Source organism: Rothia uropygialis, assembly GCF_004137765.1.
Classification (GTDB): domain Bacteria; phylum Actinomycetota; class Actinomycetes; order Actinomycetales; family Micrococcaceae; genus Rothia.
This window is the reverse complement of sequence record NZ_NOIS01000005.1, coordinates 1-230,686: the sequence shown is the minus strand read 5'-3', so window position 1 is coordinate 230,686 and position 230,686 is coordinate 1. Positions and strand designations below refer to the sequence as shown.

At 61.2% G+C, this 230,686-nt stretch carries 196 protein-coding genes, 3 tRNA genes, 1 pseudogene and 1 riboswitch (1 of these 201 cut by a window edge); of the genes and pseudogenes, 144 read left to right on the top strand and 56 right to left on the bottom strand.

Annotation, left to right across the window (positions count from 1 at the left end; translation table 11 throughout):
- Together EWV35_RS12130 and EWV35_RS12125 are read left to right on the top strand one after the other, a co-directional pair.
- On the top strand, window positions 1-1,134 hold the 3' portion of the coding sequence (locus EWV35_RS12130; protein WP_129662253.1) for a L,D-transpeptidase. Its footprint begins 162 nt before the window's first position; 1,134 of the gene's 1,296 nt are visible here — the last part of the coding sequence; its start codon lies beyond the left edge, outside the window; it ends in the stop codon at window positions 1,132-1,134.
- A 90-nt stretch (window positions 1,135-1,224) separates the two neighbouring features.
- Window positions 1,225-2,262: a TIGR01906 family membrane protein gene (locus tag EWV35_RS12125; protein WP_238654485.1), complete on the top strand. Its 1,038-nt coding sequence runs from the start codon at window positions 1,225-1,227 to the stop codon at window positions 2,260-2,262.
- A gap of 338 nt (window positions 2,263-2,600) precedes the next feature.
- Here EWV35_RS12125 and EWV35_RS12120 read toward each other — a convergent pair whose 3' ends face one another.
- Window positions 2,601-4,262, bottom strand: a complete 1,662-nt coding sequence (locus tag EWV35_RS12120; RefSeq protein WP_238654484.1) for a dolichyl-phosphate-mannose--protein mannosyltransferase — start codon at window positions 4,260-4,262, stop codon at window positions 2,601-2,603.
- A 583-nt stretch (window positions 4,263-4,845) separates the two neighbouring features.
- Here EWV35_RS12120 and rsmI point away from each other — a divergent pair.
- From rsmI to rsmA, 3 genes are all read left to right on the top strand, one after another.
- On the top strand, window positions 4,846-5,736 hold the full coding sequence (rsmI, locus tag EWV35_RS12115; RefSeq protein WP_129662252.1) for a 16S rRNA (cytidine(1402)-2'-O)-methyltransferase: 891 nt from the start codon (window positions 4,846-4,848) through the stop codon (window positions 5,734-5,736).
- 97 nt (window positions 5,737-5,833) lie between these two features.
- Window positions 5,834-6,847 carry a TatD family hydrolase gene (locus EWV35_RS12110; protein WP_238654524.1) on the top strand — a complete coding sequence of 338 codons (1,014 nt, stop codon included), beginning with the start codon at window positions 5,834-5,836 and terminating at the stop codon, window positions 6,845-6,847.
- Between the two features lie 35 nt (window positions 6,848-6,882).
- Window positions 6,883-7,737, top strand: coding sequence for a 16S rRNA (adenine(1518)-N(6)/adenine(1519)-N(6))-dimethyltransferase RsmA (gene rsmA, locus EWV35_RS12105; protein WP_193554112.1), 855 nt, complete (start codon window positions 6,883-6,885; stop codon window positions 7,735-7,737).
- Window positions 7,738-7,870: 133 nt separating this feature from the next.
- On the opposite strand, the gene EWV35_RS12100 is transcribed toward rsmA, so the two are convergent.
- From EWV35_RS12100 to EWV35_RS12090, 3 genes are all read right to left on the bottom strand, one after another.
- Window positions 7,871-10,087, bottom strand: a complete 2,217-nt coding sequence (locus EWV35_RS12100) for a glycoside hydrolase family 3 C-terminal domain-containing protein (protein WP_129662247.1) — start codon at window positions 10,085-10,087, stop codon at window positions 7,871-7,873.
- Window positions 10,088-10,135: 48 nt separating this feature from the next.
- Window positions 10,136-10,888: an OBAP family protein gene (locus EWV35_RS12095; RefSeq protein WP_129662245.1), complete on the bottom strand. Its 753-nt coding sequence runs from the start codon at window positions 10,886-10,888 to the stop codon at window positions 10,136-10,138.
- 86 nt (window positions 10,889-10,974) lie between these two features.
- Window positions 10,975-12,201 carry an NAD(P)/FAD-dependent oxidoreductase gene (locus EWV35_RS12090; RefSeq protein ID WP_129662243.1) on the bottom strand — a complete coding sequence of 409 codons (1,227 nt, stop codon included), beginning with the start codon at window positions 12,199-12,201 and terminating at the stop codon, window positions 10,975-10,977.
- A 216-nt stretch (window positions 12,202-12,417) separates the two neighbouring features.
- Between EWV35_RS12090 and EWV35_RS12085 the strand changes: the two genes are divergently transcribed.
- The 12 genes from EWV35_RS12085 (at window position 12,418) to EWV35_RS12030 (ending at window position 21,293) form a co-directional block, all read left to right on the top strand.
- On the top strand, window positions 12,418-12,921 hold the full coding sequence (locus EWV35_RS12085; RefSeq protein ID WP_129662242.1) for an SRPBCC family protein: 504 nt from the start codon (window positions 12,418-12,420) through the stop codon (window positions 12,919-12,921).
- A 556-nt stretch (window positions 12,922-13,477) separates the two neighbouring features.
- Window positions 13,478-14,362, top strand: a complete 885-nt coding sequence (locus tag EWV35_RS12080; protein WP_129662240.1) for an NmrA/HSCARG family protein — start codon at window positions 13,478-13,480, stop codon at window positions 14,360-14,362.
- A 501-nt stretch (window positions 14,363-14,863) separates the two neighbouring features.
- Window positions 14,864-15,625, top strand: coding sequence for a hypothetical protein (locus tag EWV35_RS13225; RefSeq protein WP_165168564.1), 762 nt, complete (start codon window positions 14,864-14,866; stop codon window positions 15,623-15,625).
- Window positions 15,622-16,680, top strand: a complete 1,059-nt coding sequence (locus EWV35_RS12070) for an SRPBCC family protein (protein ID WP_129662237.1) — start codon at window positions 15,622-15,624, stop codon at window positions 16,678-16,680. The genes EWV35_RS13225 and EWV35_RS12070 overlap by 4 nt, the downstream gene beginning before the upstream one ends.
- A 36-nt stretch (window positions 16,681-16,716) precedes the next feature.
- Entirely contained in the window at window positions 16,717-17,139 is a 423-nt protein-coding gene (gene gvpJ / locus EWV35_RS12065) for a gas vesicle protein GvpJ (RefSeq protein WP_129662235.1), read from the top strand.
- A 5-nt stretch (window positions 17,140-17,144) separates the two neighbouring features.
- Window positions 17,145-17,894, top strand: coding sequence for a GvpL/GvpF family gas vesicle protein (locus EWV35_RS12060; protein WP_165168562.1), 750 nt, complete (start codon window positions 17,145-17,147; stop codon window positions 17,892-17,894).
- A gap of 9 nt (window positions 17,895-17,903) precedes the next feature.
- A complete protein-coding gene (gene ccmI / locus EWV35_RS12055; RefSeq protein WP_129662231.1) occupies window positions 17,904-18,158 on the top strand; it encodes a c-type cytochrome biogenesis protein CcmI in 255 nt (84 codons plus the stop codon).
- Entirely contained in the window at window positions 18,155-18,658 is a 504-nt protein-coding gene (locus EWV35_RS12050; protein ID WP_129662229.1) for a gas vesicle protein GvpO, read from the top strand. Before ccmI ends, EWV35_RS12050 begins: the two co-directional genes overlap by 4 nt.
- Before the next feature lie 62 nt (window positions 18,659-18,720).
- Window positions 18,721-19,176 (top strand): gas vesicle protein, encoded by a 456-nt coding sequence (locus EWV35_RS13545; protein WP_274542963.1) that lies wholly within the window; start codon window positions 18,721-18,723, stop codon window positions 19,174-19,176.
- 6 nt (window positions 19,177-19,182) lie between these two features.
- Window positions 19,183-20,148 (top strand): gas vesicle protein, encoded by a 966-nt coding sequence (locus tag EWV35_RS12040; protein WP_202976094.1) that lies wholly within the window; start codon window positions 19,183-19,185, stop codon window positions 20,146-20,148.
- Window positions 20,149-20,160: 12 nt separating this feature from the next.
- On the top strand, window positions 20,161-20,484 hold the full coding sequence (locus EWV35_RS12035) for a gas vesicle protein K (protein WP_129662227.1): 324 nt from the start codon (window positions 20,161-20,163) through the stop codon (window positions 20,482-20,484).
- Window positions 20,481-21,293, top strand: a complete 813-nt coding sequence (locus tag EWV35_RS12030; protein ID WP_129662225.1) for a GvpL/GvpF family gas vesicle protein — start codon at window positions 20,481-20,483, stop codon at window positions 21,291-21,293. Before EWV35_RS12035 ends, EWV35_RS12030 begins: the two co-directional genes overlap by 4 nt.
- A 193-nt stretch (window positions 21,294-21,486) precedes the next feature.
- Here the strand turns inward: EWV35_RS12030 and EWV35_RS13540 are convergent, their stop codons facing one another.
- The 3 genes from EWV35_RS13540 to tcuA all read right to left on the bottom strand — a co-directional run bounded on the left by EWV35_RS13540 (window position 21,487) and on the right by tcuA (window position 23,983).
- Window positions 21,487-21,618, bottom strand: coding sequence for a hypothetical protein (locus EWV35_RS13540; protein ID WP_274542962.1), 132 nt, complete (start codon window positions 21,616-21,618; stop codon window positions 21,487-21,489).
- A gap of 86 nt (window positions 21,619-21,704) precedes the next feature.
- A complete protein-coding gene (locus EWV35_RS12025; protein ID WP_129662223.1) occupies window positions 21,705-22,376 on the bottom strand; it encodes a GntR family transcriptional regulator in 672 nt (223 codons plus the stop codon).
- A 110-nt stretch (window positions 22,377-22,486) separates the two neighbouring features.
- On the bottom strand, window positions 22,487-23,983 hold the full coding sequence (gene tcuA, locus EWV35_RS12020; RefSeq protein ID WP_129662221.1) for an FAD-dependent tricarballylate dehydrogenase TcuA: 1,497 nt from the start codon (window positions 23,981-23,983) through the stop codon (window positions 22,487-22,489).
- Between the two features lie 132 nt (window positions 23,984-24,115).
- On the opposite strand from tcuA, the gene EWV35_RS12015 reads away from it, so the two are divergent.
- Window positions 24,116-25,582 (top strand): GntP family permease, encoded by a 1,467-nt coding sequence (locus EWV35_RS12015; protein ID WP_165168560.1) that lies wholly within the window; start codon window positions 24,116-24,118, stop codon window positions 25,580-25,582.
- 103 nt (window positions 25,583-25,685) lie between these two features.
- Here the strand turns inward: EWV35_RS12015 and EWV35_RS12010 are convergent, their stop codons facing one another.
- Window positions 25,686-27,203 (bottom strand): aromatic amino acid ammonia-lyase, encoded by a 1,518-nt coding sequence (locus tag EWV35_RS12010; protein ID WP_129662219.1) that lies wholly within the window; start codon window positions 27,201-27,203, stop codon window positions 25,686-25,688.
- 102 nt (window positions 27,204-27,305) lie between these two features.
- Here EWV35_RS12010 and EWV35_RS12005 point away from each other — a divergent pair, with 102 nt between their 5' ends.
- Window positions 27,306-27,962 carry an IclR family transcriptional regulator gene (locus EWV35_RS12005; protein WP_129662217.1) on the top strand — a complete coding sequence of 219 codons (657 nt, stop codon included), beginning with the start codon at window positions 27,306-27,308 and terminating at the stop codon, window positions 27,960-27,962.
- Window positions 27,963-28,029: 67 nt separating this feature from the next.
- Window positions 28,030-29,346 carry an MFS transporter gene (locus tag EWV35_RS12000; protein ID WP_129662215.1) on the top strand — a complete coding sequence of 439 codons (1,317 nt, stop codon included), beginning with the start codon at window positions 28,030-28,032 and terminating at the stop codon, window positions 29,344-29,346.
- On the opposite strand, the gene EWV35_RS11995 is transcribed toward EWV35_RS12000, so the two are convergent.
- The 6 genes from EWV35_RS11995 to EWV35_RS11970 all read right to left on the bottom strand — a co-directional run bounded on the left by EWV35_RS11995 (window position 29,306) and on the right by EWV35_RS11970 (window position 45,417).
- Window positions 29,306-30,154: a 4'-phosphopantetheinyl transferase family protein gene (locus EWV35_RS11995; protein WP_129662213.1), complete on the bottom strand. Its 849-nt coding sequence runs from the start codon at window positions 30,152-30,154 to the stop codon at window positions 29,306-29,308. The two genes, EWV35_RS12000 and EWV35_RS11995, sit on opposite strands and share 41 nt — an antisense overlap.
- Window positions 30,151-30,948, bottom strand: a complete 798-nt coding sequence (locus EWV35_RS11990) for an ABC transporter permease (protein ID WP_129662211.1) — start codon at window positions 30,946-30,948, stop codon at window positions 30,151-30,153. The genes EWV35_RS11995 and EWV35_RS11990 overlap by 4 nt, the downstream gene beginning before the upstream one ends.
- A complete protein-coding gene (locus EWV35_RS11985; RefSeq protein ID WP_129662209.1) occupies window positions 30,945-31,934 on the bottom strand; it encodes an ATP-binding cassette domain-containing protein in 990 nt (329 codons plus the stop codon). Before EWV35_RS11985 ends, EWV35_RS11990 begins: the two co-directional genes overlap by 4 nt.
- On the bottom strand, window positions 31,931-32,140 hold the full coding sequence (locus tag EWV35_RS11980; RefSeq protein WP_129662207.1) for an MbtH family protein: 210 nt from the start codon (window positions 32,138-32,140) through the stop codon (window positions 31,931-31,933). The genes EWV35_RS11985 and EWV35_RS11980 overlap by 4 nt, the downstream gene beginning before the upstream one ends.
- Window positions 32,141-32,252: 112 nt before the next feature.
- Complete coding sequence (locus tag EWV35_RS11975) at window positions 32,253-42,905, bottom strand: non-ribosomal peptide synthetase (protein WP_129662205.1); 10,653 nt, start codon at window positions 42,903-42,905, stop codon at window positions 32,253-32,255.
- Window positions 42,906-43,596: 691 nt separating this feature from the next.
- Complete coding sequence (locus EWV35_RS11970) at window positions 43,597-45,417, bottom strand: ABC-F family ATP-binding cassette domain-containing protein (protein WP_238654481.1); 1,821 nt, start codon at window positions 45,415-45,417, stop codon at window positions 43,597-43,599.
- Window positions 45,418-45,509: 92 nt separating this feature from the next.
- Here EWV35_RS11970 and EWV35_RS11965 point away from each other — a divergent pair.
- From EWV35_RS11965 to EWV35_RS11930, 8 genes are all read left to right on the top strand, one after another.
- Window positions 45,510-45,580, top strand: a tRNA-Gln gene (locus EWV35_RS11965).
- Between the two features lie 51 nt (window positions 45,581-45,631).
- On the top strand, window positions 45,632-47,110 hold the full coding sequence (glmU, locus tag EWV35_RS11960; RefSeq protein ID WP_129662201.1) for a bifunctional UDP-N-acetylglucosamine diphosphorylase/glucosamine-1-phosphate N-acetyltransferase GlmU: 1,479 nt from the start codon (window positions 45,632-45,634) through the stop codon (window positions 47,108-47,110).
- A 3-nt stretch (window positions 47,111-47,113) separates the two neighbouring features.
- A complete protein-coding gene (locus tag EWV35_RS11955) occupies window positions 47,114-48,097 on the top strand; it encodes a ribose-phosphate diphosphokinase (protein ID WP_129360691.1) in 984 nt (327 codons plus the stop codon).
- A 392-nt stretch (window positions 48,098-48,489) separates the two neighbouring features.
- The gene (locus EWV35_RS13220; protein ID WP_165168534.1) at window positions 48,490-48,669 is read left to right on the top strand and encodes a hypothetical protein; all 180 of its coding nucleotides are present in this window, start codon (window positions 48,490-48,492) and stop codon (window positions 48,667-48,669) included.
- Window positions 48,660-49,946 (top strand): glycosyltransferase family 4 protein, encoded by a 1,287-nt coding sequence (locus tag EWV35_RS11945; RefSeq protein ID WP_165168558.1) that lies wholly within the window; start codon window positions 48,660-48,662, stop codon window positions 49,944-49,946. Before EWV35_RS13220 ends, EWV35_RS11945 begins: the two co-directional genes overlap by 10 nt.
- Window positions 49,943-50,995, top strand: coding sequence for a glycosyltransferase family 4 protein (locus EWV35_RS11940; protein WP_129662195.1), 1,053 nt, complete (start codon window positions 49,943-49,945; stop codon window positions 50,993-50,995). The genes EWV35_RS11945 and EWV35_RS11940 overlap by 4 nt, the downstream gene beginning before the upstream one ends.
- A gap of 22 nt (window positions 50,996-51,017) precedes the next feature.
- Entirely contained in the window at window positions 51,018-51,536 is a 519-nt protein-coding gene (locus EWV35_RS11935) for a glycosyltransferase family A protein (RefSeq protein ID WP_129662193.1), read from the top strand.
- Window positions 51,537-51,543: 7 nt separating this feature from the next.
- Window positions 51,544-52,707: a glycosyltransferase gene (locus EWV35_RS11930; RefSeq protein ID WP_238654480.1), complete on the top strand. Its 1,164-nt coding sequence runs from the start codon at window positions 51,544-51,546 to the stop codon at window positions 52,705-52,707.
- On the opposite strand, the gene EWV35_RS11925 is transcribed toward EWV35_RS11930, so the two are convergent.
- Entirely contained in the window at window positions 52,704-52,991 is a 288-nt protein-coding gene (locus EWV35_RS11925) for a PqqD family protein (protein ID WP_129662191.1), read from the bottom strand. The two genes, EWV35_RS11930 and EWV35_RS11925, sit on opposite strands and share 4 nt — an antisense overlap.
- Window positions 52,972-53,862, bottom strand: coding sequence for a nucleotidyltransferase family protein (locus EWV35_RS11920; RefSeq protein ID WP_165168556.1), 891 nt, complete (start codon window positions 53,860-53,862; stop codon window positions 52,972-52,974). Before EWV35_RS11920 ends, EWV35_RS11925 begins: the two co-directional genes overlap by 20 nt.
- 318 nt (window positions 53,863-54,180) lie before the next feature.
- Between EWV35_RS11920 and EWV35_RS11915 the strand changes: the two genes are divergently transcribed.
- From EWV35_RS11915 to sufU, 5 genes are all read left to right on the top strand, one after another.
- Window positions 54,181-54,744, top strand: a complete 564-nt coding sequence (locus EWV35_RS11915; RefSeq protein WP_165168554.1) for a VanZ family protein — start codon at window positions 54,181-54,183, stop codon at window positions 54,742-54,744.
- A gap of 218 nt (window positions 54,745-54,962) precedes the next feature.
- Window positions 54,963-55,595, top strand: a complete 633-nt coding sequence (locus EWV35_RS11910; RefSeq protein WP_129360681.1) for a 50S ribosomal protein L25/general stress protein Ctc — start codon at window positions 54,963-54,965, stop codon at window positions 55,593-55,595.
- Window positions 55,596-55,739: 144 nt separating this feature from the next.
- Window positions 55,740-56,318, top strand: a complete 579-nt coding sequence (gene pth / locus EWV35_RS11905) for an aminoacyl-tRNA hydrolase (RefSeq protein ID WP_129662185.1) — start codon at window positions 55,740-55,742, stop codon at window positions 56,316-56,318.
- A gap of 53 nt (window positions 56,319-56,371) precedes the next feature.
- Entirely contained in the window at window positions 56,372-57,682 is a 1,311-nt protein-coding gene (locus tag EWV35_RS11900; RefSeq protein WP_129662183.1) for a SufS family cysteine desulfurase, read from the top strand.
- Between the two features lie 24 nt (window positions 57,683-57,706).
- Window positions 57,707-58,168, top strand: coding sequence for a Fe-S cluster assembly sulfur transfer protein SufU (gene sufU, locus EWV35_RS11895; protein WP_129662181.1), 462 nt, complete (start codon window positions 57,707-57,709; stop codon window positions 58,166-58,168).
- 6 nt (window positions 58,169-58,174) lie between these two features.
- Here sufU and nhaA read toward each other — a convergent pair whose 3' ends face one another.
- Together nhaA and EWV35_RS11885 are read right to left on the bottom strand one after the other, a co-directional pair.
- A complete protein-coding gene (nhaA, locus tag EWV35_RS11890; protein ID WP_129662179.1) occupies window positions 58,175-59,542 on the bottom strand; it encodes a Na+/H+ antiporter NhaA in 1,368 nt (455 codons plus the stop codon).
- Window positions 59,543-59,673: 131 nt separating this feature from the next.
- Window positions 59,674-60,174: a DUF2505 domain-containing protein gene (locus EWV35_RS11885; RefSeq protein ID WP_129662178.1), complete on the bottom strand. Its 501-nt coding sequence runs from the start codon at window positions 60,172-60,174 to the stop codon at window positions 59,674-59,676.
- A gap of 257 nt (window positions 60,175-60,431) precedes the next feature.
- Here EWV35_RS11885 and mfd point away from each other — a divergent pair, with 257 nt between their 5' ends.
- On the top strand, window positions 60,432-64,067 hold the full coding sequence (gene mfd / locus EWV35_RS11880; protein WP_129662176.1) for a transcription-repair coupling factor: 3,636 nt from the start codon (window positions 60,432-60,434) through the stop codon (window positions 64,065-64,067).
- A gap of 249 nt (window positions 64,068-64,316) precedes the next feature.
- Here the strand turns inward: mfd and EWV35_RS11875 are convergent, their stop codons facing one another.
- The 4 genes from EWV35_RS11875 to EWV35_RS11860 form a co-directional block, all read right to left on the bottom strand.
- A complete protein-coding gene (locus EWV35_RS11875; protein ID WP_129662174.1) occupies window positions 64,317-64,640 on the bottom strand; it encodes a DUF1772 domain-containing protein in 324 nt (107 codons plus the stop codon).
- Between the two features lie 96 nt (window positions 64,641-64,736).
- Window positions 64,737-65,411, bottom strand: coding sequence for a deoxyribose-phosphate aldolase (gene deoC, locus EWV35_RS11870; protein ID WP_129662172.1), 675 nt, complete (start codon window positions 65,409-65,411; stop codon window positions 64,737-64,739).
- Window positions 65,412-65,478: 67 nt separating this feature from the next.
- Entirely contained in the window at window positions 65,479-67,212 is a 1,734-nt protein-coding gene (locus tag EWV35_RS11865; RefSeq protein WP_129662170.1) for a phospho-sugar mutase, read from the bottom strand.
- A gap of 36 nt (window positions 67,213-67,248) precedes the next feature.
- The gene (locus tag EWV35_RS11860) at window positions 67,249-68,055 is read right to left on the bottom strand and encodes a purine-nucleoside phosphorylase (RefSeq protein ID WP_129662380.1); all 807 of its coding nucleotides are present in this window, start codon (window positions 68,053-68,055) and stop codon (window positions 67,249-67,251) included.
- A 191-nt stretch (window positions 68,056-68,246) separates the two neighbouring features.
- On the opposite strand from EWV35_RS11860, the gene EWV35_RS11855 reads away from it, so the two are divergent.
- The gene (locus EWV35_RS11855; protein ID WP_238654478.1) at window positions 68,247-69,662 is read left to right on the top strand and encodes an NAD(P)H-quinone dehydrogenase; all 1,416 of its coding nucleotides are present in this window, start codon (window positions 68,247-68,249) and stop codon (window positions 69,660-69,662) included.
- An 81-nt stretch (window positions 69,663-69,743) separates the two neighbouring features.
- Here the strand turns inward: EWV35_RS11855 and EWV35_RS11850 are convergent, their stop codons facing one another.
- From EWV35_RS11850 to EWV35_RS11810, 9 genes are all read right to left on the bottom strand, one after another.
- Entirely contained in the window at window positions 69,744-71,165 is a 1,422-nt protein-coding gene (locus EWV35_RS11850; RefSeq protein ID WP_129662166.1) for an MFS transporter, read from the bottom strand.
- 353 nt (window positions 71,166-71,518) lie between these two features.
- The gene (locus EWV35_RS11845; RefSeq protein WP_394342449.1) at window positions 71,519-73,336 is read right to left on the bottom strand and encodes an acetyl/propionyl/methylcrotonyl-CoA carboxylase subunit alpha; all 1,818 of its coding nucleotides are present in this window, start codon (window positions 73,334-73,336) and stop codon (window positions 71,519-71,521) included.
- 53 nt (window positions 73,337-73,389) lie between these two features.
- Window positions 73,390-74,109 carry a Maf family protein gene (locus tag EWV35_RS11840; RefSeq protein WP_238654476.1) on the bottom strand — a complete coding sequence of 240 codons (720 nt, stop codon included), beginning with the start codon at window positions 74,107-74,109 and terminating at the stop codon, window positions 73,390-73,392.
- A gap of 54 nt (window positions 74,110-74,163) precedes the next feature.
- Window positions 74,164-75,687, bottom strand: coding sequence for an acetaldehyde dehydrogenase ExaC (gene exaC, locus EWV35_RS11835; RefSeq protein ID WP_129662164.1), 1,524 nt, complete (start codon window positions 75,685-75,687; stop codon window positions 74,164-74,166).
- Window positions 75,688-75,802: 115 nt separating this feature from the next.
- Window positions 75,803-77,317: a dicarboxylate/amino acid:cation symporter gene (locus EWV35_RS11830; RefSeq protein WP_129662162.1), complete on the bottom strand. Its 1,515-nt coding sequence runs from the start codon at window positions 77,315-77,317 to the stop codon at window positions 75,803-75,805.
- 171 nt (window positions 77,318-77,488) lie between these two features.
- Complete coding sequence (locus EWV35_RS11825) at window positions 77,489-79,186, bottom strand: DUF885 domain-containing protein (RefSeq protein ID WP_129662160.1); 1,698 nt, start codon at window positions 79,184-79,186, stop codon at window positions 77,489-77,491.
- A gap of 101 nt (window positions 79,187-79,287) precedes the next feature.
- Complete coding sequence (locus EWV35_RS11820; protein ID WP_129662158.1) at window positions 79,288-79,539, bottom strand: acyl-CoA carboxylase subunit epsilon; 252 nt, start codon at window positions 79,537-79,539, stop codon at window positions 79,288-79,290.
- Window positions 79,540-79,551: 12 nt separating this feature from the next.
- On the bottom strand, window positions 79,552-81,183 hold the full coding sequence (locus tag EWV35_RS11815; protein WP_129662156.1) for an acyl-CoA carboxylase subunit beta: 1,632 nt from the start codon (window positions 81,181-81,183) through the stop codon (window positions 79,552-79,554).
- A gap of 155 nt (window positions 81,184-81,338) precedes the next feature.
- The gene (locus EWV35_RS11810) at window positions 81,339-81,620 is read right to left on the bottom strand and encodes a YciI family protein (RefSeq protein ID WP_129662154.1); all 282 of its coding nucleotides are present in this window, start codon (window positions 81,618-81,620) and stop codon (window positions 81,339-81,341) included.
- A gap of 103 nt (window positions 81,621-81,723) precedes the next feature.
- Here EWV35_RS11810 and EWV35_RS11805 point away from each other — a divergent pair, with 103 nt between their 5' ends.
- The 9 genes from EWV35_RS11805 (at window position 81,724) to gatB (ending at window position 92,512) form a co-directional block, all read left to right on the top strand.
- Window positions 81,724-82,626, top strand: coding sequence for a biotin--[acetyl-CoA-carboxylase] ligase (locus EWV35_RS11805; RefSeq protein WP_129662152.1), 903 nt, complete (start codon window positions 81,724-81,726; stop codon window positions 82,624-82,626).
- A complete protein-coding gene (locus EWV35_RS11800) occupies window positions 82,623-83,105 on the top strand; it encodes a PH domain-containing protein (RefSeq protein ID WP_129662150.1) in 483 nt (160 codons plus the stop codon). The genes EWV35_RS11805 and EWV35_RS11800 overlap by 4 nt, the downstream gene beginning before the upstream one ends.
- Before the next feature lie 138 nt (window positions 83,106-83,243).
- Window positions 83,244-84,380: an adenylate/guanylate cyclase domain-containing protein gene (locus tag EWV35_RS11795; RefSeq protein WP_129662148.1), complete on the top strand. Its 1,137-nt coding sequence runs from the start codon at window positions 83,244-83,246 to the stop codon at window positions 84,378-84,380.
- Window positions 84,377-85,453, top strand: a complete 1,077-nt coding sequence (locus tag EWV35_RS11790; RefSeq protein ID WP_129662145.1) for a protein phosphatase 2C domain-containing protein — start codon at window positions 84,377-84,379, stop codon at window positions 85,451-85,453. The genes EWV35_RS11795 and EWV35_RS11790 overlap by 4 nt, the downstream gene beginning before the upstream one ends.
- Window positions 85,454-85,538: 85 nt before the next feature.
- The gene (gene ligA / locus EWV35_RS11785; RefSeq protein ID WP_129662143.1) at window positions 85,539-87,782 is read left to right on the top strand and encodes an NAD-dependent DNA ligase LigA; all 2,244 of its coding nucleotides are present in this window, start codon (window positions 85,539-85,541) and stop codon (window positions 87,780-87,782) included.
- A 375-nt stretch (window positions 87,783-88,157) separates the two neighbouring features.
- A complete protein-coding gene (locus EWV35_RS11780; RefSeq protein WP_238654474.1) occupies window positions 88,158-88,916 on the top strand; it encodes a LysM peptidoglycan-binding domain-containing protein in 759 nt (252 codons plus the stop codon).
- 187 nt (window positions 88,917-89,103) lie between these two features.
- Entirely contained in the window at window positions 89,104-89,400 is a 297-nt protein-coding gene (gene gatC / locus EWV35_RS11775; RefSeq protein WP_129662142.1) for an Asp-tRNA(Asn)/Glu-tRNA(Gln) amidotransferase subunit GatC, read from the top strand.
- Between the two features lie 16 nt (window positions 89,401-89,416).
- The gene (gene gatA / locus EWV35_RS11770; RefSeq protein WP_129662376.1) at window positions 89,417-91,009 is read left to right on the top strand and encodes an Asp-tRNA(Asn)/Glu-tRNA(Gln) amidotransferase subunit GatA; all 1,593 of its coding nucleotides are present in this window, start codon (window positions 89,417-89,419) and stop codon (window positions 91,007-91,009) included.
- Window positions 91,010-92,512 (top strand): Asp-tRNA(Asn)/Glu-tRNA(Gln) amidotransferase subunit GatB, encoded by a 1,503-nt coding sequence (gene gatB / locus EWV35_RS11765; protein ID WP_129662140.1) that lies wholly within the window; start codon window positions 91,010-91,012, stop codon window positions 92,510-92,512.
- Between the two features lie 83 nt (window positions 92,513-92,595).
- On the opposite strand, the gene EWV35_RS11760 is transcribed toward gatB, so the two are convergent.
- Complete coding sequence (locus EWV35_RS11760; protein ID WP_129662138.1) at window positions 92,596-94,827, bottom strand: S9 family peptidase; 2,232 nt, start codon at window positions 94,825-94,827, stop codon at window positions 92,596-92,598.
- Window positions 94,828-94,890: 63 nt separating this feature from the next.
- Complete coding sequence (locus EWV35_RS11755; RefSeq protein ID WP_238654520.1) at window positions 94,891-96,270, bottom strand: amino acid permease; 1,380 nt, start codon at window positions 96,268-96,270, stop codon at window positions 94,891-94,893.
- Window positions 96,271-96,500: 230 nt separating this feature from the next.
- Window positions 96,501-96,615, top strand: a riboswitch (SAM riboswitch).
- Between the two features lie 131 nt (window positions 96,616-96,746).
- Between EWV35_RS11755 and EWV35_RS11750 the strand changes: the two genes are divergently transcribed.
- From EWV35_RS11750 to EWV35_RS11735, 4 genes are read left to right on the top strand one after another with little or no spacing between them, the layout of a single operon-like run.
- Window positions 96,747-98,147: a bifunctional o-acetylhomoserine/o-acetylserine sulfhydrylase gene (locus tag EWV35_RS11750; protein ID WP_129662136.1), complete on the top strand. Its 1,401-nt coding sequence runs from the start codon at window positions 96,747-96,749 to the stop codon at window positions 98,145-98,147.
- A gap of 22 nt (window positions 98,148-98,169) precedes the next feature.
- Window positions 98,170-99,360 carry a homoserine O-acetyltransferase MetX gene (gene metX / locus EWV35_RS11745; RefSeq protein WP_238654471.1) on the top strand — a complete coding sequence of 397 codons (1,191 nt, stop codon included), beginning with the start codon at window positions 98,170-98,172 and terminating at the stop codon, window positions 99,358-99,360.
- 58 nt (window positions 99,361-99,418) lie between these two features.
- Window positions 99,419-100,078: an alpha/beta hydrolase gene (locus EWV35_RS11740; RefSeq protein ID WP_129662134.1), complete on the top strand. Its 660-nt coding sequence runs from the start codon at window positions 99,419-99,421 to the stop codon at window positions 100,076-100,078.
- Window positions 100,079-100,138: 60 nt separating this feature from the next.
- Window positions 100,139-101,155, top strand: a complete 1,017-nt coding sequence (locus EWV35_RS11735; protein WP_165168552.1) for an alcohol dehydrogenase — start codon at window positions 100,139-100,141, stop codon at window positions 101,153-101,155.
- Here the strand turns inward: EWV35_RS11735 and EWV35_RS11730 are convergent.
- The gene (locus EWV35_RS11730; protein WP_129662132.1) at window positions 101,152-101,397 is read right to left on the bottom strand and encodes an RNA-binding S4 domain-containing protein; all 246 of its coding nucleotides are present in this window, start codon (window positions 101,395-101,397) and stop codon (window positions 101,152-101,154) included. The two genes, EWV35_RS11735 and EWV35_RS11730, sit on opposite strands and share 4 nt — an antisense overlap.
- Before the next feature lie 205 nt (window positions 101,398-101,602).
- Here EWV35_RS11730 and EWV35_RS11725 point away from each other — a divergent pair, with 205 nt between their 5' ends.
- The 3 genes from EWV35_RS11725 to EWV35_RS11715 are packed head-to-tail and all read left to right on the top strand — an operon-like array spanning window position 101,603 to window position 104,382.
- Entirely contained in the window at window positions 101,603-102,985 is a 1,383-nt protein-coding gene (locus tag EWV35_RS11725; protein ID WP_129662130.1) for a glycine--tRNA ligase, read from the top strand.
- A 16-nt stretch (window positions 102,986-103,001) separates the two neighbouring features.
- Window positions 103,002-103,964, top strand: a complete 963-nt coding sequence (locus EWV35_RS11720; RefSeq protein WP_129662128.1) for a GNAT family N-acetyltransferase — start codon at window positions 103,002-103,004, stop codon at window positions 103,962-103,964.
- Between the two features lie 22 nt (window positions 103,965-103,986).
- Entirely contained in the window at window positions 103,987-104,382 is a 396-nt protein-coding gene (locus EWV35_RS11715) for an MGMT family protein (RefSeq protein WP_129662126.1), read from the top strand.
- On the opposite strand, the gene EWV35_RS11710 is transcribed toward EWV35_RS11715, so the two are convergent.
- The gene (locus EWV35_RS11710) at window positions 104,379-105,176 is read right to left on the bottom strand and encodes an SDR family oxidoreductase (protein ID WP_129662124.1); all 798 of its coding nucleotides are present in this window, start codon (window positions 105,174-105,176) and stop codon (window positions 104,379-104,381) included. The two genes, EWV35_RS11715 and EWV35_RS11710, sit on opposite strands and share 4 nt — an antisense overlap.
- A gap of 175 nt (window positions 105,177-105,351) precedes the next feature.
- Here EWV35_RS11710 and EWV35_RS11705 point away from each other — a divergent pair, with 175 nt between their 5' ends.
- From EWV35_RS11705 to EWV35_RS11670, 8 genes are all read left to right on the top strand, one after another.
- Window positions 105,352-106,725, top strand: a complete 1,374-nt coding sequence (locus EWV35_RS11705) for an aspartate aminotransferase family protein (protein WP_129662122.1) — start codon at window positions 105,352-105,354, stop codon at window positions 106,723-106,725.
- 126 nt (window positions 106,726-106,851) lie between these two features.
- The gene (gene dusB / locus EWV35_RS11700; RefSeq protein ID WP_129662120.1) at window positions 106,852-108,021 is read left to right on the top strand and encodes a tRNA dihydrouridine synthase DusB; all 1,170 of its coding nucleotides are present in this window, start codon (window positions 106,852-106,854) and stop codon (window positions 108,019-108,021) included.
- Between the two features lie 107 nt (window positions 108,022-108,128).
- A complete protein-coding gene (locus EWV35_RS11695) occupies window positions 108,129-109,433 on the top strand; it encodes a deoxyguanosinetriphosphate triphosphohydrolase (protein WP_129662118.1) in 1,305 nt (434 codons plus the stop codon).
- Between the two features lie 61 nt (window positions 109,434-109,494).
- Window positions 109,495-111,372: a DNA primase gene (gene dnaG / locus EWV35_RS11690; RefSeq protein WP_129662116.1), complete on the top strand. Its 1,878-nt coding sequence runs from the start codon at window positions 109,495-109,497 to the stop codon at window positions 111,370-111,372.
- A gap of 90 nt (window positions 111,373-111,462) precedes the next feature.
- Window positions 111,463-111,535 (top strand) — tRNA-Asn (locus EWV35_RS11685).
- Window positions 111,536-112,253: 718 nt separating this feature from the next.
- Window positions 112,254-113,138 (top strand): phage holin family protein, encoded by an 885-nt coding sequence (locus EWV35_RS11680; RefSeq protein ID WP_129662114.1) that lies wholly within the window; start codon window positions 112,254-112,256, stop codon window positions 113,136-113,138.
- Window positions 113,139-113,348: 210 nt separating this feature from the next.
- Window positions 113,349-114,533: a glycosyltransferase gene (locus tag EWV35_RS11675; RefSeq protein WP_129662112.1), complete on the top strand. Its 1,185-nt coding sequence runs from the start codon at window positions 113,349-113,351 to the stop codon at window positions 114,531-114,533.
- Between the two features lie 143 nt (window positions 114,534-114,676).
- A tRNA-Ile gene (locus EWV35_RS11670) sits at window positions 114,677-114,750 on the top strand.
- 72 nt (window positions 114,751-114,822) lie between these two features.
- Here EWV35_RS11670 and EWV35_RS11665 read toward each other — a convergent pair.
- On the bottom strand, window positions 114,823-115,041 hold the full coding sequence (locus EWV35_RS11665) for a hypothetical protein (protein WP_129662110.1): 219 nt from the start codon (window positions 115,039-115,041) through the stop codon (window positions 114,823-114,825).
- 137 nt (window positions 115,042-115,178) lie between these two features.
- A complete protein-coding gene (locus EWV35_RS11660) occupies window positions 115,179-115,694 on the bottom strand; it encodes a M23 family metallopeptidase (protein WP_129662108.1) in 516 nt (171 codons plus the stop codon).
- 391 nt (window positions 115,695-116,085) lie between these two features.
- Here EWV35_RS11660 and rpsB point away from each other — a divergent pair, with 391 nt between their 5' ends.
- From rpsB to EWV35_RS11605, 11 genes are all read left to right on the top strand, one after another.
- A complete protein-coding gene (rpsB, locus tag EWV35_RS11655; protein ID WP_129662106.1) occupies window positions 116,086-116,958 on the top strand; it encodes a 30S ribosomal protein S2 in 873 nt (290 codons plus the stop codon).
- Between the two features lie 110 nt (window positions 116,959-117,068).
- A complete protein-coding gene (gene tsf, locus EWV35_RS11650) occupies window positions 117,069-117,899 on the top strand; it encodes a translation elongation factor Ts (protein WP_129360640.1) in 831 nt (276 codons plus the stop codon).
- Window positions 117,900-118,015: 116 nt separating this feature from the next.
- On the top strand, window positions 118,016-118,750 hold the full coding sequence (gene pyrH, locus EWV35_RS11645; protein WP_129662104.1) for a UMP kinase: 735 nt from the start codon (window positions 118,016-118,018) through the stop codon (window positions 118,748-118,750).
- Window positions 118,751-118,910: 160 nt separating this feature from the next.
- A complete protein-coding gene (frr, locus tag EWV35_RS11640) occupies window positions 118,911-119,468 on the top strand; it encodes a ribosome recycling factor (protein WP_129360835.1) in 558 nt (185 codons plus the stop codon).
- On the top strand, window positions 119,468-120,316 hold the full coding sequence (locus tag EWV35_RS11635) for a phosphatidate cytidylyltransferase (RefSeq protein WP_129662102.1): 849 nt from the start codon (window positions 119,468-119,470) through the stop codon (window positions 120,314-120,316). The genes frr and EWV35_RS11635 overlap by 1 nt, the downstream gene beginning before the upstream one ends.
- Window positions 120,317-120,343: 27 nt before the next feature.
- A complete protein-coding gene (locus EWV35_RS11630) occupies window positions 120,344-120,964 on the top strand; it encodes a DivIVA domain-containing protein (RefSeq protein ID WP_129662100.1) in 621 nt (206 codons plus the stop codon).
- A gap of 102 nt (window positions 120,965-121,066) precedes the next feature.
- On the top strand, window positions 121,067-122,923 hold the full coding sequence (locus EWV35_RS11625) for an ABC transporter ATP-binding protein (protein ID WP_129662098.1): 1,857 nt from the start codon (window positions 121,067-121,069) through the stop codon (window positions 122,921-122,923).
- A gap of 156 nt (window positions 122,924-123,079) precedes the next feature.
- Entirely contained in the window at window positions 123,080-124,405 is a 1,326-nt protein-coding gene (locus EWV35_RS11620) for a M50 family metallopeptidase (protein WP_129662372.1), read from the top strand.
- A 19-nt stretch (window positions 124,406-124,424) separates the two neighbouring features.
- Window positions 124,425-125,363, top strand: coding sequence for a GNAT family N-acetyltransferase (locus tag EWV35_RS11615; protein ID WP_129662097.1), 939 nt, complete (start codon window positions 124,425-124,427; stop codon window positions 125,361-125,363).
- A 95-nt stretch (window positions 125,364-125,458) separates the two neighbouring features.
- Window positions 125,459-127,273 (top strand): proline--tRNA ligase, encoded by a 1,815-nt coding sequence (locus EWV35_RS11610; protein ID WP_129662095.1) that lies wholly within the window; start codon window positions 125,459-125,461, stop codon window positions 127,271-127,273.
- Window positions 127,274-127,335: 62 nt separating this feature from the next.
- Window positions 127,336-128,130: a TSUP family transporter gene (locus tag EWV35_RS11605; protein WP_129662093.1), complete on the top strand. Its 795-nt coding sequence runs from the start codon at window positions 127,336-127,338 to the stop codon at window positions 128,128-128,130.
- Between the two features lie 52 nt (window positions 128,131-128,182).
- Here the strand turns inward: EWV35_RS11605 and EWV35_RS13215 are convergent, their stop codons facing one another.
- A complete protein-coding gene (locus EWV35_RS13215) occupies window positions 128,183-129,238 on the bottom strand; it encodes a hypothetical protein (RefSeq protein WP_165168550.1) in 1,056 nt (351 codons plus the stop codon).
- A 98-nt stretch (window positions 129,239-129,336) separates the two neighbouring features.
- On the opposite strand from EWV35_RS13215, the gene EWV35_RS13210 reads away from it, so the two are divergent.
- The 10 genes and pseudogenes from EWV35_RS13210 (at window position 129,337) to EWV35_RS11550 (ending at window position 139,290) form a co-directional block, all read left to right on the top strand.
- Window positions 129,337-129,984, top strand: coding sequence for a ribosome maturation factor RimP (locus tag EWV35_RS13210; RefSeq protein WP_165168548.1), 648 nt, complete (start codon window positions 129,337-129,339; stop codon window positions 129,982-129,984).
- 122 nt (window positions 129,985-130,106) lie between these two features.
- Window positions 130,107-131,096, top strand: coding sequence for a transcription termination factor NusA (gene nusA, locus EWV35_RS11590; RefSeq protein WP_129662087.1), 990 nt, complete (start codon window positions 130,107-130,109; stop codon window positions 131,094-131,096).
- 150 nt (window positions 131,097-131,246) lie between these two features.
- Complete coding sequence (locus tag EWV35_RS11585) at window positions 131,247-131,603, top strand: YlxR family protein (RefSeq protein ID WP_129662085.1); 357 nt, start codon at window positions 131,247-131,249, stop codon at window positions 131,601-131,603.
- Window positions 131,604-131,755: 152 nt separating this feature from the next.
- A complete protein-coding gene (gene infB / locus EWV35_RS11580; protein WP_129662083.1) occupies window positions 131,756-134,743 on the top strand; it encodes a translation initiation factor IF-2 in 2,988 nt (995 codons plus the stop codon).
- A 144-nt stretch (window positions 134,744-134,887) separates the two neighbouring features.
- Window positions 134,888-135,322 (top strand): annotated as a pseudogene (gene rbfA, locus EWV35_RS11575) (30S ribosome-binding factor RbfA); the annotation flags it as partial.
- Between the two features lie 168 nt (window positions 135,323-135,490).
- Window positions 135,491-136,552: a tRNA pseudouridine(55) synthase TruB gene (gene truB / locus EWV35_RS11570; RefSeq protein ID WP_129662079.1), complete on the top strand. Its 1,062-nt coding sequence runs from the start codon at window positions 135,491-135,493 to the stop codon at window positions 136,550-136,552.
- Window positions 136,549-136,920 carry a hypothetical protein gene (locus EWV35_RS11565; RefSeq protein WP_129662077.1) on the top strand — a complete coding sequence of 124 codons (372 nt, stop codon included), beginning with the start codon at window positions 136,549-136,551 and terminating at the stop codon, window positions 136,918-136,920. The genes truB and EWV35_RS11565 overlap by 4 nt, the downstream gene beginning before the upstream one ends.
- A 31-nt stretch (window positions 136,921-136,951) precedes the next feature.
- Window positions 136,952-137,413, top strand: coding sequence for a hypothetical protein (locus EWV35_RS11560; RefSeq protein WP_165168546.1), 462 nt, complete (start codon window positions 136,952-136,954; stop codon window positions 137,411-137,413).
- A gap of 69 nt (window positions 137,414-137,482) precedes the next feature.
- The gene (locus EWV35_RS11555) at window positions 137,483-138,208 is read left to right on the top strand and encodes a DUF4345 family protein (RefSeq protein WP_165168544.1); all 726 of its coding nucleotides are present in this window, start codon (window positions 137,483-137,485) and stop codon (window positions 138,206-138,208) included.
- Window positions 138,209-138,300: 92 nt separating this feature from the next.
- A complete protein-coding gene (locus tag EWV35_RS11550) occupies window positions 138,301-139,290 on the top strand; it encodes a bifunctional riboflavin kinase/FAD synthetase (protein WP_238654469.1) in 990 nt (329 codons plus the stop codon).
- Window positions 139,291-139,360: 70 nt separating this feature from the next.
- Here the strand turns inward: EWV35_RS11550 and EWV35_RS11545 are convergent, their stop codons facing one another.
- The 4 genes from EWV35_RS11545 to EWV35_RS11530 form a co-directional block, all read right to left on the bottom strand.
- Window positions 139,361-140,188, bottom strand: a complete 828-nt coding sequence (locus EWV35_RS11545; protein ID WP_129662070.1) for an aldo/keto reductase — start codon at window positions 140,186-140,188, stop codon at window positions 139,361-139,363.
- Between the two features lie 41 nt (window positions 140,189-140,229).
- Entirely contained in the window at window positions 140,230-140,985 is a 756-nt protein-coding gene (gene mtnN / locus EWV35_RS11540; protein WP_238654467.1) for a 5'-methylthioadenosine/S-adenosylhomocysteine nucleosidase, read from the bottom strand.
- Entirely contained in the window at window positions 140,982-141,440 is a 459-nt protein-coding gene (locus tag EWV35_RS11535; protein WP_129662068.1) for an S-ribosylhomocysteine lyase, read from the bottom strand. The genes mtnN and EWV35_RS11535 overlap by 4 nt, the downstream gene beginning before the upstream one ends.
- 62 nt (window positions 141,441-141,502) lie before the next feature.
- Window positions 141,503-141,790 carry a helix-turn-helix transcriptional regulator gene (locus EWV35_RS11530; RefSeq protein ID WP_165168542.1) on the bottom strand — a complete coding sequence of 96 codons (288 nt, stop codon included), beginning with the start codon at window positions 141,788-141,790 and terminating at the stop codon, window positions 141,503-141,505.
- Window positions 141,791-141,896: 106 nt separating this feature from the next.
- On the opposite strand from EWV35_RS11530, the gene EWV35_RS11525 reads away from it, so the two are divergent.
- The 4 genes from EWV35_RS11525 to EWV35_RS11510 all read left to right on the top strand — a co-directional run bounded on the left by EWV35_RS11525 (window position 141,897) and on the right by EWV35_RS11510 (window position 145,798).
- A complete protein-coding gene (locus EWV35_RS11525) occupies window positions 141,897-143,255 on the top strand; it encodes a site-specific DNA-methyltransferase (protein ID WP_129662064.1) in 1,359 nt (452 codons plus the stop codon).
- Window positions 143,256-143,337: 82 nt separating this feature from the next.
- A complete protein-coding gene (locus EWV35_RS11520; RefSeq protein WP_129662062.1) occupies window positions 143,338-143,658 on the top strand; it encodes a hypothetical protein in 321 nt (106 codons plus the stop codon).
- Window positions 143,658-144,503, top strand: a complete 846-nt coding sequence (locus EWV35_RS11515) for a methyltransferase domain-containing protein (protein ID WP_238654465.1) — start codon at window positions 143,658-143,660, stop codon at window positions 144,501-144,503. The genes EWV35_RS11520 and EWV35_RS11515 overlap by 1 nt, the downstream gene beginning before the upstream one ends.
- 77 nt (window positions 144,504-144,580) lie before the next feature.
- Window positions 144,581-145,798, top strand: coding sequence for an aminotransferase-like domain-containing protein (locus EWV35_RS11510; protein ID WP_129662060.1), 1,218 nt, complete (start codon window positions 144,581-144,583; stop codon window positions 145,796-145,798).
- Window positions 145,799-145,877: 79 nt separating this feature from the next.
- Here EWV35_RS11510 and EWV35_RS11505 read toward each other — a convergent pair whose 3' ends face one another.
- Window positions 145,878-146,483 (bottom strand): DNA-3-methyladenine glycosylase, encoded by a 606-nt coding sequence (locus tag EWV35_RS11505; protein ID WP_129662059.1) that lies wholly within the window; start codon window positions 146,481-146,483, stop codon window positions 145,878-145,880.
- A 253-nt stretch (window positions 146,484-146,736) separates the two neighbouring features.
- Between EWV35_RS11505 and rpsO the strand changes: the two genes are divergently transcribed.
- The 8 genes from rpsO (at window position 146,737) to EWV35_RS11465 (ending at window position 155,754) form a co-directional block, all read left to right on the top strand.
- Window positions 146,737-147,006, top strand: coding sequence for a 30S ribosomal protein S15 (gene rpsO / locus EWV35_RS11500; RefSeq protein WP_129360613.1), 270 nt, complete (start codon window positions 146,737-146,739; stop codon window positions 147,004-147,006).
- A gap of 266 nt (window positions 147,007-147,272) precedes the next feature.
- Window positions 147,273-149,516, top strand: coding sequence for a polyribonucleotide nucleotidyltransferase (locus EWV35_RS11495; RefSeq protein WP_129662057.1), 2,244 nt, complete (start codon window positions 147,273-147,275; stop codon window positions 149,514-149,516).
- Window positions 149,517-149,706: 190 nt separating this feature from the next.
- Window positions 149,707-151,077, top strand: a complete 1,371-nt coding sequence (locus EWV35_RS11490) for a M16 family metallopeptidase (protein ID WP_129662055.1) — start codon at window positions 149,707-149,709, stop codon at window positions 151,075-151,077.
- Between the two features lie 40 nt (window positions 151,078-151,117).
- Window positions 151,118-151,432: a DUF3870 domain-containing protein gene (locus EWV35_RS11485; RefSeq protein ID WP_129662053.1), complete on the top strand. Its 315-nt coding sequence runs from the start codon at window positions 151,118-151,120 to the stop codon at window positions 151,430-151,432.
- 119 nt (window positions 151,433-151,551) lie between these two features.
- Window positions 151,552-152,706, top strand: coding sequence for a DUF819 family protein (locus tag EWV35_RS11480; protein WP_129662051.1), 1,155 nt, complete (start codon window positions 151,552-151,554; stop codon window positions 152,704-152,706).
- Window positions 152,707-152,741: 35 nt separating this feature from the next.
- On the top strand, window positions 152,742-153,854 hold the full coding sequence (locus tag EWV35_RS11475; protein WP_129662049.1) for a dipeptide epimerase: 1,113 nt from the start codon (window positions 152,742-152,744) through the stop codon (window positions 153,852-153,854).
- Window positions 153,851-154,900 (top strand): C40 family peptidase, encoded by a 1,050-nt coding sequence (locus EWV35_RS11470; RefSeq protein ID WP_129662047.1) that lies wholly within the window; start codon window positions 153,851-153,853, stop codon window positions 154,898-154,900. Before EWV35_RS11475 ends, EWV35_RS11470 begins: the two co-directional genes overlap by 4 nt.
- A gap of 167 nt (window positions 154,901-155,067) precedes the next feature.
- Window positions 155,068-155,754, top strand: a complete 687-nt coding sequence (locus EWV35_RS11465) for a GDSL-type esterase/lipase family protein (protein WP_165168540.1) — start codon at window positions 155,068-155,070, stop codon at window positions 155,752-155,754.
- Between the two features lie 65 nt (window positions 155,755-155,819).
- On the opposite strand, the gene EWV35_RS11460 is transcribed toward EWV35_RS11465, so the two are convergent.
- Genes EWV35_RS11460 through EWV35_RS11445 form a run of 4 tightly spaced genes read right to left on the bottom strand, consistent with a single transcriptional unit; the run spans window position 155,820 to window position 159,725 of the window.
- Window positions 155,820-156,977, bottom strand: a complete 1,158-nt coding sequence (locus tag EWV35_RS11460; RefSeq protein WP_129662043.1) for an isochorismate synthase — start codon at window positions 156,975-156,977, stop codon at window positions 155,820-155,822.
- Window positions 156,974-157,774, bottom strand: a complete 801-nt coding sequence (locus EWV35_RS11455; RefSeq protein WP_165168538.1) for an SDR family oxidoreductase — start codon at window positions 157,772-157,774, stop codon at window positions 156,974-156,976. The genes EWV35_RS11460 and EWV35_RS11455 overlap by 4 nt, the downstream gene beginning before the upstream one ends.
- Window positions 157,771-158,436: an isochorismatase family protein gene (locus EWV35_RS11450; protein WP_238654463.1), complete on the bottom strand. Its 666-nt coding sequence runs from the start codon at window positions 158,434-158,436 to the stop codon at window positions 157,771-157,773. Before EWV35_RS11450 ends, EWV35_RS11455 begins: the two co-directional genes overlap by 4 nt.
- 44 nt (window positions 158,437-158,480) lie before the next feature.
- Window positions 158,481-159,725 (bottom strand): alpha/beta hydrolase-fold protein, encoded by a 1,245-nt coding sequence (locus EWV35_RS11445; protein ID WP_165168536.1) that lies wholly within the window; start codon window positions 159,723-159,725, stop codon window positions 158,481-158,483.
- 304 nt (window positions 159,726-160,029) lie between these two features.
- Here EWV35_RS11445 and EWV35_RS11440 point away from each other — a divergent pair, with 304 nt between their 5' ends.
- The 8 genes from EWV35_RS11440 to EWV35_RS11405 all read left to right on the top strand — a co-directional run bounded on the left by EWV35_RS11440 (window position 160,030) and on the right by EWV35_RS11405 (window position 174,245).
- Window positions 160,030-161,145, top strand: a complete 1,116-nt coding sequence (locus EWV35_RS11440) for a nucleotide disphospho-sugar-binding domain-containing protein (protein ID WP_129662038.1) — start codon at window positions 160,030-160,032, stop codon at window positions 161,143-161,145.
- Window positions 161,146-164,871: an ABC transporter ATP-binding protein gene (locus tag EWV35_RS11435; RefSeq protein WP_342210835.1), complete on the top strand. Its 3,726-nt coding sequence runs from the start codon at window positions 161,146-161,148 to the stop codon at window positions 164,869-164,871. It begins immediately after the preceding gene.
- Window positions 164,872-164,917: 46 nt separating this feature from the next.
- A complete protein-coding gene (locus tag EWV35_RS11430) occupies window positions 164,918-166,087 on the top strand; it encodes a heme/hemin ABC transporter substrate-binding protein (RefSeq protein WP_129662034.1) in 1,170 nt (389 codons plus the stop codon).
- A gap of 6 nt (window positions 166,088-166,093) precedes the next feature.
- Window positions 166,094-167,152: a FecCD family ABC transporter permease gene (locus EWV35_RS11425; protein WP_129662032.1), complete on the top strand. Its 1,059-nt coding sequence runs from the start codon at window positions 166,094-166,096 to the stop codon at window positions 167,150-167,152.
- Window positions 167,149-168,015 (top strand): heme ABC transporter ATP-binding protein, encoded by an 867-nt coding sequence (locus tag EWV35_RS11420; RefSeq protein ID WP_202976093.1) that lies wholly within the window; start codon window positions 167,149-167,151, stop codon window positions 168,013-168,015. The genes EWV35_RS11425 and EWV35_RS11420 overlap by 4 nt, the downstream gene beginning before the upstream one ends.
- A 66-nt stretch (window positions 168,016-168,081) precedes the next feature.
- Window positions 168,082-169,824 carry a (2,3-dihydroxybenzoyl)adenylate synthase gene (locus tag EWV35_RS11415; protein WP_129662030.1) on the top strand — a complete coding sequence of 581 codons (1,743 nt, stop codon included), beginning with the start codon at window positions 168,082-168,084 and terminating at the stop codon, window positions 169,822-169,824.
- A 27-nt stretch (window positions 169,825-169,851) separates the two neighbouring features.
- Window positions 169,852-170,085: a phosphopantetheine-binding protein gene (locus tag EWV35_RS11410; RefSeq protein WP_129662028.1), complete on the top strand. Its 234-nt coding sequence runs from the start codon at window positions 169,852-169,854 to the stop codon at window positions 170,083-170,085.
- Window positions 170,086-170,090: 5 nt separating this feature from the next.
- Complete coding sequence (locus tag EWV35_RS11405; protein WP_129662026.1) at window positions 170,091-174,245, top strand: non-ribosomal peptide synthetase; 4,155 nt, start codon at window positions 170,091-170,093, stop codon at window positions 174,243-174,245.
- Here EWV35_RS11405 and EWV35_RS11400 read toward each other — a convergent pair.
- On the bottom strand, window positions 174,181-175,299 hold the full coding sequence (locus tag EWV35_RS11400) for a fatty acid desaturase family protein (protein WP_129662024.1): 1,119 nt from the start codon (window positions 175,297-175,299) through the stop codon (window positions 174,181-174,183). The two genes, EWV35_RS11405 and EWV35_RS11400, sit on opposite strands and share 65 nt — an antisense overlap.
- Window positions 175,300-175,567: 268 nt before the next feature.
- Between EWV35_RS11400 and EWV35_RS11395 the strand changes: the two genes are divergently transcribed.
- Window positions 175,568-176,092 (top strand): hypothetical protein, encoded by a 525-nt coding sequence (locus tag EWV35_RS11395; RefSeq protein WP_129662022.1) that lies wholly within the window; start codon window positions 175,568-175,570, stop codon window positions 176,090-176,092.
- Between the two features lie 22 nt (window positions 176,093-176,114).
- Here EWV35_RS11395 and EWV35_RS11390 read toward each other — a convergent pair whose 3' ends face one another.
- Both EWV35_RS11390 and EWV35_RS11385 read right to left on the bottom strand, forming a co-directional pair.
- Window positions 176,115-176,957, bottom strand: a complete 843-nt coding sequence (locus EWV35_RS11390; protein WP_129662020.1) for a serine hydrolase — start codon at window positions 176,955-176,957, stop codon at window positions 176,115-176,117.
- 45 nt (window positions 176,958-177,002) lie between these two features.
- Window positions 177,003-178,961 (bottom strand): acyltransferase family protein, encoded by a 1,959-nt coding sequence (locus EWV35_RS11385; RefSeq protein ID WP_129662018.1) that lies wholly within the window; start codon window positions 178,959-178,961, stop codon window positions 177,003-177,005.
- A 176-nt stretch (window positions 178,962-179,137) separates the two neighbouring features.
- Between EWV35_RS11385 and dapB the strand changes: the two genes are divergently transcribed.
- From dapB to EWV35_RS11330, 11 genes are all read left to right on the top strand, one after another.
- Window positions 179,138-179,893 carry a 4-hydroxy-tetrahydrodipicolinate reductase gene (gene dapB, locus EWV35_RS11380; RefSeq protein ID WP_129662016.1) on the top strand — a complete coding sequence of 252 codons (756 nt, stop codon included), beginning with the start codon at window positions 179,138-179,140 and terminating at the stop codon, window positions 179,891-179,893.
- A gap of 3 nt (window positions 179,894-179,896) precedes the next feature.
- Entirely contained in the window at window positions 179,897-180,514 is a 618-nt protein-coding gene (locus EWV35_RS11375) for a tetratricopeptide repeat protein (RefSeq protein WP_129662014.1), read from the top strand.
- Window positions 180,515-180,535: 21 nt separating this feature from the next.
- Complete coding sequence (gene dapA, locus EWV35_RS11370) at window positions 180,536-181,465, top strand: 4-hydroxy-tetrahydrodipicolinate synthase (RefSeq protein WP_129662011.1); 930 nt, start codon at window positions 180,536-180,538, stop codon at window positions 181,463-181,465.
- Between the two features lie 55 nt (window positions 181,466-181,520).
- A complete protein-coding gene (locus EWV35_RS11365) occupies window positions 181,521-183,227 on the top strand; it encodes a ribonuclease J (protein ID WP_129662009.1) in 1,707 nt (568 codons plus the stop codon).
- Between the two features lie 113 nt (window positions 183,228-183,340).
- On the top strand, window positions 183,341-186,364 hold the full coding sequence (locus EWV35_RS11360; protein ID WP_129662008.1) for an FtsK/SpoIIIE family DNA translocase: 3,024 nt from the start codon (window positions 183,341-183,343) through the stop codon (window positions 186,362-186,364).
- Window positions 186,365-186,398: 34 nt separating this feature from the next.
- On the top strand, window positions 186,399-187,019 hold the full coding sequence (gene pgsA, locus EWV35_RS11355; RefSeq protein ID WP_129662006.1) for a CDP-diacylglycerol--glycerol-3-phosphate 3-phosphatidyltransferase: 621 nt from the start codon (window positions 186,399-186,401) through the stop codon (window positions 187,017-187,019).
- Window positions 187,016-187,525 (top strand): CinA family protein, encoded by a 510-nt coding sequence (locus EWV35_RS11350; protein WP_238654461.1) that lies wholly within the window; start codon window positions 187,016-187,018, stop codon window positions 187,523-187,525. Before pgsA ends, EWV35_RS11350 begins: the two co-directional genes overlap by 4 nt.
- Before the next feature lie 212 nt (window positions 187,526-187,737).
- Window positions 187,738-188,190 (top strand): helix-turn-helix domain-containing protein, encoded by a 453-nt coding sequence (locus tag EWV35_RS11345; RefSeq protein WP_129662004.1) that lies wholly within the window; start codon window positions 187,738-187,740, stop codon window positions 188,188-188,190.
- Window positions 188,191-188,415: 225 nt separating this feature from the next.
- Window positions 188,416-188,637, top strand: coding sequence for a DUF3046 domain-containing protein (locus tag EWV35_RS11340; protein WP_129662002.1), 222 nt, complete (start codon window positions 188,416-188,418; stop codon window positions 188,635-188,637).
- A 222-nt stretch (window positions 188,638-188,859) separates the two neighbouring features.
- Window positions 188,860-190,014: a recombinase RecA gene (recA, locus tag EWV35_RS11335; RefSeq protein ID WP_129662000.1), complete on the top strand. Its 1,155-nt coding sequence runs from the start codon at window positions 188,860-188,862 to the stop codon at window positions 190,012-190,014.
- Window positions 190,014-190,790, top strand: coding sequence for a regulatory protein RecX (locus EWV35_RS11330; RefSeq protein WP_238654459.1), 777 nt, complete (start codon window positions 190,014-190,016; stop codon window positions 190,788-190,790). Before recA ends, EWV35_RS11330 begins: the two co-directional genes overlap by 1 nt.
- 2 nt (window positions 190,791-190,792) lie before the next feature.
- On the opposite strand, the gene EWV35_RS11325 is transcribed toward EWV35_RS11330, so the two are convergent.
- Complete coding sequence (locus EWV35_RS11325; protein WP_129661998.1) at window positions 190,793-191,725, bottom strand: hypothetical protein; 933 nt, start codon at window positions 191,723-191,725, stop codon at window positions 190,793-190,795.
- 169 nt (window positions 191,726-191,894) lie between these two features.
- On the opposite strand from EWV35_RS11325, the gene miaB reads away from it, so the two are divergent.
- From miaB to dapF, 3 genes are read left to right on the top strand one after another with little or no spacing between them, the layout of a single operon-like run.
- Complete coding sequence (miaB, locus tag EWV35_RS11320; RefSeq protein WP_129661996.1) at window positions 191,895-193,418, top strand: tRNA (N6-isopentenyl adenosine(37)-C2)-methylthiotransferase MiaB; 1,524 nt, start codon at window positions 191,895-191,897, stop codon at window positions 193,416-193,418.
- Between the two features lie 53 nt (window positions 193,419-193,471).
- Window positions 193,472-194,407: a tRNA (adenosine(37)-N6)-dimethylallyltransferase MiaA gene (gene miaA, locus EWV35_RS11315; RefSeq protein WP_129662364.1), complete on the top strand. Its 936-nt coding sequence runs from the start codon at window positions 193,472-193,474 to the stop codon at window positions 194,405-194,407.
- A 9-nt stretch (window positions 194,408-194,416) separates the two neighbouring features.
- On the top strand, window positions 194,417-195,424 hold the full coding sequence (gene dapF / locus EWV35_RS11310) for a diaminopimelate epimerase (protein ID WP_129661994.1): 1,008 nt from the start codon (window positions 194,417-194,419) through the stop codon (window positions 195,422-195,424).
- Here dapF and EWV35_RS11305 read toward each other — a convergent pair.
- Window positions 195,417-196,037 (bottom strand): class I SAM-dependent methyltransferase, encoded by a 621-nt coding sequence (locus EWV35_RS11305; protein WP_129661992.1) that lies wholly within the window; start codon window positions 196,035-196,037, stop codon window positions 195,417-195,419. The two genes, dapF and EWV35_RS11305, sit on opposite strands and share 8 nt — an antisense overlap.
- Window positions 196,038-196,210: 173 nt before the next feature.
- On the opposite strand from EWV35_RS11305, the gene hflX reads away from it, so the two are divergent.
- Entirely contained in the window at window positions 196,211-197,758 is a 1,548-nt protein-coding gene (gene hflX / locus EWV35_RS11300; protein WP_129661990.1) for a GTPase HflX, read from the top strand.
- A gap of 27 nt (window positions 197,759-197,785) precedes the next feature.
- The gene (locus EWV35_RS11295) at window positions 197,786-199,825 is read left to right on the top strand and encodes an ATP-dependent DNA helicase (protein WP_129661988.1); all 2,040 of its coding nucleotides are present in this window, start codon (window positions 197,786-197,788) and stop codon (window positions 199,823-199,825) included.
- Between the two features lie 100 nt (window positions 199,826-199,925).
- Here the strand turns inward: EWV35_RS11295 and lexA are convergent, their stop codons facing one another.
- Window positions 199,926-200,654: a transcriptional repressor LexA gene (gene lexA, locus EWV35_RS11290; protein ID WP_129661986.1), complete on the bottom strand. Its 729-nt coding sequence runs from the start codon at window positions 200,652-200,654 to the stop codon at window positions 199,926-199,928.
- 288 nt (window positions 200,655-200,942) lie between these two features.
- Here lexA and EWV35_RS11285 point away from each other — a divergent pair, with 288 nt between their 5' ends.
- The 7 genes from EWV35_RS11285 to EWV35_RS11260 are packed head-to-tail and all read left to right on the top strand — an operon-like array spanning window position 200,943 to window position 205,697.
- Window positions 200,943-201,335, top strand: coding sequence for a LysM peptidoglycan-binding domain-containing protein (locus tag EWV35_RS11285; RefSeq protein ID WP_129661984.1), 393 nt, complete (start codon window positions 200,943-200,945; stop codon window positions 201,333-201,335).
- A gap of 23 nt (window positions 201,336-201,358) precedes the next feature.
- Window positions 201,359-202,486 (top strand): histidinol-phosphate transaminase, encoded by a 1,128-nt coding sequence (locus EWV35_RS11280; RefSeq protein ID WP_129661982.1) that lies wholly within the window; start codon window positions 201,359-201,361, stop codon window positions 202,484-202,486.
- A gap of 57 nt (window positions 202,487-202,543) precedes the next feature.
- Window positions 202,544-203,158 (top strand): imidazoleglycerol-phosphate dehydratase HisB, encoded by a 615-nt coding sequence (gene hisB, locus EWV35_RS11275; RefSeq protein WP_129661980.1) that lies wholly within the window; start codon window positions 202,544-202,546, stop codon window positions 203,156-203,158.
- On the top strand, window positions 203,159-203,920 hold the full coding sequence (gene hisH / locus EWV35_RS11270; RefSeq protein ID WP_129661978.1) for an imidazole glycerol phosphate synthase subunit HisH: 762 nt from the start codon (window positions 203,159-203,161) through the stop codon (window positions 203,918-203,920). It begins immediately after the preceding gene.
- Window positions 203,917-204,084, top strand: a complete 168-nt coding sequence (locus EWV35_RS13205) for a hypothetical protein (protein WP_165001014.1) — start codon at window positions 203,917-203,919, stop codon at window positions 204,082-204,084. Before hisH ends, EWV35_RS13205 begins: the two co-directional genes overlap by 4 nt.
- 9 nt (window positions 204,085-204,093) lie before the next feature.
- Window positions 204,094-204,834, top strand: coding sequence for a bifunctional 1-(5-phosphoribosyl)-5-((5-phosphoribosylamino)methylideneamino)imidazole-4-carboxamide isomerase/phosphoribosylanthranilate isomerase PriA (priA, locus tag EWV35_RS11265; protein WP_129661976.1), 741 nt, complete (start codon window positions 204,094-204,096; stop codon window positions 204,832-204,834).
- Between the two features lie 2 nt (window positions 204,835-204,836).
- The gene (locus tag EWV35_RS11260; protein ID WP_129661974.1) at window positions 204,837-205,697 is read left to right on the top strand and encodes an SseB family protein; all 861 of its coding nucleotides are present in this window, start codon (window positions 204,837-204,839) and stop codon (window positions 205,695-205,697) included.
- Window positions 205,698-205,730: 33 nt separating this feature from the next.
- On the opposite strand, the gene EWV35_RS11255 is transcribed toward EWV35_RS11260, so the two are convergent.
- Entirely contained in the window at window positions 205,731-206,048 is a 318-nt protein-coding gene (locus EWV35_RS11255; RefSeq protein ID WP_394342450.1) for a DUF1844 domain-containing protein, read from the bottom strand.
- A 452-nt stretch (window positions 206,049-206,500) separates the two neighbouring features.
- On the opposite strand from EWV35_RS11255, the gene infC reads away from it, so the two are divergent.
- From infC to EWV35_RS11210, 9 genes are all read left to right on the top strand, one after another.
- Window positions 206,501-207,214: a translation initiation factor IF-3 gene (gene infC, locus EWV35_RS11250; RefSeq protein WP_129360571.1), complete on the top strand. Its 714-nt coding sequence runs from the start codon at window positions 206,501-206,503 to the stop codon at window positions 207,212-207,214.
- Between the two features lie 155 nt (window positions 207,215-207,369).
- Window positions 207,370-207,564 (top strand): 50S ribosomal protein L35, encoded by a 195-nt coding sequence (gene rpmI, locus EWV35_RS11245; RefSeq protein WP_030016127.1) that lies wholly within the window; start codon window positions 207,370-207,372, stop codon window positions 207,562-207,564.
- A gap of 85 nt (window positions 207,565-207,649) precedes the next feature.
- The gene (gene rplT / locus EWV35_RS11240) at window positions 207,650-208,033 is read left to right on the top strand and encodes a 50S ribosomal protein L20 (RefSeq protein WP_129360570.1); all 384 of its coding nucleotides are present in this window, start codon (window positions 207,650-207,652) and stop codon (window positions 208,031-208,033) included.
- 139 nt (window positions 208,034-208,172) lie between these two features.
- Window positions 208,173-209,108 (top strand): TrmH family RNA methyltransferase, encoded by a 936-nt coding sequence (locus EWV35_RS11235; RefSeq protein ID WP_129661970.1) that lies wholly within the window; start codon window positions 208,173-208,175, stop codon window positions 209,106-209,108.
- A gap of 59 nt (window positions 209,109-209,167) precedes the next feature.
- A complete protein-coding gene (locus EWV35_RS11230) occupies window positions 209,168-210,133 on the top strand; it encodes a cation diffusion facilitator family transporter (RefSeq protein ID WP_129661968.1) in 966 nt (321 codons plus the stop codon).
- Between the two features lie 3 nt (window positions 210,134-210,136).
- Window positions 210,137-210,577, top strand: coding sequence for a (deoxy)nucleoside triphosphate pyrophosphohydrolase (locus EWV35_RS11225; protein ID WP_274542961.1), 441 nt, complete (start codon window positions 210,137-210,139; stop codon window positions 210,575-210,577).
- Window positions 210,578-210,695: 118 nt separating this feature from the next.
- A complete protein-coding gene (gene pheS, locus EWV35_RS11220; protein WP_129661966.1) occupies window positions 210,696-211,826 on the top strand; it encodes a phenylalanine--tRNA ligase subunit alpha in 1,131 nt (376 codons plus the stop codon).
- Window positions 211,827-211,829: 3 nt separating this feature from the next.
- Complete coding sequence (pheT, locus tag EWV35_RS11215; RefSeq protein ID WP_129661964.1) at window positions 211,830-214,382, top strand: phenylalanine--tRNA ligase subunit beta; 2,553 nt, start codon at window positions 211,830-211,832, stop codon at window positions 214,380-214,382.
- A 65-nt stretch (window positions 214,383-214,447) separates the two neighbouring features.
- Complete coding sequence (locus EWV35_RS11210; protein ID WP_129661962.1) at window positions 214,448-215,077, top strand: hypothetical protein; 630 nt, start codon at window positions 214,448-214,450, stop codon at window positions 215,075-215,077.
- Window positions 215,078-215,197: 120 nt separating this feature from the next.
- On the opposite strand, the gene EWV35_RS11205 is transcribed toward EWV35_RS11210, so the two are convergent.
- A complete protein-coding gene (locus tag EWV35_RS11205; RefSeq protein WP_129662362.1) occupies window positions 215,198-216,160 on the bottom strand; it encodes a quinone oxidoreductase family protein in 963 nt (320 codons plus the stop codon).
- Window positions 216,161-216,282: 122 nt separating this feature from the next.
- On the opposite strand from EWV35_RS11205, the gene argC reads away from it, so the two are divergent.
- The 6 genes from argC to EWV35_RS11175 all read left to right on the top strand — a co-directional run bounded on the left by argC (window position 216,283) and on the right by EWV35_RS11175 (window position 222,274).
- The gene (gene argC / locus EWV35_RS11200) at window positions 216,283-217,344 is read left to right on the top strand and encodes an N-acetyl-gamma-glutamyl-phosphate reductase (protein WP_129661960.1); all 1,062 of its coding nucleotides are present in this window, start codon (window positions 216,283-216,285) and stop codon (window positions 217,342-217,344) included.
- 44 nt (window positions 217,345-217,388) lie between these two features.
- Complete coding sequence (gene argJ, locus EWV35_RS11195) at window positions 217,389-218,555, top strand: bifunctional glutamate N-acetyltransferase/amino-acid acetyltransferase ArgJ (RefSeq protein ID WP_129662361.1); 1,167 nt, start codon at window positions 217,389-217,391, stop codon at window positions 218,553-218,555.
- A gap of 75 nt (window positions 218,556-218,630) precedes the next feature.
- Window positions 218,631-219,584, top strand: coding sequence for an acetylglutamate kinase (argB, locus tag EWV35_RS11190; protein WP_129662360.1), 954 nt, complete (start codon window positions 218,631-218,633; stop codon window positions 219,582-219,584).
- Window positions 219,581-220,804: an acetylornithine transaminase gene (locus tag EWV35_RS11185; RefSeq protein WP_129661958.1), complete on the top strand. Its 1,224-nt coding sequence runs from the start codon at window positions 219,581-219,583 to the stop codon at window positions 220,802-220,804. The genes argB and EWV35_RS11185 overlap by 4 nt, the downstream gene beginning before the upstream one ends.
- Window positions 220,805-220,853: 49 nt before the next feature.
- Window positions 220,854-221,798 (top strand): ornithine carbamoyltransferase, encoded by a 945-nt coding sequence (gene argF, locus EWV35_RS11180; protein WP_129661956.1) that lies wholly within the window; start codon window positions 220,854-220,856, stop codon window positions 221,796-221,798.
- A 2-nt stretch (window positions 221,799-221,800) separates the two neighbouring features.
- Entirely contained in the window at window positions 221,801-222,274 is a 474-nt protein-coding gene (locus EWV35_RS11175; RefSeq protein ID WP_129360560.1) for an arginine repressor, read from the top strand.
- 22 nt (window positions 222,275-222,296) lie between these two features.
- On the opposite strand, the gene EWV35_RS11170 is transcribed toward EWV35_RS11175, so the two are convergent.
- Entirely contained in the window at window positions 222,297-222,716 is a 420-nt protein-coding gene (locus tag EWV35_RS11170) for an ankyrin repeat domain-containing protein (RefSeq protein WP_129661954.1), read from the bottom strand.
- A gap of 225 nt (window positions 222,717-222,941) precedes the next feature.
- Between EWV35_RS11170 and EWV35_RS11165 the strand changes: the two genes are divergently transcribed.
- The 5 genes from EWV35_RS11165 (at window position 222,942) to tyrS (ending at window position 230,186) form a co-directional block, all read left to right on the top strand.
- A complete protein-coding gene (locus EWV35_RS11165) occupies window positions 222,942-224,144 on the top strand; it encodes an argininosuccinate synthase (RefSeq protein ID WP_129661952.1) in 1,203 nt (400 codons plus the stop codon).
- A 54-nt stretch (window positions 224,145-224,198) separates the two neighbouring features.
- On the top strand, window positions 224,199-225,692 hold the full coding sequence (argH, locus tag EWV35_RS11160; protein WP_129661950.1) for an argininosuccinate lyase: 1,494 nt from the start codon (window positions 224,199-224,201) through the stop codon (window positions 225,690-225,692).
- A gap of 169 nt (window positions 225,693-225,861) precedes the next feature.
- Entirely contained in the window at window positions 225,862-226,413 is a 552-nt protein-coding gene (locus tag EWV35_RS11155) for an adenine phosphoribosyltransferase (RefSeq protein ID WP_129661948.1), read from the top strand.
- Window positions 226,414-226,469: 56 nt separating this feature from the next.
- Window positions 226,470-228,797, top strand: coding sequence for a HelD family protein (locus EWV35_RS11150; protein ID WP_129661946.1), 2,328 nt, complete (start codon window positions 226,470-226,472; stop codon window positions 228,795-228,797).
- Between the two features lie 57 nt (window positions 228,798-228,854).
- Window positions 228,855-230,186 carry a tyrosine--tRNA ligase gene (gene tyrS / locus EWV35_RS11145; RefSeq protein WP_394342448.1) on the top strand — a complete coding sequence of 444 codons (1,332 nt, stop codon included), beginning with the start codon at window positions 228,855-228,857 and terminating at the stop codon, window positions 230,184-230,186.
- Window positions 230,187-230,686 lie beyond the last annotated feature (500 nt).

Here is a 230,686-nt window from a genome sequence, read left to right as displayed (position 1 = left end):
AATACCGACGATTCGAGTGCGTCTCCGTCATCGTCATCAGGCCCGGGTGCAGCATCGTCGTCGAATGACTTCACGCCTCAGGTTACTGTCAAACCTGCGGCCGATACCGAAGAGGTCAATCCTGTGGATCCCGTCACCGTGACCACGAATGAGGGCCGGCTCGAGCGAGTAACGATAGAAGGCGGTTCCCAAACCGTCGAGGGCCAGGTCTCGGAAGACGGTCTGACCTGGACTGCTCAGGGGCCCTTCGAATTCGATACTCAGTACACGGTCAACTACACCGTGACCAAGGGGCCTTCCAAACACGAGGGAAACAGCAAATTCTCGACCGTCGTCGCCGCCAACGAAGCCGACGCCAAGATCAATGTGGGAGACGGCAAGACATACGGTACGGGTCAGGTGATCCAGTTCGACTTCTCGGAGCCTGTAACCAATAAGGCTGATATCGAAGCAGCCATCACCGTGACCGGCGGAGGCGTCGGTCCGGGTCGTTTCCGGTGGTACTCGGACACCATGGTCCGGTATCGCCCGGAGGATCTCTGGGCACCTGGTTCGCAGGTCACCATCAACGCGAATATTCTCGGCAAGAATCTGGGCAACGGGCAGATCGGCAACCAGAATTACCAGGTGACCTTCAACACGGCGGAAAAGCATTATGCCTTCGTGGACAACAACACCAAGTCCATGAAGATGTACGTCAACGACCAGCTTGTGCGCGAGGCGCCGGTGACTTTGGGGGACAAGGACTGGCCGTCCGTGACTGGCAAGTTAGTCATCATGGAGCAGTCCAAGAAGTACAAATTCGACGCCAAGACTTTGGGTCTGAAGAAGGGCGACGAACACTGGTACGAGCCCTTCGAAGCCACGAACACCAACCGTTTGACGGCCAGCGGCGCATTCGTGCACCAGGCCGAGCCCTCGGCATACAGCTCGGTGGGCGTGGCCAATATTTCCCACGGTTGCATCGGTTTGTTGCCCGATGACGCACTGTTCTTTTTCGACACTTTCACCGTCGGCGACATCGTGGAAACCCAGAACACCGGATACGGCCAGGCCAATCCAGATAATGGATACGGTGACTGGAACATTCCCTGGGAGAAGTACACGGACACCAGCTGGCACGGTAATTGGTGATTCCGGCCGCATGACGTCACGGTAGCCCAGCTCAGCCTGGGCCCGTGGCGTACTTCGCGGCCCGGCGCCGCATTCTGAGTGAGGAGAAGCATGCCCGTCCCTTCCCGCCCCGATGATCACGAGACTCCCTGGGCGGAGTCTCCACAGCAAGATTGGGACAATCTCCTCCCAGCAGTGAAAGCCGACTTCGCTCCGAAAACCTCCGTGGAGAAGGCCTCTCCGGAGCCGGATACGACCGAAGCCGAACAGCCATCGCGCGGTGGGTCGACAGCCTCATCACATGGCGTATCGGGCGGGGCAGTGACGGGTTCCGACGCGATGAGTGCGCCTTCGAGATCGGGTGCTCGTGCACAAGACAGGGACGAGAAAACCGCTCGGGCTTCCGCGCGCGAGGCGGCGCTGGAGGATCGACCCAAGGCCTTGCGGTTGCGTCAATTCGTCATCGCGGTTGCGGTTCCTTTGGCGACGTTGATGGTCGGGGTCCGGTTGATTGCGACTCCTGTTTTCCTGTGGTTCGAATACCACCGCCCTGGGTTCCCTGGGGATTCCTTCGGGTTCTCCACGGACGACAGAATGACCTACGGGTCCTACGGATTGAACTACATCCTGAATTTCGCACCCGACCGGTACTTGGCCGATGTGGTCACTGCCGACGGCGACCAGGTCTTCACCCCGGCGGAAGTCTCACACATGACCGACGTCAAGCATGTGATGCTGTGGACCATCCTCGTCATCGCGGTATTCTCACTGATCGCGGTACTTTGCATGAAGGGTCTCCGTCTCCGAGCCCCGGGGGCGATCCGTAAAAGCATTTTCTGGGGCGCGTGGCTGACCTTGGGCGTACTGGCACTGCTCGGCATACTCGGGGCGCTGGGCTGGGAATCATTTTTCACGGGATTCCATGAGATCTTCTTCTCCGGAGGCAACTGGGCCTTCCGAGTCTCGGACAGCTTGATCCGGTTGTTCCCGGAACAGTTCTGGGTCGATTCGGCGATAGGTATCGGTCTCTTCAGCGTCCTCGTCAGCGTCGTGCTTCTCATCTGCGCATGGCCGACCGCCTTCCGGCGGCAACGGGCGCTCAAGGCGGCTCATGATCGCCAGGAAATTCGCGAGCGTTTGAGCCGCTAGCCTTCTTCCGGATCGCGAGTACTGAGCGCGTTCCGAAGCCTAGGCCCCCAGCGGGGGAACCGGAGTTCCGAGCATCCCTCGATGTCGGAAACGGCAAGGAAGTCTGCCTCCGGACCCTGTGAGGGTTGCCGTACCTGCACTCGCGAATATCGGTGTGGAGACTCAGGAGACATCTCGCGTTCGAATATCTCCGCCGTCGCCACCCGTGCGATGGTCCCGGTGCACACGAATAAAACCGCTTAGGGGATGGTCGCTGCCGCGTGGGCAGGGACATGAGGAACCTCGGCTGCGGGCTTGGTCACACATTCCACCTGTTCCGGCGGAAGGAAAGCCTCGGACTAGATCCAGGCATCGAACCACATACGCCACCGCCAGTGGTCATACGGGATCATGTGACCTGTCCAAATCGGCCAGAAAAAGTTGGTGATCAGCAATGCGGCGATCAGGAAGACGCCGACGACGATCAAGCCGAGTCGGCGGCGTCGCACGGAATCTCCCGGTCGACCGAGGCCCAGGCCCAGTACAGCCGTCAAGCCGAGAATGAGCCACGGCAAAAAGGACAGGGCGTAGAAGTAGAAAGTCGTGCGATGCGGGTACGCGAACCACGGGAGGTAACTGACCGCGAACACCAAGAAAATGGCCCCCATGCGCCAATCCCTCTTGATGATCCACCAGATCAACACGAACAGCATGGCTGCTGCCGCGGCCCACCAGATCAACGGGTTGCCTACGTTGAGGATCGCTTCCGAACACCGCGACGCCGCGCATCCGGCTTGTCCGGAATCGTACGACTCGTAGTAGTAGGAGGTCGGCCTTCCCAGGATCAGCCACTGCCACGCCGGTGACATGTAGGTGTGAGGTGAGTCGAGGTGTGTATGGAAGCTGTACGCCTGTTCGTGATAGGCCCACAGACTTCTCAAAGCGGGCGGTAGCCACGAGACGCCTTCCCCCGGGTGCTCCGCGGCCCAATGACGGTCGAACCCATCCGAAGAGACGAACCATCCGGTCCACGTGATCAAGTAGGTGACCAACCCGATTCCGACGATCGATATCGCGGCCGGCCAGGAATCCTTGAGGAGCGCGCCGGTGAACCAACTGCGTATTCCCACGACCCTGCGTGCCGACACATCCCAGAGGACAGTCAGGATTCCGAAGATCGCGACGAAGAAGAGCGCGTTCCATTTCACCCCGACCGCTGCACCGCAAGAGATTCCCGCCGCTATCCGCCACCACCGGACTCCTAGCCACGGACCGTACTTGAGAAATGCGGGCGATGGGGCCTGCGAAGGCCCCCGCCCCTGGGACTGACTCACCAAGAGCGCGAGTTTTCTCCGGGCGGATATCCGGTCGGCCACGAGGAACGCGAAGGCGAGCAACAACCAGAACATCAGGAAGATGTCCAGAAGCGCGAGGCGGGATTGGACGATGTGAAGGCCATCGATGGCCATCAGGAAGCCGGCGATGCTGGACAGCGTGATCGAGCGGAACATCATCCATCCGACCCACATGATCACGGCGATCGAGAGCGTTCCGAACAGTGCTGCCCCGAATCTCCACCCCAATGGATTGTCGTCACCGAACAACAGCATGCCGAGCGCAATCATCCATTTGCCGAGCGGGGGATGAACCGCGTATTCCGCTTGCTCGGAGGGCTGGACCGGATTCCCTGCGATGAACGACGCATTCGCGTCCTTGGACCATTGTCTTTCATGGCCGAAGTGGAACAGCGAATAGCCGTCCTTGGCATAGTAGGTTTCATCGAAAGCCATGGCATTCGGATGCGCCAGGCTCGTGAATCGCAGGAGCGCGGCCAGGGCCATCACCAGGGCTGGGACAACCCACCAATACCGAGGCAGAGCCACGGGCACCACGCGCAAGCGGTCCAGGAGTGCATCGAGCCGGAATGCGCCGGGCGAAAACCTCGGGCCGCTCTTGCCGTAACGGCGTGCCGAGGAGGTCTTGGAGCCAGAATCCGGGGTCGCTGTATCGGTGGTTCTCACTCTTCCTATGCTACGGGAGCCGCCGCAAAGCCAGGGAACAAGTTGCCTGGCAGAACCTGACAGCGGTGTGCTGGCCGCCGGATACACCTATCAGTCGCCGACACGTCTCGGCGCCGCACCGTGTACACGTCTATAGCGCTGGGTACTCCTATGGTTTTCGACAGGCCGTCACGGCGAGTTTCCTCGGGTGTTTTCCGGCTTCTGTTGGTGTCCTTCCGTGGCCGAAGGGCGAGGCCAGGACGCGAGAGGGCCCGGGGTATAGATGCAGCTATTGCCAGGGAACACGCCGGATTTGCTGACGCGCTGCGCGGGGAAGGAGCTCGCCGCGTGAATCGAGGCCGTCGACCATTCATTAGCGGTCCGGCCTTTTACGTCTACGACGAGGATTTTTCTGCGGCAGCCCCTCAGATCGTTTTGAAGACCACAGCCATGTCTACGACCGGTTCTCGACGCCGGTGCCGAAGATCAAGGGCAAGACCCATTACGAGCTTCCGGCGGACCAGGGCCGGGATGTCCAGGGACCCACCCGGCCGCACCGGCGTTCGACGACAACCTCTGGGCCGGCAACGGTTAGTCTGGATGAGTGAACTCGACTCCGGAAACCACCCCAGCCCCTAGGCCTGTCGACGACGGAAAGCTCGTCCTCGCGGCGACCCCGATTGGAAATCTTAAAGACGCCAGCGAACGACTTAAGGAGTATCTCGCCAGCGCGGACGTCGTCGCAGTCGAAGACACACGGCGATTGAGAACCCTCGCTTCCGGATTGGGGGTCACCGTCAGCGGACGCATCGTCACCAACCACGAGCACAACGAGATCCGTCGTGCAGAAGAGCTCGTCACCGCCGTCCACATGGGACAGACGGTCCTTCTGATATCCGATGCCGGGATGCCCACGGTTTCCGATCCTGGGTTCCGCGTCGTCGAGCGCGCCGTGGAGGAGGGCCTCACTGTCTCCTGCGCTCCCGGACCATCGGCGGTCCTTTCCGCGCTCGCGGTATCGGGCCTGCCATCGGATCGATTCGTCTTCGAAGGGTTCATCCCGCGAAAGGTCTCCGAACGCCGGGCCAGGTTGTCCGAACTCCTAGCCGAGCGCCGAACCATGGTCTTCTATGAAGCCCCGCACCGATTGGCGCCCATGCTCGGTGCGCTGGTCGAGAGCTTCGGTGACGAGCGACGGGCAGTGATCGCCCGTGAACTGACCAAACTTCACGAAGAAGTCGTCCGCGGAAGCCTCGGAGAACTGTTCATGTGGGCTGATGAGCATCAGGTGCGTGGTGAAATCGCGGTCGTCGTCGAAGGAGCTCCCGAGCCCGAGGCGGAAAGCCCTGAAAGCTTGACCGACGAGGTTGAGGCACTCGTCGCGGGCGGCATGAGGCTCAAGCAGGCCGTCAACGACCTGGCCGCCGCGCACCACGTCAGCAAACGAGACCTGTACGAAGCGGTGCTTTCGCAACGCTCCGAAGGCGAAGAATAGAATCACTCCACCTCCAGATATTTCAGGAGAAGATACACCCATGTGTACGGATCCCAACGCCTCGTGGCGAGAACTTGCCCCCGACGCCGTCGACCTGATGAATTCCTTGTGGCCCGACCCCGCGTGCCGTCCCGAGATCGTCCCCGGAGAGACGCCGCCGGCATACGAAGCAGAGAGGTACACGGGGATCGCCGAGGAACAGTCCGGCCGAGGGACTCGCCGAAGGGGAACCGCCGCAGACGACGGTCGCTCTCGCAACCTTGTTTTTCCGCCCGCGCCCGAACCGCTTCCTTCCCCTGTCATCGACGACCACACGCACATGGACCTCCTGGACGGAGAAGTCGAGATCTCGGCCAAGGATGCGCTCGATACGGGCGAAGCCGTTGGAATAGGCGCCATAGTGCAAGTCGGTTGCGACCTCATCTCCTCCGCCTACGCCGTCACCGCAGCCGAGGCCGACGCACGCGTTCTGGCCGCGGTCGCGATCCACCCCAACGAAGCACCGGGTCTGGCCGAAGCCGGAAAGCTCCATGATGCCCTCGCCGAACTGGAAGCCATGGCGGCCTCCGAGCGGGTGAGGGCCATCGGTGAGACGGGGCTGGACTACTTCCGAACCGATGAAGACGGTCGCGAGGCGCAACAAGACAGTTTCAGGCGGCACATCCGGTTGGCCAAGAAATTGGGGCTTGCCCTGCAAATTCATGACCGTGATGCGCATGAGGACGTCGTCGCGATCCTGGAGGACGAAGGCGCCCCCGAACGTACCGTATTTCATTGTTACTCCGGCGGGCCGGAACTGGCCGACGTGTGCAACCGGAACGGCTGGTACATGTCCTTTTCCGGAACCGTGACGTTCAAGAACTCTCACGGAGTCCAAGAATCCCTGGAACGCGCGCGGGCAGAACTGATCCTCGCGGAGACCGATGCGCCCTTCCTGACCCCGCACCCGTACAGGGGACGTCCGAACGCCTCATACATGACCAATTACACGGTGCGATACATGGCTCAACGCAGACAAGACGATCTGGCGGACCTCTGCACGCAAATCCGGGAGAACTCCATGGACGTCTACGGCTCGTGGGGCGCCCCCGGATTCTCTCGTGACCGCTAAAGCAATGCTCGTGCGCCTGTAGAATCCGTGAAGTGATGGAAACAGCTCTTCTGGGTGCCGCCGAGATCCGAGACCTCGCGGAGCGGGCCGGCATCAGGCCGACCAAGACTCTCGGTCAGAATTTTGTGATCGACCCGAATACGATTCGCAGGATCATCGCGACGGCCAAGATCCAGCCGAACGAGACGGTCCTTGAGGTCGGACCGGGCCTCGGTTCGCTGACCTTGGGCATTCTCGACTCCGCGAGGCACGTCGTCGCCGTGGAGATTGATCCGCCTTTGGCACGGCAGCTTCCGGAAACCGTTCAGCGTTTTCGGACCGAGGATGCAGCTCGACTCGATGTGGTGCTTTCGGACGCGATGAAAGTGCATGAGCTCCCCGAAACACCGGATGCACTCGTCGCCAATCTTCCGTACAACGTTGCGGTACCGGTGCTGTTGAATCTTTTGGACCGGTTCCCCTCCATCAAACACGGTTTGGTGATGGTTCAGGACGAGGTGGCTGACAGGCTCGCGGCCCAGCCCGGATCCAAAATCTATGGCGTGCCATCCGTCAAGGCAGCATGGTTCGCCGATGTCACGAAGGCCGGAGTGATCGGCACGAACGTGTTTTGGCCTGCGCCGAAGATCCGGTCCGGCCTGGTCGCATTCACGCGCCGAGACAAGCCGTTGGCCGACGTCGATCGTGGAGTCCTCTTCACGGCCATCGACGCCGCATTCGCCCAACGACGCAAGACATTGCGTGCAGCACTCGCCGGGTGGGCCGGATCCTCGGCCCTCTCGGGGGAAATTCTCGAGGCGGCGGGTGTCGACCCCTCGTTGCGCGGCGAGCGGCTCGACATCCACGAGTTCATCCGTATCGCTCAGGCGGCTCGGACCCGGATGGGCTGAGCGCGGTTCCGCAAGTGCAGGTGGAGATCGTAGCCATCTGACCTTCCTTGCACCTGGTAGAAGTCTCAGCGACCATGTCCGTTGCTGGGCCCGGCCGGCCTCAGATCTGCCGGGCTGCCCCCGCGAAAACGGATTATTGCTGGGCCAGGCTGATCAATTGCTTGACCTGCTCCTTCGGCACGCCAAAGCTGACCAGTCGGCCCACCGGGAGGGAACCTATCAGCGATTCCATGTCTTGTTCCCCCGACGCATCGCCGTCCGCGGTCGAACCCAAGAAGGAGATCAGGTGTTCTCGCATCTTGGGACCAGCGGTCGGGTGCGCGAGGATTTCCGCCAGCGAAGACTGTGCGGTGAGGGGGAGGCGCACTTCGTCGCCGTTGAGTTCCACGGTGGCTTCGCCTCGAATGTCCCGGCTGGAAGCTCCGACCTCAACCCGGTATGTGCCTCCCTCGACGACGAAACGGTCGACCCGAATGTCCCAGTAGGCGAGGTTCGCCCGGTCGATGGTCAGGGCGACATCGCGTGACTCGCCGGCAGCGATCTCGACCGAGACGAAAGCCTTCAGCTCCCGAGGAGCGCGATCAACGGCTGAATTCTCCGGCCCGACATAAACCTGCACTACCTCACGGCCGGACCGCTGGCCGGTGTTTGTGACACGCACGCGGATCTCGACGTCGTCGTGGTCGTTGACGGAAACCGTGGGGGAGCCGTACTCGAAGTTCGTATAGGCCAGCCCATGTCCGAAAGGAAAAGCTACCTCGAAATTCCTCTTGTCGTACCAGCGGTATCCGACGTGGATTCCCTCCCCGTAGCGGACGTGTCCGAACTCCCCGGGGAAGTTCCCGAACGCTGGGGTGTCCTCGAGGCGATAGGGAATGGTTTCTCCGAGGCGCCCTGAAGGAGCGGCCTCGCCGGTCAGGATGTCCACGAGAGCCGACCCGCCTGCTTGGCCGAGCAACCAGCCTTCCACAATGGCGGGAACCGAATCCGCGAAGGGTAGAGCCACGACGCCGCCGTTGGAGACCACGACGACGGTCCGGGGATTGGCCGCAACGACCTCGTTCAGGAGTTCCAACTGATCGGCGGGGATATCAAGGGTTGTTCGGTCGAATCCCTCGGATTCGGCGGCGTCGGGCAGTCCCAGGAACACGACCGCGACGTCCTTCGTGCGAGCGAGTTCCACGGCCTCGGTGCGGAGTGCCTCGGAGCCTTTCCCATCGAAGGTGAAACCCGGCGCGAAGTCGACCTGCTCACCGACCTTCTCGCAGAAGGTGTCGAGGGCCGTGTCCACACGGGTCGGGTTGATATGAGAAGAACCGCCGCCTTGGAAACGAGGGGTGCGTGCGAACTCGCCGATGAGGGCTATGCTCTGTCCATCCTTGAGGGGAAGGGTCTGGCCGTCATTCTTGAGCAGGACAGCCGATCTCGTGGCGGCCTCGCGGGCGATGCGGTGATGAGCCTCGACGTCGAGCGGACCCGATGGCTTCACCCGCCGGCCGGACCTTTCGATCAGGTTGAGAACGCGCTGGGCCGACCGGTCGACCAAGGTTGCCTCCAGCCGGCCTGCATGTACCGCGTCGAGAACCTGCGCATCCGTGATGCCATCCGACGACGGCATCTCGAGATCCATCCCCGCCTTGACGCCCGCAACACGGTCGTGGACGGCTCCCCAGTCGGAGACCACCATTCCATCGAAGCCCCAGGCCTCTCGCAGTACGTCGGTTAACAACCAGGAGTGTTCCGAAGCGTATGTGCCGTTGATTTTGTTGTAGGAGCACATCACGGTCCACGGCTCGGCTTCTTTGACGACTCTTTCGAAAGCGCGGAAGTAGATTTCTCGGAGCGGGCGGTCGTCGACGTCCGCAGAAACCCGCATGCGGTCTTCCTCCTGGTTATTTGCCGCGAAGTGTTTGAGGCAAGCACCGACGTTTTGCGACTGGATACCTTGTACGAGCCCCGCGGCAACCGTCCCCGCGTGGTACGGATCCTCGGAGAAATACTCGAAATTACGGCCGCACAAGGGTGAACGTTTGATGTTCACCCCAGGGCCCAGAAGTACCGAGACGTCCTCAATGGCCGCCTCGACGCCCAGTGCCTGGCCCACCCGTTCTGCCAGGTCCGGGTCGAACGCTGACCCGAGTGCGACGGCGGGCGGAAAACAAGTCGCCGGAACGGATTCATTGATACCGAGATTGTCGCTGGAGCCAGCCTGCTTGCGGAGGCCATGAGGGCCGTCCGTGAGCATGATCGACGGGACATCAACCCGGTCGATGTTCTTGGTGGTCCAGAAGTCCTTGCCGCTGAGCAGCTGGGCCTTTTCTTCGAGCGTGAGGTCCTGTGAACTGACCACGGTCTTCTCGCTTTCGTGGGGTTGAATGGGGTCTCGCTGGGACTTGCCTTACCGTCTGAAGTCCACCTGGTCCAGTGTCGTTTGCACGGTGCGCCCGCTTTCCCAGGGGTTCGCCTCACGAGCGACGTCTGGGATGGGAATGTCCTGGCGTTTCTCACGTTGGCGCCGTGTGGAAATGCCAAGTCGGCGGTCGCGTTCGTGGACGAGTTCCTCATCGGCCTGGCCGTCCTCGGTCAAAGCCATCATGAGCTGCGGAATCCCATACGGGAAGTCCTCGCGATCGTACTGCCACGTGTGAAACGTTTTCCCATACGTGGTGACCAAGTCCCGGAAATACGCGTGTTCGGCGATCTCCGGCACACCCGGAGCCGTGAGGATCCCGGATGCGATCTCGTAATGATGACTGTGCCACAGCCTCTGTTCATCCTCGGGAAGGGTGCGGAACCGCTCCTCGCTGATGATGTATTCGATGCCGATCAGACGCGCGTCGGCCGAATTTCGATCGAAGATCACGCATTGATGGAGATCGTGGTGCAGGTGGATGCAGAAATGGGCCGCCTGGACTTGGCGCCCCATGTCATCCGCATACATGTGTAGGCCGTCGAGATAGGTGCTCATCGCATCGAGAGGATATTTTTTCTGAAGCAGGCTCGAGCTCAAGTCGAGAATCCGGTGCTTCCAAGGATGGCCCTTGCTTGTCCTGACGGCGGTCATCACGGTCCTGCCCAACAGAGCGGCTGCCGTCGCTCCGATTCCTGCGGCGAACCCGGTTCCAAAGCTTCTCAAGTCATGAGGTCCCATATCCGCACACTACGCGTGGCCAGGCAGGTTATGAAGCCTGCCTCCGTCGAGACTCTGTTTGACCGCAGGCCCTCGAGTCCTTGACCTCAAGATGCGACCTCACGCACTGGACGCTTCTGCTTGATCCACTCGCTTCCGCGGTCGTAGTCCGCGTCTGCCTCATGCGTCAGCACTCCGACGAGCGTTCCGTCCTCGTCCGCATACCACACGGTGAAGCCGTCCCCGTGTTCGACCGGGTGATCGGTCGCGTATCCGTCACCCCAAGCCGCGTACTTGAGCGTGTGCTCGCCGATGACGGACCAGAATCCGGGAATCGCGTCCCATGCTCGTGGTTCTCCAATGCCAGTGCTTGCCACCGCGGCGTTGCGACCCGCAACTTCCCCCATGCTCAGCGCGTCTCCCCAGTGTTCGACGGCGAGTTGCCGCCCGGCCACCGCGTGCTGGGCTTGTGCCACATCACCGGCAGCCCACTCCGCCGGGCCGGCCCGCAATTGCTCGTCCACGACCAGGCGGCCCTGCTCCACCCGGAACCCGGCATCGGCGAACAGGTCACCGTTCTGCTCGACCCCGACGGAGGCGAGTATCAGGTCCGGAGTGAGCACCGTACCGTCGTCCAGATGCACCGTGCACGGCGCGCGCACCGTCTCGACCTGCACCTCCGTGCGGAGCTCGACCCCGGCCTCCCGCAACCAGCCGCTCACACGGTCTCCGGCAGTCCGCCCCAGCCGGGCAGCCTGCGGGGCGGATTCCGGAGTGACCATGGTCGTCCGAACGCCGCGGCCAGCCAGAGACGCTGCCGCCTCACAGCCGATGAATCCGGATCCGACCACCACGGCAGTGCGTGCTGCATCGACTGCGTCCACCAATTCTCGTCCCTGCTGCAACGAGCGCAGCAGATGGACCTGCGCGTCGTCGTCGGCGCCGGGCAGCGCCTTTGGCCGGGAGCCAACCGCTATCACCAACCGTGAGTACCGAACGCTGCACTGTCCCTCCACAGTTTCGCAGTGCACCGTACGTCTTTTACGGTCCACGCCGGTGACCTCGGACTTCAACCGCAGCATGACTTGATCAGGCAATGGATCCTCATTGATGGGCCGCGGGTGAACGGCCTGTTCGCCGGCCAACATCTCTTTGCTCAGAGGGGGCCGCTCGTAGGGTGGGTCCGCGTCGGCGGTGAGGACCAGCACCGTTCCGACCCCGCCGCCCTCGGCATAGCTCCGAGCCGCGGCCATCCCTGCCGGCCCACTGCCGATGACCAGCAGAGCCACCTCGTTAGGCAGGGAATTGGGCGCAAAGTCTGGATCAATAGCCATGCGGCCAGTATGGGTACCGCGCCCCGTAAAGTCCATGGCATCGAGCGTCCTTGATCCTGTAGACCGGGCTCGCTGAGACGCAGAGAGCCGCATGCGTGGCGCGGTAGGCCGTCGACCCACGGTGCCACTGGATCCTCCCGCGGGTTACGCGGGAGGCGAGGTATACACCGCCGAGGAAGGCGGCCTAGTGTGGAGTCAATTGAGGAGAGGACCCGAATGAACCGCACAATGCAGGTAAGCGACAGCGTGGTGATCAGAGCAGACGCTGAGACGATCTGGAACCAGGTCGCCGATCCAACGCAGATGCCCCGATGGAGTCCAGAAAATACCGGGGCAGTGGGGCCGGAGGGCGGCCGGCCATTGAACGATGGCGAGGTTTTCAACGGCACCAACCATCGCGGCAGGGCTCGCTGGATTACCCAGTGCGTCGTGATCGAATCCGTGCCGAAGAAGAGCTTTGCCTTCGAAGTGCGCAAGATCGGGCCTCGTTCGCCCATTCTGCGCGGCGGGATCGCCCGGTGGGCCTACGGCTTCGAAGAAGTCGACGGTGGCACTCGCGTCACCGAGACCTGGACCGATCAACGAACGAAGTGGCCCGACTGGTTGGCCGGTGTGTTCGACCGAGCCGTCACCGGCGGCAAGCCCTTCGCGGATTTCCAACGGAAAAACATCCAACGCACGCTGGCGACGATGAAGGCTGAGTTTGAACAAGCTGGCTAACTGAACAGCCGTTATACGATACGACGGTCACGCGCTCTTCGGCGGTATGGGGGCTTGACGAGTCGCCCCCAAAGCACGCGACCGGATAAGTCAAGGGTTATGACAGCACACGAACTATTGCTGGCCCATTTCCCGTCGGGCGGTGAGCGCGAACAGAAGGGCGCGACCATCTGACCGAGGTTACGGCTTTTTGGCGGATCAGGCCCCCAGAGTTTCGCGAATACCGCTTCCGGGCCTGAACCAACCGAAATCTTGATCAATGGGCTGGACACGTGGCAACAAGGATAGGGCAGTGGAGTGCTGACCTGTGAACAGAATTTCCATGTCTGGCGTTACCGCCGATCTCCATTGAGACAGGGAAGGATGAGTGCCTCTCGCCTTCCCCTTGGCATCGAGGTATCGGGTTGGGGAGCTGAACTTTGGTTCCCAGGTGATCTTGCTACGGACCGGGGGGTCTAGAGTGCCTTCTACTTGGCCATAGCCAACAGTGTGACTCACTCGCGTGGCCACCTAAACCGACGAGTAAACAGCAAGTTGACGAGAGGAAAAACCCGACATGAGTAAAAAACACAAAAACGAAGTGTTCGTTTATGGGGTGTTCGCTGCCACGGGGAAACAAGGCGGCGCGACGGCGACCGCTCTTTTGGACCTGGGGATGCCGGTTCGTGCGTTGGTCCGCCGACCCGAGTCTGAGGCCGCTAAGCGGCTGGCGGAGCGTGGTGCGCAGGTCGTGCGGGCAGATTTGGATGAGCCCGATACGCTTGCGCCAGCGATGCAAGGTCTCGGCGCATTGTGGTTCATGACCACACCTTTCGGCACAGATGGCGCGGCTGCCGAGATTGGCCAAGGAAAGGCCCTCGCGGATGCAGCTATTGAAGCGGGAGTCGCCAGGATCGTGTTCAGCTCTGTCGGCAGTGCGGAGAGGGATACGGGTATCCCACACTTCGACAGTAAGTACCAGGTTGAGAGAGAACTTCAGAACCTAGGTTCTGGCGTACACGTGACGGTAATTCGGCCAGTATTCTTCATGGACAATTTGCTCGGCATGGCACAGAAGGACAACGACGGTTCGATTGTGGTCCGTATGCCAATGCCGGGAGACGTGCCCTTGCAAATGATCGCTGTCGATGACATAGGACGTGTATCCGCCGCGGTATTACAAGATCCTGAGCTTGTGCCCGAAGGAGTAATAGAAATTGCCGCAGATGAGCTTACTGGCGAGGCCGTCGCTGAGGTGATTGCGGAGGCGGCTTCCGTCCCGACCAGATACGAGGCCTTGCCGTTGGAGAGCATCCAGGATCAGGAAGAAATGTTCACCATGTTCCGGTGGCTTGCGCAGACCGACGCCTACGCGGCGAATATCGAACAGACCCGTGAGATTGACCCGAATTTGAAGGATCTCAGCGTCTGGATCTCGGACGGCCAGTTGTTCAGAGACTGAGGACTGACCTGGGCGGATCTCTCCCGTTCGTGAGGTGGCTCCGCGATGGGAGCTTCCGTGCCAGAACCGGATGGGCCGTCGAACATCACATGAGTATTCACCCCTGGTGCCTGTTGATCGGTTGACCCTCATCCATTTGGGGCCTTTGCTCTCGACGTCCCGGACTGCATGGGCAGGCGGGGCAAGAGAACCCTTGATCTGGCTCGTGATCGGCTATATCGAAGAAAAATTGGTGAGATTGATCGAAAAAGCCCGGCTAGGTCAACTCCGGACGCGTCGGTCACTCGACCGATACATCCTCCCCCATCTCGGAATTTGAACTTTGGGCCTTCAGATTATGGCCCATAATGTGTGCCGTGCCAGCGTTTCCGCTAGTCAAACGCCAAAAATTGCAATATTTCTATAGCCAGGAATGCCTGGAGCTGGAAGACTGAGCAAACCAAGGATAGGTAAATCCTCACTAGCTAGCAGTGCTACGAAGCACGGGTTCGGAGATGCAGCATGGACAAAAAAACGAAGACTGCAGGCCTGCTTTTAGGCGGTTATTTGCTCGGACGAGCCAAGAAGCTGAAGCTTGCCCTGGTGGTCGCAAGTACGGTTTCTGGAACCACGGCTTTCAGCAAGCGCAAACAATTGACAGGAGCTCTCACTCAGTTTGCCCAGTCCACTCCTGAGCTCAAAGAGTTGGGGGAAAAAATCACTGGGCGTCTCGCTGATTCTGGCAAGGACGCGGCAAAGGGTCTGGCAACGCGGGGAGCCGACCAGCTGGGCGCCAAGCTGCAAGAGCGAACGGACAGGCTGAAAGCGTCCCTCGACGAATCCGCGAAGAGCTTGCAACCCGAAGGCGCGGAGGACGAGGCCGAGTCCGACGCGCCAGTTGAAGACCAGCCACAGGGCGCCCCCGAAGACGACGTCCAGGAAGAAGAAGCACCTCCCGGCGAGGAACCTGTGGATGAATTAGGTGAGGAGGAGCCTGCTGCTGAGGAGGAGCCTGCTGAGGAGGAGGCTTCCGAGGAGGAGCCTGCTGCTGAGGAGGAGCCTTCTGAGGAGGAGCCTGCTGCTGAGGAAAAACCGAAGCGCCCAGCACGAAAACGGTCCTCTTCCTCCCAGGGCGCCGCTAAGCGCGGTTCGGGGTCCGCGCGAGGCGCCTCAAAGCGGGGTACCACTGCGAAATCATCGGCGAGCAAATCGCAGAACACGACTAAGCGCTCCACCACTACAAGGAAGAGCGCTTCATCCAACCGCAAGGGAGATTCAGCATGAGCGACAACACGGTCCTTGGAGGCCTCAAAGGGCAAGTAGCCGATTATGCTCAGACCCTTGGACGTAAAGCGATCAGTTCGGCCAGCGGTAAGGTTGATCAGCTCGCAGACCGGTTCGATGGAAATGGTGGATCCGGCGGTGAGGCTGCCAAAGCTGGCGCCCAAAAGATCGCGGAGGGCGAGTCTCCCGCCAAAGCGGCTGTATCGGCTGCGACCGCGGGAGCGAAAGACAAGGTCAAGGGTGTTTTCGGGGGTGGTAGCTCCGGAGGCAGTGGCTCCAGCGACAACAAATTCATGAATATCGTCGAATGGGCCGAGGTTGGAGTGCCGCTTTCGGTCGCGTATAACGCCTTCACCCAATTCGAGGACTGGCCGGACTTTATGAAAAAAGTCGAGAGCGTCGAGCGTACTGAGGATACGAAACTCAAATTCAAAGGTCAGGTCTTCTGGTCGCACCGTACTTGGGAGGCGACCATTGTCGAGCAGGTTCCCGACTCCCATATCGTCTGGGAATCCACCGGTGATAAAGGATATATCAGCGGAAGCGTTTCCTTCCACGAAGTCGCGCCGCGACTGACTCGGATGGTCGTCATCGGTGAATACCACCCTCAGGGGTTCATGGAGCGCACCGGCAATATTTGGCGGGCCGTGGGCCGTCGGTTCCGATTGGAGATGAAGTTCTTCGTCCACCACGTCATGACGGATACGATCCTTGATCCTGACGGGGTGGAAGGCTGGCGCGGAGAAATACGCGACAGTGAACTCGTAACGTCCCATGAGGACGCGCTGGAAGAAGAGCAGGAAGCCGACCAGGAGAACGAGTCCGAAGAGCCTCAGGACGAAGAGAATTCAGAAGACTTCCAAGACCAGGATTCCGGTGAAGACGAGGACGAGCTTGAAGAGCCCGCCGAGGAGGAAGCTGATTACGTCGAGGAAGAGGATTCTCCAGAGGCAGAAGAAGAACCCGTCGAAGATGAGCCCGCCGGCGAAGGCGAGGACGTCGATGCAGACGATGACTACGAATCACCAGCTGATGAAGAGAACGAACGCGATTAGTAGTTCGCTCATCCCGAAAGATTGCAGGTACCGAAAATGACCAACAGCACTGCTGAACGTTCTCGCGGAAGCTATGTCGATCGACCGTCATCGAGCTCCCTTGCCGACGTTGTAGAGATCATCCTGGACAAAGGTCTCGTGATCGACATCTACGTAAGAGTCTCTTTGGTGGGGATTGAAATCCTCACGATTGACGCTCGCATCGTCATCGCCAGCGTTGATACCTACCTACGCTTCGCCGAAGCAACGAACCGTCTGGACCTGACCCAGCAGGGCGGGCGGGATCTCCCCGAACTATTTGAAGGCATGACGCAGGGCGGGGCCAAGGGCAAAACCCAAGGCGCGGTCGAAGGAGTCAAGAATGCCTTCACGTCCAATAAAGACGCGGACGCACAAGACGAGCAACCGCAAAGGCAAGCCAAGCGCCCGGTGCGGAAGAAAAGCGAAAATGCAGAATGAATGACATGGCCGCCCCATCGAGGGAGACGTACTTTTACGGGATCATCCTTAACGATTCGGGGGAGCAGTTCGACCTTGAAGGCGTTCAAAACCAGTCCGTCCGCAAGATTAGCTCCGGTCGACTCGGCGCAGTAGTTAGCGACGTTGACACCGTCGAAGACTTGGGCACGCCGAACAACCTGGTGGCCCACACCACCGTCCTGGACCGGATCGGTGCCAATGAGCCGATTCTGCCACTGGCATTCGGGACTGTGGTTCCCGATCCCGATGACATAACCAGAGATGTCCTCGACCCCAACGAGCAGAAGTATTATGACAGTCTCGTTCGGCTCAAGGGACACGCGCAGTACACGCTGCTCGTGCGATTCGACCGCGAGCGGGTATTGCGGGAGATCGTTGAGGAGAATGGGGAAGCCGCAGAGCTTCGCGCGGCTATCGCTGGCACCAGCGAGGATGAAACGCGTCCCCAGCGCATTCGTTTAGGAGAGATTATCGTCGCAGCTTTCGACGTCAAACGTTCTACTGAGGCTGAACCTCTGCTTGAAAGGATCGAGAAAGTCACCGCCGAACACGTCGTTCGCGAGGCTGGACAGGCCGAAGACGTCGTTGAGGTGGCCGTACTCATCGAAAACGATGCGACCGAGGATTTCGAGTCGGCTGTGGAAGAACTGGCAGAACAGAATCAACAAAGGCTGGTCTTTCGACTGCTTGGTCCCCAGGCGCCCTATGATTTCCTCCCCGAAACCTCCGAGTGAGGCATTTCGATGGGTATTTTCTCTGCGATTTTCTCAGCCCCATTCGCTCCTCTTCGTGGGACCGTATGGGTCGCCGAACAGGTGCGTGACGAAGCCGAGAAGCAGTTCTACGACCGAGGCAGGATCCGCCGCCAACTGGAAGAAGTAGCCGAGGCCCGTCGCGACGGACGCCTTGATAATTCAGAAGCCGATCAGTTGGAGCGGGAACTAGTCGGGCGGCTCCTCGAGGCCACTAGGCGTAATAAATCTAAGGAGCAAAGATGAACGACCAACGCCCCACATCCACGGCGAAAAACGATTCCGCAGAGCAACAGTCGGAGGATCGGAACCGACGGCCCGCAAACCACAGCGATGAGCCTCGTCGGCGCAAACCCTCGGCTACGAACTCTAACCACACGCCGGACAAACGACCTTCATCTGAGCATGAGAGTTCATCCGGCCATGAGCATCACGAAGAAACGCCGGGAGAACAGCCCAAGGGGAGCAGGTCGCCGAGTAACGCAAGGCCGGAGATCTCTGCGGGCAAAGCCGTCAAATCCGCGCTTGAACAATTTGTCGACTTAACTCGGCGCCAACCCGAGTCGGTCGTCGGGGTCAAGAAGAGCGGTGAAGGGTGGGTGGTTCGACTGGAGGTGGTGGAGTCCCGCCGCATCCCCGATACTGCTGATCTGCTGGCCATCTACGAAGTGGATTTAGATGCTGAGGGAGACATCGTTGCTTATGACCGAAAGGACCGCTATGTACGTGGTCACCCCTCCGACTGAACCAACATGCCTATCCCGAGTGAATACGCCGGGGTGGGCTGTCATGACCAAAGGAGCTACTGATGAGCGTAGCGAATACCTCGAATAATGCTATGGAGCCACAGCGGGATCGGGAAGGTACTCTTCTGCAGGTCGTTGAGACCCTTCTCGACAAGGGTCTGGTGCTTAACGCTGACATCATGGTTTCAGTAGCAGGAGTGGAGCTGCTGGGGATCCGGATCCGGGCGGCCTTGGCCTCGTTTGAGACCGCCGCGCGGTACGGCCTGGACTTCCCGGCGGGGACCGACAGAGAAACTGTGGCTTGGAAAGAAGCAATTGAGCAGAAGGACACGTGTCCCCAATGCGGAAAGCGCGCCGAACTTAGGCAACTGATGAATGAGTACTGCCCCTGGTGCGGTTGGCAGAGCGCGCGTTCCAAAGAGCTGAGTCGGCAGGGTTCGGACCAGTCTCTAAGTTCGAAAACGCCTGAGCAACGGCCCGAAGATTTCTCGAGTTCCGGCCTCCAGGCAGGAGAATAACCTTTAATGACCGACACCGCGGCGATGCAGCCCAGTCGAGATCCACGGGCAACACTTCCTGATTTGATTGAGGTGCTCCTGAACAAAGGAGTGTACCTCGACCTTGATCTCATTATTTCGGTGGCTGACGTTCCCCTGATAGGGGTGAACTTGAGAACTACCATCGCTGGCATCGAGACGATGCTGGAATACGGGATGATGCGTCAGTGGGACGAACAGACTCGAGCCTGGGTCCGAAAGTCGATGACGGCTCATCTACCTATGGGCGAAGGCGAAGAAGTCATCGCCAAGATGGCCGGCGGGCATTACCAGGACAATTTTTATAGGACGTGGAGGCCAGGGAGCGCCTACCTGACCAACCATCGGTTGATTATCCATCGGCGAGATCCGCAGGAGACCTTGTGGGAGGCAAACCTGTCCGACATAACCTCGATTCGGCCGCTCAATGAACGCTCAATCGGCGGAGAACATCGAACTCGCATTCACGTCGAGCTCCGCGACGCTAGTACTGCCAAGCTCTCAGCCGTGGACCCGGAACGACTGATCGGCCTGGTTAAGGAGCAGCTAAGACATACGAGTATGTCGCAATCTCTGGAGGCTGAAGCTCCGCAGCCCGGTCCGCTGCATGAAGGTCGGGTTTGGTTCCTCGAATCTCGCGCCGGTGACATCGTATGGCGCGCCGGGCAGGCCACGCTGAGCGAGGGCGAAGGGCTGGTTTGGAAATCGCCGATGGACAGCCGAGCCCTAGTCCGCTTGCACCCCAGGGACGTGTGGGATCTGGAAACCGAGTCCCGCGACAACCCGACTGACCAACCCGTGGTATTGAGTCTCACGACCAAACACGGCACCACTGTTTTGGCCACCGAAGACCTTGAGACTTGGCAACAGAGTCTCGCCGCATGGTGGGGGAACCGGGAACCGCTTTCGGCTGATCCGGCACCGGAAACGACATCACCCAAGAACAAGTTGTAGCAGAGGTATGGCATGGCACTTCAAATTGACGAGGAAAGCCTCAAGCACGGTGTTCTCACGCTCGTAGTGACCTTGGTCGAGGTGATTCAAGAGGCCCTCGAAACCCAAGCCGTCCGACGGATGGAGGGTGGAGATCTTACCGAGGAGGAACAAAATCGACTCGGCGAAGCCTTAATGGAACTTGACGAGGCGATGGATCAGTTGAAGGCAGAACACGGAATCAGTGCATCGGTCGATGACCTGCACCGCGGTCTCGACGACGTCGTCGACGAGGTCGTCGACAAGCTCATCAACCCGGCCCGGTGGGCTGAGGAAGACCGAAAGAACGTCACATGACAGACAACAAGCTTTACGTATATTCGATCGTGCCTGACGGGGACTACCAACCTCAAACCACGGGTATCGACGACGCCCCACTGCATATTGTAGGCAATGAAACCGGCCCTCGTGCCGTGGTTCACTCCCACGAAGGCGGTCCCTACGATGGCCCAGACGAGGACGTCAAGCGGTGGGTCTTGCAGCATAGCGACGTGGTCGAAGAAGGGTGGGAGGCGGCCGGAGCGGTCCTTCCTATGTCCTTCAATGTCATAGTCCAGTCAGATGATGACCACGGAGCATCGGCCGAAGAGCAACTGAAATCATGGCTCGCAACGTCCGAAAAAACGCTGACGGGCAGGCTCAGCTCCTTGGCAGGAAAGTCTGAGTTGCGTGTCGAAATATCGTTGAACCGGTCCCAGGTGGCTGCTGAGGATCCGAACATAGGTCAGCTCCAGACGGAGTTGCAGTCACGCCCTGCGGGAGTGCAACGATTGCTCCAAAAACGCCTGGAAAAAATCTCGAAAGAAACTGCGGACATGGCTGCCGACCAAGCATACCCGGGTTATCGTGCCAGAGTGGCGGCGCATTGTGTTCAGATCCAGGAATACCGGCACCCTTCCAGGCAACAGGATCTAGTCCCTGTGCTGAGCGCTTCATGTCTGGTTGAAGAAGAACGGAAACATGATCTGGGAGTAGAGCTTTCTGCGATCAAGAACGAGAATTCCGCTGTCACCATCAGGTTTTTGGGACCCTGGCCTCCTTACTCATTTGTCGAGTCAATCGAAAGTGATGAGGGTCTTGTAAAGAGGTCCTCTTCGAGAGAATAAATTTTTGAACCGCGGAGGACCGCTCGAGTAGGGGATATGCCCCCCATGCGTAAGGCTCGGCTATACGCGTCAGGATGGGTAGGGCCGCTCGTGATCCTTTATGGCTATGCGGAGGAGCCAGCTCGCTCCGGGCGATGTATAGACCGAATTTTATCCCTGTGAGTTTTTCAGACACGCCCCCACAGTCTTTCCATCAGGGCAGGGCCGCCGGGCTGGGCGGGCATTCGGCGAGCGTGGAATCACTGTGCAATTCGCGTCGGTCACAATACAGTTTGCTTGCGTCCATCCGTGGGGCATCCAGGGCCGCCCCACCTGTGTTCGTCATGACCTGAGACTAGTCCTGGCCGTCGATGCTCGCCACGATTGTTTTGGACATGAGGCCTTTGCCCGAAACCATACCGCCGAATCCTGTTAACCGTCGATGCGTTGACGTACGGATTCTCGGAGCAGGCTCATCCGAATGTGGAGGGCTTGTTCGAAGTGCTGGCGGGCTATACGGCGTGCCGAGGCAATCTCTCGATCTTCGATGGCCTTCACCAGCGCTTCGTGTTCTTCCAGCGCCTCGGCCCAGCGATTTCCGACCGAAAGCGTAGATTTCGGAGCGTGTACTACCTGACCTGTGACTTCGTTGAGCAACGAGGTTAGTAGCTTGTTTTGCGTCGCTTGCCAGACGGCTTCGTGAAAATCCAGATTGGCCCGGACCAGGGCCTGCTCGTCGTCCTGATCCACTTCTTTGTCTCGAGACATGAGGGCCTGCAAGCTGATGACGTCATTGAACGTTCGGTTCTCTGCTGCCTGCCCGGCGGCCTCTTCTTCGAGCAGAATACGAAGCCGATAGACCTGTACGACCGACTGCGGATCGATGCTTTTCACCGCAAGGCCACGATTCCCCCGTACCGCCAAACCGGTCTGTTCCAGCCGCACCAATGCGTCTCGGACCGGGGTTCGGGAGACATTGAACCGGGTTGCGAGCGGAGATTCCTTCAACGGCGAGCCCTGCTCCAAGGTTCCTTCGATGATCTCTTGACGCAGTTTCTCGAAAATAGCGTTGCGATCGAATCCGTTCGCCGCCCCTCGTGCCATTTCTTTCCTCGTCTGTTCGATGTCTCCGGAAACCCAAATCCATAACGATGCGACCGGCCGCAGCCCGGTCTTCGTCTGGATTGAGGATACAGGGGAGTCGTTTGATCTCGCTACGCGACCTGTCCGGCCCTGCGGCCGAAGACGCAACCGGCCGCCAAGCCGGAACCTCCTGGATAATTGTTGGCGAAGAGCCCGCCGAGCATCTCACCTGCCGCGTAGAGTCCCTTGATGTGCTGTCCGCGCTGGTCGAGAACCCTGCCATGGGTGTCGGTCTTCAGACCTCCAAAGGTGAAGGTGATACCACAAGTGACCGGATAGGCAAAGAACGGTGCAGTGTCGATCGCCTCCGCCCAGTTGCTCTTGGGCGGCTCTACGTCAGCCCTGCGGCCGTCCTTAACGTTGGGGTCGAATTCGGCCTCGACGTTAATGCGGGAGTTGAAATCCGAGACGGTTTTTTGGAGTTGGGTGGGATCGACACCGAGTTTTTCAGCCAACTCGCCCACCGTCCCGGCGGTGACCTCCGAAATATCCGGCATCTCGTATTCTTCTTCACGCAACATCGGACGGGTCTTGGCATCGAAAATCTGAAAAGCCAAGGCATCCGGCTGCTCGAGGATGCGCTTGCCGTACTTGGCGTAGGTGTAATTGCGGAAGTCCGCGCCCTCATCGAGAAAGCGGTTGCCGTTTTTGTTGACCAGAATGCCCAAAGGATAGGACTGGCGGGTAAGCCTGTTGGTCAGCTCCCGATTGCTCTCATTGTGGGGAGTAAAGGCGTCCCACTGGACCGAGTGGCAACTGGACCAGTCGCCGCCACGCTCGGCCCCAACTGCCAAGGCCGCGTTGAGCATGTCTCCAGTGTTATAGGGCGTTCCCCGTACTTTGGCGTGGCTCCACCGTTGCCCCAGGTAGTGGGAGCGCATTTCCGGATCAGCCTCGAAACCGCCGGCCGTCAGTACGACGGATTCGGCCGAGTAGTTGATCTCCCTCCCCCCGACCTCTGCCTTCACGCCTATTACCTTGCCATCTTCGGTGAGCAGTTCTTTCCCGCGCACTCCGTACCGGATCTCGACACCCAGTTCGCCCGCAACACGAGTGTGGTCGGCCATCAGGCCCTGACCGCCGTCGACGTTTCCGACGTGCAACCCGCCCCAGAAGAGATACGTTCCGTCCGGGTTCTGATACGACTGACGCTCGTACATCAGCCGGTACTTCAGCCCCAGCGAATGCAACCATCGTAGGGTTTCGGTGGCTTCCTCGAGGAGCACCTTGGTCAGCTCTTTGTCGTTGCGACCTTCGGTGACCCGATCAAGATCGGCGGCGTAGTCCTCGGAAGTGTATGGCGGAACCGTGGTCATTGCGTGACGTGCGTCGGGTTCAATGAAGTCCTTGAGGTCTTCGAGCCCATGATGCGTAATCCGGGTTGCGCCGGCCGTGTAGAAGCTATTGCCACCAGCATCGTCGCTGGTGCCCTTCTCCAAGAGAAGTACTCGTCGGCCGTTCTTGGCCGCCGCATGGGCTGCCGTGAATCCCGCATTGCCTCCACCGACGACGATCACGTCTGCCTCGTATTTTTGCTCCGTGCCGGACACTGTGTAACCACCCTTCATGGCAAGTCTGTATCTATAGGAATACAAGCGTATACGAAATGGGCTAACAAAATACACAGCTGTCGGTAAAGATATTTATAAATCCGGGTGTATCCACTAGCCAACAAGTGAACTCGTCTGTACGGTGTGTTCATGATCACTGACACACCCGCATACCTTGTCGCGGTCCTGCTCTGTGCCATCGTTGTGTTGATCTTTCTGATCAACTGGCGCACCAAGCTTCATCCATTCCTGGCCCTAGTCGTCGTCGCCTTCCTGACGGCACTGGCCGCCGGTGAACCGCTGAGCGAGATCCCGGAAACATTGACAGACGGTGCCGGAAGCATCTTGGGCGAAACCGGCATCGTGATCTTCCTCGGCGCGATGTTGGGTCGGCTGTTGGCCGACTCCGGGGCTGTAGCCCAGATCGCGGACACCATTCTTTCCCACAGCTCCCCGAGGGCTGCGCCATGGATCACTACTCTGGCCGCTTTTGTGGTCGGAATTCCGATGTTTTTCGAAGTCGGGCTGGTCGTCCTGATGCCGGTGATCTACTCAGTGGCCTTGCGCCTTGAGGTCCAGTCAGGTCGCCCAAAGATGTGGTACCTCAGAATCTTGATGCCGGCCATCGCCGCGCTGTGCTGTTTGCACGGAATGGTCCCGCCCCACCCAGGTCCGGTCATCGCCGTCGACGGACTCGGAGCCAACATCGGCACGACCATCCTGCTCGGGCTGGTATGTGCGGTACCGACCGTCATACTCTCGGGGCCGGTCTACGCCAAACTCGTCGCACCCCATATAAAGCTCGAGCCGCCGGAGCACCTCGTCAAGCAATTCACCGGCACGGACCTCGAAGAAGCTTTTGCCGCTGAATCGTCTACGAAGCCGACAGGGTCAGTGGCAAAACAGCCCTCGGAAGACGTGGCCACGGCGGTCGTTGAGGTATCGCCGGCTAAAACTATGCCTAGTGGACTCGCGGTCGTGTGTATCTTGGTTCCGGTCATCTTGATGCTGGTCAACTCTGTGGTCTTGCTCTTCGCCCCCGACTCTCACCTGGACACCATCACGGAAGCTTTTGGTAACCCTGCGGTCTCCATGCTGGTCGGTGTCCTCTTCGCGTCCGTGATTGTTGCTTATCAAGCGAAGATTTCCGGCAAACAGATCCGTAAATCTTTGACCAGCAGTATGGGCTCTGTGGCCAGCGTCGTCATGATCGTCGCAGGTGGGGGCGCGTTCAACCAAGCCTTGCAAGACTCAGGCATTGGGGACGCCATCGTCGATATCACCTCGTCCCTCGAGCTGAACCTTATTTTCCTGGGTTGGTTTATCGGCCTACTTCTGTCCTTCTGCACCGGTTCGGCCACTGCGGGTATCGTCGCCGCCACCGGAGTGCTGGCACCGCTCGTCGACGGATATTCGGATCCGTACACAGCACTCATAGTCATAGCCATCGGTTCCGGAACCATCGGCCTCAACTGGGTCAACCACTCGGGATTCTGGTTCGTGAAAGAAAGTTTTGGCATGACGCTTGGGCAGGCCACCAAGACCCACATGATGGTCCAAACCCTGGTTTCCGTCTTCGGATTGATTTTCGCCTATTTGTTGTCTCTGTTCTTCTGACGACCTACATCCCTTCGCGCGCTGTCGGCCGGATTATCCACAACGCACGCGGATTATGACGAAAACTGGCTTGGGACAGGGCGACTGACGGAATGTGAGATCTTCAGGCCTCGTGAAGAATTCGGCGAGCCAGACCCGTGAGTGCTCGGCTGGCCGAGTCGATGTCCGGGCGCAGATCGTGGTCGGCGGCGACGACGGGTACGGCCTCCCGCATGTGCAGTATCGCGCGGTTGAGCGGGGTAGACGTCGTCCTGCCAAGAAGATCGATGGCTCTGTGGGCGGACAGCAGCTCTATGGAGAGCATCATCTGGTAGTTGTCGGCTGCCCGCTCGAGCTGATCGACCGCTTGAGTTGCGAAACTGGCGTCTTCCTCGGCGCCCTGCGAGAGCACAACGGTGTTCATCGATGCCGGTTGGGCGGCATTTCTCAACTGAGCCATTGCGCTTGCGGCTATGTACTCGAGCATCATGTGGCCGGATGAGCCATCCGTTCCGTCGGCCAAGAATGAAGGCGTACCCGTGTACGCCGGATCATGGAGCATGGTGATGCGGGACATGACCAGGGGTGCACTTTGGGCCAGAGCGAGATCCAGCCCATCGATGGCGAGGCCCAATGAAACCTGGTGGAATCCACCGTGGTGCACTGCGCTCTGCGACTCGAAATCGAAGAGCGGATTCTCCTGGGCCACCGAGGTCAAGGGCTCGACGAGGTTCAATAGCCGGTCCATGGCTTCCACCACGGCGCCCTGGGACTGTATGTAGGCGCGCAGACCGAACGGATCCTGGATTCGGGCCGGCTCCGATTCGTCCTCGAGGAGTTCACGCATTTCTTCCGCGACCCGCGTCGCCGCGGGAATCACGGCGGCGCGGCCTGCTTGGGGTGAAAATGCCTGCCGGTTGGCCCGGACGGCCGTGGCCGAAAGAGCCGCGACAACGCGCGAAGAACGCTCGAGCTCCCGCAGCCGCGCCAAGGACCGGGCCGCCCGAGCCAATGTCAGCGCGCTGCTGCTCATGAACGGCAAAGCGCTGTCTCGACCGAAGGGCACTGTCGCGGCCAATGGCCTCGTGGTCGGGCGTTCCCCGTGCAAGGCCAGTGCAGTCGATGCCAACGCTGCCAAGTCGGCTGTCCCGATGCCTCCTACGGTCCTGATGGTGGGCAAAGCGTCGTCCCGGAGCATTCTTTCCAGGCCTTGGACAATGTCCGGACTGATCCCGCTTCCGGATGCCGCGAGCTGGGACAAGCGAATCGCCAGCATGACTCGGACCGTTTCCGCGGGAACGCCGGAACCTGCGTCGGCGGCGTGACTCCGGAGCAGTCGCAGGCCGTGATCGCCGTCCTGTTCATCTATCTGGACGAATCGATTTGCACCCACACCCGTGGACTGGCCGTACACCGGCTGCCGCTCACTGATCTCACGAGCTTGTCGGTGCTGCCGACGGATCCGGTCGAGAGCCTCCGGCGCGAGACGAACCCCGGCGCCATTGGCAATCCGGTCGATATCGGCAATCGTCAGCCCGGTTCCGTCCACCTGGACCGGCGGGTCCGTATGACCGAAATGACCGAGTTTGTGAGGGTCTTCACCGTGAAATTGCTGGAGATCGGACTGCTCATTTTCGCGCATGCAGCACAGTCTGCCTCAAATTTAAGGTTTTCACTAGACGGTTTTAATGTTTCACTGGGTAAAACTGTTACCTGCATCACCCTTAAGGGTCGAGAGGATCCCATGGCCGAGACTTCGACCCGAACCGTTGAGAGAGCACTCGATCTGCTGGGGATAGTCTGCGACAAGGGCGCTATGACGCTGGCGGAAGCCGCCCGCGAAGCTGAGCTGCCAGTGAGCACCACCTTGCGTCTGCTTCGGACCGTTGAGGCGAGCAATTGGCTCACGCGGGATGACGCCGGGACTTATCGACCGGGCGTTCGTCTCATCCAAGTCGGTGCCCAGGCCTTCAGCGACAATTCCTTGGCCGAGCTCTCCAGACAGCCTATGCAGGATCTGGCGGCCGAAACCGGCGAATCCGTCTACCTGAGCGTCGAGGGGCACGGTGACACGGTCCTGTACATCAGCATTGTCGAAGGCAGCCATTCGGTGCGACACGTCAGTTGGGTCGGGCACACGATCCCCGTAGAAGGATCCGCCGCCGGAAGCGTTCTCCAGGGAAAAACCCCGGAGGAGGGTTACCTGGTTTCGGAGAACATCGTCGAGGAAGACGTCACCGCCATCTCGTCACCCGTCTACGGGGGAGACAGACCCATCGCGGCCATGAGCATCCTGGTCCCCACCTACAGATCGACCAAACAGAAAACCAGAAGCTGCGGGGCACTTCTGCAGCACGCTGCCTCCGAAGTTTCCAGGAGACTGCGCACCTCGTCGCAATAGAGCAGGCCAACACCACACAGCTTCCCGCCAAATTGTCGCGGGCCCGTACGAGCGATCAGGAATTCGAATGGTAAAGATATCGGACGTACCCACGACGCAGGCCATAGATGAGATCCCTTTCAACAGATTTCACCTGCGAGTAACCGTCATGACCTTCGGTGCCAATTTCACCGATGGGTACATACTGGGCATGATTGGGGCACTCTTGCCCGCTCTGACAGCGGGCTGGTCCCTCACCGGTCTCGAATCCGGATTGCTTGCCAGCTCTGCGCTCATCGGTTTGTTCTTCGGCAGCCTGGTCCTTGGACGCGTCGGCGATCTCATCGGGCGTCAGCGGGTCTTCGTCCTCAATTTCGTGATCATAACGGTCGCCTCGATCCTGCAGTTCTGGGCCGACGGGTTCCTCAGCCTTTTCATCCTGCGCCTCGTCATCGGCTTCGGGCTCGGCGCGGACTACGCCGTCGGACCAACGTTGCTCTCCGAATTCTCTCCGAGGAAGTCTCGGGGCATGATGTTGTCTTCGCTGACCGTCATGTGGACCGTCGGATACGTCGCCGCCAACGTCCTGGGAAGTCTCTTCCTCACGGGAGAAGAATCATGGCGGGCACTGCTTGCCAGCGGTGCCATCCCCGCACTCCTCGTGCTGGTGGTCCGAATCGGCGCCCCCGAATCTCCGGGGTGGTTGATCAGCAAGGGCCGCATCGAGGAGGCGCAGAAGATCGTCGGCAAATATCTCAAGGCAGAAATCTCGGCGACGGACTTGGCCGCAAACGCCAGCCCCGAAGAGAGCCATGGTTTTCGCGAACTCTTTGCCTCGGGTCAAGCGAAGTACACCTGGTTCGGCATCGTGTTCTACAGTGCGCTCGTCCTTCCCTACTTCGCCATTTACACGTTCATGCCCACGATCTTCGACAACCTCGAGGTATCCGACGGGCACGTGCAGGAAGTGGTCTTGAACGTTTTCCTCCTCTTGGGCGGGATCGCCGGACTATGGTTCGTCCAAAAGTTCTCGCGGCGAGGTGCGACGATCATCTCGTTCCTGGTCCTCACGGTTTCGCTCGTCCTACTGGGGCTGCTGGCCCACGGATCCGTCGTCGTGCTCATGATCCCGTTCGTCGTCTACACCTTCGTGATGTCTGCGGCGTCGAACCTGACGCAGGTGTACCCGGCCGAGTTGTTCCCCACCAGGTTGCGCGCGACCGGTGTAGGACTGCTCAATGCTCTGAGCCGGATCGCTTCCGCTGCCGGAACTTTCATTCTGCCCATCATGTTGACGGCGTGGGGTATCTCGTGGTCGATGTTTGCCCTGGCCCTCGTGCTTTTGATCGGTCTGCTCTTCACCATCAAGTACGCCCCGGAGACCTCGACGAAGCATTTGGTGTAGACCGTATCCCCGGGGCCCGCGAGGTCCGCCGGCCTTGGAGCAAGTCCTGGGTGATGTCATGGATATCCGCGGGCTGGCTGGTCGCCACGGCACTGACCGGACCAGCTACCGCCGGTAGAAGGCACACAAAAAGCCCTCGAACGTTCGGGCTCTGAGCCTCCGCGACGAGCTGCCACGTCAATTCGGTTGCGCACTGGTTGCCCCTCCAGGTAGTGGTCCTGTCCGAGGGTTCAAGGAGAACTCTGTTCATGGGATGCTCCAGACCGACGCCGGCGGCTTTCAGTACCGCCTCCTTGGCAACCCACACGGCCAAACGGCTATGCAGGCGTGCCGACTGCGAACCTGCAACCGAACTACCTGCTTGCACGCAGGCCATGCTCTCGGCAGGGTGCAGCACGTGATCGTCGAAGCCGGCAAACAAGTGATGGGGGGCCGCTTCGACGTCGACGCCCAAAGGGGCCTCCGAGGCATCGGCCCCAACCAGCACCGAGGATGCCGAGCTGGATGTGCTCAAGCTGAGACCCGCAATGGACGGTTGCCCGTGGGGCCCTCCGCAACGGTGGCATGAACGATCGATGGACAGGGCCGGTGCCTCCCGCGCGGACTGGCCGCGCAGGTGAGCGGCCAGCAGGCGCAGCGACGCCCGTGAACTGAGCGTTCGGAAACGGTCCAATGGATCACGACGCCGGTCCGCATGCTCCCGATCCTCCGCAGAGGCAGCTGCCTCCAGCTCGTCGGGGGACAGGCCACCCCCTGGAGAAGAACCTCGAGCCAATTTCTCGCAGTCGAACCGCAGGATTGTGATCATCGACGGCTGATGTTGCGATACTGTGCCGCGGCAATAGGCGCGAAGACCGCGATGATCACGGCACAACACACAAACGCATACAACATGGAATTCTGGGCGGGCCAGCCGGTGGCAACCTGGAAGTTCTCCGGAGGCATATTTCCGAACCCATGACGGGCCGCCGTGGCGACCGCGGTTACGGGGTTCCACTGTGCGAAGCCTTGCAAAGAGGCGGGTAGCATGTCGGCCGACACGAACGCTCCGGATATGAAACAGACAGGGAAGAGCCACAGCAGACCCAGGCTCTGCGCGACTTCGACACTCCGGGCCGTCATCGCGATAACGGCTCCCACCCATGAAATAGCGAATGTGTACAGAACCAGCAAAACCAAGGTCAGGACAACCTGCAGCGGGTCGCCGTTGATGCGCCAGCCGATAGCCGTTCCGCAGATCAGAATGATCACGATCGACACCATGCTGGTCATCAAATCTGCCCAGACTCGCCCCAGGATGACGCCGATTCGCGACATCGGCAGGACTCTGAACCGATCGACCATGCCCTGGTGCAAATCCTTGGCAAGATACACGGCCGTGAAAGAGGAATTGAACGTCAAGGTTTGAGCGAGTATCCCGCCGATCAGGAACTCCCTATAGTCCTTCCCGCCGAGGGCTCCGCCGAAGACGAAAGCCAGGATCAGTACGAAAATGATCGGCTGCGCGAAGCCGGTAACCAGGGCGCCAGGAGTTCTCCTCAGGGTCGTGAGGTTCCTGCGAGCGATCGTTTTGCCGTCGCGGATCGTCGAGAGAGCACTCATGAAAGGGCCTCATTTCGGATAGGATCTTCGTCGAGGTTGTCAGGGGGAGACGGCGCGTCGGTGGGTTTACCCGTTATTTGCAGAAACACTTCGTCGAGTGTGGGTTGACGCAGTCCTGCTTCGGTGATGTCCACTCCGCGATGGCCCAGCACACGGAGTACGGAACGGAGGCTCTCGGTGCCCATAGGCGCTGGTGCCGTGGCGCTGAGTGCCTTCTCATCAAAAGAACCCTCCAAGTCGCACTCCGCAAAGGCTTGCCGGATCGGATCAAAAGCTTGATGAGGGGACAACCGGATGTCGATCCTCGGGCCTCCGGCCTTGGCTTTCAGCGCTTCAGAGGAACCCTGGTCCACAATCCGACCGCTGTCGATGACCGCTATGGAATCGGCCAACACGTCGGCCTCTTCAAGGTATTGGGTCGTCAACAGCACAGTTGCTCCGCTCAACGCCAGAGCGGAGATAGCCTGCCATGTATCGCGACGTCCACGAGGGTCCAGCCCCGTAGTGGGTTCGTCCAGGATGACCACCCTCGGTCGAGCAACGATGGCCCCGGCCAGGTCCAACCTGCGCTTCATCCCGCCGGAGTAGGACCCCGCCAGTTGGCCGGCGGGAACGTCATCGAGCCGGAATTGCTCCAGAAGTTCTTTGGCCCTCGAACGTGCCTGACGTCGCGCCATTCCGTAAAGCTCTCCCACCAACTGCAGATTCTCGAAGCCAGTGAGCTTTTCGTCAATAGCTGCGTACTGCCCTGAAACACCCAATCGAGCTCGTACCGCTTGCGCCTGTCGATTCACGTCCTTGCCATCAATGAATGCATCTCCGGAACTCGGAACCAACAAGGTGGTCAGTATTCGCACGATCGTCGTTTTGCCGGCACCGTTCGGTCCAAGCAGACCCTGAATCGTGCCGGCAGGGACTTCCAGACTGACCCGGTCCAGAGCGCGAAATGTGCCGAACGTCTTCGTGACCTGGCGTAAGGAAATCACGATTCGCCCAACGGGGCAGTCTGCCGCGGAGTGATGTCTGTCCAGTTTTTCTCTATATAACTCAGGCAGTCAGCACGCGGCGCGGGTCCGAAGACGACTACCCATCCGTGCGGTACTTCTGCATGCTCCGGCCACAGCGAGTGCTGCTGGAGATCATTGACCAGAACACGAAAATTCGCGTCCTCGCGATCGAAAGGATTGGTCATGTTGTTGCTCCTCTGTCCAATAGTTGGGTTGGTTTTCGCGTCAGGGCGCCGAACCGACGATGTGCGCAATCGGCACGTTCTCGACGGGGCCGGGCGGTAGAGGCATGTCGGCTCATGAGAAGGACGGCTCCGTGAGGCACAGCTCGAGATCTAGATCCGGTCTCATGATCTGCAGCGCGTGCTCACCGAGCATCTGACCGTGTGCGACCGGAACAGGACGGATACTTAATTCACCGGTCACGAAGGGGCGCCAAGCATCCGGGGACGGCCTGTCCTCGGGGACGTCCTTCGTGGCTTCGAAGACCAACATGTCTCCCGAGAAGGTAGCGATCTCTGCGTCGTCCAGGAGGCTCGCGGCGCGATGGAAGCGTTGGAGCAAAAGCTCCATGGTTTCCTCGGGCAACGAACCGAATGGGTGGTCGTGCTGCCGGAAGCATTCTCGGACCGTACCTGCTGACAGCTCCCGAGGGAGATGGTCCGTGATGCCATTGGCCGACAAAAAGCCGCGCCACACGTCGTCTCGGTCGGTCAGCCCGGCCGTGGAATCCGACGAAGGATAGGCATCCAGTACCGCCAGTGTTCTCACCTCGTCACCGTCCCTTTGAAGTTTGGTCGCAATAGCCTGCGCGAGACGGCCACCAAAGGACCATCCGATGAGGTGGTAAGGACCGGTGGACTGCTCTTGGCGGATTCGTCGAACGTAACTGTCAACCAACTCGCCGGCGGAAGAGGGTTCGAACTCCTCCGAGCGCTCTGATGCGATCCCCGGCATCTGCAGACCCAGAATCGGTCTCTTCATTCTCAAATGCGTGACCAAGGACGAGTAGGACCAACTCAAACCGCTGGCGGGATGCACCGCGAAGAGCGGTTCGCCTACACCGTGATCCCGGAGTGGCAGAACCGGACCGAGACTCTGCTGCAATGAGGTTTGGCCCGACTCCGCCAGGCCCGCCAGGGATTCTGTGGTCGGTGCTTGGAAGAGAGCCTGCACCGGGAGCTCAGTCGACAGGGCTTGGTTCACGGCATCGACTGCCGCCTGAGCGACGAAAGAATGCCCTCCGAGCTCGAAGAACGAGTCGTCTGCAGCAATGTGCTCTATGCCAAGGACCTGACCGAAGGCTGCCGCAACGGCCTGTTCAGCATGCCCCCTGGGATCACGCCCTACGCTGGCGCGGGTACGAGGCTCCGGTAATGCCTGGTCATGAATTTTCCCGTTGGGGGTCAACGGAATTTCCTCGATCACATTCACGGCGCTGGGAACCATGTAGTCGGGTACCTGGCGACGGAGCTCAGCGATCAGCTCGACTTCGAGCTGGGAATCGGTGCGCTCCGGGCGCTTGCCGGAATCCGGAACAACCCAAGCGAGAAGAACCGTTCCCCGGGCCGAGGGTCGAGCCCGGACGACCGCCTGTGCGACCAACGGACTGGATCGCAGCACGTATTCAATCTCCGTCGGTTCCACGCGATAGCCTCTGATCTTGACCTGGCTGTCCGAACGACCGCGGACCCTGATGCGCGGTTGATCATCCTCGGCCGACTCACGCACGGTCACCAGGTCTCCCGTCCGGTACATGCGACTGCCATCGGATGCGAACGGGTTGGCGACGAAAGCCGCGGAGGTTGCTCGGGGATCCCCAAGATATCCTTGGGCCAGCTGCGCACCGGCGATCCACAGCTCGCCTACGGAACCATCCGGAACGGGCCGCAGGCGCTCGTCAAGGACATACGCCGTAGTGGCCGCGGTCGGCGGGCCCACATATGGAGAGGGCGCCTCCGTGATGGCCCCGACCAGGCAATCGACAGTAGCTTCCGTAGGACCATAGAGATTCCAAGCACGGGTGGAAGGACGCTCTCTCAGCCACGTCCACAGTCCCGGGTCTATAGGTTCGCCACCGATCAACAAGACGAACGGGTCGTCGAGTCCGTGCCCGTCGAGGTATTTTTCCAGGCCTTGGCCCCCGGTGAGAGCGGTGATGTAGCTGGGAGTGCTTTCCCAAGCCGTAATGTGGTGTTGGGCGAAGTACTCGAGCAAAGACTGTGGGTTGCGGCGCGTGGAATCGTCAATCATGTGCAACTCATGGCCTGAAACCATCCAGAGCACAGGATCCATGGCGGCATCGAACCCCACTCCGGTCGTGTGCGCGATCCGTTTTCTCTCGGAATCCTGCCGTGGCAAGACGGTCGAGCGATGTGAAGCTAGCAGGTGAGAGAGGGCCGAATGCGGAACTTGAACTCCTTTGGGTTTGCCCGTGGTTCCGGAGGTAAAGACCGTATATGCAGTCCGGTCCTGATTTGAAAGGCCGCGTGGCTCAGAGACCCGGACTCGATGCCGAGGGTCAAGAAGCTCCGCCAGGTCAACGAAGCGGGGCGAGGTACGCTCTGCACCGTCTGTCGAGGGCGACGTCGAGCCGGCGTCGAAGAAACCGCCGATGTCTCTTCCGGATGATGCGGCATCCTCGTGGGACGAGTAGGTGGAGAGGAGCACCAAGCTGCTTCCGGAGCGGGTGAGCATTTCCGCTATGCGCGCGTCCGGCATGGTGATGTCCACGGGCAATGCGCTCGCGCCGACATGCCAGATTGCCAGCAGGACGGCCACGGTCTCGATCGACCGGGGAAGGCATATCGCGACGACGTCCCCGGAAGTCACACCGTAGGCTTGCAAACCTTTCCGGAGGTTGCGGACGTGTTCGTCCAAGTCCGCATAAGTCATCGACCTCGATCCGGCTACGATCGCCGTGTCTCGCGGTATTCTTCGGACCGTTTCCGCGAACGTGTCCACCACGGAAACTGGGGATTCATCGGTTGGCCAGGGGGCCAAGGCCGTCGCGGTTCCATCCAAGGACACGGCGTTGATTTTCCTGTCCGGATCCGTGGTGACTTCCTCCAGGTAGGTCCTCCACTGATCTACCAATCGTCGAGCCGCATTGCGCGTGAACATCGCGCTGTTGTATTCCAACACTCCGTCTACCGTGGCGCTGTCCGTCCGGGGCCGGAGAGTAAACGACAAATCGACCTTGGCGCTGCCCGTGGTCTCCGATTCCAGGACGGTTGCGGTAACGCCGGGAAGATCCAGCGTCAGCTCAACTGGTTGCTCGACCGAAAGCATGGTTTGGAACAAGGGATGACGTCCGAGCTGGCGCTCCGGATTGTGCGCCTCAACGATTTGTTCAAACGGCACGTCTTCTGTTTCGAGAGCTTCCAGCGTCACTTCTCTCGCCGAGGCGACGGCGTCCGCGAACGTGGCCTCCTCAGGGTCTGTCCTGATCCGCAAGGGGAGCGTATTGACGAAAAACCCCATGAGGTCCGCGACGTCATGGTCTGCGCGGCCGGCGGATGGCGCTCCGATCACCACGTCCTCGCCGGCACCTATTCGTTGCAGGTAGGTGGCCAAAGCGGCAAGCCACGTGTGGAAATCGCTGGCTGACTGGGAAGAGGAGACCTGAGCGAGGCTGGTGGCCAGCGTGGCCGGTATCTCGAAATAAAGTTGGTCCGCTGGCTGCTCGGCACTGTTTCGACGAGCGCCCGAGGACGGGAGGGACAGCTCGGCGGGTGCTCCGGCCAAGCGCTCGACCCAACGCCTCAGGTCCGGATGCTGCAGCCTGCCGTTGCGGGTAAGCTCGGCCTGATCGGAGGCCTCACGGCGTGCAACATCGGAGAACTGGAGGTCCTTCCGAGACTGTACGCCGGCCGTTCCACTTTGTCGGGCTCTGTAACTTCGAGACAGGTCATCGGTCAGCGGCCGCAGGGAAGCTCCATCGGTGGCGATGTGGTGGATGATCAGTTCCAAGCGCCATGTGTTCGTTCCGGTGGGCACAACAGCCGCGCGGATCGGAAGCTCGTTTGTCAGGTCGAAGCCGGATCCGTAGTCCAGCGGCCGGTCGCTGACCAGGTCCTCGGGCACTGGGTTCACGCGTTGAACGGGACTGCCCGCGACCTTCGGAAATGTGGTTCGAAGAATCTCATGGCGTTGAACTACATCGCTGATCGCTCCGGTGAGATCCGCGGTATCCAGATCGCCCTCGAGGCTGACACGCAGGAGAACGTTGTATTCCGGAGACTCAGGGTGCAGTTGGTTGAGGAACCACAATCGCGATTGACCCAGACTCAAGGGTACTTCCGCCGCATGATCCTGCGGGTGTGCATCGACCCACGCGCCCAATCCAGCCGACCGGTGGGTGTTCGCCGACCCGTTCTCGGCGGTTACGTTGCTTTCCCGGATGGGTGGGTGGGATGAGGTTTGTCCGCTAGAAGTCAGCCATTGCGAGGGCGTCGGTGCTTCGAAGACCGCCCTCAGGGGGATCTGCAGCCCGAGTTCGTTTTTGAGTCGGCCGACCAGGGTCACTGCCAACAGTGAATGACCGCCCATGGCGAAGAAATCGTCGTCGAGGCTGACGGCATCCACGCCGAGGACCTGTGCCGTGAGGGCACATACGGCTTGTTCCCTTGTCGTTTGTGGAAGGGAAGCCCCGTGATGGGTCTGGGGCTGGGGGAGACGAACGACGTCTACTTTCCCGTGAGAGGTCAGCGGAATCGACGCGATATTTTGGATCCGTGCGGGAACCATGTAGCTGGGCAGTTGAGCCTGAACCTGCCGGCGAATATCCTCAGGATCGCCTTCGCCCACTATCCACGCCGCCAATTGTGCGGTTTCGGAATCACCCGGAGTGACAAGGCGTACGACCGCGGCTTGGACGCCCTCCGTGTGCCGGAGCACGGATTCCACCTCGGTTACTTCGACCCGGTAACCACGGAGCTTCACTTGATCATCCTCACGGCGAAGGAATTCCAAGGCCCCGCTGGGGTCTCGCCGCACCACGTCGCCGGTGCGGTACATCCGGGTGCCGTTGCCTCGTGGATCCGCAACGTAGCGTGAGGCGGTCTCGGACGGCCGATCCACGTATCCGTGGGCTTCTGAATCTCCGTGGAGATACAGTTCTCCCTCGACCCCAGGAGGAACGGGCGCCAACGTATGGTCGAGCACGGAGTAGTACACGTTGTTGATCGGCTTGCCCAGATGCGGACGGGTACCGGCGATTTCCCCCAGGAGCGCGTCAACCGTGAATTCGCTGGGACCGTAGAGATTCCAGCCGTGGATGAACGGGGCTTCGGCGATGCGTGCCCACAAGGAATCGGATACGGCCTCGCCCCCGAGAGCGAGAGTCACCTGCTTCCCGTGGGTCTCCACGGAAGCTGCCAGGCCGAGCGCAAGCAATTGTTGCGCATAGGAAGGCGTGGTTTCCAGAACATCCGCGCCACCGACCTGGTCGAAGACCTCGCTCGTACCCTCAGGTTGATGTTCCGCATCAGCCTCTGCACGGTGACGGACAGCCGGTGCTGCCGAATCTCGAGTGAGCGCATCCAGGATCATTTCTGCATCCACTCGCTGGGACTCGGTCGGAATCAGGAGGGTAGCCCCGCAGATGAGCCAAACAACAGGGTCCCAGGCGGCGTCGAATCCCATACCCGTGACGTGCAAGACGCGAGGCAACCGTGGAGCCACCGCGCGCTGGTGAGCGCTGACCAGGCCCTTGTGATGTTGGGTCAGTAGGTTGTTCAGAGCCCGATGTGGGACTTGGATCCCTTTCGGAGCCCCGGTGGTCCCAGAAGTAAACACCTGGTATGCCACGTCCTCGGGCGAAGGCAAGGGAGGCAAAGTGGTCTCGTTACTGGCGCGCAGGTCACCTATGGTTACCTGCCGCGATAAAGTTGTGAGACCGGAACCGCCCGTGTCCGGCACGAGCGGAGCAGCGTCATTGCTTTCGGTGATGATGAGCCGAGGCTTTGAGGCCTCTGCGATTCGAGCAATGCGTGCCGCGGGGTAGGTCACGTCGATAGGGACCGCCACGCCACCGGAGCGCAAGACACCGAGCAGAGCAATGATGGAGTCGACGCCGCGTGGCAGAGCGATCAGCACTGCGTCGCCGCGTTCAATACCGTGGGCCATCAGTGCAGCCGCTACACGGCGGATTTCTGCGGCCAGCCGGACATAGGTGATGTGTTCGGAACGATCGGCCACCGCAAGATGCCCTGAGTATTGCTGTGCGGTGTTTTCGAACAACTCGAAGACAGATTCATGAGCGGGCGTTCTCAGACCGTGTGAGAGATTCTCCATCCAACCCGTGGTTTCGGCGTCAAGAGCCGTGAGCTCGGAGAGCCGGTAATGCGAGTGCTCGACGAGGGCGGCCAAAACCCGATCCACAGCATCCATGATGCGTTGAGCCGTGGGCTCGTCGAACAGCGATTCGTCAAACCCCAGGACAGCATGCACGTCTCCGGACTCTCCGTCCGGGGTGCTGAAATCAAAGAGCAAATCCGCTTTGACTCCGGCGCTGACGCGTTGGGGAGGTACGGTCACTTCGATGTCTTGAAGCTCCACTGCGGCAGCCGGAGTGTTCTGCATCGTGAGCAGCACCTGAAAAATCGGGTGCCGTTGCGGGTCTCTCCGCGGGTTGACCGCATCGACCACGGTGTCGAACGGGAGGTCTTGATGGGCGTAAGCGGCAATATCCGTCTGGCGGACACGTTGGAGTGCCTCGGAAAGACTCGGATCCTGATCAAATCTGGTGCGCAAAGCTATCGTATTGACAAAGAACCCCACGAGGTCCTCGACCTGAGGATCGGTGCGTCCGGCGACCGGGGTGCCCAAGACGATGTCGTCGCCGGCTCCGTATTGTCTCAGCGCGACCGCGACGGCCGTTTGCAGGACCATGAACAGGCTGCTCTGATTCTCGGCGGCGATTTTTCGCAGGTTGTGATGCCGCTGGGCATCAATTCGCAGCAGCAACTCTCCGACGCCGTTCGAGGTGCTCTGATCTTCGACCTCGTGGTCGGCCGCACCGGTCGTAGAACCGGTCAGGCCTGAGGTCCGGGGCCGATCCCGAGGAAGAGCCATTTCCTCAGGCATGTTGCTCAACTCGGATACCCAGAACTGCACCAGCTCGTGAGCCGTGCTATCAGGGTCGGTGGGGTCACCCAACTGTTTCCGCTGCCACAGGCTGAAATCCGAGTAGCTGACTTTGGGCGAAGCCAGCGGGTCGTTCTTCCCGGAATTCCGCGTGAAATATGCGGTGGACAAATCTCGGGCGAACGGCGCGAGGGACCACCCGTCTGTGACGATGTGGTGCATGACCACCATCAGTGTATGGCGATTTTCTCCGGTTTTTGCCAACACGGCCCGCAACGGAACTTCGTTGGCGATGTCGAAGGGCCTCGTTGATTCTTCGTGTATGACGTGGTCAAGCTGTTGAGGTGGGATCTCTACGCTCGTGAGTCGGGGCCGTCCTGATTCTTCGTCGAGCACCTGCTGGATCGGCTCGCCCTCGGGCGAGGGAAACACCGTGCGCAACGGCTCGTGCTTGACGACTACGTCCGACAAAGCATCCTTGAGAGCCCTGACGTTGACGGGCCCTGTCAGATGCAGAATAACGGGGACGTTGTATGCCGCTGAGGAGGGTTCGAGCTGGCTGAGGAACCACAGGCGTCGCTGGGCCGGCGCAACCGGGATGGTCTCTGGGCGCGCCTCTCGTTGCAAAGCCGGCGTGCCGGTGCGAGGCCCGGTGCCCTCGATCTGTGCTGCCAATCGCCGAACAGTCGGGTTCTCGAAAATGTCTCGTACCGCGACCGGAACCTGGGTCCGGTCCGAAACCAGTGCCGCCAGCTGAGTCGCCAACAAGGAATGTCCGCCGGCGGCAAAGAAATCCTCGTCCACGCCGACAGACTCGGCCGGGAGACCCAGAACCTGTCCGAATGCTTCTGCCAGTTCAATTTCTGAAGCGGTCCGAGCCTTCCGGGTCGCGGTTGGTTCCGTTGCTTCCGGGGAGGGAAGGCCCTGACGGTCGAGCTTGCCGTTGGAGGTCAGGGGGAGGGCGTCCACGATGACGATCTGGGCGGGGACCATGTACCCGGGCAGGGTCGAATGAAGGTGATTTTTGACGGTTTGGACGTCCAGCGGTTTCCGGGCATCGCTTCTGGGCCCGGTTGCCAGATAGCCGACGAGCCGAACGTTTTCCCCGTGGTTGCTCACCAGTACGACTGACTGGACGATTCCAGGGATATTCTGAAGGGCTTCTTCTATCTCACCGATCTCGACCCGGTACCCCCGGATCTTGATCTGATCGTCGGCTCGCCCCAAGAACTGTATTGTGCCGTTGGGGCGGCGTCGGACGAGGTCGCCCGTCCGATACATCCTCGACCCGTCCGCCCAGAAGGGGTCCGCTACAAAACGGGAGGCGCTCAGCCCGGGTTGCCCCACGTACCCGCGGGCCAGGTTGAGGCCGGCCAGGTACAGCTCGCCTGTTGCGTGAGGTCGAGAGAGGTTCATGTTGGCATCCAGGATGTAATGCCTGGAGTTGCCTACCGACGTACCAAGATGGGGTTCTTCCCCTGGGCTGATGACGGTCAGCATACTGTCAACGGTCGCTTCGGTGGGGCCGTACAGATTCAAAACCGTGGTGTCGTTCAGTGCGGCCAATCGGTGCCACAATGAGGCACTGATCTCTTCGCCACCGACGGCCACTGTTGAAGGATGCCCGTCGCTTTCGAAGAGCCCCGTATCCAGCAGGGCCTGAACGAAGGTGGGCGTGGTTTCCACGAAGTCGATGCGCAGATCGTGAAGGTGCTGTGCCAATCGCTGCGGGTCCCTGCGGGTTTCGTTATCGACCATGACCAGCTCGTGCCCCGCGAACAACCACAGTATCGGGTCCCACGCGGCGTCGAAGGACAAGCCGGCAGTATGGGCTATCCGCGCATGCCGGTGAAGTTTGTGCGCAGTCGGGTCGAACAACTCGGTACGGTGCTGTAGGAGCAGGTTTGCCAGGGACCGGTGCTCGACTCCGACTCCCTTGGGGCGACCGGAACTGCCGGAAGTGAAGATGACATAGGCCAAATCGTCGGCAGATACCCGCGGTAGATCGCGAACATCGGCGCTTTGGTCTTTCCACGAAGTGTCGGAGTCCACGACCACGGTCGGCAGTGTCCAGGTCGCGCCGGACTCACGATCCGCAGTGACCTGTTCGCGGGTGGTCAGAAGGAGGGCTGGGTTCGCGTCCTCAAGCATTCCGTTGACACGCTCAGTGGGGTACTCCGGGTCCATCGGCACATAGGCACCGCCGGCTTTAAGAACCGCGAGGATGAGCAAAGGCAGCAGAACACCGCGTTCAATACGCACCGCCACGGGCTGACCCGTTTGAAGACCCGAACTGCGCAGATAGTGTGCCAATTGGGTGGACTTCGATTCCAGCTCACCGAACGTCAGCGAGCCTTCCGGGCCGGTGACGGCGGTTCGGCGTGGTCGGGCACTGGCTGCTTCCGCAAATGCGCCCATGACGGGCTGTGGTTCCACCGACTGGGCCGGTCCTTGACCCTGTGACAACAGCTCGCCGGTCTCGTGGGGATCGGTGCTTCGCAGCCGACCGACGACCTCGTCCGGAGCAGTTCGCAGGGCGAGGGCGATGAAATCACGCAAGGCTGAGCCGTGCTCGGCCAAGAGCTCGGGCGAGTACAACTGCGCATCGCCTTCGAGAACGAGCGCTGGTTCCGCTGCTGCGCTGTCCAATCCTGCAAGGACTATCGAAAGGTCCTTGACGGGCCCGGTCGAGAGGATATGAACCAAACCTGTGATCTGACCGAAACGCAGATCACCGATCATCGGAAGAAGGTTCACGGACGGGCCGGTACGAGGGGGAGCGGAATCCAACGATTCCAACCTGAAACGCTGATGCTTGAGCACTTTGCGCAGGGCCGTTCCCGTGGTTGCAAAGAGTTGTTCGAGAGTCAACGAGGCTGAAGTGTCCACAAAGAGCGGCAGAACGTTGGAGAGCATCGCCGGGGTGGATTTGGCCACCCGTCCCGAACGCGCCGTTACGGGCAATCCTAGGCTGACGCGGCCCTGTCCGGTGTGCTGCGAAATATACAACGCAATAATACTGACGATGGTTTTGGGCAGATTCCTGCCAAGGTCCCGGAGCTGCTGACTCTGTTCGGGGGAAAGCGGAATCGTCGCTCGGGTGACTTCATGCGCGACACCTTTGACCGTGCCTTCCAGCCCCTCCGCAGTAACGTCTCTGCTTGATTCTTCGCGCCAGAAATACCTGTCTTCTTCGTATTGGTCGGAATTCTGGTATTCCTCCAGGGAATCCAATAAATCGTCATGGCTCGGGAATACGCGCTGATTTTTCCCCACCTCACGGGAATCGTCCCTCAGGGTTTTCTCATCGATTTGCCCGGACGAGAATTCCTCGGAAATCTGGGAATAGACCTCGGCGAGGTGCTTCACGATCATCACGGCCGAATAACCGTCGGCCATGATGTGGTGTACGCGGAGGAAAAACATGGATCTGCCCTCGGGCAATTCGAACACGGTGGTTCCGAAGAGATCGGGGCCGGTCATATCCCTGGGGGTATTGAGCTGTTGATCCATGAGTTCTTTGGCTTGCTCTATCGCGTTCGACTGACCCATGTGGCGCAAGTCGACGACGTCGAGTCTCTGGGCGAGCGGTTCTGGCGGCTCTATGGTCGCGAAAGGACCCCGTTCGTCCTCGTGAAAACGCATGGACAGCGCGTCGATGTCACGCATGGATCGCGCTATGGCGATGTTCAGAACGCTGGGATCTGGGATCCCGTCCAGATCGAGGTACTGCCCGATCTGGTAATGAGGGTTTTGGGTGTCCAATTGCTGCGCGTACCAAATACCGTACTGAGCAGGCGTCAATTTCATCCGTTCATTGTTGGTGAGCGGAAGATTGGCTTGAGCCGTCTCAGGTGACATACGGATATACTCCAAAATCGGTTATTCGGTTGCAGGTCGAGGTGCTATTACTGGAACTGCCCTATCTGGAGGCCGTTCAGAAGGCCCCCAAAATCCACTAACGGGCCGTTGACGAGCGTCAATTGTGTGAGCGCTAAATGGTCCAAGGTGGTTTGCAGGACGTCACCGGTAGCTGTGACCAGGGCGGTTAACGGCATGTTGTGCTCCATAGCTTGTGTGAGTGCCATTGGCCTGATCGATTCGTCGAAAAGGCTTCACGGCCGGATTACACAAGGTATTCGGAGGCCGAGGTGACATTGGATTGCCGATTGACGAAAAGATTGGTTCAGCACGGGCGAGCCGTGAGATCCCGCCGCTGAGCCGACCGGGCTTATTCGTCCACGGTTCGAGCGGGCGTGTGGCGCGCCCATGGACGGAGAAGACCGATGAGGAGGGCGCGCCGGGGCGGAACCGACCCAGCGCGGAGCGCTATCTCGGCCGAATGGAGAATCCGGGCGGTATAAGTCTCAGAACCCGCCTACCGACCGCGCTGGTTCGCCGGGCTGGTGCGTCCGGGTTATGCGCACCCAACGCACCGATTGCCGCAAGAGGCATGGACTATGGGGACAAAACGGCTCTTCGTGACCGGAATCCGGAATCCTTGGCCTACGGCCAACGCCGGCTTGCCGCTTTTTCTCCGGTTCTGCACCGTCTACCCTGCGATCTCGGACAGTTCCAGCCAGCGCATTTCGAGCTCGTCGACTTCGTTCTGGATTTCTTGGACCTTGCGGCCGAATGCGGCCAGGCCCTCGTAATCGGACTGGTCGTGCGCGGCCATTTCTTCGTGGAGCTTCTGTTTGTTCTCGCTCAGCCTGGAGAGCTTGCGGTCGATCGCTTTGATCTCCTTCTGGGCCTCGCGGATTTCGGCTCCGGAATGAGTGACGTCCGCGCGCGCGGCGGCGGTGGCCTCGGATGCGGCAGTCGCCCGCTTCTCCCGACTCACGGTTTCGGCTCGGCCTTGCAGCTCGAGGTATTGGTCGACGCCACCGGGCATATGTTGGAAAGAGCCATTCATGACGGCATACTGCTGGTCCGTCACGCGCTCCATGAGGTAACGGTCGTGGGAGACCACCAGAAGGGTGCCGGGCCATGTATCCAGCAGATCCTCCATGGCCGCCAGCATGTCCGTGTCCAAGTCGTTGGAAGGCTCGTCAAGAATCAGCACGTTCGGCTCGTCCAGCAGGATCAGTAGGAGCTGCAAACGGCGCTTTTGACCACCCGAAAGGTCGCGAACGGGGGTCGAGAGATGGGCGTTCGTGAAGCCCAGACGTTCGAGGAGCTGCCCGGGCGTCATCTCCTTGCCGTCGGCGATATAGCTGGTCCGCTTGCGGCCGATGACTTCCGAAACCCGCTCGTGCAGAACATCCTTCAGTTCGTCCAGCTGCTGCGTCAACGTCGCGACCCGCACCGTCTTGCCGCGTTTGACCCGGCCATCCGAAGGGGCCACGTCGCCGGTGACGAGTCCCAGCAAAGTCGATTTGCCGGCACCGTTGACTCCCAGGATCCCCGTGCGCTCGCCGGGCGCGATTCGCCACGTCACGTGGTTCAGCACAGGCTTCTCTCCGCCGGAGGGCAGGGGGTAGGAGACGGAGACGTCCTCGATGTCGACGACGTCCTTGCCCAGCCGTGAAACGGCCATTTGCGAGAGCTCGACCTTGTCACGAACCGGTGGCACGTCGTCGATGAGCTCATTGGCGGCATCGATACGGAACTTCGGCTTGGACGTCCGGGCCGGCGCGCCTCGTCGGAGCCACGCGAGCTCCTTGCGCATGAGGTTTTGTCTTTTGGCTTCGGCGGCGGCTGCCTGGCGGTCGCGTTCGACTCGTTGCAGGACGTAGGCGGCGTAGCCTCCCTCGAAGGGATCCACCACGCCGTCATGTACTTCCCAGGTGTCGGTGCAGATTTCGTCCAGGAACCAGCGATCGTGCGTCACGGTGAGGAGTCCGCCCTGAGATTTCGGCCACCTGTTCTTGAGGTGTTGTGCAAGCCAGGTGATCGCCCCGACATCGAGGTGGTTGGTCGGTTCATCCAGCATGAGGACATCCCAATCGCCCACGAGGAGTTCTGCGAGGGCGACCCGCCGTCGTTGTCCGCCGGAGAGCGAATTGACCGGGGCCGACCAGTCGAGGTCCTGAACCAGACCTGAAATGATGTCTCGGATCTTTGAATCGGATGCCCATTCGTATTCCGGGGTGTCTCCGACCAACGCGTACCCGACGGAATGCTCGTCGTTGAGGACATCGGATTGGTCCAAGTACCCGACGCGGACGCCGGAACGAACAGTGACGCGTCCTGCATCGGGTTTGATCCGCTGGGCAAGCAACGACAAGAGCGTCGACTTGCCATCACCGTTCCTGCCGACGATTCCGATGCGATTTCCCTCGGAAACGCCGACCGTGACTCCCTCGAATACGGTGCGGGTAGGAAACTGAATATAAAGCGATTCGCCGCCGAGTAGATGTGCCACGAGCATTAGCCTACGTGTTACCGACTCGCGGACAGAACCGGTCGCATGCTTTGATACGATAGGTAACCGTTCGTGGGGCATATGACCCTGACGGGCGATCCGCCTTGGTGTAATGGCAGCACAGCGGCCTTTGGAGCCGCTTGTCTAGGTTCGAATCCTAGAGGCGGAACGAGTTGGCGCACCCGCGCTGGCAGCATCCACAGCAAGGAGTCTTACTCTCTTGACCTCTGGTACTCAGGAAGCGCCCTCAGCGGTCATCGTCTTGGCCGCGGGCGCCGGAACCCGCATGAAGTCCTCGTTGCCCAAGGTGATGCACGCGATCGGTGGCCGATCGATGGTTGAGCACGCGATCTCGACCGCTCGCGAACTTTCGCCCGAACATTTGGCCGTTGTGGTCCGCCATCAGAGGGAACGCGTGGTCGAGCATGTCAGCGCTTTTGACGACCAAGCGCTGATCGTCGACCAGGACGACGTCCCCGGTACTGGCCGGGCCGTGGAAGTCGCAGTGCAAGCACTGGACGGCCTCGGCAACGGGGACATCCAGGGAACCGTGATCGTCACATACGGTGACGTTCCTCTCCTCACGTCTTCCACGATCAGTGATCTGACCAAGTATCACCGGGAGCAGGGCAATGCTGCCACTGTCCTCACGACCCACCTTGACGAACCGGGTGGGTACGGCCGCATCATTCGCAATGAAGGCGGAGAAGTCACCGCCATCGTCGAGGCCAAGGACGCCACCCCCGAACAACTTGCTCTTACCGAGGTCAACTCGGGAATCTATGCCTTCGATGCCGCAGCTCTCCGTGAGTCCCTGCGCGCCGTGACCACGGAAAACGCTCAGGGTGAGAAGTACCTCACGGACGTTTTGTCCATTGCCCGGGAAAACGGTCGCCGAATTTCCGCATTGACGATCGAGGACCGATGGGAAGTCGAAGGTGCGAATGACCGAATCCAGCTCTCTGAGCTCGGACAGGTTCTCAACCAGCGCATCGCCGAAGATCATATGCGTAACGGCGTGACCATCGTGGACCCCGCAACGACGTGGATCGATACTACGGTGCGCATCGCCAACGACGTCACGATCCTTCCCGGCACGCAGTTGCACGGCGAGACCGTGATCGAGACCGGCGTGACCGTAGGGCCGGATACCACGCTCACCGACGTCGAAATCGGTGAAGACGCGACCGTCATTCGCACGCACGGCTCGGGCGCTCGCATTGGGCCCCGATCAATCGTGGGACCGTTCGCTTACCTCCGGCCGGGGACCGTTCTCGGGGAGGACGGCAAGATCGGCACTTTCTGCGAGACCAAGAACGCTGATATTGGCGCCGGCTCTAAAATTCCACACCTCACCTATGCCGGTGATGTGGAAATCGGCGAGAATTCCAATATCGGGGCGGCTTCGGTGTTCGTCAATTACGACGGCGTCAACAAGCACCGCAGCGTGATCGGCTCAAACGTCCGCATGGGCTCCGACAACATGTACGTCGCCCCTGTCCAGGTGGGCGACGGAGCCTATTCGGGCGCCGGAACGGTGATTCGCAAGGACGTTCCGGCGGGTGCGTTGGCTATTAACGAAGCTCCCCAGCGCAATCTTGAGGGCTGGGTCGAGAGGAAACGTGCGGGCACGGCAGCGGCAGAAGCCGCCCGGAAGTCTCGCGGTGTAGATGCTGAAAACAGCGGCGAGGAAGGCTAGTCCATGACCCAGACCATGACCAACCCAGGGGAGAAGAAGCTGGTCCTGGTGACAGGACGGGCCCACCCCGAGCTCGCGGAGTCCGTGGCCGAGGAGCTGGAGTGCGATTTGCTCCCCGCGTCCGCCTACGACTTTGCCAACGGCGAGACATACGTGCGGTTCGAGGATTCCGTGCGTGGTGCTGACTGCTTCGTGATGCAGTCCCACCCAGCGCCGATCAACCAGTGGCTCATGGAGCAGATCATCATGATCGATGCTCTCAAACGCGCCTCGGCTCGCCGGATTACCGTTATTGCACCGTTTTATCCTTATGCGCGGCAGGACAAGAAGCATAAGGGCCGTGAGCCCATTTCGGCTCGTTTGATCGCGGATCTGTACAAAACCGCTGGTGCAGATCGCATCATGAGCGTTGATCTCCACACGGCGCAGATCCAGGGCTTTTTCGACGGCCCGGTCGATCACCTCATGGCTATCCCGCTGCTTGTAGGCTACGTGAAGACGCGCGTGGATCTGAATAACGTGACCGTTGTTTCCCCGGATACCGGCCGTGTCCGTGTGGCGGAACAGTGGTCGGAATTGCTTGGGGGCGCACCCTTGGCATTCGTGCACAAGACGCGCGACATTTCGGTCCCCAATCAAGCTATTTCCAAGACGGTCGTGGGAGATATCGAAGGCCGCTCCTGCGTGCTGATCGACGATATGATCGACACCGGTGGCACGATCTCCGGAGCCGTCAAGGTTCTGCAGGAGGCAGGGGCGAAAGACGTCATCATCGCCGCTACGCACCCGGTATTCTCCGGACCTGCCTGCGAGAGATTGGAAAAATCCGGTGCTAACGAAGTCATCGTGACCAACACGCTTCCGGTCCCGGAGGAGCACCAGTTCGAGAATCTCACGGTGCTTTCGATTGCGCCGTTGATTGCCCGTGCCATCAAGGAGGTCTTCGAAGACGGTTCGGTCACGAGCCTCTTCGGCGGCGTGGGCTAAACTTCGTCCGGTGGTCCGGTTTATGGGTCTGGGCCGCCGAAGAAGAGCTGGATCATTTGGGGGAAATACAAAGCGATGACAACTCTGCCCGTGTGGGGGACACGGACGGCTCACGAGCTCGTTACCGGTAGCTCGGTGGCCCGGGGAATTCGTGAATTCAACCTCGGAACGAGGTTTCCGTGAATTCATTGTCGACAGTTATTCCTCATTACGGAAATCCACAACTGACATTGGCGCGGTCTCTTTCGTCTGATGAGGCCCTCGGATAAGCAGCACCCGAGATCATTGTGGTCGTTGATCATTCACTTGAAGCAATTCCGCGCACGGCACCCGGGCGCCCCGTGATTCGGCGTGACTCCGACGGTGGGTTCGGCTCCGCAACGAATACAGGAATGAGGGCCGCCCCTGGGCTCACGGTTCTGGCGATCAACAGCGTTGTAGAGGTTGCCCCCAAGTCCATAGAGGCGATTGCCGACGACGCCGGCCTGCTCATTCCGGAAATATGGCAGGACCATGTGAACACCGGGGAAGGTTCCTTCACTGCATGGGAGCGCTTGGAAAAGTGGCTTTAGCGGATTCTCGGCCGCGAGCGTTATGGCTCGTCCCCGTCCCGGATATCGGCGGCGTGGCCCGCCACGTCCTTGACGTGGCACGGGCGGGTCTGCCGGGTTGGGAGCTTCACGTTCTCTGCCCCGCAGGCGAGCTCGCTAGGCGACTTCGTGCCCAAGGCGCGCACGTGGAGACCGGTGAGTTCGGGACCGAATTCGGCCTTCTCAGATCGGCCCGGACGCTCGAACGTGCTATCAGGCGGCTTCGCCCGGACGTCGTACATTCTCATTTGGCTTTCGCAGACGTCGTGTCCGCAGTGGTTGTCGGGCTCCGCCAGGCGATGGGTCGGTTGCCGGGCGCCTCCGGAGCACCATTGTTGGTCACGACGGAACACGGAATCGCACCAGAGGATTCCCTGTACCAGTCCTCGCCGGTGCGGGCGAAAGCCATGAACATCGTTCACTCGAGTCGGCTCAGAATCACTGACCGAACAATCGCCGTGTGCGAATCGACCAAGTGCGTCATGGAGACGAAATGGCATGCCCGTGATGTCCGCGTTGTCCACAACGGGGTTGACGTCGACGCGGTTGAGAAGGCCGTCCGGCGCCACCGGGAGAAGCACGAATCAAGCGAGGGAACGCGATTTCTTTCGTTGTCTCGGTTGGCACCTGAGAAGCACATCGATACCGTGATCCGTGCCTTCGCCGCGGTTCATGAGGTTGACCCGGAAGTCACGCTCGTTGTCGGTGGCGAAGGGCCTCTGAAAGCCGACCTCGAGGCCCTGGCCAGCGAATTGGAACTGGGGGAGGCTGTCACGTTTCCCGGTTTCGTGGAACCGTACCAAGCCCTGGCTCAGGCGGATGTTCTGGTGCAGATCTCCGAGTGGGAGAACTACTCGTACACTCTCTTGGACGCAGTCGCCGCCGGAGTTCCCGTGGTGACCAATGACGTCGGTGGGAACCAGGAGATCGTGGGCGGCGACACTCTTGCTTCACCCGTATCGACTGATGATCTTGCGGAGAGAATGAGAGGCTACTACCCGGTCAGCGGCTCTACGCCAGGTTCAGTCGCACGGTCATTGCCTAACCTCAACGCTATGACCGATTCCATCACGAAGCTCTATTCGCGGAGTGACTCCATGAGGGGGACGATAGCTTTGTTCGCGGCGGTTGGCATGAACGCCGCGCTGCTGCCCTACACGGCAACAACGCGGGGAAGCCGTCGGGCGAAGGAACTGCTTTTGTGCCCTCGATCCAGAATAGACCGCCGCTTCGGCGTAGGAGAGGTAGGCCCTCAGTGACGGTTTCTCGTCTCTTGATCGCGACCAACAATGGCGATATTTCCGGCGGGGAGAATATGATGTTTTCCTTGGCTCGCGCCGTCCGCAGCATGGGGCGCGAAGTCGTCATCGTGGCGCCCACAGAACCAGGGGACGTTCTGGAACGGGCGTTCGAGGAAGGCTTCACGCGTCAGGAGATCCACGCCCGTTCCCGGTGGCAGTACATTTTTGGGCTGGCCTGTTTCGGGATGAAGCATCGCTCCGAATGGATCTGGTGCAATGGGCTGGTACCTTCATTCGCTCTCGGTGCCCATCGGCGCAAGGTTGTGCATCTCCACCAAATACCCGTGGGAGTCAACGCGCTTCTTGTCCGTATTGCCCTGCGAAGGGCGGCCTCCCGATTGGTTCCCTCCCATTTCGCCGCGGATCGCATACCGGGTACGCGTGCTTTCCACAATTGGGTACCGGAGATTCAAACCGGTGAAAGAACACTTCACCCGTCTGGACCAGTTCGGGTCGGATTCATCGGCCGGATGTCTCGCCTCAAAGGTGTTGTGACTCTCGGAAACGCTTGCCGACGTCTCTTGGCAGACGGAAACGACCTCGAACTTCATCTGGGCGGGGGCCGTGACCATGTGGGTCGGAACAATAATGACGAGGTCGAGCTCGCCCTGACCAAGTTTCCCGAATCCCGTCTGTTCCGCCATGGTGTCCAGCCGGTCGAGACCTTCTTGAGCATGATCGATGTGCTGGTGGTTCCTTCTCAGTGGGGAGAAGTCTTCGGACTCGTCGCCGCCGAAGCGATGAGCGCGCGCGTACCGCTTGTGATCAGCGACGACGGCGGCCTGCCGGAGGTCGTGGGGCCGGACTACCCATGGACTTTCCCCTCCGGTGACGTCGAGGCATTGGAAGCGATGCTTCGACGAGCAATCACGGCGCTCGCCGAATCCCCTGAGTGCGTCGATTCCTTGACCGCGGCGGCCCGCAACCGTTGGCAGACGCTCTATTCGCCGGCGGCAGGTTTAGCAAGAACCCGCGAGGTCCTCCGGACGATTGACTCCATCGATTGAAATGCTCTTAAAAGGAGAACCCATGACCTCTTCTCTTGCCGCTTCGGTCGATATTCCTACCCGGGGCGGAAAAAACCGCCTGCATTGCCTTTTGGACGCCTTGAAGAATCAGACCTGTTCGGAATTCGAAGCCATCGTGATCCTCGTGGATGATATCGACGCCACGAAAATAATCTTCAGAACTACATCCAGTACGGAGTCGACAACCTCCGGTATCACATCTTCAAAAGCAACCAGAAACGGTCGAAAGCCGCCGACAAGGGGTTTGAACCGGCACGAGGAAGAATCGTCATCCGTTGTGTCGACGTCCCCCGAGCCCCGAATGGAACTCATGGAACGGCATGGGGCGGCGCATGAGGATCCGAGAATTTCCTCCGTAACCGGCCTGACTGCCGATCATTGTCCGGACGGTTTGTACGCGATCGACAGTTTCCTTCCGTTCGTGCCTCACACCGTGGGTAGAAGACCGGTGGCATTGTGCGTCGAGGCCGCGGGCCTCTCCGGGATTCGGTATCCTGAACGCGCAAGAGAGATCTTCTAGGGGACCGGTGTACAAGATCATTGCCCAAGTGGCCCATCGTCTGACAACCAGGAGCTCGGCCGGGGACTTTCCGATCGCGATAGCCCACGACTACCTGACGCAGCGCGGGGGAGCAGAGCGAGTAGTCCTGGCGTTGCACAAAATCTTTCCGGAAGCACCCATATACACAACGCTGTACGATCCCGAAGCCACGTTTCCGGAATTCAAAGAAGCCGACGTCCGCACATCCCCACTGAACAGAATCAGCTTCCTCCGAAGAAGGCACAGGCTCGCACTTCCGCTTCTTCCCCTCGCCGCCACGCTGTTCCGGGTGCCCGCCAAGCTGACCATCGTGTCATCGACCGGCTGGGCACACGGTTTCAACGTGTCCGGTGGGAAGGTGGTTTACTGCCATAGCCCGGCACGTTGGCTCTATCGGCGTGACCAGTACATGGGAGACAGAGCCGCAGGTACTCTGACGGCTCGGGTTCTGGACCTCCTGAAGCCTGCCCTCACACGGTGGGACCAGTGGGCCGCTACAGCGGACGGTCATCCGTATATTGCCAATTCCACGGTCGTCCAGGAAAGGATCCGGTCCGTCTACGGCTTGGAAGCTCCCATCATCTACCCGCCCCACAACGTGGACGCGAACGCCATCCGAAAAAGCATTCCCGGCATCGACTGGGGGAGCAATGAATTCTTCCTCGTGGTCTCGAGGTTGCTTCCATACAAGAACGTCCAGCACGCCATCGAGGCAGTTCGTGGAACACGGCACCGGCTCGTCGTGATCGGCGCAGGTCCGATGGAAAGCCAACTGCGTGCAACGGCTCCCGAAAACGTTCGCCTGACAAGCAATCTCGATGACGCCCAGATGCGGTGGGCGTACTCGCACTGCTCAGCCGTTCTCGCGGTCTCCTATGAGGATTTCGGCATTACTCCGTTGGAGGGTGCGGCTTACGGAAAACCGACTCTTGCGTTGCGGGCCGGTGGATTCCTGGACACGATCAAACCCGGCGTCACAGGCCAATTCATCGACACCCCAGAGCCCGAAGCGATCCGGCGGGCAATGGACGAATTCTCACCCTCCGATTTCGAGCCGACTCGTATCCAGCAACACGCCAGATCCTTCGGCCAGTCCAGGTTCGAGAGGCAACTCAGGGGACATCTCCGCAAGTTCGGCGAAGATTTCTAGTCCTCGGCCACGGGGTGGTCGGTCTCCAGATAACCTTCATCCACCAGCTTCCGAAACAGTTTCTCGGCCTCGGGGCGTATCCGTGAGGCGGGTAAGGAATAAATGGAAGACAGGAAGTCGACCGTCTGGTCCAGGCTCTGTCCATCAGCCCAACATAGCCACAGGTCCACGGCAGAACCGGACAGCTGGATCGGTTTCTGTTCCGGGACGCGAGCCAACAGGCAGTACTCGTCGGCCGGGCCGGTAGAACGTACCCAAGCGACATCAGCAGCGATTCTGACCATTGTCCTCATCTCTCGAACGCTGTCCCCACATCTTCACAAGGCGTTGCACAGCCTCGCTCCCCGCTTGACGGTTCCTGGCCATCCACTCCGAAGCGATATCCAGTCTGGAAGGTTTGTGGCCGAGTCGTATCGCCAAATGGTCTTGGTTCACCATGAGTGCCGACGTCGCGACCGCAATCTTGTCGCGTGTAGTCCTCGCCGCGCTCCAGCGTGCAACCCATTCATCGAGCCGGGACCCGCCTTGGGACATGAACCTCCACAGCAGATAATCGGGGTGGTTCCGGTACTCCTCGAGCTCCCCCAGAGACGCCGCCAGAGCGACTTCCCCGCGGAGCTGTCCAGCACGCCGCCGAATATCTTCCATGTCAGCGTCTGAGAGAATGCTGCGGATATAAGCGGCGTCCTGCGTACCTCGGTAACCGTCCCTGCCCGCATGCAGAAGGATGATCAGCAATTGGTCGAGGTAGGCAGGCACGGTGCACGGAAAATGGGCAATGGGCGCCGTCTGCCGGCCGGACCACAAAAGGTCGAATCCGTCTTCCGGGGCGCATTGAATTCCCGGGAAATTCCGGTGAATATCCACCGCTCCCCACCAGGAATGACGATAGGTAGCGGCATGCTGGAAAGCGGACCCCGAGGTGAATCCCGTTACCCGCTCCCAATTCAGCCTGACCAAGTGGCCGATCAAGTCCTCGACTTGGCTCGGACGAACCAGAATATCCGCATCGGTGCTGAACCGCGACGTCGGGTAAAAACCGTCCAGGGCCGCATAGCCTTTGACGTGCAGTATGTCGATACCGGATGAGTCCGCAACGGCTTGCAGGTTGGCGTGGGCGAGCTTGATACGGTCGCCCAGTTCGTAAGCGTCCACGAGTCCCCCTTCGTGATTTCGCTCAATATGTAGAGTCCCGAGCAAGTGTTCGTACCGTCGGATCTTGCTTCGGAACGGTGGCCACACAAAATCCGATGAAACCTCCGAGAATCACCCCGATGGAGGGCAAAAGAATGTTTTCCCTAGTCAACCTAATAAAGTCCAATAACGTCATACAATCCCTCGAGGGCGGCCCCACCTGCCCTGAAAGTCATTTCGTGCGGAAATACTACGAAGACGGGTCGAGTAGCATTCGGGATGGATCCCCGGACCCGCGGATCGACAGTCAATAATCTAACACCGAAGAAGGAAGCGTACGTGCCTGGACCAGTCTTCTTGCCCGGAATTCGTCAGGGTCTTCGCCACACCGAATTGATGCGCCCGCTCAGAAGGTTGGCGGTCACCGTATTCGCCGTGTTGGCGATGATCGCGGCGGTGTGCTTCTTCTGGCCGAATGGTGCACAGATTGGTCAGACCCTCATCAACATCTGGCGGATCCTCACCCCAACACCGTGGCTCCGTCATCACATTTCACCGGAGAGTGTGGAGCGGGGCATGAATGCCATGGTGTTTGTCCCTTTGACGGCGTGCTTGGTATTAGCATTTCCCCGAATCAGAATATGGGTCTGGTGGATTCTCGCAATTCTCGGATCAAGTTTCATCGAATTCTTTCAGTATGCATTTCTGCCCGGTCGTATATTCGACCCCGTCGACGCAGTGTTCAACTCGCTGGGCGGAATTCTTGGAACCGTGGTGGGGCTGGCGCTCCTCTGGACAATCCACAGGGTCTGGGCGAGGAAACACCAATCGAGTCAGGAGCAGGTCTTCGGTGCGGACGGCCGGGCTGCCGACGGGTACGGGCCGAGAAGTTCGAGGCGGTAGTTGCCGTATCCGCTGGTGCTGAAGGAACGATGAGGTTGCGCCGGGCATTCGGGCACCACATAATAGATAGGTATGCCAAGGCGAGGGAGGCGCAATCCTCCGTAATCGACGATGGCTGGTCAGCGAAACACCGTGGGCAATCGCCCGTATGGAACCGCGCCAGTTCGAATCAACTTGGCGCACTGAAGAACTAGTTCCGATACGAAAGGTGGTTCAGCATGGCTGACCGCACAAAGATCTCCGCGGAATCCCGCGACGAATTCGGTAAGGGCGCGGCTCGCCGCATCCGCCGCGCGGACAAGATTCCCGCCGTGATCTACGGACACGGCGAAGACCCCATCCACATCGTTCTCCCGGGTCACGCCACCATGATGGCCGCTCGTAACCCCAACGCTGTTTTGTCCCTGGACATCGAGGGCAAGAGCCACTTGGCCATGATCAAGGACATCCAGCGTCACTCGATCCGTCCCGAGATCTACCACGTTGACCTCTTGACGGTTCGCCGCGGCGAGCGCGTCGAGGTTGAAATTCCGGTTACGGTCGAGGGCGAGGTTGCCCCCGGTAACCTGTGGACCCAGCCCGAGCAGGTCGTCGTCGTCGACGCCGACGCTTTGGACGTTCCCGAGGAAGTCCTCGTTGACCTCGCCGGCCGTGGCGATGGCGAGCACGTCACCGCAGCGGACCTTGAGCTGCCGGAAGGCGTCAACCTCGTGTCCGAGGAAGACCTCATCATTGTGAACATCTCCGAAGAGGTCGAGCAGGACCTTGGCGAAGAGCCCGAGGAAGGGGCCGAAGCCGAAGAAGGCGAAGGTTCCTCCGAAGAGGAGTCCTCCGAGGAGGACAGCGAGTAATACTCGCTCTGTCGAAAGGAAAGGCCCGTCGATCGACATCGACGGGCCTTTCCCTTGCCTGGCGGTACGAAGAGGTACTTGAGGCGGGCAAGAATGGAACGAGAATCGTCGACGCCGGGTGGTTCGGACTGAAGGAGGAATAGCGTGGCTGAAACTTGGTTGGTCGTGGGACTCGGAAATCCTGGTCCTCAATACGCCAACACGCGTCACAATGTCGGCCAAATGGTCGTGGATACCATCGCCCGGAGCATGGGAGCGACTTTTAAGAGACACAAAGCATCCGCCGTGGTGGTCGAAGGGCGTTTGGGAATCGGTGGCCCGCGCGTGGTGCTGGCCAAATCCACGGGGTACATGAATACCTCAGGTGGCCCGACCTCTGCGCTCGCGAAGTTCTACGACGTCGACCCGGATCACGTGATCGCCGTGCACGATGAGATCGATATTCCGTTCGAGACCATCAAATTGAAAAAGGGCGGGGGAGAAGGCGGCCACAACGGGCTGCGCGACATCACCAAGGCGCTGGGTACTAAGGATTATGTGAGGGTGAGGGTCGGCGTCGGCCGGCCTCCCGGACGCATGGACACCGCCGACTACGTCTTGAAGAATTTCGCGTCCTCCGAGACCAAACACCTCCCACTGCTTCTGGAAGACTCGGCGGACGCCGTTGAAATGATCATGACGCAGGGGCTTGCCGAAGCGCAACACAAATTCCATGCACGTTAAGCCGAAAGGCAGTCCCGCTGATGTGCGGGTCGGCGGGTCCTAGGATGGGGATCATGAGTAATTCGATCCATCGGAATTCTCCTGCGGCCACAGGCCCGCTCGATGATGCCAAAGTCGAGCGATTGATCCGAGACTTCCCCATCCTCTCCCACGAAGTGGACGGGAACCGCCTGGTTTACCTCGACACGGGGGCGACGAGCCAGAATCCGGTTCAGGTGCTCGATGCGGAGCGGGACTACTACGAGCAGCGGAACTCGGCCGTGCACCGTGGGGCCCACAGCCTTGCCGTTAGTGCGACCGATGCTTTCGAGGAATCGCGGCGCGTCGTCGCCCAATTCGTCGGTGCGGACGAGAACGAATTGGTATGGACCTCCAACGCGACCGAGGCGATCAACCTCGTCGCCTACTCTTTCTCCAACGCCTCGGCAGGCTTGGGAAAACCTGAGTCGGAGCGCTTTGCGCTGGGACCTGGGGACGAGATCGTGACGACCGAGATCGAACATCACGCGAACCTCATTCCCTGGCAGCAACTGGCCGCCCGGACCGGCGCAACGCTGCGCTATATCCCGCTCGACGACCAAGGGCTGCTCGACGAAGAAGCCGCGGAAAGCATCGTCGGGCCCAGAACGCGGGTCCTGGTTTTCACCCACGTATCCAATGTGTTGGGCTCCATCACGGATGTTCCACGGTTAGTGGCCCTGGCAAAGAAGTACGATGCGGTGACCGTTCTGGACGCCTGCCAGTCGGTTCCTCATATGCCCGTTGATTTTGCGGAATTGGGAGTCGATTTCGCGGCATTCTCAGGTCACAAGATGCTGGGACCAACCGGGATCGGGGCGCTCTACGGGCGCTACGAGCTCCTCAGGGCCATGCCACCGTTCCTCACCGGTGGTTCCATGATCACCAAGGTCACCATGGACGAGGCACGGTTCATGGATCCGCCCATGCGTTTCGAAGCCGGAACGCAACGTGTGTCCCAAACGGTCGCTCTCGCCGAGGCGGTGCGCTATCTCGATGGAATCGGGATGGAGAACGTTCACGCGTGGGAAGCCCAGCTCGGCCGTCGTCTCGCCCAAGGAGTCTCCGAGATCGACGGTGTTCGCTTGCTCGGTCCTGCACCTGGACGCGAAAGAGCGGGGCTGGTGTCGGTCCACGTCGAGGGAGTTCACCCGCACGACGTAGGGCAGCTGCTGGATACCCGGTCAATAGCGGTACGGGTGGGTCACCATTGCGCCCAACCGCTGCATCGTCGCCTCGGCATCAACGCCTCTACCCGGGCCAGCGCGTACATCTACAACACAACCGATGACGTGGACCGTTTCCTCGAGGGATTGAGCGGCGTCCGCGGATTCTTCGGTCTCTAAAGAAAGCACAGGAAGTAATCACTCATGAGCGACCTTGATCAGCTGTATCAGCAGATCATCCTGGATCATTCCCGCAAGCGCTCAGGGGAAGGGCTGCCGGCTTCGCAGACGGGATACTCCGCCGAGAACCACCAGTACAACCCGACGTGCGGCGACGAAATCAACGTGCGTATTTCGCTCGACGAACGTGGTCGGCGAATCGAGGCCCTGTCCTGGGAGGGAGATGGGTGCTCCATTTCGATGGCTGCCGCTTCCGTCTTGTCCGAGATGGCCCCCGGCATGACCACCGATGAGTTCTACCGAATGGTCGACGAATTTCGCGAGATGCTTCGTTCGCGCGGCCGCGTCGAGCCGGACGAAGAAACCTTGGGCGACGCCGCTGCATTCGCGGGGGTTTCGAAATTCGTGGCCCGCGTCAAGTGCGCAATGCTTTCATGGGTAGCGGCCGAAGAAGCCGCAAAAGAAGCGGGCGTCTCCGGGGCCTGAGCGGCTTTACGAACGAGGACGCGAATCCGCAGCGTCGGGATCGTCCTGGGCAAAGGCCTCCGTTGCCTCGAGCTCATCCGGCTCGTCGCCGTCATACGTGTCCACAGGGATTCCTTGTGCTCGGAGGCGCTTGTAGTGGGCATTGCGAATTCCCAGCAGAGTGCCGCCGAGAATTGCGGAGAGAAGAGAACCGGTCAGCACACCGACCTTGGCGTGATCGTCGTGGATGGTTCCCAGGCCGAAGCTCAGCTCGGCGACGAGCAACGCGACGGTAAAACCGATTCCGCCCATCATTGCGAGACCGAAGACATCGATCCATTTCATGTCCTCGTCGATCTCGGCCCCTGAAATATGTGTCAGAATCCACGTCGACCCGAAGATTCCTATGGTCTTGCCCAGCACGAGACCGACGACGACGCCGATTGCCACCGGATCCGAGAAGGCGTCGACGATTCCGGACCAGCCGCCCACGGCAACGCCGGAAGCGAAGAAAGCGAAAACGGGTATCGCAATGCCATTCGACAGCGGCGCGAAACGGTGCGAAAGACGCGGTGCCAGGCCGATCGGGGCTTCGCCCGCACGCGGTTTGGAGCGATGCAGAACGGGAACCATGAAGCCCAGCACGACGCCCGCGATCGTAGCGTGAATACCCGCCGAGTAAATGAGGATCCAGGTTAGGAGGCCGATGGGCAATAGGATGACCCAGGCGCCCCAGGCGCTGTGGGCAAAGAACCGGGGCCACTTGTGGGTCAGAACCCAGAAAAGTACGGCGGGAAGGACAGCCAGGCCCAAGTAGAGGAAATTGACGCCTTCAGAGTAGACGAATGCGATGATCACAATCGCGATCAGGTCGTCGACGACGGCAAGTGTCAGCAGGAAGGTTCGCATCGCCGTCGGAAGTGCGGAGCCGACCACGGCGAGCACCGATACGGCGAAAGCGATGTCCGTGGCCGTGGGGGTGGCCCATCCTCGCAAGGTCGCAGAGTCTCCCCAGACCAGATTGATCACGGCATAAATGATCGCCGGCATGGCGACGCCGCCGAACGCGGCGACCACGGGCACGACGGCCTTCTTGATGCGTCGGAGCTCACCATCGACGAATTCGGACTTGAGCTCGAGTCCGGTCATGAAGAAGAACACGGCCAGGAGGCCTTCGGAAGCCCACTCGCCGACCGTATGAAAAGCGCTGTCGACACCGGCAATACCGAGGTGCGCGTCGCGGAGGCCGAAATATCCGTCGGACAGCGCCGTATTGGCGAAGAGCAAGCCGAGAACCATCGCGGCGATCATCAGAAGACCACCAGTGTTGCCCTCACGCAGTTTCATACCGAATTTGCTCTGGTGATAGCCCTCTTGCGCGAGTGTCGTCGTCATTTCTTCCTCATGGTGCGATCTTGGCGGTTCTTACTTACGCTAGCGGCGCCTTCCGGGCACTGCCGAATTCAGCCGAAGATGAAGACGTGCACGCTGGACGGAAGACGCCGCTGTATCACCCAGAGACGGGGCTAGCTGTGGTTCTTGATCCAGGCTTCGGCGGTCGTGCTCTGCAATGAAAGTGCCTTGCCGATGTACGGTTCGGCGGCGGCGGAAATTTTCTTGCCGACCAACGGGATATTTGCTTTGACATCGCCCTCGACGTCGACGACGGTCTGCTCGCCCTGGGACTTCAGATCCTGGTGAGCCGTCGCAGAGACCGGGAGGCCTGCGACATCGATCTTGGTCTCGATCGTGCGCGAGCCGTCCTCTCGAGGGGCGCTGTATTCATCCACCTGGGTCAACTTGACGCCGTTGCTCACGAACTTCTGAGCGACGCTGGGAACTTTGTCCGCACCGACGCCGCGGACGGTGGTCACGGTGAACGGGCCCGAGGTCTCTCCGTCGACGGAAAGGCTCTGGAACTCGACTCCGGCCTTCTGCGCTACATGCCGCGCAAAGTCTTCCGAGCTGAAGGCTTCGATGACACGGTCGATCGGAGCGTTGATGGTGTGTGATTCCTTCATAGCCATGAATAACTCAATTCAGTTCGGTGAACAGATTCAGGCTCAGTCTAGCGGGAAGAACGCGGCCGAACCCGGGCCGAGCCTTGCAGGGTGGTTAAGCCTGGAGCATGGGCCCGTGGAGCGGGATCGACGACGGGCGTAATGTAGGGTTCGTTCGGTTCCATGCCGAGCATCGCCCGTGTGTCTCGAAAGAATTCGGGCGCTTTCTGCGTGCCCAAAACCGGGTGCAATCCCAGACCCCGACCATTCAAGGACTGCGTTTTATGAGCCTCATCGGGTTGCGAAAAGCCCTCGACAAGGAACCGACTTTCGCCAATGTTCTGGCTCAGGCATCTCGTGCGTCAGCCGAGCGCTCCGCGGAGACCGTGATCGGTGCCGCGGAAGGACTCCGCGCGCCACTTGTGGCACAAGTCACCGATGGTCTGGGCGCGGCGACCGAACAGGGCCTGATCGGGGAAACGGATCAGCACGCACCTGTGGTCCTGGCGATCACCGCCACCGACCGTGAAGCCGAGGACCTCGAAGGGATCCTGGGATCCTACCTGGATCCGGGCAGCGTGACACGTTTCCCGGCGTGGGAGACGTTGCCTCACGAAAGACTGTCGCCGCGCTCGGACACGGTGGGACAGCGCTTGGCCGTGCTACGCAGGATCTCGGAAGCCCAGGACGTCGTGCGCGTGGTCATCGCACCCATCCGTTCCGTTCTCCAGCCTATTTCTGCAAGTTTGGAGTCCATGAAGCCCGTGCGCCTGGGGGTGGGTGAAGAACATGACTTCGAAGAGACGGTCGAGGCACTGGCCTCAGCGGCGTATTCGCGTGTGGACTTGGTGACCAAGCGCGGTGAATTCGCGGTACGCGGAGGGATTCTGGATGTTTTCTCTCCCATCGAGGACCATCCCGTCCGCATCGACTTTTTTGGCGACGAGATCGACCAGATGAAATGGTTCGCGATCGCCGACCAGCGCACATTCACCCCCAAAGAAGGGGAGGACCCGACGGAGCTGATCGCTCCGCCGTGCCGGGAAATCCTGATCACCCCAAACGTCATGTCTCGGGCCGCGACATTGAAGAATACGCTGCCGGGCGCCGAATCCATGTTGGAGAGAATCGCGGGCGGAATCTATGTGGAGGGTATGGAATCCCTGGCTCCTCTCCTCGTGGACGAGATGACGACTCTGATCGCTTCCTTGCCGAAGGACTCGATGACAGTTCTTCTGGAGCCGGAAAAGGTTCGTACGCGTGCCGCGGACCTGGTCGCCACGAACGAGGAATTCCTTCTCGCCGCATGGGAGCAGGCCTCCAACGGGCAGCAGGCTCCCATCGACATCAACGAGACGGGCCTGGCCCAGGCCAGTTTCATGTCAGTCTCGGATGCGCGAAGCGAAGCCCTGGAGTTGGGGCACGGCTGGTGGTCCATCACGTCCTTGGGAGTAGACGAGGCGATCGAGGACGAGGCCGACAGCCTGACGATTTCGGTTCGGGCCCCATTGACCTTCGCGGGGAACGTGGATGCAATGCTCGATGTCGTGGGCGATCACGTGCGCAACGGGTGGCAGGTCGTGGCGGTTACGGACGGCCCGGGCCCGTTGAATCGATTGACCGAATTGTTCCAGGGGGCCGACCTGCCTGCCGCCCGACGTGAGGACCTCGATGAGGAGCCGCAGCCGGGCATCATCGAGCTCACGACCTCGCCTCACGGAACCGGATTCGTCCTCGAAGAAGCGAAGATTGCTCTTCTGACGGAATCCGACGTCCTGGGCAAGGCCAGCCCCTATACGACGCGTGACATGAGGAAACTCCCCGCTCGGCGCCGTCGCAACGCGGTGGACCCGCTCGCGCTCAAGCCCGGGGATTACGTTGTTCACGAGCAGCACGGTATCGGGCAGTTCGTCGAGCTGATTCAGCGGCCCATTGCCGGGGCCATGGTCAAGCCTGGCCAGCCGAAGCCGATGAAGGAGTACTTGGTTCTGGAGTACGCTTCGTCGAAGCGTGGGGCGCCGCGGGACCGGCTTTTCGTTCCGACGGATCAATTGGACCAGGTCACCAACTATGTTGGCGGTGATGCACCCACGCTGTCCAAGATGGGCGGCTCCGACTGGGCGAAGACAAAGTCACGGGCCCGAAAAGCCGTCAAAGAGATCGCTGCCGACCTCATCCGCTTGTATTCGGCACGCATGGCTTCACGCGGCCATGCCTTTGCTCCGGATACGCCCTGGCAACGGGAACTGGAAGAGGCGTTCCCGTACGTGGAGACCCCCGACCAGCTGACGACGATCAACGAGGTCAAGGCCGACATGGAGCGGGAAATCCCGATGGACCGGTTGATTTCGGGCGATGTCGGGTACGGCAAAACCGAGGTTGCCGTGCGGGCCGCATTCAAGGCCGTTCAGGACGGAAAACAGGTAGCAATCCTCGTGCCGACGACGCTGCTGGCTCAACAACATTCCGAGACGTTCACCGAACGCTTCAGTGGGTTCCCCGTCCGGGTCGCGACTCTTTCGCGTTTCCAGACACCCAAAGAATCCAAAGCGGTCGAATCCGGAATTACCGACGGAACCATCGACGTCGTCATCGGCACGCACCGGTTGCTTTCATCGGACATCACTTTCAAAGACCTCGGGTTGGTGATCATCGATGAAGAGCAGCGATTCGGCGTCGAGCACAAGGAAAAACTGAAGACGTTGCGGACCAACGTTGACGTGTTGGCCATGTCCGCGACGCCGATTCCCCGAACGCTGGAGATGTCGCTGACCGGTATTCGAGAGACTTCAACGTTGGCGACGCCTCCCGAGGAAAGGCATCCGGTCCTTACTTTCGTGGGACCGCACACCGAAAAGCAGGTCGCTGCGGCAGTGCGTCGTGAGCTGATGCGCGAGGGCCAGGTCTTCTACGTCCACAACAGGGTCTCCTCGATCGACCGGGTCGCTTCCGACCTGCAAAAACTTGTTCCGGAAGCCCGCATCGCCGTGGCTCACGGACAGATGAGCGAAGCCCGGCTCGAACAGATCATCGTCGATTTCTGGGAGAAACGATTCGACGTTCTGGTATGCACCACGATCGTGGAGACGGGCCTGGATATTTCCAATGCCAACACGCTGATTGTGGACCGGGCGAATAATTACGGGCTTTCGCAACTTCACCAGCTCCGTGGCCGAGTTGGCCGAGGGCGCGAACGTGCCTATGCCTATTTCTTGTATCCTCTCGAGAAGCCGCTGGGCGAGGTCGCCCTGGAACGGCTCAAGGCCGTGGCGGCTCATAACGAGCTCGGCGCAGGTATGCAGCTGGCTATGAAGGATCTGGAAATCCGTGGTGCCGGTAACCTTCTCGGCGGTGAGCAGTCCGGGCACATCGCGGGAGTGGGTTTTGACCTGTATTTGCGTTTGGTCGGCGAGGCCGTCGCCGACTACCGAGGCGAGGAGCAGGAAGAGGCTCCTGCCGAGATGAAGATCGAGCTCCCCGTGGATGCTCATCTGCCACACGATTACGTTCCGGGGGAGCGGCTCCGGTTGGAGGCATACCGCAACCTAGCGGCTGCGGCGAGTGACGAAGCCGTTGACGAGGTCGGAGCTGAACTGCGTGACCGTTACGGTGAATTGCCGCAACCTGCCGAGAACCTCCTCAAGATTGCGCGACTGCGCATCAAGGCGAGGTCGGCGGGGCTTACCGAGATCATGGTCATGGGACCGAAGATTCGGTTCTACCCGGTGAACTTGGCCGAATCCCGTGAGATGCGCCTGAACCGCATGTACCCGAACTCGCTCATCAAGGTCGTGCAAGGTACCGAGCAGAAGCAAATACTGGTCCCCAAGCCGAAGTCCGCGCCCGTGGGTGGCAAAGACCTGGTCGATGACCAGATTCTCGAGTGGGTCGAAGGGTTCATCGACGCGGTTCTGAGCTAGAGGCTTGGGGCGCCGGGCCTGTCCCGATGGTCCTGACGGGCGGCTTCGTACGCGAGACCGCCGCGTCCTCTGGCGGCGAGCCGTTCCTGAGCCGGCGGAGAGCCACTTGAGGTGAAGGCTTCGACATCGCTTTCGGCCTTAATCAATGAAAAGCCACGATGGATGCTGACCCGTCCAGGTCGGTATCCATCGTGGCTTGATTCATTCCTCACCGACGTCACGGTTTGGAAGGGGCGCTTTTCGGAGAGCCTAGAGCTGAGTCAGTTCTTTGCCCCCGGGGGAATCCTTGGCGGTTTTGCCCCGAAGGATGTTGAGGGGCACCATGAAGGTCAATCCATACAGGACGATCGCGATCGCGAAAGGCAACCATGCCTTGGAATCGGAGATCCACAGGCCGAAGCAATAGAAGGACGCGACCAGCAGAATCATGCAGAAGATGAAGGTCAACAGGTTGCTGACCGTGTGGCCTTCTCCGGAATGACTCCGGACCTTCTGGTTCGACGGGTACGCCTCCGAATTCTGTGCGTAGTCGGCTGCCCCTTCCCTGAACGCCGATTCTTCTCCGTGGGTCATGCGATCCTCATTCCTCAAGGTTGGTCACTCAAGCATCACTTGGGGTGACGCAGAGTCGATATCGAGTCTTCTCTAGTATAAGAGCTGTCCGGCCGTTTAGCTTGCCCCGATGATTTCGATGCCCTTCGATGCTCCGATCCGGTTTGCGCCGGCCCCGATCATGGTCAGCGCGTCCTCCCGGGTTCGGATACCTCCGGACGCCTTGACTCCGATGTCCGGGCCGACGGTCTTCCTCATGAGCTCGACGTCCTCGACAGTGGCTCCACCGGTCGAAAAACCCGTGGACGTCTTGACGAAGTCCGCCCCTGCGGCCACGGCTGCCTTGCAAGCGAGGACTTTCTGGGTCTCGTCGAGAAGGCAGGTCTCGATAATGACTTTGAGCAACCCCTCGCGTTCGTGCACGGCGTCCGCCACGGCCTTGATATCGGCCGTCAGTGCATCCTCGTCCGACTCCAGGGCAGCCGCTATATTAATCACCATGTCGATCTCGCGTGCCCCGTCCGCCAAAGCGGTGGCGGCCTCGAAAACCTTGGTGTCAGTGCTGGCAGCACCGAGAGGGAAGCCGACGACAGCGCAGGCAACAGCCGCGCTGCCTTCGAGCTCCTGCGCGACCAACTTGGCCCATACCGGGTTCACGCATACGGACGCGAAACCATGATCGCGAGCTTCCTGACACAGACGCAACACGTCCGTCGAGCGAGCATTCGGCGCCAGAATGGTGTGGTCGATCATGCCCGCAAGATTCTCGGGAATGTTGTTGGTTTCGGTCATGAGTGCTCCATCTTCAAAGAGTCAGTGCCCCGGAAAGGGGGCCGAAAAATAATGCCCAGGTAGAATCCTACGACTCCGTATCCACACCAAGGGCCCCCGCGGTATCTTTGCGGAGCTCCGCCAAACGCTGCTCGGCCACCGCACGAGCTTCGGGCAGACTGTCCCGCCCCTCAACCGGGACCACAGCCTCGAGGTAGCACTTGAGTTTGGGCTCCGTGCCTGAAGGGCGAACGATGACACGCCCACCGTCTTCGGTGAGGTACAGAATGCCTTCAGTCGGAGGGAGACTTTTGGAACCTTGCGCAAGGTCTCGTACCTTGACCACGGACGAGCCTCCGAGCTTCTTCGGCTGCCCCTGGCGCAGTCGCTCCATCATCGCCCGGATGCGAGTCAGGTCCTCCACCCGAACCGAGAGCTGATCGGTCGAATAAACGCCGTGTTGGACGGCAATCTCATCGAGCACGTCCAAGAGCGACTTCCCGGCGTCCTTGAGCTTCGCCGCGTAATCCGCAACGACGAGGGCGGCCGATATACCGTCTTTGTCCTTGACCAAGTCAGGTGCCACACAATAGCCCAACGCCTCTTCGTAGCCGTAGACCAGGCCCTGCACCCTTGCGATCCATTTGAAACCCGTCAGGGTCTGCCGATGCTCAATCCCGTGTGCCTTGGCCATTTCCCCGAGCAATCGGGAGGAGACAATCGAATTGGCGAAATAACGACGTGTCCCACTCGAGGCCGGTAGGCGCTCGAGCATGATTCGTCCGATGATCGCACCCACTTCGTCGCCGCGGAGGATGCGCCAGCCGCCCTCCGTTTCCGTATCCGGCACCGCGAAAGCAACCCGGTCCGCATCCGGATCATTGGCGATAACGAGGTCCGCACCCCGATCCCTGGCCAGTTGCAGGGCCAGATCCATTGCGCCAGGCTCTTCGGGGTTCGGGAACGTGACCGTCGGGAACTTGGGGTCGGGCAGAGCCTGTTCCGGAACCACGTGCAAGCGATTGAATCCGGCACGGGACAACACGAAGGACATGACCTCGCCTCCCACGCCGTGCATCGGCGTCAGGACCACGCTCAAGGAGCGGCTCGCGGGGGCCATCCCAGGAATCAGTGAAGTGACTTCATGCTCGTAGTCGCGCGCAATGCGTTCCGGGAGCACGGTCCACCCGGAATCAGCTCGCTCGATGCGATCGACAGTGGGGGCCTGCGCGATTTTCGCCGCGATTTCGGAATCCGTTGGTGGAACGATCTGAGCCCCACGAGCGTCTTCGCCAACCGCTTGACCGCCCAAATAGACTTTGTACCCGTTGTCCGAGGCAGGATTGTGCGATGCCGTGACCATGACCCCGACGTCGGCCTTCAACAGACGCGTTGCCCACGCCAACACTGGGGTGGGCAGAGGAAGCGGCATGAGGAATGCATCGAGGCCAGCCGCCGTGAAAATTCCGGCCGTATCGCGTGCAAAGGCATCCGACTTGGTGCGAGCATCGAAGCCGATGATCGCTCTCGGAGTCGAGCTCCAATTCTCCTTGGCCGCTCGTTCCTTCAAATAGGTCGCGACTCCGTACGCCGCCTGGGCCACCACGGCACGGTTCATGCGCATGGGTCCCGCACCTAGTGCGGCGCGCAGCCCAGCGGTACCGAATTGGAGCGTCCCGGAGAAACGCTCGCGCAGTTCCGCTTCCCCTTCAGCTGTCTCGGCACGGCTGACCAAGTCCAGGAGTTCGCGCTGAGTCTGAGGATCGGGATCAGCCTCGACCCACCGGATGGCTTCGTCGATCAGTTCGGTCGTCGTTGTCATGGATAAACCTCGTTGTTCTCCTGCAGGGCCTGGGTTCTAGGTGTCCAAGCGTTCGATGATCTGCGCCAGCAGCTTGGAGATCCGAGGGCCGGCGTTGCGCCCTTCCTCCAGTACCTCATGGTGGTTCAGCGGACTGTCCGAGATGCCCGCGGCGAGATTGGTGACCAGGGATATCCCGAAGACTTCCAGACCAGCGGAGCGGGCGGCGATCGCTTCCAAAGCCGTCGACATTCCGACGAGGTCGGCGCCCAAGGCTTTCGCCATACGAATTTCCGCCGGGGTCTCGTAATGCGGGCCCGGAAGCTGAAGGTACACACCTTCCTCAAGGCTCGGATCGATTGAGCGGGCAATATCCCGAATGCGAGGCGAATAAAGATCCGTCAGATCCACGAAATGCGCTCCGACCAGCGGAGACCTGGAGGTGAAATTGATGTGATCCCTGATGAGCACGGGAGTTCCCGGGCTGTACGTGGGCTGAAGCCCCCCGCAGCCGTTGGTCAGGATCATGGTTGAGCACCCGGCTGCGGCCGCAGTCCGTACGCCGTGGACTACCGGGTCGACGCCGCGGCCCTCGTACAGATGCGTGCGCGCACCAATGACCAGCGCATGGCGGCCCGCCGGCGTCGTGATGGACGACAAGGTGCCCGAATGACCCGCGACATCGGAGGCGTGGAAACCCGGAACATCCGCGGCATTGAGGACGTGCGTGGTCTCACCGATCAATTCGGCGGCACCGCCCCAGCCCGACCCCAACGTCAGGGCATAGTCGTGCTGCTCGATGCCGGTGTGCGCGGCGATGTACTCGGCGGCCTCCTGGGCCAGCCGGTTGGGCTCGAACGCCATGTCCGAGGAGTTGCCCGGAAGCTTCACGGGAAGGGTGTTTTTGCTTGTGGTCACGTGTCCAAACCTAGCAGGATACGGCTGGATATGAAGGGCCGAAGCGAATCCCACAGGGCAAAACACCGGGGGAGTTCAAGGGAACTTATCTCATCAAGAGTTGGAGGGTCTCGGGGCTGTGGTGAAGAATGAACCACGTGAGCGAAGCTATTGCATTTACACCACAGAAGATCATCATCATCGGCGGCGGCCCCGGAGGATACGAGGCAGCGCTGGTGGCGGCAAACCTGGGTGCCGACGTTACCCTCGTCGAGAAGAAGGGGATGGGCGGCTCCGCGGTGATCACGGACGTCGTGCCGTCCAAAACCCTGATTGCGTCGGCCGACACCATGAACCGGTTCAGTGAAGCACCGGCCCTGGGCATCCGGACGCGCGCAGGCGACGAACTCGTGGAGCTCGAAGTTCATATCGACAAGGTCAACCGCCGCTTGCTGAACCTTGCGAAAGAACAGTCCAAAGACATCCGGCGAACGCTCGAAAAAGCCGGCGTCAAGATCATCGACGGGACCGGCCGACTGGTCAATGAACACACCGTTGAAATCCATGACAGCAAAGGCTTGACCTACCAGCTTCAGACGCACGCGATCCTGCTGAGTGTGGGCGCACACCCTCGTGAACTGGACACCGCCAAGCCAGACGGCGAGCGCATCTTCAACTGGACGCAGCTGTACCAAATTCGAGAAGTCCCGGAGCACCTGATCGTGGTGGGCTCCGGAGTGACCGGTGCAGAATTCGCTTCGGCCTATCGCGGGTTGGGCTCGGAAGTCACACTGATCTCCTCGCGCGACCGGGTCCTGCCGAGCGAGGATGAAGACGCCGCCAAAGTTCTGGAAGACGTTTTTGACCGCCGCGGTCTGAACGTCATGCCGCGTTCGCGCGCCGCTTCTGTCGAGCGGGACGGCGACGGTGTCATCGTCACGCTCGCCGACGGCCGCAAGGTATCCGGGTCGCATTGCCTCATGGCCGTCGGCTCGATTCCGAACACGCACGATCTTGGGCTCGAAAATGCGGGGGTCACCATGACAGAGTCGGGTCACATCGCCGTGGACGGCGTCTCCCGGACGACTGCCCCCAACGTCTATGCTGCCGGCGACTGCACTGGTGTCCTGCCGCTCGCATCCGTTGCGGCGATGCAGGGGCGGATAGCTATCGCCCACCTTCTGGGGGACTCGGTCTCGCCGCTGAAGAAGCATCGCGTGGCTTCGAACGTTTTCACCTCGCCGGAGATCGCCACGGTGGGTGTCTCCCAGGCGGACATCGAAAGCGGTCGTTACCAGGCCGATACAGTGATGTTGTCACTGTCGACCAACCCGAGGGCCAAGATGATGGCCGTGGAAGACGGCTTCGTCAAGATCTTCGCTCGTAAGGGGTCCGGCACGATTATCGGCGGAGTAGTCGTCGGGCCGCGCGCCTCCGAACTGATCTTCTCGATCTCCTTGGCAGTCAACAACAAAATGTCCGCCGACGAGTTCGCGGACACGTTCTCGGTCTATCCCTCTTTGACGGGGTCGATGTCCGAAGCGGCGCGTCGTCTGCACAGGATGCCTTCCTAGAACCACGCGGCTTCGAAAAACACCGCCGTGCTCACCCCTGTGGGGAAGCACGGCGGTGTTGTGCGTTCTAGGAGGAACGACTTACTCGGCGTCGGAGCTGACTGCGGCCAGATCGACGTCGCGTGTTTCGTGCGAAATCAGCAATGCGATCATCGTGATCACCGCGGCACCCGCGAGGTACCAGCCAACGGCACTCACGCCGCCCTGCGCGTTCAACCAGACCGCAACGTAAGGGGTGATCGCGGCACCCAAAATCGACGCGACGTTGTAGGAAATTCCTGACCCCGTGTAGCGCACATTGGTCGGGAACAACTCGGGCAGGTAAGCGGACATCGAGCCGAAGGAAAGCCCCATGATGGCCATTCCGATCGAGATGAACAGGATCAGGCCGGGGATATTCGCGTCGGTTCCCGTACCGATGACGGAAGGAGCCATGAAGAGGCCGAAACTGAGCCCGAACAGCAATATCAGCACATTTGTGATGAGCTGTTGGCGACGGCGCCCGATCTTGTCCGCGAGCCACCCGGACACCGGCACGAAAGCCGCGAAGAACAAGACGGCCAAAAGCTGAACCTGCAAGAAGGTGTGGTACGGGACTCCCAGACCGGCGCCCTTGGAGGGCTTGCCGATGCCGTAGGAGAGGATCCACGCGGTCATGAGATAGAACAGCACATAGCAGGACAACATGATGAAGGTTCCGAGGATCATCGGCTTCCACGCGGTCTTGAAAGCGTCCACCAAGGGCGTTTTGACCTTTTCACCACGCTGGACGGACTGCTTGAAGACCGGGGTCTCTTCTAAGCGGACGCGAACGTAGAGACCCACGGCGACCATGACGACCGAGAAAATGAACGGTATACGCCAGCCCCAGATCAAGAACGGGGAATCCATGGCCGCGGCGTCTTTGGTCGAATCGAAATTCATCCACGTGGTCAGCAAGAGAACGAATGCATTGGCGAGGATGAACCCGATGGGGGCGCCCAACTGAGGCCACATCGCGGCGCGGGCCCGTTTGCCCGGTTTCGCATACTCAGTCGCTAGCAGGGCTGCCCCTGACCATTCGCCTCCCAGCCCCATACCCTGGGCGAATCGCAGGATCGTCAAGAGCGCCGGCGCCCAAAACGAGATCTGGTGGTATGTGGGCAACAGGCCGATCAGGAAGGTCGCCAAACCCATGGTCAGGAGCGCGCCGACGAGCGTGGCCTTGCGGCCGATGCGGTCACCGAAATGCCCAAACACCACCGAACCGATGGGGCGTCCGAAGAATGCCGCAGCAAACGTGGCCATCGAGGCCAGGAGTTTCGTGGTGTCATCCTGCCCCGTGAAGAAGAGCGCGGGGAAAACGGCAACGGCCGCCGTAGCATACACGTAGAAGTCGTAGAACTCAATAGTGGTGCCAATCAGCGAAGCCGTAATGATGCGGTGCTGGGGGACCTTGTGTTCAGCAGGCGGCGCTTCGGCCGGCTTCGAACCGGTCGGAACGGACGTGTCAGAAAGCGACATCGAGGCTCCTTAAAACTCAAAAGACGCCGCAATCGGGCGCCATGGTGCGTGATCGTCTTCTTACCCTAGGGTCAGTATCTACATGCTGGACAAAGCGTTCCACATACTGAGAGTCTCGGTCCTGTGGGCGCCACGCTCCGCGAGCCCACAGCGCAAGCCGTCTCATCCGATGTCCTCGGGGTGCGGGTTTTGGTCCGGTGAGTCGGCACAAAGGCCCCGAATCGGTTGGGGAAGCGATGGTTCCCGCGGGCTCGGCGAGGGAAGACGGCGGGGACGAGGGGAGGGGCGAGATACAGAGAGGGCGGCGTCGTGGATGACGACGCCGCCCGCGCGAGACGAGGTGCCCTCGATGGTCACTTGATGGTGGCGATTACCGATCCGGCCGTGACCGTGTCACCCGGCTTGGCCTTGAGACCGGTCACCTTGCCCGACTTGTGCGCTGTCAGAGGCTGTTCCATCTTCATGGCCTCAAGGACCACCACGAGGTCGCCCTCACTGACCTTCGCGCCGTCCTTGACCGCCGTTTTCACAATGGTGCCCTGCATGGGCGATGTGAGATCGTCTCCGCTGGTCGCCGCCGTCGCGGTTCCGGAGCGGTTTTTGCGTTGGCGCGACTTCGATGCCTTGGATGAGGAACTGGAGGCACCCTGGAGAGAGGGGATGAGGACCTCAAGTCGTTTGCCGTTGACCTCGACCACGACCTTCTGCCGCTCGTCGTCCTCGCTGTCGACGGACCCAGGCATGCCACCATACGGTTCGATGGTGTTGTTGAACTCCGTCTCGATCCATCGCGTATGAACCGAGAACGGCTCCTCACCTTCCGGAGCGAATGCCGGATCCGAGACGACGACGCGGTGAAAACTTACGGCAGTGGGCATCCCGGTGATCTGAAGTTCGGCCAGAGCGCGGCGAGAGCGTTCGAGGGCTTGCTTGCGAGAGTTGCCGGTCACAATCAATTTGGCCAGCATCGAGTCGAAATTGCCGCCGATGACGTCGCCGCCGACAACGCCCGAATCCCAGCGAACGCCGGGCCCCGAGGGAACCGAAAGGGTTTCGACGGTTCCCGGCGCGGGCATGAAATTGCGTCCCGGGTCCTCACCATTGATGCGGAATTCGAACGAGTGCCCACGCAGCTCGGGATCCTCGTAACCGAGAACTTCGCCGCGGGCGATGCGGAACTGCTCGCGGACCAGGTCAATGCCTGAAACCTCTTCCGAGACGGGATGCTCAACCTGCAAACGAGTGTTGACCTCGAGGAAGCTGATCACGCCGTCCTGGCCGACGAGGAATTCACACGTTCCCGCGCCCTGGTACTCGGCCTCGCGAAGAATTGCCTTGGACGACTCGTAGAGACGATCCAGCTGCTCATCCGAAAGAAAAGGAGCAGGGGCCTCCTCGACCAATTTCTGGTTGCGGCGCTGCAATGAGCAATCCCGGCTGGAAACCACGACGACATTGCCGTGCGCGTCGGCGATGCACTGTGTCTCAACGTGGCGCGGAGCATCGAGGAACCGTTCGATGAAACATTCGCCTCGACCGAAAGCTGCCGTCGCCTCGCGGACGGCTGAGTCGAACAGCTCCGGGATGTCATCCCTTTCACGCGCTACTTTGATGCCGCGTCCGCCACCGCCAAAGGCGGCCTTGATCGCAACGGGCAGACCGTATTGATCCGCGAAGTCCAAAACCTCTTGTGCATTCGCCACCGGATCCTTGGTCCCAGGGACCAAGGGAGCGCCGACCTTCTCGGCAATGTGGCGAGCGGCAACCTTGTCTCCGAGCTCGGTGATGGCCTCGGGTGAAGGCCCTATCCACGTGATTCCGGCTTCCTGGACGGCTCGGGCGAATTCCGCATTCTCGGACAGGAACCCGTAACCGGGGTGAATGGCGTCCGCTCCGGAACGCTGGGCGGCATCGAGAATCTTGTCGATGACGAGATACGAGTCGGCGGCGGTGGAACCCCCTAAGGAGAATGCCTCGTCCGCGAGCTTCACATGAAGCGCTTCGCGATCGGGTTCCGCGTACACGGCGACGGTTTGCATGCCTTCATCGGCGGCAGCGCGAATCACGCGAACCGCGATTTCACCACGGTTTGCGATCAATACCTTATTGACCGGTCCGCTCGTGTAGCGGGAGCTCGCGCTTCCCTTGTGCTCTGACTCAGTGATGGTCACTCATCCACTCCTTTTAATCCTCCCGTGAGCTTAGTAGCAAATGTGTCATTTGACTAAGTATTCCGGTTCCACAATTGAGCTATTTCCAAACCGCGCTCTCGGAGCAGGTGTTTGAGGGCATTGACGCTGAGGCCGAGCACCGTGTGAGACTCTCCCCGGATTCCCGTAATGAAGGCTGCCCCAAATCCTTCGATGGTGAATGAACCCGCGACTTCCAAGGGCTCTCCCGTGGCGACGTAGTCTCGGATTTCTTTGTCGCTCATGTCGTCGAATGTCACGTCGGCGGAGCGAACCTCGCCCAAACCGGTCGGTTCATTCGAGGTGTTGACGCCATCCCGGACATCGACCAGCCAGTGTCCCGTATGCAGCGTTCCTGTGGTCCCGCTCATATCGCGGATTCGCGAGAAGGCAACCTCCGGCTCGTACGGTTTCCCGAAAGCCTCGCCATTCAACTCGAAAACGGAATCGCAACCGAGTACCAGACATCCTTGGCTCTCGGGGAGCGCCGCAACCGATTCGGCCTTCGCGCGTGCGAGGGTCGATGCCATCTGTGCCGGAGACAGGGGTGCACCCTGCTCCTTCTCTGCTTGCTCGACCGCAGAGGATTCATCGACCCCGGAAACGATGGTGCGGAAGCGGAGCCCCGAGGCCGACAAGACGGACGCCCGTGCGGGCGACTGCGAGGCCAAGATCAGCTCAGGCGCGCTGGCCTCAGGAACGGAACCGGGTTCGGAGACTTGGTGATTCTGCGGAGACGACATCGGGGTGCACACGGAGACCAGTCTAGGCCAGTCGTGTGCACCCCGAGGGCCACCTGGGGGTCAAATCTAGAAGAGCCCGGTCGGCTCCTCCGAGTAGGAGATCAACAAGTTCTTGGTCTGCTGGTAATGATCCAGCATCATCAGGTGATTTTCCCTGCCGTATCCGGACTTCTTGTACCCGCCGAATGCGGCATGGGCCGGATATGAATGGTAGTTGTTGACCCACACACGGCCCGCCTGGATGGCCCGACCTGCACGGTATGCGGTGTTCTGGCCGCGGGTCCAGACTCCGGCGCCGAGTCCGTAACTGGTGTCGTTGGCGATTTGAATGGCCTGGTCATAGTCCTTGAACGTGGTCACACCCAATACCGGGCCAAAGATTTCCTCCTGGAAGATACACATCGAATTGTCTCCCCGGAAAACCGTCGGTTGGATGTAGTAGCCACCCTTGAGGTTGCCGTCAAGCTCCAAGGACTGGCCACCGAGAAGGACCTCAGCTCCTTCTTGCGGCCCCTTCTCCAGGTAGGCGGAGATCTTCTTGAACTGCTGCTCGGAAGCCTGGGCTCCGACCATGGTTTCGGTATCCAACGGATTCCCCTGTTTCATCTTCCGTGCACGCTCGAGGCCGTCGGCGACGAATTGGTCCGCGATGGACTCCTGGACCAATGCACGCGAAGGGCAAGTGCACACCTCGCCCTGGTTCAGGGCGAAGGACACAAAGCCTTCGAGGGCTTTCTGGTAGAAGGAGTCATCCTGGGCCGCGACGTCCTCGAAGAACAGGTTGGGGGACTTGCCACCCAGTTCAAGTGTCGAGGGGATGATGTTCTCGGCCGCAGCCTTGGCAATGACCGAGCCGGTGGTCGTCTCCCCGGTGAACGCGATCTTGCAGATACGCTCGCTCGTGGAGAGGGCCGCGCCGGCTTCCTCGCCGAAGCCGTTGACGATGTTGAGAACGCCTTCGGGGAGGATGTCCTGGAAAATTTCCGCGACCAAGAGGATCGATGCCGGCGTCTGCTCGGCCGGCTTGAGGACCACGGTATTGCCCGCGGCCAGAGCCGGAGCAATCTTCCATGTTGCCATCAGAATCGGAAAGTTCCACGGAATGATCTGACCGACCACACCGAGGGGTTCGTGGAAGTGATAGGCAGTCGTATCTTCGTCGAGCTGGGAGATACGACCTTCCTGAGTCCGGATGGCCGCAGCGAAATATCGGAAATGGTCGATGGCGAGGGGAATATCGGCGGCCAAGCACTCTCGGACGGGCTTGCCGTTGTCCCAGGTCTCCGCGACCGCGATGCGTTCGAGGTTGGATTCCATGGCATCGGCCAGTTTGAGAAGAATCCCGGCGCGATCGGCGGCCGAGGTCTTACCCCAGGTTTCGAATGCCTTCCACGCGGCATCGATGGCCAGTTCGACGTCTTCCGCCGTGCTCCGGGGAACTTCGGTGAAGACCTCGCCCGTAATAGGAGTCTTGTTCTCGAAATACTCGCCTTTGGTCGGCGGCAACCACTTGCCTCCGATGAAGTTCTCGTACCGAGCGCGGAATGCCGCGGGTGAATCGGATGAACCGGGCTGAGCGTAAACCGTCATGGTGTCTCCTTTGACGTCCAATTAACGTGACGAACATTACTATAGCGACCGAGGGGCAGGGAGGTCACTCCTTCCTGCCCCTCGTAAGTGTCGCAGGAGACTGGTGACGAGACGGTCAGCGCGGGGAAGACCCTGCGGGTTCCCGATTCGAATCCACGGCTTCTTCCGAAGAGGCTTCCGAGGTCGCCCCGAGGCCCGATGTGGATTCGTTGTCAGCCGGGGAGCCCTCGGCGAATTCTGCGGCAGACAGATCCGACTCGAACCAATCGCTCGAGCGGCGCGCGTTGTACAACCCCTCGTCCAGGATGCCTTCCCGCTTGGAAATGATGGCGGGTATCAGCGCTTGCCCCGAAACGTTGAGGGCGGTACGGCCCATATCGATGATGGGGTCGATCGCAAGAAGCAGCCCTACGCCGTCGAGCGGCAGTCCCAAAGTCGACAGGGTCAGCGTGAGCATCACGGTTGCACCTGTCGTACCGGCCGTGGCCGCGGACCCGAGTACCGAGACCACCACGATGAGAATGTACTGCGCGACGCTCAGATCAATTCCGTAGAACTGGGCAACGAACGTTGCGGCCAACGCCGGATACACGGCGGCGCAGCCATCCATCTTTGTCGTGGCGCCGAAGGGTACGGCGAAGGACGCGTAGGCCTGGGGGACGCCGAAGTTCCTTTCGGCAACACGCTGGGTCACCGGCATCGTGCCGATCGAAGACCGAGAGACGAAGCCGATCTGAGCGGCGGGCCACACACCGGAGAAGAACTGCTTGATCGAAAGGCCTTGAGTTCGCGCCAAGATCGGGTAGACGACGAATCCTATGATGACCAGCCCAACGTAGAGCAGGATGACGAACTTCGCGAGCGATCCCATGGTGGTCCAGCCGTAGGTGAAGACTGCCGAGCCGATCAGGCCCAGGGTCCCCAGCGGTGCCAACCTGATGATCCACCAGAGGACTTTCTGGATGATGGCCAAAGCGGAGCGGATGAAGGTGAGGAAAGGCTCGGCCGCTTTGCCGACCTTGAGGGCCGCGATGCCGATCGCACCGGAAATCACCAGGATCTGGAGGACATTGAAATTGGGTGTCGAGGTGAGGCCGTCTGCGCCGGCATCCTTGGTGCTCACGGTGAGTCCCAAGAAGTTGGCGGGGATGATGCTCGTGACGAAAGCCAGCCAGGAGCCGGTCGTGCCCGAGTAGGACTCAGGAGCGGACAAACCGGTGTTGGCACCCGGGCGGAAGATTGCGCCGAGCAGAATGCCGATGATGACGGCGATCAGTGCCGTGCCCGCGAACCACAAGATCGTCTTCCACGCGAGACGAGCCGCGTTGGTCACCTGGCTGAGGTTGGCGATCGATGAAATCACGGCGGTGACCACGAGGGGGACAACGGCGGCCTTGAGAAGGGAAACATAACTGGTGCCGATGGTATCCAGCGTGGTCATCAGCCAATTGGGGTTCTTTTCGGCATCGCCGCCCAGGGCGAGTGCCAGGAAACCCAGGGCGACGCCGAAGACGAGGCCCAAAAGGATTTGCACACCGAAATTGGTCATCCACGAGGGGAGTCGATGAGCACGTTGCGAGGATGCTGGCGCGGAAGAATCACGCGCATTGGGGGAGGGGCGAGTAGACATGTGCTCAACCCTAATCTTTGGACAAATAACACAGAAAAGGACTGAGAAGAAATGTTACGGGAATAAAGTGTGAAGGTGTTGTGCGTCATACTCTTGCGCCACGTCGGTGGCGTAAGTCCCGGCTCCTTCACGGGCGCTACACAACGCAGCACGGTGTTTGAAAAGCCCGCTTTACGCCGACAAGGCTCGTTTGAGGGTGTCGAGCCCGACGGAGCCGATCTTCAAGGCCCGCGAGTGGAAGTCCTTCAGGGACTCACCGCGCGCTACTGCCTCGTCGCGAAGCTGCTCCCACATTCGCTGGCCAACTTTGTAGGACGGAGCCTGCCCACACCATCCGAGATACCTGTTGAATTCGAAGTCCAGCTGGCCTAGGGGAATCGCAAAATTGTGGCGCAAGAATTCGTACCCCGATTCCGGCGACCATGTACCCGGAGCGAGGTCGAGTTCCTCGACCCACCGCTGGGGAATCTCAAGTTCACAGTGCACGCCGATGTCGAAGACCACACGGGCCGCACGCATACGTTGGCCATCGAGCATGCCCATCATGTCGCCGGGATCGTCCAGGTAGCCGAGGTCGGCCATGAGCCGCTCGGCGTACAGGGCCCAGCCCTCGCCATGACCCGAATACCATAGGCCGTTGGCGCGCCACTTATTCATGGTCTCAGCCATCGCCGCCGCGGTCGAGATCTGCAGATGGTGGCCCGGAACGCCCTCGTGGTAGACGGTCGAGGTTTCGCTCCACGTGGTGAATTCCGATTCGCCTTCGGTAATGGACCACCACATCCGCCCAGGCCTGGAGAAGTCTGCGGACGGGCCCGTGTAGTAGATGCCACCCTCTTGGGTCGGCGCGATCATGCATTCCAGGTCACGCATCGGGCCTTCGATCACGAAGTGCTCCTTCGCGAGATTCTCGACCGCTCGGTCGGAGAGGTCTTGCATCCAATCGCGCAGCTCTTCCTTCCCGTGGAGCTTCCGCGAGGGGTCTTCGTCGAGAACGGACTTGGCTTCACGGACGGAGGCCCCTGACTTGATCTGATCGGCGACTCTTTGCTGCTCCGCAATGATCCGGTCGAGTTCCGCAACGCCCCAGGCGTACGTTTCGTCGAGGTCCACCGCGGAGCCCAAGAAAGCTCGCGAATGCAATGCGTAACGCTCGCGGCCCACGGCGTCGCGCTCAGGCGCCTGCGGCAGGAGCCGAGTTCGGAGGAACGTGGCGAGGTCATCATAGGCCGATCGCGCGCCCTGGGCCGCGGCACGGGCGGTGTTGTCCAGGGCCGCATCCGACGCGGCGGCACGCTGGGCCAGCCGGTCGAAGAAGCCGCCGGGCTCCGTGTAGGCGCCGAATTGCTGGATCAGGAGGCGAATTTGCCGGGCCGCGGCAATTCTCCCCTGGTTCGCAGCTTCCTCCAAGGTTTCTGTAAAGCCCGCGAGCGCCTGGGGAACGTTTTCCATCCTGCCTACGATGTGCAGCCAATCTTGCCGTGTGGACTGGGGCATGAGATCGAAGACTTGCCGGACTTCATGTGCCGGCGTCGCCAGGTTGTTGAGCTCCCAGTCGCCGAGGCCGGCCTCGTGCATTTCGACGGTCAGTCCGAGGCTCTCATTCATCGCATCAAGGGTCACGCGGTCGACGTCGTCCTGGGGATCGATCTCGTTGACCTGCTCGAGAGCCTCCCGCGCGGCCTGGATGACCTCGAGTTTTCCGGCGGGGGAGAGATCGCCGTACTGCGTTTCGTGTCCGGGTATGCCTTCGATGGTCGCGGTGGCGGGGTCCAGCTCCATGAGCTTGTCGTAGTAGCGGTTCGCGACTCGGTCGATGTCGGTGGTCTCGCGATCGAGCTTCAGGGTTGCGGGCAAAGGCGAAGTCATGTCGGCCAGTTTATATGCACATGTTCCAGATCACAGCCGATTCATGCAGAAGCCCCTCCAAGAACCAGCAGGTTCTTGGAGGGGCTTCTGTGGAATGTGCTTTACCTCGGTTTGGCTCGTCGCCATGAGCCCGGACCCGGGGGCAGGCCCGCGCCGATGCGCTGACGGCGCGAGAGCAGACGCCCGACTTCGGTCAGCGGCTTCGCGGATTGCCTGGATTTCGTGGCAGTCTGCGGCCGTTGGGTTTGCAGCACGGCGATGGTCAGGGCCGCGATCTCTTCTTCGCTCGCCGAGCCTTTGACCAGCGAGAACAACGGCTGTTCCGACTCTTGGAGTTCTTCTTCGGGTACCATGTTTCCTTCCCCTTACAGCGGGATGTTGCCGTGCTTCTTGGCCGGCAAAGCGGCCCGCTTGTCGTGAAGAGCGCGCAACGACTTGATGATGTTCACTCGTGTTTCGGACGGAGCGATGACCGAGTCGATATAACCGCGTTCCGCAGCCTGGTAAGGATTCAGGAGCTCTTCTTCGTACTTTTGGATCAACTCGGAACGCAGAGCCTCGACGTCGTCGCCGTTCTCCTCCGCGGTCTTGAGGTCCCTGCGGTACAGGATATTGACGGCGCCCTGTGCGCCCATGACCCCGATCTGAGCCGTGGGCCACGCGAGGTTGATGTCAGCGCCGAGCTTCTTGGACCCCATGACGATGTATGCGCCCCCGTAGGCCTTGCGGGTAATCACCGTGACGATCGGCACCGTGGCTTCCGCGTAGGCGAAGATCAGCTTCGCCCCGCGCCGGATAATGCCGTTGAACTCCTGCTCGGTGCCCGGCAAGAAACCGGGTACGTCCACGAAAGTGAGGATAGGAATGTTGAACGCGTCGCAATGGCGTACAAAGCGCGCGGCCTTCTCGGAGGCTGCGATGTCCAAGGTCCCCGCAAACTGCATGGGCTGATTCGCGATGACGCCGACGGTGCGGCCTTCCACACGACCGTAACCGGTCATGATGTTAGGGGCGTACAGTGCTTGCATCTCGAGGAAATGGCCGTCGTCGACGACTGTCTCGATCACCGAACGCATGTCGTAGGGTTGATTCGCGGAATCAGGGATCAGGCCATCGAGGTCCAGGTCGTCCACCGTGATCTCGGGTTCTTGGTCGTGCTCGACGAGCAGACCGTCCTGAAGGTTGTTGGACGGGAGGAACTCCAGCAACTCCCGGAGGAAATCGAAAGCATCCTCCTCGTCTTCGGCGAGGTAGTGCGAGGTGCCCGTCACGGAGTTGTGCGATTTCGCGCCGCCCAGGGTCTCCATGTCGACATCTTCACCCGTGACGGTCTTGATGACGTCCGGTCCTGTAATGAACATGTGGGAGGTCTTGTCGACCATGATCACGTAATCCGTCAGGGCGGGAGAATAGGCTGCACCGCCCGCGCACGGACCCATGATCACGGAAATCTGGGGAACGACGCCCGAGGCGCGCACGTTCATGCGGAATATATCCGCGAACATGGCCAGCGAAGCGACTCCCTCTTGGATACGTGCGCCGCCGCCGTCGTTGATGCCGACTATCGGGCAGCCGTTGCGCAACGCAAACTTCTGGACCTTGACGATCTTCTCGCCATTGACCTGGGACAGGGAACCACCGTAGACAGTGAAGTCCTGGGAATAGATGGCCACGAGCCGACCGTCGACCGTACCGTAACCGGACACCAGCCCGTCGCCCAGGGGCTTCTTCTTATCCATCCCGAACGCGGTGGTGCGGTGGGTTGCCAAGGCATCGAATTCGACGAAGGAATCCTCGTCCAAAAACATTTCGATGCGCTCGCGGGCAGTGTTTTTGCCACGGGAATGCTGGCGCTCGACGGGAGCTGGACCGGTAGGCATCCACGAGGCCTCGCGGCGAGCGTAAAAATCGGCGATTTTGCCGGCCGTGGTGGTGAGGTCCGGGCCTGGCTCGTTCCGCGCGTCGTCGGAATCCTGGCGGGAGAGATCTTCGGTCATCTTGTCCTCTGTACGAGCTGCTCGGACCCGATACCTGATGCCATCGGGTATCCCAGCGGGAATTACTCTTATTACCTACTGAACCAAGGTAGCAAACGGTGAAAGGTCGTTGATGCCGGCTTGCCGCCTGAACGTCAGGCTGAGTAGGTCGTTGCCTACCCTACCGACCCAAGCACCGGATTCCATTCACGGATCTCGTGTGATGTCACGACCTTGTTGACGTACATCGGATCTTCGTTCAGAAGCGCTTCAACGGCTTCCGCGGAATCGGCCGAAAAGATCAGCAGCGCGCCGTCCTTGCCGCCATCGACATAAGGCCCTGACGCGAGCAATGACCCCTGCTCGAGAAGGCTCCGCAGGTAGGCACGGTGGTCCCCGCGGTATTTCGCCTGTTCTTCGACGGGACCATATGAATAATGCACGGCGAAGTGAGCCATGATGTTCCTTCCGAGCGGAGTTAGCTTTCCGCCTCTAAACTAGCTCACAAGGTCCCACTACACATGGCACGACCAGGCGCCGAGCGAGAGAGAGCACCTCCTTATGAACACGACGACCGTGCAACCCCTGGACGCCGGGCGTTTGTTGCCCGGACCGAACCAGGATTATCGCCTCATCGCCGCGCCGGTCGAACTATTGGACGAAGTCGGGTCCACGAATGACGAGCTCGCCAGCAGACTGACCGCCAGGCGCGAAATCGACCACCTGACCGCTCTGCTGACCGAACACCAGGTCTCCGGGAAAGGCCGCAGAGAACGGGTATGGACGGCCCCGAAATACAGTTCTGCAGTGGTCTCCTTCGTGGTGCGTTCCGAGCAGGGAGGCTCCCGGCTGCCTCCGGATTCATTGCACTGGGTGACGCAAATGCTGGCCCTGGCCGGTCGGGCCGCGATCCGGGAGACCACGGGGTTGCCGGCAACATTGAAATGGCCCAACGACCTGTTGGTCCACGGCCGCAAAGTAGCCGGCATCCTGGCTCGTGTGGTCCCCACCGGCACCCAGAGGCTCGACGTCGTCGTCGGAATCGGCATCAACGTCAACATCGATGCGGCGGATCTGCCCGTGGAAACGGCCACCTCACTCCGGACGGAGGCGGGACAGGACGTGGACCGCACGGAACTGCTGATTCGCCTCATCTGCGAGTTCCGCGCCTATGCGAACGGATTCTTCGCGGCCGGCGGCGATCCGTCGCGGTCCGTCGGCAAGAAACCTTCTCTCCTCGACGAGGTGCGCGCGGCTTTGGACACGCTGGGACGTCGCGTTCGCGTGGAACTCGTGGACCCTGGCTCGAACTTCACGGGCCTTGCGCGCACTATCGACGACGACGGTTCGCTCATGGTGCTCCGGGACGACGGAATGGTCGAAACAGTCTCGGTGGGCGACGTCGTCCACCTCCGCCCTGAGAACGGCACATGGGCGGACGCCGCTGAATCGGAGTCGCCGTGAAATTCCGGGATACTTTGGAGCCCGGCGAGCACGTCATCACGTGCAACCGGGCGCACCCGCTCAAGTTGCTTCGGCCGGCGATCATTGTGTTGGTCGCGATTTTCCTTGTGAATCTCCTGCAGGTCGTCACCGCGAGTCATCCGGCATGGTCCGCGGTGGGGCCGATTCTCATGATCGCCGCTCTGGTCTATGTCGCGGTCCGTCTCGTCACATGGCTCACCACGGGCTATTCGCTAACCAACCGGCGTATTGTGGTTTTTCGCGGGCTGGGAGGCGGCCGCCCGATTTCGATCCCGCTCGAGTATGTTGCCGGGGTCGTGGGTCCCAAGGGGACAGCTCGTCTGACCGGATGCGGAACCATCAGGATCTCCGCCCAAGGGCAGACTTTCGAGCTGACTTACCAGAAAGAGCCCAACAGGTTTTCGGCCCTTTGTTACGAAGCGCATCTGCGCCGAGTAAACGCCCTGCGTTGGCCCTGAAGATCCGGGTAAAACTACCCGGAAGGACCCTGTGATCTGTAGCATGACAGTGAGGCTTCGAGCCTCATTCTCAGCCGAGCGCGCTCTACGCCAGCGGGCCCGGAACCAGGAAAGCGTTGAGGAAGGTGGAGCACTCTAGTGCCGCAGGAGGAAGCCGAAGGCCGGCCGGTCTATACCGGACCACAGACGAGTCAGCTCAACCTGCAGAACCCTGCACAGTTCAATCTGTACAAGTCCGACGACGCCAAGGCAGCGGTCGGAGCCCTCGAGCGCGCCTTGCTCGGGGAGAACCGTTCGATGACGCGGCGCGAGGCCGCACATGCGGGGGACGTCTCCCTATTGTCCGCGCGGAAGATCTGGCGGGCCCTCGGAATGCCGAACCTCAAGGATGGCGACGTCTACTTCACGGGCTCCGATTCGGAAGCCCTGGGAACCGTCTCGGCCATGGTCCGGAGCGGGCACGTGACCGAAGACGGTGCACTGTCGATCGTTCGATCCGTCGGGCAGATGATGGACCGTATGGTTGCCTGGCAGGTTGAGGCTTTCGTGGAGGACATGGTCGCCCACCACGGAATGACCGATGCCGAAGCTCGCCGGGAACTCCTCAACGTTCTGCCCGAACTCCTCAACGAACTCGAAGATCTGATGCGCTACGGCTACCGCCGGCAATTGAACGCTGCGGTGGTCCGTCTCGCGCTCAAGGCGGAGAAGCCCGTCGTCGGCAACGACGACGCCGCCACGGATTATCGTGCCCTCCCGCTCGTGCGTGGCATCGGCTTTGCCGATCTGGTGTCGTTCACATCGTTGTCCCGCCAAATGAACGAAAAGACGCTGGCCAGCCTGGTACAGCATTTCGAACAGCGGTGTGCCGAGGTCGTCGCCGTGGGTGGCGGCCGCATCATCAAGACCGTGGGCGACGAAGTCTTGTTCATGACGGAGTCGCCCGAAGCGGGTGCGCGCATTTCGCTGACGCTCTCGCAGATCATCCGTGAGGACCCCAACCTGCCCGAGGCACGCGTTGCTTTTGTCTGGGGAAGAATTCTGCCTAGGCTGGGGGACGTGTACGGTCCGACCGTCAATCTCGCTTCGCGTCTCGTCGCGCTGGCTGAGCCTGGCGCCGTCCTGACTGACGCATCCACCGCCAACGTGCTCGAGGGCGACGAACGATTTGTGATGGCATCTCAAGGTGTGCGCAACGTTCGTGGTTTTGGAGACGTCCGACCCGTGTCACTCGCGCCGGGTGTGGGAACCGAATTGGAGATTGACTTCGAATGACCGAATCGCTCGACCTTGCGACTTGCGTGGGGGCCACGACCAACCAAGGCAGTCATCGTTCCAACAACGAGGACTCCTTGATTTCAAAAGGAAATCTGTGCGCCGTGGCCGATGGAATGGGCGGTCACGAGGCCGGTGAAGTAGCCAGTGCGATGTGCGTCAACACTTTGGCCGCCGCGGAGCTCTTCCGAACTCTTTCCTTCGACGTCGAACCCACCGAAGAGCACTCCGACGATTCCCGAGGGATCTTCAAAAGGCGCCGTAAAGCGACCTCGAATCTCAACGCAAAGATCATGGAGATCCTCAATGAGATCAAGGGCGTGATCGGGGAGGCCGACGAAAGCATCAAGTCGGCCGCGGCCATGCGAGCCGGCACGACCCTGACCGGCGCGTGGCTGGTCAAAATCGGCGGCCAGAACATGTGGATCATTTTCAACGTGGGTGATTCGCGTACCTATCGTTTGCGGCGGGACACCGACGAGCCGATCAGCGACAAACCGACGTCCGTCTCACAGACCCCTATTGAGGGAGTGAGCCTCGAGCAGGTCACGGTGGACCACTCTGAGGTTCAATACCTGGTGGACACGGGACAGATCACCGCGCTCGAGGCCTTGACCCACCCGCGACGCAACGTGATCACTCGCGCGCTGGGCACCGGAAACTACTGGGAACCCGACTTCTGGGTTATCCCGGCCAAGCGCGGCGACCGCTTGATGATGTGCTCGGACGGACTCTCGGGCGAATTGTCCAATGAATACATGGCCCGGGTACTGTCCACCGTGGTGCATCCGAAGGACGCTGCCGCGGTTCTCCAAGCCGCGGCAATCCGCTCGGGCGGTCGGGACAATATTTCGGTCATCGTGGCTGACGCTGTGGAAGCGGGAACCTGCCAGAACCACGGTTGCGACGGAGACACCGACGGAGTGCACGAGTCGGAGCCCGAAGAAGGCGTCATCGACCTGGACAATTGGCACAACAACGACCTCCACGATCCGCAGAAGACGGGGGAGAGCCCTGACGGTCCGCTCGCCGAGAACGAGCAAATACCTCGCTCCGCAGACGAAGAGCAGTAACCGAGCCGGCAGAATCGGCGCCGTTGCCCCAAACTTTTCCCCAGTGGGGCGCGATAACCTCGGATATGCGCAAGAATGGTCTCTTGTGAGTAGCGCTGAAGAACAACGAGCACAGCAGGCCACCGGCGAGAACGAGCGTGAAGTTCCGGCGGAGGATCTCAAGGAACGGTACGCCCAACTGACCCAGCAGGTCAGGGACGCGCGGGCCGCCTATTATGTTGAGGATTCCCCGAGGATCTCGGACGCCGAATACGACGCTCTGTACCGGGATCTGGAACGCATCGAGGCCGAGAACCCGCAGTTGAAGGCCAACGACTCTCCGACCCAGGAAGTCGGCGGGGAACCGTCCGAAGCATTTGCCCCGGTCCAGCACCTCGAGCGGATGTATTCGCTCGAGGATGTCTTCTCGATCGACGAGCTCAAGGCCTGGCTCGAACGTGCCGAAGTCTCGATCCAAGAGGTTCGGCCCGGACACGAGAACCGGTGGCTGACAGAGCTCAAAATCGACGGACTCGCGATCAACCTCTTGTACCAGAACGGTCAGTTGGTCCGAGCCGCAACTCGCGGCGACGGAACAACGGGGGAGGACGTCTCACATAACGTCGCCACCATAGATACCGTTCCGCACAATCTCGTGGGCGAAAACCTGCCGGAAGAAATCGAAGTCCGGGGCGAAATCTTCATCGCATCTGCGGACTTCAGAGAACTCAACGAGGCCCTCGTCGCGGACGGCAAGGCGCCCTTCGCCAATCCGAGGAATGCTGCCGCCGGATCCCTGCGTCAGAAGGACCCCAAGGTCACGGCGCGTCGCAAGCTGTCGATGTTCGTCCACGGAATCGGTGCTCGTGAAGGACTGACCGCCCGCTCCCAATCAGAAACCTACGATCTTCTCGCCTCGTGGGGTTTGCCCGTCAGCCCCTATACGAAGCTGTTGTCCGGGGTCGACGACATTCTCGAATTCATTGCAGATTACGGAGAACACCGTCACGACCTGGTTCATGAGATCGACGGCATCGTGGTCAAGGTCAACGATTTCCGGACTCAACAGCTTCTGGGCCATACTTCACGTGTTCCCAGGTGGGCGGTTGCGTACAAATACCCGCCCGAAGAGGTCAACACCAAGCTGAAAAACATTCAGGTCAGTGTGGGCCGTACGGGGCGCGTGACGCCGTACGGTCTCATGGATCCCGTCAAAGTCGCAGGATCGACCGTCGAAATGGCGACACTGCACAACCAGGATGTCGTCAAGGCCAAAGGCGTCTTGATCGGGGACACCGTGGTGCTGCGCAAGGCTGGTGACGTGATTCCCGAGATCGTGGGCCCCGTGGTTGCCCTGCGGGACGGGAATGAGTACGAATTCGAGATGCCGACTCACTGTCCGTCGTGTGGCACGCAGCTTGCTCCGGCGAAGGAAGGCGACGTCGACATCCGGTGCCCCAATGCGCAGTCCTGTCCAGCGCAACTGTGGCAGACGCTCTTCCACACCGCAGGCCGGGGCGCATTCGACATCGACGCCTTGGGGGAAGAGGCTGCCAGGGCCCTGACACAACCTGCAGAGCCCGCAAACCCGCCGTTGACCAGCATTGCGGGCCTTTTCGACCTCGCTCCGGAGGACCTGGCCGATGTGCGCATCGAGCGTGCCATCAAGAAGAAGGGCGTGGAAACCGGTGAAACGGAGTTGGTGCCCTATTTCTATACACGCGGTACTCCGAAGAAACCCTCGGCACCGTCTGCTAATACCCGCAGAATGTTCAACCAGATCGAGGAAGCCAAGTCCCAACCGTTGTGGCGTGTCCTGGTGGCTCTCTCGATTCGGCACGTGGGGCCCACCGCGTCTCGGGCGCTCGCGACCGAATTCGGTTCCATGCAGGCGATACGCGATGCCGACGAGTCCCGGCTTGCCGATACTGACGGCGTCGGACCGACCATCGCGCGTGCGGTCAAGGAGTGGTTCGCGGAAGAGTGGCACCGTGAGATCGTGGATCGCTGGGCCGCGGCGGGAGTGAGAATGGAAGACGAGAGGGACGAATCGGTACCCCGTGTCCTCGAAGGCCTTACCCTCGTGGTGACCGGCACGTTGGAAGACTTCACGCGCGACTCAGCCAAGGAGTCGATCATTCAGCGCGGGGGCAAGGCCTCAGGATCTGTGTCGAAGAACACAAGCTACCTTGTGGCCGGGGAAAATGCCGGAACCAAGCTCGACAAGGCGGAAAGTCTCGGCGTGTCGGTCTTGGGCGAGCAAGAATTTAAAACCCTTTTGGAGGGCGGCCCGGACGCCCTGGATCGCACTGATGCCGCGGCTTCCGGTCACGAAACGATCACGGAATAGTCACAACCTTGTGATTCGGAACATGTCGCGCCGGGTTGCATCGCCTCAAGAGGCCTCATAGGCTGACACGCGTGCCTACGGATCCTGGCTGGTAGCCGGATCGGGTACCAACCAAAAAAAGTTTCGCTTCCATCAAGAAATTGGTTGCAAACTCCAAAATCGTTACTGTATCGTTATAAACAGTTCGTCACCGAAAGGTGACTCCTGAGCTCACGCACATACGCGAGAGCTAGAAACAACAATGCTAGGTGCTGCCGTAACACCGGACGTCGTCTACAGGGCAGACACCTGAAACTTGACCTAAAACATCTATAGGTAGACGACGGCGCCAAGAAGTCCAGGGATGGATGGAGCGTAGGTGGCCTGAGGAGCATCGTGAACAATACTTCCACTTTCCGACGCAATGCCCGCCGCGGTGCAGCCGCTCTCGTGATCGGTGGCGCTGCCGCTGGTGCACTGGCTACCGCTCCCGCCCAGGCCGACAGCCTCGATTGGGATGCCGTCGCTCAGTGCGAGTCCGGCGGCGACTGGTCGACTTCGACCGGCAACGGATTCTCGGGTGGACTCCAGTTCACCCCGAGCACCTGGGCATCCTTCGGCGGCCAAGGTGACCCCCAGAACGCCTCCAAGGATCAGCAGATCCAGGTTGCCGAGAAGGTTTTGGCCGAGCAGGGCCCCGGCGCATGGCCGGTCTGCTCGCAGCAGGCTGGTTCGGCTCCCTCCAGCAGCTCGTCGGATGACTCTGCACAGCAGGCTCAGCCGCAGCAGGAGCAGGTTCAGACTCAGTCTGACTCCACTCAGGCTTACGAGGCTCCCGCCGAGCAGGCTCAGCCCGAGGCCCAGCAGGCTCCCGCCGAGCAGGCTCAGCCCGAGGCCCAGCAGGCACCGGTCGAGCAGGCTCAGCCCGAGGTTCCTGCACAGCAGACCTACGAGGCTCCTGCCCAGGCCCAGGTTGCCGCCCCGGCTCAGACCGCTTCGGCTGGTTCCTACACCGTCGTTGCCGGTGACACCTTGAACAAGATCGCCAACGATCACGGTGTTTCGGTTGATGCCCTGGTTCAGGCCAACGGCTCGATCGTGACCGATCCGAACATGATCCTCCCGGGTCAGGTTCTGGAGATCCCGGCTAACTAATTGAAGTCAGTGCTACTCGTCTAGACGAGCGAGTACTCTTCTTGAGATCGTGCCCCGCCCTTTCACAGGGCGGGGCACGATTGTTTTAACCACTTCCCGCCCATGACTAGACTGGTACGGGACCCGCGCGCTCCCGCCGGAGGAGGCGTGCAGGGAATTGACAAGCGCCAACGGAGCAGGAGAATTCATGACTGCCATTACCCGTGACCAGGTCGCGCATCTCGCGTCACTGGCTCACATCGAGATGGACAATACGGAACTGGAGTCCATGGCCGCGGAACTCGATGTGATCGTCAACGCGGTGCAATCGGTCTCGGAAGCACCCATCCAGGACGTTCCGCCGACCTCGCACCCGCTTCCTCTCTCCAACGCTTTCCGTGACGACGTCGTGGGAGAGACGCTGACGAACGACGAAGCGCTTCTGAACGCGCCCGATGCCGAGGACGGCCAGTTCAAGGTACCGGCCATCTTGGACGAGGACTAGGGGCGTGAGCAACACCATGAGCCAAAACGAACTCATCAAACTTTCCGCGGCGGAAGCCGCTGGCAAATTGAGCCGGGGCGAGATCACCTCGGAACAACTGACACAGGCCCACCTGGACCACATCGAGGCCACGGAAGGCTCGCCCGTTGACGTCGAGGACCGCTCACAGGGCAAAACGGGTCTCAACGCATTCCTCAACGTGAGCGCGGAGACGGCCCTTGAAGACGCCCGCCAAGTGGACTCGGACCGAGCAGCGGGCAAGGAACTCCCGCAGCTGGCCGGCGTGCCGATCGCCGTCAAAGACTTGATCGTCACCAAAGGTCAGCCCACCACCGCAGCCTCGCGCATGCTCGAAGGCTGGCTGAGCCCCTACGATGCAACCGTCGTGCGCAAGGTGCGTGAGGCCAGACTTCCTATTCTGGGCAAGACCAACCTCGACGAATTCGCCATGGGCTCCTCAACCGAGCACTCGGCCTTCGGGAACACTCGCAACCCGTGGGACCTGGACCGAATTCCCGGAGGCTCGGGCGGCGGCTCCGCGGCTGCCGTGAGCGCGTTCCAGGCCCCGTTGGCACTCGGAACGGACACGGGCGGGTCGATTCGCCAGCCCGCATCTGTCACGGGATCCGTCGGCGTCAAGCCGACGTACGGATCCGTTTCGCGTTACGGCGTAATCGCCATGGCCTCATCGTTGGATCAGGTCGGCCCCGTGACGCGCACTGTCCGTGACGCAGCGATGTTGCACGAGGTCATCGGCGGCTACGACGCCCGCGACTCGACTTCGATCAACGAGACTGTTGGTCCGTATCTCGCCGAGGCAGAGAAGGGCGCATCGGAAGGCGGGCTCAAGGGGCTCAAGGTCGGCGTCGTGAAAGAGCTCACCGGAGAGGGCTTCCAAACCGGTGTGTCCCAACGGTTCGAGGAATCCCTCGACCTCCTGCGTGCGGCCGGGGCGGAGATCGTAGAAATCTCCACCCCCAACTTCAAACACGCTCTGGGTGCCTACTACCTCATCATGGCCTCGGAGGTCTCTTCCAATTTGGCTAAGTACGACGGCGTTCGCTTCGGACTCCGCGAACTTCCCAAGGAAGGGCCGGTCACGATCGAACGCGTCATGTCCGCCACCCGTGCGGCCGGATTCGGCCCGGAAGCCAAGCGTCGCATCATCCTGGGTACGTATGCGCTTTCCGCGGGTTATTACGATGCCTACTACGGTTCGGCCCAAAAGGTCCGCACCTTGGTCCAGCGCGATTTCAAGGACGCATTCGACCAGGTGGACGTGCTGATTTCGCCCACCGCGCCGACAACTGCATTCAAACTCGGGGAAAAGACCGACGACCCGGTAGCGATGTACCTCAATGACATCGCGACCATCCCGACCAACCTTGCAGGTGTCCCCGCGATCTCGGTTCCTGCAGGACTGGCCCCGGAAGACGGACTGCCGGTCGGGGTGCAGTTCATGGCCCCGGTCAAGGAAGATGCCCGTCTCTACCGTGCCGGTGCGGGCCTGGAAGCCGCCCTCCAGCAGGAGTGGGGCGGAGCGTTGCTCGACAAGCTGCCCGACACAGAGTCCCTCATCGCCGCCCGGACGCAAGGAAGTGCCAAGTAAATGACAGACGAGATTTTGTCCTTCGACGAGGCCATGGCCAAGTACGATCCCGTGCTCGGCTTCGAGGTGCACGTTGAGTTGAATACCAAGACCAAGATGTTCGACGACGCCCCGAACGAGTTCGGAGACGAGCCGAACACGAACATCACCCCGGTTTCGCTGGGTCTCCCGGGGGTTTTGCCCAAGGTCAACGGTGCGGCCGTCGAATCAGCGATCAAACTGGGTCTGGCCTTAGGTTGCGACATCGCACCGGTGAGCCATTTTGCTCGAAAGAACTACTTCTACCCGGATACCCCCAAGAACTTCCAGACCTCGCAATTCGACGAGCCGATCGCAGAGAACGGATCGGTCGAGGTCGAACTGGAAGACGGGACCACGTACACGATCGACATCGAGCGCGCCCATATGGAAGAGGACGCGGGCAAACTGAGCCACAAGGGTGGAGCAGGCCGCATCCAGGGGGCGGAGTACTCGCTTGTCGATTACAACCGCTCAGGAGTACCCCTGATCGAGATCGTGACCAGGCCGATTCGCGGTGTGGGGGAGCGCGCCCCGGAACTGGCCAAGGCTTATGTCAAGACCATCCGGGAGATCGTCAAGAACTTGGGTATCTCCGACGCGCGCATGGAACGCGGAAACGTCCGTTGTGACGCGAACGTCTCCTTGATGCCCAAGGGCAGCGATGCGCTCGGTACTCGGACCGAGACCAAGAACGTCAACTCGATGCGCGCCGTTGAAAGAGCTGTTCGGTACGAGATCTGCCGGCACGCCGCGGTTCTGGACTCGGGACAGAAGATCGTCCAGGAAACCCGGCACTGGCATGAGGATACGAAACAGACCACATCGGGTCGCCCCAAGTCCGACGCGGACGACTACCGGTACTTCCCGGAGCCGGATCTGGTTCCCGTCGTGACCAACGAGGAGTGGATCGAACGGTTGCGGGCCGAACTTCCGGAGCCGCCGGCCGAGCGTCGCCGCCGTCTGCAGGCGGATTGGGGATACTCGGACGAGGAATTCCGCGACGTCGTCAACGCCGGTGTGCTGAGCGAAATCGAAGACACCATCGCCGCCGGGGCGAGCGCCCCTGTGGCCCGCAAATGGTGGATGGGTGAGATCTCCCGACTTGCCAAGGTTCGTGAGGTCGAACCCGGCGATTTGGGCGCCGCCCCGGAGACCGTGGTCGAGCTCGACCGCCTCATCCAAGAGGGCAAGATCAACGACAAGATCGCCCGTCAGGTCCTCGAGTATGTGCTGGACGGGGAAGGGTCGCCGACCGAGGTCGTAGAGAAGCGGGAACTTGCGGTCGTCTCCGACGACGGCGCATTGTCGTCCGCCGTCGACGAGGCCCTGGCCGCCATGCCGGACGTCGCGGAGAAGATTCGCGGCGGCAAGGTTCAGGCCGCCGGCGCCGTGGTCGGCCAAGTCATGAAAGCGACTCGGGGCCAGGCGGACGCCGCCCGCGTGCGCGAGCTGATTCTGGAGAAGCTCGGCGTGGAAGGCTAGGTACGAAAAATCCGCGATACAAAGGCCCGGCCGGTTCATCGCCTGATGTTCCGGCCGGGCCTTTTTGCGCATTTGCCCAAGATTCAGCTCTGGATCCCCAGGCAATTCAACAGGAACGAGTACTCCCACGCGGTGTCTTCCCAACGGCGGTATCGGCCCGAGCCGCCCCCGTGACCGCCGTCCATTTCGATGCGAAGCATCACGGGTGCCTGACTCGTGGTCGCCTCGCGCAACTTCGGCACCCACTTCGCGGGCTCCACGTACAGCACTCGTGTGTCATTCAGACTGGTCACGGCCGCTATCGGCGGGTACGGGGCTGCGTGGACGTTCTCATAGGGAGAGTAGGAGACCATGTACTCGTAGACTTCACGGTCTTCGATCGGATTGCCCCACTCTTCCCATTCCAGAGCGGACAGTGGAAGCTCCGGATCGCTGATACTCGTCACGGGGTCCACAAACGGAACCGCAGCCAGGATCCCCGAGTATTTTTCCGGCGCCATGTTCGCGATCGCCCCCATCAGCAGGCCCCCGGCAGAACCGCCGGACGCCGCAATCCGATGGCCGTCCGCCCATGGTTGGGCGGCCACGTGATCGGTCACGGAAATGAAATCCGTGAACGTATTGATCTTCTGAAGCTTTTTGCCGTGCACATACCATCCGCGCCCCAGCTCGCCGCCCCCGCGCACGTGAGCCACCACGAACACGACGCCGCGATCTAAGAGGCTCAGCCGGGACACCGAAAAGCCCGGGTCGGAGCTCGCCTCGTACGAGCCGTAACCGTATTGGATGACGGGATGGGCAGATTCCAGGTCGAGATCGGTCCGGTGAATCACCGAGATCGGAATCCAGGTGCCATCCGATGCCGCCACCCATTCGCGATGAGCAACGTAGTCCTCCGCACGGAAATCGCCCAGGACCGGAGTCTGCTTCCGGAGTTCGAGTTCACCCGTGACCGGGAAAAAGTCGTACTGGCGCCACGGCGTCACGAACGAAATATAACCCAAACCCACGACGGGTGAGTGCAGGGCCATCGAGGTGATTCTGGCCGTGTACAGCTCTTCACCCGAAAACGGCTCGACCAGAGAAGGCAAACTGTCCCCACGAACCGACGAGTCGATCTCGGCCAGGTCCATGAGCGCGACCTTCTCCAGCCCGTCCTCCCGGAGGCTCAGCGCCATGTGCGTTTCGTTGAAATGGAAGCCGTTGAGGCGGCGCGTTTCGGAAGCGGGGATGAGGACCTTCCACGCGGACCGCAACTGAGTCATTGTCGCCGCCTCGAGGGCGGTTTGATAGTCCACGATGGTCAGTTCGCCGTTCTGGGCCTCATGGTCGTGGCACAGCAGGATGTACCGTTGCCCACCCAATTCGATGGGTTCGGCTGAGTAGAGAACGCGCTCGTCGCGTGGGACGATGATGCGCGATTCGGGCCTCTGTCCAGGGCTCGCGGCTTCCAGTGCTGCAAGAGTCAGGAGCCTGGTCTCGTTGTACTCGGAGCACCCGACGTCGATGCACAGGTGCTCCTCGTCGGCCGTGATCTCGGCGCCGAGCCACAGGGCAACATCGTCCTCGTGGTGAAGCACCAGATCCTCGCTCACGGGCGTACCCAAGCGGTGAGAACGCAATTCATACGGACGCCACGACTCGTCGACCAACGTGTAGATCAGATGTGAACCGTTGGGCGTCAAGAAGCCACCAGCGAAGACGTTCTCCACGACGTCGGGGAGCAGACGGTCGTCGACCAAGTCCTTGACGTACTGGTCGAAGCGTTCATCTCCCGAGTCGTCGACGGAATAGGTCAGGTACCGTCCGTTCTCGGTGACCTGGAAAGCTCCGAGGGAGAAGAACGGCAGGCCTTCGGCCATGGTGTTGCAATCGAGGAGAACCTGTTCGCCGTCGAGGGGTTCGTTGACCGGGACCTCGGGAGGGGTCCAATCCGTCCGTTGATCGCCCGTGCGACGGGCCGGAACCCGGCAGAAGATCGCGTAGTTCTGACCCTCTCTGGTCCGTCGGAAGTACCACCACTCGCCCAGGCGAGTCGGAACGGAAAGATCGGTTTCCAGAGTCCGCGACTTGATCTCGCCGAAAATTGCGGATCGCAGTTTCCCGAGGCCCGAGGTCACCGACTCCGCGTAGTCGTTCTCCGCCTTGAGATGCTCAATCACCTCGGGGTTGTCCTTGTCGCGGAGCCACTCGTAGTCGTCCACGAACTCATGATCGTGCATCGTGCGAGTGGTCGGTCTCTTGGGGGTCTCCGGAGCCTCGACGTCGGTGTTCCAGGTGGGGCGCGGGGCCTCTCGGGATTCTGCTGAAGTCATGCCTTCCACCTTACTGACGAGGGGGCAATTCGCGGGCCGTCGCCTCGATGGCCGGGGTTGCCTCTAGCGAACGGCCGGCGGCTCGCCTTGGCGAGTCCGGCGCGTGAGCGGATAGGCTACGGCCAGGAACACGAGCCATACGGCGCCGATGACCAAGGACATTCTGGTGTCCTCGAAGAAACCGAGCAGCACGACGACGCCGATCATGAACGCGAGTGCGAGCCAAGAGGCGACCGGCCACAAGGGAGTGGGAAACTGCGACGGGCCGACGCCTTGGGCCTTGCGCCGGCGTCGCATCGCCAAGTGCGTCACGAGAATCATGACCCACACCAAGACGGTCGCGAACGTCACCAGAGTCGCGATGTAGAGAAATGCGTTCTCGAAAAAATGATTGACGAGGACCCCGACGACGAGCACCATCCCCATGGCCGCAACCGTCATGGTCGGGGTCCCGCGCGAGGAAACACGGTTGAATGACCGCGGTGCGAGCCCTCTCTGGGCCAGCCCGTACAACATACGGCCGGCACCATAGATATCCGAGTTGATCGCGGAGACGGCAGCGGTCAGGACCACTACGTTGAGAATGTGGGCCGCCGCCGGGATACCCAGGCCGGAGAATATCTGAACGAAGGGGGACCCTTCATCCCCGATGTTTCCCCACGGATACAAGGACATAATGACGCCCATGGTCAGAACGTAGAAGAGGAGGATGCGTACGGGGACGGTGTTGATGGCCCCCGGAATCGACTTCTCGGGGTCCTCGGCCTCGCCAGCGGTGATTCCGATGTTTTCGACGCCTCCGAAAGCGAACATGACCACGGTGAAGCACGCGAGGAAGCCCGAGAACCCATTCGGAAAGAACCCGCCCTGTTCCCAGAGATTGGTCACGGACGGTTCGACTTCTTGGTGGAGCTGGATGCCGAAGACAATCAGCGCGAGTCCACCCACGATCATCGCGACGATGGCGCCCACCTTGATCAGCGTCAGCCAGAACTCTACTTCCCCGTAGACTTTCACCTTGGTCAGATTGATGGCCATGATGATCGCGACGACCGAGACAATCCAGATCCAGCTGGGCGTGTCCGGGAACCAGAACCGCATGTACAAGGAGAACGCCGTGACATCCGCGACCGCAACCAGGGCCATCTCGAATGCGAAGCTCCACCCGGTGACGAATCCGGCCCACCGGCCAAGATATTCACTCGCGTATTCCGAGAAGGACCCAGGAACAGGGTGGACCATGGCCATCTCTCCCATGGCACGCATGACCATAAAAACCGCCGCGCCACCGACGATGTAAGCCAACAGGACCGACGGGCCCGCGAACTGTATCGCGTCCGCGGAGCCGAGAAACAGCCCGGTTCCTATAGCCGAACCCAACGCAATGAACCGGATATGTCGCAGAGTCAGCCCGCGTTTGAGCGCCGATTCCCCGTTGCGCACGACGTCGTCCGCGCGCGAAGTCTCGGTAACTTGATCTGAGGGGTCCTGTTCCTGATTCAAGGCAGTCCTTCGAGAGATCGACGATGCATGCGCCCCGTCCTGACGGAGTGGGCCATGAGCCAGATTACGCAATGGCCCACTCCGCGTCATAAATGTCACGGCGTTTCATTTAAGCGTAGTTTCCGTCGCGTACTTGACGCGTCGGTCGGCAGTAGGAAAACCTGGGTATGGGTCAAGAGAGCCAGTGACAAGCCCCAGCTTGCTGGCCGGCAACCCTCCAACCGCGGTGGGGTGCCCTGGGTGAGGACCTGGTGATCGCGAACGATGCGATCACAAGCGCGGGCGCGGTGTGCCCGGTCGTCACGAAGAGTGAGACTCGTATTCCCCGGTAAACCAGAGGGTTCCGGGTCGACCCGGGTGCTCGCTTTTGCGAGACGATCGGTCGCTCCATGCCCTTGATTCAACAGGAGCAGAATATGACCACGGCCTCTCACAGCCTTCCGACTCCTTCCACCCCGCAGGGATGGAAGTTCGAGACACAACAGATTCACGCGGGCCAAGAGCCCGATTCTGCGACCGGCGCGCGGGCTCTTCCGATCTATCAGACCACATCGTTTGTGTTCGACAACGCCGAACAGGCCGCGAACCGCTTCGGGCTCAAAGAACTCGGTCCCATCTATTCACGCCTGACCAACCCGACCCAGGAAGTCGTCGAGAATCGCATTGCGGCGCTCGAAGGAGGTGTCGGAGCGCTTCTCGTGGCTTCAGGGCAAGCGGCCATCACCATCGCAATCCTCAATATTGCGCAGGCCGGTGACCACATCGTCGCCAGTCCGAGTCTCTATGGCGGCACATACAATCTCCTCAAGCACACCTTGAGTGCATACGGTATCGAGACGACCTTTGTGGAAGATTTCGACAACCCCGAGGCCTGGCGGGCGGCGGTCAAACCGAATACCAAAGCCTTCTATGGGGAAACCGTTCCGAATCCTCGCAGTGACGTCTTCGACATCGAAACTCTCGCGGGCCTTGCCCACGAGGTCGGGGTGCCGCTGATCGTGGACAATACGGTCCCTACCCCATACTTGGTCCGCCCCTTCGAGTGGGGTGCCGACGTCGTCGTGCACTCCGCGACCAAGTACCTCGGCGGTCACGGCAACAGCATGGGCGGAGTGATCGTGGACTCCGGTCGGTTCGACTACTCGAAGTACCCGGAGCGTTACCCACAATTCAATACGCCGGACCCGAGTTATCACGGCTTGGTGTTCGCCGAGGACCTGGGGCCGAACGGAGTCTTCGGAGTCAACCTCTCCTACATCCTGCGTGCTCGTGTCACGCTTCTGCGCGACCTCGGTTCGTCGATCTCACCGACCAACGCCTTCAATATTTCCGTCGGCTTGGAGACCCTGTCCCTCCGCGTGGAACGCCATGTCGACAACGCGCTAAAGATTGCTCGGTGGCTTGAGGCGCGCCCCGAAGTCACCCGAGTCCACTATGCGGGGCTCGAATCGTCGCAATGGTACGAGCGGGGGAAGAAGTACGCACCGAACGGGGTGGGCGCGATCGTCGGATTCGAGCTCGAAGGCGGTTCCGAACCGGCACAGGCCTTCGTGGATTCCCTCGTGCTCCACTCGAACGTCGCGAACATCGGAGACGTGCACTCGTTGGTCATTCATCCGGCCTCGACCACGCACTCCCAGCTCGCCGAGGACGAGCTGCGGGCCGCGGGGGTCGCGCCGGGATTTGTGCGTCTGTCCGTGGGACTCGAGCACATCGACGACATCGTGGCCGACCTCGAACACGGCTTCGAATCGTTGTCATCCGCTCAGAGCCCGCAGTCCTCGAGCGCGACCGAGACGGTCTCGGCGAAGTACTGAGAAAACTGGACAAGGAGAAAATGTGACGATCGTTGGCGCCGGGGCTAGGAAGGCTCGGACCGGGGGAGACGGAGTAGTCAATTACTACGATGTCGGAGATCTCCTGGTCGATTCGGGGTCCGTGATTCCTGATGCGACTCTCGCATACGAAACGTGGGGGACCCTCAACGAGGACGCATCGAATGCGGTTCTGGTGCTGCATGCCCTCACCGGGGACACCCACGCGGCCCACGGGTACGCGGACGGCGACGCCAGCGAGCTCGAACGGCGTGCCGCCGAAGAAGAAGGCTGGTGGGAAGGGCTCATCGGCCCTGGTGCTGCGATCGACACGGACCAATTCTTTGTGGTCTGTCCCAATATCATCGGCGGTTGTTACGGTTCGACCGGGCCGTCGTCGCCCGCACCGACATCGATCGATCCGGAACGGAACCCGTGGGGATCGCGCTTTCCACTGATCACGATCCGCGATTCGGTTCGGGCAGAAGCCGTGCTCGCGGATGGTCTCGGCATCGAGCGGTGGTCGTTGGTCATCGGGGGGTCGATGGGCGGCGCACGGGCAATCGAATGGGCAGTGACTTTCCCGGACCGCGTTCGGCACTGTGCCGTGATCGCCTCCGGGGCCGAGTCCACGGCCGAGCAACTCTCGTGGGGTCAGGCCCAGGCGCTCGCGATTCGGCAGGACCCCAATTTCGCCGGGGGCGACTACTATTCAGGGACCTTCCCCATCGACGGCCTCGGACTGGCCCGGCGCATCGCACACATCACTTATCGATCGGCCACCGAGTTGCACTACCGCTTCGGCCGGCATCCTCAGGACGACGAGGACCCCACAGGACCCTGCGTGAACCGGCGCGGTCGGTACAGGGTCGAAAGCTATCTCGACCATCAAGCATCCAAATTGGCCGGTCGATTCGACGCGAACTCATATTTGTACGTCAATGACGCGCTGATGAGCCACGATGTTTCCCGTGGACGAGGATCCCTCAAAGAGGCGCTCGCGCGTTCTACCTGCGGATGGACGATCGTGGCGGTGGACTCCGACCGGTTGTTCTACCCCAAAGAATCCGAGATGCTCGCCCACGCCCTGCCGAAGCCCGTTGAGGTTGGGTACATCAGCTCTCCCAGCGGGCACGACGGATTTCTGATCGAAACCTCTCAGATCAGCAAATTCTTACGCGACGGTGATGCATTGAAAGATGCGGTCCTCGGATAGCTGATGCGGCGTGGGCGGTGTCGGCGAGAAACTCCCCACCACGCATAGGATGGAAATTATGACTCAAAATCCCGTCGTCGAATTCTCCCGTCCCGAAGCCGAACGTCCCGGAACACACCTCGTGCTCATGCTTCACGGGTACGGATCCCATGAGAAGGACCTCCTCGGACTTCTCCCCGCACTGCCCGAAGATGGCTTCACCTATGCGGCCATGAGGGCGCCGGGAGCCATGCCCGGCGGAATGCCGGGCTACAGCTGGTTCGAGCTTCAAGGCACGTTCGGGGAGGACATCACCGCCGACGCCGAGGAAGTCACGAGGACCGCTGCCGACGTGATCGCCTGGATCGATGAGGCGTCCTCCGACTACGCGGACGTCTCACTGTTCGGTTTCTCTCAAGGTATGGCGATCGCCAGTTCGGTGATTCGCCATCGACCGGACTTGGCCCGCGCCGTCGTCGGCCTGTCCGGGTTCGTGGTCGATTCGGCAGACGAATTCTTCGACGACCCCGCCCTCGCAGCATCGTCGCCGCGTATACCGTTCTTCTACGGGCGAGATCAAGAGGATCCCGTGATCCCCGCCGAAATGGTCGCGTTCAATCTCGACTGGCTTCGCGATCACACCGACGTGACCAAAGTGCTTTACGCCGGGATGGGCCACGGCGTGAGCAACCAGGAGATCAAACACGTCTCCGAGTTCCTGCGCCACGTGCTCCGGTAGCGTCCCTTTTCTCACGAACTCACACGTTGATCAGGGGAAACGGCGAGTAGTGTGTCGGACATGACAAATATGATGATGGTCCGAGTTCCCGAAGCCAATAAGAATTTCGAAATCGTCAACGTCCCTATCCCACAGCCGCGTGCCGGCCAGGTTCGCGTCAAAGTCCACGCGTGCGGGGTCTGCCATTCGGACGCATTCACCGTGTCCGGGGCGATGGGCAATGAGTTTCCGCGGTCGCCCGGTCATGAGATCGCGGGCGAAATCGATGCCGTCGGTGATGGCGTCACCGCGTGGTCTCCCGGCCAGAGGGTCGGGGTCGGCTGGTTCGGTGGCTGTGATTTTACGTGTGAAGCGTGCCGTCGCGGTGATTTCGTTTCGTGTGAGAACGGCGAAATCCCGGGGATCCACTACGATGGCGGCTACGCGGAATACGCCGTCGTGCCCGCGGAAGCGCTCGCTTCGATACCGGACGACCTCGCGGACGTCGACGCGGCTCCGTTGCTTTGTGCTGGAGTGACAACTTTCAATGCATTGCGGAAATCATCCGCCAGGCCGGGCGACGTCGTCGCGGTCCTGGGCGTTGGAGGCCTCGGGCACCTGGCGGTTCAGTACGCCGCAAAAATGGGGTTCGAAACCGTCGCGATTGCTCGAGGTACCGCGAAGAAGGATCTCGCGCTCGAGCTCGGCGCTCATCATTACATCGACTCCACCGCAACCGATCCGGCCGAAGAGCTCAACAAGCTCGGTGGAGCGAATGTGGTGTTGGCCACCGTGACGGCGCCGGATGCCATGACCGTGGTCCTGGGCGGCCTCAAACCCCGGGGCGAGCTCATGGTCGTCGGTGCTTCGGCCGATCCAATGCAGATTCCGCCCTTCGCATTGATCCCAGGGTCCCTCGCCGTACAGGGGCATGCGTCCGGAACTTCTCAGGACTCGGAGGACGCCATGCGTTTCAGCGTTCTGACAGGGGTTAATGCCGAGATCGAAACCGTTCCCCTCGCGAAGGCCCAGTCTGCCTTCGACAAAATGATGGCCGGGGACGCCAGGTTCCGCATGGTCCTGACCATGGACTCCTAACCGGCGGCGGGGGAATCTTCCCGCTCAATACGGATGGTGGCCTCTCCGAGGGCAACGGTGTCGCCCGGATGCAGCTGCTTCCCACGCTGGAATTCGGGCTCGCCGTTGACGAAGACATGGCCCTCGGCGATGATTTCCCGTGCTTCGGCGCCATCCTCCACGAGGCTCGCGAATTTGAGTAATTGGCCTAGTCGAATCATGTCTTCACGAATTTCGACTGGCTGAGCGTCTTGAGTCGTCATGGGCATGAGTCTATCCGCACGCAATAGGACGGCGACTATTACCGTCTTTGTCCGGGCAGCTGTCCTGTGACGAGAGGCCGTGCCGTTCGGCGCCGAAACCGAGACCCGTCCCCGCGTCGCGAACCGGTAGGCTGGTAGGCGAATCAAGCCCTTGCACGCGTCGCAAACCGGCGACGCGCGACGACTAATGGAGTGAACAATACCTATGGCACCAAAGTCCACGCTGGATAACGTCATCACGCTGGCCAAACGCCGCGGATTCGTTTTTCAGGCCGGTGAAATCTACGGCGGTTCCCGGTCGGCGTGGGACTACGGCCCACTCGGAGCCGAGCTGAAAGAAAACATCCGCCAACTCTGGTGGCAGAACTTCGTGCGATCGCGCGAGGACATGGTCGGGCTGGACTCCTCGATTATTCTGCCCACGCCCGTGTGGGAAGCCTCGGGCCACGTCGAGACGTTCACCGATCCGCTTGTCGAATCGCTCCACACCCATCGGCGTTACCGTGCCGACCACCTGATCGAGGCTTACGAGAAGAAGCACGGTCATCCGCCGGCCAATGGCCTCGCAGACATCAACGATCCGGAGACCGGCCAGCCCGGCAACTGGACAGAACCGCAACAGTTCTCGGGTCTGATGAAAACCTACCTGGGCGCCGTGGACAACGAGGAAGGCCTGCACTTCCTCCGTCCGGAGACCGCGCAAGGCATATTCGTCAACTTCAACAACGTGGTGACTGCTTCCCGCAAGCGCCCGCCGTTCGGAATCGGCCAGATCGGCAAGGCCTTCCGTAACGAGATCACACCGGGCAACTTCATCTTCCGGACCCGTGAGTTCGAACAGATGGAAATTGAATTCTTCACGCATCCCGCTGAGGCCTCCGAGTATTTCGAGACCTGGGTCGAGGACTGCTGGAACTGGTTCGTGGACCTCGGAATCAACCCGGACAACATGCGGAAGTTCGACGTCCCCGAAGACGACCGCGCGCACTACTCCGCCGGGACCATCGACATCGAATACAAGTTCGGCTTCCAAGGCAATGAGTGGGGCGAGCTCATGGGTGTGGCCAACCGCACCGACTACGACCTCGGCGTCCACAATGAACATTCCAATACCCGGCTGGAGTACTTCGACCAGGGTACGGGGGAGCGTTACGTTCCGTACGTGATCGAGCCTTCCTTCGGCCTGACCCGCTCGATGATGGCTTTCTTGGTCGATGCTTACACCGAGGACGAAGCGCCCAATACCAAGGGCGGTGTGGATACCCGCACGGTCCTCAAATTGGATCCGCGCCTTGCGCCGGTCAAGGCCGCCGTCTTGCCGTTGTCCAAGAAAGAGACGCTGACTCCGACCGCGGAGAAGCTCGCCTCGGAACTGCGGAAGAACTGGAACGTCGACTATGACACGTCCGGCGCGATCGGTCGTCGTTACCGCCGCCAGGACGAGATCGGGACGCCGTTCTGCATCACGGTGGACTTCGACACTCTCGAAGACAACGCCGTGACGATTCGTGAGCGGGACTCCATGGTTCAAGAGCGCGTCAGCTTGGACCAGGTCAAGTCCTACCTCGCGGGACAGCTGATCAAATAACTCAAGGGAGAGCGGTATGGCGGACTACACGATCCGTGGGTGGCAAGAGGGAGACGACCTGCAGCTGATGCAGATCTGGCCCGATGCCGACAACATTCAGGCATCCGTCTTCCGTGCGAAGCTGGGACCGGACGGCGAGCAACCGTGGCAACGGACTGTCGTGGCCGAACACGACGGCGTTCCCGTCGCAGCCGGGACGGTCTATGAGACCTCGTTGCACTCGTCCCGGCTGTGGGCCTACATCGAGGTCGCACCGGATCATCGGAGGTTCGGTCTGGGTAAGCGCCTTTTCGAGGTACTTCGGGAAGCGGCGCAGACCGCCCCGTCGGGCATCACGGCGTTGCGAACCAAGATTGTGCCGGAGACTTCTGGTGCCGGTTTCGCCCAGTGGGCCGGGCTCGGCTCGATCCAGCGGACCCGAATGATCCGAGTCGAGGCCGGGGCCCTTCCCCAAAGGCCTTTGCGGGTCGACGGCGACGGCAACCTTGATCAAGCCATCGAAGACTTGGCGACGGGGTCGCTTGAACTGACCCAGGCCGTCTGGGACTTCTACCGACGAGTCCATGATTGGGATCCGCCGGCCGAGCAGTCCTTGGGCCGGGTCAACAGGCTGTTCCTCTCGGACGAGGCGGAAGCATACGGCGCGATCGTGATGCGGGACGGCGTACTGGAGGCCCAGAAGAACGGGTCCAAGGCCCCAATTGCCGCATTCGCGGTCAGCTACCGTGCCTTGGACGCTGACGCCCCCGGGCGCGAGGTCTCCGATGAGGAAGCGACCGAGGTTCTTCTCGGTTACGACCTCGATCGAGTCCGTTCGGGCGAGGACGTCGAACAGTTGCTCGCTCTGCTCGTGGCCCAGTACCCGGTGGTCATTGAAGTAGACGATTCGATGAGCATTCTCACGGAACTGGTTGAGGCTCTCCTCCAGAGGGGAACGGCTAGCGTCGAGGAAGAGGCCCTGGTGGTCGCGGACCGTTAGGTCGCGGAACCCGGGAAACAGGATGGACGATCTGCGCGTCGAACGCATCTTGCGCGCCGTGGAATGTGTTCCCGCCGGCCGCGTAGCAACTTACGGGCTCCTCGGCCGGATCGTAGGGGAGTCTCCGCGCGTCGTCGGAAATGTTCTGGCTCGGTGGGGTTCTTCCGTGCCCTGGTGGCGCGTCGTCAACGCCCAAGGCATCATCCCCGGGCATGGTGAGGAGGCCTACGAGCATTGGGTTCGGGAGGATCTGCTCGACCTGGATGCCGCCCGCCCGGATCGTTCGGGGGCCGGCGGCGTCCGAGTCCGGGTCAGAACCCTGTTGGCCGAGGAAAGTTCTCTGCACCTGGACTGGGCCCGGGCGGTCGAGAACCTCGACGATCAAGGCCCCGCCGACCCTGGAATGACCGTTGGCTAGCTGGTCAGGACGTTCGCCGGCCACGTGTAGGCCATGACCCCGCCGTCCACGGTGATGGTTTCGCCGGTCACGAAGGAAGAGTCGTCGGAAGCGAGAAAAGCGACGACAGCGGCGACTTCTTCCGGCTTGCCCAAGCGTTCGAGCGGAGTGACGCGAGCCTGCTGCTCTCGGAAACTCTTGCCCTCGGCGTCGGCGCCGCCCACCAGTTCGTCCACGAGAGGGGTCTCGATGGTTCCCGGACAGACCGCATTGGCGCGAATGTTCCGAGAGCCATAATCCGTGGCGGTGGCCCGAGTGAAGTTCACGACGCCGCCCTTGGCGGCGTTGTACCCGGATCGGTCGGCATCCGCGGCGAGCCCCGAGAAGGAGGCCATGTTGACGATTGCTCCCTTGCCGTGCTCGAACATCAGGGGAACGAGGTATTTCGTCATGAGGAACGTCCCTCTGAGATCCACGGCGATGATTTTGTCGAAAAGCTCCGTGGGGTATTCGTGGACCTTCCCGCCTTTGCTGTCCACTCCGGCGTTGTTGATCAATACGTCCACTCCGCCCCACGCTCTGCCGAGTTCAGAAGCCAGGCCCTTGACGGCTTCTTCGTCCGAGATGTCCACGACGTGGGTCTGTACCTCGGCCCCGGTTTCCCGCACCGAGTCGGCGGTTTTGGCCAAATCATCGGAATTGACATCCACGAGGGCCAGGGTTGCTCCTTCTTCACCCAAACGGCGGGCCGATGCCTGTCCGATTCCGGTGGCTGCTCCCGTGATGACGACCCGGCGGTTCTGGAATCGTTGCATGGTATGTCCTTCTTCATAAGCCAGCTGGCTCCTCGCCAGACCGGGAACATCCCGGCACTGCAACCGTAGAAAGTCGACCGATCAAACGTCGAGACGTGTGGTCGAATTCATCGCAGGGACGAATAGAATGTGTAAACCAAGTATGTTCGGCGGAAGCCATGCGGAGGAGACCTGAGTGAATACCACCGGTACAGGAATTTCGGGGCCCAGCGAGGCCGAGATCGCCGAGGGGCTGCGGGCCTACGACCTCGACCGTGAGCACGTATTCCATTCCTGGTCCGCGCAGGCGTCTTTGAAGCCGATGACTGTGACCAAAACCGAAGGTCCTTTTGTCTGGGACGGGGAAGGACGCAGACTGCTCGATTTCTCGTCTCAAATGGTCAACACCAATATTGGGCACCAGCACCCGGCAGTGGTACAGGCCATCCGGGATCAGGCCGAGAAGATCTGCACGATCGCACCGTCCCACGTCAACGCGGCCCGCTCCGAGGCGGCGCGGCTCATCGCCGAGCTCGCGCCGGGCGATCTGAACCATATCTTCTTCACCAACGGGGGAGCGGATGCGAATGAGCACGCGATTCGGATGGCCCGGCTGCACACCGGCCGGCGCAAGGTGCTCTCCGCCTACCGCAGTTACCACGGTGGGACGGAGCTCGCGGTCAACGTGACCGGGGACCCCCGGCGGTTCGCCAACGATCACGGTGATGCGGGCGTCGCGCACTTCATGCCGGCCTATCCGTACCGCTCCTACTTCAATTCCACCAGTGAAACGGAAGAGACGCAGCGAGCACTGCGGCATCTGGAGGACGTGATTCTGCTCGAGGGCCCGCAGACGATCGCAGCCATCATCTTGGAGACAGTGCCCGGAACGGCCGGAATATACTTGCCCCCGCCCGGATATCTGCAGGGTGTGCGCGAATTGGCCGACCGATATGGAATTGTCTACATAGCCGACGAAGTGATGGCCGGATTCGGCCGCACCGGGGCCTGGTTCGCGGTCGAGCACTGGGACGTTCGTCCCGACCTCATGACCTTCGCCAAGGGCGTCAATTCCGGTTATGTTCCGTTGGGCGGCGTCGCGATTTCCGAGGCCATTTACCAGACATTCGCGGAACGGCCCTATCCGGGTGGGCTGACGTATTCGGGGCATCCGCTGGCCTGCGCCGCTGCGGTGGCCACGATTCAAACTATGACCTCCGAGAAGATGGTCGACAACGCTGCGCACCTCGGGACGGATATCTTTGGGCCGGGACTGCAGGAGATCGCCGAAAGACATCCGTCGGTCGGAGATGTACGGGGCCTCGGCTGTTTTTGGGCGATCGAATTGGTCAAGAACCGCGACACCAAGGAGCCGTTGGCCGAGTACGGAGGCTCCTCACCGGAAATGAACGAGCTGATCGGCGCTCTCAAGGCGGCCGGCATGCTGCCGTTCGCCAACTTCAATCGCATACACGTCGCGCCCCCGTTGAACTTGACGGACGAACAAGCGCGGGAAGGACTCGAGATCATCGACACGGCGCTGACCGTGGCGGACGCGCACACCGTCTGACGCCGTCACGGGGGGCAGCATGCGTGGGCGTTTCGGAGCCGTTCGAGCGCAAGGTAGTGCGATCTCACCCTGGTCAGTTCAGCAGAGACCGCGCACGGAGCCTTCCGACTGTGAGAAAATTGGCCGGTGACTACAGCACTTCCTACGCGTCTCGCATTGCCCCCGCTTCAGCTCGGCCACCTCACGGTGGACGTGCCGGTGGTACTTGCCCCCATGGCGGGTGTGACCAACAGGTCCTTCCGCAGACTGTGCCGGGAATACGGCGGGGGCCTCTACGTGACGGAGATGGTGACCGCCCGGGCGCTGGCCGAGCGCCGTCCGGAATCGTTGCGCATCATCGAGCATGATGAGGACGAAAAGATCCGCTCGATCCAGATCTACGGAGTGGACGCGGTCAATGTCGGAAAAGCCGTGCGGATGGTCGCAGAGGAGGGGCGTGCTGATCACATTGACCTCAATTTCGGGTGTCCCGTTCCGAAAGTCACCAAGAACGGTGGCGGCTCGGCCCTGCCATGGAAAACCGATCTCTTCGAAGCGATCGTGAAAACCGCGGTACGGGAGGCCTCACGTGCCGACATCCCGGTCACGGTCAAGATGCGCAAAGGCATAGACGACGAGCACATCACGTTCCTCGACGCCGCGAAGACCGCCCGTGATGCCGGAGTAGCCGCGATCGCCTTGCACGGCCGCACGGCGGCCCAACACTATTCGGGCCAGGCCGATTGGGATTCCATCGCCGAACTCCGAGAAGCGATCCCGGATGTCCCGGTCCTCGGCAACGGGGACATCTGGTCCGCCGAGGATGCTGCGCGCATGGTCGAGCAGACGGGAGTCGACGGCGTCGTCATCGGGCGCGGCTGCCAAGGCCGACCATGGCTTTTCGGAGATCTGCAAGCGGCCTTCGAGGGCCGGGAAGACCGATTCCGCCCCGGCGTCGCGGAGGTTGCCCAGATCATCTACCGTCACGCCGAATTGCTCGTGGAGACCTTCGGCGAAGAGCACCGCGGTATGCGCGAGATCCGCAAACATATCGCGTGGTACTTCAAGGGGTACCCCGTCGGTGGGGAACTGCGGGCGCAGATGGCCCAGGTCGAGCGTCTTGAACAGTTCCGTGAATTGCTGCGCCACCTGGATCTGTCCTTGCCTTATCCGGGTGCCGACGTCGAAGGACCTCGTGGGCGCGCGGGTTCGCCCAAGAAGCCGCATCTGCCCGACGGCTGGCTCGACTCTCGAATTCTCGGCGATGCCGAACGCTTGGGCCTCGCCGACGCGGAGCTGGACATCTCGGGAGGCTGATACCGGATGGCTTGCGGTGTTGTTGTTGTGGAAAAACACCATGCATCCGCGGCACCGCGCGGTACTGTGGGGTTTGTTCGATTTCTCCGACAAAGGTGCACGCGTCCATGTCTTCCCCGACTGAACCGAATCAGCCCGGCTACTCGCCGCGTGATGCAGACCGGTGGTTGCCGGAGCACCACAAGAACCTCTACCGGAGCCAGTTCGAGCGCGATCGGGCCAGGGTTCTCCACTCTTCGGCCCTGCGCCGTCTGGGTTTCAAAACCCAAGTAGTCTCGCCGAGTTCGGATGATTTCATCCGCACCCGCCTGACGCACTCGCTCGAGGTCGCCCAAGTGGGTCGAGAGGTGGGGCGCATGATCGGCTGCGACCCGGACGTCGTCGACGCCGCATGCCTGGCCCACGACCTGGGTCACCCGCCCTTCGGGCATAACGGAGAGGCGGCCCTGGACGTGATCGCGGCACAAGCAGGAGGGTTCGAAGGCAACGCCCAGACCCTTCGCCTCCTGAGTCGACTCGAGCCCAAGGTGATCATGCCCAATGGACAATCCGCGGGCCTGAATCTGACGCGCGCTTGTCTCGACGCCGCGTGCAAATACCCGTGGACCAAGGAAGACGCACCGGTCACCGACGGACGCAAGAGTCGGAAATTCGGTGTCTACGAGGATGACCTGCCTGTCTTCGAATGGTTCCGGGAGGGCGCACCTGCAGGCCAGAAATGCTTGGAAGCCCAGGTCATGGACCTCGCTGACGACATTTCCTATTCCGTGCACGACGTCGAGGACGCGGTCTTCGGGGGCCATGTGCAGTTGGGGTGGATGGATCGACCAACGGAACGCGATCGGGTCATGACGTGGACCCAGCGATGGTACATGCCGGATACCGACCCCGAGGAACTCGAAGCCGCGCTGGTGCGGCTTCAGCATCTGGACGAGTGGTTGCCCCTGATGACCGGAACGCGGGCATCGATGGCGGCTCTCAAGGCGCTGACGAGCCGACTCATTGGGCGGTTCGCAGGAGAGGCCATTGCGGCGACCCGTGCGGAGTATGGCCAGGGCAATCTGACTCGTTACGATGCCCAGTTGCGCATCCCGCGAGACACCCTCACGGAGATCGCGGTCATGAAGGGGATTGCTACCGCGTACGTCATGGCGGTCAGGGATCAGGGACCTTTGTACGAGAATCAGCGCGAAATGCTTGCCGTGCTGGTCGAGGCCCTCATGGATACCGACGGACTCTTCCTTGACCCTGTGTTCGCCGCGGATTGGCGGGAGACGGATCGGCAGGACGAGGCCGGCCGGTTGCGGCTGGTCGTCGACCAGGTTGCATCGCTCACCGATTCCTCGGCCGTACGCCTTCACGACCGCATCACCGGATTGAACTGGCGCATCGGAGACAAGCCTCTGTGGTGAATTGTCCACGGTCGGAGAATCCGTGCGACGACGATTTGTCAGGCCGGATAAACTTGCCCCTGTGGCTGGTTTGATTCGACGCGAGGACATAGACGAGGTGCGCTCTCGCACCGACATCCGAGAGGTTGTCGAAGGCTACGTCACGCTCAAATCCGCGGGCATCGGCTCTTACAAGGGACTGTGCCCTTTTCACGACGAGCGGACCCCTTCATTCCATGTCCGGCCCCAAATGGGTACGTACCACTGCTTCGGTTGCGGCGAGTCGGGCGACGTCATCGCCTTCCTCATGGAGATGGATCACACGTCGTTCTCCGAGACGGTCGAGCGACTGGCGGCTCGCATCGGTTTCGAACTGCACTATGAACAGGGCACCGGCCCGACTCGGGAAGAGAAGGGGCGTCGGCAGCGCCTCATCGACGCCCACAAAATTGCACAGGAATTCTTCGAGAAGGCCTTGTACACCCGCCAAGCCTCGGTCGCACAGAATTTCCTGGGCGGCCGCGGATTCGACGGAGAGGCCGCCCGGAAATTCGGTATCGGCTATGCACCGCAGGGTTGGTCGAATCTGCTCAAACACCTTCGGGATCGGGGATTCACCGACGAAGAGCTCAAGGCCACCGGCATGTTTTCGGAGGGGCAGCGGGGCCTGTACGACCGTTTTCGAGGCCGCCTGATCTGGCCTATCCGAAACATCACGGGCGAGACCATAGGCTTTGGGGCGCGAAGACTCTTCGAGGATGACAAAGGCCCCAAATACCTCAACACGCCGGAAACGCAGCTCTACAAGAAGTCCCAAGTTCTCTACGGGATCGACCTGGCCAAACGAAAAATCGCGCAGGGCAAGCAGATCGTCGTCGTCGAGGGGTACACGGATGTGATGGCCGCGCACTTGGCCGGTATTGAAACCGCCGTCGCGACGTGCGGTACCGCTTTCGGGACGGAGCACATCAAGATCGTGCGACGTCTGCTCGGGGACGACGGAACCGGCGGAGAAGTGGTGTTCACTTTCGACGGGGACGACGCCGGGCAGAAGGCCGCGCTCCACGCTTTCCAAGAGGATCAGCGGTTCACCGCCCAAACCTACGTGTGCGTCGCACCTGACGGGATGGACCCGTGCGACTTGCGGCTCAAGCGGGGGGACAGGGCAGTCCGGGACCTGCTCAAGGCCAAGCGTCCTCTCTTCGAATTCGCGATACGGGTCACGCTCCGGGATTATGACCTGGAGAGCATCGAAGGTCGCATACGTGCGATGCGTGCGATCGCGCCCATGGTGGCCTCGATTCGGGACTCGGGGCTTCGGCAGGCCTACCAACGAGAGGTTTCCCGCTGGATCGGCGTCGACCTGCAGGAGCTCGACGGGGCAGTTCGTGCGGCGGCCCGGCAGCCGGCGGAGCGACGTCAAGAAGAGATTCAGGCCGCTTCCGCCGAGCATGAAACGGTTTCCCGGCCCGAAGCGGAGATGCCGGATTACAGGAACGATGCCGCAGCCCGCCGGGAAAAGCAGGCTCTCGAAGTGCTGGTCCAGGTTCCTGACTTGGTCGAACAATCGCAATGGGAAGCCCTCGGCTCCATCAGGGTGCGGTACCGGATCCACCACGAGATCCTGCGGGGGGTGCTGGCGGCTCACGAAGACACCGAGGCCGCTCCCGGCACCCGTTGGGTCAATGGCATCCGCAACCACACTGACGATGCCGCGCACGCCTTGTTGGCGGAGCTGACCGTGGCTCCTTTGCCGGCGACGACGCAACGGCAGCTCGAGAACCATGCCGTGTCGATTCTGAACAGGCTGCTTGCTCAAGAGCTGAGCGTCCGACAGCGGGACAAGGTGCGCGAGCTCGAACGGGTCGATTCCGTGGTCGAGGCAAAGCGTTTTCGGAGCATCCAGCGGGAGATCCTCGACCTGGAGGCCAAACGTCGGCAGCTGTCCGAGGTGCGGTGACAAGCGTCACTCTCATGCGGTTTTGCGTCCCGGCGCCGGAAGCTGTAAAGTCTAATGCTGTTGCGAACGTTGATAAACGTTCGGTAGCGGTCCCCCGTAGCTCAATTGGCAGAGCATTCGACTGTTAATCGAAGGGTTACTGGTTCGAGTCCAGTCGGGGGAGCGGTAACCATCGCATGTGCGGTGTGAAGTAACCCGGTATCATGAAAGTGATACCGGGTTTTTCTTTTGTCCAGTTGAACGAATGCACGTACTCATTTCTGGACTATTCTCTTTCATGCCAAATAGAACGGCGCCCCGGTAGGCTATGGGCAAACCGGGGCGCCTAGGGGTTGGATGATGTGGCGGCGAATCGAAATGGGGGATAGACCCGCCGCGACATCCGTCGGACCCCTTCCGACATTCCCCAAGGATACTTCTATAGCTGCCGATAGCTCAATTGAACCTGCTCAAGGATTCGACGTTCTTTTCCCATTCGGTACATCATTAGGGCGGCATCTGACGGGTTATAGCATCACGGCCTCGGAAAATTGCGATGCCGGTGATTGCTTGTTGCACCCCGATGGTGCTCCAACGGGCAAACTGCAAGGTTTTCCGGAACATTGAGTATTCTGCTGCATGTTCTCCGCCATTGGGCCGCGTCGTGTTTATTGGTGCCGGCCGCTGAGGTCTTCCGCGCGCAAGGAACCCGGAGCTCCTGTATCTGTCTGGCATTCGAGGTTTGTTCTCGATTTGAAACATTGTCATGTGGTGTACCGAGACTCGGGCCTGAGGTCTTAAATATTGGTAATTCCTGGGGTTCAAGTGGCGCAACTCTCGATATGGGCCCAAAAATGATAGGTTTGGCTGTGACGTTCACCGGCATTCACTAGGGAGGCTTGATGTCTCACTCCATCGACAACGGAGAGACCGCTAACTACCAAAAGCCCCGTTCGTACCGGGGAGGCTTCAGCTCTCTCAAGGCTGGGGCCAGTCAGGTACTGGGTATCGGCAAGGTGGCCTCCCGACTGGGCCCCAAGCAGATCAAAGACGAAATCCAAATTGCGAAGCTCGAGCTGAAGGACAAGGGCATCAAGCTCGGCGTCGGTGCGGCATTCGTCGTCGTAGGGCTGGTATTCCTACTCTTCGCGACGATCGCATTGATCGGGGCCGCCATCGCCGGCCTCGCGACCGTTATGCCGCTGTGGCTTTCGGCCTTGCTCTTCGCCGCGCTGTTTATCGTCCTTCTGGCGATCTTCGCTCTCGTTGGTTTGATGAAGATCAAGAAGCAGATGCCGCTCAAGCCGGAGTCTGCGATCTTCGGATTCCTCTACGACCTTGGAGTGGCCAAGGAAGGCTCGTCTTACACCTCGAGCCGCGTGCGTCGTGAGATGCAAGAGAAGCAAGAAGCCAAGGCCGACGAGAAGCAGAAAGCCAAGGAAGAGAAGAAGCGCCAGGAGAAGTCCGGCCAGGCTCCGCAGAACGCTCAGCCGACGCAGGACCAGCTGGAGCAGCGCACCAAGGCGCGCCGCGATCACCTCAAGTCATTGCGGGACGACTTCGGCAACCAGTTCTCTTCGGTGCAGTCCTCTGCTACCGGACTCGTGGATAAGTCCAAGTCGGATGCCCAGTCGGCGCCGGATCGCGCGAAGTCTGCCGCATCGAACTTCACCGCGAACATTTCCGACCCGGAGAATCTCAAGGCACGCTGGAAGCCGCTCACTGCCTTCGCAGTGTCGGTCGGCGCGTTCTTCGTGTTCCTCGGACGCCTCTTCAAGAAGAAGTAAGGCAACGGTCCCCGGCACCAGCCGGACCTTGATTCACGAGGACGCCCGCTCACCTTCCGGTGGGCGGGCGTCGTTGCGTTGTGCGGGGCCTCGGAACCATGAGCCACGCCTCAGGGTGGCCTCGGCGACAGCAGGTGAGGGATCGGTAGACTGTTGGGGACCGCGTGGACGCCACGACCCTTCGAATAGACGACGGAACGCCACCGACTTATGACTACCAAGCCCCTCAAGATCCTCATTGGTGCGGATACTTACCCGCCCGACGTCAATGGTGCGGCCCAGTTCGGCCACCGATTGGCCCTGGGAATGAAGGACCGTGGCCACGAAGTCCACGTCATCGCGGCTCGTACTACGGGCGGCGCCTCGTACGACATCGAGATCGACGGGATTAGGGAGCATCGCCTGCGATCGCACCACCCGCCGACGCACCCCTATTTCCGGTTTTGCTTTCCTTGGGAGATGCAATTGCATGTGGGGCGGATCCTGGACCAGGTCAAGCCGGATGTGGTCCACATCCAATGCCACTACATCATTGGTCGGATGCTGTCCTGGGAGTGCAAGCGTCGAGGGATACGAATGGTTGCGACCAACCACTTCATGCCGGAGAACCTGAACCCGTTTCTGCCGTTTCCGCAGATAGCGCTGGACTTCATCTCGAAGTGTTCATGGAAGGACATGGAAAGGGTCCTTGGGCGGGCCGAATACGTCACCACGCCGACGCCGATCGGTGCGAAAGCGATGCACGATCACGGTTTCAAAACGCCGGTCATTCCGGTTTCCAACGGAATCGACTCGTCCGTCTACGAGTTGGAGCACGGGGAGCAGATCGACAAGAAGGACTATCCCGTGATCTTCTTCGCCGGTCGGCTCGCGGTCGAGAAGAACATCGACGTTCTGATCAAGGCGCTGTCTCTCTTGCCTGCCCACCTGAACGCCCACGTTGAATTGGCGGGAAGCGGAGAGATCGAGGATCAACTCAAAGAAGTTTCTCGCGAATTCGGGGTCGAGGACCGTGTCGATTTTCTGGGCTTCGTGTCGGACGCCGAATTGCGCGCCGGATACCTCCGGGCCGATATCTTCTGCCAGCCCGGGACCGCAGAATTGCAGTCTCTGGTCACGCTGGAGGCGATGTCGGCCTCCACGCCCGTAGTTCTGGCCGATGCTTTGGCGTTGCCCCACTTGGTGCGCGAAGGCGAGAACGGTTATCTGTTCGAGCCCGGGAATGAAAAGGACCTCAGCGACAAGCTCTTGAGTGTCTTGACGGCCTCGGACGAGACACGACGCCGAATGGGTGAAATCAGCCACACCATGGCCAAGCAGCATTCCGTGGAGAAGACGTGGGACGCTTTCGAGGCCATGTACGACGGCTCTTACAATGGGCCCGAGGGGCAGTGATCGCGGCCAACCGTATTTTTGCGGTACGCAAGGACGTGAAGAAACGGCCAATGATCCGGGGTGACCGTGGGCGGGGTCTACATGCGGTATTCTAGATAGCTGTTTGGTCCTGCTCTTTGTGTAGGACCAGGCAAATATCATTCGGGGGGTTAGCTCAGCTGGTCAGAGCAGAGGACTCATAATCCTTTGGTCGCGGGTTCAAGCCCCGCACCCCCTACCGAAATGAGCTCGCTTCCGGCCGCACGATGACGGCCGCAAGCGGGCTCATCGCGATTTGGTTGGCCTCAACCTATTTTCCGGACCGCGTCCAGTCGACTTTTCGCCCGATGCTGGGAGCCCATTTCTCGATGGTTTCCCTCTTCCACCCGAACCATTCCGATGCCTTGGACCCGTGCAGGATGGCGTCAGGCTTGGGCATCGTGCCTGCGTTGTGACGTTGTTGTATGGCCGCAGGCGTCATTCCCAGGGCCACTGCGATCTTGTGTCGGCTGACGTAGTGAATGGTCACGAGTGATCGGCGTCCTTTCCAGCGAGAGGCTCTGAGCGAAGCTTCGCACATTCACACTAAGGGATTGCAGAGTTCCTGGCATGTACAAATCCACATCATGGAATGGAAAGACAGGGGTCTTGGGCCATGGCTCAAGGTCAGAGGCCTGGACCGCGGGGGAGAGGCCACAAGATGGACGGGCGAAGGGCTCCCACCAACAAGAGCGGATTCACGTAGTCACCGCCGTGTCGAACGCCCCAGTGGAGGCAGGAAAAGCACCCGTCGTGCGGTTGCTCCGGGTCTCGTCTCGCTATGACATCGCCCGAAGAGACCCGGGTGCCCCGAGGCAGCTGTTCGGTCACGGGCTCGAAACTCGTGAGATAGCCATCGTCCGTGGTCACCGTGATGACGCCACGGTCAACGACCCGACCGGAAAAGGTCACGATTCCCGACGTCGGCGATCTGATCGTCTGCCCGGGGCTCGCGGCCAGGTCCACGCCTCGGTGGCCCGGGTCCCACTTTCGGGCGGGTTTCTCGAATTTTCTTTCGACCGCGGGGACGGGTGAGGTCGGCCATACCCACCGGGGCACCCCGGAAGGCGTGTAAGGCGGTATGCCAAGCGCGGGCGCCACTCCCAGGACGGCGGCGAGGGCAAAGGCAAGGACAGCGTTCATGTCACCATCAAAGGCCCTCGTCACGAGCCGTTTCGGAAGAATTCGGCGTGAATACCTACTTCGGTGGAAAAGTGTGATTCAGATCGGTGGATGCTCGGACGGTGGAGGGCTTTGGCGTGCTGTATAGTTGCCGTAGCAGCGGAACAACTATGTCCGCTGACTTCGCGTGGCCAGCGCGCCCTCCGCATACGGAGGGCGGTGCCTACCAACGGTCCGTCGCTTTTGAAGGAGACGGTAACGGTAGGTTCTGGATCCAGCCGGGCAACCGGCATGGGAATCGCAGGTCGCTAGGAATGGAGCGGGTTACATGCTCGCTTCATGGAAAACCGATAACTACTAGGCCGATGCGCTGCCCTAAAGTATTTGGGGCGCATCGCACAAAGGAGACGACATGCCCGTCGTAACTATGCGTCAGTTGCTCGATTCCGGTGTCCATTTCGGCCACCAGACCCGTCGTTGGAACCCGAAGATGAAGCGTTTCATCTTTACCGAGCGCAACGGCATCTACATCATCGATTTGCAGCAGTCGCTCGAATTCATTGATCGTGCCTTCGAAGCCGTCAAGGCGACCGTTGCACACGGTGGAACCATTCTTTTCGTGGGTACCAAGAAGCAGGCCCAGGAGGCCATTGCCGAGCAGGCCACCCGCGTCAACATGCCTTACGTCAACCATCGCTGGCTCGGCGGTATGCTGACCAACTTCGCAACCGTTTCCAAGCGTATTGACCGCATGAAGGAACTCGAGCAGGTCGACTTCGACGACGTCGCCGCATCGCAGTACACCAAGAAGGAACTGCTTCTGCTCCGTCGCGAGTTCGAGAAGCTCGAGAAGACCTTGGGCGGTATCCGCAATCTGTCCAAGACCCCGTCACTGTTGTGGGTAGTTGACACGAAGAAGGAGCACCTCGCGGTCGACGAGGCCCAGAAATTGGGCATCCCGGTCGTGGCCATCCTGGACACCAACTGCGATCCGGACGAAGTCGCTTTCCCGATCCCGGGCAACGATGACGCCATCCGCTCCGTGAACCTGCTGACTCGCGTCGTCGCCGACGCTGTGGCCGAGGGCCTTCTTGAGCGCAACAACAAGCAGTCCGGCAAGGCTGACGCCGCAGAGGAGCCCATGGCAGAGTGGGAGAAGGAACTTCTCGAGCAGCACGAGGCTCAGAAGGCATCCGAGACCGCTTCCGAGGCCGAGAAGGCTTCAGAGTCCGAGGGCTCGGAGAAGACCGAGGCTGAAGAGTCCACCGAGGCCTCTTCCAACTAATCCGTAGCTGACCGGTCCGCGCTTGATCGGACCGCACAGTATCCGCAAGGCCGGGCCGCACCGGCCCGGCCTTGCGTTCACGTGCTCATCAAAAAACCTAAGGAGTTCACATGGCGAACTACACTGCAGCCGATATCAAGGCGCTGCGCGAGCGCACCGGTGCCGGCATGCTCGATGTCAAGAAGGCTTTGGACGAGGCCGAGGGAGATCAGCAGAAAGCTCTCGAGATCATCCGCGTGAAGGGCCTCAAGGGCGTGACCAAGCGTGAAGGTCGTGCGACCGCCGAAGGTCTCGTCGCTGCACGCGTCGAGAACGGCGTCGGCTATCTCGTCGAGGTCAACTCGGAGACCGATTTCGTGGCGAAGTCGGCCCCGTTCATCGAATTCGGCAACTCGGTTCTCGACGCGGCCGTGAGCGCCGACGTCGACAACTTGGAGGACCTCCTCAAGGCCACCTCGAACGGCAAGACCGTCGAGGAGCAGGTCACCGAGGCGGGCGCTCTTCTCGGGGAGAAGGTCGTTGTGCGCCGTGTTGCTCGCCTCGAGGGCGAGAACGTTGCCGTCTACCTCCACAAGACCTCGAAGGACCTCCCGGCTCAGGTTGGCGTCCTGCTCGCCGTCGATGGCAAGGACGCGGACGAGGTCGCACATGACGTTGCCGTCCACATTGCAGCTATGGCTCCGAAGTTCTTGGACGAGTCGGGCATCCCGGCCGAGCAGGTCGAATCCGAGCGTCACATCGCCGAGGAGACCGCCCGTTCCGAGGGCAAGCCGGAGAAGATCATTCCGCAGATCGTTCAGGGTCGCCTGAAGGGCTTCTTCAAGGAGAACACCCTGGTCGATCAGGACTTCGCCAAGGACTCCAAGAAGTCCGTCGGACAGGTGCTGGAGGAAGCAGGAGCCAAGGCCACCGGCTTTGTCCGCTTCCGAGTTGGCAACTGATCAACGGAGTGTTTGAGGGAGCGTCCACCATGTGTGGACGCTCCCTCTTTGCGTAAGCTAGCTGGGGACGACCAGCCCAACCACGAGAACGCAGGGTCAAGAGCCCAGGAGGATCCATGTCCGTCAATACCACCCCTTCAGCCGAACCACAGCGCCGCAGGGTCTTGCTCAAGCTTTCCGGGGAGGTCTTCGGCGGCGGCCGCGTCGGTATCGACACGACCGTGGTCCGAAAGTTCGCCGAACAGATCGCTTCGACGGTTGGTCAGGCCGAAACGTCGATCGTCGTCGGTGGCGGCAATTTCTTTCGGGGTGCCGAACTGTCTTCCGCGGGTCTCGATCGGTCCCGCGCCGATTACATGGGCATGCTCGGAACGGTCATGAATTCCCTGGCGCTCCAGGACATCCTGGAGCAGAGCGGCGTGGACACTCGCGTGCAGTCGGCCATCGAAATGGCCCAGGTCGCGGAGAATTACATTCCGCGTCGGGCCATCCGGCACATGGAAAAGGATCGTGTGGTGATCTTCGGGGCCGGGGCAGGTCTTCCGTATTTCTCGACCGACACGGTCGCGGCGCAACGAGCCTTGGAAATCCGTGCGGACGAGGTGCTCGTTGCCAAGAACGGCGTCGACGGTGTCTACACTGCCGACCCCAAGGTCGACCCCACCGCGGAACGTCTGACTCACCTGACTTACGACGAGGCGCTGCAACGGAACATCCGCGTCATGGACCAGACGGCATTCAGCCTCTGCAAGGACAACAACGTGACGATGCGTGTATTCGGCATGCAGGGCGAGGGCAACGTTGCCCGCGCGATCCTCGGTGAAGAAATCGGAACCCTGGTCACTGCCTAGTGTGACGAGGGCGGATGGGTTCGCCCGTCCCCGAATCAGGTCGCTAAACTGAATCAAGGAGACTTTAGACGGTGCCGTACCCGGTCTTTCCGGGCCGGTCGGCGGCGGCCGTCTAGGCCACATCCGAATGGATGTGACTACACCGAATGAGGAGATCGAATTGATCGAAGATTCCCTGTCCGAAGCCCGTACCAAGATGGGCAAAGCGGTCGACACGGCGAAGGACGACTTCGCCGCGGTGCGCACTGGCCGTGCCAACCCCTCGCTGTTCTCGGGCGTCCTGGTGAGCTACTACGGAACCCCGACGCCCCTGCAGCAGTTGGCTTCTTTCCAGAACCCGGAAGCACGTACCCTTCTCATTACGCCTTTCGACAAGTCGGCCCTGGGCGACATCGAGAAAGCCTTGCGAGATTCCGACATGGGTGCGAATCCAGCCAACGACGGCAATGTGATTCGCATTGTGATGCCTGAACTGACCGAAGAACGACGCAAGGAATACGTGCGCATGGTCTCCGGCAAGGCCGAGGACGCCCGCGTGGCGGTTCGCAACATCCGACGCACGGCCAAGACCGCGATCGAGAAGATCGTCAAGGACGGGGACGCGGGCGAGGATGAAGGCAACCGCGCCGAAAAGGAGTTGGATTCCATCACCAAGAAGCACATCGACCAGATCGACGATCTGTTCAAGCGCAAGGAAGCCGAGCTTCTCGAGGTCTGATGTCGTCTCCTACAGAGTCTTCGTCGACCCCAGAGAAGAAGTCTCGGGCAGGCAGAGACCTCCCGGCGGCTATCGGGGTTGGCGTGACCCTGGTGGTCGTCGTCATCATCGGGCTGTTCTTTGTTCCGATGGTGATCGTGGCCTTCGCCGCCCTGGCGGCGGCCGTGGGAACTTGGGAGGTCGGCCAAGCTCTGAACCACAAGCGCGGGATGCGCGTGCCGCTCATTCCTGCCCTCGTCACGGGCGCCCTGCTGCCTTTCGCCGCGTATTTCGGCGGGGGAGAAGCACTGATACTGTCCGTGTTGGGCGCCGTCAGTCTCCTGACACTGTGGCGAGCGTTCGGGCAGAAATCCGGGATGTTGCTGTCCATCATGGGTGGGATCTTTGTGATGTGCTGGGTTCCGTTCATGCTCGCGTTAGCAGTCCTGATCTTCCGCGAAGACAACGGTGCTGCAAAGGTGTTCACAATCGTCCTCATGGCCGTAGGTAATGACACCTGGGGCTACATCGCCGGCGTTTTCTTCGGTAAACACCCCATGGCACCTAGGATTAGCCCCAAAAAAACCTGGGAAGGCTTTGCCGGGTCCATGATCGGGTCCATGATCGTGGCAGTATTGTGCGCGGTCTTCCTACTGGGGTCGCCGTGGTGGAACGGCATTGTGATCGCCGTCCTTCTGGTGATCGCTTCCACCGTAGGAGATTTGTCCGAGTCCATGGTCAAAAGAGAAATCGGGATCAAGGACATGAGCAACATCTTGCCTGGTCACGGTGGTGTGATGGACCGGCTTGACTCAATCGTCTTCGCAGCCGCCATTGGATACGTCATCTTCGCAGCACTTCTGGTCTGACCCCATCAACGCTCACTGGAGGAATACATGCCCGGCTCATCCATTCCGGAACAGAACGACGACTCTATTTCGGCTACCCAAGAACTAGGCCGAATCGGTCGGGTCGATCCCAAGAAGAGCGGGTATTCTGTTCGACAGGTTCGGGAAATTCTGGATCGGTGCGGCAGGGACATGGAATTGCTGCGACAAGGTCTAGCCGAGGGCGTTATCACCGCGGACGAGATCCGCGCCGTTGAGTTCGAACCCGAGAAGGGCGGATACGAGCCCGCGGACGTGGACTTCGCGCTGGAGTCCTACGAGGACAGATTCGCTACTGTGGAGAAACAGATATCGATTCAGCAGAACGGCCACGAGGCATGGCACGACTACGCCTCGCAACTGGCTGACCTCGTGATGGGTCGTTTGAAGAGAAATGACGGTGAGCGATTCAGACGACCGGCGCGACGTCGCATCGAAGGCTACTTCGTGGGCGATGTCGATAGCCTGTGTGCGGACTTGTTGGAATATTTCCGTCACAGCGACGATCTCAAGCCGACCTTGATTCGACGGGCCTCGTTCCGAGCGGCCACATCCAAACATGCCTATGACGAAGCGCAGGTGGATGCCTTCCTGGAGAAGGCCATTCAGCTGACCCAAGCATTGCGCTGACGCGTGGCACGGCGCTTCACAGTCTCACCCTTCGGGGCTCGAGGTTGAAACCGCCGTGATCCTTCCGGCACCACGGCGTCGTGCTCTGGAAGGAGAAGTACTATGCGGAGCATATTCCGCATCATGAAGGCCACCGGATCCCTCTGGCCGTTTTACGTCGGTATCCTCATCTGTTCGGTCTTGACGGCAATCGCGTCCCTGGCGACCCCATTCGTCTTGAAATTCGCGACAGATGCTGTGGTCGCGGCCCTCAACGGGCACGGCGACTCGACCGTCCGCATCATTTTCACGTTTGCGGGCCTGTATCTGATCATGCAGCTGTTCAGCACCTTCATCTCCAACTACGGCGGATACCTGGGCGACATCATGGGGCAACGGATGCGTTCCCTGCTCTCGACCCGGTATTTCCACAAGCTGTTGAGCCTTCCCCAAAGCTATTTCGATACTCAACTCACCGGGTCCGTCGTCTCCCGGCTGAACCGGTCGATCGCGGAAGTCACCTTCTTCATCAAGTCGATGTCGAACAACTTCTTCTCGACGATCATCACGACCATCGCCGTGCTGGTTATCATGTTCGTCTACTACTGGCCCCTGGCCGTTCTCCTGCTGATCATCTATCCGATGTATCTCTGGCTGACCGGGTTGACCAGCAAGAAATGGCAAGTCTGGGAGCGGGACAAGAACGAGCACATCGACCTGGCCGGAGGCAGATTCAACGAAGTCATCTCCCAGCTGAGGGTGGTCAAGTCCTTCGGAACCCAAGCCAGGGAATTGGCGGCCTTCACCCGTCACTTCACGGACACCGTATCCCTGACGAAAGACCAGTCTCGGCATTGGCACCGTATGGACAACTACCGGAGGTCCGTTCTCAACCTAGTGTTCTTCGCGATGTACCTGCTGATCTTCTGGAAGACACTCGAAGGCGATTTCTCCTTGGGAGACATGGTGCTCATGATCCAGCTCATGGCTATGGCGTCACAGCCCGTCGCGATGCTCTCGTGGATCATCGACTCGGCCCAGCGCGCGATTGCGGGCTCGCGGGAGTACTTCGAGGTCATGAACCTGCCGAACGATCCTCGTGCCGGTTCCGTTGTGGCCCCGACGGTGACCGGAACGATCCAACAGGTTTCGCCGGAAACGCCTGCTGTACCTGAGCCGTCGACCCCGCGCACTGACCGACTGCCGGACCCCGTGATCACCTTCGACCGCGTCTCGTTCGCCTATGACGGCGAACAGGCGGTTCTTGAAGACATCACGCTCTCGATCGCCCGTGGCGAGAAAGTAGCCTTCGTTGGAGAGTCGGGAGGCGGCAAATCGACCCTAATGTCCCTTCTGCAAGGCCTGTACATGCCCACGACGGGAAGAGTGACGGTCGCCGGCTTCGATACCTCTACGTCGACCCTCGGACAGTTGAGGGCCGCGATGGGCATGGTCTTCCAGGACGCATCTCTCTTCTCGGGAACCATCGCGGAAAACATCGCCTACGCTCGGCCCGATGCGAGCCGTCAAGAGATCGTGAAGGCCGCAGAACAGGCCAACGCTGACATCTTCGTCCGGAAATTCGCCGACGGTTACGACTCGCTGATCGGGGAGCGGGGTTTGAAGCTTTCGGGCGGACAGAAACAGAGGATCGCCGTGGCCCGGGCGATCCTCAAGGACGCTCCGATCCTGATCCTTGATGAAGCGACAAGCGCCTTGGATACTCGGTCCGAGCGAGTCGTTCAGGATGCTCTCGACCGGCTGATGGTCGGACGAACGAGTCTGATCATTGCCCACCGCCTGTCCACGATCTCGGCTGTCGACCGCATCGTGACGTTGGAGAACGGTAGGATCCGTGAAATCGGAACTCCCAGCGAGCTTGCGTCCTCGGGCGGTATTTACTCGGAATTATTGCGATTGCAGATGTCGGCCACCGCTGCGGACCGCCAGCGGCTCAAGAAATTCGGCATTGTGGGATGAGCCCATGCGTGGTCGTCGGTGGTACACCGCTCCATAGGGGTCATTAATGCGGTCGGGAAACCGTAGAATCGAGCGCGGGGGCGGAGAACCGTCCACGATGGGAACGGACGGGAGGCTTTAGTGGATCTTTCTCAAGTTCTGGGCGGGTCATGGCTCATGTTCGTGCTCGGCGTCCTCATCATGGCCGTGGGCATCGCTGTGTCGATCGCACTGCACGAAGTCGGACATTTGGTGCCCGCCAAATTATTCAATGTCCGGGTCACCCAGTACATGATCGGTTTTGGCAAAACCATCTTTTCCCGACGAAAGGCAGAGACCGAGTACGGGCTCAAGGCCATACCGCTCGGCGGGTATATCTCGATGATCGGGATGTATCCTCCGGACAAGAACGGCGAGAAGATCACGAGCGATTCGACTGGGCTCGTCCAACAGATGGTCTCGGAAACGCGCAGCATGGAGGCCGAGCGCCTGCAACCGGGGGACGAGAACCGTCAGTTCTACCAATTGCCGATCTACAAGCGAATCATCATCATGCTGGGCGGCCCCTGCATGAATCTCTTGATCGGAATCCTCTGCCTGAGTGTCGTGGTTCTGTCCTTCGGGACGGCCCAGCCGACCACCAAAGTTTCGGCGGTCAATCAATGCATTCAAAAGGTCCAGGCCGGTCAGGAAGAGCAGAAAACCGAATGCGGGGCAGAGGACCCAGCGGCACCCGCCTATGAGGCCGGGATCAAGCCGGGTGACAAGATTGTGCGCTTCGCGAACCAGGATATCGACTCCTGGGATCAGCTCAGCCGTCTCATTCGTGAACACGGCAACCAGGACGTACCCGTGGTCGTCGAACGGGACGGCCGCGAAGTCGGTCTCAGCATGAGCCCGATGATCACCCAACGTCCCGTCACCGATGCCGCCGGCGTGCCCCAGACGGACACCGAGGGCAAGACCCGAACGCAAGAAGTCGGATTCATCGGGATCAGCCCCGAGCAGGACCTCAAAGCCGGGAGCATTTCCGAGATTCCGCCGGTGATCGGGCAAACCTTCAACCAGATCGGCGGCGTCATCATCAAGCTTCCGGTGCGGGTATGGGACGTAGGGGTTGCGCTCTTCACCCAGAAAGAACGGCCTGCCGATTCTCCGATGTCGGTGGTCGGAGTCGGGCGTGTGGCGGGAGAAGTGGCCTCTACCCAAGACATCACCACCAAGACCAAAGCTGCCTACATCGTCTCTGTTCTGGGAACGTTGAACTTCAGCCTCTTCGTCTTCAATCTGATTCCGCTTCTGCCGTTGGATGGTGGTCACGTTGCGGGCGCCCTATGGGAAGGAATACGGCGGTCCTGGGCCCGGTTGAGAAAGAAAGCCGACCCCGGTCATTTCGACCCGATCAGGTTACTGCCCCTGACCTACGTGGTTGCGGCGGCCTTCATGGGGATGTCGGTTCTGCTGATCGCCGCGGACATTTTCGACCCGGTGAAAATCCTATGACCCCGGGAGCTATGACTTCGTGAAATTCCTGACGCAACGCGCAGATCGTATCTCGGGGCCGACCGTTCGTCCCTTGACCGTCGACGATACCGAGAGTCTTCTCGGACTGATCAACCAGTCTCCCGTGGCCAATCTGTTCCCTCTGGAGCATTACGAGCGAATCGGTCTGCCGCGCCCCTCGTTCCTGACGCGGATGCATTCCGCCTCGCCTTTTCTCGGCGTCTTCGAGCCGTCTGAGGAGATGGGAAGAACCGAACTCTCCGAACTGACGGGAGCGGTGTGGTTCGGCGCGAATCTGGTACCCATCCGTCTTGAGCGTCACCACTTCTCCCGGGTTGCAGATTACATCCTGCGGACCCACAAAAAGCCCGCATCGTTGTTCGGTCCAGCGGAATTCGTCATGCCCCTGTGGGAGCTGATTCGCGGTGGCCTGCCCCGGCCTTTCGACATTCGCCCACAACAGCCGCTCATGAGCCTGGTTGATCATGAGACCGCGCGTCGAGTGGCTCACCGGGAAACCACGACTGGTCTGTCGCCGGTACGGTGGGCCGTGCCGAGCGACCTGGAAGAGCTCCTGCCCGCGAGCGTGTCAATGTTCACCGAGGAAGTCGGCTACTCGCCGATGGAACACAACCCGGAGGGATACTCACAACGAGTCCTCGAAACCGTCCGATCCGGACGCACGGTCGTTGCGACGGACACGAGGGGAAAGGTGATCTTCAAGACGGATCTTGGCCTCGCAGCCCAGGACATGTGCCAGCTCCAGGGCGTGTGGCTTGCTCCCCGTCTCAGGGGCCAAGGGCTTTCGGAATCGTTCATGGCACAGGCTTGCGAGCTGATCGCCCCGCGGTTTCCGAGGATCAGCCTGTACGTCAACGACTACAACGGGCCGGCTCGAGCCCTGTACCGGGCCGTCGGTTTCCAACAGGTCGGGACCTTCTCGACGATCCTGATGTAACCGGCGCCTCCTGTCCTGCTGGTATGTACTCCACGGTGGGCTCCTTTAGACTTATCCGAGAGACAACCGGCACCTCAAAGAAACGGACTTCATAGTTGGCCATACGCCTATCCTCGCTTTTCCTCCGCACCCTTCGCGAAGACCCGGTCGACGCGGAAGTGGATAGCCATAAACTCCTGGTGCGCGCCGGTTACATCCGCCGGGCGGCTCCCGGTATCTATTCGTGGTTGCCGCTGGGCCTACGGGTCCTGACCAAGGTCGAGGCGATCGTTCGCGAGGAAATGGATGCGATCGGCGCCCAGGAAGTCCACTTTCCGGCATTGCTGCCCCGTGAGCCGTATGAAACGTCCAATCGTTGGGAGGAATACGGAGAGAATCTCTTCCGCCTGAAGGACCGCAAGGACGCGGACTACCTCTTGGCCCCTACGCATGAGGAAATGTTTACGCTCCTGGTCAAGGACATGTATTCCTCGTACAAGGACCTGCCGGTGACCTTGTACCAAATCCAGACCAAATACCGTGACGAAGCACGTCCCCGTGCGGGTCTTCTGCGGGGCCGCGAATTCATTATGAAGGATTCCTACTCCTTCAGCGTGGACGACGAAGGCCTCGAAGCGGCCTACCAAGCCCATCGAGGCGCTTATCAGCGAATCTTCAAACGCTTGGGTCTGGAGGTCGTCATCGTTCAGGCGCAGTCCGGTGCCATGGGCGGCTCACGCTCCGAGGAATTCCTGCACCCGACACCCATCGGCGAAGATACCTTCGTCCGGTCCGAGGGCGGATACGCAGCCAACGTCGAGGCCGTCACGACCGTGGCCCCCGAGGCCATCGACATCGAGGGCCAGGCGGCTGCGCACGTCGAGGAAACTCCGGACTCGCCGACCATCGACACCCTCGTTGCCCAAGCCAATGCGCTCCACGCGAAAGACGGTCACCAGTGGACGGCTGCCGACACCCTGAAGAACCTTCTGGTGGCCGTGACCCTTCCGAGCGGGGAGAAACAGATCGTCGCCGTCGGCGTGCCGGGGGACCGGGCCGTCGATCTCAAACGGCTCGAAGTCAGCCTCAGCGACGCCCTGGAAGTCGGCGGCGAAGTCGAGGTCAACCAGGCCGACGATTCAGACTTGCGCAGCTACCCGATGCTCGTCAAGGGCTACATCGGGCCCGGTCTGAGCACCGATGCCGCGACACTGGGCACCGAATCGACGACTGGCATTCCGTATTTCGTGGATCCTCGCGTGGTCGAGGGATCCGCCTGGATCACGGGCGCGAATCTGCAAGGTCGACATGTCTTCGATCTGGTTGCCGGGCGGGATTTCACCTGGGACGGTGTCGTCGAAGCGTGTGAAGTCCGTGAAGGCGACCAGGCTCCGGATGGTTCGGGGCCCTTGCATACCGCCCGCGGAATCGAGATGGGTCACATCTTCGCCCTCGGTCGCAAGTACGCGGATGCCCTAGGGCTTCGTGTGCTGGACTCCAACGGCAAACTCGTCACCGTGACCATGGGTTCGTACGGCGTCGGCGTCACCAGAGCGCTCGCTGCCATTGCCGAATCCAATCACGATGAGCGGGGTCTGATCTGGCCCCGCGACCTGGCACCGGCGGATGTTCACGTGGTCGCCGCCGGCAAGGGCGAGGAGATCATGAGCGGCGCCGAAGGCATCGTGGAGCAGCTGGAACGAGCTGGTTTGCAGGTGATCTTCGACGACCGTGCCAAGGCGTCTCCCGGCGTGAAGTTCGGCGACGCCGAGCTGCTCGGTGTTCCGACGATCTTGGTCATCGGACGCGGGTACAAGGACGGCAAAGTCGAGATCAAGGACCGGACCAGCGGCGAATCCCGTGAGGTCGACATCTCGATTGTGGTGGACGAAGTCGTAAAGGAAACCACGTCGGTCGCTTCCGACGACTGAACCGAGTTCTGTAACGTGAACCGCTGAACGATAGAGCCGAATGAAAGCGGGGTGCCCGGGAGGTGATCGCGGGAATCGAATCCCTGGATCCGGGCACCCTGGTTCTTGTACTCGTCGGCGGGTTCCTGGCCGGTTGGGTTGATGCCGTGGTGGGCGGCGGTGGCCTGATTCAATTGCCCGTTGTGCTCATGATCCCGGGCATGACCCCGGTGCAGGCCCTCGCAACCAACAAATTCGGTTCTCTGCTCGGAACCAGCACCAGCGCGGTCACGTACTTCCGTCGCACGACGACGCCGCTCCGGCCCTCGTTGCCGATGGCGGGCGTAGCATTCTTCGGCAGTTTCGCGGGAGCTGCGGTGGCCGCATCCTTGCCTCAAGCCGTTTTCAAACCCGTGATCCTCGCGGCCCTGATCGCGGTGGCCGTGTTCACCGTGCTCAAACCGAACGCGGGGACGCTGACCAAGCCCACGATGGATTCCCGCAGCGTGCTCGTTCGTTCGACCGTGCTGGGGCTCGTCATAGGTTTCTACGACGGTGTTCTCGGCCCAGGAACGGGCTCATTTCTGATCATCGGTCTCATCACACTGCTCGGCCAGAACTTCTTGCGGGCCAGCGCCCAGGCGAAAGTCGTCAACATGGCGACGAATCTCGGTGCCTTGGCGTTTTTCGGGTTCCACGGTTCGGTGGTCTGGGCTCTGGGCCTGCTTCTGGGCATCGCCAACATGGTCGGAGGCTATACCGGGGCCAGAAGTGCCGTGTCCCGAGGGAACAGGTTCATCCGAGTCGTGTTCCTGGCCGTGGTGGCCGTTTTGATCGTCAAAACCGGCTGGGATATCTACGCCGACGCTATCGCATAAGGACGAGACCTGTTCAGCTCCCGATTTCAGTACCCCGCTGTGGGACCATCCGTCAGGAAATTCCGGGCAGGGCCGGCACATCCCCGCTGATCTGGGTCGAGATCGCGGTGTTGAGGGCCAGCGAACGGGCGCCCCAAGCGGTCCAGGAATCAGATCCCCGAGCATCGGACTTGCCCGGCTTCTGGGATCGGATCACCCCGATCGATTCGCTGCCGATGTGATCCGCCTGTTCGGCCATGATTTTCCCCGCGTCCCGCGTAGCAGCATCGGGGAGCTTGTAGGCAGCCTTCGGCTGCGGAATCGCGGAGCAATTCTGATCCAATCCGGCACGCAGCTGTTGAAGCTGGGAAGAATGAACCGTGGCGGCGACCCCGATCCGTTCTGAGGTGTCTTCCGGTATATTGTCGACGTCCTCGCGGGCCTGGAAGTAGGACTCGGACCAGGTCGATGTGTAGAGGCCCGTCAGAACCTTCGTGAGGTCCTCGGAATCTTCCGCGTTCGATCCGTCGCCGGCTTGCTGGGAATCAGCGCCCCCGGAGGCCTTGTCCTTGGCATCGTCGGACATGGCAGGGCACAACCCGTCGGCATTCAACGCCTCGTTCTGCCCCAAACCGGTGAGGTCCTTGAGCTCCTTGCTCGCCGCCGACGACGGGTCAGCGACCTCGGCCAATGTTCCGTTCAAGAGCTGGACCGTGGCCCATTGACCGACCGAGATGGACGTCAGAGTGGCGGACTCGTCCGAGGACAGACCTGCGTTCGAAGCAAGGCCGTAAATGCGTTGTGAACTCTGAGTCATCCGCTGTGCCAGGGCCTGTACGTCCTGGGGCGCGTGATCCTCCTCGGGCTGGGCATCCTCGACCGCCGAGCGGTTCAGCGCATCGAGCTGATCGTGAATATCCGATTCGAGGCTGTCCTTTTGGGACCCGGCGACGCGCGAGCTCTGGACAGCCACTTGAAGACTCTTCAGCTCTGCCGCCGCCTGCTGCTGGGCCGCGACGCCGCCCTGATTGTGTGTGGTTCGCCACCAGACGAACCCTGAAACTGCGGCCAGGAGCAAGAGCACGATCAGCAAGAAAACAAAAACGGTCTTTGCGGCGGAACTTTTCATCCGAACGTGGTCCTCTGATGCGTTGCGGTCCAGGGTCAACTCACCATCATGGCATGTCGGGCAGGGCTGTGGGCGCTAACCTGGGGAGAGGACATGACATGACCATTACAGGAGGTCTCTTGGCCAACAACGGCTCGAACCCCAAGTCCACCACCAGCAAGAATACTTCTCGTCAACGCCGTCGGACCGCTCGGATGAAGGCCAACGCCGGATACTCGGACCAGGCACATCCGAGGAATTCCCTGTCCGACACGCTGGACCTGCCGTCCTTGCACGAGGCCATTTCGCCGGTCGTCGGGCAGTTCGACCTGGTTCTCGAAGAGGTCACCGCCCGCGGCGCAGGAAAGAATCAGACCGTGACCGTCGTCGTCGATCTTCAGGAAGACGAGGAAGGCAGCGTCAGCCTGGACACCATCGCCGAGGTCTCCGGAGCGATTTCCGAGACCCTGGACCGAACCGATGGAGACCCGGAAGAGACGTACCTGCTCGAGGTGACATCCCCCGGTGCAACCCGCACACTGACCGAACCTCGTCACTGGAAGCGCTCGCGCGGCCGGCTTCTCAACCTGCGCCTTTCGGACGGCGAAACCTTCGTCGCCCGCCTCGAGGAAACGGATGGGCGTACCGCGACGATTGCACGTCGGAAACAGACTCCCAAGGGTGTCCCGGCCAAGTATCTGGAACCGGAGGAGATCTCGGTTGAGGACGTCGAATCGGCCCAGGTCGAAATCGAGTTCAGCCACTAGGACATCCCGGCTAGAATAGGTCGGAACACAGGGGCCGCCCAGGACGGGATCCAGGCCCAGTCGGGTACCGGAGCGCTGAAGCGTTCCGGTGCTTTGGCACATAGAGCAAGGAAAGGCCAGCAATGGACATCGACATGAGCAACCTCCGACTCTTGGAGAAGGAGCGTGACATCCCAGTCGGTCAGCTGATCCAGATGATCGAGTCCGCTCTATTGCTGGCCTACGAGAAGAACCCCGGTGCGATCCGCAACGCGCGCGCCATCGTTGACCGCGATACAGGTCACGTGCGCATTATGGCTCCGGAGATCGACGAAGACGGCGAGGTCGTCGGCGAATTCGATGACACTCCGCGCAACTTCGGTCGCATCGCTGCGGCCACGGCTCGACAGGTGATTTTCCAGCGATTGCGCGAAGCCGAGGACAATCAGGTCCTTGGCGACTTCCGAGACCGTGAGGGACAGCTCGTCTCCGGGCAGATCCAGCAGGGCGGTCGGAACAACATGGTCCAGATCGACCTGGGAACCGTGGAAGGTGTTCTTCCCCCGCACGAACAGGTGCCCGGCGAAAGCTACTCTCATGGTTCTCGCATCCGCGCATTCGTCGTCGAAGCCCGTCGCGGGTTCAAAGGTCCTTCGATCACGCTGTCCCGTTCCCACCCGGACTTGGTTCGACGCCTCTTCGAACACGAGGTGCCCGAGATCGAGGACGGCTCGGTCGAAATCATGTCGATCGCTCGCGAAGCCGGTCACCGCACCAAAATCGCCGTGAGGGCGACGAGGGAAGGGATCAACGCCAAGGGTTCCTGCATCGGAGAAATGGGTTCGCGCGTCCGGGCCGTGACTTCCGAACTCAACAACGAGAAAATTGATATCGTCAGCTACTCCGAGGACCCTGCCGACTACATTGCCGGCGCTTTGAGCCCCGCTCGAGTAGCCTCGGTCGAGGTGGATCCCCATGGCAGGTTCCAGGCCCGGGCCATCGTCCCCGACGACCAGCTCTCCCTGGCGATCGGAAAGGAAGGCCAGAACGCACGTCTGGCCGCGAAACTGACGAATTGGCGCATCGACATCGTCTCCGAGTCCAAGGCTCGGGCGGCGGATCTCGCCGAATAACCGGTCATTCTGGTAACGGTCCTCACACGGGACGGTGTATTTTGCCGAATCTTTGGGGGAAACGCCCGGTGGGGGGATAGACTGGAATGCGGTCATCGACTGCGAGCGACGGCCCGAACAAGCAGGAACGGTCCGGAAAGGGGAAAGCCTATGTCTTCCCCTCCCGGTATTCGTACCTGCATCGGCTGTCGGCGGAGCGAAGATCAAACCGCACTAGTACGTGTGGTCCTGCAACGGTCGCAGGGAGCGCGAACCGGCGTCGTCGTCCTGGATCCCAAAAGGTCCTTGAAAGGACGTGGCGCCTGGTTACACCCTGACCAGGAGTGTTTGGACCGGGCGGTCAAGACCAAGGCATTCGCCAGATCTTTCCGTACCCGAGTCGATTCCGAACACCTCGAAGGTCTGTGGCGCGCGGAAGAAAACGCCGTCCTGCGGCGTTATGCGACCAGTGAGGAACACCCCCTAGCTCAATCAACGGGCGCACGAGCGTCTGAAGAAAGCGAGTAGAAAACCGATGGAAACCCGATGAGTGCCGCGCAATGAGTACTTCACTGTGCTCTGCAAACGGCGAGTCCCAAGGCAATTACGTGATTGCCGGGAGCCTTATACGGAATTAAGCGGTTTGTGCCTGTTTCGGCGCAGACCGAGACAGGAGTAATGTGGCCAAGCCCCGCGTTCACGAGCTCGCGAAAGAGCTCAACATCACCTCGAAAGAAGCGATCGCCAAGCTTCAAGACTTGGGCGAATTCGTTCGTGGTGCATCTTCCACGGTGGAGCCCCCCGTGGTGAAAAAACTGCGCGCCGCGTTTGCGGACCGCGCACAGTCGCCGTCTGAGTCGGGCAAGAAGTCCGGAGGCAAGAAGGCGTCGACTTCATCCGAGCCCTCTGATCAGAAGGCCGAGACCAACAAGGCCGAGGCGCCTACGCCCACGACATCGGCCGCACCCAAGCCAGGCGCGAAGCCCAAGCCTTCCGGCCCAACCCCTGCCACAGCAGGGAAGTCGGCTCCCAAGCCGGCAGCGGAAGAAAAGGCGGCCGTGGCGGAAGAGAAGCCCGCAGCACGGCCGGAACCGACTCCGTCGACGACCGAGGCTGCGTCCGCGAGGTCCGACGAAAAGGCTCAGGAAAAGTCTGACCAGGACTCGGCTCCCAAATCGGGCAATGCGCCCAAGCCCGGGGCTCGTCCCGGCAACAACCCGTTCAGTTCCCAGCAGGGCATGCGCACGGATTCTTCCGCGCCTAAGCCCGGCTCGGTGCCGACCCCGGGACCCCGTCCTGCGGCATCGCGTGGGGGCGCTCCCAAGCCTGGCGCCCCGCGTCCCGGCAACAACCCGTTCAGCTCCCAGCAGGGCATGCGCGGCAGCAACAACGGCAATCGCCGCGGTGGTCCGCGTCCCGCCCAGGGACAAGGCCAGGGCGGACCGCGCCCCGGCGCACCGCGTCCTGCCCAGGGCCAGGGTCAGGGCGGACCGCGCCCTGCCGGACCTCGGCCCGCCGCTGGCGCGGGTGCAGGCGGTCAGCGGGGGAACGCTCCTCGCCCGGCCGCATCCGGTGGAAACCGTCCTAGCCCGAACATGATGCCGGCCAAGATGCCCTCCAATGTCGGCGGACGTCCCGGTGGCGGCAGCCCCGGCGGGGGAAACGGTCCCCGTCGCGGCGGCCCGAGTGCCGGTGGTCCTCCGCGCGGCGGCGGTCGCGGACGCGGCAACGCCCAGGGCGCTTTCGGACGCGGAAATTCGCGTCGGAAGCAGCGTAAATCGAAGCAGGCAAAGCGCCATGAGTTGGAGCAGATGCAGGCACCCTCGGTGGGCGGCGTCGTCGTTCCCCGGGGCAATGGCGATACGGTCGTACGCATGCGTCGCGGTGCTTCGGTCATGGACTTCGCGGAGAAGATCAACGCCAACCCGGCCGCACTGGTCACCGTCCTCATCCACCTGGGTGAGATGGCGACACAAACCCAGTCCTTGGACCAGGAAACGTTCGAGCTGCTGGGCGAAGAGCTGGGCTACAGGGTCCAGATCGTCTCGCCCGAGGACGAGGAGCGCGAGCTCCTCGAATCCTTCGACATCAACCTCGACGCCGAGCGTGAGGCAGAGACCGAAGAGCAGCTCGAGGCGCGTCCCCCCGTAGTCACCGTGATGGGTCACGTCGACCACGGCAAGACCCGTCTGCTGGATGCCATCCGCCACACCAATGTGATCGAAGGCGAGGCCGGCGGCATTACCCAGCACATCGGCGCTTACCAGATCACAACCAATGTGGACGGCACCGACCGCTTGATCACTTTCATCGATACCCCAGGTCACGAGGCGTTCACCGCCATGCGTGCCCGCGGTGCGAAGGTCACGGACATCGCCGTGCTGGTTGTCGCCGCCGATGACGGCGTGATGCCCCAGACCGTTGAGGCCTTGAACCACGCCCAGGCGGCCAACGTGCCGATCGTGGTCGCGGTCAACAAGATCGACAAGGAAGGCGCGAACGCGGACAAGATCCGCGGCCAGCTGACCGAGTACGGTCTGGTGCCCGAGGAATACGGCGGTGAGACCATGTTCGTCGACGTTTCGGCTCGCCAGAACCAGAACATCGAGGAACTGCTCGAGGCTATCTGTCTGACCGCCGACGGCGCGCTCGAACTGCAGGCCAACCCTGACAAGGAAGCCCGCGGTGTCGCGATCGAAGCGAATCTGGACAAGGGACGCGGTGCGGTCTCGACCGTGCTGGTCCAGTCCGGTACGCTGCACGTCGGCGACAGCATCGTCGCGGGCGTCGCTCACGGCCGTGTCCGAGCGATGTTCGATGAGAACGGTCAGAACGTCGCCGAGGCCGGTCCTTCGCGACCCGTCCAGGTCTTGGGCCTGTCCACGGTTCCGCGTGCAGGCGACACGTTCCTGTCGACACAGGAAGAGCGCACTGCCCGTCAGATCGCTGAAAAGCGCGAGGCTGCGGACCGTAACGCTCAGCTGGCCAAGCGCCGCAAGCGCGTCACGCTCGAGTCCTTCGACGAGGCCGTGGCCGAAGGCAAGATGGACACGCTCAACCTCATCATCAAGGGCGACGTCTCGGGTGCCGTGGAGGCCCTCGAAGATTCGCTGCTCAAGATCGAGGTCGGAGACGGCAATGAGGTTCAGCTGCGTGTGATCCACCGTGGCGTCGGTGCTATCACTCAGAACGACGTCAACTTGGCCACCGTGGACAACGCGATCATCATCGGCTTCAACGTCCGTCCGGCCGAGCGAGTCACCGAACTCGCCGACCGCGAAGGCGTGGAGATGAAGTTCTACAGCGTCATCTACCAGGCCATCGACGAGGTCGAGCAGGCTCTCAAGGGCATGCTCAAGCCGGAGTACGAGGAAGTCGACCTTGGTTCCGCAGAAGTCCGCGAGGTCTTCCGCTCTTCCAAGTGGGGCAACATCGCCGGCTCGATCGTGCGGAGCGGTCTCATTCGCCGCAATGCCAAGGCTCGCCTGGTACGTGACGGCAACGTGATTGCGGATTCGCTCAACATCGAGTCGCTGCGTCGCTTCAAGGACGATGCAACCGAGGTCCGTGACGGTTACGAGTGCGGTATTGGGCTCGGATCCTTCAATGACATCAGAGAAGGCGACATGATCGAGACTTGGGAGATGCAGGAGAAGCCCCGCGACTGATCGCGTGGTTGAAGGACCTGCCGCCTGAGTAGCGGTTGAAGAAGCATCGGGCCGGTGTCCAGGAGTAACCTGGACACCGGCCCGTTTTCCACGGAATGCACAATTTTCCGCGCCCACCAGGGCGCAATGACATGAGGAGAGATCATGGCTGACGCAGCCCGCGCGGCTCGCATGGCGGACCGCATCAAGGTCATCGTGGCCCAAGCCCTCGAACGCCGAATCAAGGATCCCCGCCTCGGCTTCGTGACGGTCACGGATGCTCGGGTCACCAATGACCTTCAGCACGCCACCGTTTACTACACGGTCTACGGGACCGAAGAGGAACAGGCAGGCACCCGCGCCGCCCTCGAATCGGCGAAAGGCATCCTCCGTTCGGAGGTCGGGAAGAACATTACGGCTCGCCTGACGCCGACGCTGACTTTCGTTGCCGACGAAGTTCCCGTGAATGCGAGCCACCTCGAGGACATTCTGAGGCAGGCCCGCGCCCGCGACGCCGAATTGGCCGAGGCCGCCGAGGGCAAGACTTTCGCCGGTGATGCCGATCCGTACCGACGCGAGGACGAAGAGACGGAAGCGCAGGGCCCGGACGAGGCCGTCGCGACCCCCCACATGGACGCCGCCCGCGGGGACAGCGGCAACCTTCGGACCGCCTACGATCCGGTCGAGGAAGACTTCGGAGACGGCTCCAGCAGCGATCCCGATTCAGGGGCCAAAGAGGTCCGTGAGACATCGGGGGATACCGAGTAGGTGGCACGTCATCGCGACCGCCACGATGGCGGGCCTTCGGGCCTCGTCGTCGTCGACAAGCCGGCGGGTCTGACCAGTCATGACGTCGTCGCCAGAATGCGGAAGATAACCGGTACGCGGCGTGTCGGTCACGCTGGGACTTTGGACCCGATGGCCACCGGCGTACTCATTCTGGGCGTCAACAAGGCCACCAAGTTGCTCACCTGGGTCAGCGGCGAGTCCAAGACCTACAGTGCGACGATCCGACTGGGGCAGGGGACCGTGACCGACGATTCCGAGGGCGAGGTGAGCATCACGGCTGACCCCGTGAAGGTGGCGTCCCTCGAGGAATCCGCGATCAACGCCGCGGTCACCGAACTGACAGGCCGGATCCTGCAGGTTCCGTCGTCCGTATCCGCGATCAAGGTCGACGGGGTCAGGTCATATGCCAGGGTCCGGTCGGGGCAAGACGTCGAGCTCGAGGCCCGCCCCGTCACGATTGAGTCCTTCGACGTCCACGACATTCGGCGCGTCTCGACGGCATCCGAGGAATCGGGGGAGACATCCGTGATCGACGTCGACGTCACGGTTTCGTGTTCGGCCGGCACCTATATTCGGGCGTTAGCCCGCGACATGGGTGCACGGCTCGGTGTGGGAGGCCATCTGACGCGCCTGGAGCGGTTGAATATCGGCGAGGTATCCATAGACGACTCCTCGACTCTCGAAGAGCTGGCCCAGGCGAGGGACGAAGGCCGTACCATCCCCATGCTCTCGGTCGAGCATGCGGCGGAGAGAATCTTTGTGCGCCGGAATCTGAGCAATGACGAGGCGACCTCGCTGTCGAACGGTCGGTGGATCGCCCCGAGCGCTCAGATCGAGCCAGGTTCCCCCGGGGCCAGTGGGAAGCGGGCCAACGAGATCGTTCCGGCTTGCGAATTGGCCGCGGGTTTCGCCCCGGACGGGACCTTGGTCGCGCTGGCACAGAACCAGCGCCGCAGGGGGCTCGACGTCGCGGTTCCGCACCTCGTATTCCGATCGGGCACGACTTTTCCTGTCGAAGCGGAAAAGGAGGCTGAATCATGATCGCAGGTTATGACCTGTGGTTCTGGATCGCTCTGGTCCTGGGCCTCGTGTCGGCGCTGGTCTGCTTGGTGCAATTCCTCCGTGGCAAGGTTCCGGACGACTTCTCCCAGGGCTCGGTCCTGATCCTCGAGGCGTTCCTCGTGGTGTATCTGGTCGGCTCGGTTGTGATGCAAATAGTCACCGATGGGCCCTCCGGTGACGCCTGGGAGTATTACGGTTATCTGCTGACCGCAATGCTGATACCCGCAGGAACTTTCGTGTGGTCGTTGACCGAAAGAACCCGGTGGTCAACGTTGGTGTTGGCCGTTGCCGGACCGATCATCCTCGTGATGGTCCAACGCATGAACGTACTGTGGTACTACTACTGAGTCCTATCCCGAGAGAGCCATCAGAGAGGTCATGACTGACATGAACGACGTCGAGGCGAACGCCGCACATCAGACCCGGGGACCTGCCGCGAAATCCAAAGGCCCCGGAATGCTGCTGGTAGCCGTGTACGCGCTTTTCTCCCTGTCGGCAGGGGCCCGTGCGCTCTACCAAATCATCGCCAAATTCGATGAGGCGCCCGTATCCTTCGTCCTTTCCGGAGTCGCCGCCGCGATCTACATCTACGCGACCATTTCCTTGGCGCGCAAAGGTCTGGGAGCGTACTGGGCCGCCGTGTGGGCCATAGCAATCGAGCTGTGCGGCGTGATCGGCGTCGGGATCTTCTCTTACCTTCGACCGGATCTGTTCCCGCTGGCATCCGTGTGGTCGCATTTCGGCTCCGGGTACGGATATGTGCCTCTGGTCCTGCCTATCATCGGGCTCCTGTGGCTGTACCGAAACCGACCCGGTCGCGGCGTTGAACGCGCGAAGTAGACCATGACCGGCCCTATCGGCCATAAAGTGGTGCAAGACAGATCTGATACTCCGTGAAAGGAGCCAATCGTGACTCACCCGTCCAGCCCGGAGAACAACAACGAGCAAAACGGCCAGCCCAGGGGCCCCTGGGAGAACAGCCCGGAATCGGAGTCGACCGGTCCGGCCGGAACATCGCGAGATAGCGCCGAGCCGTCCTCGACTGCCGGGCCGGAACGGTCCGAGGCATCCGAGTCTCGAACGAGGCCGCAGCCTCGCCAGCCCCATGCTGAACAGGCCCGGAAGAAGACATCCGCCACCCCCGGGCCGGCCAAGACGTCGTCCAAGCCCGGCAAACAGCAGGACTGGGGAATCTTCCGGACCGTCGTTGCACTCTATGGTTTGGTGATCATTGCATACGGCGTATGGCAGATCTTCGCCGGAACGGCTTCCTTGCCCGGTGAGACGGAGGAACCCAGCGCCACCGCGGCCTCGTCCTACGGAGCCCTTGCGGCGGTTCTGTGCGGCGTGGGAGCCGCTTTCGTCGCGATTGCCGTCAAGTTCAAATGGGCCAACGTCCTGTGGTTCGTCTGCCTCATGATTTTCCTCGGCGGAATCGGCCGAATCTTCTCGTGGGCGATTTTCGGACTTCCCCATGCCGTGATGATTGTGGTCATGGTGCTCGACCTCGTGATCCCGCCCTGCCTGCTGGTCTGGCACGCCTGGATCAGTAAGGCCAATCGTATTCGTGTCGAAATGTCTCAGGGTGCTCCGCAGGCCGCACCCCGAAACAAACGCGGTAAAAAGCGTTCATAACTGCACCCTCGGGAACGGCAGTGCGAGCGCACAAGGACTAGACTGATGGCCGCGGCTCGAGAACCGAGCCGCGGTCTGGCATGAGGAGATTCGTGGACTGTTTCAGGAGCCTGGACGAGATCCCGGAGGAATTCGGCCCCACGGCGGTGACCATCGGAAATTTCGACGGAGTCCATCGCGGCCATGCTCGCGTCATCGAGACGGTCGTTTCGGAAGCCCATTCCGCCGGGCTGCAAGCCGTTGCGATTTCCTTCGATCCCCATCCTGCTTTGGTGCACCGACCGGACGTCCCGCACCTTCCCATCATGGGCCTGCAGGACAGCCTTGACCTCCTCGAGGAACTTGGGCTGGACGCCCTGGTTCTGCTGCCGTATTCCCTCGAGTTTGCGCGAGAGACGCCCGAGGATTTCATCCGGGAAACCTTCGTCGAAGGTCTCCGGGCCAAGAAAGTCGTGATCGGAGCGGACGTCCGGTTCGGCCGCGACAATTCGGGCGATCTCACCACAATGCAGGAACTGGGGGTGGAGTACGGCTTCGAGGTCGTCGTGGTCGAGGACCTCTCGACCGACAACGACCTGAACGAACTGCACGACGAAGACCCGCATCGGCGGTGTTCTTCGACTTGGATTCGTGAGCTCCTCGCGGCAGGGGACGTCGAGGCCGCAACGCACCTGTTGGGCCGCTATCACCGGATGCGCGGAGAAGTGATCCACGGCGCTGCTCGGGGACGGGAACTAGGCTTTCCCACGGCGAATATGTCTCCGGAATCCGATGGATTGATCCCCGCCGACGGCGTATATGCCGGCTGGCTCCATGACGAGGCGGGAATGCGGTGGCCGGTGGCTATTTCCGTGGGGTCAAATCCGACCTTCGAAGGAGTATCACGGCAGGTCGAAGCGCACGTGATGGGGCGGCCGCACGAAGAGGTCGAGGATTTTGACTTGTACGGCCAACATGTGCTGCTGGAATTCGTGGCGCATTTGAGGCCAATGGTCGCCTATGAAGGTATGGACGCCTTGATCCGTCAGATGTCGAAGGACGTCGACGACGCTTGGCGCGTGCTGGGCCCTGACGAGGCCTGAAGGACAATCATCCGCATAGACAGAAGCCCCAGCGAGGACATCCTCGCTGGGGCTTCTGTCTATGCGGTCTCTAGAACTCTTCGTGGGTGCGGGGATCGTACCCCTTGAATGCGATCCCCGTGTGGAGACGCTTGATGACGCCCATCTGCTCAGGGCTGAGATCCCATTCGAAGACGTTGAGGTTCTCTTCCATCCGCTCGGGTGTCGAGGTCTTCGGAATCGGGACGATCTTGTTCTGGACCATCCATCGTAGAACGACCTGGGCCGGGGTCACGCCGATGGTGTCGGCAATATCGCCCAGTTCGGGGGTATCCTCGAGACCTTGCATGCGGCCCAGTGGTGACCACGCTTGGGTCACGATCTTCTTCTTCTCGTGGTAGGCACGGAGCTTTTCCTGCTGCTGTCGCACCTGGAGCTCGATCTGGTTGACCACAGGAAGTTCGCTGGTCTCCTCGCCGAGACGGTCGATGTGCTCGGGCAAGAAATTGGAGGTGCCGATCGACCGCACGAGTCCTTCGTCCTTGAGCGCGATTAAGGCTTTCCACGATTCGACGTAGAGATTCACCTTGGGGTTGGGCCAATGAATCAAGTAAAGGTCCAGGTAGTCCAGACCCATCTTCCGGAGGGACTCCTTGGCCGCGGCGATGGTTGGCTCGTATCCGTGGTCCTTGCCCGCTAGCTTGGTCGTCACGAAGATCTCTTTCCGGTCTACGCCGGAATTGTGGATTCCTCGCCCTACGCCTTCTTCGTTTCCGTATTGTGCGGCCGTGTCGATTAAGCGGTGACCGCGCATAATGGCCTCGGCGACATTGACCTCCGCCTCGGCATCGGACATGGGGTAGGTTCCGAAACCGACGGCCGGGATCTCATGGCCATCGCGCAGGTTATGAGTAAGCATTAGGGTCTCCTGAAATTCGGTTGTGGTCTCCTGACGCGAGTTTACGCGTCCGGGAGATGGCTCGTACGGATCACGGCCAGGACGGCCTCCGCAGACCTCTGGGCAACAACTTCCACGGCCATGTGAAAGTCTTGGTCGGCCGCCGGCCCGCAAAGATCCGAGATGCCCCTGATGGACAAGAACCGGGTTCCGTGGCTCGAGCACACCTGAGCGATAGCGGTGGTTTCCATATCGGTCGAAATCGCGTGGGGAAAAGCTTCCCGCGCGTCCTTGACGTTCGATTCGGTGACGAAGGAACCTCCCGCGAGCATCTGTCCCACATGGTGCGTCCCTTCGCGAGCAGCGACCGAGCGAGCCGCGTCGAGCAAGGTCTCATCCGAGGCATAGTCGACCGGCATGCCAGGGACCTGGCCCCGCTCGTAGCCGAATGCGGTCGCATCGGCATCCGTGAACGTGTACGAGTCTCCCACCGCCAGGTCGCCTACCTCGACGTCCCGGCGCAAGCCTCCGGCACTACCGGCAGACAACAACGCCCGTGGTTCGCACGCGGCGATCGCCGTAGTCGCGGCGCTGGCCGCGTTGACGAGGCCGATGCCGGACCGGACCAACAGGATCGGGCGCCCCCGGTGAGTCAGGGGAGTATAGCGGGCTCTGCCGAAATCGACCGGTTTGCCCAATCGGTCGCAGGAATCGAGGAAAGGGGAAGCTTCCTCATCCATGGCGACTTGGACGACTACCCCGCCGGCCACCGCTTCGCACATGTCCTCCGACAACGGGTTGATGCGGGCTGGGCTCACGCGTAGACCTCGTCCCAGACCTCACGCTGGTCGAGGAAGCCTCCGACGGCGCCCTGTGCCCCGGCCAGGGTGTGGTTGGCACCCCACCCGCACTGGGTTTCGTTGGCCGCGGGAACTTCGGTCGCGCCGAGAATGTCGCGGAACGTCGCTTCCAGTATCGGGAGGAATGCATCTGGTTCCAGTCCGAGGGTCAGGGCGTAGAACCCGGTCTGGCAACCCATCGGGGAGAAATCGATGAGGGCATCCGTGTGATTGCGCATGTGCTCGGCCGTGAGGTGTTCGATCGAATGGACGACCGGCATCTCGAGGTGACCCTGATTGGGCTGGGAGAACCGGACATCGTACTTGATCAGGGTATCCCCGCCGGGTAGTTCTTTGCGGTCAGCAATGCGCACGTACGGCGCGGCGACCTTGGTGTGGTCCAAGTTGAAGGATTCAACGTTCATCTTCTGCATGCATCAATTGTCGCGCACATGTGCGGTTTAAGTCAGGGGCGGCAGAACGGACCGTAATGTAGCTAGGTGGTGAGACCCTCGTCGGCGTCGTCAGGCCAGAGCGCTTTGAGGACTTCTTCCCGGGGAATCTCGAGGATTGCGACGACTTTCATGAGAGATCGCAATTTCGGATTCGATGGGCTCCGAGTCGCTCGATCGCTGAACCCGTATTCCATTTGCTGATAGTGCTGGCGGGAGATTCCGGCTTCCAGAGCCACCTTCTCCTGAGTGATACCCAGATCGGCCCGATGGGACTGCAGAAGGCTCCCGAGTCGCAACGCGGTCTGGCGATCAAGGGAGTCGGAAGTCATTGCACCAGAATCGGGTCGCCCGGAGGTCAGGTCTACCAAGTGCACATGGCAAAACTTCGCTATCCTTGTGTGCAAAGTGTACATGGCATGAGGTAGGGGTACAACAGTGCAAACACAGGCCCGCCGGAACGCAGCTGGAGGCCCCATCGAAACATACGGTCTTACCTGGCCCGGCAAGTCAGAATCCCAGAGGCTGGGGGAGAGCGCGACCTCGGCCCGCCTGGTTCCCCATTCCCCGGGGAAAGCCGGAGCCCCCGTTGCGGAGGGGAACCTCGTGATCGAGGGCGACAGCCTCGAGGCCCTGAAAATCTTGAGGCGCACGCACGTCGGAGCCTTCGGGCTGATCTACATCGACCCTCCGTACAACGTGGGGACGAAGGCCGACTACCGGGACTCTTTTCATCGGTCTCAGGCTCTCGAGGATCGCGCCGCAGGAGTGTCCGAGGAGCCGGGGCGGTGTACCGCTCGCTCTAGCGCAGGCCGGTTGCATTCGCTCTGGCTGGATCTCATGTACCCCAGGCTTCGAGTCGCGCGCGAGCTGCTCGCGTCCAATGGGGTCATTGCCGTTTCGATCGATGACGCAGAAGCGCCCAGACTCAGGCTGCTCCTGGACGAGATCTACGGAGAGGAGAATTTCTGCGCGACGATCGTCTGGGAAAAGAAATACTCCCCGGCCAACGACTGCCGAAACTTCTCGGTCGTTCACGATTACCTGATTCTCTATGCGGCATCACCTGCCTTTCGCCGCAACCTCCTGCCTCGGACCGAGGCCATCAATCGGCCGTACCGCTACGACGACGCCGATGGTCGTGGCCTCTACCGGACGAGCGACCTCTCGGTACGCACATATTCGCAGGCCGCGGACTATGCCGTGGTGAACCCGCTGACCGGAGTCAAGCATTTTCCGCCTCCCGGGCGGAGCTGGGGATATTCGCCTCAGGCCATGCAGCGTTTGATCGACGCGGGGCGGATATATTGGGGCGCGGACGGAACACGCGCCCCTCAACTCAAGCGATACCTTGGGGAAGTCCAGGATGGAGTTGTTCCGACGACCCTCTGGACTCGCGACTTTGCCGGGCACAATCATCTGGCCAAAAACGACATCAAAAAGCTCTTCGGAACCACGGCCGTGTTCGAGACCCCGAAGCCCGTGCGCCTAATCCAGCGACTCCTTCAGGTCACCACCGGCAAAGATTCACTCGTGCTCGACTTCTTCGCCGGGTCGGGCACCACGGCTCATGCGGTGATGCGGCAGAACGCTCAAGACGGTGGCAGCCGGAAGTTCGTCCTCGTGCAACTCGACGAGCCGATCAATGCGGCGCGGAAGCCAACGGTGGCCGGTGAATTCTCGACGATCGCGGACGTCACTCGCGAGCGCGTGCGTCGGGCGGCCGCGGCATTACGCGAAGAATTCCCCGAGCTGGATCCCGCCCTGACCCGTTTCGCGGAGCTCAAGGTCGTCTGAATCATCACGTCTCATTGGCGAACATTCCTGTGGTGCGCTATACCGGACAAGTCAGATTGTCTTGAAGGAAAGGTGGCGGAAAATGTCCGCTCTCGCCCCCACGCTGTTCTCTACCGCAGGTTTGATCGGAGGCTATAAAGTAGCTCGCTCCACGGGAAACCGCCCGCTCGGCGGCGCTGTTCTGGCTGTTGCCGGTGCGGCCGCGTTCAAAGGCTGGCAGAAAAATGCGGGAACCGGAACGGCTGCGGTCCTGACCGGTTTTTATGTCCTCTCCTTCGGTCTGTCCCATCCGCTGGCCAAGAAGATCGGGGCCTGGCCGAGTGTTTATGCGGTGACTGCGGCGACCGGTGCCGCGTCGGCCGTTTTGGGGCGCGACGTCGCATCGCGCACCTCCACCAAGTAGTGAGCACATTGCCTTCCCCGGATTCGGCAGGCGCTGCGCAGGAACGCACGCGGTGGGATCCCGAGCAGTACCTCAAATTCGGTTCTGAACGAGCTCGGCCGCTCGTGGACCTCCTCCAGAGGATTCCGCTGACCACGGTCCGGAACGTCGTGGACTTGGGTTGTGGGCCGGGTTCCGATACCCCGGTCATTCACGGGCACTGGCCCGAGGCGGTGGTGCACGGTGTCGACAGCAGCCAGCAGATGATCGACGCCGCCCGAGTCCAAGGGGGGTCTTCCGCTCGGTACGAGCGTGCCGACGTCAAAGAGTGGTTGGCCGCCCGCCAAGTCCATGGCTGGGCAGGCGAGGTGCCCCAACTCATTGTCTCTAACGCCCTGTTCCAATGGGTCGACGGCCACGAGAGATGGCTTCCGCAAGTGGCAGACCTCCTGCCGAACGGCGGTGTCTTCGCTTTTCAGGTGCCGGGCAATTTCGACGCACCGTCCCACGTTCTGTTGCGCGAGATCGCTGGCCAACCGAAGTATGCCAGGCATATCCACGAAAAGCTCCGGGACAAAATCATCCGGGCCCGGGAGTATTTGGCTCTCCTGTCCCGTCCGGGATGGTCGGTGGACGCCTGGGAAACAACGTATCTCCACGTTCTGCAAGGGGAAGACCCCGTATTCGACTGGATCTCCTCAACCGGGGCCCGTCCGGTGCTCAATGCCCTCCCGGAGCCCGTCAAGAGCGAGTTCGTCGACGAATACAAAGCAGCGCTTCGGACGGCATACCCGGCCGAAGCCCACGGGACCGTGATGCCGTTCCGTCGGGTATTCGTCGTGGCCGCGCGGCTCGCCGAAACCTGATGTCCCGACTCGACCTCACGAGTTGTACCAAGATGTGAGATATCGAGGAAATCACACGACACGCGGAAAGAAGACTAATGACTACGGGAAATACCGAATTCACCCCACGGCTCGCGCGCAATTTTGCGGATACCGAAGATTCTCCGGTCCGTGCGCTCCTGGACCTGGTGAGCCGACCCGGGGTGATCTCCTTCGCGGGCGGTATTCCGGACTCGTCCTTTTTCGACCTGAGCGCCATCCGCGCGGCCTACGAGGCATCCCTGGCTCGGCCGGAGCGTTCGCTCCAGTACTCGTCGAGCGAGGGCGAGCTCGAGCTTCGCGAAGTGATCGCCGCGAACCTCACGTCCGAAGGTATTGCCTCCCAGTCCGACGACATTCTGATCACCACGGGCTCGCAGCAGGGCCTGACCCTCATGGGACAGGTGATGGTCGACAAGGGGGATGTCATCCTCGTCGAAGACCCCACGTATCTGGCCGCATTGCAGACCTTCGGGTTGGCTGGAGCACGTTTTGAGGCCGTCGAGTGCGACGACGAAGGCGTGATTCCCGAGGCCTTGGACCGGGCGATAGCAGCGCATCGGCCAAAGCTCGTCTACCTCATCCCGAGTTACCAGAATCCGAGCGGTCGCACGATGTCGGCGCGGCGTCGCAACGACGTTGCCCAGATCCTTCTCAGGACCCAAACCATGCTGATCGAGGATGACCCGTATTCGAGCCTCCGGTATTCCGGTGAAGCGCTCGAGCCGATCTGCGCGATCGAAGGCATGGCGGAGCAGACTGCGCTCCTGCAGACATTGTCCAAATCCGTTGCTCCCGGTATCCGCCTCGGTTGGGCGCGCGTGCCGTCCTCGATCCGCGACGCGATGATCGTCGGCAAGCAGGCCATTGACCTGCACAGCTCCACCGTGGATCAGTATGCGGCCGCTTACTATCTCGCTCATCCGGAGACGCATCAATCCGATGAGGAGAAGCTCCGGGTTTATGGCGAGCGTCTGCAAGCGATGGTTCGCGAGCTGCCTCATGCTCTTCCAGAAGGCTCTCGAGTGACCTCGCCCCAAGGGGGAATGTTCTTGTGGGCCGAATTGCCGGAGGCATATGACACGGATGCTCTGCTGCCGTATGCGATGCGGGAAGGTGTTGGGTTTGTACCCGGCAGCTCATTCCACGTGGACACGAGCATCCGGAACACGATGCGAATCTCCTTCGTCACCAACGCGGAAGAGGAAATCGTCGAAGGCGTGGCGCGACTTGGCCGAGCGGTTGCCGCCTACGAGGCGGAACAGCTGAAGGCGTGACCCCGTCCTTTCTGCGAGACGACAATGATGCGCTGTGTCGGGGCGTTGCGCAGGAGCCGTCTCGCCGGGACATCCGGGCTCAGCCGACTGCGACACGTCGCGAACGCGGGGAACTGACCGTCGGATCGTTGGGGATCCAATACCGCAAGGGAGCATCCGCATTCTTGCTGATGCCGATGCGCTTGCCTCTGACGTGCTCGACCGGTTCTCGAGGTTCTTCTATCCAGAATTCAATGGTGGAATCCGAGATGTGGCGTCCCCGAACCGCTTGATGGACCGGTGTTCCGTTGTCCATCAAGCTGAGCCCCAGGGCGGAACCCAGGTTCCCGGGTCCTCGGGCCAGGCCGGCGTCGAGGACGCTCTCGCCGCGTCGGATCCGCACCTCATCCCACCCGGAAACCACCTCTCCGGCCCGCATCAGACAACCGGAGGCGGTTCCGTCGGGGGAGCAGACCAGGTTCCCGGCACGGTGAATCCCGTACGACGCGTAAACATAGAGGTGGCTGGGCTCGCCGAACATCGTCGCGCATCGCGGCGTCGGACCCTTGTGGGCGTGCGACGCCGGATCCACTGTGCCGAGGTAGGCCTCGACTTCCGTCAACCTGATCGCGACCTGGCCACGATGAATTACTGCCCCCAGAAGCTGGGGGGCCACGATGTCGGCAGACTGGGTGAAATCGATCATTGCACCATCGTGGCACGCCGGGTCGCGAGTCTCACAGTTCGGAAACGGCCCGTCCGGGCGGGTGTTCTTCCGCAGATCGGTTCGATCAGCTAAGCTGGAGATTACGTCTGGCTGCAGTCCGTGGTTGCCAGGCGTCCCTCGTGCCGTGATCCTCGGTCGGCGATATCCGTCCGGGACTGTCCTCGGTGCGTTGGGTCCCCGGCGGCATTCGCCGTATCGGGCCGTTCACGGCACTAACTCTAGGAGTTAATCAGTGGCACTGGATCCCGCTGTCAAGCAGGAAATCATCAAGGAATACGCAACCCACGAGGGCGATACCGGTTCGCCCGAGGTTCAGGTTGCAGTTCTGACTCGTCGCATCAGTGACTTGACCGAACACCTTAAGTCCCACAAGCACGACCACCACTCGCGTCGTGGTCTCATGATTCTCGTCGGTCGCCGCCGCAACATGCTCGGCTACCTGCGTCGGATCGACATCGAGCGTTACCGCGCGCTGATTCAGCGTCTCGGAATTCGCCGATAAAGACGACAAGCGTGAGGGGCGGCGCCGCTGTGACGGAATCCGGCTTCCAAACATGGAAGACTGGATAACGGACGGCAGCGCCGCCCTCTCGCTACCCATAGCGAGTTCCCACGGAAGGATCCGTGGGACTTCAGTAAAAATACGCGTAGGGCCCATCCTCTCCTTGCGGTCCTCGGTAGTGGCCTCCGGATGAATTCATCCGTGGGCCTCGATCGAAGACCGAGTCGAGGCGGGTCCGCGCGAAGTACAAGAAATGGAGGTGACCCTTGGAGGGTCCCGAGATTCAATTCGCAGAAGCCATTATCGACAATGGCAAATTTGGTCAGCGTACCGTTCGCTTCGAAACAGGCCGCTTGGCCAAGCAGGCAGCGGGCTCCACGCTCGTGTCCATCGACGAAGAAACCAGCATGCTGTCGGCAACCGCCGTCGGCAAGCACCCCCGTGAAGGATTCGATTTCTTCCCGCTGACGGTCGACGTCGAAGAGCGCATGTACGCCGCGGGCCGCATCCCGGGCTCGTTCTTCCGCCGTGAGGGACGCCCCTCGACGGACGCCATCCTGGCCTGCCGTCTGATCGACCGCCCATTGCGCCCCGCGTTCGGCAAGGGAATCCGCAATGAGGTCCAGGTCGTCGTGACCGTTCTGACGATCGATCCCGACGAGATTTACAACACCGTTGCCATCAACGCGGCTTCGATGTCCACGACCCTCTCCGGAATGCCGTTCCAGGGGCCGGTTGGCGGCGTCCGCGTCGCGCTGATCGACGGTCAGTGGGTTGCATTCCCCAAGCATTCGCAGCTGGAAAACGCCGTGTTCGACATGGCGGTTGCGGGACGCGTTGTGACCAAGGCCGACGGAACCGAAGACGTCGCGATCATGATGGTGGAGGCCGAAGCCACCGACACCTCATGGGACCTCGTCCAGTCCGGCGCGACAGCGCCGACCGAGGACGTCGTGGCGGAAGGCCTCGAGGCAGCCAAGCCCTTCATCAAGGCGCTGTGCGATGCCCAGTCGGATCTGGCCAAGCGTGCCGGCAAGCCGGCCATGGAGATCGAGCGCTTCGGCGGATACGCCGAAGAGGTGGCCCAGGCGGTCGAGTCCAAGTTCTCCTCAAAGATCAAGGACGTCTACTCCATCGCAGGCAAGCAGGAGCGCGAGATCGCTTCCGAAAACCTGCAGAAGGAAGTTGCCGAGGAACTCGCCGGTGAAGGCAAAGAGTTCGAAGGCCGCCTCGAGGAAGTCAATGGTGCTTTCAACGCCTTGACCAAACAGACCGTGCGCCAGCGCATTCTGACGGATCAGGTCCGCATCGACGGCCGAGGACTGACCGATATCCGTCAGCTCACGGCAGAGGTAGAAGTTCTGCCGCGCGTGCACGGATCCGCGATCTTCGAGCGCGGCGAAACCCAGATCATGGGTGTCACCACGCTCAATATGCTCAAGCTCGAGCAGCAGATCGACTCCCTCTCTCCGGTCAAGACCAAGAGGTACATCCACCACTACAACTTCCCGCCGTATTCCACGGGTGAGACCGGCCGCGTCGGTTCCCCGAAGCGCCGCGAAATCGGTCACGGTGCGCTTGCGGAACGCGCGATCACCCCGGTCCTGCCGTCGCGTGAGGAATTCCCTTACGCGATTCGCCAGGTTTCCGAGGCGCTCGGCTCCAACGGTTCAACGTCAATGGGATCCGTGTGTGCCTCGACCCTCTCGCTGCTCAACGCCGGTGTGCCGCTGCGCGCTCCGGTGGCAGGTATCGCGATGGGCTTGGTCTCGGACGAGGTCGACGGCGAAACTCGTTACGCCGCTCTGACCGACATCCTCGGCGCAGAGGACGCATTGGGCGATATGGACTTCAAGGTCGCGGGTACATCCGAATTCGTGACCGCGATCCAGCTCGACACCAAGCTCGACGGAATCCCCGCCTCGGTGCTCGGTGCCGCGCTCAAACAGGCTCGCGAAGCCCGCCTGCACATCCTTGACGTGCTGACGGCCGCGATCGACGTTCCGGATGAAATGAGCGAGTTCGCCCCGCGCATCATCACCGTGCACGTTCCCGTCTCCAAGATCGGCGAGGTCATCGGCCCGAAGGGCAAGATGATCAACCAGATCCAGGAAGACACCGGCGCGGACATCACGATCGAGGACGACGGAACCGTTTACATCGGTGCCGTGGACGGTCCTTCCGCTGAGGCCGCCAGGTCGGCGATCAACGCGATCGCCAACCCCCAGGTTCCCGAGGTCGGAGAACGCTACTTGGGCACGGTCGTCAAGACCACGACCTTCGGTGCGTTCGTTTCCCTGACTCCGGGCAAGGACGGGCTGTTGCACATCTCTGAGCTGCGCAAGCTCAACGATGGCAATCGCGTGAGCGACGTCGAAGACGTCGTTGGCGTCGGGCAGAAGGTACAGGTCGAGATCACCAAGGTTGACGACCGCGGCAAGCTCTCGTTGGCCCCTGTGGTCTCGGAAGAAGAGGCCGCAACCGCCACCGAGAGTGACGACGAGGAGTAATTTCCTCCGAATCTCTCCCACGGAAACCCCGGTCGGATCCCAGCGGATCCCGGCCGGGGTTTTCGTCGAATTGGACGATATGTCCGGGGGCCTTAGACTCGTCGCCGGAGGCCGCCGCGATCGACGACGACTCATTGCGAACCGGCTCGTCCCCCTGCCACCTGATCAATCTGAGGAACTGACTGAATACATGCCATACGCATTGGGCTTGAACCCCGAGGACCTCGTGGAAGAGCTGAATTACGAGGAAGGGCGCCTCGTGTGCGCGGGGGAAGGCGGCAATGAAGTCCGCCGTTCCGTCCTGCCCGGAGGCGTACGCGTTCTGACCGAACGCATGCCTGGCCAGCGCAGCGTCGCGTTGGGATTCTGGCTCGGCGTGGGGTCGCGTGATGAGACACCGGGCATGTATGGTTCGACGCACTTCTTGGAACACTTGCTGTTCAAAGGAACCCCATCACGCAGCGCGCTTGACATCGCGGAAGAGTTCGACGCCGTCGGCGGCGAATCCAATGCGCTGACGGCCAAAGAACATACCTGCTACTACGCGCGAGTCCTGTCCGAAGACGTTCGCATGGCTGTGGAAGTCATCGCGGACATGGTGACCTCGGCGAAGATCGATCCCCGCGAACTCGAGCAGGAACGCGGGGTCATTCTCGAAGAGATCGCCATGGACCTCGACGACCCGACCGACGTGGCCTTCGAGAACTTCACCGCGAAGATCATGGGTCAGCACCCTTTGGGCAGGCCGATCGGCGGCACACCGTCCGAGATCACGAGCGTCGCGCGCGAAGCGGTGTGGGAGCATTACAAGAAGCATTACACTCCGGATCGTTTGGTCATCTCCGCGGCGGGCGGGCTCGAACACCGCGAAATCGTCCGGCTCGTTCTCGACGCCCTCGAGGTCGCCGGGTGGGATCTCACGGAAGGTGCGATTCCCGCGGCCAGACGGGTCCGCCACCCGACCGATATTTCGCCGGAATTCGGTGGCCACACGGTCGACCGGCCCTTCGAGCAGGCCAACGTGATTCTGGGAACCACGGGTCTAATCGCCGGGTCACAGCAAAGATTCGCGATGTCCGTGCTCAACGCGTGCCTGGGCGGTGGGATGTCCTCTCGTCTGTTCCAGGAGATCCGCGAAAAGCGCGGACTCGCCTACAACACATTCTCTTTCGGCGGTTCCTACTCCGACGCCGGTTATTTCGGAATGTACGCGGGGTGCACCGCTGACAAGGCGCCCGTAGTCGTGGACCTGATGAGAGCCGAATTGGACCGCCTCGCGGACAAGGGCCTGCAGGAGACGGAGTTGGATAAGGTCACGGGACAACTCAGCGGCGCAACGATTCTCGGCAGCGAGGACGCCGGATCCCGCATGTCCCGACTGGGCCGATCCGAATTGGACACCGGCCATTTCACGGACCTCGACGAACTCCACGACAACATTCGTGCGGTCACGGCACAGGAAGTCCAAGGCCTCGCCGGGGAACTGGCAGCACGCGATACCGTGACCACCTGGGTCGGAACCGGGGTCGCCGCGGCACGCCAAGCCGCCGTCGGCTCGTAATAGCTATGTTTTGAATGTGATCTGGGTTAAGGTTTTACGCATGTGTTCCTCGATCTTCGTGACAGGCGAAGCGAAGTCCCCGTCGAATAACCCGATCACCAACCAGTTCGGTCTCTTCTTCATCGGGCTCATCATCGATACGGACACTCACCGAATTCTCGATGCAGAATGCACGGCGACGTTGGCGCTGACGAATACCTTCGTCAGGAGCTTGATCGTCGGGGCCAGCATCGAAGAGGAGGAAAGCCTGGCGGAGCAGATCTCCGTCAGATACCACGGGTCGTCACAACGGGCCTTGATCACCGCGTTGCACAATGCGGCGACCAAGTATCGTTGCGCGACCACCAAGACTTGACAGGCATCCCCTGATTGCCTGGTCCCTCGGCGGGGACCGGATCCAGTCGGAAATACCAGACAACTTTGTCCCGGTGTTTCCGACTTTTTTGTTACAAGGGGTGCGGGAAGGAAACGAGCATGATCACCGATGGCTTCCTCTTCTTGGGGGTCTTGCTTGCACTGGCCGCCATCATCGTGTTTTGCGAGAAGCGCTCTCGCTACAAATTCTTTCGATACGTTCCGGGCTTCGTGCTCATGTACATCGTCACGGCGCTGCTCAACACGGTGGGGGCATTCGGCCAGAGTGACGACGTCGTGGACCTGGGCTCGGGAGTCCAAGATGCTCTCTTGCCGGCAATGATCCTGTTGCTTCTGTTCCAATGCGACGTCCGCAAGATCATCAAACTCGGTCCCAAACTTCTGCTGACCTACGTGGTCACGGCATTCAGTATTTTCGTCGGATTCGTGGTGGCGTACCTGATCCTCCACAGCGTCCTCGATCCCGAAGCCTGGAAAGCGCTCGGGGCGCTTTCCGCTTCCTGGACCGGCGGTTCGGCCAATATGGTCGCCGTGCAATCGATCCTGCAGGCGCCCCAGGACGTCTTCGGTTACGTTCTGATCGTCGACACGATTGTGTACTCGGTGTGGTTGCTGGTCATGTTCGGATCCGTCTCGATTTCGGACAAATTCAACGCCTGGACCAAAGCCGATACCCGTTATCTCGATGTCCATTCGAATGCCGAAGAAGGACCGGCGCAGAAGCCGATCGATCTGGTGTCACTGATCTGCGTGATCGGCTTCAGCATTTTCATCTCCTCCGCGGCAACCAAAGTCGGAGAATTGCTCCCGGAAATCGGCGTTGTGGTCACCTCCAGCACCTGGACGATTCTCATCGTCAGCGTCCTGGGGCTGGTTATCGGTTCGACGAAACTCGGCAACGTCGCGGGATCCAACGAAATTGCGATGGTCATGCTCTACCTGATCATCGGAATCATCGCCTCCCAGTCCGACTTCGCGTCGCTCGGACAGGCCCCGCTCTACCTGGTGGCCGGTGTGATTGTGATGATCGTCCACATCGGGATCGTGGTCATCTACGCCAAATTGACCCGGACGGAGCTATTCAGCCTGGCGGTTGCCAGTACAGCGAATATCGGCGGTATCGCTTCCGCACCCGTGGTAGCCAGCGCGTTCAACCGCCAACTCGTGCCCGTTGGTGTGCTCTTCGCCTTGATCGGGGCATTTGCGGGCACCTTCTTCGGACTCATGACCGCCCAAGTTCTGTCGGTTCTGTGATGCCACACTCCACGTCAGGGAAGGAAAAGAAAAATATGGTTTCGAACGGACAAATCCGGGTGCGGGACATCCGTGCCATGCCGTACAGCGGGCCTCTCAAGCGCCCCTTTGTCACCTCGCGCCGACGCGTCGATTCCGTCCAAGGGGTCCTCGTCGAAATGGATCTCGATGACGGCTCCCACGGATTCGGCACCGCCGCGGAAACGTGGGCAGTCACCGGAGAATCCGTCGCCTCTGTCCTCGCCGCGATCAACGGACCCGTCTTCGAGGCCCTCATCGGAGAGGAGATGTCCTTGCGGGAAGCGGAGGACGCGCTCGCGGGCAGTTGCGAAGGCAATATGAGCGCCAAAGCCGCGGTCGACGTCGCTCTCCACGATGCGTGGGCATCGAGCCTGGGGCTGCCCCTCGTCGCGGCGCTCGGCGGGCGCAGCGATGCGCACGCCGTGACCGACATGACGATCAGCTTGGGGACGCCGGATTCCATGGCCCGGGAAGCCGTCACGGCCAGCGAGGAAGGCTTCGAAATTCTCAAGATCAAGTTGGGCAGCGACCCGCGGACCGATCTGGACAGGCTCGAGGCGGTCCACGAAGCGGTCCCGTCCGCACGGTTTCGGCTGGATGCCAACCAGGGGTGGGAAGCCAAGGAAGCGATACGCATGATTCGGCGTCTTGAAGATACGGGGATACCGGTGGACCTCGTCGAACAACCCACGCCCAAGGAGAACTTGGAAGCCCTCGCGAAGGTAACGGCCGCCGTCGAGACCCCGATCATGGCCGACGAATCGGTGGCTACCGAGCACGACGCCCTGAACGTGCTCCGCCGGGAGGCAGCGGATCTGCTCAACATCAAACTCGCAAAATGCGGAGGCATTCGCTCGGCCATGTCGATCGCCGATCTGGCGGCTGCCTGCGGCGTCGGCTGCATGATGGGGGCCATGATGGAACCTCGCGTTTCCATTGCCGCGGCCGCGCACGCGGCGCTGGCTCATCCGAACATTCAGCTGATTGACTTGGACTCCGCCGAATGGATCCAAGACCCACGCATCGCGCGAGGGTACGAGCGCGAGGGGTCAAGAATTTCCCTCGCTGAGACTCCGGGGCTCGGCATGGACCTTGACCCCTCACTCACGGAAGGAACAGCATCATGAGATTTCACCGAATTATCGCGGCCGCCGGAGCACTGGGGCTGGCATGTTCTCTCGCCGGATCACCGGCCATGGCGGAGTCCGACGGAGCAAGCGCCCAGGATGCCTTGCCTGGTGAGGGGATCAGCGTCGGCGACACTGCATTCGTCGACACTACGGTCGCAACCCTGTGGGGCGAGCCCGGCAAGGATCGACCGATCGACAAACCGTCCACAACCAACCCGGTGGATCTCGACCAGTGGAACAAGAATATGGAGGATACCGAAACCCGAGGCTGGCTGACCGGCAACACGGAAACCCAGGCAGTCTACGGCTCCGAGGTTTCGGTCACCGAAATTCAGGGCGACTGGTCCAAGGTCGTGGTACATGACCAATCGACCCCGAAGAACGAACAGGGGTACCCGGGGTGGGTTCCGACTCGGCAATTGATCGAGAACAACACCTTCGACCACCAGAAGGATGCCCGTCAACGAGCGGTCGTCACATCGAAGAAGTCCACGCTGACCAATGACTCGGGGAACGCGGACGAGAACCTGGAGCTGAGCTTCAATACCGAGCTTCCTGTGGTCCAGCAGACCGGATCCGGGGTGCAAGTCAGCCTGCCCGACGGTGGTACGGGTTGGGTCCGGCCGGACGACGTCGCGATCTATTCCCCGGGTGACGGACCATCCCGTCCGACCGGCAGCGAGGTAGTCGAAACCGGCAAACAGTTCTTGGGCCTGCGTTACCTGTGGGCCGGCGTCTCAGCCTACGGATACGACTGCTCCGGCTTCACCTACAGCATGTACCGAGCCCACGGGATCGATATCCCGCGCGACGCGGACGCACAGGCCGAATTCGGTCAGGACGTCGCGGAAAGCGACTTGCAACCCGGCGACCTGCTGTTCTTCGCCCAGCCGGGAGGCACGGGTGCCGTTCACCACGTCGGCATGTACATGGGCGACGGGAAAATGATCCACGCCCCCAACGAGTCGACCACCGTTTCGATCACCGACTGGAAGCAGTGGGACTCGAAGAGCGAGTTCTCAGGTGCCAAGAGAATGCTCTGATCTTGTGTGCGCCACGGCCCGGGCGCAGAACGCGTCATCGGGCCGCGGCTGCCACACCATGGCGATGATGTGTACTACGTTTCTGGGTAAGAACCTGTGACCGGACGGGTCTTGGGACGAACGACAAAGGGACGGGACACAACATGTCGAGAGGGCTGAAGAATATTGTGAATTCCTCACAGGCAGCGGCGGACACAGCGGACAGGACCGGTGCGACGACCGCCTTGCGAAGACGCGTCAGAAGCAGACTGTCAGCGCGGCGATACAAACCTCAGCAAATCAGCCGGCGGTCCCAGCTGGACACGTTGCCATTGCCTGCGGGGCGCGTGGTTTTTCTCGGAGACAGCATCACCGAACAAGGGCAGTGGCAGGAATGGTTCCCGGACATCCCCGTCGTCAATCGCGGAGTCGGAGGAGAGACCAGCGGGGAAATACTCGAACGGGTGGATGGCGTCATCAACAGCCCGTCGGCCGTCATGCTCCTGATGGGTACCAACGACATCGGCCAGGGGCAACCGACCGAAGGAATCCTGAACAACCTCGCCGGGGTCTTGGACCACATCCATTATTGCGCCCCGGGGACGCCCGTGGTGGTCCAGTCGATCATGCCCCGGGCTCTTTCCTACCGCGGCGAGGTTCTCTGGGCCAATGAGAGAATCCGGGAGATCGTTGCCTCGTACCCGGAGGATATTCGGTACCTCGACCTGTGGCCGGCATTGGCTACCCCGGAGGGGACCTTGCGTCCGGAACTGAGCGAAGACGAACTCCACCTCAACGGACCCGGGTATCAGGCGTGGGTCCGTGTCCTTGAGCCTGTTCTTCGAGAAGTCACCGTCGGCTCGCCCACGGGGTAAACCGCAGAACGTCCCCGACGGCTTTGGAAGCCGCCGGGGACGTTCTGTCCGGTGAACCAATCCGCTCAGGCCAGCCCCTCCAGCGTGCGCAATATTGTCCCGAACTTGGAGGCCGTCTCGGCGTGTTCGCTCTCGGGCGTGGATCCCTGGACGATACCGGCTCCCGCGTAGAGCGTAATGTTCCGCTCCTGAATGCTCGCACACCGAAGAACGAGGGACCACCGACCGTTTCCGGTGGAATCGGTCCATCCCACCAAGCCGGAATAGTAACGCCTGGATTGGCCTTCGAGATCTCGAATCGCCGCGACGGCCTGCGCCGCCGGTGTTCCACCCACGGCAGGGGTCGGGTGGACGGCCAGGGCCGCCTCCAGCGCCGAAACGCCTGGCTTCAGAAGACCCGTGATCCGGGTCCCCAAATGCCACATGGAGTCCGTCCCGAAGAGCTCCGGTTCGGCGGGGACACGGAGTTCACGCGCGAGAGGGCAGAGAGCATCGCGGATATGTCGGGTCACGAAGCCGTGTTCGTGTATGTCCTTGGGCGAGGAGCCGAGAAGTCGGGCGGCCTCGTCGGCCTCGGGCCCGTCCGGTGAACGACCGAGGGAACCTGCCAAGGGATGGGTCACGAACCTGGACTCGTTGACATCCGCAATGATTTCCGGGCTGGCACCGAGCCATGTCACCCCGTCGCTCAGCCGCATCCGAAAGATATCGGCCCTGCCTCCTGCCGCGGAGAGCCGCTCCAGGATCCGTTGCTCGGCAGATTCCGGGTCCTCTCCCGGAAGGGGCAAGGTCATCGAACGGGACAGCACGATCTTCTTCATCTCGCCGAGCTCGATCCGGTCGAGGGCTTCCGAGACGATTCTCCGGTAATGCGGAGAATCCGGTGTGGTGTGCCGTGTTGTCGGAGCCGAAACTGTACGTCTCGACACCTTCTGCGGAATCCACGCTGCATCGCCAGTTATCCGCAACTCGGCCGGCTCTGAAGTGTCGAAGGGAATGATGCCGTAGAGCACCTGCGTCCGGCTCGTGGCCTGCTCTCGGTCGCGCAACCGATTCATGAGGTCGCCGGCCGCACCCGATTCGTGGGCGAACACCGGGTGCAGAATCTCACCGCCCGATGCCTCGAGTGCCCATTGGCCTGATGAGAACGTGAAATTCGGTTCGGGGTCCGTGGCTCGGTCCGGGTTTGTCGCCGGATGCGCCGTCAGCGTAGAGGAATTCATCGTTGGGTGGCTCCTCCGTCTACGGTCAGCTCCGCCGCCGTGATGTGAACTGCCCTCGCCGAAACCAAGAACTCGACGACCTCAGCGATATCCGCGGGCTCGGCGATGCGCCCCAACGGGATGCCGGTCCGATACAGACGGGAATCGCCCGCCACGGTCTGTTCCGTGCGGTCGGCACCTTGCCACAGGGACTCCACCATGGGAGTGCGCGTTGTACCCGGGTTTACGACGACGCAGCGGATTCCGGCCGAACCGATCTCCAATCCGAGGCTGCGGGTGTAGTGGGAGGCGAAGGCCTTGCTAGCACCATAAGCGGCGAAGTCAGCACGCGGTCCGGTGCCCGCGTTGGACGCGACCGTCACGATGGATCTTTCAGGGCGTTGACCCGGCTCGTGATCAGCCTGCCGGACCATGACGCGAGCGGCGGTGGAACTGACGTTGACGACACCGAGCGCATTGACCTCAATCATGTGACGGACTTCCGATTCGGGGGCTTCCAGCGCCGGTCCGGTCGCGATGATTCCGGCAGCGTTGATCACTGACCGAAGACGGTACCGTGAGGACAATTCGTCGAAAACCTCCGTGACCGCCTCAGCGTCCGTGACATCGAGGTCGATGTACTCGACCCCCGAATGTCTCTGCTCGTCGGTACCATGAGTGGCCGCGCCGGTACGGTCCGTCGAAATGACCACGGCATCACGGTGATCGGCAGAGCGGCGCCTCAACAGGCTGACAATCTGGCCTCCGATCCCTCCCGAGCCGCCTGTTACGACAATTGCGTGAGGAAGTTCTTTCACGAAGCCATCTCCTCGAGTGGACGCAAAGCAGCACCGAACTCTTCTACCAGGGCCGAGGTTGCGCACACCTGGCCGCAGCGGCCGGCGACGTAATCGAGGGCCATCTGATGGTGGTCACGGTCGAAATCCGCTTGGGCATCGGCAACGAAGAAGACCTGGATACCCCTCATATACGCTTCCAACGCGGTAGCCAGGCACCCGATGTGGGAATAGACCCCGGTGATCACCAGCTGGTCCTTCCCATGATTGCGCAACCGGTGTTCGAGGTCGCTGCGGTAGAACGCACTGTATCGCCACTTCGTCAGAACTGTGTCTACCGCATCGGGAGCGAGCTCGTCGATGATTCGGGCCGCCTCCTCATCCGTCAGTCCCGGGCCCCAGAAGTCCGTCAGCAACTGGCGGTCGGCAGGGTCCTGGGACGGAGGCTGGGCGGTGTAGACCACTGGAACCTCTGCGCGGTGAAAAGCCTGACGGAGGGCCGCAGTGTTGTTCACCGCGGCATTGATCTGCGAATCCGGCGAGCGATCGAATGCGTCGATGAAATGGTTCTGCATGTCGTGGATCAGGAGCAAGGCCCGTTGGGGGTCAAGCCGCCACTCCGTCCGGTTCGGCCAGGGCATGGGGGAATCGAGGCGATAGGGCAGGATGCTGGGCAGTGGCAAAGGGTCTCCTCACAGGTGGGGTCGAGATGATGGGAATTGCTTTCTCACCGAGAAAGCAAAGACATGAATGTGTGGTTGAGACCGTCGAGGACGGCCCCACGCCACCAGGCGAAATCGTGCCCTCCGGCGTACGTATCGAACGTTGTTGCCCAACCCGCGTCGAGCATGACCCGGTGGAGTATTCGGCCACGGGGAAGGGTCAGCCCCTCGCGCTCGCCGACGGCCACGCTGACTCTGACGTCGCCGGACGCGGATTGGTGAAACCTTTCGGTGATCCAGTCCATTCCTTCACGGGTTCCGAGATCTCGGGGTTTCGAGGCCCCGTCGGGGGTCCACCACAGTGAGGGCGAATGGGCCAGGGCATGACCGAAGACGTCGGGAAGTTCGAGGGCGGCGACGAGCGCGGAAAGACCTCCGAGACTTTGGCCGACGATCACGCGGCCTTCACGCCCGGATAATTCCACTCCGGCGGATCGCGCGCGCTCCTCGGCCCAAGCAATGGAATGTTCCGCCACGTCGCGCAGGAAGACCGAGTTCGCGCCGAGATGGGCAATCCGATCGGGAGTATCGGTATTGGAGATGCCCAATACGGCCAGCGGGGGTATTCGCCCGGCCTCGACCGCGGCTTCGATCGCCTGGTGGAGCGAGAGATTGCCGAACCAGATCTCCGCGTCGAAGATTGTGACCAAGGGTACAGTGCAACCGCCGACTCCCGGCGCTTCCAGAGACGGAACATAAAGCCAGTGGTCGCGGGCGGTTTCCTCGGCGACGTCGCCGGGCAGCGTCCTCGTGCTCCTGAAGATGCGGCCTTCCACGATCCGTGACTTGTGTCCGTCCCATTCTCGCTGGGCGGGGGAGAGCGGCCCCGAATACAGGGAAAGTCCGTGGGTGCCGCGATCCACGAGAGGATCCGAGGCGTTGAAGGCGTCCCGAAGCGTGTCGTATCGGTTGAATCGGGGCGGGCCCGGGCGCGGGGTCTCCTCGGGCTTCATGGGTTTGAAGCCGTAGCTGACCCGCAAATTCGGCTCGAGCTCCAAAGTCCTGACCCAGATATCGGTTCCGGGAACGTGCCGCATCAGACCGTGGTCGTAGTTGTCCTTGTCCGTGACTCGGTTCATGGCGAGGTGAACGGATTCGGCTCCCTGCGGGTCGTCCTGGACGTGGGCTCCCCGCCAGAGAAAAGTAACCCTGTTCGAATCGGGGTCGTTCATCGGAGTGCCCCACCGAGCCACCTGCTCCCACCATTGGTGAAGTTCACCGGTCTCGGCGTGCGCCCAGGATCGGATCACAGCGTCTTCGTCTAAGAAGCAAGTGATCCTCGAAGGGGGGTTCCGGCAGTTCATCGTTGGGGTGCATCCTCAAAGGTTGTCAGTCGTTTGCGGCATTCTTAGGGATCTTCCGCAAATAGGCTATAGAAATCTAACTTATTTCATATCCAATCTCGGCGCGCAAGCGAGTGACGAGAAGCGCGGCGAGAATCACGCCTCAGATTGAAATGTTGTTTGACTTGATGGACAACAACTCGCGGATATGGTTAGGCTCAACAAACATCGTATGCAGTAAAGCTTAGCTCCCGGAATTCTAAGGATATTGATGAGAGTCCTCGTGATCGGTCCGCCCCTTTATGGGCTGTTGTACCCCGTGATTTCCCTGGCTCAGGGGTTCAGGGCGGCAGGGCACGAGGTGGTCGTGGGAACCGCCGGTGAAATGGCACAGCGTGTTGTCCAAGCCGGTCTCGTGTCCTTCGACGCTGCCCCGTGCCTCGACCCGGACGCCGAATACCGACGTCGGGAAGCAGAGCGGAAACGCCAGAATCTGGGGACGAAGCCGGGAGACTTCTCATTCTTCAGTCACGAAATGACGGACCGATTGGTCGAGTTCACGGGTCAGTGGCGCCCCGACCTGATCGTCTATCCGCCGCTTGGAGTGGTCGGCCGGCTGCTGGGTGCCCGATTCGGAATACCGACTGTTCTGCAGACCGTAGGATTTGCACACCAGCAGAAGCATGTGGACACGGTCACCAGCTCATTGAGGGAGAAATTCAAGGAGCACGGCGTCGGCGAACCGCGTGAGGACGTGGCCTGGCTCGACGTCGCACCCCCCAGCATGAGCGTTCTCGCGCACCCGAAGGACAGAACCCTGCCTATGCGATACGTTCCGTACAACGGCGGAGCTGTCTTCCAGGATTGGTGGCTTCGTCCCAGCAAACCTCGCGTCCTGGTGAGCCTTGGAACTCTCAAGCCCATGGTGGATGGACTCGATCTGATTCAGTGGGTCATGCACCGGGCTGACGAGATCGATGCCCAAGTGGTCCTTCAACTCAAGGACAACGCGCGCGAAGAACTCGTCGACGAACTCCCCGACAACGTCGTCCTGACCGACTGGATCCCCATGGGCGGCTTGGTCAGCAACTCCGATGTCTTCATCCATCACGGCGGAGCCGGAAACACCTTTACCGCTTTGGCCGCGGGGGTTCCTCAGATCGTCTTCGGCGAGGGAGCCGACCGACCCATGAACGCCAAAATCGTTCAGGACCGCGGCTGCGGGATCGTGCCTGACGAGGAAGGCCTCACCGCGGACACGATTCGCGCCGTGGTCGACGGGCCTGCGTATAAGAAACAAGCCGATCAGGTCCGCTCGGAGATCCAGGCCATGCCGGGACCGGCCGAGATCGCCGACCGGTTGGCCGACGTCTTGGCGGGGGTGTAGATCATCTCTTCGACCGTTCACACCGGAGCCGAGGCTCTCCGAAAAGACGGTGGTCTCCGTCGACTGATTCGTGTCTGCTGCGAATTTCCTCGCCTTGTTGTCCTGATTCTTATCGTTTCCGTCGCAACGATCGCGGCCGTCGTTGCCGGTCCTCTGCTGACGAGAGAAGGCATTAACGGGGCCATGGACGGGGAGGTCTCCAAACTGTGGTGGCTCGGGGCCGGACTCGTGGCGATTGCCGCATTCGACTTCCTGGGTGACTACTTGCGTCGCTTCGCGGCAGGCAAGCTCTCCCTGCGCGTGCAGCACCGTCTCAGGAGCCGGGTCTTCGACTCGATTCAGGGGCTCGACGGTCCTGCTCAGGATTCGTTGCGGACCGGACAAGTCGTCTCGCGCACCAACAACGATCTGCAACAGGTCCAGTCCATGCTGCAGATGTGCCCGGTCCCCGTCTCTGTCATCTCGTACTACGTCTTCGGGATCGGGGTCATGCTCTGGCTGTCACCGAGTCTGACCCTCATCGCCGTGTCCGTCGTATTTTTGCTCGGTCTGACTGCATGGCGTACACGAAAGCGGGTATTCGAGACGTCGGCCAGGGCGCAGCACGACGTCGGGCAGATCACCGAGAACATTCGCTCGGCCCTGTCCGGGATCTCGGTCGTCAAGTCATTCGTCCAGGAGGCCCGCCATGTGACGTGGGTCGAGAAGGCAGGCCGTTGCCTTTTCTCCCGCCGAATGCAGACCATGCGGGCCCAGGCCGCACCCAGCGCGACGATGCTTGCCCTTCCGCCCGCAGGGCAGGCTGCACTGCTCCTTGTCGGCGGCTGGCAGGTCACCACGGGACGCCTTGACCTCGGGACCTTTGTTGCGTTCTCCACGTACTTGAGCATGCTGACCGGTCCGACCCGCGTCATGGCCTCGTTTCTGGTGATCGCGCAGCGGACCCGCACGTGTGCGGAAAGAATCTTTGAGCTGACGGATGCCAAGCCCGAGATGAGGGACGGCGAGGCAACCCCGCCCCGGAGCGCCGGATTGGAAATGCGCAACGTTTCCTTCGGATACACCTCGGACGAACCCGTTCTTCGCGACGTGAACCTGACCGTCGGGCCCGGGGAGACCGTCGCGGTCGTCGGGGCCTCCGGATCCGGAAAATCAACCCTCGCGCTTTTGGCGCCGCGCTTCTACGACGTCAGCGGTGGCTCCGTGCTCATCGGCGATCCGGCGGACGCCTCGGCCGGTCCCGAGGACGAGCGCCCCCGCGACGTCCGGGAATTGAAGCTCAAGGAACTTCGGCGGAACGTCGGGGTGGTTTTTGAAGATCCGTTCCTTTTCCGCGCCACGGTGCGAGACAACATCGCATACGGAACTCATGAGTGTTCGGACGAGGACATCCGGACCGCGGCCCGAGCGGCTGGAGCCGACGAATTCATCGCGGGTCTGGACCGCGGGTACGAGACCGAATTGGCCGAAGGCGGAAAGAACCTCTCGGGCGGACAGCGGCAACGAATTGCCCTGGCCCGAGCCCTGCTGACCCAGCCCAAGGTGCTCATCGTCGACGACGCCACAAGCTCTGTGGACGCGACCACGGAGAGCGGTATCAACGAAACCCTGCGGCACTACGCGAACGCCGACGGTCAGGCAGATCCCTCAGCCCGCCGCTGCACACTCTTGATCGCCCGACGCCGCAGTACCCTCGACCTCGCGGACAGGATCGTCGTCCTGGATCGTGGCCGGACCGTGGGCGTCGGTACGCGCGAACAGCTGCTTCAGGGCTGTCCGCAATTCGTCGAGCTCATGGCCGGTGGACACGAGGCCATCGACCGAGTTTCCGGTGATGCGAATCTTTGGCCCGAGGCCGAGGACGTGGACGGTACCCAGGATGATTTGGCAACCGATGAGCCGGAAGACAACTCGGCGAAACGCGGCTCGTGGCTCACGACCCTTCCCGAATCGGCGGTGAATATGGCCGCCGATCCGAAGGTCACGCGCGTCGAACAGATGTTGAAGCCCGTCAAAGGCCTCTTCGGCGCGGCCCTAATCCTGATTGCCCTGAGCGCGTTGGTCAACGTGCTGGTACCCCTCATGATCCAACGAGGCATCGATCTCGGGATCGCGCCAGGGGACCACTCGACGTTGCTCCTCTACGCGGTACTCGCGTGGGTCCTGATCGCCGGGGACTGGTTCTTCTACATCGGTCAATCGCTGTTCAGCTCGAAAGGCTCGGAAGCCGTTCAATACGGTGTCCGTGTGCGCAGCTTCCGTCACGTGCTCGGATTCTCACTTCCGTACTTCGAGAAGGAGCAGGGCGGACAGGTTATGACCCGGCTGACCGTCGACGTCGATTCGCTCTCACGTTTCCTGCAGACGGGCTTGGTCAACGGGACGATGTCCCTGATCTCGATGTTCGGGATCGGAGTCGCCATGCTGATCTTCAACCCGTTGCTCGCCGTCATTGCTTTGTCCCCGATGCCGCTGGTTCTCATAGCGACCCTGATTTTCCGCAAGCTGTCCACCAAGGCCTACGACCAGGCGAGAGAGGACATCGGGAAGGTCAACAGCTCTCTGCAGGAGAACATCTCCGGTCTGCGTGTGGTCCAATCGCACGGAAAACAGTCCGTGGCGGCCGGATTCTTCCAGAAGGTCTCCGACACGTACCGGAAATCCCGCGAGAAGGCACAACGCTACATTGCCCTCTACTTCCCGTTCGTGGTGTTCTGCGCCCAGGTATCCAACGCATTGGTCCTCGTCGCCGGCGCGCACTTCGTCTCCGATGGCAGCCTGACGCCCGGCATCATGGCCGCGTTCTTGTTGTTCCTGGGACAGTTCTATGCGCCGATCCAGCAGCTGGCCAATATTTTCGATTCGTACCAGCAGGCGCGAATCGGCCAGAAGCGGACCGACGAACTGTTGTCCACCCCGCAAGAGGAAAACGACCTCGTGGATCCCGGCGAGCCGCATTCGCAGGATTCAGGTCGACTCTCGGGTGACATCCGTTTGAGCGGGGTCGGCTACACCCACGATGGTGCCTCCCAGCCGGCCCTGAAGGACATCGACCTTGAACTCGAGAGAGGATCGAGCCTCGCCGTGGTGGGGAGCACCGGTGCCGGGAAAACGACTTTGGTCAAGGTCATGGCGTGGCTCTACCAAGCCGACCACGGTCGAGTGCGGGTCGGTGGCAGAGAACGCGGTGGCCTAAATCGGCAGACCTATCGGCGGCGAGTCGGTGTGGTCGACCAGGCGCCGCACCTTTTCGACACCACGATCGCCGAGAACATCCGGTATGCACGGCCCGGCGCGACGGATGCCGAGGTCGAAGAGGCCGCACGGCGCAGCGGGGCGATCCTCGCGATTGCTCGGCTGCCCGGAGGTTTTCGGTACCGCGTCGACGACGGCGGGGCGAATCTCGCCCAGGGTCATCGCCAGCTCATTGCGCTCGCCCGGGCCGAGCTCGCCGGAACGGATCTGCTGCTCCTGGACGAGGCCACGGCGCACCTCGACGCCGCATCTCAATCGGCCGTCATGGATGCGCTAGAAACCACGGACGCGACCTCCGTGATCGTCGCACACAGGCTCGCAACGGCCGCTCGGTGCGACCGCGTCGCCGTCATGGAGAACGGTCGGATCGTCGAATTCGGAACCCATGACGAGCTGATCCGACTGGGTGGCAGGTACTGCCAGCTCAACGCTTCCGCCGCCCCCGCAGCCGCAGCTTCCGAGCGAGGCTGAAGAAACCCCAAGGAAGGGCCTCGTCGGCCCGAAGAGAAGAGGAAACATGTCACCGCATCATGAGAACCGAATCGAATCGACGACCGTAGCTGTCGAGGAGAGCGAACGGGCGTACCGTCCCTCGGACGGAAGCAACGACACAAGACGCTCCCGCCACGCCAGGGCAGGCCTGCGCGCGGCGGGCGCGGTCGCCGCACTGAGCATCGGGGCACTGGTTCTGGCCGGTTGCGGCGACGCGGCCACTACCGCCTCCGAAGGGGACCAGGCCAGCTCTAGCTCGGAGTCCTCATCGTCCGGCAGTGGACAGGACCTCAAGCTGCCCTCCGGCTGGAAGTACGCGGTCGGCACAACCGACTTCGAGGACATCAAGGCCGATCCCCACCTGCCCACCACGGTCAAGGACGGAACCGGGACCGAGGTCACGGTCAAGGACGCGTCCAAGATCATCTCGGCAGGAGACGGCATTTCGTCGACTTTGGCGGCCCTCGGGCTCCAGGACAAAATCTACGCCGCCCCCAACAACAGCACCTCGCCCGCCGGAAAGGATGCCCCGGAGCACTTCGAGTTCAGCAAGCAGACCGGAACCGAAGGACTTCTGGCCCTGGACGGAACCTTGTTCATTGGGGACAACACCAAACGGCACGGTGACGTTGCACAGCAGTTCCGTGACGCCGGGACCGACGCCGTCGTGGTGGACGACCAAACCACCCAGGCGGACAAACTTCAGGCAGTGGCCGACTACGTGGGCGCTCACGATGCCGGCGTGAAGCTCGTGGACTCCTTGAACGCGGATATGGACAAGGCCAAGAAGAAGGTCAAGGACTCCAACCTCCAGGACCACAAAGTGATTCAGGTCACCTCCAACGGGGCCGGTGGCCAGAACTCGGTTGCGGGTACAGGAACACCCGGAACCGAGATGATCGAAAGCCTCGGCATGAAATCCGTGGGGGCCGAGAGCGGGCTGCGCGGCCTGTCCCGTGAATTCAGCAACGAGGGGATCCTGGCTTCCGATCCGGACGTGATCGTACTGGCCGAATCGGACTACGAGGCTTGGGGAGGAGAAGACGGATTGTGGGAAGCATTCCCGACCCTCAAGGAGACCAAAGCCGGTAAGGAAGGGCGAATCGTGGTCATGCCGGACGCCCAGGTTCGCTACTCGAGCCCTGAACTGGGCGCCGGGGCGGAAGCGCTCGCCAAGGCAATTTCGGAGTTCTGAGACTGAATGCCGACAACACGCAGAAATTCGCACGGCGAGGAGATCCGTCGCCTTCCTCTCTCCGCGACGTTGACCCTTGGGGTTGTGCTCCTGCTCGCCCTCATGGTCCTCTCAGTCTCGATCGGACCTGTGCGGGTCATGCTCGTCGATGTGTGGCACATCCTCTCGGCACCCCTTCTCGGTGGCGACGAGTCGCTGAACCAGCGTGATGTTTCTGTGGTGTGGCAGTTGCGGGTTCCCCGCATTCTCCTCGGGGTGATGGTTGGTGCCGCGCTGGCCATATCGGGTGCATGCCTTCAGAGCCTCTTCAACAATCCGCTGGCCGACCCCGGCATCGTCGGGGTCACCAGCGGGGCGTCCGTCGGCGCGGTCGGCGCGATCGTTCTGGCCGGTGGGTTCGCAACCCAGTGGGTCGTTCCCCTGGGCGCATTCGCCGCCGGCCTGGCCGTTACGGCGCTGATCTACCTCTTGGCCAGACCAGGCCGGACCACGGGTACGGCGAGGATGCTCCTCGTCGGAATCGCGGTTGGTTCAGCCTGTCAGGCCCTGGTCGGATTCTTCACCTATATTGCCGATGATTCGCAGCTTCAGACCCTGGTCTTCTGGCAAATGGGTTCGTTGGGACGGGCCAATTGGGCACAGCTGGCCGGTGTTGCGCCGATTTTTCTTGTCGGCATGCTCCTGGTCCTTCGCTTGTCCAAGACTCTCGATGTACTGACCCTTGGCGAGCGGCAAGCTCAGCACTTGGGCCTCAACGTCAAGGTCAGTCGATTCGTGGTGATCGTGACCACGGCACTGTTGACCGCGGCCGCCGTCGCGTTCGCCGGGTCCATCGGTTTCGTCGGGCTCGTCGTCCCTCACATCATGCGTTTCATTGTCGGCCCGGGACACAAAGCCCTGCTGCCGGCCTCGGCTATCGCCGGAGCCGTATTGGTCGTGGCCGCCGATGCCGCCTCGCGCACCCTGAACCCGCCGACCGAAATACCCATTGGTTTGTTCACGGCCGCGGTGGGTGCGCCCTTCTTCCTGTTCCTGATCCTGCGGGAGAAAAGGAGGATCTCATGATCCGCAAGGACCGCTCGTCACGGAGGCAAACCAACCGAGCGCCCGAAGCAGCTTCGAAGCACCCCGCGGACTCCTCGACCACGGGAGGCAATACCGAATTCGGGGTCATCGACGTGACCAGCGCCGGTTACACGATCGGCGGCAAAACCCTGATTGACGACGTCACCTTCAGTCTCCGTTCCGGGACGCTCACGGCGCTCGTGGGACCCAACGGTGCCGGCAAATCCACGATGTTGGGTCTGCTCGCAGGAGACTTCGAACCCAGCCGCGGAAAGATCCTTCTCGGCGGCCGCACCCCCAGGCAATGGCACGCATTGGAGCTTGCCCGCCGGCGTTCCGTGATGCTTCAGCAGCAGACCACGCACTTCGGGTTCAGCGTGGAAGAAGCGGTGACAATGGGGCGTCTGCCACACGACGTCGACGATCAGCGTGACCGCCAGATTGTCGAGGACGCGTTGGACGGCTCGGATCTGGTGCGTCTGCGCCGTCGCGACGTCACGACTCTTTCTGGGGGCGAATCCGCGCGAGTAGCGTATGCCCGAACCGTCACCCAAACCACCCCGATCATGCTCTTGGACGAACCGACCGCCGCGATGGACCTCCAAAATCAGGAGTCTCTTCTCCGGTCCGCCAGGAGCCTTGCGGACCAAGGCACCGCCCTGGTCGTGGTTCTGCACGACCTGAACCAAGCCGCTAGGTATGCGGACCGGGTTCTCATGTTCTCCCGCAGCCGACTTGTCGCAGACGGTTCGCCTCCCGATGTGCTGACTCCCGAACGCGTCGAAGAGGTCTACGGCCAGAAGGTTTACCTGATGGACCACCCGCAGACAGGCGCTCCGGTTCTCGTCCCGGCACACGATTGATTCCGCACGGCGAGCGGACGGGCGATTCGCCGAATCCAGTCCCTTCAACATGAAAGAAGCACGTAGATGACGTCCCTAATGGGCCACGGTCGAAGCCCACTGGCCGAATTCCCCGGCATTCCGGAAGAATTCGCCCAAAAGTACCGCGATGCGGGTTACTGGATCGATGAAAATCTCCAGGAATTCATCCTGGCCCGCTGCCGTGAATTCTCGGAACGGACCGCAGTGGTCGCCCACAGCGCCCGAACCTCCGACGCGAGCAGTCTCGCCACCGTGACCTGGACCTATGCCCAGCTGGAGGAGGAAGCCCGACGTGCCGCCCGGGTGCTGGCGGATGCCGGAGCGGTCCCGGGGGACCGCGTCCTGCTGCAACTACCGAACACGGCCGAGTACATGGCCTATATGTGCGGTTGTTTTCTCCTGGGAGTCGTACCCGTCTTCACTCTGCCCAAACATCGCGCGATGGATATGTACCAGTTCGCCCGGAAGACCGACGCCGCCGCGCACGTGGTGTGTCAAGGGGCCGAAGACTTCGACTACCTCGACTTGTACCGCCGGTACGCGGGAGACCTGCGCGCGGAAGGGCTCGTGCCACCCGTTCTCGTCGAGGTCGGTGGGTACTCGGGCGAGGTCGACGCCGGCGTCGTCGTGGTCAGGCAGAGTCCTGAACCGCTGGCCGATTTGCCTGCGCCGGTTCGGAACCGGGGCGCGGAACGTCTGAGCGAAAATGTCGCGTTCCTGCAGCTTTCGGGCGGCACGACCGGCATCTCCAAGCTCATCCCGAGAACCCATGCCGACTACCTGTACTCGGTCCGGGAATCGGACAGGATCTGCGGAGTCGACCAAGAAACCGTGATGCTCGTGGCACTTCCCGCTGCGCACAATTTCACCATGAGTTCCCCGGGCATCCTCGGTGTACTGCATGCGGGCGGAAGTCTCGTCTTCGCGGCGGATCCCAGCCCGCAAACCTCATTCGGCTTGATCGAACGCGAGCGCGTGACGATGGCTTCGCTCGTCCCTCCGCTCCTGCAGGCCTGGATTGCCTCGGCCCAACGCAGGATCCCCGATCTCGGCAGTCTCGAATTGATTCAGGTCGGCGGCGCCAAACTGGCTCCGAGCGTCGCCGAAAAGGTCTTCCCGGTTCTGGGCGCGAGGCTCCAACAGGTCTTCGGAATGGCGGAAGGTCTGGTCAATTACACTCGTGATTCCGACCCGGACCAGGTTGTTTTCACAACCCAGGGGCGTCCTATCAGCCGGGATGACGAGATCGTCATACTCGACGAGGACGACCAACCCGTCGCATCGGGAGAAGCGGGACATTTGCTGACCCGAGGCCCGTACACGATCCGCGGATATTACCTGGAAGAGAATGCGAATCTCTTCAGCTTCACGGAGGAAGGCTACTACCGCACCGGCGACATCGTTCGGCGCCATCCGGACGGGCATCTTGAAGTAACTGGAAGAGCCAAGGACCAGATCAACAGGGCCGGAGAGAAGATCGCTGTCGACGAGATCGAGGATATCGCCCTGACTGCCGCCGGAGTGGCCGACGCCGTCGTCGTCGGTATCGCGGACCAAGACGTGGGGGAGCGGGTCGGACTCGTGGTGCTGCCGCAACCGGACGCTAACTTCGGTTCGGACCCCAGATCCTATTTCCGAACGTATTTCCGCGACCGGGGCGTAGCGGAATTCAAGATTCCCGAACGCGTGGAAATCCGCTCGAGCCTTCCGATGACCAATGTCGGCAAGATCTCTCGTCGCCATCTGCGCACGGCCTTGGCCGAAGACATGGCCGCGACCAAACCGTAATTGTCCGTCAACATAAGGAGAAAAACCATGGTCGATGACTCGACCCTCAAGAGCGTCCTGGCCCCTCACCTGAGCGAGTCAGGTTCCTTGGACAAAGCATTTGATGAACCCGAATCGAATCTCTTCGACCTCGGAATGGATTCCATTTCGGCCTTCGCCCTGTTGGACGACCTCCAGGACCACGGTGTGACCTTGGAATTTACCGAATTGATCGCCGATCCGAGCGTGAAGTTTATTCGCGAAGCGTCAGAGAGGGGTTAGAGGAAGTGAACCCCGAATGGTTTCCCCTCACGGACGCGGCCCTCGGGATCGGTTTCGCGGCCACGCTCGACCCAGCCAATCCCTGCTACAACACGGCGGAGTGTATCGAATTTCCGACTTCGGTGGACAATGACGCGTTACGGGCCGCGATCCGGACGGTCTACGCAGAAAATGAAGGCCTGCGGATCAGGCTCGTTCAACGGGGAAACGAGCTCGGGGCGCAGCCGGTGGATCTCGAGGAATTTGCCCGAATCGTCAATATTGCTCGAGTCGTGAGGTTGGATGCCCCCGCTGATAGAGCCGAAGAAGCTGTCCTGGAATGGTGTTCCGGAACAGCAGGGGAACCGCTTGACCTCGCCGCCGGCCAGACGGTCGATTCCGCGATCATCGAGTGCGGTGGACGCACGTGGTTCTATCACTGCGTCCATCACCTGGTCGCGGACGGCTTTGCGGCCTTCGACGCACTCCGCCGCGCCGGGCAGGTTTACGGTCGGATCACCGCCGGAGACCATCCTGAGCCGGCATCACGGCCAGGGCTTGCGGAGCTCCGGGCCCAAGACGCCGGCGACGCCGACCGGCGTGCGGAGGACTACGAGGCGTGGACTGACAGGCTCGAACGCGAAGGCCTTGAGGAAGATTTTTCGCTTGCCCAACGGCAGGCTCCACCGAGACCACGGCCACATCGGGTAACACTTCCGATCGAACCCGAGATCCAGGACCGGTTGGTTTCGGCCGCGCGCGGCGCGGGAACTCAGTGGCCGGCAGGCGTCGTCGCCGCGGTGGGCTCGTATCTGGCCCGTGTTCTCGGCGTCGAAGAAGCCCGCTTCGGGGTGCCCCAGATGAACAGGGTTCTGCCCGGCGGGCCCCGTGTTGCGGCCAGAACATGCTGTACCGCGGTCAACATGCTTCCTGTGACCGTATCGGCGGTCTCCCGGCCTCGGGAGCAGCTCCTAGCGGTTCGCGAGCAAATGGCTTTCAACCAAGCCCATGGCCTGGCGCGTCAAGAGGATCTGGAACGCTATTGCGCCCGGAGGGGCGGAAAGCTATTCGGGGCGCAGATTAACGTCGTTCCTTTCGACGCCGTCCTACGGTTCGGCGCACTGCAAGGGCGGGTCCACAACATTACCGCCGGTCCGGTTCCGGATATGACCGTCTGCATGCGCGGAATGCCGGGACGAGGGCATGCGCTGAGTCTGGAGGTCACCGCGAATCCGGAGCTCTACGGACGCCATGAGGTTGATCGACATGCCCGAAGGATCAAGAACTGGCTCGGTTCCTGGACGGTGGCGGCCGTCGAGAACACGAGCACTGCAGAGCTGGAGCAGGCACTGCCGGAGGAAATCGACGCTGTCCTCGGGTTCCAGGGGGCGGACGAATCCGTCGAGCACCGCACTCTGCTCCAGAGATTCGAAATCCAAGCGGATCGGACACCGGAGGCCGTAGCCGTCCGTGAGGGGCCCGCCTACGATGCCGACGGGCGCTTCGGCGGGAGGGAACGCACCTACGCCGAGTTGAAGGAGGCCGCGCAGGCCGTGGCCCGGGGACTGCTGCGAGCCGGTGTACGGCCTCAGGACACGGTTGCCCTGAGGACCGAGCGCGGCGTCGAACAGTTCGAGCTGCTTTACGGGGTGCTGTACGCCGGCGCCGTTTACCTGCCCATTGATCCTTCCCTTCCGGCCCAGCGCGTCGAAACGATGCTCGCGGATGCGCAGTGCACCGTCCTCGTCAACGGCGCGGAAATCGCTGGCCTGGATTTCGGCACGGGCTCTCAGACGACGATCCGCCAAATCGGCCTGCGGGAGTTTGCCGGCTCTGTCGAGCGTGAGCCGGAAATCCACGGCGCAGACGGTGCATCGCCCTCGGTCTCCGGCGCTTACCCCGGCCATTGGACACGCCCCGGGGACCGGGCCTATATCCAGTTCACCTCCGGTTCCACCGGACGCCCCAAGGGTGTGCCGATAACCCACCGCGCAGTGGACAACAGGCTTCGTTGGCAGCAGCATCTTATTCCGATTGGGCCGGGGGACCGCGTCGCGCACAAGACCGCAATCTCATTCGACGTCCACGTGTGGGAGCTGTACTGGCCGCTCCAACACGGTGGACGGATCGTCATCGCGGCCCCGGAAGGTCACAAGGACCCTGAGTACTTGGCACGACTCATGACCGAAGAACAGGTTACGTGCCTTCATTTCGTGCCCACGATGCTCTCTGCTTTCCTCGCGACGCCGTCCGTGCGCCGCATACTCTCGGGGCCCTCGACGTCGCTGAGATACCTCGTGTGCAGCGGCGAAGCCTTGACGAGGGAACAGGTCCGCGGTGCGCACGAGGTTCTCGGGGTCTACCCGCTCAACCTGTACGGACCCACCGAAGCCGCAATCGACGTCACCGCGTGGGACACCTCCCAAGACCCGGATGCCGGCGTGGTGCCGATCGGAAGACCCGCCTGGAACACCGGGTGCCACGTGGTCGATCCGACCGGTCACCTCTGCCCTCCTGGCGTTCCGGGAGAATTGTGTCTTTCCGGTGTCCAGATCATGTCCGGATACCTGAATCGACCTGAAGCCGATGAGGCGGCCCTGGGGCAGCTGAAGGTTGTGCACCCGGAACCACCTTGCTCTCACGACGACGCGTCGACGCGTACCGAAGACCTTCGAATATATCGGACGGGCGATGTGGCCGTTTGGCGCGAGGACGGTGTCCTCGAATACCGCGGCCGACGCGATCACCAGATCAAGATCCGCGGGCAGCGCCTGGAACTCGGCGAGGTCGAGGCGGTCCTCGCCGACGTCGCAGGCGTTCATGCAGCGGCCGTACTCGTCAAGGAGGTCGGCGGACAAGACGTTCTCGCGGCATTCCTCGAGACGGATCCGGCCCGGGCCGAAGAAACGCTTGCGGCGGCGAGAACCCACTGCGAGGAGAACCTCCCCGACTACATGGTTCCGACGTTGTGGTCGGCGCTTGACCGGATGCCGGTCACCTCAAACGGAAAAGCCGATCGCAGGGACCTGGCCACGCGAGAACTGGTCGTTCCGGACCAAGGCGGGGTCCCTCAGAATCTTCGGGAGCAGGTCATGTGCACGTTGTTCGGTGACGTGCTGGATGTTCCCGCGGTCGGCCCGGAAACGGACTTCTTCACGGCGGGCGGGGCCTCGCTGAGTGCCCTCGAATTGGGCATCCGCGTCGAAGAGTATTTCGGGCAGCCTTGTTCCCTGGCCAAAATCTTTGCTCATCCGACCCCACGGTCGTTGGCCGAGGCACTCGAGGAACAAGGCTTCGGAGAACTCGCCCCCGTGCTGCAACTTCGCCGAGGCCAGGACCCGTCATCGGCGCCTCTGGTCTTCTTGCCTCCGGCCGGCGGGCTGGGCTGGTGCTATGCGTCCTTTCTGCAGCACCTCGACCCTGCTCGTTCAGTTTGGGCACTGCAGGCACCGCAATTTGCGACGCCCGAGATCCCGTGGCCGGAGGATCTTGAAGCGTTGTCGGCGGAATACGTGACATCGCTCAGAAAAGTGGCCCCGGACGGTTGTATTCTCGCGGGGTGGTCGGTCGGAGGCATTGCCGCGGTCGACGTAGCGGCTCGCGCTGCGGACTGCGGTCTTCCCATCCGGAAAGTGGTGCTCCTCGATGCGTATCCGCCGGCGTACTGGCTCACCCGACCGGAGCCCACGGAATCGGACCTGTGGATCGCCCTGATGCGAATGGGCGGGATCGAACCTGAGACTGTTCCCTCCGATCTGGAACAGACCATCGCAGCCTTGCGGGAGCACGGTTCTGCAATGGCGAACCTGGACGACTCAGCGCTGCGCACCTGCATCGCGTCCGTCTGGAAAGCCATGGGATACACGCGGGGAGCCTCACCGCGTAGATTCGACGGTCGCGTGGTTGCTTGCTCGGCACGTCAAACCCTCGAGGTCGGGGCCGACCCGACCGCGTGGGAGCCGCTGTGCGATTGTCTGGAAACACATGTGGTCGAGGGCGATCATGCGGCGGTTCTGCGAGGCAGAAATGCCCGCCGCATAGCCGGCTGGATCGAAGGTCAGACTTTCGGCGGCCGCGAGAGGGAAACCGCGACGGTCTCGGGGCGTGACATCTCGTCTACGAGTGTCCGACCGGAACGGGAACTCCTGGAGACTGGCGATCCTGGACGAGGGGGCATGTGAAGACGTCCTTCTTGCCGAGACCCACGCGGTTGATGTAGTCGGCGACTCGAACGTAGGCCTGGAGCAGGCTGGTCCGCGTGTACGTGATCCTGTGTTCCTCGCAGTACGCGGCGATCATCGGTGCGGCTTTCCGGAGGTGGGGCCGGGGCATCGAGGGGAAAAGATGGTGTTCGATCTGGTAGTTGAGTCCGCCCATCGCGGTGTCCAGGAATCGTGACCCCTTGATGTTTCTGCTCATCAGAACCTGTCTTCTCAGAAAATCGATACGCATGTTCTTGGGTACAATCGGCATTCCCATGTGGTTCGGGGCAAAAGCCATACCCATGTAGAACCCGAAAATTCCCAGCTGAACGCCCAGGAACGCACCGGCAACTCCAGGGGAGAGGACCCAGAAGACGAGGAGCACGTAACTGGTGAGGCGGACGGTGATCAGAGCGATCTCGGCCCACCGGCGCTTGAGCTTCCCTGGCGCGGCCAATCGTTGGACACTGGACACATGGAGGGAGATGCCTTCCAGGAACAGCAGGGGAAAGAACACGAGGCCCTGACGCCCGCGCACCCATGTCATGAGGCGCGAAGACTGACGACTCTCAGCCTGTTCTGCGGTGACCGCGAAAATGGGCAGCTCAATATCCGGGTCCGAGCCGGATTTGTTGGGATTGGCATGGTGCCTGGTGTGCTTGTGTTGCCACCACCCGTAGCTCATACCCACGAGGAAATCCACGAGGACGATGCTGACCCAGTCGTTCCACCGGCCGGAAGCAAAGATTTGGCGGTGCGCGGCATCATGCCCTAGAAACGCAATCTGTGTCAGCACGCAGGCCAAAACGCCGGCCGTGATCATTTGCCACCAGGTGTCTCCGATGAGAATGAGTGCCAGAACCGTTGCGGAAAACGCGAGGAAAAGACCAATTATTTTGGTCCAGTAGTATCCATATCTCCGCTTCAACAAACCGCTCTGCCGAATATTTTTGGCAAGTTCTGTAAATTCTTGTGGGGCAGCTGTTCTGCCTCGTCGGGTGGATTGGGTTCGAGAATTCGGCTCAGTAGCCATGATGTCCTCACATCTAGCGCCCTGTACCTTGCGCGTAAACGCGTAGGCCACAAAGGCGTCGATTGGTCCCACACCGTGCGGCATCCGATGAAATGGGAAGGGCGCGCGGCAGAGAGGCAGGCTCCGGACATTTTCCGAGCGATCATGGGATTGCAATTCCTCTGTAACTGAATCATACAATCGTTTTCCGAACGTCAGCTGAAAATCCCTATCTAATTTAATGTTTTGTGTGCTGTAGTCCGGGCAATATACGGCGTAGAGTTCATTTATGGAAGAGCAAATAGAAAATATACCGGACGAAGCTGGAATTCTGGGCCTGGGAGCGGTCAAGATCGGATCCCTGCCTCCGACGCTCATGACCGACGAGGCGCCCCAGCGGTACACCGTCGACATCATGTTCACCCGTCGCCCGGTCAGCGACGAAATCGCGGCGATCACAGATCCGTCAACTCGAGATTTCCTTGTCGCGGCCGGTTATCCGCACGTCGCGCTCGACGTCGTGGATAGGCGCCTCGAAGTCTCAGGGACCAACCTGGTCGAATTGCGAGACGGTCTGGCCACGATGCTCGGCGAGCGACTGACCACGATCGGCGGAGCGCTGCGTGGCGAGCGAAAGATGGCCCGGGAGCAGGCCCTCCGGGACTCCGACGCGCAGGCGCACCGGCTGCACCTTGTGAAGGATCTGGCCGAGCAGGTGTCCTTCAAACTCCTCACGGGTGTCCATCAGGCCGCGCTCGAGCAGGAAGAGCAGGAAGAGGAGAATTGGGAGAACGAGGGAGGGGCAACCCCGTAGTCGATCATTCGGTCCGCACTGTTCACTCCAGGGCCCGATCCTCTCGGATCTCGTCCCGTGTTCTGGGACCGCGGATTGAGTCCAGGCCCAGAGCCCGAACGATTGCGGCGATGGATTCGTCGGCTTCAGGCTCCTCGAACCCCCGAGTGCACACCGCCAAATACCGGCAATCGGGGGCGGCCGGGGTGCCGATGAACGCGACGTCGTGGCGATAGCCGGGGACCTCGCCGGACTTCGAACCCCACCGCACTCCGGGTGCAAGAACCCGCCCGATCGGAGGAACGGTCTGCGCTTCCAGGGCACGCACGATCTCGACCGTGACGGGACTCGGCAGCGGTGGTCGGTTTCCGGCGATGCCGGTCACGGTACCGCGCATAAGGTGCGCCAGATCCGCGGCAGAAGTTTCATTTGTCAGTCCGCGGTTCTCGGCAGCGGTGTCGCCGATCAACCGTTCGACTCGAGTGGCCTGAAGACCAAGGTCGTGGAACACCTCCGCGACGGCTTCCAGTCCCGTTTCGCGGAGCAGGATGTTGGTTGCTTCATTCGAGGATCGAGAAATCATGACACGGAGGAGCTGCGTGACGGTCAAGCCGGTGCCGTCTTTGGGAAAATGGTCGTCCAGGTGGTCGCCCGAGAGGGCGAAGGGTTCTCCGTCCACGCCCCTGAAGGTTCTCGTCGCCGCGAAATTCGTTTCGAGGCCCAGCGAGCCCTCATGGACGTGCCGTCCGACGGCCAGCGCGACCCCCAATTTGATGGTCGACGCGGCGTAGTAGACCTCCCGGGGCGATCGGCTCTCCAGTATTCTGCCGTCGGCATCGGTCAGTACGAAGCTCGTAGACGGCTCCAACGGAAGGTGATCTGCCATACATCGAACTTAGCAGTTGGCTGCGTCTCGAGCCGGCCGAGGTCGTCACGGACCGCTGGATTCGGGTCCCGGCTGGTCTCCAGGCGCGTTTTGGCCACCGGTCCGTTGCGCGAGTTTCTGCTTGGCCTCTTCGATCGCAGTGCTCACGGTCGATGCATACAGATCCTGGCCAGCCGCCTCAGGGTGGACGCCGTCCGAAACCAAAAGCTCCGGCTTACCGTCCGAGGCCTTGGCCCAGTCCGCGACGACGATTTTGTCGCTTCCGGACCCGGCGGCGCGGACCGCGTCGTTCGATGGTCCGACCCAATCGAGTTTCTCAGGAGCCTGGCCCGTGACCAGCACGAGCTGGCGTGCCTCCCCCGATTCCGAGATCGTGGTCAGCTTGTCGATGTCCTCGGATGAGACTTCGGCATTGGTCGACAGCGAAATCACCACGATCCGCCCCAGGGTCCCCTGATCGAGTCGTTTGCGGGCCAGGTCTATTCCAGCGGACATGTTTCTGCTGACCGCAGCATCGACGTCGATGCCTGGCGCATGGGACTGCAACGCGTCCGCGGAGGCGAGCGTCACGGAATCGCCGATCATCGTGACGTCCTCTCCTCCAGGCGACGGACGGTATGCTTCGGGTCCCGAGGGGCTGGGAGACGGCGAGGGCGATTCGGTCGACTTCAGGGCTTCCCGACCTTGTGCGATCACGGATTGTGCTTGCGTCTTCTGCGGGGCGTTGAGGCAGGCCGCGACCGTTCCCGTGAGCGCGCACACCACGAGCGCCATCGATGCGATCGCGGCCATCCGGGCGCGAACGGGCCTGCCGAAAGCCCGGAAAAATGCGTTTGCGGCTCCGAGGAAGCCTTTTCGGCGAACGGGCTGCTCGAGCCATCGGTAGGACAGAGCCGCAACGATGATTGTCAGGATCAGGACTGCGACGTTTTTCACCTGGTCGGGAACGGTGAGGGCTCCGTAGTGCAACAGCGTCATGACAGGCCAGTGCCATAGGTACAGACCGTAGGATCGTTTGCCGAGCCATTCCAGAAGGCTGAGGGACAAGAGTCGACGAAGCCATTCCGCACCGACGCCGCGGACGTCAGGAAGCAGAGTCTGAATGACCCCCAGGCCAAGAAGCGAAGCGCCCAGGAGACCCCACGGGGCCAGAATCGTGGGCTCGTCCTCGGTGAGGATGCGGGCGAGCACGGGAAGGAGTACGAGGCTGGCCCAACCCGCAAGGATGCGGAATACGTTGAGCGCGGGGATGTACCTCTGCTCGAGGGCCCGCACCCGAACGCCGGGGCGCGGCGGGTACATGCTCCACGGGATCATCAGCGCGAGGACCGCACCGGTCATCAGGCCGAATGCATGGGTGTCCAGACCGTAGTACCCGCGTGTCATATCGGGTTCAAAGTGATTCCACAACACCATGGCGGAGATCGAGGCGACGCAGAGCAAAGCGGGTACCAGCGTGCGTTTCTTCCACGACATCACCAGGATGCAGGTGGTGACGAGGACGACCGGCCAGGCCAAATAGAATTGTTCCTCGAGCGCCAGCGACCAGAAATTGGTGTACAGCTCGAGCGAAGTCCTCGAAAAATAATCGTTGCCCGCGACGACGCTCGCCCAATTCGACGTATACGTCAGGGCCGAGATCACTTGCCGAGGCATATGGACCAGCACGTCGCCGCCGATCAGGAACGCGACGCTCGTGCAGATGAGAACGCAGGAGACCATTGCCGGTATCAGCCGACGCAATCGCCGCATCCAGAACTGGGGCAGGTGCATTTTTCCGGTGTACGCGGCTTCCCGCAGCAGCAGTGCGGTGATCAGATAACCAGAAATCACAAAGAACAGGTCGACCCCGATCAGCCCGCCTGGCAATGCTCCCGGCCACAAGTGGTAAATCACCACCGAGGCCACCGCGATGGCCCGAAGCCCGTCAAGCCCCTTCAAGTGGAAGCGCTCTTGTCCTGCCTCGGGTGGTACGGGCGACGCAAAAAGGGACGACGAATTCATGAAGAGGGCGGAAATCCTTGGTGAGTGTGGTTTGCCGGAAGGTCGGGGAAACTTCCCTGAACATGGTAATCACGTGTAGGCCGATCCTGCTTCCTGGGTCGGTGGCGGCTTTCGTCATGAAAACGCTGGTCCGCCGCGACTCGGCGGTCGGCACGCGCGGCGATAGGGTGGGAGGCATGACTGACGTGATCAAAGTTGCAGTACTCGGTGCGGCGGGCCGCATGGGCTCGGAAGCCGTCAAAGCCGTCAAGGACGCGGAGGATATGGAACTGGTAGCGGCCCTGGGCTCTCAGGATCGCCTCGAGGACGTAGGGAAATCAGGGGCCGACGTCGTGGTTGATCTCACTGTCCCCGCAGCCAGCGAAGAAAACGTCCGATACGCGGTCGAGCACGGGATGCACGCCGTTGTCGGGACGACGGGCTGGGATGAGACCAAGCTCGACCGGTTGGGGAAGCTGCTCGCAGAACATTCGGGAACGGGTGTTCTGATTGCCCCCAACTTCGCCATCGGCGCGGTCCTCGCCGGGAAATTCGCCGCGACCGCGAGCAAATACTTCGAATCCGTCGAAGTCATCGAATTGCACCACCCTCAGAAATTGGACGCCCCCTCCGGAACCGCGGCACACACAGCGCACGAGATCGCGGAGGCCCGGAAAAGTGCCGGACGCGGGCCGAGCCCCGATGCGACACAGTCCGACCCTCAGGGCGCTCGGGGTGCCGTCGTGGAAGATGTGCATGTCCACGCCGTGCGCTTACGCGGTTTGGTTGCTCATGAGGAGATCCTTCTGGGGGATGAGGGGCAGCAACTGTCGATTCGCCACGACTCGTTCGACCGAGTCTCCTTCATGCCGGGGGTTCTTTTGGGAATACGGACCGTCGGTGACCGTCCGGGGCTGACACACGGTCTCGACGGCTACCTGGACCTGGACTGAAGCGTGCGCGGACTCAAGATTTTCACGGCCGCGGCGGTCGTTCTGGTCGCAATCACCGTCTGGTTGCTGCCCGTACCTCCCGGGACGCGGCTCTTCATCCTCGTCATCCTGGCTTTTAGTGCGGCTTTTGTCTTCATCGATTCGACCAACAAGGGCAAAACTTTCGCGGCCATCACGGTCGCGCTGCTCGCCCTGTACTTGGTCCTGACCTTGCAGCGAGGCATCCTTCTGGTCGCTTCGGGCGACATCGCGGGAATCCTGCTGGGTGCCGGTTTGATCGTGCTTCCGCTGATAGGCGCCTGGGCACTGATCCGGGAAGTCTTGTTCGGAGTGCGGGTCCAACAACTCGCCTCAATCCTGGGACGAGAAGGAGGCCTGCCCGAAGACAATCTTCCGCGAACTGCCTCCGGCGGTATCGACCGGGAATCAGCCGACGCGGAATTTCCGGTGTACCAGCGGGAAGTCGAGGCCGACCCCGAAAATTGGCGTACGTGGTTCCGATTGTCCTGTGCTTACGACGCCGCGGGAGACCGCAAGAGGGCAAGACGCTCCATGCGTGACGCCGTGGCTTTGTATCAGGGCAGGCCGGCCGGTGCTTTGTCGCAGGGCGAGGAGTCGTGAATTTGCTGTAGCCTGGGAGACATGTCTGAGTCTTCGATCGAGAACACAGCCCCCGTTGAGCCCCTGTTCGGTCGCCTCCTGACCGCGATGGTCACTCCTTTCGCGGCGGATGGATCCGTGGACGAGAAAGCCACCGCCGAGCTCGCCCAAGAGCTCGTCGCGCGTGGCAACGATGGTCTCGTCGTCTGCGGAACCACCGGCGAATACTCGACCATGACGGACGAGGAGAACGCCCGTGTCTTCCGCATCGTCAAGGACGCCGTGGGGGACAAGGCCTCGATTGTCGCCGGTGTCGGCTCCAACGACACCCAGCACACGATTCATGTAGCGTCGCTCGCCGAAGAAGTCGGCGTCGACGGCCTCCTGGTCGTCACCCCGTATTACAACAAGCCGACGCAGTCGGGACTTCTGGCGCACTTCCGCACCGTGGCCGACTCGGTCAAGACCCCGATCATGTTGTATGACATCCCCGGCCGCGCCGGGATCCAGATCGCGCCGGAAACCATGGTCGCGCTCGCAGAACACCCGAATATTGTTGCCGTCAAAGACGCCAAGGCGGATTTCGCGAGCGCAACCGAAGTGATGTCTCGGACGGACCTTCAGTTCTACTCGGGCGACGACGGATTGACCCTCCCCTGGATGGCCATCGGTGCGCAGGGACTCATCGGAGTGACCACGCACGTGATTCCGGAGCAGTTCCGCGAACTCATCGATTCCGTCGTTCGGGGCGATCTGGCCACTGCGCAGCGAATCCATCGGGATGTGCATCCGGTCGTCACTGCGACCATGACCCGGGTTCCCGGGGCCGTGGCCGCCAAAACAATTCTTCAATGGCAGGGAAGGCTCGCAACCAATATGGTGCGCCTGCCGCACGTTGAACCCACCGAGGCGGAGACCGCACTAATTCGGTCAGACCTCGAAGGGTCAGTCGCCGCCTCAAGCATCGAATAACCTCACGGGCCCCGCTGCAGAGCCGGCGGGGCCTTCATCATCAGAAAGGGGTCCCGTGACCCAGATACCCACCGATTTGCCCAAACCTCCGAAGCTGCAAAAGGACACCCTGCGTGTTCTGGCCCTCGGAGGACTGGGCGAGATAGGCCGTAACATGACGGTCTACGAACTCAATGGAAAGCTCCTGGTCGTGGACTGCGGTGTCCTCTTCCCGGAAGAGACTCAGCCTGGTGTCGACCTGATCCTGCCGGATCTGAACCATATTCTTGATCGTCTCGACGACATCGTTGCCATTGTCCTGACACACGGTCACGAGGACCACATCGGCGCGGTTCCGTACCTGCTCAAGCGTCGGCCTGATATCCCCTTGATCGGTTCGCAGCTGACCCTGGCGCTGGTCGAGGCGAAGCTTCAGGAACACCGTATTCGCTCGACGTCCATGGCCGTCGCGGAAGGCGATGTCGAGGATCTCAAGCCGTTCGAATGCGAGTTCGTGGCCGTGAACCATTCGATCCCGGATGCCTTGGCTGTCTTCATCAGGACTAAGGCCGGGACGGTATTGCACACCGGCGACTTCAAGATGGATCAGCTTCCTCTGGACGGTCGTATCACCGATTTGCGTCACTTCTCCCGCCTGGGCGAGGAGGGCGTCGATCTTTTCCTTCCGGACTCGACCAACGCGGAGGTCCCCGGGTTCACGCCTACGGAGAAGAACATCGGTCCGGTGCTCTCCGACGTCTTCCGGGACGCCCCCAAGCGCATCATTGTGGCTTCCTTCTCCTCTCACGTTCACCGTGTTCAGCAGGTGATCGATGCCGCGGTCGAGCGTGGGCGCAAGGTAGCGCTGTGCGGCCGTTCGATGGTCCGCAATATGTCGATCGCAGAAAAGCTCGGTTACTTGCACGTTCCGGAGAACGTCCTGATCGATCTCAAGCACGTGGACAATTACCGCGATGACGAGGTTGTCCTGATGTGTACCGGTTCTCAGGGAGAGCCCATGGCCGCGTTGTCGCGCATGGCCAGCGGAGACCACAGGATCCAGATCGACCAGGACGATACGATCGTGTTGGCCTCGTCCTTGATCCCTGGCAACGAGAACAGCGTCTTCCGCGTGATCAATGGCTTGCTCAAATTGGGTGCGAATGTGATCCACAAGGGCAATGCCAAGGTCCACGTATCGGGCCACGCGGCCGCGGGCGAATTGTTGTACTGCTACAACATTCTCGAGCCGAATTACGTCCTTCCCGTCCACGGCGAAGTCCGTCACCTCATTGCGAACGGCAAGCTCGCGATGGAAACCGGCGTTCCCGAGGAGAATGTTCTCCTGGGCGAAAGCGGCATCGTCGTCGACATGAAGAACGGGCAGGCCCGGATCGTAGGCGCGGTCGACTGCGGTTATGTCTACGTTGATGGCAAGTCCGTGGGCGAAATCACGGACCAGGACCTCAAGGACCGCCGCACGCTGGGCGAAGAAGGCTTCGTCTCGATCGTGATTGTGGTCGATCGTAAGACCAAACGCGTCGTTGCAGGACCGGATATCCACGCCCGAGGCGTTGCAGAAGAAGATGCCGTCTTCTCACCGATGATTCCGAAGATCACCGAGGCGCTCGAGGACGCTCTTCACGAGCAGTCCTCTAAGCGTGTGACCAATCACCAGATGCAGCAGATCGTGCGCCGTACGATTGGCCAATGGATTGGTCGGAAGCTTCGTCGCAAGCCGATGATCATCCCCGTGGTCGTGGAGGCCAACCAGGAAAAGTAGGGACGAATATCTCGCGGCGCGGAAGCCGCGAGCCGAGGGCGGTAATCCACAGATTCGCACGGTTTTGACCGGGGCGAGTGTGGGTTCCGCCCTGATCGTCTACCCTGGAAGATATGGCGACTCGTACTTCCCCCACCCCTCAAAAGGGCGCATCGCAGTCGCGGCGTTCGTCGAGCGGCACCAAAAAAGCCGCCACTCGTTCTTCGCGTGCGACCACTAGCGCACCCGATCAGCCCAACTGGTTCGTCCGGGCGATCCTCGGTGCGTGGGTCGGTTGTGCTCATCTCGTCGGCGGCGCGATCCGCCGAATGGGCACGTTGCGTACCGAACTGGCTCCGGAGGATCGGCGCGACGGCGGCGCTCTCCTGATGCTGATTTTGGCCCTGGTCACGGCGGCCGTCGAATGGTGGAACCTTTCTTCCGTCGGGGTGCAGGCCGTGTCCTGGCCGGCCACGGCGTGGCATGCTGTGGTGGCCGGAACTTTCGGGCATATGGCGCTCGTCGCACCCGTGATGCTCGGTGGCTTCGCGATCCGTGCCTTCAGGCGACCGACGGACATGGGCGCCAACAACCGCATTGCCGTGGGGCTGCTGCTCATGGTGATCAGTGGTTCCGCCCTCTTCGACGTGGCTGCCGGATCCCCGAGCATTGATTCGGGTCTGGATGCCATTCGCGGGGGAGGAGGCATCGTCGGTTTATTGGCTGGGGCAACGTTCTCCAAGCTGGTCACGGTTCCCGGCGCCGTCGCCATCCACATTCTCCTGGCTTTGGTCTCGGTCCTGATCATCACCGCGACGCCGATCCGTCAGATCGTGCCGAATATTCGAGCGGCTTTCGCCCGGCTGATCGGTGAGAAGCCCCAGCATCAGGGAACCGACGTCTCTGCGCCGGAGCACGATCGCAGCTACCTCGACGAAGGCTACGACGAAGCGGAGACAACCAAGCCCAAGCGTTCCTTGTTCGGCCGGCGCAAGAAGACCGAGGAAGATTCGGGGCCCCTGGATACCTACGTGGGGGACGAGGCCTTTACGAGGGCCGTGGTCGACAAGAATGCCCCCACGGCGGATCCGCACGGTGGGCGTTTGGCAACCGAGCCCACCGAGGTGTTCGATCACCATCGCGATTCCGCGGCCACGGGCACCAAACCGCAGAAGAAAAAGAAGTCCGAGCTCTTCGACCTGGGCAAATTCAACCGTGCGCGTGCCGCTCGGGACGGCGCAGAAGAGGCCGGTGAGACCGCCGAAGCCGTCCAGGAGGGTCTGGACCGGACCCGCGTGATTCAGTCCCCGGACGCAGACGCTACAGAGGTCCTTTCTCCCCAGCAGACGGCGTCCCAGCGAAAGGCTCCTCAGGAGCCCGAGGAATCGAAAACCCAGTTCGAGGACCCCCACGAGGGCGTCTCTCCTTTGGTTGAGAAACCGAATCCTAAGGAAGCCGAGACTTTCTCATCGAGTGCACCCGCACCGTCGGACGAAAGCATCCCGCATGCCCAGCCACAACGGGATGCGGCCCGTGAGGCAGCGCTCTCGACCACAGATTACGTTCTGCCGCAACAAAAGATGCTGATCCAGGGTCCTCCCGCCAAGGAGCGTTCGGAAGTCAACGACTCCGTGGTCGAATCATTGACCAACGTTCTGGAGCAGTTCAAGGTCGACGCGCAGGTTACCGGGTTCTCTCGCGGTCCGACCGTGACCCGGTACGAGATCGAGCTGGGGTCGGGTACCAAGGTCGAACGTGTGACTGCCCTGTCCAAGAACATCTCCTATGCGGTCGCCAGCGCCGATGTCCGGATTCTTTCGCCGATTCCCGGCAAATCCGCAATCGGCATCGAGATTCCGAATACCGACCGAGAAACCGTAGCTCTGGGCGACGTCCTTCGCTCCAACAAGGCTCACGCCTCCCCGCACCCCATGGTTATGGGTGTCGGCAAGGACGTCGAGGGCGGCTTCGTCGTTGCGAACCTCGCCAAAATGCCGCACATGCTCGTTGCTGGTGCCACCGGCGCCGGTAAGTCATCCTTCGTGAACTCGATGATCACCTCGATCCTGATGCGTTCGACCCCCGACGAAGTTCGTCTGGTCATGGTCGATCCCAAGCGCGTGGAGCTCACGGCCTATGAGGGTGTTCCCCACCTGATCACCCCGATCATCACCAACCCGAAGAAAGCGGCAGAAGCTCTGCAATGGGTCGTGCGGGAAATGGACGCCCGTTACGATGACCTGTCCCATTTCGGGTTCAAGCACATTGACGACTTCAACAAAGCCGTTCGCGAGGGGAAGGTCCAACCGGAACCTGGTTCAAAACGCAAAATAAGGCCCTATCCGTACCTCTTGGTGATCGTGGACGAGCTGGCCGACCTCATGATGGTCGCCCCGCGTGATGTGGAAGACGCCATCGTCCGCATCACCCAGCTGGCGCGAGCCGCGGGTATCCACCTGGTCCTCGCGACGCAGCGCCCGTCCGTGGACGTGGTGACGGGTCTGATCAAGGCGAACGTGCCATCCCGGATGGCGTTCGCGACTTCATCCGTCACGGACTCCCGCGTGGTCCTGGACCAGGCGGGCGCGGAGAAGCTGATTGGTCAGGGTGACGCTCTCTTCCTTCCGATGGGTGCGTCCAAGCCAATGCGTGTGCAGGGTGCATGGGTCACCGAATCCGAGATCCACGACGTCGTCGAGCACGTCAAGACTCAGATGCCCGTGAGCTACCGTTCGGACGTGATCCAGGACCAGCCCAAGAAGAAGATCGACGACGATATCGGCGACGATCTCGACGTCCTTCTTCAAGCCGCCGAACTCATCATCAATTCGCAGTTCGGGTCGACCTCAATGTTGCAGCGCAAGCTGCGCGTGGGCTTCGCCAAGGCAGGCCGGCTCATGGACCTTTTGGAGTCCCGCGAAATCGTGGGGCCGTCCGAGGGATCCAAGGCCCGTGACGTTCTCGTATCTCCGGACGACCTTCCGGCCGCTCTTGCCAAGCTCAGGGGCGAGGAGCCGCCCGAATCCTCCGGGGACGGCGGCGTGAACTCGGGAGGGGACCCCGTGGAAGAATCGTTGCAGAACGTCGCGCCCGACTACAACGATCACGCGGACGAGTCGAACGGGGACACCGACGCGTGGCAGCTGACCGGCCGATGAGACCGAAAATCAAAGGCCTGTGGAAGGGACACTCATGAGCACCGCAAAAGAACCCGAGGAGACGCCCAAACCGTCGAACCTCAACCTGCCGAATGCTCTGACCACGGTCCGGATTGTGATGGTTCCGTTCTTCGTGTGGTTCTTGATCGCAGGTGGGCATTTCGGTGAGACTTCGATGTGGATGCGATGGGCGGCTGTCGTCGTTTTCGGCGTGGCGATGTACACGGACAAGCTCGACGGGGACATTGCCCGTTCTCGAAATCTGATCACCGACTACGGTAAGATCGCCGATCCCATAGCGGACAAGCTCCTGACGGGAGCGGCATTCGTGGTCTTGTCGATCTTGGGCGAACTCTGGTGGTGGGTCACCATCGTGATTCTGATCCGCGAGTGGGGAATCACCATCATGCGATTCTTCGTGATTCGGTACGGAATCATGGCTGCTTCCAAGGGGGGCAAACTCAAGACGGTTCTCCAAACGATCGCGCTCATTCTGTTCATTCTTCCGCTGGGTGCACTCGGATGGTGGGCCATGGTTCCGGGGTGGATCGTGATGGCCGCGGTCGTCGTTGTCACAGTAGTGACTGGCATCGACTACGTGGCGAAAGCGGTCACCTTGCGGCGTGAGTACCTGGCCGAGAACGGACGCTCATGAGCCGAATGAGCGTTCCCGAGACGGAATCCGCAGCGTCTTTGGCGACCAGAGTCGTCGCGTCCGCGACTGTATCGGGCCAGACCATATCCACGGCGGAATCGCTGACGGCCGGTATGGTCGCATCAACTATCTGCTCGGTCTCCGGGGCCTCGACCGCCTTCTGGGGAGGCGTGGTGTCCTACGACAACTCCGTCAAGGCGGGGGTGCTCGGGGTTCGGGAGAGTCTGCTGGCCGACAAAGGGTCGGTGGACCCCGACGTCGCCCGAGCCATGGCGGCTGGCGCGCGGCATGTCTGCGGCACCGATTGGGGGATCTCGACGACAGGAGTCGCCGGCCCCGAGCCTCACGACGGCAAACCCGTGGGATTGGTCTACATCGGTTGTGCGAGCCCGTTCGGTTTCGCAACGAAGGAATTGCGTTTTCACGGTGACCGGGCGGAGATCCGTGAGCAAAGCGTTCAAGCAGCTCTGCGTCTTCTGTTGGAAACGATGATCCTGGACGCCTGAAATGCGGTTCCCACAGCATGCCCAGGATATTCCCAGGCACCTTTCGCCGTGAGCGGGAATGAATTCACAGGAAACTTGGTTTGAATGACTGTGACGGTGTGAAAAGGATCCGTCCACAGGCCTAACGAGAACGTCAGAACTGCATTAGGCTGAAGAAATCCAGTGGCACTCAACACTAAGAGGCCACATCGAAAAGGGAGATAGGCATAAAGATGACTAAGCAACCCGTGTCCGTGAACGGCGTCGTCCGTTGGAAGGACGTGGGACAGTCAGAAAATTTCACGCCCGAACCGCAGGAGCCCAAAGTGATTGTCCTACGCCACGAAATCGGTGAGGTCCTTCGAGACATCCGACAGCGTCAGGGGCGGACCCTGCGCGAGGTGTCCCACAGTGCCCGTGTCTCGCTCGGATATTTGAGTGAGGTCGAGCGCGGCCAGAAGGAAGCCTCGTCAGAACTGCTCGCTTCAATCTGCGTCGCACTTGAGATTCCCATGTCCCAGATGCTCCGCGAGGTCTCCGACCGACTTGCATCCGCTGAGGGACTCAACGTTCCCGATACCGTACCCAACGAGCTCTCTGAGGAGTTCCGCCGCGAATACGGCATGAACGCCGTGGGCTCCAGCGATCTTCCGGCCGTGCACCGGACCCGCCCGATCGCTCGATAGTTCCCTGAAAAAGCGTGAACGGCCGTCATCCGGTCGTGTCCGCGGAGGACTCGTGTCCATGAGTCCTTCTGAGTAGTTTGAAAATCCGTATTGTCTGCGATCAATTCGCAGGCGATGCGGATTTTCGCGTTTTTTGGGGTCGACATACTGGGCTTCTGCCCATGGCTCTATGGCCGCTATTGTCGAGTTTGAGGAATGCTGTGATGAGCCCGAAGAGGAGAATCGGTGAAGGTTTCGGAGTTCTGGCGGAGCATGGAGGACGAGTTCGGCTTCGGGTACGCGCGGGTTGTGGGAAGCCAAACGGTCCTCGATGCGGTGGACAATCGCACGGCGAACGAGGCCCTCGAGTCTGGAGTTGCACCGCTGAAGGTGTGGCAGGCCGTCTGCCGTCAGCACGATCTGCCGCAGGATCGTTGGTTGGGAACCGATCCCGGGGAACCCCGGTGAGCCGTGAGGCTCGGAGGGATTCGAAGACCAATGGGGCACGCCGATCGAAACTATATTCGAATTAGTGTTCGACATCGGCTAGACTATTCGCAGATGCGAGACGCGGGTTTTCCACAGATGCCCCAAAGCGCTTAACTTGTCAGTCCCGGCGACTAGCGTGAGGACTGAAACGCACGACAGCAGGCCCTGCCACCACCGGAGGGCCACGGAATTGAGGTAATCATGGCTGCTAAATCGCGAAACACGACTTCCGTCTCCCGCGCAACCGGTACGGACCGAGAGAAGGCTCTGGACACGGTCCTCGCCCAGATCGACAAGAACTACGGCAAGGGCTCGGTCATGCGCCTGGGCGATCGAGAGGCCGTCAAGACAGAGACCATTTCCACCGGCGCATTGTCCTTGGACGTCGCCCTCGGTGTCGGCGGGTTGCCTCGCGGCCGCGTCGTCGAGATCTACGGGCCCGAGTCCTCGGGCAAGACGACCCTCGCGCTCCACGCCGTGGCCAGTTGTCAGAAGAATGGCGGCATCGCTGCATTCATCGACGCGGAGCACGCTTTGGACCCGGTTTACGCCGAAAAGCTCGGGGTTGACACCGATTCGTTGCTGGTTTCTCAGCCGGATACCGGTGAGCAAGCGCTCGAGATCATGGACATGTTGGTTGGCTCCGGGTCGATCGACATCATCGTGGTCGATTCGGTCGCGGCGTTGACTCCGCGCGCGGAAATCGAAGGCGAGATGGGCGATTCCCACGTGGGCTTGCAAGCTCGCCTGATGTCTCAGGCCTTGCGCAAAATCACGGGCCGGCTGTCCCAGACCGACACCACGGCAGTTTTCATCAACCAGCTTCGCGAGAAGATCGGTGTGTTCTTCGGTAGTCCTGAGACCACGACCGGCGGTAAGGCCCTGAAGTTCTATTCTTCGGTGCGGATCGACATTCGCCGTATTGAAACCTTGAAGGACGGTGCCAATCCCATCGGATCGCGTACCAAGGCCAAGGTCGTCAAAAACAAGATGGCCCCGCCGTTCAAGGTCGCCGAGTTCGACGTTCTCTACGGGGAAGGAATTTCGATCGAAGGCGGCATTATCGACATGGCCGTCGAACACAACATCGTCAAGAAGTCCGGCGCCTGGTTCACCTATGGAGGCGATCAGCTGGGCCAGGGCAAGGAAAATGCCCGCCGGTTCCTCAAAGACAATCCCGAGTTGGCCGAAGAGATCCAGCATAAGACTCTCGTCAAAGCCGGCATCATTGACACGGAGGAAGAAGATGGCGTTGGTGCTGCCGCAGCAACTGAAACGGCGGCAGTACCGGGTGACGGTGTCGATACCGCCGAGCTGAGTGATGATCCCCTGGACGCCCTGCCTGAGAACTTCTAATGTCATTGAGTTCAGGACGCGGTGACGGCCGGAACCGCTACGGTTCCGGCCGTCGTCGTCAGGGTCGGAAACTCGGGGGAGGGAAGAACCCACCGGTCAAGGATTTGGGGTTGGAAGGCTCCGGCGCCGCAGAAAAGGCCGCTCCAGCGGCTCCTTCCAGTACTGGTCCTAATTCCGTAGCCGCTCGAGACGAGGCACGGTCGGACTCCGTCGAGAAATCCGAGTACGAGTGTGCGAAGGACATTGTCCTCCGCCAATTGACCATGGCGGCACGTAGCCGTGGCCAGCTGGAGGAGAAGCTCCGGTCCAAAGAAATCTCCGAGGAGACGGTCTCGGAAATCCTCGACCGATATGAGGACCTGGGGCTGGTCGATGACCAGCAATTCGCGGAGATGTTCGTCAGAAGCCGGTCCATGAGCCGAAAGCTCGCTCGGCCGGCACTCAGGAGGGAACTGGCTCAGAAGGGCGTCACCGGTGACATTGCGGAAGAGGCTCTCGCGCAGCGTTCGGACGATGACGAGCGCGAAGATGCGAGGGACCTCGTACGCAAGAAAATCAAGAGGAACGCGGACCTGTCCGACAGAGCCGTTCATGAAAAGGAACTCCGTCGCCTCGCCTCGATGCTTGCGCGACGCGGATATTCCCCTGGTGTGGCGTTCGAAGTCGTCAAACAGGAACTTCGAGGATCAGCTGACGACCTCTCGGACACGGGCTTCGACGGCGGCAACACGGTCGATGCGGATTTTGACAGTTCGGAATACGAAGAACTGCCCTAAGCTCACGGCTCGATACCGTGCAGAGGTGCGCGGGACGGGGCGAGGGCGCGCAGGATAGCCTCCAGTGCTTGGCGGGCACGTGTTTCACGCTCAGCGTTGACGTTCCAGTGCTCGGACAGTGAATCTGCCGCGTCGCCCCACTCGTCGGGGTCGAGCAACGCATGAAGTCGTTGGTGGTCGACGGCAGAGGGCAATCCCATCCTGACTTCGGTGACCAGCATCGCGGGGTCGCAGTATCCCGTGCCTTCGGTATCGATTTGCCGGTAGCCGCCGTCGGCCGAGGGCGCGAAGTTGCCCGGATTCATGTCCCCGCACCACAGGACCGAGACCTTCGGGTCCAACAACCGGCCGAGGTCTTCCGCTGAAAGGCGACTCCGGTCGAGCAATCCCAGCGAAGGCAGCGCCCCGGGGCGCCCTTTGGCCGCAGCCACCGGATCGGCCGCAGCCAGCGAGTCGCGGAACCACAGGGCCGCCGCGGAATCGGCCGGAAGGACCATGCCCGGCCAGGTGCTGATCCACCTGCGCAGATCTTCCCGATTCAGATCCGGCCCCGCAGTCGAATTGAAGTCTTCGTATACCAGTATCCGGGCAGCGTCGTCGTGGGCCACGAGGCGAGCGGATGACGGCAGAACGTCCGAACCGTAGCGCGCTCTTAAATATCCGAAGCCACTGGCGTTCCTCGCCGAATCACGTCTGCGAAAATGTTTGACCACCACGGAGGCTCGCCCCGCACGGAAACGCACGACAACGGACCGGTTGGTCGAGGACAAAAGCTCTGCCGAGTCGACCGGCCTGCCAAAAAACTCGGCCGAGAGGGCACAACCGCGACGGAGGGGTTCCCGCGATCGTGGCGACATGGCCTGCACCACGTCTTCAACCGTGGAGAACACCACGGGCGACTGTTCGGTCTGGTGGCTAGGGGAGGAATCGGGCACTTGCCAAGGATACTTCGCCCAGGCCCAGGCCGGGCTGGTTTGGGTTCCTGGCCGTGACGCTCGTCAACGAGGTGGGCATGGGATGCCCGGCTTCTTGTACGCTGGCAGGGTGACATCAAACCCAACCGACGCACTTAGTCATACATTTCCCACGGACGCTACGCAGCCGATGCCCGGCATCGATGAGCAGACGGGCGAGCACCGCACCTACGAGGTCAGGACCTTCGGGTGCCAGATGAACGTGCACGATTCCGAAAGAATTTCGGGTCTCCTCGAGTCCGCAGGCTACGTCCCACATACCGAAGGCACTCCCGACCTCGTGGTTTTCAACACGTGTGCGGTTCGCGAGAACGCCGACAACAAGCTGTACGGGAATCTCGGAAACCTGGCGCCGACCAAGCGCGAGAACCAGGGTATGCAGATTGCGGTCGGCGGTTGCCTGGCCCAGAAGGACCAGGACACGATCGTCAAAAAAGCCCCCTGGGTCGACGTCGTCTTCGGTACCCACAACATCGGGTCACTTCCCACGCTGTTGCAACGCTCCCGCCACAATGACGAGGCGGCCACCGAATTGCTGGAGTCCCTGGAGGTATTTCCCTCGACCCTTCCGACCAAACGCGATTCGGTCTACTCGGGGTGGGTATCCATCTCGGTGGGCTGCAATAACACGTGCACATTTTGCATCGTTCCGTCACTGCGAGGCAAAGAAAAGGATCGTCGGCCAGGGGACATCTTGGCCGAAGTCCAGGCCCTGGTGGACGACGGGGCCATTGAAGTCACCTTGCTGGGCCAGAACGTCAATTCCTATGGTGTGGAATTCGGCGACCGGCAGGCCTTCTCGAAGCTGTTGCGCGCATGCGGCGATATCGAAGGCCTCGAGAGAGTCCGTTTCACAAGTCCTCACCCGGCCGCTTTCACGGACGATGTGATCGACGCGATGGCTGAAACCCCCAACGTTATGCCGGTCCTGCATATGCCGTTGCAATCGGGCTCCGACAAGGTCCTGAAAGACATGAGGCGCTCGTACCGGTCCAAGAAGTTCTTGGGCATCCTGGATAAAGTCCGTCAGAAGATTCCCCACGCAGCGATCACGACCGACATCATTGTCGGATTCCCCGGGGAAACCGAAGAGGACTTCCAAGCGACCCTCGACGTCGTGGAGAAATCCCGGTTCTCGTCGGCCTTCACCTTCCAATACTCGATTCGTCCAGGAACTCCGGCGGGCGCCATGGACAACCAGGTTCCCAAGGAAGTGGTTCAAGAGCGATATGAGCGATTGACCAAGCTTCAGGACCGGATTAGCGAAGAAGAAAACGCCCGGCAGGTCGGCCAGCAGGTCGAGGTCATGGTGTCCGCGGATTCGGGACGCAAGGGAGGGCAGACGCACCGTCTTTCGGGACGCAGCAGGGATCAGAGACTCGTGCACTTTTCGGTTCCCGAGGGCGGCGAGACACCGCGACCGGGAGATCTGGTGACGCTCAAGATCACCGAGGCCGCACCGTTCCACCTGATTGCCGACCCTCGATCCGTCGGGTCAACAGAGTATTCCGTACGCCGCTCGCGCGCCGGGGACGCGTGGGATCGTACACAGGCAGAGTCTTGCGGTGCGGGGACTGGCAAACCGGGCACCACAAATCTCGGTATGCCCACGATCCCTCGTAAGCCGTCCCTGGGCCTGACCAGCGCCTCGTAGTGGTGGATCGTCCCCTAGGGCACGAGGCCGCTGAACCAGCCGTCGGCTCCGAATTGGACACCGCATGGTCGAGGCCCGCGAGCCCGATCGTGGCCGTGGTCGGGCCCACAGGCACTGGAAAGTCCGATCTCGCGGTCGCTCTGGCCCGTGCCGTCGACGGCGAAATCGTCAATGCGGATTCGATGCAGTTTTATCGAGGCATGGACATCGGTACCGCCAAATTGCCGATTGACGAGCGTGGGGGAATCCCGCATCACCTCCTGGACATTCTGGAGGTGCGCGACGAAGCCTCGGTTGCCGACTTTCAAACCGCGGCTCGAAACCAATTCGACGACATCCGGGGCCGGGGTCGTGTCCCGATCCTTGTCGGCGGTTCGGGGCTCTATGTTCGTGCCGCTCTCGACGTGCTCGAATTTCCGGGAACGGATCCTTCCGTGCGTCGACGGTTGGAAAACGATCTCGCGGATCGCGGTCGAGGAGCACTGCTCGATCGCTTGAAGGAAGTTGATCCTGAATCGGCTCCTCGGATCAAGGACGACCGACGACTGATCCGTGCGCTGGAGGTCCAGGAGGTCACCGGTCGGCGTTTTTCGTCGTACATGCCCCGCCGCGAGTACATTCAACCAGCCCTGCAGATCGGTCTCGATGGCGACCGGGCCGTACTCCACGACCGCTTGGCTGCTCGTGTGCACACGATGGTCGACCGGGGTTTTGTCGATGAAGTCGAACGCCTGGACGGAGAAGGACTGCGGGACGGCAGGACCGCCTCACGCGCCCTAGGCTACGCACAAATCATTCAGGTTCTCGACGGGGAGAAAAGCCTCGACGAGGCGATCGAGGAAACCATCGTAGCGACGAGGCAATTCGCGAGGCGACAGACCACCTGGTTCCGTGCCGACCCCCGGATTCATTGGCTGAATTTCACGGAACTTTTCACCGATAACGTGAACCGCTCCGTCGAGCTGTTCCGCCGAGCCGCCGAGGGTTAAACTGGTGTGGTGACTTCTCAACGAACCGATGCGCCCGAGCCCACCGAGACGACCCTCGATAACTCAACGCCTGCTGCCGAATCCTCAGAAGCGGCCAGCGAACCATCATGGGGTGAGTTTGCCGGGATCACCTTGACGAAAGGCCACGGAACGGGCAACGACTTCGTGTTGCTGACCGATACGGACGGACAGCTTGAACTGGATGACGCACTGGTCGCATCAGTCTGCGATAGGCACCTTGGTATCGGGGCCGACGGTCTGATCCGGGCGATCCGGTCGGAACGGCTCGTGGAGGGGAGGAATCTTCTTGATCTTGCTCCTCGGGCCGAATGGTTCATGGACTATCGCAACGCGGATGGTTCTGTGTCGGAAATGTGCGGCAACGGGGTGCGCGTCTTCGTCCACTACCTGATTCATGAGGGTCTCGTGACCCTCGAGGAAGGTCAGACCCTGACCATCGGTACGCGGGGCGGACCCAAAACCGTCGCCAAGATCGATTCCGGCTACGCGGTCGATATGGGTCCGTGGGGATTCATCAATGGTGATGAGGCCCGGGATTCCGGTTCTGATTGCCTCGTGACGGCGCGCGGCCTGAGGACCCCTCGTCCCGGAGTGTCCATCACCATGGGGAATCCGCACACTGTGGTGGCCCTCGCCGGGGAAGAAAAGCTGGAAAAATTGGGATTGGAATCGGCTCCGACGGTGAGGCCGACGCCGGCGGACGGAACCAATGTGGAATTTGTGGTTCCCATGGATTCGGAAGAACACGAGACCATCGGACGGATTGCCATGAGGGTTCATGAACGCGGAGTCGGGGAGACCCAGTCCTGTGGCACGGGAGCGTGCGCGGCCGCCGCAGCAACACGTTTCTGGGCAGGCGATGACGCTCCCGACGAGTGGGTGGTCGAGGTCCCGGGAGGGGCCGTGGGAACGACGTTCGTCTTGGGGCAGGATGATCTCGAGCACGTTGTGCTCTCGGGTCCTGCGGTCCTGGTAGGGAAAGTGGTTCTCAACTAGTCCGCGTCGGGATTTGACGTAGAACTTCGATCACGCGGAAGCCCTTCGACGTCGCGTATCGGCCGACGTTGAAGCCTTGGCCCAAGTGCTCGTCGATCCACGGAACCAACGAGTCTGCCCCGAGGTTCTTCTGAACCACCAAGTAGGCGGAACCGCCAGGTGCCAGCCTGGGGAGCCAGGTCAGCAGAATATTGTGGAGGACCTCCTTGCCGACCCGGATCGGAGGGTTCGACCAGATGGTATCGAAGGTCAATTCGGGATCGACCTCTTCCGGCAGAGCAGTGGAAATGGTTTCGATGCCCAATGCGGCGGCGTTACGCCGTGTCAGCTCCAGGCTCCGCTGATTGACGTCGATTGCCGTCACCTTCGCGAGAGGGTTCCTGAGAGCCATCGTCAAGGTGATGGGTCCCCAGCCACAACCGATGTCCAAGAGGGAATTTCCTGAGGGCTGAGGGACTTCTTTAAAGAGGACTGCAGTTCCTTTGTCGAGCCCTTTGGGACTGAAGACGCCCGAAGCTGTCACCAGCTCGCGCCTCACACCGTCGAGCTCGACGCTCAGGGGACGGGTCTGCAGATCGCCTTCGGCATGCGAAGAAAAGTAGTGCTCAGCCATGGTGAGCGATTTTACGGCATCGTGTGTGCCCCTGGGGGTCTCCGACGTCGAGGACGCGGCCGAGTTCTTCTCCACACATTGGCCGGATGAGGCGACCGCCGCATCGCGGCCCAGATAGAATCATCGAATACCGCGTCGTGGGGGTAGCCCCACGACATCAGAAGAAAGGCACTATGCCCCAGAACGAAACAACCGGGCCCGACGAGCAGGGCGGCTCACAGCCGAGCGATGCCCAGCTGCGGGCTACGGTGGACCGAGTGCTCGGACGATTCTCCCCTGAGGAGGAACACGAGCAGTCGATCCTCGACCGCAAGGCCCGTGAGCTGTCGGAAGACAATACACAGCACACCGACGCCGACGGGGACCAACAAGAACTCGAAGAACGCCGCGCGCTTCGACGCGTCCAGGGGCTTTCGACCGAGCTCGAGGACGTCACCGAAGTCGAATACCGCCAGTTGCGACTCGAACGCGTGGTTCTTGCAGGTATTTGGTCGGAAGGAACGCAAACCGAAGCCGAGGATTCTTTGCGCGAATTGGCGGCTCTCGCGGAGACGGCAGGTTCGGAAGTGCTGGATGGCTTGGTCCAACGGCGTCTCAAACCGGATCCCGGAACCTTCTTGGGATCCGGAAAAGCTCAGGAACTCCGTGAAATCGTGAACTCGACCGGCGCCGACACCGTGATCGTCGACTCCGAATTGGCGCCGTCGCAGCGACGCGCTTTGGAAGACATCGTCAAGATCAAGGTCATCGACCGCACGTCGTTGATCCTGGATATCTTTGCGCAGCACGCCAAATCGCGTGAAGGTAAGGCCCAGGTCGAATTGGCACAGCTGGAATACCTGTTGCCGCGTTTGCGCGGCTGGGGCGAGTCAATGTCCCGTCAGGCCGGTGGCCGGGCTGCCGGGGGTGAAGGCATTGGTTCCCGTGGGCCAGGCGAAACCAAGATCGAGTTGGACCGACGTCGTATCCGCACACGCATGGCAAAATTGCGTCGCGAAATCGCGGCAATGAAGCCGGCGCGCGAGACCAAACGACTCAACCGACGTCGCAACCACGTTCCGTCCGTTGCGATCGCCGGTTATACCAACGCCGGCAAATCGTCGTTGCTCAACCGGCTGACGGATGCGGGCGTTCTCGTCGAAAACGCGCTGTTCGCAACCTTGGATCCCACGGTTCGCAAAGCGGAAACACCGGACGGCATCGGGTATACGCTCTCGGATACCGTGGGGTTCGTTCGCTCTCTGCCGACCCAATTGGTCGAGGCCTTTCGCTCGACACTTGAAGAAGTCGCCGATGCTGACGTGGTCCTGCACGTCGTCGATGTATCGCACCCGGAACCGGAAGGGCAGATCCGCGCAGTGCGCGAAGTTCTGGCCGACGTAGACGCCCGCGACGTGCCGGAGATCATCGTCCTCAATAAGGCCGACGCCGCAGACCCGTACGTCATCGAGCGTTTGCGCCAACGCGAACCGCGGCACGCCGTGGTTTCGGCGCGGACAGGAGCCGGAATCGAAGAGCTCAAGCAGCTCATCTCGGAAACCATCCCGCGGCCGGACGTGCGGCTGGACATTCTGGTGCCCTATACGCATGGCGAAATCGTCTCTCGTCTGCACTCCTGGGATGCCGAGATACTCTCGACCGAATTCGAAGAAAACGGGACGAGGATGTCGGTCCTGGTGAGGCCGGATATGGCATCCGAACTGCACGAGTACACGGTCTAGGACGCCTGAGCGCGGAGGGAAACGCACATGGACGCTGCGCTGAGGGGCGATGAGCCAGAGACTCTGCCCGGAGCAAAGGACGCGCTGGAACTACTGGACACGGCCGTGGAGAGATCCGGTGGGCAAAGGCGGGATGGGCAGAGGCTCATGGCTGCCCACGTGGCCCAGGCCCTGGAGATGAACAAGCATCTCCTGGTTCAGGCCGGCACGGGTACGGGTAAGTCCTTGGCATATCTGGTGCCCGCGATCCGGCGTTCGATAGACGCCGAATCGCCCATCGTGGTGGCCACGGCGACCCTCGCTCTCCAGTCCCAGATTGTGAACCGGGATATGCCGCGGCTGCTCGAGGCTCTGAGTGATCAGCTCGAACGCCCGGTCGACGTCGCCCTGCTGAAGGGGCGGAACAATTACGTCTGCCTTCACAAGCTCGAGGGGGGATACCCGGACGAGGAAGACCCCAATTCGCTCTTCTCTCTGAACTCCGAAGGGGCATCTGCCTCGGGTCATCCTGATCAATCCAGTTCGGGCCTCGCGGAAGAGGTCGTGCGTCTGCGCTCCTGGGCGGAAACAAGCGATACCGGCGACCGAGATGAGCTGTTGCCCGGTGTGAGTGACAAGGCCTGGCGCCAGGTCTCGGTCACCGCATCGGAATGCTTGGGGCGGAAATGCCCGCTCGTCGAGGAGTGCTTTTCCGAGCTTGCCCGGCAAAAGGCGGGGGAAGCTGACGTCGTCATCACGAATCACGCTCTCCTGGCCATTAACGCATTCGAGGGAATAGGGGTTCTTCCCGAGCACGACACGGTGATCGTCGATGAGGCACATGAGCTCGTGGACCGAGTGACCGGCGCGGTGACGGGGGCCATTTCACCCGTCATGGTTCGGTCCGCCGCCCGGGCGATCAGGAAAAATACGAGTGCCGCACATGAACCACTCAATTCTGCCGCCGAGGCCCTGGAGGCAGCATGTACCGGTAAGCCTGCCGAGCTCATGCCTCACGGTTTGACACCGGACTTGCAACGAGCCATGGAACTCGTGCGAGACGCCAGCCGTGCCGCGTTGTCGGACACCAAACCGGACGGCAAGGACTCGGACGCCGGGCGACAAATGGCCCGAGCCCGGTTGACCGAAGTTCTCGAGCTGGCGGAAAGAACTCTGGGAGCAGACGGCAAATACGAGGTCGTCTGGATCAGCCGCGTCGGCGGTTGGGAGCCCGGACGGGGCTATGTCGCGGCGGCCGATACCGACCCTGCGACGATTAACGTTGCCCCGCTTTCCGTAGCTTCACGGCTCCGGGAAGGGTTGTTCCAAGATCGGACAGTCATATTGACCTCGGCGACACTGTCCATCGGTCATTCTTTCGACTCGGTGGCGGGATCGCTCGGGCTCAAGGGAGAGAAAGCGCCCACGTGGGAAGGGCTGGACGTGGGCTCGCCGTTCGAATATCCCAAGCAGGGGATGCTGTATCTCGCTTCGGACTTGCCCAAACCGGGTCGGGGTGTCTCCGAAGAGCAGTTGGAACGAATCCTCCAACTGGTCGAAGCCTCGGGAGGCGGAGCTTTGGGCCTGTTTTCCTCCAAAAGAGGCGCAGAACAGGCGGCAGAATACGTTCGGAACAATTCGAATTTGACTATTTTGGTGCAGGGGGAGTCCTCCCTCCGAGGTTTGGTCAAGGAGTTCACGGAAGACGCAGACACGTGCCTCTTCGGGACCATGAGTCTGTGGCAAGGGGTAGACGTTCCGGGCCAGTCCTGTCGCTTGGTCATGATCGACCGAATCCCGTTCCCGCGCCCGGACGATCCATTGTCCTCCGCACGCACACGCGCGGTGAGCCAGTCGGGAGGAAATGGTTTCATGGCGATTTCCGCTTATCACGCAGCAATCCGGCTCGCTCAGGGGACAGGGCGGTTGATCCGCGCTCACGACGATCGAGGCGTGGTCGCGGTGTTGGATTCCCGGTTGGCGACGGCCCGGTACGGTGGATTCTTGCGCAGCGCGCTTCCACCGCTTTGGACGACCGACAAACTGCCCACCGTCACTGCCGCCTTGAGAAGGCTTTCGGCGCACTAGCCTCCGGGCTCGCTTCGGCTCCGGAGTTGCAAGGCAAACGCGAAAAGCGCTTCAGTCCTCGGGTGCAACTGAAGCGCTTTTTCGATGCGACGGTGATCGCTCAGACGGAACGAAGTACCGAAACAACCTTGCCCATGATGGTTGCGTGGTCACCGAGAATTGGTTCGTACTGGCGATTCTGCGGCAACAGCCAGGTGTGGCCGTCCCGTTGGCGGAATGTCTTGACGGTTGCTTCTTCGTCGAGCAACGCGGCAACGATATCGCCGTTCTCAGCGTTGTTCTGCTGCCGAACGACAACCCAATCTCCATCGCAAATTGCCGCCTCGACCATGGAGTCGCCTCGGACTTCGAGCATGAACAACTGGCCCTGCCCAACCAATTGACGGGGGAGTGCGACGACGTCTTCGACATGCTGATCGGCGGTAATCGGAACACCGGCAGCGATCCTTCCGACCAGGGGAACCTGAGCCGTGGAACCTTCGGCGTCATTCTCTGGGAACAGCTGGACAACCTTCTGGTCATCGTTGCCGGGTGCCCGCTTGGCCTGCCCGTTCGGAGCGGGGGCGCTGGGGGCTTCCTCGCCCAGAGGCATGTCGCAGAGGACTTCTATGGCCCGCGGACGCTTGGGGTCTCGGCGTATCAGGCCCAGGCTCTCCAGACGGGAGAGCTGATGAGTCACGCTGGACAGACTCGACAGGCCGACGATGTCACCGATTTCCCGCATGGACGGAGGGTACCCGTGCGTCGCGATGGATGAGGCAATGGCCTCGAGGATCTTGCGCTGACGCGGGGTAAGCGGCTTGGCCTGTTGAGGAAGCTGGGTGGCCACCGGTTTGTCCTTCCCTGGGGAGCTTAAGTTGTCAGTCGCCCTGTGTGTACTAGGACTACGACCGGAAGAGAAAGCCGCTGAGCCCTGAATCTCAGGAAGAGAAAGAAGCGTGTCATCCAGCCGGTCGAGCCGACGTGTTACCTCCCAGGCTAGGCCAGTAAAGGTGGCAAATCAAACATGTGTTCTATTTTTCTCGACAGTGTTCGAATAGTTTGGTAGAACAGATGTACGAACTCGAACACGTGTTCGATTATCATTCACTCTCGCTCAACATGAAGGAAGCATCTGATGCGCACCGTTCTGTCCCTCAAGCACCGCGACGCGGAGTGGATCCGCCGACCAGAAGATACGTTGCCGCGGAGCTCGTCGATAACCCTGACCCGCCGTGGCCGTTTTGTGCTCTTCGGTTTGCCGCTTCTCTCGAGCGTGATCATTGCAGCAGCGCTTTTGATGATGTTTTTCGCTGCGGGTACGGCCAATGCCGGTACCGAGAGTGCGGGGGTCGTGACGAGGACCGTCACGGTCGGCAGTGGTGACACTTTGTGGGATATTGCTCGGGATGTGGATCCCAAAGGGGACACCAGGGAATCAATCGCGAAGATCAATGACTTGAACGATCTTTCGAGCGGCCGCGTTACTCCCGGACAGCGTCTTATTGTGCCGGTGATTTCCAAGGGATGATCTGCGGTCCTTAAGATGAGGGTGTGACTGATTCATTGGATGCGTTGAATAGCCTGCCCCTTCGGGACGACCTCAGGGGTCGATCACCCTATGGGGCCCCCATGCTCGAGGTTCCTTATGCCTTGAACGTCAATGAAAATACGCATCCCGTGCCTGTGGAAGTGGTCGACGCCATTACGGATGGTGTCAGGGAGGCCGCAAAGACCCTCAACCGATATCCTGACCGCGACTTCGTCGAGCTCCGCTCCGAACTCGCCGCGTTTCTGGGCCACGAATTGCGTATGGAGAATCTGTGGGCTGCCAACGGCTCGAATGAGATTCTTCAGCAAATCCTGCAGGTATTCGGTGGTCCCGGCAGGAGCGTGATGAGCTTCGTGCCGACCTACTCGATGTATCCGCTCTTGGCATCTGGTACGAATACCGCGTTCATTGAGGGTGAGCGCGCCGATGATTTCTCCCTCACCGCCGAGTCTGCCGCACGGCAAGTCGCAGAAGCTCGGCCAGAGGTCACCATTTTGTGCTCTCCCAACAATCCGACGGGTACCGGCCTCGATCTCGACGTCGTCGAGGCCGTCTACGAGGCTGCGTCGTCGTTCAACGGCATCGTCGTTGTTGACGAGGCCTATGCGGAGTTCGCCCGTGATCCGCGACGGACCGCTCTGACCCTTTTGCCGGGGCGACAGCGACTCATCGTGACGCGCACCATGAGCAAGGCGTTTGCCTTCGCCGGTGCCCGTCTCGGCTATTTCGCTGCGGATCCGAGCGTGGTCGATGCCATCATGCTCGTGAGGCTCCCTTATCATCTCTCGGCGATAACGCAGGCAACTGCACTCGCGGCTTTGCGCCATCGTGGGCAACTGCTGGCCAACGTCGAGAACATTAAGGCTCAGCGGGATCGGATCGTCGATCATCTGCGGCGTCTGGGTCTGACACCGGCCTCGTCGGACTCGAATTTCGTTTTCTTCGGGGGAGTCCGCGACAGTCACGGCCTGTGGAAGGATCTCCTGGAAGACGGCGTGCTGATCAGGGACGTTGGCATTGCCGGGCATCTGCGAGTCACCGCGGGTACGGAGGAAGAGACCACCGCTTTTCTCGATAGTCTGGACAAACACGTCGAAAAGCATCGCGCCCCTAGAAGCACAGCGAGCTAGCGCTTTACGAACCGACCACATCAGTGAGGGCCGCGCCCTCTTGACCGCAGGAGAGTCATGACGACCCCATCAACGGCACGCACCGCGAGTCTGGCGCGTGAGACGAGCGAATCCAACGTGTCCGTCACGATCGACCTCGACGGGACGGGCTCATCGCACATCGAGACTTCGGTTCCGTTCTACGACCACATGCTGACTGCCTTGTCCAAGCACTCATTGATCGACATGGACATCCAATGCTCGGGCGATACACATATTGACGTCCACCACACCGTCGAGGACACCGCGATCGTTTTGGGGGACGCGCTCAAGGAGGCCCTCGGTGACAAACGCGGAATTCGTCGTTTCGGTCAGGCGGCCGTTCCCTTGGACGAGGCTCTGGCACGCGCCGTGGTCGATATTTCCGGCAGGCCCTTCCTAGTGCACACTGGTGAGCCGGCAGGTTTCGAATTCCACTTGATAGGCGGACATTTTACGGGGTCTATGGTGCGCCATGTGCTGGAGGCCATCGCTTTTCACGCGGGGATCTGTCTGCACATGGAGGTTCTCTCAGGGAGGGACCCGCACCATATCGCCGAAGCCCAGTTCAAAGCATTGGCCCGGGCGCTGCGGGAGGCGGTTGAGTCGGATCCCCGCGTCGAAGGAATCCCGTCCACCAAGGGGGCTCTGTAGATGGCGCCTTCGGAGAAACCAAATGATCAAGATCCGGAGAATGCCGACCGGCCAACGGTAACGGTCCTGGATTACGGTGCAGGCAATGTCCGTTCAGTTGTTCGAGCGCTGGAAGCCGCCGGCGCCGACGTTGTGCTCTCACGCTCCGAGCGTGACGTCCTGGGTGCCGATGGGCTGGTCGTTCCCGGAGTGGGAGCCTTTTCCGCCGTGATGGGCGCCCTGCGCGCGGCCGATGCCCCTCGCATGATCGGTCGCCGTATCGCAGGGTCTCGACCCGTGCTCGGTATCTGCGTCGGCCTGCAGGTTTTCTTCGAGCACGGTGACGAGCACGGAGAGGAAACGGATGGACTCGGCGAGTGGCCGGGCCTTGTGGAGCGTTTGAAAGCCCCCGTCGTGCCGCACATGGGATGGAACCGCGTGCAACCGCCTGGCGAGACCGTCCTTTTCCAAGGAATCGAAGACGAACGATTTTATTTCGTGCACTCCTATGGTGTTCAGCAATGGGAATTCGACCAGACCATAGAGGTCATGAAGCCTCCGCAGGTCACGTGGTCGGATCATGGCGGGCCATTCATCGCGGCCGTCGAGAACGGGCCGTTGTCCGCGACCCAATTCCACCCCGAGAAATCTTCCGCCGCGGGTCTCCAATTGCTCAGAAACTGGTTGGGGTCGTTGCCGCGCACAGGTCGCCTGGATACCGAAGGTGCGCCCGTCGACTTGGCCCGTAAAGACATCACACCGAGAGGAGAAGAGCCGCGATGAGCCCTATTGTCTCAGGACTCTTGCTCATGACCTTCGGCGCATTCCTCGCCGGGGGCGCAATTTCATTCCGAAAGCAGAAAATCACCGTCATCGCCCAAATCGTTCTCTGGGTGCTTGCGGTGGTTCTTTTCGCTTACGGCTTTTACGTTACGACTCTCGATTAAGGGGACCGAATGAATCCGAATGACCGCCTGGAGCTCTTGCCTGCGGTCGACGTCGCCAACGGCCAGGCCGTGCGACTCGTCCAAGGGGAAGCCGGATCCGAAACGGGATACGGCGACCCCGTGGAAGCGGCGCTGGCGTGGCAGGAGGCAGGTGCCGAATGGTTGCATCTGGTTGACCTGGACGCGGCTTTCGGCCGCGGCAACAACTTCGATGTGCTCCAACGGGTCTCGCAGGCCCTGGACCTCAAAATCGAGATGTCCGGGGGCATCCGAGACGACGAATCACTGAATCGGGCACTGAGGCTCGAACCGACCCGCATTAACCTGGGCACGGCGGCTTTGGAAAACCCGGAGTGGACCAGACGCGTGATCGCCGAACACGGTGACGTTATCGCGGTCGGACTCGACGTCCGTGGGACCACTCTGGCGGCCCGTGGTTGGACACAGGAAGGCGGGGATCTCTGGGAGGTCCTGGACCGGCTCAATGCCGATGGTTGTTCGCGTTTTGTGGTCACCGACGTGACCAAGGACGGAACCCTGCAGGGACCCAACACCGAGTTGCTGGCGGAAGTGGCGCGGCGGACGGACAAACCCGTCGTCGCTTCGGGCGGGATCTCGTCGCTCGCCGATCTCGAGGCCCTCCGCGCTATGGTTCCCCACGGTGTCGAAGGGACCATCGTCGGAAAGGCGCTGTACGCCGGGAAATTCACTCTCGCCGATGCTCTCGACGTCGCGGGTCGTCCCGAATAGCCATGGCCGACAAAAAAGATCTGCCCGCGCACATTCAAGCCCAATTGGCCAGCGCCGGTCGGGAAACGGACACGGGTGGTCAACCCTGGAAGGGGCGGGACTTGGGGGAGGGAGCCTCGCACACCCACCAGTACCCCACGGACGATGGCACGACGCCGGCAGAACTCGCGAACGCCTTGGAGCGGTTTTCACGCGGAGAAGCGCCAGAGGAATTCGTGGTAGACGCCATGGCGGGTATTCGCCTTTTTGCGCCGATCCTGGCCGAGTTGTCCCAATCCCACATCACCGAATCCGGTCTGGTCTCCGACAAGGAATCAGATATGGCGCTCGTGAGCATCCAGGCCCCCGATGGCCGCAAGGCCTTGCCGGTGTTCTCCAACGTGGATGCTTTGACCTCCTGGCATGAGGAGGCGCGGCCTGTGGCTGCTGATTCCCGAAAAATTGCATTGTCAGCGGTCGAGGACGAGAACCAGATGCTCGTGCTCAACCCCAGAACGGACCTGACATTCGTGGTTCGCAGGCCGGCCATGTGGGCTATAGCCAAGGGGAAGCGGTGGCGTCCGGCGTACTCCGATCCGGCTGTGCTCGAAGCTCTTCAGGAGTGCGGTGTCCCGGAACCGAATATTGCCGCGGTCAACATGGCGCCCGGAAGGGGAGTAGGTTGCCGTGACGCCGCCGGCCACATTTTGCCGGGCGGCGGACCGGGCCCCGAATTGAGCATCGAACTTTCGATTCGACCGGGTCTGGACCAGCAGGAACTCGACGAGGTCGTGCAAGGGTTCCAAAACAGGTTTTCTGCCCATGAGATTCTGGCGGAGCGAGTCGACTCTGCCGACATCCGCTTGCGTGCGGCGTCGGCCTGAGCTGATCGCCCCGCCAGTTCGCTGAGTGGCTGGTCAGAAGACGGGGCCGGTGAACTTTTCGCCCGGCCCCTGTCCTGGCGCGTCCGGAGCGATCGACGCTTCGCGGAAGGCGAGTTGCAACGAACGAAGGCCGTCGCGCAATGGACCGGCATGTTGCGAGCCGATTTCGGGGGCGGCCGCGGTTACCAAACCCGCGAGGGCCGTGATGAGTTTGCGCGCCTCGTCGAGGTCCTTGACCTCAGCCGCGTCTTCCTCGGCGGCGAGACCGCATTTGACGGCAGCGGCACTCATCATGTGTACGGCTGAAGTGGTGATGACTTCAACGGCGGCGACGTCGGCGATATCGCGCATCTGCTGGCCGATGGCCTCGATGTCCTCAGGCGTGGGTTCAGAACCTGAGGCGTTCTGGGCCGCCGCGGCAGCCTCGTCGAATCTGTACGTTTCCTGCGGACGTTCTCCCGAAGTCGAGTCCTGGGATGAAGGATTGTTGGTCATTACCCAAGTTTCCCACAAGGATGCTTGGACTCGGTCCTGGGTGACGGAGATTGTCGGGAACGCCACTGGGCTGCAGGGTATCCATGGTGTATAGTGTTGAGGAGTTTCAAGCGGAGCATGTCTCCCACCCGCGTCAGTCCAGTGGATTGCCGGGTCGCGCCCCGAAGATTCGGGTGCTCTCGCCGGCAGTGGTGGGTGCTATTTGGATCATCGGGTCATGCCTCCGTTTGAAAGCAACGGGGGCTTTTTTGTTGCCGTTGCATGCACGAACAACCTATGGGGAAACCCGCTAACTACAGGAGTGCCACATTAGCGATCCACGTATCAATGACCGTATCCGCGTCCCGGAAGTCCGCCTGGTAGGCCCAAGCGGTGAACAGGTTGGGATTGTCCGCGTAGAAGACGCCCTGCGTCTGGCGCGCGAATCGGATCTTGATCTGGTCGAGGTAGCACCGTCCGCCAAGCCGCCGGTATGCAAACTTATGGACTTCGGCAAGTACAAGTACGAAGCCGCGGTCAAAGCGCGCGAGTCTCGTCGGAACCAGACGAACACGGTGCTCAAAGAGATCCGTTTCCGTCTGAAGATCGATGACCATGACTATGAAACCAAGGTTGGGCACGCAAAGCGTTTCCTGGCCGCAGGTGACAAAGTCAAGGCCATGATTCAGTTCCGTGGTCGCGAGCAGCAGCGCCCCGAAATGGGCGTCCGGCTTCTCGAGCGTATGGCTGACGATCTGGCAGAGGTAGGGGCCGTCGAGTCCAACCCCCGCCAGGACGGCCGCAATATGGTCATGGTTATCGGACCATTGCGTAACAAGGCTGAAGCACGTGCTCAGGCACGCCGCGATCAGAAGAACCAGCAGGGCGGTGGCCGCAAGACGCGCGAGCGTGTGGACACCAGCAATGCGGAGCCGGTGACCAACAGCATGGCTGATGCCATGCCTGCCGAGCTCAAAGATCAAGCCAAGGGGCAGGAAAGCGAGACTTCGGCCACGCCGAAGCCCAGTTCCTCCGCAGAGTAAACAAGGGCTCAGCCGTTTGGTTGACCCTGCGGCACGTCGGATTTGTTTCCGCGTGGCAGGATCCCCGCCAGCAGTGGCCTGACCGGTCGCTGCAAGTCCAACCCGGCACGCTCCACGGAGCGTGGAGGGAGAAGAACGTTAGGAGAACGGCTGATATGCCGAAGCAGAAGACTCACTCTGGTGCCAAGAAGCGCTTCAAGCTGACAGGTTCGGGCAAGGTCAAGCGCCAGCAGGCCAACCGCCGCCACTACCTGGAGCACAAGTCCTCCCGTCTGACTCGTCGCCTCGCGAGCGATCAGATCGTCACGGGCGGTCAGGCCAAGGTCATCAAGAAGATGCTGACCAAGTAGTCACTTCGCCCCGAGCGGCTCGGGCCGTCTCACTAGAATTCTGGGCCCCTTCGTCGCGGCCCACCGAACAGTTAGGAGTACACACGTGGCACGTGTGAAGCGGGCGGTAAACGCCCATAAGAAGCGTCGTACAACTCTGGACCGCGCGTCCGGCTACCGTGGACAGCGTTCGCGCCTGTACCGCAAGGCCAAAGAGCAGGTTACGCACTCGCTGGTCTACAGTTACGACCACCGTCGTAAGAAGAAGGGCGACTTCCGCCGTTTGTGGATCCAGCGCATCAACGCGGCTGCTCGCGCCGAGGGTTTGACCTACAACCGTTTCATTCAGGGCCTCAAGGCCGCTGAGGTCGAGGTCGATCGTCGTATGCTCGCTGAGCTGGCCGTCAACGAGCCGACCGCCTTCAAGGCGCTCATCGACATTGCCAAGAACAACCTTCCCGAGGACACCTCCGCAGCCAAGGCCGCATAAGGCCGCGCGGAGCCTGTCCGGGCACCCGAACGACGCCGTCGCACCCGCTCCCGCCGTGGAGTCGGCGCGGCGGCGTCGTCGTTTTACTTGCCAGGTCCGGCCGCAGTGTGGGTCCGTCGGCGTCGGGTAGCCTGGCACAGTGGATATTTTCGAGACGCTCTCACGCGAGCGCACCCTGATCAACCCGGCCGCCGATCGTGTCAAGGACATCGCTGCTCTGGCTCGCCCGCGAACCCGAGCCAAGAGAGAACTGTTCATGGTCGAAGGGCCTCAGGGAGTCCGTGAGGCCCTGGCCGCTCATCGGGACCATCCCGTGCTCGATGCAATCTATGTCACGGAGGCGTCTCTGGAGAAGCATCCCGGTTTGGGCGACGCGATCGCGGCGGCCGAGGGGAGCGCGGCTCCGTCTGCAAGCGGCAAACGCCGCAAGGTATTCATTCGGCTGGTAACCGAAGAGGTTCTCGCTGCGATGTCCGATGCCTTAACTCCTCAGGGTGTGATCGCCGTGGCGCACATTGAACCGAGCCTCGGCAACAGCCCGTGGGCTGCCGGACACGACCCCGGGCTGATCGCGGCGATGGTCCGTGTGCAGGATCCGGGCAACGTCGGCACGCTGATCCGTGCCTCCGACGCGGCCGGGGCGGATGCCGCGATCACGACCAAGGGCAGCGTCGACGTGCTGAACCCGAAGACGGTCCGCTCCACGGCCGGTTCGATATTTCATCTGCCTGTCTTGGTCGGCATGGAGATTCACGAGCTGGTCGGCAAGGCACGTAAAAGCGGCATGATGGTTTTGGCCGCTGATGGCTACGGCGAGCACAGTCTGGATGACCTGTCCGACGCAGCTGCCCAAGCTCGGGTGGAGAAGCGAAAGGACTGCCCATCCGATGGTATTGACCTCCGCCGGCCCACGCTGTGGCTCTTCGGCAATGAAGCCCAAGGCCTGACGGACGAGGAAAAGAATCTGGCCGACGCCCGCGTCGCGGTTCCGGTCTATGGACGCGCCGAGTCCCTGAATGTGGGGACAGCGGCGACGGTTTGCCTCTATTCGAGCGCGCGGGCCAGGCGCCCGTAGGTTCTTCGAGTCCGAGACCATCCTTCCCACGACGAAGCCCACATTCCGGGAGACATCATATGGCTGACAACGGCGGAAACAAGGCGATATTTGCGGCGCTAGGCGCTAACTTCGGTATAGCGATCCTGAAGTTCGGGGCGTACTTGCTGACGAAGTCCTCGTCCATGCTTGCGGAGTCGATCCACTCACTGGCAGACACCGGGAACCAGATCCTGCTCCTAATCGGTGGGAAGGCCTCCAGGAAGAAAGCCGACAAAGAGCATCCTTTCGGCCACGGACAGAATCGTTACATCTATGCTTTTCTAGTCTCGATCGTCATGTTCAGCCTCGGTGGGCTCTTCTCGTTGTACGAGGCTTGGGAAAAATGGCATGAACCCCACGCGATCGAATCGTGGGCTTGGGTTCCGATCGTGGTTCTCGTGGGATCGATTCTGCTTGAAGGCCGCTCGTTCCTCGTCGCAAACAAGCAGGCTCAACAGACCCGCGGACGTCGTAGTTGGCTCGGATACCTGCGCGCGGCCAAGTCCCCGGAGCTGCCCGTCGTGATGCTCGAGGACTCGGCCGCCGTAACCGGTCTTGTCCTCGCGCTGGTGGGGGTGGTGATGACGGTCGTGACCGGTGACGGACGCTGGGATGCGGCAGGTTCGGGGGCGATCGGTGTCCTCTTGGTCGTCGTGGCGGTGTTCCTTGCTGTAGAGATCAAATCCTTGCTGGTCGGGGAGTCTGCCAACCCGGAATCGGAACGCAGGATCCGGGAAGCTATAACCCAGCAGGCCGATACCGATCTGATCCACCTCAAAACGATGCACCTCGGCCCGGAGGAGATTCTGGTGGCCGCCAAAATCGCCGTCGCCGGGAACGTGAGCACCGTAGGTCTCGTGGATGCCATCAACGCAACGGAAGCCAGGATCAGAGGAGCGGTACCAGAAGCTCGTGTCATTTACATCGAGCCGGATATCTATCGAGAGAATTACGTGTCCACTGGGCCCGAAAGCGACGACGGGCCCGGCACGGGAGAGGACTGACGCGTGGACAGCTCCGAACAGAAGTACCCGGTGCAGGTTGTAGGCGCCGCGCTCGTCGACGACATGTCGGCCCCGACTCGGCTATTAGCAGCTCAACGTTCTGCACCCGCTGCCCTCGACGGATTGTGGGAATTCCCCGGCGGGAAAGTCGAACCGGGCGAGGGCCTGCTTGAGGGCCTGAACCGTGAATTGAGCGAAGAGCTAGGCATCGAGGCGGACCTCGTCGACGAGATCGAAGGCACTCACCCCCAAGGGTGGCCCCTTAACGAAAGACTCGCCATGCGGGTCTTCATGGGCACCATCACGGCCGGCGACCCTCGCCCACTTCAAGATCACCGCCGATTGCAGTGGGTTCCCCTGGACGACAGGCAGACACTTCGTGCCCTTCCCTGGATCCCAGCCGATCTGCCGATCGTCGACGCTCTTATCCACAAGGTGAGCTGAGGGGCCTCGATATCCTCTAGACTGGGTGTGCTCGAAGACCTCTGGGCCGGATTCCCTGCGTCCCGTCGAGGCAATGAGCTCAACGCACAAGCCAGCAATTTCGAGAGATGAGTTGTTCATGACTGAAACGTCGCCGGACAGCGCCGCACCATCGTCGGGACCCGATCCGGTCCTCGAAGACATGGTGGGCGTTCTGGAAAACGATCCTGAACAGGGTTTGGAGCGCGTCCGCGAGGCATTCACTGCGGAGGTATCCCAAGCCCTCGAGAGCATCGAGAACCGAACCCCGGATTTCGAAGCGCTCAAGCACGTTCGGCTTCGATTTACCGGTGAAAAGTCGGGCGTGAGCGCCGCGAACCGTCAAATGCGTTCATTGTCGAATCAGCACAAGAAGGAAATCGGCAAATTGCTGGGCCAGGCGCGTGGCAGGATTACTCAAGCGCTCGAGGCCCGGAACGAGGTGCTGGAGAACGAGCACGCGGAACGGATCCTTGTCGAGGAATCTGTCGACGTCACGGCCGGTTCCGGACACCGGCGCATCGGCGGACGTCACCCGGTGACACTGCTTCAGGAACAGGCGGCTGACATCTTCGTCTCGATGGGCTGGGAAGTCGAGGACGGACCCGAGGTCGAATCCGAGTGGTTCAACTTCGATTCTTTGAACTTCAAGCCGGACCACCCAGCCCGCGAATTGCAGGACACCTTCTTTGTCGACCCCGCGAAGGCCCACCTGGTGCTTCGCACCCACACGTCGCCGGTTCAGATGAGGGCTCTGCACAAACGCGAATTGCCGCTCTACATTGTCTGCCCAGGCCGGGTGTACCGGACGGATGAGCTGGACGCAACGCATACGCCGGTGTTCCACCAGATTGAAGGACTCGCGGTGGATCGTGGGCTGACGATGGCTGATCTCAAAGGTACGCTCGAGCACTTCGCCCGTCAGATGTTCGGGCCCGAAGCGAAGATCAGGCTTCGCCCCAATTATTTCCCTTTCACCGAGCCTTCGGCCGAAATGGATGTTTGGCATCCGAACGCCAAAGGCGGGCCGCAGTGGATCGAGTGGGGTGGCTGCGGAATGGTTCACCCGAATGTCTTGCGCGCTGGGGGAGTCGACCCGGACCAATACTCCGGATTCGCATTCGGCATGGGCATCGAGCGGACCCTGATGTTCCGCAATGGCGTACCGGACATGCGGGACATGATCGAAGGCGATATCCGCTTCAGTGAGCATTTTGGGATGGAGATTTAGTCAATGCGTATTCCTCTTTCGTGGCTGCGCGAGTATGCGCCCCTCCCTGCGGGCGCTTCTGCGGAGTACCTCATGGAGACCCTCGTCAAGGTGGGGCTTGAAGAAGAAGATGTCCACCGTCCGTCGGAGGAGATTTCCGGACCGATTGTGGTCGGCCAGGTGCTGACCATGGAACCCGAAGAACACTCGAACGGCAAGACCGTGAACTGGTGCTCCGTTCGCGTTGTGCCCGAGGGACAGTCGCAGGAGCTCACCGGTGAAGGCATCGACCCTTCGGGTGTTCAGGGCATAGTGTGCGGAGCCCATAACTTCCAACCGGGGGACAAGGTCGTCGTGACCCTGCCCGGCGCCGTGTTGCCCGGGGATTTCCGGATTGCGCCTCGCAAGACGTATGGACATGTTTCGGCGGGCATGATCGCTTCTGTGCGTGAGCTCGGGATCGGGGACGACCACGACGGCATCCTCGTTCTCTCGACGTTGGGACTCGACCCGGAACCGGGAACCGATGCTCTCTCGCTGCTCGGTCTGGATGACGAGGCCGCGGAGATCAACGTGACCCCAGACCGCGGATACGCGTTCTCGATCCGTGGTGTTGCACGCGAGTACTGCCACGCCGTGAACGAGAAATTCACGGATCCTGCGGAAGCCTTGGACCAGCGGGCGCCCCACGGAAACGTCGCGGGTTATCCGGTCCGGATCAGCGACGAGTCGCCGATCCACGATCGGCAAGGAGCGACCCGATTCGTGGCCAGAACCGTGGCCGACGTTGATCCCGAAGCTCCGACGCCGACATGGATGTCCTCGCGCCTTCGCCTCGCCGGAATCCGATCGATCTCCTTGCCTGTGGATATTTCGAATTACGTCATGTTGGAGTATGGACAGCCGCTGCACTTCTATGATGCCGATCGGTTGACCGGTGAGATCCAAGTCCGTCGTGCACACTCCGGGGAGACGCTCACGACGCTCGATGGCAAAGAGCGAAAGCTCGATCCGGAAGATCTGTTGATCACCGACGAGTCAGGTCCTATCGGCCTGGCCGGGGTCATGGGCGGTGCCACAACCGAAGTGACCGCCTCTACCAGCCGCATCCTCATCGAGGCCGCGCGTTTCGAGGAGGTGTCGATCGCCAGGACACGGCGCCGCCACAAGCTTCCGTCCGAAGCATCGAAACGCTTTGAACGCGGAGTCGATCCGCTCGTCTGTGCTGCCGCCGCCCAGCGGGCCGTCGAGCTCTTGGAGGAGCTGGCTGGTGGACGATCGGAAGAAGGCGTGACAGACGTCTTCGAGCACTATTACCCGCATGAAATTCACATGGGGGTCGATTACCCGGGCAAAAGGATCGGCATGGACTTCCCTCAGGAAGACGTGGTCCGAATCCTCGAAGACATCGGGGCGAAGGTAACCCAGACCGGAGGCGTCCTGCAGGTCACGGCACCTTCGTGGCGCCCCGATCTCAGCGAGGCGGAAGACCTCGCCGAGGAAATCGCTCGGTTGTCGGGTTATGAGAAGATCCCCTCGACGCTGCCGGTCCCTCCGAGCGGCAAAGGACTCACCGTCGAACAATCCGTGCGTCGTCGATGCCTTAACGCGCTCGCGGCGGCCGGCCTGACCGAGGTAGCGTCGTACCCGTTCGTGAGCGAGGCTGACAATGCGCTTTTCGGAACCCCGGAGACAGACCAACGTGTGGCCGCGATCAAACTGGCAAATCCGATCAGTGAGGCCTTGGGCTACCTCCAAACCTCGCTTTTGCCGGGTTTGGTGCAGGTCCTGAAACGTAATCATTCTCGCGGATTCCGCGACTTGGCACTTTACGAGACCGCCCTGGTCTTCCACCCCAAGGAACACCTGGGCACTCACAGCATCCCGGCCGTGGGTATCAAGCCGGGCGCAGGAGTTCTTGCCGACCTCAATGCGGGACTGCCTCAGCAACCGCGTCATATCGCCGCGATTCTGACTGGGAACGATGCCCAGCCTTCCCCCGGTGTCACCCCTCGCCCCTACGACTGGCAGGACGCGCTCGACGTGGCCCGCACGATCGCGGATTCGGCCGGAGTGACGATCGAAATACGCCAGGGACGACATCAGGCCTTCCATCCTGGCAGGACCGCGGAACTCTTGGATCAGGAAGGCCATCTTCTGGGATTCGCCGGAGAGCTGCACCCGAAAGTGCTCAAGAACTTGGATCTGCCCGACCGGGCCGTGGCCATGGAACTCGATTTCACTCAATTGGCCAGCCACGCAGGCAAACCGGTGACGGCCGAGCCGATCTCCGGGTACCCCGCTGTTTCCCAGGACGTCGCGCTCGTCGTGGACTCGGATCTGCCGGCATCGGAAATCCTGGCCACTTTGCGGGAAGGATCCGGAGAGTTGTTGGAGGAAGTTCGAGTCTTCGACGACTACCGTGGTCAGGGTATCCAGGAACATATGAAATCTCTGGCGTGCGCAATGCGCTTCCGAGCGGAGGACCGTACGTTGACCAACGACGAAGCCAGCGAGGCACGAGAGGCCGCGATCGAGCTAGCGTCACAACGCCACGGGGCCGTTCTGCGCGGGTAAACTGCCACCAGTCCGCCCCATCGACACCGGGCTTCCCCAGCAACATCCGGTAGACGAGGAGAATCGTGTCACAAGACTTCTTTGGTTTTGACGAAGACGACGAACAGACGGGGCACTACCTTCGCCGCCGCTCCAAATGGCGTTGGTTCGGTGTCTTGATCATTCTGGTCGCTCTGATTCTCGCTGGCCTGTTGATATACGGTGGAGTCCGTTCGTTGCACTCCGCCAAGGAAGACGCCCCCTACGCGGGGCACTCCTGGGTGGTTTCTGGACAGTTCCTGACATCGACCAACGACCTTCAGACGAAAACGTTCAACGGCGTGTATCAGGGTAAGCTCCCGTCGGACTCGAATGTGTCCTATCAGCGGTTCGACGGGGGCGTGAACGATCCTACCGACGTCAAACCCGGCCAACAGGTTCAGTTCCGAGGGACCCAGACCGGTGCCCAGGACGAAGACTTCCCACAGAATGTCGATGCCCTGATGGCCGTGGACAACGGGGTGCTGAAGGTCGTCAAGACCGACGACGCTGGTACTCTCAAACCCGTGACCGATGACAGCGTCTCTGCGGAGAAGCGAAACGGTTGGCTGATGGTGGCAGGCGCGATCGTTGTGTTCCTGGCCGGAATCGCCGGGGCGATCTTCGCCAGACACAAAACTCGCGAAGACGAACTCCACGAACAGATCAATGCATAGACGCTCCCGGTCTGCGCTATAACACGCCATTGACCGCGAGAAGGCCCGTCGAGCAATTGCTCGACGGGCCTTCTCGCGTGCGTGCGGGGGGGGGCGAAACCGCCGTGTTGGCGTCTGCTATTACGGTTGCAACAGAACCTTGCCCCGAGTCTTTCGATCTTCCAGATACTGGTGGGCCCGGCCGGCTTCGGTCAGGGGAAAGGTCGTGTCCAGGCTGACTTTTAATCGTCCGGCCAGAACATCGTCGAATAGCTCGTTCATGCGCCATTCGAGTTCTCTCCGATCCCTCAAATACGCTCCTATCGACGGACGCGTGACATACAACGAGCCCATGGCGTTGAGTCGCTGGAGGTCGAAAGGCGGTACCTGGCCGCTTGCACCCCCGAAGAGAACCGCGACCCCTCGAGGACGGAGCGTCGTCAAGGAATCCTCGAATGTTGCCTTGCCGACAGAGTCGTAGACGACGTCCACTCCACGTCCGTCGGTCAACTCACGAACCTCGTCCGCGAAATTCTCGTACCGGACCACGTGGTCTGCCCCGTGACGACGAGCTATTTCTTCCTTCTCATCCGTCGAGACCGTCGCGATGACCTTGGCTCCCAGGTTCTTGATGAGCTGTATCGCCAAACCGCCCACTCCACCCGCACCCGCGTGGAACAACACCGTGTCCGACGCACCCACAGGGTAGGTAGAGCGCACCAGGTAATGCGCGGTCACGCCCTGAAGCGGGAGACACGCGCCCTCCTTCGGATCTATGCCTTCAGGAAGCCTGACTGCCTCGTCGTCTTCGACTAGGAAGTATTCGGCGTAAGTGGCCGAGGCCTGGCTGGTGGCGATCCGATCGCCGACTCGAGCGTGGGTCACACGGGATCCGGCGGCAACAACCACGCCAACTGCTTCGCTTCCGGGCGTGAACGGGTGCTTCACGTCGTAGACGCCGGAGCGCTGATAGGTCTCGATGAAGTTGACCCCCGTGGCGATGTTCCTGACCGACAGTTGGGTCGCCGACGGCTCCGGGACGGGAGCCTGCTGTTCCACCAAGACCTCGGGGCCACCGCTCATCGGCGCAACAACGGTTGTCATGGTTTCGGGTATCTGCTCTGGCAAGGCCATCTCCTTCGGTTGGACTGTGGTCTCGCGGCCATCCTAGTAGCCGCATGTATAAAGATTTAGGTCATTGTATAAATCTGCGGTACGGTGGATTCATGACATTTTCGGTAGCAGTATCGGGTGCGACGGGTTATGCCGGTGGAGAGGTCCTACGACTCCTGTCGCAACACCCGGAAGCAGAAGTGACCACGGTGACGGCGAATTCCACGGCCGGTGGTCGCCTTGGCGAGCTCGTCCCGAATCTGCGTTCGTTGGCCCATCTGACCGTTCAGGAGACTTCTGCGGATACGTTGGCCGGCCACGACGTCGTTTTCCTGGCTCTGCCTCACGGGGCAAGCGGTCCGATTGCGGCCCAATTGCCCGAAGGCACGCTGGTGATTGACGCCGGTGCTGACCATCGCCTTCGTGATCCAGATGCCTGGTCCCGGTTCTATGGAACCGACCATGCAGGTCATTGGCCTTATGGGCTTCCCGAGCTCATTACTTCGCCCACGCGCGGAGGAGGGGCGGCCAAGCAGCGCGAGAACCTGGTGGGCGCCACGAGGATCGCCGTGCCTGGGTGTTATCCCACGAGCGCCCAGCTGGCCCTGACCCCTGGGTTCGCGGCCGATGCACTAGAACCTCAGGACGTGGTCATCGTCGCGGCTTCGGGCACGTCCGGGGCGGGCAAAGCTCTTAAACCACATTTGATGGCCAGCGAAGCGATGTCCTCGATGTCCCCGTACGGAGTCGGCGGAATTCACCGGCACACTCCGGAAATGGAGCAGGGATTTGCTGACGCCTCGGGTCAGCAGGTCAGTGTGAGCTTCACGCCTACTTTGGCTCCGATGCCGCGGGGCATCCTGACCACAGCCACCGCCCGCGTCAAAGCTGGAGTCACTTCGAATGATCTCCGGACGATATGGGGAGCCGCATACGGCCCCGAACCTTTCGTCCACGTGTTGCCGGAAGGCCAATGGCCGACGACGAAGTCGGTGCAGGGGAGCAATCACGCCGTGATGCAACTGGCCTTCGACGAGCATGTGGGGCGTGTGATCGTGACCTGCGCGATCGACAATCTTGCGAAAGGCACCGCCGGCGGCGCCATTCAGTCGATGAACATCGCCCTCGGGCTCGCCGAGACCACGGGCTTGGAGCAGGAAGGACTCGTTCCGTGAGTCAAGAATCAGCCGAACTTCCCGATGTCGACGTGGAACACGGTCTGTCCGTGGTCCATGGCTTCGAATACTCAGGCGTCGCCGCGGGCCTGAAGGCCAGCGGCGGCAACGACGTCGCCCTCGTGCGCAATCTGGGACCGGAGTTCTCGACGGCTGCCGTCTTCACGAGTAACCGCTTCGCTGCGGCTCCGGTCGATTGGTCCCGCCAGGTGGTTGCGGACGGGCGCGCCGACATTATCCTGCTCAATTCGGGCGGGGCAAACGCGTGTACCGGGCCCGAGGGCTTCCGCAACGCACACCGCAGCGCAGAAGAGGTTGCAGAGCTGACTGGATCGGCCGCGGGCGACGTGCTGATCTGCTCAACCGGGTTGATAGGCGAGCAACTGCCGATGGACAAACTGTTGCCGGGCATCAAGAACGCCGTCCGGTCCCTGGGCGGCGGACCCGAGAATGACGAGGCGGCCGCGACCGCGATCATGACCACGGACACGGTTCCGAAGAAGGCGTCCATGACGCTGCAGACCTCCAACGGCCCAGTTCGAATCGGAGGTATTGCCAAAGGCGCCGGAATGCTTGCCCCAGGCTTGGCCACAATGCTCGTTGTACTCGTAACCGATGCATCATTGGGCGCGGAGGACCTCGACTCCGCGTTGAAGGCCTCGGTGGAGCACAGCTTCAACCGCGCGGATTCGGACGGGTGCATGTCGACGAACGATACGGTTGCACTCCTGGCCTCCGGCGCAAGCGGCACTAGCCCCGATGTCGAAGAATTCACCCAAGCCCTCACGAAAGTCTGCGTGAGCTTGGCCCTTCAGCTCATTTCGGATGCCGAAGGTGCCAGTCACGACATTCACGTCACGACCCGGGGAGCCGCGTCGGAGCTCCAAGCACTCGAAGTCTCCCGAGCGGTCTCGCGATCCAACCTCTTCAAATGTGCGATCTTCGGAAATGACCCGAACTGGGGTCGTATCCTTTCCGAGGTAGGCACAACATCGGCGGACTTCGAACCCGATGAGGTCGACGTCGCGATCAATGGAGTCAAGATCTGTCTCGGTGGGGCGATCGGGGAAGACCGAGCACTGGTGGATCTCGCGAGCAGCCGGAAAGTCGAGGTCGTCATAGACCTCGGCGCTGGAACCGAATCCGCGACCATTTGGACCAACGACTTGACCCACGACTACGTCGAGGAAAACTCGGCGTACTCGAGCTAGGAGAATCGATCTACCGTGCCACAACAGAGTGACCAATTGCGGTACGCCTCGGCGCAGAGCAAAGCGGAGACGCTGATGGAGGCGCTCCCGTGGATCCAACGGTTCGCCGGGAAAATCATGGTCTTCAAATACGGCGGCAACGCCATGATCAGCGAAGAACTCCGCGCAGCCTTCGCGGAGGACATGGTTTTCCTGCGTTCCGTGGGAATCAAACCCGTGGTGGTCCACGGCGGTGGGCCGCAGATATCCGCGATGCTCGCTCGACTCGGTATCCCCAGCGAATTCCGCGGAGGATTGCGGTACACCACGCCGGAAGCGATGGACGTGGTGCGGATGGTGCTCACTGGGCAGGTTGCTCGTCAGCTTGTGGGCCTCATTAACCAGCACGGCCCTCACGCGGTCGGCATGTCGGGAGAAGACGGAGGATTGCTGCGAGCGCGTCGGATCAAGACGGTCGTCGACGGCGAGGAAATGGATCTCGGTCTCGTGGGCGAAGTCGTTGGGGTCAACACCACCGCCATCACGTCCATGATCGACGCCGGCAAAATACCGGTCATCTCTTCGATCGCGCCGGAAATACTGGCCGATGGACGAGCCGTCGAAGAAGGCATGCCGCTCGATACGCCGACCGGTGAAGTCTTGAACGTTAATGCGGACACCGCAGCGGCGGCCGTGGCCGCCGCCATTGGAGCGGAAAAGCTCGTGATGCTGACCGACGTCGAGGGTCTGTACGCCGACTGGCCGGACAGCGACTCCCTCATCAGCTCCCTGACCACGAAAGAACTGCGGGACTTGGTCCCGCAGTTGGCCGAAGGCATGATCCCGAAGATGAGCGCGTGCCTGGCCGCGGTCGAAAACGGTGTTCCCACGGCTTCGATCGTGGACGGGCGCCGAGCCCATTCGCCGCTCTTGGAAATCTTTACAGACTCCGGAATCGGAACGCAGGTGACCGGCACGGCATCGGCTCCCAAACCCCTCGCCGATTTCGTTCTGGTCAACCCGTTCCACACAGCAGAGGAGACCTCATGAGACAGCAAGACCTTCTGGACGACTATCGCAACGACCTCCTGGGCGTATTCGGAGATCCGACCCTCGTTCTCACCGAGGGCAAAGGGTGCTTCGTGACCGATACGGACGGCCGGACATACCTGGACCTTCTGGGCGGAATCGCGGTCAACGCTCTGGGACACGGCCACGCGGCGTGGACCGAGGCGATATCACATCAGGCGGGCCGGCTCGGCCACGTCTCGAACTTCTTTACGACTCCCGAGCAATTGCGGCTCGCCCGAAAGCTCCTCGAGATCACAGGTGCCCCGGACGGAGCAAAAGCTTTCTTCACGAATTCGGGAACCGAAGCCAACGAGGCCGCATTGAAGCTCGTCAGGTCTCACGGAAACTCGGCCGACCCGCGCAAGATCAGGCTCTTGGCCCTGAAACACGGCTTCCACGGTCGGTCCACCGGAGCTCTGGCGGTGACCTCCAAGGAGGCCTACCGGGCGCCTTTCGAACCGTTGCCGGGCGGCGTCGAATTCATCGATCCTACGGTTGATGCGTTGGAGCACGCCATGGACGAGGACGTCGCCGGACTCATTCTCGAGCCCATCCAAGGTGAAGCCGGTGTTCACCCTTTGCCGGAAGGCTTTCTCGAAGCTGCCCGCCGTCTGACGAAGGACAACGGTGCATTGCTCGTGGTGGATGAGGTTCAGACCGGGATGGGCCGCACGGGGCAGTGGCTCGCGAGCCAGGGCACGCTCTCGGGTGAGCTGGTACCGGACGTCGTCACCCTTGCCAAGTCCCTAGGCGGAGGGTTCCCCATCGGGGCGATGCTCGCGATGACCCCGGACGCCACGGACGTCCTGGGGCCCGGAAAACATGGCACGACCTTCGGTGGAAACCCGTTGGCCATGGCCGCGGGGCTGGCGACCATTCAAGCCATCGAAGACGAAGACCTGCTCGAGAATGCGCGGACCATGGGCCGACGCCTCCGGGATGGACTGCGTGCCATCGACGGCGTCGTCGATGTCCGGGGGAACGGACTCCTCATAGGCTTCGACCTGGAGAATTCGAATTCAGTGGAAGGCCCCCTGGGGCCGAAAGCCGTCTCTGCCGCGCGAGAACGAGGCTTCATCATTAATGCCACCGGTCCATCGACACTGCGCCTTGCCCCGCCGCTGATTATCGAAGGCACGCATGTCGATGCCTTCTTGGAGGCTCTCCCGGCCATTCTGGAAGCGGCACACGACGCCTGAAAACGGCCATCGGCACTTCCATCCTTTCGAGCTACGAAGAATTGAGACCATGACACGCCATTTCCTGGTGGACACCGACCTTTCCCCCAAAGAGCAGAAAGCCGTTCTCGAGCTGGCCGAGACGATGAAGAAGGACCGGTGGGCGGCCAAGCCGTTTGCCGGCCCCCAATCGGTCGCGATCATCTTCGACAAAACATCCACCCGAACCCGGTTTTCGTTCGGTGCAGGAGTCAGCGACCTCGGCGGCAATCCGCTGATCGTCAACCCCGGGGAGTCCCAGCTCGGCCACAAGGAATCGATTGCAGACACGGCCCGAGTCCTGACCCGGATGGTGTCGACCATTGTGTGGCGCACATTCGAGCAGTCGGGTCTCGAGGAGATGGCGGAGTATTCGACGGTGCCGGTCATCAATGCCCTTTCCGACGACTACCACCCGTGCCAGATCTTGGCCGACCTTCTCACGATCAAGGAGCGATTCGGCACAACCGAAGGTCTGACCATGGCTTATCTCGGCGACGCCGCCAACAACATGTCCCATTCGTATCTGCTGGGCGGGGCGACGGCCGGCATGAATGTGCGGGTCGCCGGCCCGGAAGGGTATCTGCCTCGTCCCGATGTGCTCGACGCCGCGCGGCAGCGGGCGGTCGAAACCGGGGGATCCGTGCTGGCTACGACCGATCCTGCAATTGCGCTCGAGGGCGCGGACGTCGTTGTAACGGATACCTGGGTCTCGATGGGCCAGGAGGCCGAGACAACGGAACGCAAGAGCATTTTCGCTCCGTACCAGGTCAGCGCTGATGCGATGGACAAAGCCGGCGATTCGGCTATATTCATGCATTGTTTGCCGGCATTCCGCGGGCTGGAGGTCGCCTCCGAGGTGATCGATGGTTCGGCCTCGGTTGTATGGGATGAAGCGGAGAACCGGTTGCATGCACAGAAGGCGCTCATGGCTTGGCTGATGAGCGCCTCGAGTTTGGGAAAGGAACGACGATAACGATGGGGATTCCTTCGACCAAGGCCGCGCGTCAGGCTCGCATCATTTCATTGCTCGAGTCAGCGAAGATTCGGTCGCAGTCTGCGCTTGCAGAGTACTTGGAACAGGACGGGGTCCAGGTGACCCAGGCGACGCTTTCGCGAGACCTCGTGGAGATCGGCGCCGAGAGAATCCGTGGCTCGGACGGCGTCCTCATCTACTCGGTTTCGGGGTCGGATTCGGTCAAGGAAAGGGACGCGCCAGATCGGTTGAAGGGCCTTTTCCGCGATCTGCTCATTATGGCCGAATCGAGCGGGAACATCGTGATGCTCCGGACCCCCGCGGGCGCCGCCCAATTCCTGGCCTCGGCTCTGGACCACACGGATATTCCGGAAGCCATCGGAACGATCGCCGGCGACGACACCGTGATGGTGGTGTCCCGAGACCCCAACGGGGGGAACGCTCTGGCGCAGCGCTTCCTGGAATGGTCGGAGTAGGGCCGAGCCTGGAGGTCGTGGATTAGTCGATGCCCCGCTCGCGGAGCAGCTCCTTCATATCGGTGATGTCGAAGAAGTCCGCGATCGCACTGGCGGTCTGGGACCCGAGCGAAGGATCCGCGCCGGCGTCGAGGAGTGCGGTCGCGATTTCCCGGTTATTTCGGAAGATCGCGCTCGCGAGTGCAGTCTGACCGCGGTCGTTGAGCCGGTTCAGGTCCGCCCCGCGGTCGATCAGCAGTGACACGATTTCGGGCTGTTCTCGGTACGCCCCCAGGATGAGAAGGGTGTCGCCTTTGGGATTGGTCAGGTTGACTGGGACGCCTTGGTCGAGGGCCGCACCGAGTTGTTCTGCCTGCCCCTCACGGGCCAGATCGAAGATTTGATGCAGGACGTCGAGTTCTTGATCGGTCAGTTCCGGGGGGTTCTGTTCCTGGTCCGTCATTATTTCTCCATCCTCTTATTGTGAACTACTCAAAATAATCGTACAGGACGAATGGCCAACACACACGGAAGACATGTCGCTGGCGCATAGTGCCGTGCCTGCGGCGGGAGAGGGCGTACACGGCCCCAATGTGTATAAATACAATAATTTATGTATAGTCATACAAGAACGAGATATGAAGTGCTGGCCGGAAAGCCGGTCGCGAACTAGCAGAAAGGTTCACCCATGACGGATAGGGTTGTGCTCGCGTATTCGGGAGGATTGGACACCTCCGTGGCCATCGGCTGGATCGGAGAGGCCACCGGGGCCGAAGTGATCGCCGTGGCGGTCGACGTCGGACAGGGCGGCGAGGACCTGGAGACCGTTCGGCAGCGAGCCCTCGATTGCGGCGCCGTCGAAGCGTACGTTGCAGATGCTCGCGAAGAATTCGCGACCGAATATTGCATGCCCGCACTGAAGTCCAACTCTCTCTACATGGACGCCTATCCGCTGGTTTCCGCGGTATCCCGTCCGGTGATCGTCAAGCACCTGGTGAAAGCCGCGAAGCAGTTCAACGCGACGACCGTGGCCCACGGATGCACGGGCAAAGGCAACGACCAGGTGCGTTTCGAAGTCGGCATCCAGACCCTCGGGCCGGAGCTCAAGTGCATTGCGCCGGTACGTGATCTTGCCCTGACCCGTGAAAAGGCGATCACGTACGCCGAAAACAATGACCTGCCGATCGTGACGACCAAGTCCAATCCGTTCTCGATCGACCAGAACGTGTGGGGAAGGGCCGTGGAAACCGGGTTCCTCGAAGACATCTGGAACAAGCCGACCAAGGACGTCTACGACTACACCGACGACCCGACCTTCCCACCGGCCGTTGACGAAGTCACCATTACTTTCGAACAGGGAATTCCGGTTGCCATCGACGGTGCGCCGGTAACTCCTCTCGAGGCCATCGAGATCATGAACCGCCGAGCCGGTGCTCAAGGGATCGGTCGGATCGACGTCGTCGAGGATCGTCTTGTCGGAATCAAGTCCCGCGAGATCTACGAGGCTCCCGGTGCGATGGCCCTCATCGCCGCCCACAAGGAGCTCGAGAACGTCACCATCGAGCGCGAGCAGGCTCGTTTCAAGAAGACCGTCGATCAGCGGTGGACGGAGCTCGTCTACGACGGTCAGTGGTTCTCCCCGCTCAAGAAATCCCTCGACGTCTTCGTTGACGACACCCAGAAAATGGTCAACGGTGAGATCCGCATGGACCTGCACGGTGGACGGGCCACCGTCACGGGGCGGCAGTCCAATACGTCTCTGTATGACTTCAATCTGGCGACCTATGATGAGGGCGACAGCTTCGACCAGTCCCAGGCACGGGGCTTCATTGAACTCTTCGGCATGTCCTCCAAAGTCGCGTCCGCTCGCGACCAGCGCTTGGGACTGTAGTCAGCAGTACCTCTTGGCTCTGCCCGCCGGTCCGCGACCGGCGGGCAGAGATCGATGGCGAGTACCGAGCCCACGGTGGGCGGTAATGAAAGGCGAACGGTGACTTCAACCCACGATAAGCACGGAACCAACGACGGCGCTCTTTGGGGCGGCCGCTTCGCAGGCGGACCGTCGGAAGCGCTCGCGGCCCTGAGCAAGTCGACCCAGTTCGACTGGCGGCTCGCTCCGTACGACATCGCTGGATCGCGTGCTCACGCCCGCGTTCTGCACGCTCGGCAGCTGCTCAGCGACGACGAGCTGAAGGGCATGCTCGCGGCCTTGGATGAGTTGGAAGAGGACGTACGCACGGGAGCGTATGTTCCTGCGGAGTCCGACGAGGACGTCCATGGTGCGTTGGAGAAAGGGCTCATCGAACGCGCTGGCGCGGACCTGGGCGGCAAACTCAGGGCCGGCCGCTCGCGCAACGATCAGATCGCGACTCTGGGCCGGATGTACCTCCGGGATCACGCATCACTCTTGGCCCAAGGGGTTCTGGACGTGATCGATGCGCTTATCTCCCAGTCGGAGAAGCATCCTTATGCTCCGATGCCGGGCAGGACGCACTTGCAGCACGCCCAACCGATCCTGCTGTCCCATCAACTCCTGGCCCACGCGTGGGCGCTCTCGCGTGATCTTGAACGCCTTCGCGACTGGGACAAGCGTGCCGCGGTATCCCCATATGGCTCCGGAGCTCTCGCGGGATCGTCCTTGGGACTCGATCCGAATGCCGTTGCCAAGGATCTCGGATTCGACTCGGCGGCGCACAATTCGATCGACGGGACGGCCGGTCGCGATGTCTACGCAGAATTCTCCTGGATTGCGGCGATGGTTTCGGTCGACTTGTCGCGCATTTCGGAAGAAGTCATTCTTTGGGCTACCAAGGAGTTTTCCTTCGTCAAGCTCCACGATTCCTTCTCGACCGGTTCCTCGATCATGCCCCAGAAGAAGAATCCGGACATCGCCGAGTTGGCCAGAGGCAAATCAGGTCGTCTGATCGGCGATCTCGCCGGTCTGTTGGCGACTCTCAAGGCGTTGCCTCTCGCGTACAACCGGGACCTGCAAGAGGACAAAGAACCCGTCTTCGACGCCATCGACCAGCTCGAGGTCTTGCTGCCCGCGGTCTCGGGCATGATCGAGACGCTGGAATTCAACACCGAACGACTGGCAGAACTTGCTCCTCAAGGCTTCGCATTGGCGACCGACGTTGCCGAATGGCTTGTCCGTCAAGGAGTACCGTTCCGTGTGGCCCACGAAATCGCGGGAGACGCCGTGCGTGTCTGTGAGCAAAAGAACTGTGAGCTCTGGGACCTGTCCGACGAGGACTTCGCCCAGATCTCGGAACACTTGGTACCTTCCGTCCGAGAAGTTTTGACCGTCGAAGGTTCCCTGAACTCGCGTGCCTCGCAGGGTGGCACGGCTCCGTCGGCCGTGAAGGCGCAGCTCGAATCGTTGAGGATGGCGCTCGGACCCGACAGGGAGTTTGCCGAGCGCGCCCGCATGATCGACTGACCTCGCTTCTACCTGCCATGTGACAAGCAGGAACAGGTCGGGGCTCATCGACCGCTTGATGGAGCGCCACACTGCCCCGGTGAGTTATCTCGCCGGGGCAGTGTGGCGTACTCTGTTGTGTGCACTTTTCGTCCAATGGGGCCTTGCGCGCCCGGAAGTCAGGCGAGTTATGAACGAGTCCATCACGCCCACCGCAGACACCCGCGTTGCCAAGACCATCGACAAGGTGTGCGCGGTCATTCCGAACTATCCGGAACCGGGAATCATCTTCAGGGACCTGACCCCGTTGTTCGCGGACGGTGCGGCATTCCGTGAAGTCGTCGACGCCCTCCTGAACCGCTTCGAAGGCCAATTCGATGTCGTCGCGGGCGTCGAAGCGCGCGGCTTCCTCCTGGCTTCGGCGGCCGGATATGCCGCCGGTGTCGGGGTCATGCCGGTTCGCAAAGAAGGAAAATTGCCGCGGGAAACCTACGCCGAGTCGTACAAACTCGAATACGGGACCGCGACCCTGGAAATCCACCGCGACGATATTCCTGCTGGCACCAGGGTCCTGATCCTCGACGACATTCTCGCGACCGGAGGGACTCTCGGCGCTGCCGTCAAACTTATGGAACGGGCCGGGCTGGACGTGGTCGGAATAGGCGTCGTCATGGAACTTGACGGGCTGAACGGGCGATCGAATCTCCAAGGGCATAACGTCAGCGCCCTCTACACGGTCTAGACTCTTTACTCTTTAGCAACCACATCTCGGACTTTCTAGGGAATTTCAGAACGCCTATGTCTACCCCTCACGAGGACGCCCCGCAGAAGGCGACCCCCGAAAACACAGATCACGAGGCCTACGAGCGGCAGCTCGAGGAGGCCATGAGCCATGAGCGTGCCTACGTGGACCGTCTCTACACGCGCTTGGACGAGCTGCGGGAGGAGAACCGGGAAAAACTCGCCGATGTACGCCGGACCGGTTCGGCAGGGAGCCATCAAAATCGATCCGAACGAGACGCCTACGCGACGTTCTACGAGGACAGACTTGCCCAGCTCGACGCCGTGGACAACCGTTTGGTATTCGGCCGTTTGGACCTCGATGACGAATCGACCCGCTATATCGGGCGCATTGGCCTGGCCGACCAGAACCACGAGCGCCTCATGGTCGATTGGCGAGCCCCGGAAGCGGGAACCTTCTACCAGGCCACCGCGTTCGAGCGGCAGGGCGTCCAGCGGCGTCGCCACCTGATTCTGGACAGACGCACGCTCAAGAACATCGAGGACGACGTGCTCGACCCGGAATTCCTCGACAACGAGGAGGTGCTGCACGGCGAAGGCGCATTATTGGCTGCTCTGAACCGCAAGCGCACGGGTCGGATGAACGACATCGTCGCTACTATTCAGGCAGAACAGGACCGCATCATCCGCGCGGACCTTGCCGGCATCCGAGTTGTCCAGGGCGGGCCCGGAACGGGCAAGACTGCGGTCGCGCTTCACAGAGCGGCGTATCTGCTCTATACCAATCGTGAGCGGCTTCAGAAGTCCGGGGTCCTGGTCGTCGGGCCGTCCTCGTCCTTCATGTGGTACATCGAACGCGTCCTGCCGTCCCTCGGGGAGACCGGCGTCGTGATGTCCTCGTTGGCCACCCTCTACCCCGGCATTCGTGCGGTTCCGGAAACCAATCCGCGGGTTGCGCGCATCAAGGGAGCCTTGGACATGGCCAAGGTCGTCAAGAAGGCAGTTGCCGATCGACAGAAGGTTCCACAGCAGATCCAAGAACTTTATGTTGATTCCTCGAAGGTCCAGCTCAGGCCGAGGCAGGTCAAGCATGCGCGAGAGCGTGCCCGCGCCACCGGAAAGCCTCATAACCAGGCACGGGAGACCTTCGTCAAAATCCTCGTGCAGGACCTGGCGGACCAGCTCGAAAAGCAGCTCAACGAGTCGAGCGGCAACGACATGGACCGTTCCTACCTCGTCGAAGACGTGCGTCAGTCGCGCGATGTCCGGGTGGCCCTGAACCTGGCTTGGATGCCGATGACCGCCGAGATGCTGGTCCGTGACCTGTTTTCGAAGCGTCACTACTTGGAGTCGGCGGCATCGCACCTGACATCGGAGGAGATCGGTGCGCTGCTGCGCCCCAAGGACGCGCCTTTCACCGAGGCCGATGTGCCCCTCTTGGACGAGGCCGCCGAACTGCTCGGCGACTTCGAGGCTGCCGTCGGTCAGTCCGCCGCACGGGCGGCGGCGGAACGCAATTTCAATCTCGAAAACGCGACCAAGACCCTGGAGAACGTCGACGCGGCTTTGGAGGACATGGGCGTCAACGGCGTGGTGACTGCGGAGATGCTTGCGGGGTACAACGAGGTCGGCACAACGCGAATGACCGCCGCCGAAGCCGCAAATTCCGATCGTACCTGGGCGTATGGACACGTGGTCGTGGATGAGGCACAAGAACTCTCTCCGATGCAATGGCGCCTCCTGATGAGGAGGTGCCCCATGAAGTCCTTCACGATCGTCGGTGATATCGCTCAGGCCTCTGCGGCCGCATCGTCCTCCAGTTGGCACGAGGCCCTGGAGCCCTTCGCGGGGGATCGGTACACGCTCGACGAACTGACCGTAAACTACCGTACGCCGTCGCAGATTTCCGACGCAGCAGCGTCCATGGCCCAGGCCGCGGGGCTCGATGTCTCGGCCCCCCGCGCGGTTCGTGAGGGCCAGTGGAGCCCTGAGGTGATCCGCACCGACGACGTACTCGGTGTGTTGAAGCGTCGACTGCGGCAGGACCTGTCCGCGGTGGCCGGTGGGTTGGTCGGCGTCATCGTGGCCGAACCCGACTACGAGCGCGTGGTCAAGGCGGTCACCGAGGAGTTCTCAGATTTGACGGGAACCTCGGAGACAGCCCTTGAACGGCAGATCCTGGTTCTGACCCCGTGGGAAGCCAAGGGGCTCGAATTCGACACCGTCGTGATCGCGGAGCCCGGGGCGATGGTGGATTCGACGTACGGAACCGTCGGCGATCTCTACGTGAGCATGACCCGCCCGACGCAGCGGTTGACGCTGATCGCTTCCCACGACGTGCCCGCTGGTCTGGAGGAATGGACGACGGATTCCCTGTCTTCGTAGGGATAGGTACTGTGATGAAAGAAGCAATGACGCATGGCGAATGGTAGCGTGAACCGCGTGACGAATAATCCCGTGATCGACTCGGTGCATGGACTGCACGAACAGTCCAATGACGAGAGTTTTGACAATATCTGGCAGGAACTTGTGTGGCGTGGTCTCGTTCACGTCTCCACCGACCAGGACGCCTTGGAGAAGGCCCTGGCGGAAGAAACGGTCACCTATTATTGCGGGTTCGACCCCACGGCAGCGTCCTTGCACTTGGGACACCTGGTCCAACTCCTCGTCATGCGCCGGCTCCAGCTGAACGGTCACAAACCGTTGGGTTTGGTCGGTGGCTCGACCGGTTTGATCGGGGACCCCCGCCAAACCGCGGAACGCACCTTGAATTCGCGTGAGGTCGTGGCCGACTGGGTCGATGCCCTGCGTGGTCAGGTCCAGCGCTTTCTGTCCTTCGAAGGCGAGAACGCGGCGCGAATGGTCAATAACCTGGACTGGACCGGAGGCCTGTCGGCCATCGACTTTCTGCGCGATATAGGCAAGAACTTCCGCGTGGGGACGATGATCAAAAAAGAGATCGTGGCCAAAAGGCTCAATTCGGATGAGGGCATCTCTTACACGGAGTTCAGTTACCAGATTCTGCAAGGTATGGACTTCCTGGAGCTCTACCGTCAGTACGGATGCACTTTGCAATCCGGCGGCTCCGACCAATGGGGCAATCTGACCTCGGGGACCGAGCTTGTGCGCAAGGTCGAAGGGGAAACGGTCCACGCCATCGGGACTCCTCTGATCACCAATTCGGACGGCACCAAGTTCGGCAAGTCCGAGGGAAACGCCATTTGGCTGGATCCCGAGCTCACGAGCCCGTACGCGTTCTACCAGTTCTGGCTCAATACCGCAGACGCCGACGTTGTCGACCGTCTCAAGGTATTCACTTTCCGCACTCGGGCGGAGATCGAGGAGCTGGGGCGCAAGACCGAGGAAGAGCCCTTCCGCCGTGAAGCGCAGAAGACGCTCGCCTATGAGGTCTGCTCTCTGGTCCACGGAGTCGAGGCGACCGAAAAGGTCATCGAAGCATCCAACGCGTTGTTCGGCAAGGGTGACTTTGCCGCGTTGGACGAGGCAACCCTCGTGGCCGCGACGGCCGAACTGCCGCATGCGGAAGTGGACGGCTCCGATCTTTCCTTGATCAACCTATTGGTCAGCACCGAGCTGTGCGAGTCCAAATCCGCGGCCAGGCGCACTCTCAAGGAGGGTGGAGCCGCTGTGAATAACGTCAAGGTCCAAGGCGAAGACGCGGAAGTGGACATTGAACAGTTGCTTCACGGCAAGTACGCGATCATTCGCCGTGGCAAGAAGAACATGGCTATGGTGACCGTGCGCAGCAAGTAGCTCCCGGACCCCTGCCGGCGACGGCCCGGAAACCACCTCTTGAGGTGGTTTCCGGGCCGTTTTGCCTTGCAATCGCGGGGTTGTGGGGTGTGTGGTGTGTTTCACGTGGTTTCGAGTTGGTGTTGGTGTTTGCTGGTGTGTAGAGTCTTTTCTTGTCGCCGCGAGGCACGGGGGGACTTGTTCTGACAGGTTCTGCTGGTTCTGGTTCTTGGTGCGTGACCGTCTTTTGTTTGTTTCCTGGTTTTCTGGCTGGGGTTCACTGTGTTTGGTGGCCTGGTTGGGGTTTGGGGGATGGGCTTGAGGGTTCGGGTTGCGGGCTGGTTTTGGTTCTGGTAGGTTAGAGAAGTTGCCGCAAAATTCTCGCGGTGGTGTCGACCGGCATTGGTCATGGCTCCTGGTGGGGTTGTGGTGGGTGTGTGGTTCGTTGTTTGAGAACTCAATAGTGTGCTTTGTTTGAATGTTGTACCGAAGTTTTTATTTTTGAATTCTTGTTGGTTTCA

What these genes read in the sequence shown, in the direction of transcription:
- EWV35_RS12125 (WP_238654485.1), top strand. Translation starts at nt 1,225, where the DNA reads ATGCCCGTCCCTTCCCGCCCCGATGATCACGAGACTCCCTGGGCGGAG.
- EWV35_RS12110 (WP_238654524.1), top strand. Translation starts at nt 5,834, where the DNA reads ATGAATTCCTTGTGGCCCGACCCCGCGTGCCGTCCCGAGATCGTCCCC.
- rsmA (WP_193554112.1), top strand. Translation starts at nt 6,883, where the DNA reads ATGGAAACAGCTCTTCTGGGTGCCGCCGAGATCCGAGACCTCGCGGAG.
- EWV35_RS12095 (WP_129662245.1), bottom strand. Translation starts at nt 10,888, where the DNA reads ATGGGACCTCATGACTTGAGAAGCTTTGGAACCGGGTTCGCCGCAGGA.
- EWV35_RS12090 (WP_129662243.1), bottom strand. Translation starts at nt 12,201, where the DNA reads ATGGCTATTGATCCAGACTTTGCGCCCAATTCCCTGCCTAACGAGGTG.
- EWV35_RS12085 (WP_129662242.1), top strand. Translation starts at nt 12,418, where the DNA reads ATGAACCGCACAATGCAGGTAAGCGACAGCGTGGTGATCAGAGCAGAC.
- EWV35_RS12080 (WP_129662240.1), top strand. Translation starts at nt 13,478, where the DNA reads ATGAGTAAAAAACACAAAAACGAAGTGTTCGTTTATGGGGTGTTCGCT.
- EWV35_RS13225 (WP_165168564.1), top strand. Translation starts at nt 14,864, where the DNA reads ATGGACAAAAAAACGAAGACTGCAGGCCTGCTTTTAGGCGGTTATTTG.
- EWV35_RS12070 (WP_129662237.1), top strand. Translation starts at nt 15,622, where the DNA reads ATGAGCGACAACACGGTCCTTGGAGGCCTCAAAGGGCAAGTAGCCGAT.
- gvpJ (WP_129662235.1), top strand. Translation starts at nt 16,717, where the DNA reads ATGACCAACAGCACTGCTGAACGTTCTCGCGGAAGCTATGTCGATCGA.
- EWV35_RS12060 (WP_165168562.1), top strand. Translation starts at nt 17,145, where the DNA reads ATGGCCGCCCCATCGAGGGAGACGTACTTTTACGGGATCATCCTTAAC.
- ccmI (WP_129662231.1), top strand. Translation starts at nt 17,904, where the DNA reads ATGGGTATTTTCTCTGCGATTTTCTCAGCCCCATTCGCTCCTCTTCGT.
- EWV35_RS12050 (WP_129662229.1), top strand. Translation starts at nt 18,155, where the DNA reads ATGAACGACCAACGCCCCACATCCACGGCGAAAAACGATTCCGCAGAG.
- EWV35_RS13545 (WP_274542963.1), top strand. Translation starts at nt 18,721, where the DNA reads ATGAGCGTAGCGAATACCTCGAATAATGCTATGGAGCCACAGCGGGAT.
- EWV35_RS12040 (WP_202976094.1), top strand. Translation starts at nt 19,183, where the DNA reads ATGACCGACACCGCGGCGATGCAGCCCAGTCGAGATCCACGGGCAACA.
- EWV35_RS12035 (WP_129662227.1), top strand. Translation starts at nt 20,161, where the DNA reads ATGGCACTTCAAATTGACGAGGAAAGCCTCAAGCACGGTGTTCTCACG.
- EWV35_RS12030 (WP_129662225.1), top strand. Translation starts at nt 20,481, where the DNA reads ATGACAGACAACAAGCTTTACGTATATTCGATCGTGCCTGACGGGGAC.
- EWV35_RS13540 (WP_274542962.1), bottom strand. Translation starts at nt 21,618, where the DNA reads ATGACGAACACAGGTGGGGCGGCCCTGGATGCCCCACGGATGGACGCA.
- EWV35_RS12025 (WP_129662223.1), bottom strand. Translation starts at nt 22,376, where the DNA reads ATGGCACGAGGGGCGGCGAACGGATTCGATCGCAACGCTATTTTCGAG.
- tcuA (WP_129662221.1), bottom strand. Translation starts at nt 23,983, where the DNA reads ATGAAGGGTGGTTACACAGTGTCCGGCACGGAGCAAAAATACGAGGCA.
- EWV35_RS12015 (WP_165168560.1), top strand. Translation starts at nt 24,116, where the DNA reads ATGATCACTGACACACCCGCATACCTTGTCGCGGTCCTGCTCTGTGCC.
- EWV35_RS12010 (WP_129662219.1), bottom strand. Translation starts at nt 27,203, where the DNA reads ATGCGCGAAAATGAGCAGTCCGATCTCCAGCAATTTCACGGTGAAGAC.
- EWV35_RS12005 (WP_129662217.1), top strand. Translation starts at nt 27,306, where the DNA reads ATGGCCGAGACTTCGACCCGAACCGTTGAGAGAGCACTCGATCTGCTG.
- EWV35_RS12000 (WP_129662215.1), top strand. Translation starts at nt 28,030, where the DNA reads ATGGTAAAGATATCGGACGTACCCACGACGCAGGCCATAGATGAGATC.
- EWV35_RS11995 (WP_129662213.1), bottom strand. Translation starts at nt 30,154, where the DNA reads ATGATCACAATCCTGCGGTTCGACTGCGAGAAATTGGCTCGAGGTTCT.
- EWV35_RS11990 (WP_129662211.1), bottom strand. Translation starts at nt 30,948, where the DNA reads ATGAGTGCTCTCTCGACGATCCGCGACGGCAAAACGATCGCTCGCAGG.
- EWV35_RS11980 (WP_129662207.1), bottom strand. Translation starts at nt 32,140, where the DNA reads ATGACCAATCCTTTCGATCGCGAGGACGCGAATTTTCGTGTTCTGGTC.
- EWV35_RS11975 (WP_129662205.1), bottom strand. Translation starts at nt 42,905, where the DNA reads ATGTCACCTGAGACGGCTCAAGCCAATCTTCCGCTCACCAACAATGAA.
- EWV35_RS11970 (WP_238654481.1), bottom strand. Translation starts at nt 45,417, where the DNA reads ATGCTCGTGGCACATCTACTCGGCGGCGAATCGCTTTATATTCAGTTT.
- EWV35_RS11955 (WP_129360691.1), top strand. Translation starts at nt 47,114, where the DNA reads ATGACCCAGACCATGACCAACCCAGGGGAGAAGAAGCTGGTCCTGGTG.
- EWV35_RS13220 (WP_165168534.1), top strand. Translation starts at nt 48,490, where the DNA reads ATGAGGGCCGCCCCTGGGCTCACGGTTCTGGCGATCAACAGCGTTGTA.
- EWV35_RS11935 (WP_129662193.1), top strand. Translation starts at nt 51,018, where the DNA reads ATGACCTCTTCTCTTGCCGCTTCGGTCGATATTCCTACCCGGGGCGGA.
- EWV35_RS11925 (WP_129662191.1), bottom strand. Translation starts at nt 52,991, where the DNA reads ATGGTCAGAATCGCTGCTGATGTCGCTTGGGTACGTTCTACCGGCCCG.
- EWV35_RS11910 (WP_129360681.1), top strand. Translation starts at nt 54,963, where the DNA reads ATGGCTGACCGCACAAAGATCTCCGCGGAATCCCGCGACGAATTCGGT.
- EWV35_RS11900 (WP_129662183.1), top strand. Translation starts at nt 56,372, where the DNA reads ATGAGTAATTCGATCCATCGGAATTCTCCTGCGGCCACAGGCCCGCTC.
- sufU (WP_129662181.1), top strand. Translation starts at nt 57,707, where the DNA reads ATGAGCGACCTTGATCAGCTGTATCAGCAGATCATCCTGGATCATTCC.
- nhaA (WP_129662179.1), bottom strand. Translation starts at nt 59,542, where the DNA reads ATGACGACGACACTCGCGCAAGAGGGCTATCACCAGAGCAAATTCGGT.
- EWV35_RS11885 (WP_129662178.1), bottom strand. Translation starts at nt 60,174, where the DNA reads ATGGCTATGAAGGAATCACACACCATCAACGCTCCGATCGACCGTGTC.
- mfd (WP_129662176.1), top strand. Translation starts at nt 60,432, where the DNA reads ATGAGCCTCATCGGGTTGCGAAAAGCCCTCGACAAGGAACCGACTTTC.
- EWV35_RS11875 (WP_129662174.1), bottom strand. Translation starts at nt 64,640, where the DNA reads ATGACCCACGGAGAAGAATCGGCGTTCAGGGAAGGGGCAGCCGACTAC.
- deoC (WP_129662172.1), bottom strand. Translation starts at nt 65,411, where the DNA reads ATGACCGAAACCAACAACATTCCCGAGAATCTTGCGGGCATGATCGAC.
- EWV35_RS11865 (WP_129662170.1), bottom strand. Translation starts at nt 67,212, where the DNA reads ATGACAACGACGACCGAACTGATCGACGAAGCCATCCGGTGGGTCGAG.
- EWV35_RS11860 (WP_129662380.1), bottom strand. Translation starts at nt 68,055, where the DNA reads ATGGCGTTCGAGCCCAACCGGCTGGCCCAGGAGGCCGCCGAGTACATC.
- EWV35_RS11850 (WP_129662166.1), bottom strand. Translation starts at nt 71,165, where the DNA reads ATGTCGCTTTCTGACACGTCCGTTCCGACCGGTTCGAAGCCGGCCGAA.
- exaC (WP_129662164.1), bottom strand. Translation starts at nt 75,687, where the DNA reads ATGACGGTTTACGCTCAGCCCGGTTCATCCGATTCACCCGCGGCATTC.
- EWV35_RS11830 (WP_129662162.1), bottom strand. Translation starts at nt 77,317, where the DNA reads ATGTCTACTCGCCCCTCCCCCAATGCGCGTGATTCTTCCGCGCCAGCA.
- EWV35_RS11825 (WP_129662160.1), bottom strand. Translation starts at nt 79,186, where the DNA reads ATGACTTCGCCTTTGCCCGCAACCCTGAAGCTCGATCGCGAGACCACC.
- EWV35_RS11820 (WP_129662158.1), bottom strand. Translation starts at nt 79,539, where the DNA reads ATGGTACCCGAAGAAGAACTCCAAGAGTCGGAACAGCCGTTGTTCTCG.
- EWV35_RS11815 (WP_129662156.1), bottom strand. Translation starts at nt 81,183, where the DNA reads ATGACCGAAGATCTCTCCCGCCAGGATTCCGACGACGCGCGGAACGAG.
- EWV35_RS11810 (WP_129662154.1), bottom strand. Translation starts at nt 81,620, where the DNA reads ATGGCTCACTTCGCCGTGCATTATTCATATGGTCCCGTCGAAGAACAG.
- EWV35_RS11805 (WP_129662152.1), top strand. Translation starts at nt 81,724, where the DNA reads ATGAACACGACGACCGTGCAACCCCTGGACGCCGGGCGTTTGTTGCCC.
- EWV35_RS11790 (WP_129662145.1), top strand. Translation starts at nt 84,377, where the DNA reads ATGACCGAATCGCTCGACCTTGCGACTTGCGTGGGGGCCACGACCAAC.
- gatC (WP_129662142.1), top strand. Translation starts at nt 89,104, where the DNA reads ATGACTGCCATTACCCGTGACCAGGTCGCGCATCTCGCGTCACTGGCT.
- gatA (WP_129662376.1), top strand. Translation starts at nt 89,417, where the DNA reads ATGAGCCAAAACGAACTCATCAAACTTTCCGCGGCGGAAGCCGCTGGC.
- gatB (WP_129662140.1), top strand. Translation starts at nt 91,010, where the DNA reads ATGACAGACGAGATTTTGTCCTTCGACGAGGCCATGGCCAAGTACGAT.
- EWV35_RS11760 (WP_129662138.1), bottom strand. Translation starts at nt 94,827, where the DNA reads ATGACTTCAGCAGAATCCCGAGAGGCCCCGCGCCCCACCTGGAACACC.
- EWV35_RS11750 (WP_129662136.1), top strand. Translation starts at nt 96,747, where the DNA reads ATGACCACGGCCTCTCACAGCCTTCCGACTCCTTCCACCCCGCAGGGA.
- EWV35_RS11740 (WP_129662134.1), top strand. Translation starts at nt 99,419, where the DNA reads ATGACTCAAAATCCCGTCGTCGAATTCTCCCGTCCCGAAGCCGAACGT.
- EWV35_RS11735 (WP_165168552.1), top strand. Translation starts at nt 100,139, where the DNA reads ATGACAAATATGATGATGGTCCGAGTTCCCGAAGCCAATAAGAATTTC.
- EWV35_RS11730 (WP_129662132.1), bottom strand. Translation starts at nt 101,397, where the DNA reads ATGACGACTCAAGACGCTCAGCCAGTCGAAATTCGTGAAGACATGATT.
- EWV35_RS11725 (WP_129662130.1), top strand. Translation starts at nt 101,603, where the DNA reads ATGGCACCAAAGTCCACGCTGGATAACGTCATCACGCTGGCCAAACGC.
- EWV35_RS11720 (WP_129662128.1), top strand. Translation starts at nt 103,002, where the DNA reads ATGGCGGACTACACGATCCGTGGGTGGCAAGAGGGAGACGACCTGCAG.
- EWV35_RS11715 (WP_129662126.1), top strand. Translation starts at nt 103,987, where the DNA reads ATGGACGATCTGCGCGTCGAACGCATCTTGCGCGCCGTGGAATGTGTT.
- EWV35_RS11710 (WP_129662124.1), bottom strand. Translation starts at nt 105,176, where the DNA reads ATGCAACGATTCCAGAACCGCCGGGTCGTCATCACGGGAGCAGCCACC.
- EWV35_RS11695 (WP_129662118.1), top strand. Translation starts at nt 108,129, where the DNA reads ATGTCTTCCCCGACTGAACCGAATCAGCCCGGCTACTCGCCGCGTGAT.
- EWV35_RS11680 (WP_129662114.1), top strand. Translation starts at nt 112,254, where the DNA reads ATGTCTCACTCCATCGACAACGGAGAGACCGCTAACTACCAAAAGCCC.
- EWV35_RS11675 (WP_129662112.1), top strand. Translation starts at nt 113,349, where the DNA reads ATGACTACCAAGCCCCTCAAGATCCTCATTGGTGCGGATACTTACCCG.
- EWV35_RS11660 (WP_129662108.1), bottom strand. Translation starts at nt 115,694, where the DNA reads ATGAACGCTGTCCTTGCCTTTGCCCTCGCCGCCGTCCTGGGAGTGGCG.
- rpsB (WP_129662106.1), top strand. Translation starts at nt 116,086, where the DNA reads ATGCCCGTCGTAACTATGCGTCAGTTGCTCGATTCCGGTGTCCATTTC.
- tsf (WP_129360640.1), top strand. Translation starts at nt 117,069, where the DNA reads ATGGCGAACTACACTGCAGCCGATATCAAGGCGCTGCGCGAGCGCACC.
- pyrH (WP_129662104.1), top strand. Translation starts at nt 118,016, where the DNA reads ATGTCCGTCAATACCACCCCTTCAGCCGAACCACAGCGCCGCAGGGTC.
- EWV35_RS11635 (WP_129662102.1), top strand. Translation starts at nt 119,468, where the DNA reads ATGTCGTCTCCTACAGAGTCTTCGTCGACCCCAGAGAAGAAGTCTCGG.
- EWV35_RS11630 (WP_129662100.1), top strand. Translation starts at nt 120,344, where the DNA reads ATGCCCGGCTCATCCATTCCGGAACAGAACGACGACTCTATTTCGGCT.
- EWV35_RS11625 (WP_129662098.1), top strand. Translation starts at nt 121,067, where the DNA reads ATGCGGAGCATATTCCGCATCATGAAGGCCACCGGATCCCTCTGGCCG.
- EWV35_RS11620 (WP_129662372.1), top strand. Translation starts at nt 123,080, where the DNA reads ATGTTCGTGCTCGGCGTCCTCATCATGGCCGTGGGCATCGCTGTGTCG.
- EWV35_RS13215 (WP_165168550.1), bottom strand. Translation starts at nt 129,238, where the DNA reads ATGAAAAGTTCCGCCGCAAAGACCGTTTTTGTTTTCTTGCTGATCGTG.
- EWV35_RS13210 (WP_165168548.1), top strand. Translation starts at nt 129,337, where the DNA reads ATGACCATTACAGGAGGTCTCTTGGCCAACAACGGCTCGAACCCCAAG.
- nusA (WP_129662087.1), top strand. Translation starts at nt 130,107, where the DNA reads ATGGACATCGACATGAGCAACCTCCGACTCTTGGAGAAGGAGCGTGAC.
- EWV35_RS11585 (WP_129662085.1), top strand. Translation starts at nt 131,247, where the DNA reads ATGTCTTCCCCTCCCGGTATTCGTACCTGCATCGGCTGTCGGCGGAGC.
- EWV35_RS11565 (WP_129662077.1), top strand. Translation starts at nt 136,549, where the DNA reads ATGATCGCAGGTTATGACCTGTGGTTCTGGATCGCTCTGGTCCTGGGC.
- EWV35_RS11560 (WP_165168546.1), top strand. Translation starts at nt 136,952, where the DNA reads ATGACTGACATGAACGACGTCGAGGCGAACGCCGCACATCAGACCCGG.
- EWV35_RS11545 (WP_129662070.1), bottom strand. Translation starts at nt 140,188, where the DNA reads ATGCTTACTCATAACCTGCGCGATGGCCATGAGATCCCGGCCGTCGGT.
- EWV35_RS11535 (WP_129662068.1), bottom strand. Translation starts at nt 141,440, where the DNA reads ATGCAGAAGATGAACGTTGAATCCTTCAACTTGGACCACACCAAGGTC.
- EWV35_RS11530 (WP_165168542.1), bottom strand. Translation starts at nt 141,790, where the DNA reads ATGACTTCCGACTCCCTTGATCGCCAGACCGCGTTGCGACTCGGGAGC.
- EWV35_RS11520 (WP_129662062.1), top strand. Translation starts at nt 143,338, where the DNA reads ATGTCCGCTCTCGCCCCCACGCTGTTCTCTACCGCAGGTTTGATCGGA.
- EWV35_RS11510 (WP_129662060.1), top strand. Translation starts at nt 144,581, where the DNA reads ATGACTACGGGAAATACCGAATTCACCCCACGGCTCGCGCGCAATTTT.
- EWV35_RS11505 (WP_129662059.1), bottom strand. Translation starts at nt 146,483, where the DNA reads ATGATCGATTTCACCCAGTCTGCCGACATCGTGGCCCCCCAGCTTCTG.
- EWV35_RS11490 (WP_129662055.1), top strand. Translation starts at nt 149,707, where the DNA reads ATGCCATACGCATTGGGCTTGAACCCCGAGGACCTCGTGGAAGAGCTG.
- EWV35_RS11485 (WP_129662053.1), top strand. Translation starts at nt 151,118, where the DNA reads ATGTGTTCCTCGATCTTCGTGACAGGCGAAGCGAAGTCCCCGTCGAAT.
- EWV35_RS11480 (WP_129662051.1), top strand. Translation starts at nt 151,552, where the DNA reads ATGATCACCGATGGCTTCCTCTTCTTGGGGGTCTTGCTTGCACTGGCC.
- EWV35_RS11475 (WP_129662049.1), top strand. Translation starts at nt 152,742, where the DNA reads ATGGTTTCGAACGGACAAATCCGGGTGCGGGACATCCGTGCCATGCCG.
- EWV35_RS11470 (WP_129662047.1), top strand. Translation starts at nt 153,851, where the DNA reads ATGAGATTTCACCGAATTATCGCGGCCGCCGGAGCACTGGGGCTGGCA.
- EWV35_RS11460 (WP_129662043.1), bottom strand. Translation starts at nt 156,977, where the DNA reads ATGAATTCCTCTACGCTGACGGCGCATCCGGCGACAAACCCGGACCGA.
- EWV35_RS11440 (WP_129662038.1), top strand. Translation starts at nt 160,030, where the DNA reads ATGAGAGTCCTCGTGATCGGTCCGCCCCTTTATGGGCTGTTGTACCCC.
- EWV35_RS11430 (WP_129662034.1), top strand. Translation starts at nt 164,918, where the DNA reads ATGTCACCGCATCATGAGAACCGAATCGAATCGACGACCGTAGCTGTC.
- EWV35_RS11425 (WP_129662032.1), top strand. Translation starts at nt 166,094, where the DNA reads ATGCCGACAACACGCAGAAATTCGCACGGCGAGGAGATCCGTCGCCTT.
- EWV35_RS11420 (WP_202976093.1), top strand. Translation starts at nt 167,149, where the DNA reads ATGATCCGCAAGGACCGCTCGTCACGGAGGCAAACCAACCGAGCGCCC.
- EWV35_RS11415 (WP_129662030.1), top strand. Translation starts at nt 168,082, where the DNA reads ATGACGTCCCTAATGGGCCACGGTCGAAGCCCACTGGCCGAATTCCCC.
- EWV35_RS11410 (WP_129662028.1), top strand. Translation starts at nt 169,852, where the DNA reads ATGGTCGATGACTCGACCCTCAAGAGCGTCCTGGCCCCTCACCTGAGC.
- EWV35_RS11400 (WP_129662024.1), bottom strand. Translation starts at nt 175,299, where the DNA reads ATGGCTACTGAGCCGAATTCTCGAACCCAATCCACCCGACGAGGCAGA.
- EWV35_RS11395 (WP_129662022.1), top strand. Translation starts at nt 175,568, where the DNA reads ATGGAAGAGCAAATAGAAAATATACCGGACGAAGCTGGAATTCTGGGC.
- EWV35_RS11390 (WP_129662020.1), bottom strand. Translation starts at nt 176,957, where the DNA reads ATGGCAGATCACCTTCCGTTGGAGCCGTCTACGAGCTTCGTACTGACC.
- EWV35_RS11385 (WP_129662018.1), bottom strand. Translation starts at nt 178,961, where the DNA reads ATGAATTCGTCGTCCCTTTTTGCGTCGCCCGTACCACCCGAGGCAGGA.
- dapB (WP_129662016.1), top strand. Translation starts at nt 179,138, where the DNA reads ATGACTGACGTGATCAAAGTTGCAGTACTCGGTGCGGCGGGCCGCATG.
- dapA (WP_129662011.1), top strand. Translation starts at nt 180,536, where the DNA reads ATGTCTGAGTCTTCGATCGAGAACACAGCCCCCGTTGAGCCCCTGTTC.
- EWV35_RS11360 (WP_129662008.1), top strand. Translation starts at nt 183,341, where the DNA reads ATGGCGACTCGTACTTCCCCCACCCCTCAAAAGGGCGCATCGCAGTCG.
- pgsA (WP_129662006.1), top strand. Translation starts at nt 186,399, where the DNA reads ATGAGCACCGCAAAAGAACCCGAGGAGACGCCCAAACCGTCGAACCTC.
- EWV35_RS11350 (WP_238654461.1), top strand. Translation starts at nt 187,016, where the DNA reads ATGAGCCGAATGAGCGTTCCCGAGACGGAATCCGCAGCGTCTTTGGCG.
- EWV35_RS11345 (WP_129662004.1), top strand. Translation starts at nt 187,738, where the DNA reads ATGACTAAGCAACCCGTGTCCGTGAACGGCGTCGTCCGTTGGAAGGAC.
- recA (WP_129662000.1), top strand. Translation starts at nt 188,860, where the DNA reads ATGGCTGCTAAATCGCGAAACACGACTTCCGTCTCCCGCGCAACCGGT.
- EWV35_RS11330 (WP_238654459.1), top strand. Translation starts at nt 190,014, where the DNA reads ATGTCATTGAGTTCAGGACGCGGTGACGGCCGGAACCGCTACGGTTCC.
- miaB (WP_129661996.1), top strand. Translation starts at nt 191,895, where the DNA reads ATGCCCGGCATCGATGAGCAGACGGGCGAGCACCGCACCTACGAGGTC.
- EWV35_RS11305 (WP_129661992.1), bottom strand. Translation starts at nt 196,037, where the DNA reads ATGGCTGAGCACTACTTTTCTTCGCATGCCGAAGGCGATCTGCAGACC.
- hflX (WP_129661990.1), top strand. Translation starts at nt 196,211, where the DNA reads ATGCCCCAGAACGAAACAACCGGGCCCGACGAGCAGGGCGGCTCACAG.
- EWV35_RS11295 (WP_129661988.1), top strand. Translation starts at nt 197,786, where the DNA reads ATGGACGCTGCGCTGAGGGGCGATGAGCCAGAGACTCTGCCCGGAGCA.
- EWV35_RS11285 (WP_129661984.1), top strand. Translation starts at nt 200,943, where the DNA reads ATGCGCACCGTTCTGTCCCTCAAGCACCGCGACGCGGAGTGGATCCGC.
- hisB (WP_129661980.1), top strand. Translation starts at nt 202,544, where the DNA reads ATGACGACCCCATCAACGGCACGCACCGCGAGTCTGGCGCGTGAGACG.
- hisH (WP_129661978.1), top strand. Translation starts at nt 203,159, where the DNA reads ATGGCGCCTTCGGAGAAACCAAATGATCAAGATCCGGAGAATGCCGAC.
- EWV35_RS13205 (WP_165001014.1), top strand. Translation starts at nt 203,917, where the DNA reads ATGAGCCCTATTGTCTCAGGACTCTTGCTCATGACCTTCGGCGCATTC.
- priA (WP_129661976.1), top strand. Translation starts at nt 204,094, where the DNA reads ATGAATCCGAATGACCGCCTGGAGCTCTTGCCTGCGGTCGACGTCGCC.
- EWV35_RS11260 (WP_129661974.1), top strand. Translation starts at nt 204,837, where the DNA reads ATGGCCGACAAAAAAGATCTGCCCGCGCACATTCAAGCCCAATTGGCC.
- EWV35_RS11255 (WP_394342450.1), bottom strand. Translation starts at nt 206,048, where the DNA reads ATGCGCGATATCGCCGACGTCGCCGCCGTTGAAGTCATCACCACTTCA.
- rpmI (WP_030016127.1), top strand. Translation starts at nt 207,370, where the DNA reads ATGCCGAAGCAGAAGACTCACTCTGGTGCCAAGAAGCGCTTCAAGCTG.
- EWV35_RS11230 (WP_129661968.1), top strand. Translation starts at nt 209,168, where the DNA reads ATGGCTGACAACGGCGGAAACAAGGCGATATTTGCGGCGCTAGGCGCT.
- pheS (WP_129661966.1), top strand. Translation starts at nt 210,696, where the DNA reads ATGACTGAAACGTCGCCGGACAGCGCCGCACCATCGTCGGGACCCGAT.
- pheT (WP_129661964.1), top strand. Translation starts at nt 211,830, where the DNA reads ATGCGTATTCCTCTTTCGTGGCTGCGCGAGTATGCGCCCCTCCCTGCG.
- EWV35_RS11205 (WP_129662362.1), bottom strand. Translation starts at nt 216,160, where the DNA reads ATGACAACCGTTGTTGCGCCGATGAGCGGTGGCCCCGAGGTCTTGGTG.
- argC (WP_129661960.1), top strand. Translation starts at nt 216,283, where the DNA reads ATGACATTTTCGGTAGCAGTATCGGGTGCGACGGGTTATGCCGGTGGA.
- argB (WP_129662360.1), top strand. Translation starts at nt 218,631, where the DNA reads ATGGAGGCGCTCCCGTGGATCCAACGGTTCGCCGGGAAAATCATGGTC.
- EWV35_RS11185 (WP_129661958.1), top strand. Translation starts at nt 219,581, where the DNA reads ATGAGACAGCAAGACCTTCTGGACGACTATCGCAACGACCTCCTGGGC.
- argF (WP_129661956.1), top strand. Translation starts at nt 220,854, where the DNA reads ATGACACGCCATTTCCTGGTGGACACCGACCTTTCCCCCAAAGAGCAG.
- EWV35_RS11175 (WP_129360560.1), top strand. Translation starts at nt 221,801, where the DNA reads ATGGGGATTCCTTCGACCAAGGCCGCGCGTCAGGCTCGCATCATTTCA.
- EWV35_RS11170 (WP_129661954.1), bottom strand. Translation starts at nt 222,716, where the DNA reads ATGACGGACCAGGAACAGAACCCCCCGGAACTGACCGATCAAGAACTC.
- EWV35_RS11165 (WP_129661952.1), top strand. Translation starts at nt 222,942, where the DNA reads ATGACGGATAGGGTTGTGCTCGCGTATTCGGGAGGATTGGACACCTCC.
- argH (WP_129661950.1), top strand. Translation starts at nt 224,199, where the DNA reads ATGGCGAGTACCGAGCCCACGGTGGGCGGTAATGAAAGGCGAACGGTG.
- EWV35_RS11155 (WP_129661948.1), top strand. Translation starts at nt 225,862, where the DNA reads ATGAACGAGTCCATCACGCCCACCGCAGACACCCGCGTTGCCAAGACC.
- EWV35_RS11150 (WP_129661946.1), top strand. Translation starts at nt 226,470, where the DNA reads ATGTCTACCCCTCACGAGGACGCCCCGCAGAAGGCGACCCCCGAAAAC.